Below are 230,686 nucleotides of genomic sequence, written 5' to 3'. Positions count from 1 at the left end.
CACCGCTGATGGACGAACTACCTGAAGAGGTTCAGGCAGCGCTTGGGGCATCTGTACCTTTCCCTTCACGTCTTGGTAATCCAGATGAGTTTGCAATGCTTGCACAGCAGATCATCGAAAACCAGATGTTAAACGGTGAAGTGATCCGCCTTGATGGTGCGATCCGCATGGCCGCCAAATAATCATTAAGCAGAGGTAAGTTAACGATGAGTGACTATCAAGCTCCGCTAAAAGAGATGCAGTTTTTGGTTCAGAACGCTGTTGAAAATACCGGTCTGAACGCCAATGAAGCTTTGGCTGATTTCGATGCCGATACTGTGGCAGCCATTCTAGAAGCGGCCAGTGAACTGGCTGGAAAATCGCTTTCGCCAATGAATGCTGTGGGTGACAACGAAGGTTGTCGCTTTGAAGATGGCAAAGTCTTCACACCTACCGGTTGGAAAGAGGCGTTCGATCAGTTCGCAGCAGACGGCTGGATGGGCCTAGCCCTACCTATGGATTTCGGTGGTCAGGAGCTGCCTAAATTCATCGCGCAGCCTGTTAACGAGATGTGGCATAGCGCTAACCTTTCGTTTGTCATGTTCCACGCAGTCATTCAGGGCTGTAGTGAAATCCTAATGAAGTTCGGCACGGAAGAGCAGAAAGCGCGTTACATCGAGAAGTTCATCACCGGCGAATGGACTGCTGCCATGGCTTTAACTGAGCCTAGCGCTGGTACTGACTTGGGTGAGCTCAAAACCAAAGCGATTCCTCAGGATAACGGCCAATACCTAATTAAAGGTCAAAAGATCTACATCACCTACGGTGAGCACGACATGACTGAGAACAAGGTTCACTTTGTTCTAGCTCGCACACCCGATGCTCCTGAAGGTAGCCGTGGCATCTCTCTATTTGCTGTACCCACTTACCGTATTAATGACGATGGTTCACTGGGTGAATTTAACGACGTTGTCTGTACCGGCATCGAACACAAAACCGGTCTACACGGTAGCCCGACCTGTTCAATGAGCTACGGTGACAAGGACAACTGTTTCGGCGAATTAGTCGGTCCAGAGAACAAAGGCTTGATGGCAATGTTCATTCTGATGAACGAAGCTCGCCTATCTGTCGGTGTACAGGGTGTAGCTCTTTCTCAAATCGCATATCAGCAGGCGTGTGAATATGCACTTGAACGTCCACAGGGTCGTCACTTTGCTACTGGTGAGCGTCGCGTAGCCATCGCACAGCACCCCGATGTTGCGCGTATGTTAATGACCATGAAGTCATTTGCGACTGGTCAGCGCGCGTTAGGTTACCTAATCGCGGCACTGTTCGATCAATCAGAACACGCAACGGACGAAGCTGAAAAAGCTGCAGCAGAGTCGCGTATTGCACTACTCACTCCTATCTTTAAAGCCTTCGCGACTGAACAGGCCAACCTAATGACCGGCACCGGCATTCAGGTATTTGGCGGCATGGGCTTTGTTGAAGAGACGGGCATTGCACAGTTTATGCGTGATGCTCGCATCACGACCATTTACGAAGGCACTACTGGTGTTCAAGGCAGCGACTTGCTGTTCCGTAAGATTCGTATGGATAAGGGTGTAGCACTGACTCAGTTACTTGAAGAGATCGATGCTGTCGCTAATGAGCTCACTACAAACACGGATCTTGCCAAACTGGGCCAGGACCTTACCGCAGCAACCGCAGCCGTTCGTGACACCCTCCCTGCCCTGCTGGCTGAAGAGGCTGATCTACTGCAACTGAATGCTGGCGCAGTCCCAATGCTGGATGCACTGGGCTTCTTACTGACAGCATGGCAACTTGGCGAGATTGCATTGAAAGCAACTGCTGAACAGAGCAACGATCCAGAGTTCTTTGGCAACATGATTGCGCTAGCCAAGTTCTACAATGCGCACCAGTTACCTCAGGTGTATGCAAAAGTGGCTAACTTCAATTCCGCAGCTGACGGGATTGCGGACTACAAATTTGATGCTTAACGCTTAGATGCATTAGGCATCAGGAGATAAAAATGACTGCAGAATTTCATTCAGTAAATATCAAGGACTTCGGCGTGACGATTGAGAACGCTGCCGAAGGCGTGCAATACGTCACCAGTGCAGAGCCATTGGCTGATTACCCAGTTAAGCTAACCGATAAACTGGTTCACTGGGCTAAAGAGACACCAGACACTGTACTGATCAGCCAGCGCGGTGAAAATGGTGAGTGGGAATCACTCACCTTCGCACAGACACTTGAGCGTGTACGTTCAATTGCCAGCTGGATGCTGTCGCAAAACCTGAGCAACGATCGCCCAGTGGTTATCCTGTCAGGCAACTCGACAGAACACCTATTGGTTGCTCTAGCGTCGATGTACATCGGTGTACCTTTCTCACCCATCTCGACTGCATATTCGTTAATCTCGAGCGACTACGGCAAACTGCGTCACGTCTTTGACACACTGACACCGGGTCTTATCTTTACCGATAACCTAGGTCCTTACCGTGATGCCATTGACGCGGTTAACATCGATAAAGCACCAGTACTGACCTGTTCAGCAGACCACGCAACGGATGGCTTAAGCTATGATGTGACCCACCTTGACCTGGCGCTCAATTGCGAAGCTTCAGCAGAAGCTGACGCAACACACGCCGCTCTAACTGGTGATGCGATCGCAAAGTTCTTATGGACTTCCGGTTCAACCGGCATGCCAAAAGCGGTGATCAACACTCAGCAGATGATCTGTGCAAACCAAGAGATGGTGCGTTCGGTCTACGCATTCCTGAAAGATGAGAAGCCCGTTATTCTGGATTGGCTACCATGGAACCACACCTTTGGTGGTAACCAGAACATCGGTATGGCGATCTACAACGGTGGTACTTTCTATATTGATGAAGGTAAACCGGTACCGAAGATGATTCACCACACTATGGAGAACCTCAAAGAGATTTCGCCAACCATCTACTTCAATGTGCCTAAAGGCTACGAGTTGATGGCGAAAGAGCTAAAAGCGAACCCTGAAATCGCTAAATCGCTGTTCAAAAACTTGAAGATGTTCTTCTTCGCCGGTGCTGGCCTAGCTCAGCACGTCTGGGATCAGCTTGACGAGCTTTCGGTTGAACACACTGGTAAGAAAGTACCTATGGTGACAGGTCTTGGCGCCACTGAGACGGCACCGTCTGTCTTGTTCGCATCCGTTGAAGAGTCTGCATCAGGCGTTGTTGGCAGCCCAGCACCCGGCATCACGCTTAAGCTCATCCCTAACGGTGACAAAACAGAAATCCGCGTGAAAGCGGTTACCATCACCCCTGGATACTGGCGTAACGAAGAGCAGACTAAGAAAGCGTTCGATGAAGAGGGCTTCTACTGTCTAGGCGATGCGGTTAAATGGATCGACGCGAACGAACCTAACCGCGGCCTTCTGTTTGATGGCCGTGTCTCTGAAGACTTTAAACTCGATACCGGTACTTGGGTCAGCGTAGGTACACTACGAGCTTCATTGATCCACCACTTTGCTCCTTATGTGCAAGATGCCGTAATCTGTGGCCGTGACCGTGGTTACATTGCAGCGATGATCTTCCCAGACTGGGCTCACCTTCAGGCACTGGTTCCTGGTGGTAAAGAGATGGACAACGAGACATTGGTTGCTCAACCACACGTCAAAGAGGTGATGGCAGAACGTCTTGAACAGATGGCGGGCACCAGTACCGGTAGTTCAACACGCGTTAAACGCATCACAGTACTGTCTGAACTGCCATCGATCGACGGCAACGAGATCACAGACAAGGGCTCGATCAACCAGCGCGCTGTCATGGCTCGCCGTGCTGATATAATGGAATCACTATACGTTGAGTCATCTGATGACCACGTGATCTCACTTTAAGGGGATAGAGAATGATTAATCTAGACGAAATCATCGCCATCGACTTCCACACACACGCGGAAGAGCCCTGCTCTTGTGATCGTGATGACGGCTACTTTGAGTTCCAAGAAGCGTTCGCGAAGTACTTCAAGAACCCAGCTGGCCACAACATGATGCCATCACCCGATGAGACTGCGGCTTACTTCCGTGAGCGCAAGATCGCATCGGTTATCTTCCCAGTAGACGCAGAACGCAACACCGGCTTCAAGCGTTACGAAAACGAAGAAGTAGCGCGCATCTGTGCTGAGAACGATGACATCCTTATCCCGTTCGCATCAATCGACCCTGCTAAAGGCCGCTTAGGTGCTCGCGAAGCGCGTCGTCTTGTTCGTGAGTTTGGTGTGAAAGGCTTCAAATTCCACCCAACCATGCAGGGCTTCTACCCGAACGATCGCTCGGCGTACGTTCTATACGAAGCGATCGCTGAAGAGGGTGCTATCGCCCTATTCCACACTGGTCAAACCGGTGTAGGTGCGGGTGCTCCAGGCGGCATGAACATGCGTCTTAAGTACTCTCAGCCAATCTACCTAGATGACGTCGCTGCAGACTTCCCAGACATGACCATCGTCATGGCGCACCCTGCCTTTCCATGGCAGGAAGAGCAGCTGTCAGTACTGACACACAAGCCAAACGTCTACATGGATCTATCTGGTTGGTCACCGAAGTACTTCTCGCCAATCTTGCTGCAGTACATGAACAGCATGCTTAAGAAGAAGATGCTATTCGGCTCTGATTGGCCTGTGATCACACCTGATCGCTGGATTGCAGACTTTGAAAAGCTTGATGTCAAAGAGGAAGTAAAACCTCTGATCATGAAAGAGAACGCAGCACGCATTCTAGGATTGAAGTAATCGTTCAAACTGACAAAAACGGGCCTCTAGGGCCCGTTTTTTATTGTCTGAACTCACTTACTGCACTGCTTATTTGTCATACACAATCAAGAAGGCTTGGAGTTTAGCCAGTTCGATCGGTTTAGAGATCACGATATCAGCGCCGGCCTCTAACATAAGATCGGTCTCTGCGCCGATGGTGGCTGCCGTCAGACCGACAATGGGGCCAGTATAGCCTCTCTCACGCAGCCCTTTCACTAGACCGTAGCCATCCAGTTCCGGCATAAAAATATCAGACAACACCAGATCAAAAGCACCCTCGGCATAGGCGTCTAGGGCCTGTTGGCCATCGCTGTTAACAACCACACTAGCGCCCTGCTTTTTCAACATCTTGGCGGTTAGCATCTGGATGACGTTATTATCCTCTGCCATCAAGACTCGCTTACCCTCCAGTGGATTATCGATCGGCACTGGAGTTTCACTAGTCTGTTTGGATAGATTGACCACTAACTCGATCACAAATTCAGCGCCGCCCTGTTCAGAGGTTTCATAATGAAGATCCCCGCCCATCAAAGCCACTATCTCTTTGCAGACAAACAGACCCAAGCCAGTTCCCTCTGCGTTAGTGTCACCGCGTTGATATGCCTCAAACAGAGTATCTATTTTAGAGTCAGAAATACCCTTACCGTTATCTGAGATTCGAATCGTCAACGCCTTGGTGTGATCCCCTTTTAATTCGCTACTGGCATGGAGGTGAACCTTATCCCCACCCGAGTGAATGATGGCGTTTTTAATGAGGTTCGCGGTGACCTGTCTGAGTAACGAAGACTGAATATGAACTGTGTCACTGGTTAAACTCGTTAAGTTCGCGGTAAGTTCGACACCCGATCGCTCTGCAAGACCCGACAGGTTTGCAACCTGAGCCGTGAGAATTTCATCTATCACAACATCTTTAAATGCGGCTTGCGCCATACGTTCCGGCTGAGCCACTGCACGCAAAGTATCGATTACACCCAACAGATGCTCAATATTGCTTCCGACAAGCGCATTATCCAGCGTCTCTCCCTCTTCAAGATCATCCAGCATCATCTGCAGACTGGCCGCTGGGGTGCGCAATTCATGGCCGATTACGGCGTACATCTGCTTTTGCCGCTCTTGTTCGGCAAGTAATTTTTGTGAAGCTGATACCGCTTTTTCCTTAGCCTTGTGCTCTTCGGTAACATCGATTGATGTACCAAAGGCAAATAACTTATCGTCTTTTAATAGGGTTGTTGCCGTTACTTTCACAATAATAGGATCGGAGTTTACCGGTTGATAAGTGTGAGTAAACGACGTCACCGCCCCGATACCAGCCTCGATAGCATGCTGAACATTTGCATTAAACCCTGCTCGCTCTTCTTCAGGTATTTTAGACAGAACCTGATCCATCCCAACCGTATCAGCTTCAGACAGCCCTTCGCGCGCCATTAAAACTTTGTTACCCGTCATCGTTCCAGACTCTAGATCAACCTCAAAGAAACCGAAATTCCCACTTTCAGCTATAAGTTCCAACAACTGGTTTTTCTGTTGCGCTGATTTCTGTGAATTTATTTCATCGGTTATATCCAAAGATAAGCCAAGGAATGAAACTCGACCATTGAGCTCTCGCCTGATTCGAGTCACACGGTAGTAATGCAGATCGCCATTAGCTAAGTAAAAAGGGTGCACAAAAGATTGCAGTTCACCCTTGTTAGAATGAGCCAAATCCTCTCTGGGTTTGATAAAAGCTTGTCTAATATCTTCCGTCTGATGAGCGTAAAAGAGCTCTATTGAACGCTCCTCATCTGAGTCATCAATACCCAATCGCTTAGCGACTTCAGAATTACATGTAAAGGTTAGAGTTCCAGGGAAGAACTCAATCAAACCAACTCCACCAGCATTTGAAATAAGATTGATTTGGTCGGTTAAGTCTTCGGCCTCTTTGGCGAGCTGAACCTCTTCAGTGATATCAATTGAAACACCGATAAATAGCTTTTCACCCTTACGTTCTATGGACTGACCGACCACTTTAAAATGACACAACACTCCACTTGGCTGGATACGCATATCGTGAACAAAATTCGTATGAGTGCCTACCGGACCTTTGACTAGTTTATCAACCACTTCACTAATAGCTGCCAGACTCTCCTCTGGAAAGCAGTGCGTATAGTCGCTAAACACTATCGGGGCATCAGACTTCGACAGACCGAATCGAGATGAATTGACGGCATCCCCTTTTAAAAGCCCGGTTTCCAGACCGTATTCAAAAAAACCGATGTTAGCCTCAGATGAGACCACCTTTTGTCGAGCACTTTCCTCTTCAAACCATTTATTAGAGTTCATATGTTGACTTAACAGTTGAAACAACACCTCAAGCCCAATGATCGTCAACCCGGTAAAGGTGACGAACTGAAGCAGCACTCGAACCACTGACAGATCAAAGATCAAAACGGCAACAGCGCCTACCAAAGCATTAATACAAGCCAAGAGAGCAAAGACCGCAAAACGAGGAAGCAACAGACACATCAACAGTGTGATGATCAGGCTGTAGGTATAACCGACCGTTGGGTTTGAATAACGAAGCGTTGCCACTGCACCCGCTATAAAGATAACCAGGATCGAAATCATTAGTCGGTGCTGATAACGCAGCGGAATAGAACGCAGCGACGCGATGATCAAACAGATGAACAAGACACCCTGGGCCATCACTGGCCCGAACGCACCATCAATAGCGATAGCGCCCCACAGGCTCAGCACAAGTGCTGGCAGCGATAGCAACACCATAAAAAAGGCGACTTTAATCGCTAACTTGTCATAAATCGTTTTTGAAGCACTGTTCATATATCAACCAACTTTTAACTATTTTGCGTTGCAAATTGCAAATACATAGAGAGAATTTGCAAAATAACAAGGCTCATTTAAGACAGATGGAGCTAAAATAGCTTAATAAAGCCCTAAATAGAGCTAAGCAATTTTCAGGCCAACTTATCCTCAACTAGAACGCTTTTGATTAAACAGCATCAAACCAAGCGCCAACGCAACAGTCGGGAAGATCACCAGATTAAGTACCTGCCAACTGGTCGAGTTGAGCAGCAAACCGGACATAAACGAGCCGACCGCCACAATGGAGAAGATCAAAAAGTCGTTTAAACCTTGGGCAACACTCTTATCCTCTTCCGGAACACTTTGCGCCACCAACGCCGTCGCACCAATGAAGCCAAAGTTCCAACCGATACCCAACAGAATCAGCGATCCCCAGAAGTGGGTCAGCTCCAAGCCAAACAGAGCGATCAAACCAGAGAGCGCAATGAGTAGAAGTCCTATGGCTGTGATACGCGCTTTGCCATACTTAGCCATTAATTTCCCGGTAAAGAAGCTTGGCGCGAACATCGCCAATACGTGCCACTGAATACCCAGTGCTGCTTGATGTACCTCGTGACCGTGCGAGACCATGGCGATCGGTGCAGCTGTCATGACAAAGGCCATTAAGCCATAGGAGACCACACCGGCAGCAACCGCTGTGAGATAGGCTGGGCGTTTAAGCAGAGCCAGCGCTTCTAGCTTTGAGCCACCCGACTTCGCTTTAGAGGCGGACTCCACCGGTTTAAGCTGAGTCAGTAGTACAATGGCCAACACACCCAGCACGGACATCGACAGGAAGCTACCAGCATATTGCGCCTCTAGTGCGCCTTCGGTCCAGACAACGACCTGTGGACCAATAATCGCAGCCGCTAGACCACCAATCATAACGCGTGATATCGCCTTACCTTGTTCTTCACTCGCCACCCCTTCGGTAATGGCAAACCGGTAGCTCTGAACATGCGCCGCGTAGAAACCCGCCAAGAAGGTACCGCTACAGAACCAGATAAACGACTGGTTGATGATCGACGTCCCCGCGACAATGCCCGCCAATACGCAGACCATGGCGGCAAACAGATAAGCGGCTTTTCGACCGAACTGTCGCACCATAAAGGCAGCCGGCAAAGTACTGAGTGCAACACCTAAATTGAACAGAAACACCGGCATGGTGATCAGATCTTGCGGTGCATTAAGAGAGAGACTGACCAGGCCGCCCAACGAGATGATGATCGGCGGGGTCGAAGCTCCTAGTGCTTGCGCAACGGGGTAGAGTTTTACATTGGTTGAGGCAGACGACATAAGATTTCCTTAAAAGCACTAGTGCTGTGTGCGATAACAGGCTAAGTTCTCATATAGGGATTAGTGTTACAAGAAGGATTTACAGCCCATGGCACGTATTAAAATTGATATGCCCGATAACTACCTATTTTCGACGGTGATGGATGTTCGTATCAGCGATATCAACTACGCAAACCACCTAAGTAACGACAGTGTGCTGAGTTTTGTACACGAGTCACGTACCCGTTTTTTGCGACAGTACGGATATACAGAGTTGGACGTGGAGGGGTTAGGCATCATCATGACCGACAGCGCCATTGTCTACAAAGCGGAAGGCTTCCATGGTGACCAAATCCAGATCGACATCACGGTCGGGGACTTCAACAAGTATGGCTGCGACATCTTCTACCTGATGACCAACAGAGCCACAGCCGTTGAGATAGCCCACGTAAAAACTGGCATCGTCTTCTTTGATTATGACGCACGCAAAGTGGTGGGATTACCAGAGGCGTTTCGAGCTAACTTGTTAAAAGAGGCTTAGTCATGCAGTTAATGCTCTCACATACCTCGCCCTATGCACGGGCGGTGCGCATCGCGATCATGCTTAAAGGGCTAGACTCAGAGTGCAGCATGGTTTGGGTTGATCCCGCATCAAACACTCCTGAACTGGTTCAGGCCAACCCCAGTGTCAAAGTCCCCACGCTGATTCTGGATGATGGCACTACCCTGACCGAAACCCTGCTGATCATGCAGTACTTGGAGCGCCGCGCACCCAACCCTCCGCTTTTTCCCAATGTTCAAGCCATTCAAGAGATGTCGCTGGCAGGCAGAGCCATCGGTTTACTCGATGCAACCGTCTGGATGATGCTCTTTAACAAATCACTGGCGACTGACGAGAACCGTAACAGCGTACTACCTACTCGTCGCTTACGAGCCATTGAACGCCTGTTAGATGAGCTCGCTGAACACCCGCCAAGAGTCGTTGGAGCCACGCCTGGAATGGGCCAGATACTATTACTGTGTGCGCTTGAATACTTAGAGTTTCGCTTTCCAGAAATGAACGCGACCGAAAGAGCGAAACTGGTAGAGTGGTGTAAGCCGTTAAAAGCATCTGAGCCGTTTCATCTGACCGAGTTTTATTGACGGTGTCAGCGAGCTCCCAAGGTCTTGGTGACTGGCTTCAGCCTGTCATCCGCTCACTACAAACAGTGAATCTCTGGAAAAGGCTGCAACAGCAGATGACAGGCTAAAGCCAGTCACTTTCCTGCTGTTTACTCATCCGGTGGGTATTCGTAGCTGTGCGCTAGGTTCTCGAAACGGGTGTACTTACCGATAAAGGCTAATCGAGTAGTACCGATCGGGCCGTTACGCTGCTTACCAATGATAATCTCAGCCACCCCTTTCTCAGGCGAGTCCTCGTTATAAACCTCATCACGGTAGATGAACATGATGACGTCGGCATCCTGCTCGATCGCACCTGATTCACGAAGGTCAGAGTTCACTGGGCGTTTGTTAGGGCGCTGCTCCAGAGATCGGTTAAGCTGCGACAGTGCGACCACCGGACAGTTCATCTCTTTGGCTAGCGCTTTCAACGAGCGAGAGATCTCTGAGATCTCGGCGGTACGCCCTTCGCTCTTACCGGTCTTAATCTGCATCAACTGCAGGTAGTCGACCATGATCATGCCGATCTCACCATGCTCACGCACAATTCGACGGGCACGGGTACGCATCTCGTTAGGGCTGATACCCGGCTGATCATCAATATACAAGGGTTTGTTCTTCAGCATGTTGACGGCCGCAGTCAGCTTTGGCCAATCATCATCTTCCAACTGACCGTTACGTACACGCGTCTGGTTGATACGACCAAGCGATGACAACATACGTGTCATCAACTGAGCGGCAGGCATCTCGAGGCTGAAGACTAGAACCGGTTTATCGTCCCCCATCAGGGCGTTTTCCACCAGGTTCATAGCGAAGGTGGTGTTATGGACACAAATATCTTCAGCGACAAAGTTGTGTAGTTCAGGGACGGTTAAATCATAAACCTGATCATTTCCAACATAATCGATCGAAACTATCTCATCCCAATATAGATCAGAACTAGAGAGACTCATCAGATAGCTATCATCAAAGAGCTCTGCATAAAAACGAGCTTTTTGGCGACTTAACGAACGCTTACTTACACCCTGTAAATGTGGATTAAATCCATTCGGACACTCTAACCCTTTCTGTGCAAATAGATCTGGCCAGCTCTGCTCGCCTTTCAGTTCAAGGATATAGTCGTTGACTGAATCCGGCAGTGCATCTCGGTTTGTGTGAGATCTTTTTAATGACAACTCAGCTTTGGCTTTTGCAAGACGATCCTCTTTACCAATCATTCCTATCTGAGTGATAAAGGTTTCTATGGATTCGCGCGAAATCAGCTCAACTTCGAACTGGTCACGCTTGTGGTGCGTCTTAGTTCTTAGCTTGGCAACTATTCCAAAACGCAAAAGCAAATGTTGGATATCACTCGCTAGGGATTCACTGGCACTGCTGTAACTAATCCGAATCTGCCCGGTTGAACTGAATGAGACTCCACCATCACATGCAAAAATACGATTTAGGAAGAGCTTCAAATGACTTTTTGGCAAGCTAAAAACTGCTTCTGGAATAACCTTTTCATGCGCTAAACAACCCCAAACACCCTGCTCTTTCAAGAACACTGTCACCGGGTTAATTAACGTTGAACTAGACTCATAAACCTCATGAGTCTCCTGTTGAAATTCGCTTCCAAAAAAATCACAAAGGGACTGGTAACCTAATGGATTTGGCACAGAAACGGCATTACGCCAGGCACTAATTGTCGACGGCTGGAGTGATAATCTATTGGCTAACGCCTTACCTGAGAGTCCAAACCTTTGCATCGCGTTTTCTAAATATGCTGCAAATCTAACTCTCATTAGATTGGTATTTTCAGAGCGCCCAGAAACACGGTAGCTTGGCGCACGATGATCGTAACTCGTACGAGTCACCTTAACCGAATTAAACTGTTCAACGGCCTGTTTAAAGTCAGCAACAATGGTTTTATTTACATTAGTAAAGATGGGGTTAGTTTGCGTGGTACCGCCATCGCTTAAGAAATAAGCCAGTGCTTTAACTTGATACTCTGGCAAGGGTGTCGAGCCAAAAATTGGCAGCACCCTTGGCACACCAATTTTTTCACCAGTGGAAATATCGGCTAGTTTCTTCCACCCTTTACCCGTTAAAAATGGGTGAGTTAACGTTGTTTTAATCGATCGACCGAGTGCGGTTTTGACTTCAAATACAGGTTTAACGCCATCATCCACAAACTGTGAAGCACGGGCTTCCACTAACTTAAACTGATCATTAACTGCAGTAACTGAACCATATTGTTCGGCAACCATCTCATCGATCGTTAATCGTGAACCCGTTTTAGGATCGACTAATCGTGAACCTGAAACAATGCATTTACCCATCGATGGCCTTGCGGCGACGATGATCAGATCTGACGGCTGGAGACCACCGGTGCGTTCGTTCAGGTCGTCAAAGCCAGTGGTTAGACCGGTCAGTGCATCGCCATTACTGAACAGCTCATCAATACGTTCAACGGCCGCTTTAAGCAGTGGGTTAACCGATTGAGGGCCACTCTGGTTGGGACGGTTCTCTGCAATCTGAAAGATCTTAGATTCCGCCTCATTCAACACCTCATCGGCCGAACGACCATCAGGGAAGAAGGAGGAGTCTGAGATCTCTGTTGAGACCGAAATCATCTGACGCAGCAAGGCACGATCGCGAACGATCTCTGAGTAGGCTCGAATGTTGGATGTACTTGGCGTGTTGCGCGCAAGATCAACTAGATACTCTAGCCCGCCAGCACGTTCCAGCTCGCCGGTACGGTCCAGCTCTTCAGAAAGCGTCACCACATCGATTGGACGACCTTGATCGATCAACTTCTGCATGGTGCGGAACATCATGCGATGCCCACCGGTGTAGAAGTGCTGTTCCAGACAGACTTCCGACACAACGTCCCATGCGTTGTTGTCCAACATCAAGCCACCCAGCACCGACTGTTCCGCCTCTATCGAGTGAGGGGGTACTTTGGCCTGTGTGAGATCGTCGTCTTGGAAATCGAGCATGGTCTAATTACTGCAGAAATAAAATGATTAGAGCAAGTAACTATACCTGTTTAGGCATAAAAAAACCGCGCCGAAGCGCGGTTTTTTTTTAAGAAAGCGTCTGATTACTCAGCAGCGATCTTAAGGTTCACTGTAGCAGATACTTCTGCGTGTAGTTGAACAACGATTTCGTATTCGCCAATGTTACGTAGAACACCGTTTGGAAGACGAACTTCGCTCTTCTCTACTTCAGCACCAGCCGCAGTGATCGCTTCTGCGATGTCACGTGCGCCGATAGAGCCGAACAGTTTACCTTCATCACCAGCAGTCGCTGTGATAGTTACTTCTTTGCCTTCTAGAGCTTCACCGCGTGCAGTCGCAGCAGCAAGTGCTTCAGCAGCAGCCGCTTCTAGTTCAGCACGACGCTCTTCGAAGCGTGCAACGTTGGCAGCAGTTGCAGAAACTGCTTTACCTTGTGGGATCAGGTAGTTACGACCAAAGCCAGCTTTAACGTTAACTTTATCGCCTAGTGCACCTAGTTTACCGATCTTCTCGAGGAGGATAACTTCCATCTCTCAAACCTCATTTAGGCTGCAGGTATACCTGCAGTAAAAAATTAAACAATCACCCAAAGATAGCTATAGAGCTATCAATCACTATTAACGGTCGTGACCGTCAGTGTATGGAAGAAGTGCTACGTAGCGAGCGCGCTTGATAGCAGTAGCTAGCTGACGCTGGTACTTAGCTTTAGTACCAGTGATACGGCTAGGTACGATCTTGCCAGTTTCAGTGATGTAACCTTTTAGGACGTCTAGATCTTTGTAATCGATCTCAGTAACGCCTTCTGCAGTGAAACGACAGAACTTACGACGACGGAAAAAACGTGCCATCTGAATATCTCCTACTTAAATTATTCTTCAGAAGCTGCTGCTGGAGCAGCTTCTTCAGTTTTAGCTGGCGCTGGACGCTCTTCGCGACGAGGCTTACGCTCTTCACGTGCTTCAGCAGCTTTGATTGGAGATGGCTCTGTGATCGCTTCTTTAGTGCGAATAACCATGTTACGTAGCACAGCATCGTTGTAGCGGAACAAGTTTTCTAGCTCGTCCATTACAGCTTGAGTAGCTTCGATATTCATAAGAACGTAGTGTGCTTTGTGTACATTGTTAATTGAGTAAGCCAATTGACGACGACCCCAGTCTTCTAGACGGTGGATCTTGCCGTTATCGCCTTCGATCAGAGTCGTGTAACGCTCGATCATTGCAGGCACTTGCTCGCTCTGGTTCGGGTGAACCATGAACAGTACTTCGTAGTGACGCATTGTAGCTCCTTACGGTTTATTAGCCTTTGGATCGTCAGTGACCGGCCCCTTTACAGCCGATCTTTCCAAAAGCAAGGAGGTTGATATAAAAAAGGACGCGTGATCATACTGATCTGCGCGCCCTTTTGCAAGTCCAGTGCGGGATTATACGTCGTTGATCTCCACGCTGTGAGTAATCTCGACTCCACCGCCTTCCAACATCTTAGAGACTGAACAGTACTGCTCTGCCGATAAACGAGCCGCGCGCTCAACCGCGGCCGGTTTAAGATTGTGGCCAGTGACCTTAAAGGTCAGATGGATCTTAGTGAAGACAGCAGGCACAGCGTCTGCTCGCTCAGCATCAATGGAGGCAACACAGCTCACCACATCTTGGCGCGCTTTTTTCAGAATGCTCATGACATCAACACTGGCACAGCCACCTAAGCCAACCAGGATGTATTCCATTGGACGCGGCCCAGTCTCTAAATCACGATCAATATGTGCTTCAAACTTAGAGTCGGTAATCGCTTTAAAACGCTCTTCCCCTTCCCAGCTCACTTCAACATGCATAATAAAATCCTTTTATTTAAACAGCTCAGCCAGACGTTCACCCGGCACGTCGGCACGCATAAATGCCTCACCCACCAAGAAGGAGTTAACCTGATGCTGACGCATTAGCGCCACATCGTCGGGCCCTAAAATACCACTCTCGGTGACTACAATACGATCATCAGGAATGTCCGCCAACAGCTGTATGGTGGCATCTAAGCTAACGTCAAAGGTGTGCAAGTTACGGTTATTAATACCCACTAGGGTGTTGCCCAGCGGCAGAGAACGGAGCAGCTCGTCACGATCGTGCACTTCGATTAGCACATCCATACCCAGCGATATAGCTAGGTCGTTGAGCTCTTTCATTTTGGCATCATCCAGCGCCGAGACGATCAGCAGTATACAATCCGCACCCATGGCACGCGCTTCATAGACCTGGTACTCATCGACAATAAAGTCTTTGCGAATGACCGGTAGCGAACAGGCTGCACGAGCCTGCTGTAGGTACTCAGTAGCCCCCTGAAAGAAATCAACATCGGTCAATACCGACAGACAACTTGCACCGCCGACGGCATAAGATTGCGCGATATCAGCTGGGTGGAACTGTTCACGTAGCACCCCTTTACTGGGGCTCGCTTTTTTAATCTCAGCAATGACGGCCGAGCGACCTTCTGCCAATGCATTTCGCATCGATTTCACGAAACCGCGCGGATCAGTGGCACCGCCTCGGTTCGCTTCAATTTGAGCTTTCAGATCAGTGATAGAGACCTGCTCTGAACGCTCGGCAATCTCTTCAAATTTACGATCAATAATTCGGGTTAGTACCGTTGGGATATTTGACATTAGGCTTCCTTAAACGCCTGACTGAAACGAGCCAGCTCTTCCATTTTCGCTAACGCCGCACCGGATGCGATCGTCTCGACCGCCAACTGGACACCCGCTTTAAGTGATTCAACCTTGTCTGCCGCGTAGAGTGCAGCACCCGCATTCAGCGCTACCATATCGGCTGCTTTAGGGTTGGCACCACTCATCGCTGCTCGAATCAGAGCAAGACTTTCGTTCGCATCAGCCACCTGCAAACCTTCTAAGGTTTGCGCCTCCAAACCGGCGCTTTCAGCGGTAATTTCATACTCAGTCACTTCACCGTTTTTCAGCTCTGCCACCTGCGTTGTGGTCGCAAGCGAGATCTCATCCAGACCATCATTAGAGTGAACGACCAAAGCGTGCACGGCACCCAAGCTGCGCAAAGCCTCAGCCATAGGACGACATAGAGACTCATCAAACACACCCATGAGGTAGTGCTTGGCACCCGCTGGGTTGGTCAGAGGACCCAAAACATTAAACAGCGTGCGCATCGCCAACTCACGACGAGGACCGATGGCATGCTTCATCGCACTGTGATGCTGAGGCGCAAACATAAAGCCGACTCCCACCTCATCAATACAGCGAGCCACCTGCTCTGGGTTCAGCGCCAAGTGAATCCCCGCCGCCTCAAGAAGATCTGCAGCACCTGATTTTGAAGAGACCGAACGATTACCATGCTTTGCTACAGTACCGCCCGCAGCTGCGACAACAAACGAGGTCGCAGAAGAGACATTAAACAGGTTTGAACCATCACCGCCTGTACCGACAATATCCACCGCTTGAGGGTCTGTGACGCTCACCGGCACTGCTAGAGAGCGCATAACATCGGCTGCTGCGGTAATCTCTTCTACCGTTTCGCCTTTAATGCGAAGCGCTGTTAGAAAAGCACCAATCTGTGCGTCGGTCGCCTCACCTGTCATGATCTGGCGCATAGCCGCGGTCATCTCATCACGCGATAGGTGATGCCCCGCAACAACTAAGGCTAATGCCTCTTTAATATCCATGGTATTTCCTTTCTTCGTGCTCGCAGCGCACGCGCAACTGTTATAACAATCACTGTTATCTTTTGGTGATGCTGTACGATGCCCAATCCCAATCGGGTTCGCAACCTCTTTAGAAGAAAATCCTTAGCCTTTAGGCGATCCTAGACCAATTGCATTAAATGCAGAGCGAAGTAGAGCCAAGGAACCACCAACGCCATCGAAAGCGTCGAGACAATCCAATTTGAGTTAGCCAGATCAACATCCAAATCGTAATAGGCGCTGGCCACCACTGAGTTGACCGCAGGGGGCATGGAGCTCAATATCAACACGACGCCGAGCGCCAAGCCACCGGCGTATTCGCCCAATCCAACCAACCAGGCCATAGAGAGGGTCAACAGCGGTACCAGAGTGACGCGGGTAATGGCCACTTGCAGTGAATATTTGGCGTAGCGCGCGATACTGGTCACTTTCAATCCCAAGCCGACCGACACCAGCATACTGAAGGTCCCGATCGGAATGACCCAATCATTCGCACTGTCTAGAAATAGAGGGCGGTCTATTCCGCTGAGGTTAAACAGAAACCCAAGGCTAAACGCCGTTAAAATGGCGATAAGAAATGGCTGCTTAATCACCTTAATGAGTCGCTGAAAACGAGTCAGCCCCTCACTCCCTTTACCTGAAACCCACTGCGCGACCGGATACCCCACCAGAAAATAGAAGATCTCTTCGAACAGGCGATAGAGGGTAACCAATGCAAAACCTGCTTCACCCAAAAAGAGGTAGACCACCAAGGAGCCCATGGCACCAATGTTGGTAAAGCTGGTGGTTAGACCCATCACAGCGCGACCGGGACGATCCTGTTTATTCAATAGCCCTAAGCCATACCCCAACAGACCGCCGACTATCAAAGCAAATAGGCAGATCAAAGGCAGTGCCAGCAGAGTCGTATCGGTAAACTCGAGCACCCAGATCGCTAATAGAAAGGCGATGGGTATCATCACCATGATACCTAAATCACGCGTCACACGACTGAGTGTTGTTAACGCAAAAGGGAGCCTAATAAAAGACGCTTCAACGACTCTGCGCAGCAGGTAGCCACTGCCCAGACCAGCAAAAATAATGAACAGCGAAAAGGAGAGCTTATCCATAAAGCGCTAACCATCAATCCTTGAAAGTTAATAGCCAATTAGTGGTGAAAAGAGTCCAGTGACTCGACTACTTGATCTGGGTTGCACTCTTCAATAGGGAGCCCATGATTGTATCCGTAAGGCACTGCCAGAGCGGCTACGCCGGCAGCATGAGCGGCATTAATGTCATTGGAAGAGTCACCCACCATGAGCGATTCGTCGGCATTCACACCCGCTTTAACCATGATATCCAGTAACTGATCAGGTTCGGGCTTACGTTTAGGTAGCGAGTCGCCACCGCTCACAAAATCAAACAGATGAGCAATACCCACCCCTTCAATTAATGGTGTTGTGAACTGCATAGGCTTATTAGTAACAACCGCCAGCTTAATGCCTTTTTGACTCCAACGCGCTAGCGCCTCTTTAACCCCAGGGTAGGTACAAGCCGTCACGCCATTAGACGCTTCGTAGTAGTGAAGAAACAACTGATAGGCGTGCTGATACTCCTGCGTATTTTGAAGATCAGCTGGATAGTCCATTGCATCCGACAGCGCCCTAGCGACCAGCGCATGCGCACCATTACCAACCCAGGTTCGAATTTTGGCATCACCCGCCTCGGGTTTACCAACAGCTTTCAACATCTGATCAACCGCGACGGTAAGATCTGGAACGGAATCGACTAGAGTTCCATCCAGATCTAACATGATGAGCTTGGGCGCTTGATCGGCAAAGAGTCTCATCGCGTGGTAGCTAGCTCCGCTCGCATTGTGTCGATGGTTGCTTTGTAGTCATCGGTATTGAAGATCGCAGAGCCTGCAACGAACGTATCGGCACCCGCTTTAGCGATCTCTGCAATATTACTGGTCGTTACACCACCGTCTATCTCCAGTCGGATATCCAAACCAGACTCATCAATACGACGACGTGCTTCGCGCAATTTATCCAGCGTTCCTGGAATGAACTTCTGACCACCAAAACCCGGGTTCACCGACATTAGAAGAATCATGTCGACTTTATCCATCACATGATCAAGGTAGTGCAGCGGCGTTGCTGGGTTGAACACCAGACCTGACTTACAACCCCCGTCACGCACCATCTGCAGTGAGCGATCGATATGCTCAGACGCTTCAGGGTGGAAGGTGATGTAGCTGGCGCCAGCATCAATGAAGTCACCGATAAGACGATCGACAGGTTTAACCATCAGATGCACATCAATTGGCGCTTGAATGCCATGGTTAACCAGTGCCTTACAGACCATTGGGCCAATGGTTAGGTTAGGAACGTAGTGATTATCCATCACATCGAAGTGGACAATATCGGCGCCTGCTTCCAATACGTTTTCAACCTCTTCACCTAAACGAGCAAAATCCGCTGACAATATCGAAGGGGCAATCAAAAAATCTTTCATGGGTCTAACCTAGCTGTTTAATTGGGTTCATTTTAAGTCAGTGCTAAAAGAGACAACAGAAAGAAAAACTGAAGACTCTTTTAATGGGCCGTTAACTGGCTTTGCGGACCTCTCGAATCAGGTCATAGGCCGCCTGGATCTCTTGTGCCTTCTCTTTAGCCAGCTGCATCATCTCTTCTGGCAAACCTTTTGAGACCAGCTTATCAGGGTGGTGCTGACTCATCAGCTTACGCCAAGCCCTTTTTACCTGTGCATCAGTGGCACTGGCATCGACACCGAGTACACCATAGGCCTCATCGATACGCTGCTGAGTCGGTGCACCGCCCTGCCAGTGCTGATGAAAGCTGCTTTGCGCCTGCATTCGACGAATCAGAGCATCAATGGCATCGCGTTTAAGACCCAGTCGCTGACAGATATCGACAATCACCAAACGCTCGGCATCGCTGATTTCACCATCGGCAAAAGCCGCTGCCATCTGCAATTCAAAAAAGATCATGCGCAGGTCATTACGATGTCTAAAGACTGCAGCAAGTGGGCGCAACAGTGGATCCAGATCAAAGTCTGGGGACTTACCCTCGGTAAAGTACTCTATCGCCTCTCGGCGCTTGGACTCATCGAGCTGCATTCGATCCATCACGGAGCGGGCGTATGCGATCTCATCCTCGGTCACTCGCCCATCCGCTTTTGCGATACGCCCCATGACGGCAAAGGTCGCTCGAAAGAATATTAACTGTGGTGCCATCTGCTTAGCTGAACGAATGCCACGCTCTAACTGAAAGCCTAAAAAACCACCAAAAATCAGACCCCAGATACCACCGGTAAACAGGCCTACCAGTGCACCTAAGACTACACCGGTACGGTATCGAAAAATTTGTTCGCCTATGGCTTGAGGATTCATCAACCCGCCTCTTTCAAAAAGGTTTCAACATCGGCAAGGCGATCCACCGTACCCACATCATTCCAATATCCGCCTAGCTTAGCACCGGCCACTTTAGACTGCTCTATCATTCTGCGTAAAAGCGGCGCTAATGCCGCTTTTTCGTTAAGCGCCAACTCATCAAACTGTGAAGGTCGTAACAGACTCACACCCGCAAAAGTCAGCTTTTCGTCACCATGAAGTGAGACTCGCTGATCAGACAGGGCAAAGTCGCCATCGCTGTGCCAGCTTGGATTATCAACCAACCAGAGTTTAGCCAGGTCGTCTGAATCCAGAGTTAAATCCAGTTCTGAGTACTCTTGGGAGAGGTAGACATCCCCATTGACCAGAAGAAACGGCTGATCTGAGCCCTCTGTTTTGAGCATAGGCAGTGCTTTACGAATACCACCTGCCGTCTCAAGAGGCTCCTGCTCGGCAGAATAACGCAGTGAGCAACCAAACTGCTCGCCACTGCCCAGTGTTTGCTCAATCTGCTCACCGAGCCAAGCGTGATTAATCACAATATCAGTGATGCCCGCGCGCACCAGATTTTCGATCTGATAGACAATTAAAGGCTTTCCCAAAGCCGGTATCAAAGGCTTGGGGGTTGTCAGTGTCAGCGGGCGCATTCGAGTTCCCAAGCCCGCCGCTAAAATCATAGCTTTCACAATTTCGGCCACTCAGGAGCAATATGCTGACCAAGCAGTTGGTGTTGGCGCATGGCAGGTATCAGCCCAGATAGCGCCTCTTTTAGATCGGAGAATTCCGAATGGGCCGACGCGGCTCGGTAGAGGTATTCGAAGGTCAATGGAATATCTTTAAGGTAACCCGATTTCCCATCACGCAGGTATAGTCTGGAGAAGATACCCAACACCTTGAGCTGACGCTGCATGCCCATCAGATCGAAGAGCTTTTTAAACCCTACTGAGTCTGGCAAAGAGAAACCGACATCCATCAGCATGAGGCGGTAGTTTTCTACCCATTCAGCGACCGTTGACTCTGGCCACTCGATGTAGCTATCACGTAACAGTGACACCAAGTCATAGGTGACAGGACCGATCAATGCATCCTGAAAATCGATCACACCCAGTCCGCCATCGACTAACGGCATTAGATTGCGCGAGTGATAGTCGCGATGCACACAAACTTGAGGTTGACTGAACGCCGATTCGATCAACTGCTGATAGGTCTTCTCTAGAAGGCTATCCCAGCCCTCTGTGATGCCAAGCATCTCACCTAAGAACCACTCTGGGAAAAGATTCATCTCACGTGTCAGCACGGCGGCATCATAGTTGGGCAAGCCCTCAGCCGGCAGCATCTGAATACCCAACAGCGTCTCTAATGCCTGAAGATAGGGCGCATCACCTTCGGATTTCAGGCGATCTAAGAGCTGCTGATCAGCAAAATCCTCCAGCAGCATAAAGCCTAAAGCAAGATCATCAGCCACCACTTCAGGCACATGAATGCCTTTTTCAGACCACTCTTTAGCGATACGCACAAATGGCTCTGAATTCTCTTTCTCTGGTGGGGCATCCACAGCGATTAACTCTGCTGTAGGTGTCGACGCACGGAAGTATCGACGGAAACTGGCATCACCGCTGACAGGGGTAATCTCTAGCTGGTCGCGATCGGCATAGGGCCAAACCTGTCTAGCCCAGTTTTTTAATTGCGCTTGGCGCGAACCCATTTACGTTAACCTCTGGTACTGAAGAGCGGGAATCTTTATTATAAGTGCCCAATATTACTCGACTTTTGAGGCTACTTAAACGTCGTCTCGGTAGCCAGCGGATCGCATTCAATGCCCTTCGAAAAAAACGCAATTACAAAAATCATTTTAGGCTTGGTTGTTGCAGGTGGTTCAAACGCCGCTAATGCAGCGGGCGCCTGGGACTGTCAGCAGACTGACCGAGGTTGGAGCTGCGGTGCTTCTGCCGATTACAAACCTGAGCCGGTTCCGTTAACTCGCATCTCAGCAACTGAAGATGCGATCGAAGCACAGATCACAAAAACGCTGCCTAAACCGCTGCCAGAGCCCAAAAAAGAGCAAGAGCCCAAAAATTCTCTGACCGCCGAGCCAGAGCAGAAACCAGAACAGACAATCGCCGCCAAACCTGAACCCGTTAAAACGGACGCTAAACCAGAGCCTGACACAAAAGCTGTTGCAACAACTGCAACGAGCGAAGCGACAGATGAGCCGATTGAGGCAGTCACTCTTCCAGCTCGGGCCATCATTCGTGACCCTAGTGATGACCGACGTGACATCAATTTAGACTGGGTTCGTTTAGCACCTCTGGATGCTGAAAGACTGGTCTGCAAAGGTCGCTATGATGAGCCTGACATCTGGGTTGGCGATCTGGCTCCCGGTAACGAAGAGAGCAGCACGGTCATCAACGCTGACGAATCCGATGCCGATCTCGATGGTTTATCCATTTTACGTGGCAACGTCATCATCGAAGAGTCTGGTCGCCAGATTAAGTCCAACCTCGCCGAGTTTGAAGCGCAATCGCGACAAGCCCTACTGCGTGGCGATGTGCGTTACCGTGAACCCAACCTGTTGATGATTGCAGATGCCATGTCTGCTGACCTGAACAATAAGATCGCCATCGCCAATGAAGCGCGCTTCGTCATGCATGATCAACATATGCGCGGTGATGCAGAAGCGATGACACGCTTTGGTGATCAGCGCGTTGAAGCCGAAGATACACTGATTACCTACTGTGAACCGGGTAATAACGATTGGGGCATTCGAGCAGCGCAGATGGAGCTCTATCCTCAAGAGGGGTATGGAGAGGCGTGGAATACCCGATTTGAAGTTGCTGGTGTACCGGTCTTCTACCTGCCCTACTTCTACTGGCCATTGAATGACACGCGCAGAACGGGCTTACTCTATCCATCCCTCAGCACCAGCGAGCAGGATGGTTACGATCTGGCTCTGCCCTACTACTTCAACATTGCGCCTAACATCGATGACACGCTAACGACGCGCATCATCGAACAGCGTGGCGTACTGTTTGAAAACGAGGCGCGCTACCTCAACAGCTTCAGCATGAACACGCTGAATACCAGCTGGCTTCCCGATGATGATCTTCAGGGGAGTGAACGTTGGTTGATCGACTTCAATCATACCGGCACTCCGGCACCCAACTGGTCGAGTGATGTCAGCTTCACTCGCGTCAGTGATGACAACTACTTTGACGACCTAACGCCGGTAACGCTGGCAGTACCGGCTGCTGATGTACTTTCTCAGCGTGCTCAAGTAGCCTATAGCGGTAATGGCTGGAGTGCATCGGCACTGGTTAATGATTATCAGATTCTAGATAACTCAACCAGCTACAAGCGCATGCCTCAGCTCAACTTCAGTACCAGCCAAAGTCTGAATGAGACAGTGCTGAATCTCGCCGTGCAGTACACACAGTTTGATTCAACCAATGAGAGCGCAACCGACGGCAGTCGTCTTCATGCCCGCCAGTCAATCGGTTACAGCGCGGAGACCACTTGGGGTTACCTACGACCTGAAGCGGGCGTTTGGCACTCAAGCTATGACTTCTCAGATAATAGCAGTGCGTCGCACACCAACCTGTTTGCCTCGTTGGATTCAGGCCTGATCTTTGAACGTCAGGGCGAGATTGCCACTCAGACGCTAGAGCCACGCATCAAACTGATACATGTTGATGGTGAGGATACAGACACACTTAACTTTGACTCAGGCGCCCTTGGCTTTAGCTACGGCAACCTGTTCGATAATTTAGGCTACTCCGGTAATGACCGTGTCAGCCATACCGATCAAGCAACCCTAGGTCTAGAGAGCAAAGTCTACAGTCTAACGGGGCGTGAGCTGATCTCGGCAGGCATTGCACAGGCTCACTACTTTGGTGATCACGATGCTCGCCCAGGCGATTCAACCGGTACAGCAGATCAATCGGATTACGCTGTCTACGCCAGCTGGAAGCCCTCTGAAGTGCTGACGCTGAGCCATGACTCGCGCATTGATCGTGAAACAGCTGCGTTACTGACCGAAAACTATCGTGCCTACTACCGTCCAGATGATGAGCGACTACTCTACGCAAACCTACGTAAAACGCAGAGCAGTGACGGTAACAACACCTTCAACCAGATCGATCTGGCCACGCGTTGGCCGATCACGACAGAGTGGAGCGGCGTTGCACGATACACCCAAGATATCAAAGAGTCTGAAAACCTAGAGACGCTTGCCGGTATCGAGTACGAAAACTGCTGTTGGAAGGTGCGCTTTACCGGACAGCGAAGCATTGTCGACGGCAGCAGCGATTTCGAACGTGAGAACAAGTTCTACATTCAATTCATTCTTCGCGGTCTGGGCGCCTTTGGCCAGAGCGAAGGTCGTCAGTTCCTTGAGGATTTAACGGGTTATAACGAGGATGACCGTGACAACTTTTAAACATTTGATCGCATCGGCGATTCTTGCCCTCTCAAGCAGCTCCGTGCTTGCAGAGCCCGTTGCACTGGACCGTGTTGCCGTCGTAGTTAACGAAAGCATCATCATGAGCTCCGAAGTGGATCAGCGAATTCGTGATATCCGTGCTCAATTAACGGCACGTAAAGCTCAGCTACCACCCGCTGAGGTTTTGGCTAATCAAGTCAAAGAGCAGCTGATCATTGAGAGTATTCAACTGCAACTGGCAGAGCGCCAAGGCATTCGCGTCAGTGATAGTGAGCTGAACAGTACGATGAACCGTATCGCTCAGCAGAACAACCTATCCCTGAGTGATTTCCGTAAAGCGTTGATCAATGAAGGGCGTGACTATCAGCAGGTGCGTGATCAGATTCGCCGTGAACTGATCATCAGCCGTGTTCAGCAGAGCAACGTCAACCGTCGTGTTAGCGTAACGGACCAAGAGGTTCAGAACTATCTCAATTCAGATCTTGCGAAGAACCAAGACCGCAGTGAATATCTACTGAGCAACATTCTAGTCGCTCTTCCTTCACCTGCGTCGCCAGAGCAGATTAAATCCGCTCAAGAGCGCGCCAACCAACTTAAAACAGAGCTGGATCAAGGCGCTAATTTTGCGGATCTAGCAGTACGCAGCTCCGATGCACCCAATGCGCTGAATGGCGGTGATCTGGGCTGGCGCAAAGCGCAAGAGCTACCAACCCAAATATTCTCTGCTGTGTCGGGTCTAGCAAATGGCGACGTCTCTAAAGTGGTTAGAACCCCTTCAGGCTTTAACCTGCTGCAGTTGCGCGAGCGTCGTGGCGATCAAGCCACACTGGTAACCGAAACCCGGGCACGTCACATTTTGGTAGCCCCTTCAGAGATTCGCACATCAGCACAGGCTCAAGCCTTCGCTGAGGAGATCTACTCACGATACAGAGAGGGTGAACCCTTTGAAGAGTTGGCGCGCCGCTACAGTGATGATCCGGGTAGTGGCTCATTGGGTGGTGAATTAGGCTGGATCCAACCGGATAAGATGGTTGTTGAGTTTGAACAGCAGATGGACAAATTGGCTATTAATGAGGTGAGCGAGCCTTTTGAATCTCGCTTTGGCTGGCACATTGTCCAAGTACAAGAGCGTCGCCAACAGGACTTCACCACTGAGATGCGTGAAAACCAAGCCCGCTCAGAAATCCGTAAACGTAAGTACGATGAAGCACTCTCCACTTGGTTACGTGAACTTCGCTCAGAAGCCTACGTCGACATTAAGGTGAAGTAGTGGCTCTTCGAATTGCACTGACTCCGGGTGAGCCTGCCGGCATCGGTCCAGACCTTTGTGTTCAGATTGCCCAGCAAGGCTCTGAACACCAACTGGTCATCATCTGTGACCCTGACATCATTGTCGATCGCGCAAAACTCTTAGGCTTGCCGATCAAACTGCATGAGTTTGATCCGGACCAGCCTGCCGTTGGCTGCCAGCCTGGAGAGCTCTTTTACATTGGCACCCCCTCGAATGCCGATGTTATTCCAGGCCAACTGGATCCGCTCAATAGCGTCTATGTTCTGAATACCCTTCGTTTAGCTGTAGACGGGGCTTTGGGTGGCATGTTTGATGCCATCTGCACAGCACCGGTTCATAAGGGTGTCATCAATGATGCTGGTTACCCCTTCACAGGCCATACAGAGTTTCTGCAATCGCGCTGTGACGTCGATCAGGTTGTTATGATGTTGGCGACCCAAGGGCTACGAGTTGCTCTTACAACGACACATCTGCCATTATCAGAAGTACCTCAAGCTGTGACACAACCGCTACTTCGTTCGGTCATTGATATTCTGTTGGATGATCTGAAGCACTACTTCGGTTGTGACAAACCCAGCGTTTTGGTTGCAGGCTTGAACCCCCATGCCGGCGAAGGCGGACACATGGGGCGTGAAGAGATCGACACTATCGAACCGGTACTCAATAGCTACCGTAAGCAGGGTGTTAACCTGATTGGCCCACTCCCTGCCGATACGCTCTTCACCGAACACCATCTAAAAGACGCTGATGCGGTGCTTGCGATGTACCACGACCAAGGGCTGCCAGTTCTCAAATACAAAGGGTTTGGCCAAGCAGTGAACATCACCTTGGGTCTGCCTATTGTGCGCACCTCAGTCGATCACGGCACAGCGTTGGATCTTGCCGGCACAGGCAGAGCCGATGCAGGCTCTTTGCAGACCGCCCTTAGCTATGCTGCCGAGATGGCTTCTAACCGTAAACAATCATAGGTTGATATGAGCAGTAAAAACCCTGGGCACGTGGCCCGCAAACGTTTCGGTCAGAACTTTCTGCACGACCCTACTATTATCGGTCGTATCATCTCTGCGATTAATCCAAAACCTGAAGAGCACCTCGTTGAGATTGGTCCCGGTTTAGGTGCACTTACAGAAGAGATTCTAGAGCTCGCCGGTGCGCTGGAAGCGGTAGAGTTAGACCGTGATCTCGTTCCAGTCCTGCGTACCAAGTTTTTTAGGTACGAGGAGAAGTTTAAGATTCACGAGGCGGATGCTCTCAAGTTTGACTTCTCGTCACTGCAACAAGATGAGCACCCACTGCGCGTGATCGGCAACCTGCCCTACAACATCTCAACGCCGCTGATTTTCCATCTCTTGAGTTTTTCAGGATTGATCAGCGACATGCACTTCATGCTACAGAAAGAGGTGGTGGAACGTCTAGCTGCGCAGCCGGGTGAAAATCACTACGGCCGCCTTGGCATAATGGCGCAGTACTACTGTCAGGTAGAGAAGCTCTTTATCGTGCCACCTGGCGCCTTTAATCCGGCACCGAAGGTCGATTCCGCCATTGTTAGATTGATTCCGCACAAAACCCTGCCAATACAAGCAAAAAGCGCTGAGCTGTTGGCTGACGTCGTCAGAACCGGTTTCAGTCAGCGACGTAAAACTCTGCGTAACAACATGAAGGGTTGGATTACCGGCGAGCAACTTGAAGCCTTGGGTATTGATCCTGGGTTACGCCCTGAGCGCCTCTCACTTGCTGAATTTGTCGCCATCGCTGACGCGATCTATGATTTACGAAACAGCGCTGAATAAGCACTGCACGACGAGACTCTCTATCCATGCAAGATTATGAACTGAGCCGAAACGTAGTGATCGATGTGACAACCGACTATCTGACCGACCAATCGGATCCAGATACACACCGCTACGTCTTTTCGTACCACATCACCATCACCAACCATAACCCTATGCCAATCCAGCTACTGAGCCGCCGTTGGCTGATTACCGATGGTAATGAGAAGACACAAGAGGTATTGGGGGAAGGAGTTGTCGGTGAACAGCCCACCATTGAACCGGGCAAAAGCTACAGCTACACCAGCGGCACGGTGTTAGCGACTGAGGTGGGTGCCATGCAAGGTCACTACGACATGATCACCGACGAAAATGAGACCTTTCAAGCGACCATTGCCCCCTTCACACTGGCACAAACTCACGCGTTACACTAGCAGAACGGACTCTCTAAAATAGAGAGCTCTGTTCGGATGCAAGTAGTTTTGGCACTGCACCCTGCACAGAGGGTTTTGCCTCTTTCAACTTATCGACAAAACGCGAGGCGAGTTCCGGTGCTTCAGCACAATCTGGCGTATGAAAGAAGAGATAAGGCACCCTCCCCTCATCGACCCACTGCAACACCTTAGTGACCCACTGATCTAAATAGCGATCGGACTCCTGCCACTGCATGGTCGAGATGAAACGAACCTGCGGATGCTGAGCCGTTGCAATGACATGTAAGGGTACCTTTGGCTTCTTCTGCTGTGCATCTAAGGTAGCTGAATCCATAGCGGTTACCGCAAATATGGGACGGGTGTCGAACATCACACGATTGACGCCGGTCTCCAGCAGCATCTGATTAAACGCCCTCTCCTCATCCCCTTTAGCAAAGAACTCAGGGTGACGAACTTCAACCGAGTAGTTGAAGGCCTTAGGTAGAGCCAACAGAAATCGATGGATATGCTCAATCCCTTCACTGTTAAAGCTTTTTGGTAGCTGCAAGTTGAGCAGCCCAATTTTATCCGCCAGCGGCTCCAACACTTCAAACTGCTCGGCCACTTTAGGATTAGCCACCTCTAAAGCGCTGCGATGAGAAAGATCTTGGTGGAACTTAAAACAGAATCGAAAGTCATCCGGCGTCTCATCCCGCCAACGCTTCACCGTATCCGGTTTAGGCAAACCATAAAAAGTCGTGTTTCCCTCAACCGATGAAAATTGACGAGCATAACGTTGTAGCGCAGTTCCACCCCCTGCCAAACAGCCACCCTCCCAAACAGGATGTTGCCACTGAGGTAAGCCTAAATAGTAATCGTGCAACGCCATACTCCTTAAAATAGGCTACAAAGAGTACCAAACTAAAAAAATAGTGAAAGAATCTCGTAATAATTTAGAAACAGGCTTGTAGCAACCTTAAACCTATGTATAATACGCCCCACGTTGATGCGGGGTGGAGCAGCCCGGTAGCTCGTCGGGCTCATAACCCGAAGGTCGTCAGTTCAAATCTGGCCCCCGCTACCAACGTAAAAAAAGGTATAGGCCCGCAGGGTTTATACCTTTTTTTTCGTCTGGCGGATGGGTCAGATGCAGAACTGACGACAAATAATGCAGGACAGCATTATTTGGATAGCTGAAAGCTAGTCCGCAGGATTACTTCACAGGATGTGTAATCGCAAATCTGGCCTTGAAAGGAGCACCAAAGGTGCGACGGCCCGAAGGGTGAAAACACAGGAGGTGTTTTCATAAATCTGGCCAAAAATCCACCCCAGCCCAAATACCGTAACTACATAAAAACCAACGGTATCTGAAATGAAAGTCATCACTCTCCTATCAGCCTTACTACTAAGCCAGGCTTCTCTCGCCTTCACCATCGAAAAAATAGGTTCAGACATTTCTCACCCTTGGGGTATCGCTGTCCTTAACGATGAAGAGGTCCTCGTGACAGCAAGAGCCGGTGCCCTTTTGCGCATTAACCTTACAACCGGGCAGCAAAGAGCCGTTTTACCCACCCCGTTTGTAGCAAGTTTTAGGCAAGGCGGGCTTCTCGATGTCGCCTATGATGAACAATCAAATAGGGTACATCTTTGCTACAGCAAACCGTTAAAAGGTGGCGCAGGCTTAGCGATTGCATCGGCCAAATTGGATGGGTATCAGCTTTTAACACCCAAGGATATTTTTGTCTCCAACCATCGCTCTCCCTCCGGTGCACACTTCGGCTGTCGGATAGTCATAGAGGGCAACTACCTGTTTGCCTCTTTGGGCGACCGTGGTGATCGCAGTAACGCTCAAAACCCCTCCAATCATGCTGGATCAATTATTCGACTGAACCTTGTTGAGCCGGAGCCAGCCAATACTCAGAAAGATTGGTTGCCTTAGATTTACTCGATGGGTCATCGAAACCCACAAGGTCTTGCATTACAGCCTAATACAGGACTTTTATGGTCTCATGAACATGGTCCACGCGGTGGTGATGAGATCAATCTCATTGAGCAAGATAACAACTACGGTTGGCCAACCGTCTCTTACGGTAAGGAGTACATAGGTGGGGATATAGGTCTTAACTCATCACCCGATGGATATACCGATCCTCTCTGGGTCTGGGATCCAAGCATTGCACCATCGGGAATGACCTTCTATACCGGAGAGATGTTTCCCGAATGGCAGGGCAATCTTTTGGTTGGCGCTTTGAAGTTCACAAGCATCTACCGAATCGTCATAGATCCTGATAGCAATCTGCCCGTTTCAGAGGAGAGATTATTCAATGATGAGATGGGAAGAGTTAGAGACGTTGAACAGGCCAATGATGGCTCAATTTTAGTGTTGAGTGACGCACCCAATGGTGGCCTATATAGGATAAGTCGATAAATCATTAAGGTAAAACAGATGAACAACCAACAGTTAAACGTATTAGGCACGCCACTTGAAACGTGTAGCAGTGATCCGCTAACTGGCTATTACAGAGACGGATGTTGCAACACAGATGAATATGATCGCGGAACCCACACGGTCTGCGCTGTGATGACGGAGGAGTTTCTGCTCTTCTCACTTCGCAAAGGGAATGATCTCATTACCGCCCGGCCTGAATATCAGTTCCCCGGTTTAAAGCCAGGCGACTCTTGGTGCCTATGTGCTCAACGATGGGAGGAAGCTGAGGTTTCAGGGTGCGCCCCGAGAGTTAATCTATCCGCAACTAATGCAAAAACACTTGAGATTATCAGTTTCGAGACGCTTAAACGGTACAGCATAGATCTTCATTAATTTTCACACAGAGCTCAAGAGCTACCCTCTCCACAACTCCAGTATTTTCAATTACTATCAGCGTCCATTTTATGTAGTGAATTTCTAAGCCAATGAACAGCAACGCTTTACTATCGACACTCGTTAAAATCCGCTCTAACAAACTCTTCGAGCTCACCGTAATTGCGGTGATTATTGGCTCGGCGCTCCTTATTGGTGCCAAGACCTTTGACCTTTCTGACACCGCTGAGATGATTGTTGGTTGGCTGGATATCGCTGTTACCGTCTTCTTTCTGGTCGAGATCACGGTTCGTTTCATTGCCGATGAGAACAAGCGCACCTTCTTTAAGGATCCCTGGAACCTATTCGACACCTTAGTGGTTGTGATCAGCCTGATCCCTGTCAGTCAGGCCGATACCGCTCTGGTCGCACGTCTAGTTCGCGTGTTCCGCGTCTTCCGAATGGTCAGCATCATTCCTGAACTTAGAATGCTGCTGAACTCGTTGATCAAAGCACTGCCTCAGCTAGGGTACGTCCTTCTGCTGATGTTCATCATTTTCTACGTCTATGCTGCTATTGGTGCGACGCTGTTTGCTGCGATTAACCCCGACCTTTGGGGCGATGTCGCGGTGTCGATGTTGACACTCTTTAGGGTGATGACCTTTGAGGATTGGACCGATGTCATGTACGAAACGATGACGGTCTACAGTCTAAGCTGGATCTACTATCTATCCTTTATATTCTTAACGGCCTTCGCCTTCTTGAACATGGTGATCGGTATTGTCGTCAATGTGATGAATGAGGAGCATGAGCGCATCCTTAAAGAGGAAGCGATCGAGGCCAATGAGCCAACCATCGCTGATCTTCAAAAACAGCTGGCTGAGATTAAAGAGATGTTAAATCAGAGAGCGAATTAAAACGCGAACTGATCCACCAACAGATACCCCATCGCAACGTAGTTATTGATCTGCGCGGGACCGGAAGGGGCAACGTCTACGTAGTCTGGAAAAGCCTCTGCTGTGACGTTGCTCCAACTCGCAAAGGTTTCACACACATGCAGATCCACGCCAGATTCACCTAGATCACGAACCCCTTGATGCAAAAGTGGGAACTTACTCTCATTCTCAGTGGTCAGAGCGAACTGTTCATTGCCGTGGCTAACCACCGCAATATCGAGATCTGGAAAAGCTGATCGCAAAGAGTCTATGGCACCCATCAAACGAGGTTGAATCCGTTGCCACTGTTGTGGATTAGGCGCCAAAATTTCAAACACAACTCCTGGTGGCGCTTCTTCAAGTGCAAGGATCTCTTTAACCGTTTTAGCTGAGGCCGCGCCTGAAAAGAGCAGACTGAGCGGAAGCAATACCCTGAGTAACAGGTGGCGAACTGTCTTAAAGATCAAACTGAACATAGTAGACCTCCAAATCTCTTTTGCTTCAGCTTAGCTTATAAACTGGAAAGTGACTGCCTCAATGCCTCGGTTCTTGATTCTGTTATACGATCAGCCGGGAGGCGCTGATCAAGGCCAAGGCGAATCAATCGATCTTTTTCAGCGCCCGGTGCCATAACTAGACGCACCTCTTTACCAAGATCTAAGGCTTCGAGTATGACGTTCTCAATGGAGAGCGTCATGGTGTCATCTAAATAACTGACGTCACTGAGATCAAAAATAACCGCATCGTGTTTAGCGATGTCTTTTCGCTCACGGGCTAAGGCTTTGGAGACACCAAAAATCATCGCTCCCGAAAGGTAGACCAGTAGGATACGGCCATTCGCCTCATTCAACAGGGACTGCTGTTCAGGGGTCAGAGGAATCTCATCATCGACATCGGACATAGAGCGAACCTTCTCAGCCTCAACATCGGATAACTTACGGATGATGATGACGTTCGCGACAAAGACACCGACACCCACCGCAACGATCAGATCGACAAACACCGTTAGTAGTAGAACGGCATACATGATCATCGTGCTGTATTTAGAGACTAGGTGAACCCGTTTAATGAACGACCAGTCCAGAATATCGACACCCACTTTTACCGCAATACCAGCCAGCACCGCTAAAGGGATATTTTCGATCAATGAACCTGCTCCAAACACAGCTATTGCCAGTGCTAGAACCCTTATAACACCTGAGAGTGGTGTTCGCCCTCCGGACTGAATATTGACCACGGTGCCCATAGTGGCACCGGCACCTGGTAGACCACCGAACAGACCAGACATGATATTGCCTAACCCCTGTCCAAACAGCTCTTTGTTGGAGTCATGCTCTGTTCGGGTCAGGTTGTCCGCCACGACCGAGGTAAGCATTGAATCGATACAACCAAGCATGCCCAACACCATCGCATCGACCAACATAATCTGAAGCTGATCATAGGTGAAATAGGGCAAGGTCATTGAAGGCAGTGACACATCGATCTCACCAATGCGTTGGACTCCATCACTGCTAAAGATGATCACAGAGACCAGAGTAATAAGAACCAGTGCAATCAACTGAGGCGGCACGAACTTTTTGTATTTTTCAGGCGTTTTAAACAACACACCCAGTGTCACCAAGAACAGCAACAACTCACTGAAGTGCACGTTCATGATCAACTCTGGCAGATGAGTTACGGTACCAACCACCCCGCCCGCCGGTGGAGATTGCCCTAACGCAGGGGCTATCTGCAGAATAATCAGTATGAATCCGATGCCTGACATAAAGCCAGAAACCACCGCATAGGGCATCAGGGTGATGTATTTGCCCAACCTGAGATAACCAAACACGATCTGGAATATCCCTGCCATGATCACCACGGTAAACGCCATAGACAGACCATTTTCAGGGTTCGCAGCCACTAGAGTGCTGATCACAGCGGTCATCACCACGGTCATAGGCCCAGTAGGCTCAGAGATCAGCGTAGAGGTTCCACCAAACAGCGCGGTAAAGAGACCGATTAGGATCGCACCATAGAGTCCCGCCTCTGCGCCAGCGCCAGAGGCGACACCAAATGTGAGCGCCAAAGGGAGTGAGACCACCGCAGCGGTTAAACCACCGAGCAGATCACCGCGAAGATTAGAGAGAGATAGTGCGTTCAGTTTAAGCATTGATCAACGGCTCACTATCGGTCAGAAGCGTTCGATTTAAACAGACGTTTAGCGTAACGAAGCAGTATATCGAAGGGGGTTTCGTCGCCAAAAAACTTAGGATTCTTGATCAACAGCAGAGACATCACAACAATCCACACCAGCGTATTTTTAATCACCCAACTGGCATTTTCATTAAAGGCCTCTTCGGTATTTTCGGCACCCATTAAAAACATAAATGGGGCAACAATCCCAATGAACGAGAGAAGAGAGACGGCAGCGCGAATTTTTCTGCGGTTATCCATGACAGACTCTGATTTGTGATTTTGGTTATTTTACGTGATCTGTCCGTAAAGGGGTAATCACACGGGTGAGTTTTATTCCGTTGAGTGTCAATTTTCATCTAAAAATAACCCTGACATTTCTATGGAAATATGTGACCATCATATGAGTAATTTCTAATGGATAATGATCATGAACCTACGCACCAAGTTACTGATGACTGCGACACTTTTAACAACCCTTGCCGGCTGCAGCAGTGAACTGCCTAAACCCGATCTAGTCGAAGGTGGCGAATGCGTCATCCATGGTGAACAAGCACCTATTTGGGCTTGTGGTGGCTACATGGAGGCTGATCGTTATGTCGGCGTAGGATCTGCTCCATTGAGCAAGCTAGGGTATGATTTTTCTCGTAAAGAGGCAGCCATTAATGCTCGTGCTGATATCGCACAACAGGTCGAGGCTCAGATTAAAAGCAAACTAGACTCCTATCAACGTTCAACGGGTGCCGATGAGATGACGGCTGAACGCGTCGTCACTCAAGTCGCAAGACAAACCTCCGAATTGACAATTAATAACTCACAACAAGTGAGCTACTGGCAGCACCCTGAAACAGAGGTCATCTTCATTTTGCTGGGCGTTGAAAAAGCGACGATCAATAACGCGATCGACTCTCAGATTGATCAACTAGATAAGTGAGTTGTTGATGAAACCTCTATTTACTCTACTACTGATAGCTTTATCACTTTCGGCTTGCTCCTCTAACGAGGTGATGCAAGACCCCTCTCCTCAAGCGCAACAACAGAGTGCCGAGCGTGAACTTAACAAACTGTAAATTAAAAAGCCTTGGGCTAGCGGTCACCGCTTTATTTCTTACGGCCTGCTCATCGACCGCTAAGATTACCCTGATCAATCCAGCCATCAGTGATCGGGCTGCCGCCACCAAAGTCGTTGCGGTGCTTCCGTTTGAGAATGACTATTCCGGTGTGGCAAACAGCATTGAATCTCGAGTCACCAACCATAGGGTGACAGGTGAGACCTTTTTTACCGTGGTCAACCGTAAGGATCTTGAATCAATTTTAGACGAGCAAAAACTTCAACACTCTGGGCTAGTCGATGAACAGACGTCTGTTGAGATCGGTCAGCTGATCGGTGCGAAAGGACTGATTACTGGTGAGGTGGAGATTCAGACCACCGACTACTCGCTCTACTACGTTACTCGTGTTGAGTGTGCCGATCAGAAGTGCAAAAAAACTCGTGAGCGCTACATCCCTTGTGATGAGATGCACTCCAACCTGCAAGCTACCATCCGACTCGTTGATACTGAACGCGGGGACCTGATTCTCTCTGAACGCTTCACGGCAAAAGAGAGTCACGATGCTTGTCGTGACAGCGCCTACTCTCTTCCAACACCCGAGAGTGTCCTAAGCAACCTAGCTGAAGAGATCACCGATCAGTTCATGACTCACATAGCCCCCTATGAGGCAACTGTCATAGTGCAACTGCTCGATGATCCAGAGATCGACTACAGCAGCGAGCAAGAGGACCTTTTGGAGTATGGTATCGAGTACGTTGAGGATCACCGCATCGACAAAGCTGAAGTGCTCTTCTCCGAGCTTCTAACCAGTACGGGTGACCAATGCTATGTGGCGGCTTACAATTTAGCCGTTGTTAAAGAGCAGCTCGGTAAAACTAGCCAAGCTGAGCAGCTCTACCGGTTAGCCGATCAGTTGGTAAAAGAGCCCAACAAGATCATTAACCAAGCCATTTTGCGTGTTGAACGTCAGAAGAGTGAACAGGCGCGTTTAGAGAACCAGCTATGACCCGCAGATTCATTCTCGCTTTTCTAATGTTGGCCAGTTTTGTAACGACTGGGTGTGCAAGCAGAGAACCCGTCATCCTTGTCGCAGAACCTAAGACTCCTGATTGGTTGATGAGTCCGCTAGTCAACACAGGTGATCAATTTTACGGTGTCGGTGAGGGAGGCAGCGCACAAGCCTCTGAGCAGGCTGCATTAGCTCATCTTGCCGAGAGACTGTTAGTTCAACTATCCAGCACACAAGAGCAGCGCCTTTCGTCGGTTAGAGACAGTCGTGAATATACTGAGCGAGTGGTGGAGTCGTCGATTCAAAGCAGAACCGAGCGTTTGCCTTTGGGTGGATATGAGATCCTTAAACAGGATGTGATTGCACCGCAACGAACCGCGACCCTGCTAGCGTTGAAAAAAACGGCCTTAATTAAGAACCTCAAAAACGAAATAGACCCCAGATTAACCGCCTCCTCTGCACAGCCAATCAAGACTCTCTCTGACTGGGCAAGTGCTCGACAACAGCTAACCGATCTAAAGGCTCAACAGCCATTAATATCTCTTATGAAACAGCTGGGGGAATCGGAGATTGGGGAAAAGTACAGCAACCAGGTTGCAGACACTGAATCTGCCATTAAAGATTACCAAACCAACCACCCGGTAATGCTAAAAACCGAACAAAGCTGCATGAGCTTTAAAGGCTCACTGGAGCGTCTAATCCTAGAAGCCGGTTTTGAGATCAACTCCTCATCTGGTGTTATAACCGTCGAGTGCCAGGTCATTGAAGAAATCAGTAGCGCCTATGGCATTCACATTGCCAAAGCCGATTTATCAATTCGCTTTTTGGATGGTCAATCTAAGGTGGAGCATGCCACAACTCTGTCCATTAAATCGGCTTCATCAGCCTCTGAGTCAACGGCCAAGGCGGGGCTGATTCAAGCGTTCAACAGGCGCATACAGGATGAAGAGGCTCTTAGGATCTTAGGGTTTTAAAGCTGAGCCAGACTCTGAAAGCTGCGCTACGCACTGCCAGCTCTGCTGACCACTCTCCCAATATTTCCGTTCAAATGCACTCATCGGTTGGTCAGCGCTGTATAACTGTACGCTAGTTTCATGACCCGCCAACGCCAGTGCCCTGACGAACTCCTCGATGTAGAGTCTCCAGTTGCTTCTAACGGTTAACTCCCCACCCAAGGTCAATAGATCACTGAATACAGGACTGGCATGCCAACGTCTCTGAACCTGAGCTGATTTAGGATAAGGGTTGGGGTAGAGAATAAAATGCTTGGCTAGACGCCACTCTGAAGCTGCAGCCAGGCGCCAAAAGTCGATTAAATCCGCTCGCACAAAGAGTAGGTTATCAAGCTCACCCGTGAAGCAGTTTTCGTGCTTACTAAGACGATAAGCAGAACGATCAACCGCTATGACATTGGCGTCTGGGTATCGATTGGCAAGATGGCGGGAGCTTTCACCAATACCACAGCAAGAGTCCAAGATAAGCTCTCCGGAACGACCTTTGAGCCAATCGGTCACCTGATCAAAGGCGACCTGAGTATGGTCGGCAATGGGTTTGCGAAATGGGTTATTTAAGTTACGCAATACAATCTCATCGAGACGCTCATGCAAACCGGCCTGATTGGTTGTCACGACCTTAGAGACACCCTGTTCTTGCTTACTCATCGGTTATTTATGATTCCAAACTTGTCAAAGCTTCGCGCTTTGTCTCTGCCCAAACAGCCACCAGTGTGGCGACCTGTTCAGCCGATAATTTTTTTCCATTACGAAGAAGGGCTTCAAGAAGCATTAGATTTTCGGTGAGCTGTGGCATTCCCAAAATACTGCTAGCGCCCTTCATTTTATGGATAAACTCAACATTTAGCTCATCGGACTCTTGCTGCAACGACTCAAGAGTTTGGGCGTATTTTTCAATGAATTGTGCAACATACTTTTTAGCCGTTTCATCACTGCTCCAATAATCTCTAGCCAGTGCTATATCAAAGTAGCTTTGAGGCCTATCTATATCGCATTGATTGGTGTTAGTTGAGATCGCATTTTCCTTCAGTGCTTCAGGCGCAATCAGTTCTGCAATTGCGACAACGGCTTTCTCAATATCGACCGGTTTAGTGATGTAGTTATTCATGCCGGACTCTAAAGCCTTTTCAATATCCTCAGCATAGGCGCCTGCCGACAAACCGATTATGGGTAAGTTTTCAAACCGCCGCAGGGCACGAATCCTTTGAGTCGCCTCAAGACCGTCCATGACTGGCATTTGCACATCCATCAATACCAAATCTATCGATGACTCTGCCTCTCTTAAGAGTTTGATCGCCTCACTACCATCATTGGCAAGAAGCACTGAGGCCCCTTCAGCTTCAAGAAATTCGCGAGCAGAATCACGGTTGAAAAGATTATCATCGACCACTAACAGTGTTCGGTTCAAAAGCCGCTGACTGGGAATCTGTTCTGTCTCAGGCTGGGTATCAGAATTGATGATGCGTTTTAATGTAGAACTGGTAACAGGCTCCATTAAACAGTCATAGGGGCTGTTCTCAAACTCTTCAATATGACTGACAGGACTGGTTACAGTGGCCAGTTTTCCAGACCAATCAACGCCCTTGCTCTGTAACTCACTCTGGATCTCTGCTTCTAGACGCTGCAAGTTTTTACCGGACATCTCTTCATCGACAATGACAGAGTCAAAGGAGCGATCCGCCTTTATGGCTGAAACGAGTTGATAGATCAGATAACTCTGCGTCTGTCCAACTTCATGATCTAGACCCATGGCTTTGGCAACGGCCACAAGAGAGTTACGTGTAAAGGGGTTTTTACAGGCAATCAGAACTCTAGCCTCTGTTGTAGGATCAAGTTCAATAACCTTCAAAGGGAGCGTCAATTCGAAGGAGACGGTAGTGCCTCGGAACTGCTGGGACTCAAAAATTAACTCACTTCCCATTAATGAGAGAAGTTGCTGGGTAATGCTGAGCCCTAGACCAGTCCCACCATATTTACGCGTTATCGAACCATCGCCCTGCTCAAAAGGCCTCAGAATTTTAGCTAAAACCTCATCACTCATACCGATGCCAGTATCACGAATGGCAAAGCGAAGACGGGGTACAGTGTCTGCATTGATCACATCAACCCTCAACTCGACATAGCCCCTCGAAGTGAACTTGATCGCGTTACTGATCAGATTGATCAAAATCTGCTCCAGACGTTGCTGGTCGCCTGATATTTTGAGGTTACCCTGATAGCTCGGTGTAATCGCCAGGTGAACCTTCTTACTTTTAACTGAGCTGGACATGAGTAGAGCAACGGTTTCAAGCAGTTCATCCAGATAGAATTCGGTAGTCACCAGCTTGAGCTTACCGCTCTCTATCTTAGAAAAATCCAGAATATCGTCGATCAGCTTTTGTAATGACTGCCCCGCTCTTAGGATTTTTTTCGCTTTTTCGAGTACGGGTTTATTGGCGTTTTCAGCACGCGCTAAGGTTTGAGCCAAGGTCAGCACCGCATTCATAGGTGTTCTAATCTCATGACTCATATTGGCCAAAAACTCACTTTTAACCAGTGAGAGTCTTTCAGCCTCTTCAGCTTTATCCGTTAATGCTTGACGGAGTGCCTGCTCTTCCGAAACATCGCGCATTAAACGGATGGTATGAGCCTCGACTCCATCTTTAGCCGGCTGATAGATCAAGCAGACTTCACCCACTTTGGCCTCAGTACCTGGTGCTGGGCGCAGCTGTTTTTGAACTAGGATTGCGACACCTTGACGTTTAGCATCGAGGTGAAATTGGCGAGCAAACTCTGGTGTGATATCCATCAAATCAGGTATCGTTTTACCGATAACCTCTTCAGCAGTTTGATACCCCCACCACTGCGCAGTCTTATCGTCAGCATCGATTACCTTCAGGCTCTCAACACCTATCACGGCAAACATATTACCCATCTTGGTTAAGGCACTGAGATAAGCTTTTGAAAGTTTTTCAGAGCTTTGAACTTTTGCCACCTGTTCCGCGTAAGCTTGATTCAAACGCTCTAGTTCAGAATGCTCTTGCTCTAACTGTTTGTTAATCTGCGCTATTTTTGAGCTCTGTTTCGATAGAAGTAGATAGCGGTAAAGCAGCAGAAATATGACGCCCAGTGTGGCGAAAAAGAGATAGAGCAGCTTTTGTAAGCTCTCTTTAGTGAAAGGGCTCAATTCACTGTTTGGCACCATGCCCCACAGCTCTTGTAGCGCCCTGATTTCATCAGGGCTGAAGCTATCGTAGGCTTTATCAAAAAGGGTTTTCAGCATTCTATCTTGCGGGTTAAACGCAAAATGCATATTTAACTGCAGTCCCGGTTCAGACTCTAGCAGTCTAACTTGCAGATCCTCATTAAAGATGTGGGAAACGTTGATCAGATAGTTGGCAATCGAATAGTTCTCTACGAACAGATCAATTTTGCCGTTCAACAGAGCAGCCATCATCTCATCAAATGATAAGTACTCTTTATAGCGAACCTGAGGATAATTCTTCTTAAAATAGCTCTCAAAAATAGAGTCTTTCTGAATACCAACAACCTGGCCATCCAGATCGGCAAAGCGCGTGTACCCTTTTAAACTGACTAGCCCAGTCAACAGTTCTAGTGTCTGCTTTTCACTGAAAAGATAGCGCTGTTGGCGCTCTTCAGTCAGCACCATATTACCGACAACATCTAACTGGCCATCGGCCAATTTTTCCATATGCTGCGACCACTCAAACCCATTAACAAAGCGCAGTTCTAAACCCAGCTTTTGGCTAATTTGTCGAGTTAAGTCAATTAGATAGCCTTTCGGCTGACCCGCATCAACATAGTTAAAGGGGCGCCAATTGCTATAGGTAGGCATCCTTATGGTCTGTTTATTCTCGAGATAGTCACGCTCTTGTTGACTCAGCTGAGAGAGTAATTCGGCATCAGAAGCAGCGACCCAGGGGGCTTGCAGTGTTAACGCTAACACTAGACCTATTTTCAATATAAGCTTCATACCTGGACCAAAATATAGGGTTATTAATACAAAAACTGAACACTAGTTGCTTGATAGTGCTAGTTTAAGACCATACCCCATAAACAGTGATCCCGCTAACCCTTTCGCAAGGCCTGAAAGTTTCCCCCCCTCGGCTAGAAGAGACTTGAAATAGATCGTCATAAGAATCAACACCGCAAGATAGATCTGTGAACAGAGTTGAACAACCAGACCCAAAATAGCAAAAGAGAGCCAGGGGTTGTCGTAGCTTGGATCGACAAATTGAATGAAGAACGAGACAAAAAAGAGTATTGCCTTAGGGTTAAGAAGGCTGATCGTCAGCGCTACTCTAAATGGGTGTTTAGAGTCCTTGGGCAAATCGATGTCCGAATCACTGTTTTGAGGTTTAGTGAAAAGCGACCTTAGCAGACCAAAACCGAGCCACATAAGATAGAGTCCACCGGCATATTTAAGCAGCGTAAAGAGAATGGGGGTGGTTTGAATCAGGCTCGCCACACCGGCGACTGACAGTGTCATCAACGTCAGATCCCCCACAAAAATACCCGCCGCTCCTTGAAACCCTGCGAGAGCGCCTCGGCGCCCTGCTACCGTAGCGACATACATAGAGTTGGGACCGGGCAGCAAAATAATAATGATTGTCCCAATCAGATAGGTGTAAAAATCGACTATTCCAAACATCTGTTACTCCCCGACAAACCAACTAAACGGCTGTTCTAACACGACAGCACCGGTTTTATCTAACTGCTGATCAACCACATCATACTGACCACCGGATAGTCGGAACAAGCAGCGAGATCGAGTGCCGTAGGTTTCACTGACAATCAACTGAGAAGAGAGCAGGCGCTCCCAATCGACAGGGATACCGGTATCTGGAAGTTCAGCGTCATTCGCTGGGTTAGGGTCCATTAATAGACCAGATCCATCCAGTTGAGTCTCTAGCAAAACACCCTGTTCGGAGATCTGTTGGCGTGCCAGTGTCACTTTAGGCCATGGAGTATCAAGTGCATCATTACTCAGAGCGTGTACCCCAGGCTCTATTGGCTGAAGGTCAGGACTGTTTGAGCTCATCCAAAATAACGCCCCAGGCTCACCAACAATCAGATTAAAGCCGGCATATTGATATCTATTATCTTTTAACGCTTGAGCAATCTGCTGGATAGATTCGTTTGAGTTTAAGAACAGCAGTGGAATCTCACCCCGACTGCGAGCGCCCTCTACGCCAATATAACCAGGGCGAATGTTCGTCAAAAATGCGAATCGACCAGAGCGATTGAACCCCAACCAAGTTCCTTTAGCTTTTAGATCTTGGCCGGCCAATACCTCTAAAGAGTCGCTTCGATGTACAGGCCACCAGTGCATGGGCAGAGCCGACCTGTCATGGAACTCATCTCGATTGGCCACCAAGAGTAACGGGGTAGTGTGGTTAGGACGCCAGTTGAAAGCTAACAGACACATTGCAAAAATCGGCCCACTATTGAACGAGAGCAAGGCGGCCGGCGGGCACCTTGGCATAGTGAATACGATGACCCGGCGCCAACTCGTAGAGATCGCCATTCTCACCGATCAGTTGAACCGGTACGGAGTACTTACGAGCAATCTCGGCATTCGCTTTGATGTGCTCAGGTTCACCATGCAATGGCACCGCAATAATCGGTTGTACCCAAGAGTACATATCGGCTAATTCAGCCTGACATGGGTGGCCAGATGCATGAATCGGCGTCGAGCTGGTGGCCGATTCAACCACTTTAACTTTGCGCGCTTTAAAACGATCCAACATCCGCTCCACCAACCGCTCATTTCCGGGAATAAGGAACGAACTCATCAACACCAGATCGCCCTCCTCCATTGAAAAATGAGGATAGGAGTCCAGTGCTAAGCGATTCAATGCTGCACGCTCTTCTCCCTGGCTACCGGTCGCAATCGCAAACACCTCTTCGGCTGGAAGATAACCCAAATGAGACTCATCAATGGGTTCTAACTCATCAGGCCAGTAACCGGTCATTTTGGCGATGGAGTACATGTTTTTCAGAGAACGGCCGATCAGTGCAAAGCGTCGACCTAAAGCATCTGCTACACGAGCAACTGTGACAAGGCGGGCCAAATTTGAACTAAAGCAACTGACCACAATTCGACCTTGAACCGACTCCAGCTGTTTCAAAATGCCGCGATAACAGATCGACTCTGATTTCGACATTCCCGGTTTCAGCGCATTGGTCGAATCACAAAGCAGTGCACGAATATTCAGTTTAGAGAGCCCTTTATAGAGTGACTCATCGAACGGCTCACCAATGACTGGGTCATAATCGATTTTCCAGTCGGCGGTGTGCAGTACCGTACCAACAGCCGTTTCAATAAGCAGAGACTGTGCTTCTGGAATCGAGTGCGTAATAGGTAGAAATTCAAGGGTGAAGTTACCGAGAGTAAATCGCTCCCGTTGGTTGATCACATGAATAGGTACTCGGCCATCTAAGCCATGCTGTGCCAGTTTTCTTCTTAGCACCTCTGCCGCGAAAGGCGAAGCGTATACGGGTGCTTTCAAGCGTGGCCAGAGGAACGGCAGAGCTCCCAAGTGATCCTCATGGGCATGGGTTATGACAATTCCCTTAAGGTTCTCTTTTTGACGCGAGATGAACTTGGGGTCGGCTGACACTACAGCTGCAGTGCGGTGCGATTCAGGATCAACCACCTCGTCAAAGGTGACACCACAGTCGATCATGATCCAGTCACCGGCGTGACCGAGAAGATTCATGTTCATACCGATCTCGCCTGAACCCCCTAAGGGCAAAAACCAGAGATCTTCCTGGCCGGGTGAGAGCAGAGCTGATGTTTGATCACTCATGATCAGTGTGGCACCTCAACACGTTGCACTCTGGGTTTTGAAAAGAGAATCACTAACATTAAGCCTGATAGGGTTGTAACCGCGAATCCGATCAGTAGAGGCAGAACAGTGCCATCAAACTGCATGCCGATCAGCGAGCCAACCAAGACACCCAGCAACATGGTAAAGGCCCCAATAGTGCCTGAAGCGACACCTGCGATTTTACCGAAGGGCGCCATTGCCAACGCGTTGAGGTTGCCGAACAACAAGCCAAAAAAGAAGGTCGTAACAATCATCATCAGGATAAACACCTGTAGAGGAACCGTCAGCTGACAAGCACCAATGACGATCGCCTCTAGCAATGAAATTAGACCCGATAACGCCATGACAAAGATGACCAACTTTCTGAGCTCAAAGCGGTAGACCAGCTTTGAGTTCATGAAAGAGGATACCCCAACCCCAAGCGCCATCATTGCAAAGTAGACCGGAAAGAGTGCGCCAGTATCGTAGATGCCTTGAAGTATCCCCTGTACGGAGACCAAAAAGCCAATCAATGATCCATGTACCAAGCCGCCGGCAAAGGTGTAGATAAACCCTTCGCGGGTCGTCACAACCTGACGCATCGCCTTCATCACTGGTTTAAAGGAGAGAGTCGATTGATGCTCTGGATTAAGCGTCTCCTCTTGGCGTAGAGAAAACCAGATCCAGGCCGCCGTTGTCAGCACCAACAGCATGCCAAACACTGCTCGCCAATCGGCGACAAGCAATACCAGTTGGCCCAGCATAGGGACCACAACGGGACTGAATATAAAGATGGTCATGATCAGTGACATCACACGCGCCATGTCGCGCCCAACGTATTTATCACGCACAATCGCCATGGTAACAACACGCGGACCCGCTGCACCTAACCCCTGTAACACTCGTCCCACCAACATGACCTCAAAGGTCTCTGCAAACAGAGAGATCAGGGTGCCGATCAGCATCAGTGTAAAGCCAAGATAGACCGCAGGCTTTCGACCCCAGGCATCGGCAAGGGGGCCATAGAAAAACTGCCCTACAGCCAGACCCAACATAACGCTAGTAATAACAAACTGATAACGGTTGTTGTCGAGGGCGTTAAGATCAGATCCAATTTCATGCAGGGCAGGCAACATCGCATCGACATAGAGCGCCATTAGACATTGCAAAGCGGCCATCAAGAGCAAAAACTCTGGCTTCACGGGAGATTTGGTGTTCATACCATTCCAAATGACGCGCGTGGCATCAATCGAGTTAAAGAGGTGTACCTACCTCTTCGTCTTCAATCACCTCAGTCTCTTCTGAGGCTAGTTGATACCACTCCATCAACTCTGGGGTCTGCAGCAGCCAATCTCGGTATTGTGAGGCAGGCTCTGTCAGTTCGATCTGATAGGTATGAAAACGAGAAGCAATCGGTGCAAAGAATGCATCTAGTATACCTAAGTCGACTCCCTTCTCGCGAGCATTAATGAACCAAGGATCACTCCAGATCTGATCAATACGCTCAATCTCTGATCGCACCGTCTCAGACACACTGATCGATCGCTGTGCACGGCAGTTCATCGGTAGCGCATGCCTTAGATTGGCAAAACCAGAGTGGACCTCAGAGACTATGGATCTCGTTTTAGCACGATCTTGCAGGGATTCTGGCCAACCTAATCCTGCTAGATGCGCTTCACTGAGGTATTCACAGATTGCTAGGGAATCCCAAACCTGAAGCTCAGAATCGATCAGCACCGGCACACGCCCTGCATCACTGTATTGGGAGAGTTTTTCATGGAAGTCCGACTCAAACAGGGCTAAACGTTCCAGATCAAAATAGAGGCCTGATCGCTTCATAAAAAACCAAGCACGCAGTGACCAGCTTGAGTAGTTGTGGTTACCAATAATCAACTTAAGAGCGGATTGGTTGGATGTGGCTAAATTCCACATGCAGAGGCGCCTCGTTTTTTAAGATATTGTTGATGGTACTCTTCTGCAGGCCAGAAGGTTTGAGCCGGCACAATCTCAGTCACGATAGGGTTCGCAAACACGCCACTGGTTCCAAGAACCGCTTTTGACTGCTCCGCTAAGATGCGTTGCGTATCATCTTGATAAAAGATCGCTGAACGATATTGCGTGCCAACATCAGGTCCCTGTCGATTCAGCGTGGTGGGATCATGCCATTGCCAAAAAGAGTCTAAAAGGGCTTCATACGCGATAAGGTGTTCATCAAATTCGATCTGCACCACCTCGGCATGACCCGTCTGGCCAGTACAGACATCCTGGTAGCTCGGCTGATCGAGAGCACCGCCCATGTAACCCACTTGAGTGCCGGTCACACCCGTCAAATCGGAAAATCGCAGTTCAACACCCCAAAAACAACCTGCAGCAAATGTAGCTAATGCCATACAAACACCTCCAATAATATCGAATGGATGTACGTTACTCTTTCAGAGTGTCGATCAGCACAGAGTGCCACGCAACTCTTTTTTCATCTAAGGTCATCGATGCATGCGCCGGACTGGTCGACGGCAGCTGAAAAAAGTCTATCCCCTTTGCTTTAGCAAACTGATCAAACCCAGCTCGTTTGAATAGCCTCATCGCTGCCCCGCCATTTAAAACAATGCACTTCAACTTGGGCAAGTTCTCGATGAGTTGATCAATTGGATTGTAGTGAACAGTCGATGACTTGATATCTGAATCCAGTGATCCCGGCCGTTCGGCTTCAGCAACGACGTCCCAAAACCCAATCCCACCTTCCAAGGCTGCGGCCAACTTCTGTTCGTAACTCATTGAATTTGGCATCTGCAGCCAGTCACACAGAATAGGCCAAAGCGCATTTCTAGGGTGGGCATAGTACTGCTGCTCAGCGATCGATTTTTTACCAGGCAGTGAGCCTAGGATTAGCAGTTTAGTGCTCGTATTGCAGACTGCGCTAAACGAGTGATCAATCATCCTTTTGGGTCCACTGAAGAATTCCTATATGCTATGGCCTTTCAGCCTAACTAAGCGGTTTTAACAACGCAATGTCGACCTATGCCATCGGAGATATTCAAGGGTGCTATCGAACACTGATCGCCCTACTTGATTCACTCCAATTCAGTGAAGATGACCAGCTATGGATTGCTGGCGATCTGGTTAATCGAGGTCCTGACTCCTTAGAGGTTTTGCGATTTATAAAATCACTTGGACCTCGCGCGCGCATTGTTCTTGGCAATCATGACCTGCACCTGTTAGCACTTGCCTCAGGTGTCGATCGAAAGGTAGGAAAAACATTAAAACCGATCATGCAGGCGCAAGATCGCAATGAGTTACTGAGTTGGCTTATACAACAACCACTGATTCAACGCTGCGACGCCTTAGGCTATGTGATGACCCATGCAGGCATTCCCCACATCTGGTCCTTAGAACAAGCTGAGCAACTGGCGAAAGAGGTGACTGATTGCTTAAACAGCACCCTGTCCGTCCACTATTTCGAACAGATGTATGGCAATAAACCCGCCAAATGGAAAGATGAGATCATTGGCTTCGATCGATTGCGAACGATCACTAACTACTTCACCCGCATGCGCTATATTAAACCCTCTGGTAAATTGGACTTTGACGCAAACGGTGGATTAGACGAACAGCCTGAGGGTTTCCTCCCCTGGTTTGAACTACCGACACAGGTCAGTTCTCACAAACAGATTACCGGTCACTGGGCGGCATTAGGGCTGCGAGTGGCACCCAATCATTACGCTCTCGACACCGGATGTGTTTGGGGCGGAGAGTTAACGGCTTTGAGACTAGAGGATGGATCGATCTTCTCGATCTCAAGCCAAGAGTTAAATCGTTAAGAATGACTAAGGATACTAAATGAATCAATTTAAACACGTCGTTGCAAAAGATGCCCTAGAACTCATTGAGAAAGGCGCCGTTGTAGCCGACATTCGTGATGGACAGAGCTTTGCCAACAATCACATCAAAGGCGCTGTTAATCTAACCAATGACAACCTACAAGAGTTCATCGATAGCCACGAATTCGATTCGCCCATTCTTGTCTGCTGTTACCACGGTATGAGCAGCCAATCTGCAGCCGCTTTCCTTTGTGAGCGTGGCTTTGAAGAGGTCTACAGCATTGATGGCGGTTTTGAACGCTGGGTATTGGCCTTCCCTGAGCACTGCGAAAAAGGTTAACCATGCAGATCTATCTGGTGGGTGGTGCTGTGCGTGACGAACTACTCGGTCTTGAGGTTAAAGACCGAGATTGGGTCGTCGTCGGTGCCACACCAGAAGCGATGCTTGAAGCGGGTTATAGGCCGGTTGGCAGTGACTTTCCCGTCTTCCTCCATCCTGAAACGCACGAAGAGTATGCCTTAGCCAGAACCGAACGCAAAAGTGGCCGCGGCTACAAAGGGTTCACCTTCCATACTGATCCAAGCGTCACCCTGGATGAGGATCTACTCAGGAGAGACCTGACGATTAATGCGATGGCCAAGAGTGATACTGGCGTCATTACCGACCCATTCAACGGCCAAAAAGATCTAAATGCTCGCCTACTCAGGCACGTCTCTGACGCCTTTTTAGAGGATCCCCTCCGCGTACTTCGTGTGGCCCGTTTCCATGCGCGTTTTGCCCACCTTGGTTTCAAAGTCGCACCTGAGACCCTAGCATTAATGCAGGGTATGAGCGCCTCGGGTGAGCTGGACCATCTGACCACAGAGCGGGTTTGGCAGGAGTTTGAGCGAGCGCTAAATACTAAGACACCCAGTCAGTTCTTAACTACCTTAGCAAAGAGTCATGCCAACTACCTGCTGGCACCACTGGACAGGATTGCGTTGCAGGATTTGCATAGCGTCGATAGTCCACTACTTGAAGCGGCTGAGGAGCGATTTGCTCTGTTGTGCCACCTTGCGAATCTGAGCACCGAGGAGGTTGACGCCTTAGCGCTCAAACTCAAAGTCCCCAACCGTTTCAAATCGCTAGCGATTGCCTTCTCTAGACACTCAGCGACTCTGTCGAATTTCCCAACAGCTGATGCCGAACAAAAACTTCAGTTAATCAACGATCTTAAATTGATCAAGCAACCCACCGCCGCTGAGCCTCTGATCCATATTCACGACGCACTGCAGCAGGATAACCGATTCAACTCTGCTGACTTAGCGACAGCCGTTGAGTCAGTCGCAGCTGTTCAGCCAAAACAGGTGATGGCTGATGGATTCTCGGGTGCCGAGCTAGGATCTGAGTTGCGTCGCAGACAGATTGAGAGATTGTCGACTCTCTCTGCTTAACCCTTCAAAATAACGGCTAGAAAATAACCGATCGAAAGTAACGCGCACAAAAAAGGCCGCTCAATGAGCAGCCTTTAATGATCGATTTTGCTTAAGAGATCTTACCGTGACAGGCTTTGTATTTCTTGCCTGATCCACAAGGACAAGGTTCGTTACGCCCTACTTTACGATCATCACGTTTGAAGGTTGCTGGTTGTTCTTCGCCTTCAATACCGCTATCAGTCTCTTCACCCTGCATTCCCGTCGCAGCATCGTGTTTGAAGTCCATGGCCTGTTTCTCAGCCGCTTCACGACGCTGACGCTCCATCTCTTCAACATCTTCAGGAGCACGCACTTGAACGTGGCTGATGATACGAACAACGTCGGCTTTGATGTTCTCTAGAAGCCCCTGGAACAGTTCAAACGACTCACGTTTGTACTCCTGTTTCGGGTTTTTCTGAGCATAACCACGTAAGTGAATGCCACGACGAAGTAGATCCATCGTCTGCAGGTGCTCTTTCCAAAGCTGGTCCAGCACTTGAAGCATCACTTGCTTCTCGAAATTACGGAAGGATTCGGTTCCGACCAACGCCTCTTTCTGGCGATACACTTCAACGATCTGATCAAGAATGCGTGTGCGCAGTGTCTCTTCGTAGAGGTTATCGTCCTCATCTAGCCACTGCTGAATCGGCATCTCAACGGCAAAGCGTGTTTTGATCTCCTCTTCCAGACCCGGGATATCCCACTGTTCAGAGAGTGACTCAGGTGGAATAAAGGTGCTGATGGTGTCGTTAACCACCTCTTCACGGATCGCATCGATGGTTTCAGAAATATCATCGCTCGACATCAACTCATTGCGCTGATCGTAGATGACGGTACGCTGGTCGTTAGCAACATCATCATACTCAAGAAGCTGCTTACGAATATCGAAGTTTCGGCCTTCCACTTTGCGCTGAGCTTTCTCAATGGCATTGGAGACCATCTTATGCTCAATCGCTTCACCTTTCTCCATACCTAGCGCTTTCATCATGTTACGAACACGATCGGAAGCGAAGATACGCATCAAGTCATCTTCAAGTGACAGGAAGAAACGTGACGAACCTGGGTCACCTTGGCGGCCAGCACGACCACGCAACTGATTATCGATACGACGAGACTCGTGACGCTCAGTACCGATGATGTGTAGACCACCCGCCTCAAGCACCGCTTCATGACGCTTAGACCAATCCGCTTTAGCGGCTTCGATCTGCTCTTCTGTAGCATTTTCACCTAGTGCTTCAAGTTCAACTTCAAGCTTACCGCCAAGCATGATATCGGTACCACGACCGGCCATATTGGTTGCAATGGTGACTGCACCTGGACGACCCGCTTCAGCGATGACACCCGCTTCTCGGTCGTGTTGCTTGGCGTTCAGTACGTTATGTTTGATGCCTGCTTTATCAAGCATCTGCGAAAGAAGTTCAGAAGAGCTGACTGACGCAGTACCCACTAGAATTGGGCGTTGCTGCTCTTGGCAGTGCTTAACCTCTTTAACGATCGCTTCGAACTTATCCTCGATCGACAAGTAGACCAGATCGTTGTAATCGATACGTTGAATCGGACGGTTAGTCGGAATGACCACTACGTCCAGACCATAAATTTGACGTAGCTCGAACGCTTCCGTATCCGCTGTACCGGTCATACCCGATAGCTTGTTGTAGAGACGGAAGTAGTTCTGGAAGGTGGTCGACGCTAGGGTTTGGCTCTCCATCTGGATCTCAACACCCTCTTTCGCTTCAACAGCTTGGTGAAGACCTTCTGACCAACGACGGCCCGCCATGATACGACCGGTATGCTCATCGACGATGACAACCTGACCACCCTGAACGATGTAGTCACGATCTTTAACAAACAGGTGGTGTGCGCGAAGTGCCGCTAGGACATGGTGCAGCAGGGTTAGGTTCTGCGGAGCATAGAGACTATCGCCTTCCGCAAGAAGACCCGCTTCGATCAACATGCCTTCAACTTTTTCATGACCCGCTTCGGTCAACTCAACGGTACGGTTCTTCTCATCGACGTGGAAATCTTCATTGATCACCTGCGTCTCATCTTTGACATCAATCTCACCTTCAAATTGAGTCAGATGTGGAATCAGTGTGTTGATCGCTTTGTAGGTTTCTGAACTGTCTTCAGCAGGACCTGAGATGATCAACGGGGTACGTGCTTCATCGATCAGAATCGAGTCCACCTCATCGACCACGGCAAAGTTGAAATCACGCTGAACCTTATCGGTCAGATTGAACGCCATGTTGTCGCGCAGGTAGTCAAAACCAAATTCGTTATTGGTACCGTAGGTGATATCACAGGCATAGGCAGCGCGTTTGGTCTCACCATCCTGACCTGACACAACGACACCCACTGATAGACCCAGTGCTTCGTAGAGTGGACGCATCCACTCTGCATCACGACTTGCAAGATAGTCGTTGACGGTTACGACGTGAACACCTTTGGCAGAGATTGCGTTTAGATAGACCGCAAGCGTAGCGACCAGAGTTTTACCTTCACCGGTGCGCATCTCAGCCACTTTGCCATCATGCAGTGTCATACCACCGATCAACTGAACGTCGAAGTGGCGCATACCCATCACGCGTTTTGACGCTTCTCGACAGTTGGCAAAGGCTTCAGGTAGGAGCTTATCTAGAGACTCTCCCTGTTCGAGTCGCTCTCTAAATTGAGCCGTTTTCTCTTTGATCCCCTCGTCACTGAGTGATTCAAACTCGGGTTCTAGTTCGTTAATTTGTTTAACGATGCGGCCCATACGTTTAAGTTCACGATCGTTTTTACTGCCGAAAATTTTAGAGAGGAAAGAGGTAAGCATGATTGGGTCAACTAGTGAGTCATTATTAATTAAGTTTTTTATGGGGGCACTCAGCCTAAAAACAACCTTTTACTGAGTAAACCCTTAGCTATTTTGCAAAAAAATAGGGCCGATCTAAGTCGGCCCTGTTTTATAACATGTTTTGTTCAATCAGACAGCAGCTGCTGGACGCTGATATGAAATGGGGGCTTTGTGATCGTCAGTTTCGAAGGTCACCACTTCCCATGCAGATTCATCTTCTAGAAGCGTACGAAGCAGACGGTTATTCAGGAAGTGACCTGATTTATCGCCGTAGAACTCACCGATCAAGCTCTTACCGAGTAGGTAGAGATCACCGACTGCATCAAGAATCTTGTGCTTAACGAACTCATCTTCGTAACGAAGGCCATCTTCATTGAGGATACGGTAGTCATCAACAACGATTGCGTTATCAAAGCTGCCACCCAACGCCAAGTTTTGAGAACGTAGGTATTCGATATCACGCATAAAACCAAAAGTACGCGCACGTGCCACCTCTTTAACAAAGGAGGTGCTCGAAAAATCGAGGGCAGCATGCTGAGTACGGTTTTCAAATACTGGGTGATCGAACTCAATCTGAAAGCCGACTTTAAATCCATTGAACGGAAGGAATTTAGCAATCTTACCTTCGTGTTCAACCTGAACCTCTTTAAGGATACGGATGAACTGTTTAGGCGCGTTCTGCTCTTCAATACCGGCAGACTGAACCAAGAAAACAAAAGGAGCGGCACTGCCATCCATAATAGGGACTTCTTCAGCACTCAACTCGATGTAGGCATTATCGATACCAAGTCCCGCCAGAGCAGATAGAAGGTGCTCAATCGTCGCGACACGAGCGCCGCCCATAGAGATGTTGGTAGACAGCGTGGTGTCAGAGACATTGTGCGCAACAGCAGGGATTTCAACCACGGGATCAAGATCCACACGACGGAAGATAATACCCGTATTAACAGGGGCTGGGCGCAAGGTCAGGTAGACTTTTTGACCTGAATGCAGGCCGATACCTGTCGCTTTAATGCTGTTTTTGAGTGTGCGCTGTTTAATCATCCGCGGGGGCAACCAATCCAGTTATGACGTATTAACAGCACATCATAAAGGAAAGCCACCCCGCTTCCTAGCGTTTACTCAAAAAATATTCAGGTTCCGTTCAGCGACGAAGATAGGTCGGAACATCTAAGTAATCGAGATCCGCGTAGGGATCTTCAGGCTCCGGCTTATCCAGCAGAGCTTCAAGATTAGTTCGCTTCAGAATCTCCGGAAGCTCGAACGTATTGATGTCCAATTTCGCTTTAGGCTCTCTGTTTTCAACAACCAACACAGGTTCCGGTATAACGCTCTGCTGAGTAGAACTTAACCCTGTTGCTACAACCGTAACCTTAATCTCGTCTCCCAGAGTTTCATCGACTACCGTGCCGACCACGATAGTGGCATCTTCAGCGGCGTACTCTGCAACCAGATCACCCACTTCCGAAAACTCACCCAGGCTTAGATCTTTGCCTGCCGCTACATTGACCAAGACACCCTTAGCCCCTTTAAGATCAACCCCTTCTAAAAGAGGACTTTGAACCGCCTGCTCTGTCGCAATTCGAGCACGCTCATCACCTAATGCTCGGCCAGTGCCCATCATCGACATGCCCATCTCTGTCATCACAGTACGTACATCGGCAAAGTCGACATTGATCATACCAGGACGAGTGATCAGATCAGAGATGCCCTCGACCGCCCCTTTAAGAACATTATTGGCTTCCGCAAAGGCTTTGATCAACGTCACCTTACTACCAAGCGCGCTCATCAACTTCTCGTTGGGAATTATAATCAACGAGTCAACCGCCTCTTTAAGCTCAGAGATACCCTGATCCGCAATGCGCATTCTGCTCTTGCCTTCAAACTTAAACGGCTTAGTCACGACCGCAACCGTCAGCGCACCCAATTCACGTGCAACCTCGGCAACCACTGGCGCTGCCCCGGTACCTGTACCACCGCCCATGCCGGCCGTAATGAACACCATATCGGCACCCGCCAACTGTTCAGCAATCGCAGCTCGACTCTCTTGAGCCGCGGCACGCCCAACCTCTGGATTAGCACCCGCGCCAAGACCATTGGTCGTTTCGCGACCAATGTGCAGCGCCTCACTCAAAGTAATATCACTCAACGCCTGGGCATCAGTATTCACACAGATAAACTGAACCCCATCCATGGCTTGTGTACGCATATGAGCAACCGCGTTACCGCCGCCACCCCCGATGCCGACCACTTTGATCTTTGCGCCTTCTGCAGCCTGATCAATTAACTGAAACATCTTCTCTCCCCCTTTCAACTCTATTCCCCAATAGAGATGAAGCATTTAAATACCCTCGCTCAAATTCTGCTGATTGAGTCGTGAAAACCTGTTTTAGGAACGCTTGGTTCCTGAACCCTTTTTCCATTTAACCGCCACACCATTGGTGTAACGGATATCAACCTCTTCAATTGACTCTTGCTGCTTAACCAGCTGCGTTTCATAGACCTGTATGAAGCGCCTTAGTCTGGGCATCAGGTCATCTCGACCTGCGACCACTTTGATTCCATTATTGAGATGCAGTGTCCAAGCACCTCGAGACTCCAACTCCAGTCCAGCCAAGGTAATACCCGATCGAATAAACAGTGAGTTTAGATCCCTAAACTGCTGCATAATTCGAACCGTCTCGTGGGACGGTCCTGACAACTCGGGCAGGGCTTGATAAGCATCGACCCTCTCTGGCCAGAAGATGTCACCCTGGTGATTCAATAAGCCTCGATTTCCCCAACGTGCAACAGGAACCTCTTCAATCAACTTCACTTGTAAAGCCGGTGGCCAAGCTCGGCGCACCTCAACTTCATTGATCCATGGCTCCTCAACAAGTCGCTCTTGAATGGCGCCAAGGTCGAGCTCCAAAATGCGTCCATTGATACCCGCTGCTACCTGATTCGCGATGACAGTTTTATCGATGTGACGGGTTGCTCCATCGACAACAACGGTCTCTACAGGACGATTCAACCACTGGGTATACTCGCGAACCGCTGTGAATATCAGTGACAGCAAAATCCCGCAGATGGTCAGTACCAACACCGGCTTCCAGATCCAATCCGACTCATTTGCCACCTCGGACTCAACCAAACGATCAGCTCGCTCAAAGAGGATCTCCGCCTCTTGCGCAGCTGACTGTTGAGTCTCAACGATCTCAGCCACTTGAGTGGGGATCGTTTTTTTCCAAGGTAGGCTGAAGGCCACGACTATCGAGCCTCCATCACAATTTCGACACAGAGTTCACTAAAACTAATTCCGGCCTGTTTTGCCGCCATAGGCACCAGACTGTGATCGGTCATACCCGGTGTGGTATTTACCTCTAACAACTGAAACTGACCCGCTTGATCCATCATCAAATCCACGCGCCCCCAACCACTACAACCGACTACATGGAAAGCCTGCTCAACCAGACCTTGCATCTCTTCGATCTGCTCGTTATCCAAACCGGTATCAAACAGGTATTGAGTGTCATTCGCTTGGTACTTAGCATCGAAGTCGTAAAACTCATGGGGTGTCACAAGGCGAATAATGGGCAGTGCACGGCCATTTAGAATTGCGACGGTGAACTCAGGACCATTGACCCACTGTTCGGCGATCACTCGGCTATCAAACTGAGCCGCCACAGCATAAGCATCACGTAACTCTTGAGCGCTGCTGACACGACTCATGCCAATACTCGACCCCTCATTAGCGGGTTTCACCATCAGAGGCAGTCCGAGATCCTCAACGATCTGATCAAAGTCACTGCTTGGGCAAAGCGACGCATAGGCTGGAGTGGGTAGACCGGCACCTAACCAGAGCTGCTTGGTGCGCATCTTATCCATTCCCACCGCAGAGGCTGCGACGCCGCTGCCGGTGTAAGGCTTATTAATCAGTTCAAGAGCGCCTTGTAGCTGGCCATCTTCTCCACCAGGCCCGTGGACAATCAGAAACGCGCGATCAAATTCGGTTTCCACTAATTGAGTTAATGGGTTCTGTCCATTACCTGTCAAATCCAGTGCGAACGCATCGACACCGGCACTCTGCAGCGCCGCTAATACCGCATTACCACTGTTCAGAGATACCTGACGTTCTGACGCATTGCCACCCATGATAACGGCGACACGACCTAGGCTTTGCAGCTCTTGTTTGGAGTATTTAGTAATCGATTCAGCCATCAGACTTAGACCTCACCCCAGTGTTCACGTAGCTGGTGAGCCAGCGTTGTGATGTTCCCTGCACCCTGAGTCAGAAGCAGATCACCCGGTTGCAGAACCTCTTTCAACATCTCGGCTATGTGCTCATTTGATTCAACAAAAATGGGCTCTTTGCCACGTTGACGCAGAGAACGGCAGAGGGAACGTGTGTCCGCGCCTGGAATCGCCTCCTCACCGGCTGCATAGACCTCAAGCAGCAGTAGCTGATCGGGACGTTGCAACACCTGAACAAAATCTTCATAGAGATCACGCGTACGTGTGTAGCGGTGAGGCTGATAGACCATCACTAAGCGACGACCCGGCCAGCCCTCTTCAACCGCACTGATCACCGCTTGAACCTCACGTGGGTGATGACCATAATCATCGACCAGTGTCACACTACCGCTCTCCAGTGGCAGCTCACCCAATACTTGGAACCGACGTCCGACGCCTTCGAACTTCTCCAATGCACGACAGATCGCCGCATCGTCGATCTCTTCATCCGTTGCAACGGCAATTGCAGCGAGTGCGTTCAATACGTTGTGGCGTCCTGGCATATTTAGACAGACCGAAAGATCACTTAGTCCACCTGGACGTCTCACCTTAAAACGGCTCTGCAGTCCATTCTGCTCTAGGTCATAAGCTTGGAAGTCTGCATCTTCAGAGAAGCCATAACTGAGCATGGGGCGCCCAACCTCTGGCATCAATTCGCGCACGACGGGATCATCGATACACATAACGGCCAGTCCGTAAAATGGGAGATTCTGCAGAAAACGGATAAAGGTCTGCTTCAACTTGCCGAAGTCACCGTCGTAGGTATCCATATGATCAGCATCGATGTTGGTGACAATCGCCACCATCGGCTGCAGGTGCAGGAATGAGGCATCAGACTCATCCGCTTCAGCGACTAAGTAACGACTGCGCCCAAGCTGAGCATTGGTGCCTGCACTGGTTAGACGACCGCCGATCACAAAGGTGGGTGACTGTTGCGCTTCTGCGAGAATAGAAGCAACCAAACTGGTCGTCGTTGTTTTACCGTGTGTGCCTGCCACTGCAATCCCATGGCGGTAGCGCATCAACTCGGCCAACATTTCAGCACGACGAACAACCGGTATTAACTGCTCTTTGGCGCGGGCAACTTCTGGATTGGTTTGATCGACCGCTGTTGAGGTGACTAGGACATCTATCCCCTCGACATTCTCAGCCGCATGGCCAATAAAAATGGTCGCGCCGAGTGACTGAAGTCGATTGGTCACTGCCGACTCACGGATATCAGAACCGGAGATAGCATAACCCTGGTTCAATAACACTTCGGCGATGCCACACATACCCACACCTCCGATGCCCACAAAGTGGATTCGGTTAATACGGCGCATCTCTGGCACTTCATACTCTTTACGATGTCCGGCTTTTGGGCTCATAGGGCCACCTCCAAACAGATATCAGCGACCTGACGGGTTGCGTCTGGTTTCGCCTGAGAACGCGAAGCGTTAGCCATGGCCAACAGATCGGTTCGAGATTGATGTTGTTTCAGCCATAGAGAGAGTCCCTCGGCTGTTAAATTCTTTTGTGCAATTAGGTCTGCACCCTTTGCGTCAACCAAATACTGAGCGTTTGCTGTTTGATGGTCATCAACCGCATGAGGGAAGGGAATAAACAGAGCAGGCACACCGGCTATCGCAATTTCAGAGACGGTTAATGCCCCCGCTCGGCAGATCACCAGATCAGCCCAGGCATAAGCCTCATCCATGGATTCAATGTAGGGCACGACCTCAGCTTCAACACCGGCATCTGCATAAGCCTGTTGGCAACGTTCAATGTGCGTCGGTCCAGATTGATGCCACAGATTGGGACGCTCTTCAGATGACAACCTAGCCACAGCTTGAGGTACCAAGTCGTTGATCGCTAATGCCCCAAGACTGCCCCCCACTACTAGGCAATTAATGGCCCCGCTTCGCCCTGCAAACCGTTCAGAAGGTGCTGCAACATCCAAGATAGGGCCACGAATAGGATTGCCGACCACTTCACCTTGTGCGCCCGATTTAAAGGCGTTGGGAAAGGCTTGGAGTACACGTTTAGCAAATCGACGAGACTGTGTATTGGTCAATCCAGCGACCGCATTTTGCTCATGAATCACTAGAGGCTTATTGAGTAGCCAAGCGGCCAGGGCTCCAGGCCCCGACGCAAAACCACCCATACCCAGAACGGCATCTGGCTGAACCTGTTTTACTACCTTATAGGCTTGCCATAGCGCCTTAATTAATTTGAAAGGCGCAGCAATAAGGCTCAGTTTGCCTTTCCCTCTTAGGCCTGAGACATTAATGGCATGCAACCTAATGCCCGCTTCAGGGACCACTCGATTTTCAATGCCACGAACAGAACCTAACCACTCCACCTGGTGACCCTCAGCACGCAACAGATCAGCCACGGCAAGTGCTGGGTAGACATGCCCGCCGGTACCGCCGGCCATAATGAGTAGGCGTTTAGACTGACTCATGAGAGGCCTCCTGTGTCCAGCGTGACCAGAATCGACTCCAACGGCTCTCGACGGGCTTCATCCCCAGACGCTCACGTTTCAGCTCATAATCCACGCGCTGCACGATGGCGATCATCGCCGCACAGATAATCAGCGATGAACCACCGTAACTCATCAGCGGCAACGTCAGACCTTTGGTTGGCAATGCGCCCACGTTCACACCGATATTGATCATCGCCTGACCCGCAAGAATGAACCCGAAACCGTAGGAGATGTAGCTCATAAAAAAGCGTTGCTGCTTCTCAGCCTGGCGACCGATCAAGAAGATTCGAGCGATTAAAACCACATACAAAACAACAACCGCCATGGCACCGATCAGACCGAGCTCTTCCGCGAGAACTGAGTAGACAAAGTCTGTATGGGCTTCGGGTAGGTAGAAGAGTTTTTGTACGCTGTTACCAAGACCGGTTCCAAACCACTCTCCGCGACCAAAAGCGATCTGCGCTTGAGAGAGCTGATAGCCAGCACCGTATGGATCCGCCCAAGGATCCGAGAAAGACTGCAGACGTTTCAAACGGTAAGTTTGAGTCAACGCCATCGCACCGACCAACACTCCGACAACGCCAACAACAGTAACTAACTGTAACAGTCGCATTCCACCCAGGAAGATCATGCCCATAACCGTTGCAGTTGTAACAACGATGGCACCGTAATCCGGCTCTAGGTAGAGTGCAAAAACATAGAACGCCAGCGGAATAGCAGGTTTCACAACCCCCTTCCAAGTCGATCTAACCTCGTGTAGACGGCGCACCAGATAGCCCGCAATAAACATCACCATACAGACCTTAGCGACCTCTGAGGCCTGTAGATTGAAGCTACCCAGTCCTATCCAACGCTGACTACCATTGACCTCGCGGCCGATGCCAGGCACTAAAACAATCAACAGCAACAACAGTCCCAAGAAGAGCAGCCAGACTGAGAAACGCTCCCAAACAGTAATGGGAATTCTCACCAGCAGTGCAACCACTAACAGCGCTGCCACAACAAATAGGCCGTGCCTAAAAATGAAGAAGAATGGCCCACCAAATTTAGCCGCTGCAACATCCATAGAGGCTGAAGAGATCATGACAAGGCCTGTCAGCATCAGTGCTAGCATACTCATCATCAACAGTGGATCGAAAGGTAAAGTGCCCTGAGGAACACGCAGCTCCGCAGGCAATTTAAAATTCCAAAGCTTACTAAAATGGGGAAGTGTTAATCGCATGACAACACCTCTCTCACGGCCGCCACAAACTGATGACCACGATCTTCAAACCCTGTGAACATATCGAAACTTGCACAAGCTGGGGATAACAGAACCGCATCACCCGACTCTGCTTGAGACTCAGCCAAACGCACTGCGTCCATCAATGAATCGGCAAAACAGGTTGCTTCAAAACCGATCTCATCGGCCATCTGTTGGCGATCTTCCCCGATCAGAATGAGTGATTTTAAGTAGCGTTGGCTAGGTAGTTTTAGGCCCGAAAAATCCTGACCTTTAGCTTGTCCACCCGCGATCAAGATTAATGAGTGTGTGCGTTCTTGCGTCTCTCCAAGACCCACAACGGCAGCCAGTGTAGCGCCAAGATTAGTCCCTTTAGAGTCGTTGAACCAGCTGACACCCTCTCGCTCTGCAATCCACTGACAGCGGTGTTCGAGTCCCGGGAATTGAGACAGGGTCTTTAAAAGGGACGATAGTTTCAGTCCCTGAGATTCGCACAGAGCCAGAGCCGCCAATGCGTTCAACTCATTGTGTTCGCCACGCATCTTCATATCGGCAACTGGCATAAGGGCCTCAGCACCTTTTGCTAACCAAGGCTTACCCTCAACCATCAATCGGCCGTACTGATTAAGGTCGGGCGCTCCCAAACCAAAGGAGGTCTGTTTAGTGCTGTTCGGTACTAGAGGTCTTGAAAGAGCATCTTCACGATTAAAAATCGCCTGCTGACAGTGGCGATAGATGCGGTGTTTCGCTGCATGATACCCCTGCATACCGTCATAACGATCCATATGATCTGCCGACATGTTCAATACGGTCGCTGCTGATGCTTTGAGATCATGTGTGGTTTCAAGTTGAAAACTGGAGAGCTCTAAAACATAGAGATCGGCAGCCGGCTTGGCTAATAGATCCAGAACCGGAATACCAATGTTACCGCCAATCTCTGCACGGCATCCAGCATCGACGGCCATCTGCCAAACTAGCGTCGTAACGGTACTTTTACCATTGGAACCGGTAATCGCAATGATCGGAGCCGTTACCTCGCGAGCAAACAGATCAATATCACCGATCAATTTAGCACCCGATGCTATGGCTGCCTGAATCGCAGGCTGATCTTTAGCGACACCTGGACTGATCACTAGCTCATCTGCCTGACTCAGCCATTCACCATTGAGCGGACCGGTTTGTAGCTCAACTTCAGGGTACTGATGACGGAATGCATCAATTGCAGCAGCTGTCTCACGTGTATCACAAGCGGCAAACGGCAGACCACGACTTGCAAAGAAGCGTGCGATGCTCTGGCCAGTTTGACCTAGGCCAATAATGATTCTGCGCTTATCGCTGGTAATCAGTGACACGTTATTTCCTATCGTATTTTTAATGAGGCTAAGCCGATCAACACCAGTACAAAACTGATGATCCAGAAACGGACGATGACTCGTGGCTCAGGCCAACCCTTCAACTCAAAGTGGTGATGGATTGGAGCCATTCTAAAGATGCGACGCCCCGTCAATTTGAACGACGCCACTTGCAGAATGACTGAGACCGTTTCCAGCACAAAAATTCCGCCCATAATGAGAAGTACCAGCTCTTGGCGAACAATAACCGCGACCACACCCAATACAGCGCCTAGCGCGAGTGCACCTACATCGCCCATAAAGACCATCGCTGGGTAGGTGTTAAACCAGAGGAATCCTAAACCGGCACCAATAATGGCGCCGAGCAGAATGATCAACTCACCGGCGCCAGGGATGTAAGGGATATTGAGGTACTCTGCAAACTTAACGTGACCCGTCAGGTAGGCAAAAACCGCCAGTGCACCGGCCACCATAACCGTCGGAAGAATGGCTAAGCCGTCCAAACCATCGGTTAGGTTGACTGCGTTGGAACTTCCGACAATGACAAAATAGGCGAAGGGTATAAAAAGCAGACCCAGTGACAGCGCGGTATCTTTGAAGAACGGAATCAAGAGATCGGTTTCAGCGGGTGTTTCGGCCAACCAAAAGAGCGCCACAGCGGCCGCGGCACCGCCCACAGATTGCCACAGGTATTTCCACTTTGCAGGCAGACCTCGTGAGTCTTTTTCAATGACTTTGCGCCAGTCATCCACCCAGCCAACAGCACCAAACACCACCAGTACAAACAGCGTCACCCAAACATAGGGGTTCGTTAAGTCTGACCAGAGTAAGGTACTGGTGATAATCGCTAGAATAATCAGCGCACCGCCCATAGTCGGTGTGCCAGCTTTGCTTAGGTGTGACTCTGGCCCATCGTTGCGAACAGCCTGTCCTATCTGTTTTATCTGAAGCTTTCTAATCAGGTGAGGTCCCATCCAAAGCGCCATGGCGAGGGCCGTTAACACACCCATAATGCCGCGCAGCGTAATGTACTTGAAGACATTGAAGCCGCTATAAAACTGAGAAAGGTAATCTGCTAAGTAGACCAACATACTATTTTTCCATCTCTATTAGTGCATCGACGACACGATCCATCGCTGCACTTCGTGAACCTTTAACCAGCAGAGCACCCTCTTTAGGCAGGTTATGTGTTAACTCAGTAATCAATTCATCACGCGAAGCGAAATGACTCGCCCCTTCGCCGAAAGCTGACACCGCATTGGCCATCAGAGGACCCGTTGCCATCAGACGATCAACCCCCTGCTGCTTGGCATAACGACCGATCTCTGAATGAAGCGCCTCCGCGTCAGCACCCAACTCGGCCATATCTCCGAGGACAAGCAGGTGCTCGCCATCCAGAGTCATCAGAGTATCGATGGCGGCTTTAACGGCGGAAGGGCTAGCGTTGTAGGAGTCATCAATCAATGCAAGAGAGGGCTTGAGTGAATGAACCTGCAGGCGCCCCTTGAACCCTGTGTAGTTTTGCAGCGGTTTGATTGCGCTGGCAATGGGCTGACCCGAAGCGACCCAAGCAGCAAGGGCTGCAAGCGCATTGAAGACCATGTGACGCCCCATAACAGAGAGCTGAACAGCGTATTGATTGCCTTGATATGTCAGAGTAAATCCAAAGCAACCCTGGTCATTCACTCTCAGATTCGTTGCGGATAACTCTGCCGATTCATTCAAACCAAAACCGATCCAGCGCTTATTCAAACGATCCAGCTTATCTGTCCAAACCTGGGCATGCGGATCATCTAAATTAACGATTCCGACTCCGCTCTCAACGAGGCCGTTATAGATCTCTGACTTAGCCTGCACGATATTCTCAAGGCTACCGAACCCCTCTACATGGGCTTCCATTGCATTGTTAAGAATGGCGATATTTGGCTGAGTCAGTGCAGCGGTGTAATCGATCTCACCGACTGCGCTAGCACCCAATTCAATCACTGCAAACTGATGCTCGGGTGAGAGCTCAAGCAGGGTCAGTGGTGCACCAATGTCATTATTCAAATTGCCCTGAGTAGCCAAAGTGGGCGCCAGCGAGGAGAACATCAATGCGAGCATCTCTTTAACACTGGTTTTACCGGCACTTCCTGTCACAGCAACCAACTGACCAGAAAATTGCTGACGATTCAGTGCACCCAGTTGTCCCAATGCTATTCGGGGATCGGCTACGACTAGCTGAGCAATAGGCAGCTCGAGTGGATGATCGACAACAGCGGCCGATGCACCTTGCTGACTAACCTGTTCAACGAACGCATGAGCATCAAATCGCTCTCCTTTTAGAGCGACGAAGAGATCACCCGAACAGGCTTTGCGACTGTCAGTAATCACACGTTCAATCTTTGTATCTGAACCTTTAAGTTCAGCGTTTAATACGGCCGCAAGCTCTATCAGAGAGTAATCGCGCATCATAGTGTGACACCTCCTCTCAATGCTGACAGAGCCTGTTTTTGATCTGAGAAGGGCAGGCGTTCGCCATTGATCTCTTGATAATCTTCGTGACCTTTACCGGCGATCAAAACGATGTCGTTAACCGATGCCTGAGCAATAATCTGATCAATCGCATCGGCACGACCGATCACTTCAAAGACAGGCTTAACGCCAGAAAAACCTTGCATCACTTCATCAATAATCGCTTGAGGGTTTTCGGTGCGAGGGTTGTCACTGGTCACCCAAATCCGATCCGCCAACTGCTCGGCAATGGCTGCCATCATTGGGCGTTTTCCACGATCACGGTCACCGCCGCAGCCAAACAGAGTCAGCAATTCGCCACCGGCCAAATGCTCTCGACAGGCGGTTAGCGCTTTCTCTAACGCATCCGGCGTGTGGGCATAATCAACGATGACACAAGGCTCGGTTGCGTTAGAGACTACTTCCATACGACCCGGCACCGGCTGAACTTTAGAGACAGATCGCTCTACATCACTTAGGTCATAACCCAGCATCGCCGCTGCACCGATCACCAGAGTCAGATTGGAGAGGTTAAAGCTACCCATCAGTGGTGCGTCTACCCTGATGGTTTGATCCATCATCTCTAGCGTAAATGAGAGTCCTTTGGCACTAAACTTAGGGTCGTACGAAGCGACATCCGCTGATTTCGATGTCGTAGAGAAGCTTAAGCGCCTTGCGTCGGTTGGCCTATTTAACAAAGTTACCGCGTACTCATCATCGGCATTAATCAATTGCAGCGGTGCCCCATAGGCGTCAAACAACTTCGCTTTGGCGGCGGCATAAGCTTCCATCGAACCGTGGTAGTCCAGGTGGTCACGTGACAGGTTGGTGTAGGCCACTAAATCAAAGGCTAGCTGATCGATTCGCCCCTGATCAATGGCGTGGCTCGACACCTCCATCACTACGCTGTCAGCGCCCGCTTCAAGCAACTCAGCCAGAGTTCTTTGCAAGGCAATCGGATCCAGCGTGGTATGACTAGAGACCTTAAGATCGTCTAAAAAGCCAATACCAATTGTGCCCAACATAGCGGCTCGACGGCCCAATTGTGAGAGCAGTTGAACGAGGAAGTGAGCACAGGAAGTTTTACCGTTGGTACCGGTAATACCGACCAGCGTCATCGAACGAGAGGGTGATCGGTAAAAGCGATCAGCCAACTGAGCCAAAGAGCAGATCTCAGGCTGCCAAGCGATCACCTCGACATTCAGTTTTTCAGCTAACTCAGATGCCTCAGCTGCCGTACCCTGCAATATAACCGCTTTAGCGCCCTTGTTAACGGCCTGCTCAGCGAAATCGCATGCACTGTAGTTGGCACCCGAACGCGCCACAAACAGAGAGCCGGTCTGATCTTCACGACTGTCTTGCGATAGTCGCGTAACAGAAACCTCAGAGCTCCTTAGGCCAAATGGCATTAGGAGTTCATTAAGATTCCACTGCATTGATAACTGGGTCATTTTGAGGCCACCTGCATACTTGCCTCTTCCCAGTTATCGGGTGGGATATTCATTAAGCGCAGCACACCGCCCATCACTCGTGAAAAGACGGGCGCAGCAACCGCACCGCCGTAATACTCTTGGCCTTTAGGATTATCGACCATCACCACCATGACAATTCGAGGATCACTGATCGGTGCGATGCCGGCAAATACTGAGACATAGGCATCTTCTGCGTAACCGCCAGCAACGGCTTTGTGAGCTGTACCCGTCTTACCCCCAACACGGTAGCCGGTCACTGCGGCCTGTTTAGCCGTACCAATTGGCGTAACAACCGTTTCCATCATGCCAAGCACCTGGGTAGCCACCTCGGCTGGCATCACGCGCTCACCCTTGGGCTTTTCGTCCAACTTGTAAAGTGATACAGGCAGTTTGACGCCCCGATTCGCGAAGGGAATGTACGATTGAGCTAACTGCAGCGGCGTCACCGATAGACCATATCCGTAGGACAAGGTCGCACGTTCTACCTCTTGACGTTCACTTAGGAAAGGCAGCACACCTGAGCGCTCGCCTGGAAAACCGGTATTGGTGGGCTGACCCAGTCCCATGTTAAACATCAGGTTACGAACCGCGTCACTCTCCATCGATAGCGCCAGCTTAACGACACCGACGTTACTCGATTTGGTGATGATGCCTGTCATATCCAATTCACCGTAATTACGGTGGTCACGAATGGATGAACCTCGAACTCGGATATAACCTGGGGAGGTATCGATCACATCTTCAAACTGGTAATCGCCACTCATTAAGGCGGCGGCAACTGTGATCGGCTTCATCGTTGAGCCCGGTTCAAAAATATCGGTAACTGCACGATTACGCAGCCCGTTAGGGTTTAAATTTCGGCGATCGTTCGGGTTGTAAGAGGGCTGATTAACTAGGGCCAATACCTCACCAGTACGAGCATCGAGAATAACTGCCGATGCCGAATCGGCCTTATGCGTCTGAACCGCGTCTTTGAGCTCACGGTAGGCTAAATACTGTAAACGCAGATCGATACTGAGCGCTAAATCTTCACCTGGATCTGCCTCCTGCAGAGATTTTAGGTGTTTGATGGTGCGTCCCTTGCGATCCTGAAGAACCAGCGCTCGACCAGGTTCGCCATGCAGCATCTCATCAAAGGCCAACTCAAAGCCCTCTTGCCCTTTTCCGTCCACATTTGTGAACCCAACTAAGTGAGTTGACACTTCGCCGGTCGGGTAGAAGCGACGGAAGGTTTGATCGACATGGATACCACGAATATTGAGATCATTCACATGCTCTGCCAATTCAGGCGTCACCTGTCGTTTAAGGTACATGAAGCGGCGTGATGGATTCTCTTTTAGAGAGTTGAGTAGTGATTGCGGGTTAAGACTCAACAGACGAGCCAACTGAGGCAAGTTTGAATTTTGTAGATCAGTCTCTTTAGGGTCAGCCCAAATGGTCGCCACCGGTGCACTGACCGCCAAGGGGTCACCATGGCGATCGGTAATCAAGCCGCGATGCGCAGGCGTTAAGCGAGTGCGAAGCGATCGAGCATCACCCTGCTTCTGCAGAAACGCCTGCTCCGCTGTATAGAGCGACACCATCTTAGCGACAATCACACCAGAGATTAGCACGAGCGCAATGAAGACCAACCACAGCCGCCAGCCTTTTGCCGCTTGAGTCTGTACCACCTCTTCGTTACTCATCGATCGCCAGCCTAATCTCATTAGCTTTAGGCATCTTCATGCCTAAGCGCTGCTCTGCCAACACTTCAACTCGGTTGTTTGCACCCCAAGCCGACTGCTCTAGCAACAGCTGCCCCCACTCAATGCGTAGCTCGTCACTTTGACGCACCAGGACCTGATGCTGATTGAACAGACGACGGTAGTCGTAAGCGGTGTAGATCACCGCCAAGGCTGAGATAAAGATGAAAGCAATCAATAAAAAGCCAGAGACCAGAGGTGCAAAAAGCTGACCAAGTTCTAACATGGGCAGCTCTTTAGTTTGTTGCTTTGGCTTCTGCTTTATGGCCAGCCTATCCTTGAAGGGTATAGAGAATGGGATCATTTGAGTTTCTCCGCTATTCTCATCACCGCACTTCGGGAGCGTGGGTTATCAGACACCTCATCCTTGCCCGCTTTGACCGCCTTACCAATCGCCTTCAGCCGTTGATTCAACATATCCTGCGTAACCGGTATACCTGCAGGAAGATGCTCATCCCCTTTCACATAAGTACGAATAAAGCGCTTAACAATTCGATCTTCTAACGAGTGGAAACTGATGACTGCAAGACGCCCACCAACAGCAAGCACCTCTAGGGATTGATCAAGAACCTGCTCAACATCTTCAAGCTCTTTATTGATATGAATTCGAATCCCCTGAAAGGCACGAGTCGCTGGGTTCTTGCCTTTCTCCCATTTAGGGTTAGCTTCTGCAATGATCGAGGACAAACGAGCCGTTGTGGTTATAGGCTCTATCTCTCGCTCACGAACAACCGCCGCCGCCATGCGACGACCAAACTTCTCTTCGCCATAGGTAAATAGAACATCGGCGATCTCTTTTTCAGAGGCACGATTGATCCAGTCCGCGGCACTCTCGCCAGACGTTGTATCCATCCGCATATCTAATGGACCATCATTCTGGAAGCTGAAGCCACGCTTGGGATCGTCCAGCTGCGGTGAGCTAACACCCAGATCCATCAAAACGCCAGAAATCTTGCCCGTTAAACCACGCGCTTCGATAAAGGATTGAAGTCGTGAGAAGGAGCCATGCTCAATTGAGAAACGCGGCTCATCCGCAAAACGTTGATGAGCAAAAGCGATCGCCTCAGGGTCTTTATCGATAGCAATTAAACGACCCTCTTCATTCAATCTCTCTAACACCAACGCACTGTGGCCGCCACGACCAAAGGTGCAATCGACATAAATTCCAGCTGGATCTTGCACCAGCGCGTCGACCGCTTCGTTCAGAAGGACTGTGATGTGCTTGAAAGAGTCACTCATTGAGTCACCCCCTAAAGCGAAAGCGTTTGAAGATCATCTGGCAGAGCGCTCGACTCATCGGTCTCAGCCAGGTATTGATCTCGAGCGGCTAACCACTGGTCTTCGCTCCAGATCTCAAATTTGCGGCCCTGACCAAGAAGCACCAACTTCTTGTCCATCTGCGCATATTCACGAAGGGGTTGTGGTAATAGAAAACGGCCGTTCGCATCCAGCTCAAGATCAGTAGCATGACCTATCAACAGACGCTGGATGCGGCGGGCCGCGGGGTTAAAGCTTGGTAGAGACTCAATCTTCTTCTCAATGGTTTCCCACTCCGGTAACGGATAGAGAAGTAGACAGCGAGTTTCTGTATCGATGGTAACTACTAACTGGTTCTCGCAGCAGTCTGCAATTTGGTCGCGATAGCGCGCAGGCAATGCCATGCGCCCCTTCGCATCCAAATTGATTTTGTTGACCCCACGGAACATTCGTTACCACTCCTATCTGTGAATCTCTTGAGTTGCGACTTAAATCGCCACTCACGCGAAGAGCCGGCTCCCCCACCATTTCTCCACCATTTCTCCACTATGACCCACTTTAACCCACTTTTTACCACTCCACGCCACTATAGCCCCACACAAGCTGCAATGCAACTTCAAAAAAGTGGATATAAATTCATCTATTAGGGGTGTAAAAGCGGGGCGGTAGTAGAAATATCGCGCGTAATAAGAGAGCGGGTGACAGGCTAAAGCCAGTCGCCGGTGCAAGAAAATAACTACGGAGTGACGGTGTCAGGCCTTCAGCCTGACATCCGCCATGAGAACATCTTCCAGAGAGGAGAATCAGTTCACCAAATTGCTTGGCTCACCTTTGTGAAAATTATCGATATGACCGATCAACTGATCCCATAAAGTCTGCATCGCCTCTTCACTTGCCCAGGCAACATGAGGTGTCACTATGACATTTGGCCTGGTGAGGATAGCGTGAAACGGGTGGTCGTCGTTGATTGGCTCAGAGGTTAAGCAGTCGAAGCCCGCTGCTGCAATCTGCTGACTGTTTATCGCTTCAACTAACGCCTGTTCATCCACCAAACCACCCCGACCAGCATTGATCAGAATAGGTTGTCGAGACATCTGCGCAAACTCATCTGCACCAATCAATCCGCGCGTTTCCGGGGTCAGCGGGCAGTGAAGTGAGATCACATCACTTTGAGCTAGAAATTGATCGAAGGGGGTATAACCCTCAGGCGGGTTCTGTTCACCTTTACGTCCAGAATAGAGAACCTTCATGCCAAGTGCCGAGCAGAGACGCCCCAGAGCGCTACCCAATGCACCCCGACCGACGATTCCCATGGTTGTACCAGCAAGGTCTTTGATCGGGTGGTTAAAAAAGCAGAACTGCTGAGCTCTCTGCCACTCACCATCAATAACATCTTGGCGATAACCAACAATGGAACGACGCAGTGCAAACATAAGGGCTAACACATGCTCAGGGACTGTATTAGTCGCATAGCCACGAACATTCACCACACTAACCCCATGGGCACGAGCAGCTTCCACATCAATCACGTCATAACCTGTCGCAGCAACGGCAATCAACTTTAAGTCAGGCAGTTGCTCAAAAGCCTCGGCACGAATAGGCACCTTATTAGAGATCGCAATCTGGGCGCCTCGCAGACGTTCGACCACTTCAGACTGAGCGGTGCGATCGTACTCAATCCAATCATGTTCAAAACTTGGCTTGGTTATTGAGACCGTCGGACCAAGCGTTGATCGATCAAGAAAAACGGTTTTTATCATGGGTTACCTTCAAACAAGCTGGTTCTCACAAGAGGCGTTTTGCTCCAGACAGGTTAGATTGTTCGCCGTTGTCTGAGCAATGTTAGTTAATGCCTCTTCGGTCAAAAAGGCCTGATGCCCGGTCACTATCACATTGGGAAAGGTCATCAAGCGCATCAGATCGTCATCCGCAATGACCCGATTAGACTGATCTTCAAAGAAGAGATCCGCCTCCTCTTCATAAACATCGATAGCTAGACCCGACAACCCACCCTGTTTAAGTGCATTGATAACCGCCTTGGTATCGACCAGACCTCCACGAGAGGTATTGATCAACATAGCCTTAGGTTTCATCAGTGCCAATGCACGCTCACTAATCAGATGATGCGTCTGAGCCGTGAGCGGACAGTGCAAGGATATAAAATCTGATTGTTCCAGCAAGCTATCAAGCTCTACGTACTCAACGCCCTGCTCGATTAGATCTTGAGAGGGATTAGGATCATAGGCTAACAGACGACAGTCAAAGCCCCTCATAATTTGGCAGAAGACTGAACCAATATTACCGGTGCCGACTACCCCAACCGTCTTGCGATGAATATCACGCCCCACCAAGCCATCCAGCAAAAAGTTACCCTCTCGCACTCTATTGTAGGCTTTGTGAACGTGTCGATTGAGTGTCATCAGAAGCGTTAAAGCATGCTCGGCTACCGCATATGGCGAATAGGCCGGCACTCGTACAACCGATAAACCAAGCCGTTTAGCAGCATCTAAATTGACGTTGTTATAACCCGCGCAACGAAGCGCCACTGTTTTAACGCTGAGCTCTGCCAGCCTCTCAAGACAAGACTCATCCAACTGATCATTGACGAACACGACAACAGCATCGAAACCGGCCGCCAACTCGGCAGTTTTTCGATTAAGGTGTACCTCTTCAAACATCACCTCATGACCTGAAGCCTCAAAGGCGTCGATCAGGTAACTCTTCTCATCTTTTCTAGCACTAAACACTATGGCTTTCATTGGCACCATCGCTCTACTCAACCCCTAATAGGTCAAGCTTATGCGATGTGCCAAATAACTGAAAGAATTAGGCTGGTTTATTGGTCAACCAAAGATATTGATAGGGGCGCAGTGTCACTTGTGCCAGCCGGTCATCAAACACCTCTCCACTAACGAGATCTGTCCACTCATCGGTGATCACCAGGTTCAACTGCGACAAATTAAAGGTCTGCGGCTCATTGGTGATGTTATAGACGGCAAAAATACTCTGGGAGCGATTGATACTTTGACGCCAGAATGCAAACAGCGATTCCCCTGTGTGCAAGGTGTACATGGTCGCGTTGGGGTGAAAGGCCGGCTGCTTGCGACGAACCTTCAGCATAGCCTGCATCGCTTCGAACACCTTTTTGTGATGGGTCTCTGCAGAGAGCTGTTGTTCCAATCGATCAGCATCCCACACATGACGATTGATCGACCTAAAGCTACCCGTGTGCTCGATGCGTTCGACATCATTTTCTGTCGCTAACAATGAATGAATGTAGAAAGCCGGAACACCCTCGAGCGCCATCATTACTGCTGCTGCACAGATAAAGCGTGCAAACTGAAGCCCATCAGGACCCGACTGATGCGTGCCAGCCATAGCATTCCAAAGGCTAATATTGATCTCATAAGGCTTGGAGTTTCCTTCGGCGTCCGTTCGACAACTGACTCGACCACCAAACCTCTGCATGGTGCCAATTAGGTTGTCGATCTCCCATTCGCTCAGCAGCCCTTCAGTCGGTCGCAAGCCAACACCATCATGTGACGCGATAAAGTTGAGATAGGTTGTGCCATATTGGGCAGGAGGCATAGTCATCAACCACTGCTTCAAATGAGTGCAATCACCTGTCACCAGGGTATTAATCAGTAACGGAGGGAGGGAAAAGTTATAAATCAGATGCGCTTCATTAGCGTTACCAAAGTAGGTGAGGTTTTCCGAGTTGGGAATATTGGTCTCGGTAATGATGACGGCGTCCGGTGAGTGGTGCTCTATGAGCAGTCGTAGCAGCCGTATCACCTCATGAGTCTCTGGCAAGTTGATACTGCTGGTGCCAGGCACCTTCCACAAATAAGCCACCGCATCGAGGCGGAACCAACGTATCCCCTGCTCCAGATAGAGATGTATGATCGAGAGAATCTCTAGCAGCAGATCTGGATTAGTAAAATCTAGATCGACCTGATCATGACTGAATGTGCACCAAACGTGCTTCTCGCCATTCACAGTACGTACCTCTTTAAGAAGAGGCGAAGTTCTGGGGCGAACCACCTGCGACAGATCCCATTCAGGCTCGGCTTCAAAAAAGTAACCCGCCCCTGGATCGATCCCTTTTTTGTAGTTCTCAAACCAGAGGCTGCGACTTGAGCAGTGATTGATGACCAGGTCACCCATAACCTTAAAAGATTGGGTCATGGAACGGATATCAGACCAATCTCCACAGCTGGGATTGACCGTGGTGTAGTCCATAACACTGAAGCCATCATCGGAACTGAATGGAAAGAATGGCAGCAGATGAACCACCGAGATGCTCTCTGAAAGACGACTCTTTACAAAGTCATTCAATGTCTTAAGGGGCACTTCAGCCTCTTTCCTAAGCGAGTCAGCATAAGTGATCAGCATGACATCAGACTGATCCCATATATTTCGATGTGGTTCAGGAGAGGGGGTATCCACCGAGATCTTCATAACCTTTAGACACTGCCGGGTCAGCTCATGAACATCCTTATCAGGGAAGAGTGCCGTTAGATGTGCGGCTACGCGTTGCTCAAGCGGAGTGTGGTTTAGTATCACCATGATCAACCCTCCCCAAATTCGCTCATATCCGCTTCGACCGCATCTAAAATCATCTGCTGCACATCTGGGCAGGCACTGATCACGCGGTTCCAGCTTGGTACAAAGGGGGTCTCCATTGGATGATCCAAGAAGTGAGTTCCCGCCTTCATAATGTTCTGAGCGAACAGCTCAACAGCCTGCTCCTCGTGATGAACGTCTAACTTCAAACCGTTGATCAAAGCATCGTTTCGATAGGTCTCTACAAAATCGAGAGCAATCCGGAAGTAGGTCGCTTTAATGGTTCGGAAGGTCTCTTGATTAAAGACAATGCCATTGGTCGCCAACTTTCTGAACACCGCTTTGGTAATGTCGATCGACATCTTAGAGAGTCCGGCATTCTCATTATCGAGCGAGATATCCTGATGTTTGTGATCGTAGATGTCGGCAATATCAACCTGACAGAGGCGGTTGTTGGAGTAGTTGCGAGTCATCTCACTTAATACGCCAATCTCCAGACCCCAATCGGATGGGATACGAATATCATTCATCACATCGCGTCTGAACGAAAACTCGCCCGCCAAGGGGTAGCGATAACTGTCTAGATACTCCAGATAATCGAGAGGCCCACACACTTTCTTCAGTGCTCTTAACAGCGGGGTAACCAACAATCGACTGACACGACCATTAATCTTGCCGTCAGCCACCCGCGCATAGAACCCCTTACAGAACTCGTAGTTGAAGTTGGGGTTGGCAACCGGGTAGATAAGTCGCGCCAGCAGAGAACGATCGTAGGTCAAAATATCACAGTCGTGCATTGCCACAGACTCGGCAACACCCGATGCCAATACATAACCCATGCAGAACCAAACATTCCGCCCCTTACCGGGTTGATCGGGGGATAGCTGATGACTTTGCAAAATCTCATCAACGGCACGCAGACGTGGGCCATCATTCCAGAGCACTTTGGTATTTTGTGGAAGATCGGAGAAAAATTTTAAGGCATCACGGTACTGCTGTTCATCGGCCCTATCTAGACCGATCACGATCTGTGACAGGTAGGGGACCTGCTTTAGATGCTCAAGAATATTGGGCATCGCTTCGGTCTCCAACTCCGAGTAGAGACAGGGTAGGATCAACCCCATTGGCCGCTGCTTAGAGAACTCCATCAACTCTGATTCAAGCGCTTCAACCGGTCTATCTGACAAATTATGCAGCGTTGTAATGATACCGTTTTGATAAAAATCGCCCATGAAATACTCCTAAATTAAAATGCATCGGGGAATCGATCAGTGATCAAGGCCTTAACCGCTTGATACCAACCCTCTGGCCCGCAAAGATCTGTTTGAATCACCTCACCTGAGGCATTAATAACTGGAAAGCTATGAACGGGAGATCGAACCTGTATGGCAATATCCGCCATCTCAAGCATCGCGCGATCGTTCTCACCATCACCCAGCGCAACACTCTCGACACTACTGTTCCAAAGCGTTTTATACTGATCGATCAACCACGCAAGAGAGAGCGCTTTTGATACTTCACCTTGCAGGTGGACAAAACGCCCCCCTTTAACGACTTGGATACCCACCTTCGCTAGAGATAGCGCAAAACGTTGAAGCTGCTCTTCAGAGTCTCTCCAGACCAGGGGTTCGCTGAAGTTCCTATCCAGAGCTAACTGAGCCCGTTCAAGCGAGAGCCCGGTCAAAGCAGCCATCTCATCAGCAGAGACCTCCGACAGACCATAGAAGTTGAACTGCGATCTGAAAGGCTCAACTCGTGACAAAATTTCAGAGCGTGTCAGGCCAAGATTGATGACGTTAAACCCGAGGTGCTCTTGCATCTCCCAATCAGCTGCTAACTGACTCCCCTTGGGCAGATAAATAGCTCCACCGTTCTCGACACTGAAGGGGTGTGAGTTGGCCAACTGGCTTCGCAGCGCAATCAACTCAGGTGCTGTTTTACTGGTATTGAAAATCCAAGGGATATTCAGCCGATTTAATAGCGAAAAGAGTGTGTCCGCGGGCGCGGCACTATAGGTGTAGTGATCTAGAAGGGTTCCATCCAGATCGGTAGAGAGCAGTAGTCGACTCATAACAGTTCATCTAAGTATTCGTTATGAAGCTACTGCAAACAGGGTACCAGAAATTATAAACCTTTGTTTTTATAGGATAAAATATAAACAGATTGAGAGTACGCACCAAAAATGCACAGTCAATGGGCAGAGTTATGCACCATGATGGTGCGCACCTAACGACCGCCTAGTGGCTTAGTAGCGATTAGGGTTTCAGGATCTGTGAGACCGGCACCAACTGCGCACCCTGAAGAGAGAGCAACTCGGCCGTCTGCTGCATGTGCTTGGGAGAGATCGCGCAACAACCACCGATTAACCGAGCACCCGTTTCAAACCAATCCAGCGCCAGTTCGGCATACTGATGCGGGGTAAGATCTTTACGCTCCATCAACTCGGCGACCGAGTTACCAGCAGCCAGGGGCTCAACAGATGAGAAGCCATTAGCGTAGGCACCAAAGGGTTTGTGATGGTCAGCGATCTGTTTCAATGCTGCAGGCACCTCCTCGGGTGCAGAGCAGTTGATCCAGTACCCATTGGGATCAAACTCTTTCACAGCGGTTAAGAGATCTTCTATCGACTCCCCTGATCTCAACAGACCATTGGGTTCAACACGGATACCAAGAGTAAAAGGCTTACCGGTCTCTTGTGCCGCCCGGCATGCAGCACGCGCTTCAGTGGAGTTGCTCATCGTTTCGATCATTAACAGATCAACCTCTGGCTGCAGCGCACAGATCAATCGAAACTCATCTAACAGGCTTTGGTAGCTGCGTGGCGGATTGGGTAAATAGCTCCCCTCAATCGGAGCCAACACACCTGCAATATCAAAATGAGTGTCAGAGGATTCACGAATGGATTCTAGCGTTTTGCTGGCCAAGCTGTAGATGGACTCAATAGGGTGAGTGACACCCGCTCGCTTGAGACGAGTTGGGGTCGCAGTGTAGGTATTTAGACAGAGTGTTCTCGCACCAGCATTAAGATAATCCGAGTGCACCTGACGAACAACATCAGGCTGGTTCATCATAACTTCGACAGACCAGAGAGCGTGACGTGGCTTGCCCGCACGCTGAAAGATCTCCTGACCTACACCACCATCCAAAAAACCAACGTTAACCAAAACCCTAACACCTATTGTTAAATTATCTGCCTGAACGGCTACGCATGAGGTATCGTATACGGCACAAAAGCTAAACGGGTTGCTACCCTAGCGAAATTTGTAATCTATGAATAGAGCTCAATTCAGGCAAATGACATGAACAGAAAAATATCCATCATCACGATCGGTTTACTGGCAATGATCGGTTTATCCGTTTTGGGTTACCAACACTACACCCAAGAGACCGATGGGAAGTATTTTAGAGAGTGGCATTCGCTTCGTACTGACAGCTTTAAGGAGGTACGGCGTAATTTTTCACCACTGGACGATATGGCCAAAGAGCGAATCTCTTTTCAGCCAGAGCTGATCAAGAAGTATTCGGCCAATCTAGTCAAAGCGACACAGCCCTTAGCTTCCCAGTTTGAACCTAAAGCCCCCTGGGGTGATGCTAATGCATCGATCTGGAGCGAGGGTTCTGAATTTCAATCGATGATGGCGGAGTTTGTTGCAACCACCGAGCAACTTTCAGAAGAGACTCCAAACGATCTGAAGCGTTTTCAAGACACACTGCACAGCCTTAGAAACCAGTGCATAGAGTGCCATAAAAAATATAAAGATTAGGCGGTAGTGACCAATAAAAAGGCCGCTCTATTTGAGAGCGGCCTTTTTGGTATTGGGTGAGTCTTTCGATAAGCCGGGTTCTGTCGTGGACAGTCATTCATCTAGGATTAGGATCACTCCTAACCTCCAGCGACCTACCCGGACCTAGCGTGGGCCACGCCTAACAGGTCCCTATTTGGTCTTGCTCCGAGTGGGGTTTACCATCGCCGTGGAGTGTTGCCACCCACGCGGTGCGCTCTTACCGCACCTTTTCAACCTTACCGGCGCCGAAGCGCTTAGGCGGTATACTTTCTGCTGCACTTTCCGTCGGCTCACGCCGCCCAGACGTTATCTGGCACTTTGCCCTATGGAGCCCGGACTTTCCTCCCCTCTGCAAGCAGAGCGGCGACTGTCTAAAAGACTCAGAGTAAAGCATAGCACGCTTCGAAACGGCCCCCTAGGAAATTAGCTGCTGATAGAGCTCTTTTTTTCCAACACCCGTGATCTCAGAAGTGATGGCAGCGGCCTTTTTGGGAGGCAGTTCAGCAGCCAATAAATTGAGTACGCGAAGAGTCTCTTCATTCAAAGAGCCCTCCTCTTTGACAGCCCCTTCAACCATCACAACGAACTCACCACGTTGCTGGTTAGCGTCAGCCAACATCCACTCAATCAGCTCTGCAATGGGTGCTGAGTGGATAGTCTCAAACGTCTTTGTGATCTCTCGAGCCACGCCCACCATTCGCTGATCACCAAAGACGCTCTGCATATCTTTTAGGGAGTCGACGATGCGGTGGGTCGATTCATAAAAAATCAGCGTCTCTTCACGATCAGACAACTGCTCTAACGCTTTGACTCGAGCACCCGTTTTAGCTGGTAGAAAGCCGATAAATGAGAAGCGATCAGAAGGCATGCCAGAGGCACTTAAAGCGGCAACAAAGGCACAACACCCAGGAATCGGTGAGACGGCATAACCAGCCTCCTTAACGGCCCGCACCAGAACAAAGCCGGGATCCGAAATGAGCGGAGTTCCCGCATCAGACACTAGAGCAACACTCTTTCCAGCCGCCAACTGATCAATAATCAATCCCGCGCGTTGGCGCTCATTGTGATCATGTACTGATATCAAGTTCGCTTTAATGTTAAAGTGCTGCAGAAGCTTTCCTGTATGGCGAGTATCCTCAGCCGCAACAAGGTCGACATCGGTTAACACTTGCTGCGCACGAGGCGTAAAGTCCGCAAGATTTCCAATGGGCGTTGCCACAACATACAGGGTAGGCAAAGACATATGATATCCATCCGATTTGAGTTACAGGGTGTGGACTATAACATGAGCAACGCATTGAAGTTGTTAGGAAGAAGCGCAATATTAGCTTTACTAGTGGCAGGCTGTACTCCGCAACTAGAAAAACCAACCGTCGTCGATAAAACACCGGATTCGCCAAAGCAGGCAAGCACGGCCGCAGACATTTTGCTACAAGCGATCAATGCTCGTGGTGATCAAGCAGCGGTACTTCGCCTTAAAGCCGCTAACCTGCTATTTGATCAGCAACGTTACAAAGAGGCGGCGAACAGTCTGTCAGTCATCAACCTAGCAGGCATCAACAGTAATAACGCCTTCAACGTCGTTCAATTAGAGGCAAAAGCCTACCTTAAGCTGGGTGATAGTGGGTCAGCGCTGAACCGCTTAACGGATCAAAACCTTCCTACACTTAACAGCGAACAGCGTGTTGAGATCGCACTGCTCAAAGCAGACATTTTCGAACAGCAAAACAACCCGCTCAGTGCCGTTTTATCTCTGAGTGAACTTAACGAGCTTTCGCTCGATCAACAGCAGAGTATCAACGACCAAATCTGGGCACTGATTAACCAAGTCGATAATGAAACCTTGGTTGCGGCCAACTTCTCAAACTATGGATTTGTTACCCAAGGGTGGATTGAACTCGCACTGCAGCTTGCTCCAATAAACGATTTAACAGCCCAACGTGAAGTCGCCTCACAATGGCGAACACTCTGGGACAAGCACCCAGCAAGTAATACGCCACCCGCAGCTCTCGCGTCTCTTCTCGATGGTGATGTCATCTCTGCCAAACGAATCCTCGTTGCCCTCCCCTTCAGCGGCCCCTTGGCTGAGCCGGCTCGAATCATTTCAGAGGGCGTTATTGCTGCGCTTAAATCACGTGCGCAACGTGGGTTTGAGGCGCCTGAGTTAGTGAGCCTTGATACAGAGGGTGCCAGTGCTGAGAGCATCGTCGCCTATGCAGTTGAGCAGCAAGCCGACCTAGTGATTGGGCCATTGCGCGGTAAATTGATTGATGAACTGGGAAACAACGGCAAGCTTCCAGTCCCTTTTATCACCTTTAACCGAACTGACCGTTTGACTGACAACCTATTTCAACTCGATTTAGGTTCGGACCAAGAGATCAAACAGGTTGTCACCAGAGCCACTCTAGAAGGACACAAACGCTTTGCACTGATCACCCCAGCCGCGGCATGGGGCGCTCGTTTAGCGGATGATTTCAGACAGAACCTAGAATCTAGCGGCGCAGAAGCCGTTGCCGAATTGAGTTATGAGCTGAATGGCGATCTATCCAGTCAGGTCAGCCAACTGCTCAATACGGATCAAAGTACTGAGCGATACAACGCGATTAAAAAACTATTAGGCGAGTCGCTGGAGTTTGATGAGCGTCCAAGACGCGATATTGATGCCATTCTGCTGGCCGCTCAACCACAGGATGCACGTCAACTGACTCCCATGCTCGCATTCCATTTTGCTGGTGATTACCCCATTTATGCGACTTCCCACCACTTTGAAGGCAACTTCAATGAGACAAGGGACGTCGACCTTAATCGCATCCAATTCCCAGACCAACCCTGGTTACTTCAGCCAACGACAGCTTTGAACCTCTCATTAGCACTCGAGAGACCCGACAGCGCGAGTCGACTTGGACGCCTCTACGCACTGGGTTCAGACGCGGTCAAAGTCTACCCCTTCCTAAGTCAGCTAAAGAGTTCACCAGAGCTAACGGTGCAAGGGGATACAGGCCGATTAAGCCTAGACCCATCAGGCCGATTTAATCGTCAGCTACTTTGGGCACAATTTGATCAAGGTATACCTGTTTTATTGGGCGAACCACAGATACCTGAAACCAAGCCCTTAAAGAGTGACCCTTTGGAGGAGCCTCAGCCAGAGACTATCAACATGCAGACTCAAGAGGTTCAGCTAAACTAAGTTCATAACCACTCAAGGATGAGACTATGAACCGCAAAACCATCGGCAACCAGGGCGAACAGATCGCTGAGCAGTATCTTCGTAAACAGGGTCTAAAATATCTAAACCGAAACGTGAATTACCGTTTTGGGGAGATTGATCTAGTGATGCTGGACTCCGATACCATCGTTTTTGTTGAAGTAAGAGTCCGATCCAATCCCCATTATGGGTCGGGCGCCGAGAGCGTCACGGCCAGCAAACAGCGCAAACTGATTAAAGCCGCACATCTCTGGATCGGCCAAAATAGACGTTATGCAAACCACAACTTTAGATTTGATGTCATTTCTCTCACTACAGGGGGCGAGATAAGCAACTGTCTATGGTATAAAGATGCCTTTAGACCCGATAGCTAGTAGTCATATGGAACTCGAAGAGAGAATCGTCAATCAGTTACACACCGCCTTAGGCATTAGCGCTCAAACCATTGAGCACTACTCGCCGGTGATCGCTGACGCCTCTGAACAGCTGCTAGCCTGTTTAATGTCAGAGCACAAAATCATCTGCGCCGGTAATGGCGCGAGTCAATCGATCGCTAACTACTTCACAACGACGCTTATGCAGCGATTTCGTGAAGAGCGCCCGGGCCTGCCTGCCATCGCTCTTGGGGCTGACTCCGGTGTCACTACCGGTACCGCAGAAGAGTCTGGCTATGTTCAGACCTATGCGCGCCAAATCCAGGCATTGGGTCAACCCGGAGATGTTTTAGTATTAATCTCATCTTCAGGTAATGATCGTAACCTCATTCAAGCAATTCAAGCGGCACACGACCGTGAAATGCAGGTGATCGCGATCACGGGTCGTGACGGCGGAAATATTACCGCACTAATGGAGCCAACAGAGATTGAGATCTGCGTAGCAGCAGAGGATGATCCAGCGATCCACCTGGCACAGATGCTGACCCTTCAATGCCTTCTCGATCTTATTGAATATCAACTTTTTGGAGCTTAACTTGCCATGAAAAAAGTCCTAGCCACTCTTGTGATGACAACGACTCTAGTAACGGGTTGTTCTACCATCGTAAGCTCATCACGTGAGGAGCCGATTCGCGAAGACGTTGGAAATCGCACACTGGGTAACATCATTGAAGATGAAGCCATTGAGCTAAAGGTTATGGTCAACCTAAGTAAAGGATCGGCACCACTGGCTCAATCTCACATCAATGTGAAAAGCTTTAACGGCCAAGTGCTATTAACGGGCCAGGTACCTAATGAGAATGTTCGCCAAGAGGCTGAGCAGATCGTTGGGCAGACACGTGAAGTCAAACGCATCCATAACGAACTTGAGATTGCAGGACCAAGCTCGACGATTGTACGCAGTAACGACATCTACCTAACCAGCCGCGTTAAACTGAAACTCTTAAGTGACAAGTCAATTGAGGGGCTACGCGTCAAGGTTGTCACCGAAAATGGCATTGTCTACTTGATGGGCTTGGTTAGTCAGCGCGAAGCCGATCAAGCCGTAGCGATTGTGCGTGAAGTACCCGGTGTGCAGCGCATTGTTAAAGTATTTGAGTACGTACCACTGCCATAAGCAGCTAACAGGCACAAAAAAGGGAGCTAAGTGCTCCCTTTTTATTATCTCAGCGCCTATTTAACGACACGCAAGCCGGGCCTTTTGGCAGCATCAGGTTTAGCAGCTGAGGCTTCTGGCGTCGCTGTTTCAGTGCCATTAGGCTCAGCATGCGCCTTTTCTAGCACAAGATTAAGTGCTTCGGCACCTGGTTCCATACCAAACCCCATACCGACACCGTTCTCGCGGGCAAAAATAGCGATCAGCGCCGCCATCGGTACATAGACTTGTCGAGGCGTTCCTGAGAAGCGAGCGTTGAAGCTGAGCGCCTCATTGTCCATGTAGAGATCACGCACAGCGCCGGGCGCTATATTGAGCGTGATCTGCCCATCTTTGACAAATTCTTGAGGAACATCGGTGCCTGGCACCAGAGCATCAACAGCAATGTGGGGCGTTAGATCCATATCTAAGAGCCACTCATTGAGGGCTCTTAGTAGGTAACCACGCGAGGGGGTTAGTTCAGACACGGATTACTCGCGAATCTCGCGCTCTGCTTCTGATAGTGACTCTTGGAAAGATTCACGATCAAATAGACGATCCATGTAAGCGATCAGCGGCTTACACTGAGCTTCTGGAAGCTCAATACCCATCGCAGGCAGACGCCATAGAATGGGAGCAATAACACAATCGACCAAACTAAACTCTTCACTCATGAAGTACGGCTTCTCTTGGAAGATCGGTGAGATTGCAACTAGGCTGTCACGCAGCTCTTTGCGTGCAGCATCGATCTCTTCTTCGCTACCCTTCTTGTTAAGAATGGTATCAGCGTAGCTACACCAGTCGCGTTGAATACGGTAGATGTAGAGACGGCTCTCTGCACGAGCTACAGGATATACTGGCAACAATGGAGGGTGTGGAAAACGCTCATCCAGGTACTCCATCATCACATTCGATTCAAACAGAACCAATTCGCGATCAAGCAGTGTTGGTAGGCTGTTGTATGGGTTAAGAGCAGCAACATCTTCTGGCAACTCATCATCTTGGCAGTCAACAATATCAACCGCTACACCTTTTTCCGCCAGAACAATGCGAACTCGATGGCTGTAATGATCAGCTCCATCAGAGAAAAAGGTCATTGAAGAACGTTTAGCTACCACGCCCATCTACTACTCCAAAAATTAACAGATATTAGAAACAAAAAATCTACGCACCCCGATGGAATACGTAGATTTTATAATTTAACAGAAATCGAACGTTTAGTGTATGTCTTTCCAGTACTCTTTCTTCAATGCAAACGCGATAAAGAAGAAGAAGAACAAGAAGATCAATACGTTCGTACCGATACGGTGCGAATCGGCTTTAGACGGTTCCGCCATGTAAGCCATGTAGTTAACAAGGTCGTAGATCACCTTATCGAACTCAGCAGGCTCAAGTGAACCAGTGCCATTATCGACCGTTAGACAGCCAGGCAAAGAGACCCCTGTAAGCGGGTCTATGTCAGATTTAAGCCCACGCTGAACCAACTCTTCATCTGAACAGCGATTAGTCACTGTACCCTGCAAATGCTCCAAGACATTAGGCATACCCACATCTTTAAACAACGCATTGTTCACACCCCATGGGCGCGACTCATCTTTGTAAAAGCTTTTGAGGTAGGTGTATACCCAATCTGGACCACGCAGACGTGTCTCTAGCGTTAGATCTGGTGGAGGATTACCGAAGAATGTTGCCGAATCAGAAGACTTCATAGCGATCGTCATCTGCTCACCGATCTTCTTGTCACCGAAGATGAGGTGCTCTTCAACCAGATTCGCAGGGATGTTTAGATCCGTCGCTGAACGCTCGTATCGTTGATACTGCGCTGAGTGACAACCTAAACAATTGTTAACAAACGTCGCCATACCACGCTGCAAAGAGGCTTCGTTGGTACGATCCAGTTCAATATGTTCCAGTGGCATTTTTGCACCACCAGCAGCCAAAGCTACTGATGGGATAAGGGCCACTGCTAGAGTAAGTAGAAACTTTTTCATTAGCCTGTCACCCTCTCTGGTACTGGTTTAGTGCTTTCCATGCGTGTGTACCATGGCATTAGGATAAAGAATGCAAAGTACAGAGCAGTACAGATTTGAGCAAGCAGAGTACGCTCTGGCGTTGCTGGAATCGCACCTAAAACACCCAGAATGACAAAACAGATCGCAAATACGAGCAACCAGATTTTAGACAACCAGCCTTTGTAGCGGATCGACTTAACTGGGCTGCGATCAAGCCAAGGCAGTACGAACAGGATCGCAATTGCAGCACCCATTGCAACGACACCCCAGAACTTAGCATCCAAGCCAAACAGTGGGAAAGTAATCGCACGCAGGATTGCATAGAAAGGTGTGAAGTACCAAACCGGTGCAATATGCTCAGGCGTTTTCAGCGGGTTCGCAGGCTCAAAGTTTGGCTTCTCTAGGAAGTAACCGCCCCCCTCAGGGAAGAAGAATACAACCGTACAGAAAACAAACAGGAAGACGACAACGCCGACAATGTCTTTAACTGTGTAGTAAGGGTGGAAAGGGATACCGTCTAGAGGTACACCATTCTCATCTTTCTTCTCTTTGATCTCTACACCGTCTGGGTTGTTAGAGCCCACTTCGTGTAGTGCGATGATGTGAAGTACTACAAGCGCTAGAATGACGATTGGCAGTGCAATAACGTGAAGCGCGAAGAAGCGGTTCAGAGTGATACCTGAGATCAAGAAGTCACCACGAATCCACTGCTGCAGATCAGCACCCACAACAGGGATAGCACCGAACAGCGATACAATTACCTGTGCACCCCAGTAAGACATCTGTCCCCAAGGTAGTAGGTAACCCATGAACGCTTCAGCCATAAGCGCTAGGTAGATGGTCATACCAAACAGCCACACAAGCTCACGAGGCTTACGGTAAGAGCCGTACATCATGCCACGGAACATGTGTAGATAGATAACCACAAAGAAGGCCGATGCACCGGTAGAGTGCAAATAGCGCAGTAACCAACCGTATTCAACATCACGCATGATGTATTCAACAGAAGCAAATGCACCTTCAGCGCTTGGGTTGTAGCTCATGGTTAACCAGATACCCGTTAGAATCTGGTTGACTAGGACCAATAGAGCTAGAGAGCCAAAGAAGTACCAAAAGTTAAAGTTTTTTGGTGCGTAATATTTTGCTAGGTGATCATCCCAAAGCGCTGTCGCTGGGAAACGATCGTCAATCCAGCCCATCAAGCCTGGATTACCCTTATTGCGTGAACCAGCCATTATGCAGTCTCCGTATCGACACCGATAACAAGCGTGTTGTCATCAAGGTAAGAGTGAGGAGGAATAACCAGGTTAGTCGGCGCAGGAACACCTGCGTAAACTCGACCAGACAGGTCAAAACGAGAACCGTGACATGGACAGAAGAAACCGCCCAACCACTCAGGACCCATATCATCTGGAGCCACTTCAGGGCGGTAAGTTGGTGAACAGCCCAAGTGTGTACAGATACCAACCATTACCATGATCTCTGGGCGCAAAGAGCGAGCAGAGGTTCCTGGAATGTATTCTGGCTGCTGAGGTTTCTCTGAACTTGGATCAGCCAACCGACCGTTCAGTTTTTCTAGGTTCGCCAATGCTTCTTCAGTGCGTCGTACAACCCATACAGGCTTACCACGCCACTCAACAATCATCTGCTGACCTGGCTCTAGCTTGCTGATATCCGCCTTAACAGGTGCACCAGCGGCTTTCGCCTTGGCACTAGGATTCCAGGAAGCGACGAAAGGTACGGCTACTCCAATTGCGCCCACTGCACCCGCTGCAGATGTAGCACCAATTAGAAGTCGACGCCGGCCTTTGTTTACGCCGTCATTGCTCATCAACTACTCTCCCTTAATTGGTCTAATCGAGGGATCACCTCAAATAGACGGAGCGAAACGAAAGATAAAATTCGTTTAACATGAGATCCCGAACTATCGGATTGAGACCTCTATCTGGCGCGAAATGGTAAAGAAAAGACCCTATTTTTTCAAGGTGACAGGTCAAGGAAAGGCCCGCCAATAGTCGTATTCAGGGGTGTTTAGAGAGACTAAATAATCATAAGGTTATAACGAAAAAAAACCCAAGCGATTGCTTGGGTTTTTTTGTGGCTGTAGAGCCGAAAACGAATTAACGTTTTGAGAACTGTGGTTTCTTACGTGCTTTACGTAGACCCACTTTCTTACGTTCAACTTCACGAGCGTCACGAGTAACGAAACCAGCTTGACGAAGTGTAGGACGTAGAGTCTCATCGTACTCCATAAGAGCGCGAGTGATACCGTGACGGATAGCACCAGCTTGACCGAAACCGCCACCGCCAGTAACCGTTACGTATACATCGAATTTCTCAGCAGTTTCAGTCAGTTGAAGTGGCTGCATCACGATCATACGTGCAGTTTCACGACCGAAGTACTGCTCAAGAGTACGGTTGTTGATAGAAACAGAACCAGTGCCTGGACGCAGGAAAACGCGGGCAGTGGAAGTTTTGCGACGGCCAGTGCCGTAGTACTGAGTAGTTGCCATTGTTCGTTTTCCCTTAGATGTTCAATTCTTTAGGCTGCTGAGCAGTGTGCGGATGTTCCGTACCTGCATATACTTTCAGCTTGCTGTACATCGCACGACCTAGAGGGCCTTTTGGCAGCATGCCTTTAACAGCAAGTTCAATCGTACGCTCAGGGAAAGTCTGGATCATCTTATTGAAGTTTGCTTCTTTAAGACCACCCGGGAAACCAGAGTGACGGTAGTACATTTTGTCGTTACGTTTGTTACCAGTAACGTGTACTTTTTCAGCGTTAACAACGACGATGTAATCGCCAGTATCAACGTGCGGAGTGTATTCCGCTTTATGCTTACCGCGTAGGCGGCGAGCGATTTCAGTTGCTAGACGACCAAGGGTTTTACCTTCTGCGTCAACAACGTACCAGTCGCGTTTTACTTCGGCTGGCTTAGCGCTAACAGTGTATGACATTGTATTTTCCTACTATAAGTCTCGAATCAAAATCGAGGATAGATCCCGACTTACCTTATAATTATTCGTTGTGTGGTAATCACAACCTTCCATTCCGCAATTACGCGGAGCGCGGATTATACAGGAATTTATGCTTATAAAACCAGTGTAAATTGAATTTTTTTTAGGTGGTTGGAAGCGTTGCTTTAAGCTCTGGAAAACCGCCGATAGGGTCGTGTCAGGCTGAAGCCAGACACGGACAGGTTGTAGATAGCACATTCGGTGACTGGCTTCAGCCTGTCACCCGCTTTCAACTTACGCTCTATGCTCTCTCGCCAGGTACTCATGCGACTGCATCTCAAGCAGTCGAGATTTGGTTCGTTCGATCTCAAACTCCAATCGACCCTCTGTGTAGATCTCATGAATGGGCTTTTCGGCTGAGATAATCAACTTCACACCGCTGTCATAAAACTCATCGACTAGGTTGATAAAGCGACGCGCTGCATCATCATTGGTACGCCCAAGCTGTGGAACATTACTTAGGAGTACAGCATGGTAGAGTTTCGCCAACTCAATGTAGTCGTTTTGTGAGCGCGCCCCTTCACACAGCGCACTGAAGTCAAACCAGATCACATCCTCACAAGCTTTACGAGCCGTTAACATGCGGTTGTTGATCTCAATCGACAGGTTCTCTTCTAACTCTTCAAGATCTGGTGCCAAACCATTAAAGCTCTTCTCAAGCGACTCATCAGCACCATCATCCAGTGGCCAGTGGTAGAGTTCAGCTTGCTCAAGTGTTCTTAAACGGTAATCGATGCCACTGTCGACGTTCACGACCTCGGTGTACTGATTAAGCAGCGCAATGGCTGGCATAAAGCGCGCACGTTGCAGACCATTCTCATAGAGACCATCAGGCACGATGTTGGAGGTCGCTACAAGAGAGACGCCGCGGGCAAATAGCTCTTCAAGCAAGCTACCCAGGATCATCGCGTCGGTGATATCAGAGACGAAAAACTCATCAAAACAGATAATCCGCGTCTCTCTCGAGTACTTCTCAGCGATGGTAACCAAAGGGTTTTTAGTGCCATCTAAAGCTTTCAGCTCAGCATGGACTCGCTGCATGAAACGGTGAAAGTGCGTACGCATCTTTCTCTCGAAGGGCAGCGTGTCATAGAAGGTATCCATCAAGTAGGTCTTACCACGACCCACACCACCCCAGAAATAGAGACCTTTAATCGGCTCCACCTTCTCTTTCACCACTTTTTGCTTAAGACGACCCAGAAGTCCTGGAGCCGGCGCATTCTCAGCTTCAATTAGCTGATCATGAAGTCGCTGCAAGTGTTCAACGGCCATCTCTTGAGTGGCGTCGTATGAAAAGTCGTCGCGCTGCAAATCCTTTTTGTAGCGCTCTAGTGGAGTACTCATTGGCAATAATGACCTATTAATCCTTCAATCTCGGCGCGAACTTTACTGCTGTTGCCTCTCTATTTCAAATTCAGCCGATAACAATTGGTAGTAGGAAGGCTGTTAATAGACCGGTCAATCCCATCGCCAAGCCAGCAAAAGCACCGGCTACTGCACCCACCTCCAACGCTACGGCCGTGCCAAAACCATGGGAGGTCAAACCCAATACGAAGCCTCGAACAGCCTGATCCTCAACTCGCATTCGCTTAAGAATGATCGGCACCAAAATACTACCCATCACCCCGGTCACTAACACCAAAGCAGCGGCCAAGGAGGGTAACCCTCCAATCTTCTCCGCAATACCCAAAGCGATAGGCGATGTAACTGACTTCGGTGCTACTGACATCAAGGTTTCAGCTCGAGCATCAAATAGCCAAGCCACACCAACTGCAGAGAGTGAGGCCACCAGTGCACCCACTGCACTGGAGACTAATATCGGCAACCAGAGCCTACGAATCTCATCAAAATATTGGAACATCGGTACTGCCAGCGCCACCGTCGCAGGCCCGAGTAGGAAGTGAATAAACTGAGCACCTGAGAAATAGGTCTCATAAGGTGTTCCGGTCACCAACAACATAAGAATCAGGACAACCATGCTGATCAAGACAGGATGTAAGATGGGCGAACGATCTGCACGTTGATAGAGCAAATTCGCCAAGGTAAACACAGCCAAGGTCAACACAATCCATATCAGAGGTCGGGCAGCAAAGTAGACCCAAAAGTCGGTTCCTATAATCACTTCTCACCCCCTACCCGCTTCATTAACCACTGAAACAGAGCCGCCGTCAAAATTGTCGCCAGAATGGTCGATATCAATAGAGCCAATAGAATGATCCACCACTCGCTGGCCAGTAGATCAAAGTGCAGCACCAATCCCACACCAGCAGGTATGAACAGAAGCGCTAAATTCGATAGCAATCCATCGCTGGTGATTTTAAGTGAATCTGGAATACGGCCGAGCCCTAACAGACCAAACAACAGCAGAACCAAACCGATGACAGGACCCGGTAGCGGCAACCCAAATACAACAACCAGCGACTCACCCAACAGCTGAAATGCCAGCAGTATTAAAAACCCTTGAATCATAATGCACCTCCAAATTTAAAGCGTATCACGATCGCTAATTCCGAATAACAAAATACATTTTACTTTGTAAAAAATAGAGAGTTTGAAACAAAAAAAACCCTGCAGTGCAGGGCTTTTATAAGTGAGTTCTCTTAACTTACAAAACCAAACGACGAATATCGCTTAGCAATCCGTTAAGATCTGTTAGGAATCGACCCGCATCGCCGCCGTTGATCGCACGGTGGTCATACGACAGGCAGAGTGGCAGCATCAAGCGAGGCTCAAACTCCTTACCATTCCAACGCGGCTTGATATCCGCTTTAGAGACACCCAGGATAGCCACTTCAGGCGCATTCACGATAGGGGTGAAACCTGTACCGCCGATACCACCAAGACTAGAGATTGTGAAACACGCTCCCTGCATCTCATTTGGCTTGAGCTTACGATCCTTCGCTTTACCCGCCAGCTCAATCGCTTCATTAGAGAGCTCGTAAATACTCTTCTTGTCTGCATCCTTGATAACAGGAACCATCAGACCGTTAGGGGTATCAACCGCAATACCAATGTTTACAAACTTCTTGTAGACAATGTGCTCACCATCCGCATCCAGAGAAGCGTTAAACTTCTGATGACGCGTTAGTGCAATCGCAGCCGCTTTGATCAAGAAAGGAAGTGGTGTCAGTTTCACACCCTGCTTAGCCGCTTCATCCTTCATCTCCTTACGGAAGGCTTCAAGTTCGGTAATGTCAGCATCATCAAACTGAGTCACATGAGGGATGTTCAACCAGCAGCGAGACATATTGTCACGGGTGATCTTATCGATCTTGCTTAGCTTAACTTTCTCGATCTCACCAAACTTACTGTGATCTACCGCAGGAATTGCAGGTATACCACTTCCACCAGTCACCGCGGTAGCAGGAGCTGAATCCAACTTCTGTAGCGCACCTTTAACGTAGGCTTGAACATCCTGCTTAACAATACGACCCTTGCGGCCAGAACCCGTTACTTTGGAGAGATCCACACCATACTCACGCGCAATGGCGCGAACGGCAGGACCAGCATGAACTGAGCGATTACGCTTCTCTAGATCCACTAAATCCGTTGTTGATGCAACTGGAGCTGGTTTCTCAGGTGCTGCTGACTGCGCTGGAGCAGGCGCTGAAGCCGCTGGTGCAGGTGCAGGTGCAGAAACAGGAGCTGCTGCAGGAGCAGTGCCTACCACCTCAAGCTCTAATAGAAGATCACCTTCGTTAACTTTATCGCCTTCGCTGATCTTCATCGATTTAATGACACCAGCCGCTGGTGACGGAACTTCCATTGAAGCTTTGTCGGTCTCAAGCGTAATCAGGCTATCGCCTTCAGCGACACTATCACCCTCTTTGACCAACACCTCGATCACATCGACATCCGATGCACCACTTAGATCTGGGATTAATACAGACTCAACGCCGCCTGTCGGTGCCGCTGCAACAGGCGCTGACACTTCAGCAGGTGCCGCAGCAGGTGAAGCTTCAACAGGTGCTGATACTGGCGCAGCTGCACCGGCTACTTCAAGCTCGATCAGTAGATCGCCTTCATTGACCTTGTCACCCTCGGCAATCGTTAGCGCTTTAACGACACCCGATGCTGGAGAGGGAACTTCCATAGAAGCCTTGTCTGTCTCTAGAGTGATTAGGCTATCACCTTCAGAGACCGTATCACCGACAGCGACCAACACCTCGATTACATCCACATCAGATGCACCGCTCAGGTCTGGAATTAGAACCTGTTCGATAGTCGACGCAGCCGCCACTGGAGCAGCCGACTCTACAGGCGCAGAGACAGGCTCAACCGATTCTGGCTCAGCAACGGCTGCTTCAGCCGGTGCAGACTCAGAAGAGGCAATCTCAATTTCCATTAACAGATCGCCCTCATTGACTGTGTCGCCTTCTGAAATTGCCATCGACACAATCTTACCTGCTTGCGGTGAAGGCACTTCCATAGAGGCTTTATCGGTCTCTAGTGTAATCAGGCTATCGCCCTCAGCGACCACATCCCCAGCAGCCACAAGTACTTCAATCACATCAACGTCAGTTGCGCCGCTGAGATCTGGAATGTTTACAGTAATAGTACTCACAGTTATCTCCTTACGAATTCTTCAAAGTTCTCAATCGACTTAAACCGTCCAAGGCGCTGGTTTATCCGGGTTGATGTTGAACTTCTGAATCGCGCTAGCGACAACTGAAGCTTCGATTTTGCCCTCTTCCTGAAGTGCTTTAAGCGCTGCTACAGCGACGTAGTAGCGGTTAACTTCGAAGAAGCTACGCAGTTTGCTGCGAGTATCTGAACGACCGAAACCATCAGTACCCAGTACTTTGTAGCGACGTGGAATGTACTCACGCAGCTGATCAGCATACATACGCATGTAATCTGTAGAAGCGATAACGGGACCCTCGTGACCTTTCAAAGATTGCTCTAGGAAGGACTCACGTGGCTGCTCCTCTGGGTGAAGCATGTTCCAGCGATTCACTTCCATCGCATCGCGAGTCAGTTCGTTGATCGATGTTGTGCTCCAGACATCGGCCTCAACACCAAACTCCTCACGAAGGATGGTTGCACCTTCACGCACTTCACGAAGGATTGAACCACAACCGAACAGCTGAACACGAAGGTCCGCTTTCTTACCCTCTTCAAGCAGGTAGATACCTTTAACAATCCCCTCTTCAGCTCCGACAGGCATCTCAGGATGCTGGTAGTTCTCATTAAGGGTAGTGATGTAGTAGAACTTGTTCTCTTGCTCTTGATACATACGACGCATGCCGTCTTGCACAATCACCGCAACTTCATAGCCGTAGGTTGGGTCGTAAGAGATACAGTTTGGAATCATCTGTGCCATCAGGTGTGAATGACCGTCCTGGTGTTGCAAACCTTCACCATTCAACGTCGTACGACCTGAGGTTGCACCAATCAAGAAACCGCGCGCTTGTGAGTCACCCGCCGCCCAAGTTAGGTCCATAACACGTTGGAAACCGAACATTGAGTAGAAGATGTAGAACGGAATCAATGTGCAGTTACTGTTCGAGTAAGCTGTTGCACAAGCCAGCCATGCAGAGAATGCACCCGACTCGTTGATACCCTCTTCAAGGATCTGACCTGACTTACTCTCTTTGTAGAACATGATCTGGTCATGGTCATGCGGTACGTACTTCTGACCTTCAGAGGTGTAGATGCCCAACTGACGGAACATACCTTCCATACCAAAGGTACGTGCTTCATCAGGGACGATCGGCACGACTCGCTCACCAAGATTCTTATCTTTAACGATAGAACTTAGCACACGGTTAAATGCCATCTGTGTTGATAGCGAACGTTCGCCACTCGATTTAAGCTGACCTGCGAAGGTATCCAGAGCAGGCACTTCAAGCTGTTCAAACTCTGTGCGACGAATTGGATAGAAACCACCAAGCTTCTCACGTGCACCCAACATGTACTTCATCTCAGGTGAATCTGGACTTGGACGGTAGTATGGCAGCTCTTTTAGCTGATCGTCTTCAACCGGAATATTGAAGCGATCACGGAAATCTTTAAGATCATCCAGCGCAACTTTCTTCATCGAGTGAGTATCGTTTTTCGCTTCACCTGATTTACCCGTGCCGTAGCCTTTAACAGTTTGAGCCAAGATAACCGTTGGCTGACCTTTGTGCTCAACCGCAGCCTTGTAGGCAGCGTAAACTTTGTATGGGTCATGGCCGCCACGGTTAAGGTTCATGATATCGTCATCCGACATATCCTTAACCAGCTCAAGAAGCTCAGGGTATTTACCAAAGAAGTGCTCGCGTGTGTAAGCACCGCCGTTCGCCTTCATATTCTGAAGTTCGCCGTCGACCACTTCATCCATTCGCTTTTGCAGCAGACCTGTCTTATCGCGCTCAAACAGCGGATCCCAGTGACGACCCCACAGACACTTGATAACGTTCCAACCTGCACCACGGAAGACACTTTCCAGTTCTTGAACGATCTTACCGTTACCACGAACCGGACCATCCAAACGCTGCAAGTTACAGTTAACAACAAAGATAAGGTTCTCTAGCTGCTCGCGACCAGCCAGTGAGATAGCACCCAAGGACTCTGGCTCATCACACTCACCATCACCTAAGAATGCCCAAACTTTACGATCACCACGTTTAACCAAATCACGTGCAGACATGTAACGCATCACGTGTGCCTGGTAAATGGCTTGGATTGGACCTAGACCCATAGAGACGGTTGGGAACTGCCAGAAATCAGGCATCAACCAAGGGTGTGGGTATGACGATAGACCGTTACCATCGACCTCACGACGGAAGTTGTCTAACTGCTCTTCAGTCAGACGACCTTCAAGGTAAGCACGTGCATAGATGCCTGGTGAGATGTGACCTTGGAAGAAGACCATATCAGCATCTTGCTCGCCTTCGTTACCGCGGAAGAAATGGTTAAAACCGATATCATAAAGTGTTGCTGAAGATGAAAATGAAGAGATGTGACCGCCAAGTCCCTCATCGTTGTCATTCGCTCGCATCACCATCGCCATCGCGTTCCAGCGGATGAAGGAACGGATGCGGCGCTCCATAAATATGTCACCAGGAAGAGGCGCTTCGTTCTGTGGCGCTATAGTGTTTTTATAGGGTGTGCTCAACTCTGAACAGTTTTCAACACCTAACTCAGCCGCTTTGGCACCCAATTTTCTAAGAAGGTAAGACGCTCGATCGCTGCCTTCATGTTGCGCAACTGACTCTAAAGCCTGAAGCCACTCATCCGTTTCAATTGGGTCGATATCTTCAATGATTTCGTTCACAGTACTCTCCCTTTTGCGCCATTTCCGTTGACGCTTGGACCTTGTAAAAAAGGTACCTGGTTGATCGTTTGAAGCGCAGTCAATCTGCGTCTAGCTTTGATTTATGTAAAAACACTACACAGGCACTCGACTTTAGTCCAGAGATATTTCAGATTTTAGCGACAAGTGTAGCACTATTACGACAACACCCTCTTTTTGCTACGGATAATTGAAAGTTTTTACGCATATGCGAAATAAATAACCAATTTAATTCAATAGTAACGTTTTGTTATATGAAAAATTGAGTCTATTTGGAGTATCCTTTGCCATACTTATTTTTTTGATGTCAGGACTCTCAATGACAACCAGCGCCGATCTTCTATTACTGCTTGAGCGGGTCTTCTCAACCGTATTTCCAATCATTGCCATAGTCACTGCTGGCTACCTTTACGCAAGAAAGGCAAATCCCGACTTACAAGTCGCAAACCGCATCAACATGGATATCTTTTTGCCGGCGCTTATATTCAGTGTTATGGCTGGAAAGAGTTTTGATCTGTACGCACACTTAGATCTAGCGTTAGGGTCGATCGTCATGGTGCTAGGTGCAGGAATAGTGATGAAACCGGTTGCGAAGCTTCTGGGCATCTCTTCTAAAACCTTTGTTCCGCCAATGATGTTCAACAACTGTGGCAACCTAGGTCTGCCTCTAGCACTTCTGGCTTTTGGGGATGCCGGCCTTGCCGCTTTTGTGGTGATGTTCTTAGTGAGCAACCTGTTGCACTTCAGTCTGGGCATTCATATTGTTGATGAGAACGCCAAACTCACAGGGCTTTTTAAGAATCCGATTATCTTATCAACCTTTGCTGGATTAGCTTGGGCGCTATTCAAATTGCCATTGCCTACATGGCTGGCTACACCCATCGATATGTTGGGCCAGATATCGATTCCATTGATGCTGTTTGCATTAGGGGTAAGGATGATCAGTGTCGATCTAAGCCAGTGGAAGATCGGTGTCTATGGAGCCATCTTTTCACCATTAAGCAGCCTAGTATTCGCGATACCCTTTGCTTGGATTATGGGTCTCTCTAAAGAGTTCACCGCCTACATTGTGTTATTTAGCGTACTGCCACCGGCGGTTCTGAACTATATGTTTGCTGAGCGCTACAATCAGCAACCTGAGACGGTTGCTTCTATTGTACTGATCGGAAATTTAGCCAGCCTGGCATTCATTCCTCTCACACTCTTCTTCGTACTTTAATCAGGTTTAGGAGGCCCCTCTGGAGCCTCCTAAGCACTATTCGTTATTCACTCATAGGTTTAGCCGGTTCAAGAAGAATGTATTCCACATTTTTCTCAACGGTGGCGACACCTATTCCACGAACTGCTGTGAGCGCTTCAACAGAGTTAAACGGACCATTCGCATCACGGTAAGCAACAATCGCTTCAGCTTTAGATTGGCCAATCCCATCCAAAGCATCCGCCAGCTCAACGGCATCTGCTGAATTAATGTTAACCGGATAACCTGCCATCGCAGTCGATGAAAACAGTGTAAAGAAGAGTGGTGCAAAAACTCGTGTAGAGAGAGATTTGATGTTCATAGTGAACCTCCATGTCTTATTTGAAATGAGAGCAATCCTTACTCTCACTATTCACACTAGACCATGGATCAAAAAACACCAAAAAATATTTACATTTTTTCGCAGTAAGGTGTCTGGCTTCAGCCTGACACCACTTTAACAGCGGTTATCCAGTAATGAGTGTCATTTGAAAGAGGTGTCAGGCTAAAGGCCAGACACCTCAAAGTGTTTACCTTGAACCTAAAGCCAAATCTACTTCTGACTGCACCGCAATGGCCGCGGCTTTAGGATCTTCTGAACCGGTTATTGGACGCCCAACCACCAAATAGGTGCTACCTGCAGCGATTGCTTCAGCAGGTGTCATGATGCGACGCTGATCACCGACCACGGAACCCGCTGGACGAATACCTGGGGTCACAAGCTGGAACTGATCGGAGGCTTGAGCTCTGATCGCAGCCGCCTCTTGTGCTGAACAGACCACACCGTCGAGCCCTGAACTCTCTGTCAGTGCGGCTAAGCGCTTAACCTGATCAATGGGATCGATATCCAAACCCATCTCGGCCAGATCGCTGCGTTCCATACTCGTTAGCACGGTCACCGCGATCAAGGAGGTACGTTGCGGCCCCTGGCTACGCTTCTCAACCTCTTCACGAGCCGCTTCCATCATTCGACGGCCGCCACTGGCATGGACATTAACCATCCAGACCCCCAGCTCGGCTGCAACACCACAGGCTTTTGCAACGGTATTGGGGATGTCATGAAACTTTAGATCCAAGAAGACTTCAAAACCGAGAGCATGCAGACGTTCAACCACATCGGGCCCACAACGAGTAAATAGCTCCTTACCCACTTTGACACGAGAGACCGCAGGATCTAACTGCTTAGCCATCGCAATGGCGCCATCAGCTTCTGGATAATCTAGGGCAACAATAACGCGTTTGTTATCTTCAATGGACACTCTATTCACCTTCTAAACCTTGGATTGGGCGGATACTACCCCATCGCTTACAACTTGGACACTGCCAAACCAAACTGCGTGCTGCATAACCACAATGACCACAGCGGTAGACCGGTTTTGACATCTCGAGCTGCTGCGTCAACGACCGCAAATTCAACAGACTCTCTCGTGCACTGGATGAGCCATGCTCAATATGCATATCAATGAGTCGGTTAAACCCTTTCACCGATGGGCGACTCTTCAACGCCTCAGTAATAAATAGGCCCGCTGCAAAAACCCCTTCCCTGTCTCTTTTCAACTCAGCCAAGGCAAGCATCACGCTGGTTGAGGGGTGCTGCTTCATTAAGTCATTGAGATACTGGCTCAAACCAAGCTCATCACCTAAAGCCTCAAAACATCGCCTGAGCGGATTGAGTGTTTCTGGTATAAACAGTGGGTCTTGATCGGCAATGCTTTGCAAGGCTCTTATCGCCGAACGCCATTGCGACTTCAACATGAATACTCGGGCTGAGATGAGGTTGGCTCGAACACACTTTGCATCGGTTGATAGCGCTAGCTCTAACTCTTTTAGTGCTGGATCTAATTCACCATTAGAGATGTGATTTTGGGCAAGTTCACAGTGATAGTGTGAGAGCTCATTAACCAGCTCTTTGCGGTTTTTCTTTGGCAAAATATCAGCACTTTGCAGTGCCTGATGCCACTCACCCTCTTGCTCATAGAGACGGATTAGCAGAACGATGGCGCGATATCTTAGTTCTGGATAGTCGGTCTGTTTGGCTAGCGGTGCAGCAGCGTCTTCAGCACGATCTAGCAAGCCTAGAGCAAAAAAGTCTCGTGCTAAGGCCAATTTCACACGCTGACGATCATAAACTGAGAGATCTTTACGCTTTAACATGCGCTCATGAATTTGAACGGCACGATCGATATCGCCTTTACGCCTCAGCAGCTTGGCCAACGCAATGTGTGCCGGCAAATTGTCAGAGTTAACCTCAAGGGCATGAATGAACGATTCGATCGCCTCTTCCGTTCGGTTATCAATGAGGTGATCAAGACCCGACAGATAGGCTGGTGGTAGTGCTTGATTGCGACGATCTTTTCTTTTCAGGCGTCGATTACCCAGGTACCAACCTATGGCAACGGCAATCAGTAGAAAGAGAAAAATTAGGTAGGGGGAGTTGGCACTCATTCTGCGCCTCGTTGAACCTCACGATTCAACGTCTCAATCTGTTGCTCAGCATTACGCAACTTACGAGCCGAATTGAGCAATTTAGCACGCAGTGTCAGCACTCGTGCACTGGTCAATAGAATACCGACTAACAGGCCGACAACCATTGAGATGATCAACCAGATCGATAGGCTTGCTTCGGGTAGCTTCACCCAGACCAAATCAATGACGACGGGTGTTGTATTATGAATGGTGAGAACAATGCCCGTTAAAAGAACCAACAGAGCAATCGCTGACGTGATAAGAAGTTTAATCGCTCTCAAACTTAATACTCATCTTTCAAGCTTGCATTCACTTGCTCGCGCAGCTCTTTGCCAGGCTTAAAGTGTGGTACATGCTTGGCCGGCAGAGAAACGGATTCACCCGTTTTTGGGTTGCGACCGACGCGGGGGGCACGATAGTGAAGTGAGAAGCTTCCGAATCCGCGAATCTCAATACGCTCGCCATCGGCTAAGGTATCAGCCATTTGAGTTAACATGATTTTCACTGCCAACTCGACATCTTTCACAGAGAGTTCCGGATGTTTGTCTATTAGGCGTTCGATCAGCTCAGACTTAGTCATACCCACTTCCTATCGATACTGAAAACAGGGTAATAAGCTCACCCTGTTTTCTATCACTCTTTCTTACCCATCTGCTCTTTGATGAGATCACCAATGGTCGTTGCGCCTACATCCATATCTTTTGGAGCAGACTGAACCGCTTTAAGTGCTTCTTGCTGCTCTTTGGCTTCAATCGCTTTAACTGACAAGAAGATAGAACGATTACGACGATCAACATTGATCACAATCGCTTCAACACTATCACCCACAGAGAGCTCTGCAGATAGATCTTCAGTTCGTTCACGGGCAAACTCAGCCACTTTCAAAATAGCGTTTAGACCTTCAGCCACTTCAATTTCAGCTTGACGAGCATCCACTGCTACAACCGTACCGGTAACTTTAGAGCCCTTACCGTTCGCTTCAGCAAAGCTGCTAAATGGATCAGAGGCAAGTGCTTTAATGCTCAGAGAGATACGTTCACGCTCTGCATCCACTTGCTGGATAACCGCTTCAACCGTATCGCCTTTATTGAAACGTTTAACGGCCTCTTCGCCAGACTCATCCCAAGAGATGTCAGATAAGTGAACTAGACCGTCTACACCACCATCTAAGCCGATGAAGATACCGAAGTCAGTGATTGAGCGGACAGTACCAGAAACTTTGTCACCCTTATTCGTTGACGATGCAAAGGCATTCCAAGGATTTTCGCGGCACTGTTTAATACCTAGAGAGATACGGCGGCGCTGTTGGTCGATATCGAGAATCTGAACTTCAACCTCATCGCCAACCTGAACAACTTTAGATGGGTGGATATTGCGGTTAGTCCAATCCATCTCTGAGACGTGAACTAGACCCTCCACGCCCTCACCGATCTGTGCAAAACAGCCATAGTCAGCAAGCTTAGTCACCTTAGCAGTAACGCGCTGACCCACAGTATAGTTTTCGATAGCCGTAGTCCAAGGATCTGCAGCCAACTGCTTCATACCTAGGGATACGCGCTTACGCTCTTGATCGTAGCGAAGAACCTTAACGTCGATCTCATCACCAACATTAAGCATTTCACTTGGGTGTTTGATACGTTTCCAAGAGATATCGGTAATGTGAAGAAGACCATCGATACCGCCAAGGTCAATGAACGCGCCGTAATCAGTAAGGTTCTTAACAATACCTTTAAGCGTTGCGCCCTCTTCCATCTGCTCAAGCAGCTTCTCGCGCTCTTCGCTGTTGGCCTCTTCTAGAATCGCACGGCGTGACACAACAATGTTGTTGCTCTTCTCATCGAGTTTAACAATTTTAAGCTCTAGATCTTGATCATCAAGATGGCTGGTATCGCGCAGTGGGCGAGTATCCACCAAAGAACCCGGTAGGAAGGCGTTGATGCCGTTAACCATAACCGTTAGGCCGCCACGGACACGACCACTGATGCGACCAGTAACCGTCTCGCCAGCTTCATACGCTTTTGCAAGAACAGCCCATGCTTCTGCACGCTTGGCACGTTCACGCGAAAGTTTGGTTTCACCGAAGCCATCTTCTAGGGATTCAAGCGCCACTTGCACTTCATCACCAACAGCGACTTCAAGCTCACCTGCAGCGTTTTTAAACTGATCGATGGGAATAACCCCATCTGACTTAAGACCCGCTGTTACAACAACAAAGTCATTTTCAATACCTACTACGGTTCCAGTAATGATGGAACCTGGTGTCATATTGACCTGTTCAAGACTCTCTTCAAACAGATCTGCAAAGCTTTCGCTCATGGTCTAAGCCTCAGTTTACGGAGTGCTAACGCAACCCTTTGTGGCGTGCTTGTTCTAGCACAGTTTTCATAACTTCATCGATAGACATAGATGTACTATCGAGAATCACGGCATCATCGGCTGGGCGAAGTGGCGCAACCGAACGGTTCATGTCACGATCATCTCGCGCACGAATATCTTCTAATATAGTTTCAAGGCTAGCACTCAGCCCCTTATCTATCAACTGCTTATAACGACGATCCGCGCGAACCTCTGCGGAGGCATCCAAGTAGATCTTCAACGGTGCCTGAGGAAATACAACGGTTCCCATATCACGTCCATCGGCCACCAAGCCGGGGGATTGAGCAAAATCGCGTTGACGTTTCAACAGTGCAGAGCGCACTTCAGTAATAGCGGCCACTTTAGAGGCATCGTTACCTATCTGCTCCGCACGAATAGCATGAGTGACCTCTTCACCTTCAAGTAAAATAGTCACCTCATCGCCCTGTTCAGAGGCAACAAAGCGCACATCGAGATGCTCAGCCAACACCTGCAGTGCCTCTACATCACTAAGATCAACACCATGATGGTTCGCAGCCAAAGCCGTCAGGCGATACAAAGCCCCGCTATCCAACAAGCTCCAACCAAGCTCCTGCGACAGCAATCGACAGATCGTACCTTTACCTGAACCACTTGGCCCATCAACGGTAATGATAGGGCATGAATTTTCATTATTGAGTGGATCCATCCACTACTCCTCAATCAATTTAATACCGACCCTTCGCGCCTGATCAATCAGTTCAGGAAAGGCGGTACTGATTGCTCGACATCCGTTAATTCGGATGGAACGATCAAAACGTAAACTTAACATCAGTAGAGCGAGTGCAAGTGCTGGGTGCTCTGCAGCTTCCAACTCACAGGGACGCCAATCTGAAACCGGCGAAATAGTGACATCAGTATGTGACATACTGATGTCGGCACCCGCTTTACTTAACTCATCCACTGTCGTCTTGAATAGGGCTCTCTGTCGTTCTGGAATTCGATCGATACCTAATATAGTCGAATCACTCTGAGCAGACGCCATCGCTAACAGCAGTAGAGGGAGATCATCCCCAACCGAGGCCAACTCAGATGAGAGGCACTCGATACCTGATAACAACGAGGCTTTTACCTCTAAATCAGCGACCGGCTCACCGCCCGCATGACGATTGTTATTCAGCGCAATGTGCGCACCCATGCGTTCAAGTAGACGCAAAGAGTGAAGTCGAGTGGGATTCGCACTGACATTTTCAATAACCAGACTCGACTCTTGTTGTAAAAGAGCACCCACCGCGAAGGCGAAGGCGAAACTCAGATCCGCTGGTACCTGAACCGAACAGGCTTTTAGCGAAACGCCCGACTCGATAAACAGTCGACGCCCCTCTCTCACCAATTGAACACCAAAGGCATCTAGGAGACGTTCAGTGTGATCACGCGTCGTATTCGGCTCATAAACCTCTAATTCAACACCCGCACTGATGGCCGCCAACAATAATGCACCTTTAATCTGAGCACTGGCATGACTTGGCGCATAAGTAATCGATTTAAAGCGCTGACCACCCTTAATAGTGATTGGCAGCGAGCCTGTATTACTGTCGATGGAGGCACCCATCTGTGTCAGTGGATCGATAATCTCTTGCAGCGAGATCTTGGATAACTGCTCACTGCCCGTTAACCTCACATCGAAGTCTTGAGCAGAGAGTAGACCTAACAACATTCTTAACGAGGTCATTGAGCTACCAAAATAGAGAGGCGCTGACGGCGCTTGCAGTCCATTTAGACCCACACCAAACACTCTTACTCTACCTTGGTGTGGACCTTCGATAACCACGCCCAAATCACGGAAGATCTGAATCGTTGCTAGAGTATCTTCACTCTCAATTAACCCCTCGATCTCGGAGACACCCTCGGCAATCGCTGCCAACATAATGGCGCGTTGCGAGATTGAACGATCGCCGGGCACTCGTAACTCACCGCTCAACTTAGCCGTGGGAGATGAGACCAGCGTATCAATGGCATCACCTCTGAGCTCAGCATAGCCAGCACGCTCTAATACCAAAGAGAAATGTTCACGGGAGGCTTTAGCACGGGTAAAAATGCCCAATAAGCGTAGACTGTCACCCTGATCAACAGCAGCTCTTAGATCTTGCACACCCGTCATAAAGCGATCTATCTGCTCTAGCAACTGCTCACGGTTGGCGAAACAGACGTCATGCCACATGGTCGGATCACTGGCTGCAATTCGGGTAAAGTCTCTAAAGCCACCGGCCGCATAACGAAAGATATCGGTACTCTCAGCTTCTGCTGCTAAGGTATCTGCGAGTGAAAAAGCTAAGAGATGAGGTAAATGGCTGGTCGCCGCTAAGACCTGATCATGACGCTTAGGCTCCATTTGAACCACTTCAGCACCAATTGCCTGCCAGACTCGGGCCAGAGTTAGCGTCGCTTCGCTAGAGGCTCCCTCAGGAGGCGTTAAGATCACTTTTTTATGATTGAAAAGATCCGTTTGCGATGCCGATACACCACTTTTCTCTGCGCCCGCTATCGGGTGGCCAGGTATAAATCCTGTTGGCAGACCCTCAGGCCAAATAGCTTTAGCCGCTTCAAGAATATTCAGCTTTGTACTGCCAACGTCGGTTAAGATCGCCTCAGGCTTTAGCCAAGGAGCGATCTGCAGCATCACCTTCTCTATCGCTTTGACTGGAACGGCCAATAGAATGAGATCAGACTGTTTTACCGCTGATTCAAGATCCGTTGCGATGCTATCAACCACATTGAGAGCCAACGCTAGGTCGCACTCCTCTTGATTGAGATCGAAACCGATCACATGCTGAACGCTAACCAACTCTTTTGCAGCACGCGCAAAAGAGCCGCCGATCAGACCCAGTCCAATGACTAATAGGCGCTCAGCTTTAAACGACATTAAGCAAGCGCCTCAGCTAGGGCTTTCAAGAAGCGAGCGTTTTCGTGCTCAAGACCGATACTGACCCGAAGATGATTAGGGAGTCCGTAATTGCCAACTGGGCGCGTAATGACACCCTCCAATAACATGGATTGGTAGATCGGCATGGCAGGCTGCTGCAAATCGATCAAGACAAAGTTGCCCTGACTAGGAACATAGCTGACACCCAATTCAGCGAGCCCTTCGGATATCTGTTTAAGGCCCTGCTGATTTACCTCTTGGCTTCTCTTCAGGTATTCAGAATCCGAAAGAACCGCTTGAGCTGCTGCCAATGCCGCAATACTGACATTAAATGGCTGACGAACACGGTTTAACAGATCGGTAACGGCGACTGAAGCATAAGCAAAACCACAACGAAGCCCTGCTAAGCCCCAGGCTTTGGAAAAAGTTCGAGTTACGATTAAATTATCGAACTCATCAGCTAGCAACAGTCCGTTCGGCATACGTTCGGCCGTTAAATATTCGGTGTAAGCCTCATCCAAAACCACTATAACCTGCTCAGGCACACGAGCCATGAACGCGCGAAACTGGTCTTCAGAGAAGACCGTGCCGGTTGGGTTATTGGGATTGGCTAAGAAGATAAGACGCGTCTTGTCAGTAATGGCATTAGCCATAGCGTCTAGATCGTGACCATACTCTTTGGCTGGGGTAACTACGGACACGGCACAGCAGGCCTGAGTCACCAGCGGATAGACAATGAAAGCGTATTCTGAGTAGATCACCTCATCGTCAGGACAAACAAACACCCTAGCGATCAGCTCTAGTAGATCATTGGATCCATTACCCAGGGTTAAACGATCCTCTGCTAGCCCATAATGAGCCTTCAAGGTGCGTTTTAGCTCTGTTCCCGACGCATCAGGGTAGAGCGTTGCATCTTGTAGACTATCAATAGCTGCTTTAAGTGCGATAGAGCTTGGGCCCAAAGGGTTTTCATTACTGGCCAGTTTGATCGACTCAGTAATCCCCAGCTCACGCTCAAGCTCTTCGATGGGCTTCCCTGGTTGGTAAGGTGTTAACTGTTGAACACCCGATACTGCTAAAGTTTTTTGATCTACAGACACGATTTTAGTTCCTAAAAAACCGCTTTGGGAAAAAGACCCAGGTAGTGAAAGTTAAGTTCTGGCCCCAACAAAGACTGAAGCTGTTCAATCGACCTAGCGCCATCAAGCTCCATGTAGGTTAGGGATCCATCGGTGATATTTCGCTTCGAATCAGTAACCACTGATTCGGCACTCTCAACAATCAATGCTGTTTTATCATCGCCCGATGCCGAAACCTCTTGATGCCCCACCACTAAAAACGCCTCATCACCATGAAGAGTGACTTCACCAACAACGTTTAACTGATGAGTCACCAATAACGACAAGACCTCAGGCAATCTATTTACTGAAAGAACCGCGTAGTGCAACGCTCCCTGCGCTAAGCTCAGCAAGGTTTCCGATGCACTAGCGAATGCAATAGGCTCAACCGAGTGACCAAATTGTTTCAGAGCAGCTTGCTCAGTATCTAATTCAGAGGTTGAAACAAACCCAACATTCATACGGTGCTCATGCGCCAGACAGACCGACATCACCTCCCTGAACAGACGTGCAATCTCCTGATCAGGAAGTGGTCCCTGATTGCGCTGCATCGCTTTACGAAGCACCTGCGCTTCTCGCTCAGGTCGATAAAAAACCGGCGAATTCGCACCAAAGTTATGCTTAATATCAGCCACTCTTTGGGCACACTCAGCACGCTTGTTCAACAGAGCATGAATCTCTTGATCAATCTGATCGATCTCATCACGCACCTGTGTCAGCGCCTCATCTTGAGTCAGCCCCTGGTAGAGATTCTGCTGATCCATTGTTAGCCTCGGCGCTTTTCGAAATCAGCCATAAAATCGATCAGTGCATCAACCGCTGCTTCGGGCACAGCATTGTAGATGCTTGCACGCATACCACCGACAGAACGATGCCCCTTAAGATTCAACAACCCTGCCTCTTCAGATTCGGCCAGGAAGGCTTTATCCAGAGCAGAATCCGCCAGTGTGAACGGAACGTTCATGATCGAACGGTTTCGCACAGCAACTGGGTTGGCAAAAAAGTCACTTGCATCAATCGCAGCATAGAGTTTAGACGCTTTGCGATGATTCAATTCCGCCATTGCAGACAAACCACCCTGGCGCTTAATCCACTGAAATACTAAACCTGACAGATACCAGGCCAGTGTCGGCGGCGTATTGTGCATCGACCCTTCAGCAGCGTGAACCGCATAGTCGTACATAGTCGGCGCTGTACTTAAGGGATTGCCTAATAGATCTTTACGCGCGATCACAACCGTTAAGCCGGCAGGTCCGATATTCTTCTGAGCACCCGCATAGATCAAACCAAAGCGTGAGACATCAACAGGCGCAGAGAGTATGTCCGAAGACATATCAGCCACAAGCGGCACGTCACCCGCGTCTGGAATGTAATCAAACTGAACGCCGCCAATGGTTTCATTGGTGGTGTAGTGAAGGTAGTTAGCCGTCGAATCAATAGAGAGATCAGACTGCAGCGGCGCTTCACAAAAGTTTGATGACTCAGTTGAGGCAGCGATAGAGACATCTGCAAAACGCTTTGCCTCTTTGATCGCTTTTTTCGACCAAACACCCGTGTTGATGTACGAGACCTTGCCACCTTGTGACAGATTCATCGGCACCATACCAAACTGACTGGTCGCGCCCCCTTGAAGGAACATGACAGCGTAGTCGTCACTGATGTTCATCAGATCACGCAAATCCTGTTCAGCCCCTTCAGCAACGCTAACAAACTCAGCGCTACGGTGGCTCATCTCCATAATAGAGAGGCCTTTGCCATGCCAATCCAACATTTCAGATTGGGCGATTTCTAGTACTTCCGTTGGCAGCGCTGCAGGGCCAGCGCTGAAATTAAATAGACGATTCATTTAATAGGGGTTCCGAGCCTCAATTACTCTTCTTCGCTGCCGTCGGAATCATCAGACTCCTCTTGTACAACTTGACTCTCTTCTGATGCATTAGTTTCTGTTGAGTTACCCTCTCCAGCTGCATCAGTCGCATCTTCATCCTCTTCCGGCTCTTCGATTCGAGCGATACCGATCAGAGTCTCATCATCCGCTACGCGAATGAGTCGGACACCCTGGGTATTTCGACCGAGTGAGGAGATCTCAGAAGTACGGGTACGAACCATGGTGCCAAGATCACTGATCAGCATGATGTCATCGCCATCAAATACCTGGACAGCACCGGCCAACGCACCGTTACGATCGGTGCACTGCATAGCAATGACACCCATACCGCCACGACCACGAATTGGGAACTCTGTGATCGCTGTCTTCTTACCATAGCCTTTCTCAGAAGCAGTCAGCACCTGACCACCCTCCTTAGGCACCATCAATGAGATCACTTTAGCGACATCATCCAACTTAACGCCACGCACACCGCGAGCGGTACGACCCATCTCACGAACATCTGTTTCATTGAAGCGAATCGCTTTACCCGCAGAGGTCACCAGCATCACATCGTCGCTACCGTTTGTCAGTGATGCACCGATTAGGCGGTCACCTTCAACGATATCCAATGCAATCAGACCTGTACTGCGTGGGCGAGAGAAGGCCGATAGACGGGTCTTCTTCACGGTACCATTGGCTGTCGCCATGAATACGCAACGCTCATCATCAAACTCTTTAACAGGAAGAATCGTGCTGATGCGCTCACCCTCTGCCAACGGCAGAATATTGACCATAGGTCGACCACGAGCGGTACGGCTTGCCTGAGGGATCTCAAACACGCGCAGCCAGTAGACCTTACCGAAGTTGGTGAAACACAGGATCGTATCGTGACTGTTAGTCACCAGCAGATGCTCGACAAAATCTTCATCTTTCATTGCTGTCGCAGACTTACCTTTACCGCCGCGACGTTGTGCTTGGTAGGCCTCAAGCGGCTGTGTCTTCGCATAACCACCGTGCGAGATAGTCACAACCATCTCCTCTTCGGTGATCAGATCAGCAATGGTTAGATCCTGCATAGACGCAGTGATCTCAGTGCGACGCTCATCTGCGTACTCTGCAACCAGCTCGTTCAACTCTTCAGTAATCACTTCCATCAAACGAACGTGTGAGCCAAGAATCTCTAAAAGCTCTGCAATACGCTCGATAAGATCGCGGTACTCTTCAATCAGCTTTTCGTGCTCTAGACCGGTTAGACGGTGTAGTCGCAATTCGAGAATCGCTTGCGCTTGAGCTGGCGATAGGTAGTAGCTGTTGTCACGCAGGCCGAACTGAGCTTCCAAACCTTCTGGACGACAGGCATCTTCACCTGCACGCTCTAGCATATCCAACACCTGACCAGGCGCCCAAGCGGTCGCAATCAGCGCCTCTTTTGCCTCCGCAGGGGTTGGGGATTTCTTAATCAGTTCAATGACAGGATCAATGTTTGCCAGTGCGATCGCCAAACCTTCCAAGATGTGGCCACGCTCTCGCGCTTTACGCAGTAGGTAAACCGTACGACGTGTGACAACTTCGCGACGGTGACGAACGAAACACTCAAGCGCCGTTTTCAGATCCAATAGACGCGGTTGACCATCAACCAACGCCACCATGTTAATACCAAACACGCTCTGCAGCTGTGTCTGCGCAAATAGGTTATTGATGATGACATCAGGCACTTCACCACGACGCAACTCAATAACGATACGCATACCATCTTTGTCTGACTCATCGCGAAGTTCGCTGATACCTTCGATCTTTTTCTCTTTGACCAGCTCAGCGATCTTTTCGATCAAGCGCGCTTTGTTGAGCTGGTAAGGAATCTCGGTGATAACCAGCATAGGACGACCGTTTTTCGGGTGCTCCTCAACGTGGTGTTTTGCACGAACATAGATACGGCCACGACCTGTTCGGTAGGCCTGCAAAATACCTGCACGGCCATTGATAATACCGCCCGTCGGGAAGTCTGGACCTGGGATAAACTCAAGCAGTTCATCGATAGTAATATCCGGGTTCTCGATCAGTGCCAAACAGCCTCGAACCACCTCACCTAAGTTGTGGGGCGGAATGTTCGTCGCCATACCTACCGCAATACCCGCTGAACCATTGACCAACAGGTTAGGCACACGAGTCGGAAGGACCGCTGGAATCTTTTCGGTACCGTCGTAGTTATCGACGTAATCGACCGTCTCTTTATCCAGATCCGAAAGAAGCTCGTGAGAGATCTTCTTCATTCGAATTTCGGTGTAACGCATTGCCGCAGCAGAGTCACCGTCCACCGAACCAAAGTTACCCTGACCGTCTACCAGCATGTAGCGCATAGAGAAGTCTTGCGCCATACGAACGATCGTATCGTAAACCGCACTGTCGCCGTGAGGGTGGTATTTACCGATTACATCACCAACCACACGAGCGGATTTTTTGTAGGGTTTATTCCAATCATTACCCAGCTCATTCATCGCAAACAGCACACGACGGTGAACCGGTTTTAGGCCGTCACGCGCATCAGGTAGTGCACGGCCGACGATCACGCTCATTGCGTAATCTAGGTAGGACTGCTTCAGTTCGTCTTCGATATTTACCGGAAGAACTTCTTTGGTTAGGTCACCCATTATCTGGCGTTCCTTTTAGTCTTCTGTTCGCACCGCCACCCGGTGCAAAAATAAAGTCCACATCATAACACAAACAATTGAATCAAATCAGCTTTTGGGCCTTATTCAAAGGGGTGATAAACTAGCGCCATTAACCGTTAATGAATTGCCACTTTGGTAGCCTAAATGACCGATCAAACAAACCTGAATATCGACCCACAAGAGATCTCTAAATTCGAAGAGCTTGCATCACGCTGGTGGGATAAAGAGAGTGAATTCAAACCCCTTCACGATATCAACCCACTGCGAGTTGGCTTCATTGATCGTCATGCTGATCTGGCCGGCAAAGAGGTATTAGATGTCGGCTGTGGCGGTGGCATTTTATCGGAAGCGATGGCGCACCGCGGCGCCTCAGTTAGCGGCATTGATATGGGTGAAGCGCCACTAAAAATCGCCAAACTGCACGGCCTAGAGTCTGGCGTTAAAGTCGATTACACCCGCACAACAGCGGAAGAGTTCGCTGAACAGAACCCAGAGCGCTTTGATGTCGTCACCTGCATGGAGATGCTAGAACACGTTCCAGACCCAGCTTCGGTCGTAAAAGCCTGTGCAGCCCTAACCAAACCAGGTGGACGCGTTTTTTTCTCGACTTTAAATCGCAACCCGAAAGCCTACCTGTTTGCCATTTTGGGTGCAGAGCGTCTGCTTAAACTGGTTCCCAACGGCACACACGACTTCAACAAGTTCATCCGCCCGGCTGAACTGGCCAACCACATGCGTGCTGCTGGACTGGAGGTGGATGACCTATGCGGTATGACCTACAACCCACTGACCAAAGTCTACGCACTGAATGCTAATGATGTCAGCGTGAACTATCTGGTTGCCGCGACCAAACCACTATGAGATCTGCACTCTTTGATCTAGACGGCACACTGCTGGATACAGCCCCGGACTTTTATCGCGTCATTTGTCAGCAGGCACAGAACCACGGCTTCGCGGAGCCCGATTTTCAGCTAATTAGGGACAATGCCTCGAACGGCGGAAAGCCGATGCTTAAGGCCGCTTTCCCAGAGCAGTTCATTGCCAATGAGACAGCACTTCACAATGAGTTTCTCTCTCTGTATAGAAGTAACCCCGTCGAGAGTGGCGGTCTGTTTCCCGGCTTTAACGAAGCGTTGAGCTGGCTTGAAGAGCAGCAGATTCCCTGGGGCATTGTGACGAACAAACCTAGAGATTTGACGGATATCGTGCTTGAGCAACTGCAACTCACTGATCGCTGCAGTGTCTGCATCTGCCCAGAGGACGTTAGTCAATCAAAACCCGATCCAGAAGGGATTATCAAAGCGCTTAAAACGATTGATGCAACAGCAGAGCACTCACTCTACTTTGGCGACCATATTCGCGACATTGTCGCTGGAAAAGCGGCAGGCACACCAACGGTAGCCTGCACCTTCGGTTACTTAGCGCAAGGCGAGGATTATAGGGAGTGGCAAGCAACTCATGCACTTCATCAGTCCGAGAACCTTCTCTCATTTCTTAGTGAACAATTTATTTAAAAGGTCTAAGCATGTTTACCTACGACGCTCCCGAGCAACTTCTTGAAGGACGCACTATTCTGGTCACTGGTGCCGGTGATGGAATAGGTAAAGCTTCAGCTATCGCCTACGCCAAAGCGGGCGCGACTGTCATACTAGCGGGCCGCACCGAAGAGAAGCTTGAAGCTGTCTACGATGAAATTGAAGCGCTAGGCTGCAAACAGCCTGCCATCGTGCCGATCGACTTCGACAAGGCAAGCGAACCCGACTACATTGAGCTGGCTAACTTGCTGGATGAGACCTTTGGCAAGCTAGATGGCATCCTGCACAACGCAGGCATCCTTGGTCTAAGAACTTCGATTGAGAACTACGACCCGATCATCTGGGAACAGGTAATGCGCGTGAACGTCAACGCACCGTTCATCCTGACACAGACCCTAATGCCACTGCTTAGACAATCCGAAGACGCCTCAGTCATTTTTGTCACTTCGGGGGTTGCGACCAAGGGCCGTGCCTACTGGGGTGCCTACTGCGTCTCTAAATTCGCCACACTGGGACTGATGGAGACCTTAGCTGACGAGCTAGAGAATGACCCAAGCATCCGCATCAACGCCATCAATCCAGGCGGTACCGCCACTGCAATGCGTGCCTACGCATACCCTGCAGAGGACCCAAGCACCATTGCGACACCCGATGATATTCAACCGGCGTATCTATTCCTGATGGGACCTGATAGCAAAGGAGTCAACGGACAGAATATAGATGCACAAGGTGTGATGTCTGCTGCGGATTTTAGCTAGAGAGCGAATACCCAGCCTAAAGGCTGGCCATTACCAACGTTGGAGCGGTCTTAAAAAGGCCGCGATCTTAGTAGAGATGACTGGCCTTCAGCCTGTCATCCGCAGTTAGAATTTAATGCCTATCTGGAAAACACCGATAAAGCAGATGACAGGCTGAAGGCCCGTCACTATCAGCTAGAGAGAGGGATCAGACCGAAGGACAGCCCCCTCAATTGTCACCCTCGCTTGCCCACCACACGAACCTTACGCTTGCGGCGGTCCTGTCGGGCTGAATCACGGTTGTGATCGGTGGTTTGACGTATCTTCTGGCGTTTGTATTCGCGCTCTTTACGATCAAGATCTTCGGGATTGATCGAAGGCACTTTACGACGCTCCAGCATCAGCTCATCCGTTAGAATGTCGACCTCTTTCTGACCAAGCTCACGCCAAGTGCCTACCTTAACGTCACTGGGGAGGAATACCGGCCCGAAACGGACACGCTTTAGACGGTTAACTTGCAGCTCTTGCGACTCCCAAAGACGACGAACTTCACGGTTACGCCCCTCCATGACACAACAGTGGAACCATTTGTTGGCACCTTCACCATTGAAGTAACGAACGTCGGTAAACTTAGCCATGCCATCTTCAAGAAGAACACCGTCGGTTAAACGCTTGAGTACAGCATCACTGACATCACCTAGAACTCGAACCGCGTATTCGCGGTCAATGTTGCTCGATGGGTGCATCATCTTGTTAGCAATTTCACCATCGGTAGTAAAAACCAAAAGACCCGATGTATTGATATCGAGACGACCGATCGCAACCCAACGCTCAGATTTAAGCTTCGGCAGATTATCAAAGACAGTTGGCCTGCCTTCAGGATCATGGCGAGTGCAGACTTCACCAATGGGTTTATTGTAGATAAGAACTCGAGCCGTTTGGCTACCCGCACTGTTCAGTTCAATAGATTTGCCATCGACCTTAATCTGGTCTTCAGCAGAAACACGATCACCAAGAGTCGCCAATTTGCCGTTTACTTCGACTCGACCCTCTTCGATCCAACGCTCCATCTCACGACGTGAGCCTACACCGGAGCGCGCCAACACTTTTTGCAGTTTTTCATCAGACATGCGGACGCAACCTCAAAACATAGAAACAAAAAGACCCTTCCGAGGAAGGGCCTTCACTCATAGAGCGATTATATATCAATCTATGGTTGGCAGTTGATCTTTTGTGATACCACGAGAAGCCATGTAATCTGCGAATACAGTTGGAGTGCGACCGCGACCTGTCCAGGCATGGGTTTGACCACTTGCATCGGTAATCTGGTACTTAGCTTTCACCTCTTTACGAGATTTAGGCGCCGATTCAGTGATACCAGTTAGCTCATCGAGCGCAATACCCGCTTCACGCATCTTCTGGCGAATCGCTTCAATCGCCTCCAGCTTTGCACGGTTCTGCTCTAGTAAAGCAGCTTCCTCAGCGCGACGCTCTTCAAGAATATCCGTTAGATCGGCAATCACTTTTTCGATCTCATCTGCACCAACCGATTGGCACTGTTTACGAAGAGAGTTTTTGCGCAAAAGAGTTTTAATAAAATCGCTCATCAAAAATTCCTAATACTATTAATAGTTGGCAAAGGGGATGCACAGTTTTAATTTAACGCCAACATAATATATAAAAATAAATAGTTTTCTCAATATAAAAATTTAAATAAATAAAAATATTTAAAAAACCTAAACCAAACAATTAAATTAAACCACGAATAAATCCATTTAAATAAATTTACAAAGTTCTAATTTTTAATAGCGACAGCGAATAAAAAGATGATTAGAATCACCTAGAAAATAACCATTCAAAGAAGCCATGTTTAAGTTTAGAGAATCGCCAAAACCGCTCATCTGGAGCTACACACTTATACTCGCGTTAGGCCTCGAGGCTGGGGCTTTAGTTTTTCAATACCTACTCGACTACGGTCCCTGTGCTCTCTGCGTACAGATTCGTGCCACACTCTTTGGCGCCCTTCTCTTGGCAGTATCCGGGAAGATCTTCTCAGCGCGTTCTATACAGACGCTGCTCGCCTTTTTACTTGTTCCACTGATGGCTTTTCTGCTTTACCAGAGCTACCAAGTTTTAGGGATCGAGCGCTACTGGTTTGAGAGCAGCTGCACATTGAGCGACCCTTTCCCAAACTGGTTTCCCCTTCACCTTTGGCTTCCGGCAATATTTGAACCTTGGGAGCTATGTGGCTACACGCCAGAGATCATTAAAGGGATCACTATGGCAGAGGTGCTTATTGTCACGGCAGCGGTCTCTTTAGCCTTATCAATTTGGCATTTAATCAATCAGCTAAAGAGTCAATAAGTTTGGAAGAGATTCTATTTCTTGCCGCTGCAGGTATTTTAGGTGGCATCGTAAACTCTCTTGCTGGCGGTGGAAGTTTTATCACATTCCCCGCTCTGATTGCTGTTGGGGTTCCCCCTGTCATCGCCAATGCCAGCAACACCTTTGCTGCAACAGCTGGCTATCTTTCGGGCACCTATGCGCTTCGACAAGAGATAAAAGATTCACCTAAAAAACTTCTGATCTTCTCTTTTATCTCTGCGATCGGCGGAATAATAGGTGCCTACCTGTTAACACAAACCTCTAACAGCGAATTTGAAAAAGCCGTGCCTTGGCTACTACTCTTCGCGACTCTGCTGTTTATTTTTGGCGGACAGTTTAATAAGACATTACAAAAGTGGAGCCAAAAACATCGCCATATCGATAAAGCACAAAACGGGTTATTTACCCTGCTTTTTATTGGCGTATCAATCTACGGTGGATTCTTTAATGCAGGACTGGGGATATTACTGCTGAGTTACTGCAGCTTAGCAGGCTATCGCTCTGTTAATGAGATGAATGCACTTAAACTGCTCTACTCATCGACCATTTCAGGTTGTGCCATTGTGCTGTTCTTAATCAATGATCTGATTAGCTGGAACGAAACATTGATACTGCTGGTTGGCACACTGATTGGGGGCTATGCAGCAGGCATCATCTCCAAGAGGATTCCAAACAGCTGGGTTAGACTGGCCATCATTTTTGCCAGCACAGCCATCACCCTCTGGTTCTTTACCAGCATTTACCTACTGGACTAATTGACGGGAGTAACCAGGCTTCCTGATTCGATATAGGCTTTTACATTATCGACAACCAACTGGGCCATTGCCGTTCGGGTTTCAAACGTGGCACTACCAACGTGTGGCAATAGCAACACATTAGGCAGATCCATTAGCGCCTCTGGCACCTCTGGCTCTCTCTCAAAGACATCCAACGCCGCACCACCCAACTCACCGGACAGCAGAAGATCAACCAGTGCCTTTTGATCCACCACCGCACCGCGGGCGATATTGATCAGCGAACTTTGTGGTCCCAAGGCCTGTAACACCTCTCGATCGATCATCTGATAGGTCTCTGGCGTACTTGGACAGAGCAGAAGCAAGTAGTCGGACCATTTTGCCAGCTCAACAATCGACGCTTCATAAGCGTAGTCGACATCCTCCCGTGGATGACGATTGTGATAGCGAATCTGCATTGAAAACGCCTCGGCTCTCTTAGCAGTCTCCAATCCAATGCGTCCTAATCCGACAATACCCAGGCGCTTACCGCTGACTTTTTGCCCCATCGGTGGTGTTGGGTTGCTAAGCCATTCACCGCGACGAACAAATCGTTCAGCCTCACCCATACAGCGCGCTTGTGAGATCAGCATTCCAATCGCCATATCCGCCACACACTCGTTAAGCACGTCGGGTGTGTTGGTCACTTGAACGCTTCGCGAAGTCGCAAACTCGACATCCACTTGGTCGTAGCCAACGCCCCAGTTAAAGATCACTTTAAGATTGGGCAGCTGCTCCATCAATGCGTTTGCACAGCCTTTGCCGGCACTGGTGACCACCAATTCAAAATCGGCACCCTGATCCGCTAAAAACTGATTCGCATCACCCTGCTTATTTAGCGGAACCAGTTCAACCACCTCCGCCAACATACCTTTTAGCTCAGCACTAATGCCGGCAACAAGAAGCGCCTTGGGTTTATCCATTAGATGACCTTTTGTAGTCAGACAACCAACCCAAACCCTCTAAAGTCGTTGTTTTAGGTCGATATTCGCAACCAATGAATCCTTGATACCCTTTTTGATCGAGCCAGTTAAAGAGGTAGGAGTAGTTGATTTCGCCGCTGGATGGTTCATTGCGATCGGGCACAGATGCGATCTGCATATGATCAATCAGAGGCCAGTATCGCTCTAAACGGGTAATAAGATCCCCGCACATAATCTGAGCATGGTAGAGGTCAAACTGCATTTTTAAATTTGTGCGATTGGCCAACTCAATAACCTCTGCTGCTTGCTCAGGTGTCGTTAAAAAGTAGCCTGGCATATCACGACTGTTAATCGGCTCAATTAACACATTGATACCTGATAAGTTCAGTTGATCGGCCGCCCAGGTTAAATTATTCAGATAGGTTTCAAATGCCTTTGGATCGGAAAAATCGGCTAGCCCGGACATGATGTGCAGACGTCGATTGTCCAACACCTCGGCATAAGAGGCCGCCTGTTCAATCGAGGCTTTAAACTCAGATTCGCGACCGACCAGCGCCGCTAGCCCACGTTCACCCGCACCCCAATCACCGGCAGAGGCATTGAACAGCGCTTGCTCCAAACCAGACTCATTTAAAAGGTCTTTAATCTGTTCCGCAGGATAGTCGTACGGGAAAAGATACTCGACCGAATCAAAACCGGCTTTTTTTGCCGCAACGAAACGCTCTAAAAAGGGAAGGTCTGAAAATAGAAACGATAGGTTAGCAGCAAAATTTAACATCTATACTTCACTCTTAAACAGTTGCTCGACCTTGTTAAGTACCCGACGACAGAGTTCTGTCGCATCCTGTTCACTGTTCATCTCGACATAACAGCGCAGCTCTGGAGCATTACCAGAGGGACGAAGATGGACAATCGTATCAGTATCAAAGTCGACACGATAACCATCGGTCTGATCGACTGATCGAATACCACCCAAAGACCAAGGCATTAGCGATTCAAACTGCAGCTGTCCCTCATTCAGACGCTGTAACATCGATTGGCTCCACTCGGTCGCTATCCCTGGAATGCGATCCGATGCGGTGTATCGCTCTGGCAGCTCGGCCGACAGTTGACTGGCCTTAAGCTGATTCTGTTTGGCGAGGTAGATGACCGCCAGCATTGGCAGAACAGCATCACGCGTCGCCAACGTTGAAAGCGTTGACCCATTCAGTCCAACATCGCTACCTAACAAAAATCCACCGTTCGCTTCAAAACCGGCAACAACACCCTCTGCAACCGACTCCATTCCTGCAATCACATAGGGTGAGCCTATTCGTGTACGCAGCGTTTGATCAAACCAACCGCTTAATTCCAGTGCCGTATTACTGCTGACGGGAGTCACAACCGCTTCTGCACCGACCGCCTTTGCTGTGAGGACACCCAGAATATCACCGCGGAAAAAGGTCCCTGTCTCATCGGCGATGAGAGGACGGTCCGCATCACCATCGGTAGAGACCAAAAGATCAAATCCAACCTCAGACGCCCAACGCTTAGCCTGTTCAATATCCTCTGTACGCACCGCTTCAGTATCGATAGGCACAAACTGTTCTGTCCTGCCAAGGGCAATCACCTCTGCCCCCATCGCCTCGAACAGTTCACTTAACAGATCACGAGCAACACTTGAGTGCTGATAGATAGCGACCTTCAAGCCAGAACAAAGATCTTGACCGAAACAGTCAACATAGCGTGATAGGTAAGCCGACTTAGCACCAGCATCAATCGCAGGCAGTTCTGGACACTCAATAATTTGAGGCAGCACTACCTCGGCCGATGAGATCGACTCTTCATGTGCCTTATTGATCTCACCCTCGACGCTGTAAAACTTGATTCCGTTCCGATCGAACGGGATATGGCTGCCAGTCACCACAATCGCAGGCGCATGCATCTTAGACGCGTAGTAGGCGACGGCTGGTGTTGCCAATGCACCGACATAAATCACCTCGACACCTAAGTCTCTCATGGCCGCCATGCAGGCTCGGGTAATTTGCGGGCTGGAGGGTCGTAAGTCATGACCTATAACAACACGGGTCCCTTGACCTGCCGCTTGCCAAAACGCAGCAGCAAAGGCGTACGCGACCTCATTGGTTAGCTCACTGACCAAGCCTCGAACGCCACTGGTACCAAACTTAACGCCCGCTTCAGAAATTTTCATAATCAAATAGATCCTTTACTCATGGATGATTTGAGTGAAAGAATGCACAATTCATACCAACACTGACCCATATAAATATGAGTCCGATTGTCGCACAGATAAGCTTGCATCCATAGAGAGCAAAGGGAGGCTTTTGTTGTTTAGTCAGCCACTACTCGCTGCCGAGTTTCTAGGGACGGTTGTATTTGCTATCACCGGTGCCTTAGCCGCCACCGGTAAGCGCATCGACATCTTTGGCGTAATGGTATTAGCCGTCGTCACTGCGGTAGGTGGAGGGACTATTCGTGACCTAACCATCAACAACGGCCCCATCTTTTGGCTTGAAGAGACCTGGTATATATCAACGGCACTGATTGCGGGTCTCGTGACCTTTATCTTAGCGCGTTATCTTCGCTACCCGCGCCGACTGTTGCTGATATTCGATGCCGCCGGTATCTCACTTTTTGCAATCATCGGTGCGCAAAAGGCCCAGATGGCTGATCTATCGCCCCTACTGGTCGTCATGATGGCCTGTATCACAGCCGTTGCAGGCGGCCTTATCCGTGATGTGCTAACCAATGAAGACCCGATGATTCTTGGCGGTGGCGACGGCGAACTCTATGCCACCTGCACCATACTCGGTGCGATGGTATTTGTATTAGGTGAGGGTTACATCGATCCGATACTCCTCTCCTACTTGGCAATGTTAGTCATTTTTCTAACCCGACTGGCCGCCATATTTGGCAATTTGCGTCTGCCAAAATTTATTGATGCAGGCCATAGATTAGAGAGTCATGAAGAGGCCAGAAACCCCTCTAAGGATTCAGACCAGTGAGTGACACCCGGCTATTAAAACAGGGATTATTTGTTCGGTTCCTCACCAGCCAACTCACCTCCGGCATGGCGATTCAGATGATGCTGATCGGCTTGGGCTGGCAGGTCTACCTGATGACCGAAAGCGCTATGGCGCTTGGCTGGGTTGGTCTGGCGCGTTATGTACCTCAGATTCTGTTTACGCTGCACGCAGGCGACATGGCCGATCGATACGATCGTCATAAGGTGATGATTTGGAGTCGGGTGCTGCTGTTAATCACCATTGGTGCGCTCTCCTTAACCAGTTTCACTGAGACCATTACAGAAGGGATCATCTACATAGCCTGTTTCATGCTGGGCGTCTCTAGAACCTTCAGCATGCCTGCGGGGCAAGCGATGGTGCCGAATCTGGTGCCGCGCCAGCTTCTGACCCAAGCGATGACACTGACCGCTTCAGCTCGTGAGACCATTACAATTATTGGTCCGGCTTTAGGTGGCGTCATCTATATTTTTGGAGCCGGCACACTCTATGCCACTAGCATGCTGTTCGTCTTAATATCGATTGTGACGCTGTTTGGCATGAAAGATACAGCCATCAAACGGGACCGAAGCGAGCAGCGTCGCAAAGAGTTGTTTGAGGGCTTTGTCCACGTCTGGCGCAACAAACCGGTATGGGGATCGTTAATGCTCGATACGCTGGCGGTTCTAATCGGCAGCGTTACTGCTCTTCTACCGATGATTGCGCACGATATATTACAGACCGATTCAGTCGGTTTAGGCCTGTTAAGAAGCGCACCAGCGGCGGGGGCCGTTGCGATGTCGTTCTTGCTTGCAAAATACCCGATTCAACGACACTCCGGGCGTTGGCTCTATGCGGCCGTCTGGGTCTTTGGCTTGGGCACTCTGGTCTTCGGTTTCTCTGAAGTGATGTGGGTATCGCTGACCGCTCTGTTTGTTCTTGGCGCCGCCGATATGATCAGTGTTGTGATTCGCTCAACACTGGTTCAGGTTGAAACACCCGATGAGATGCGCGGACGGGTCAGCGCGGTTAACTCACTCTTTATTGCAACCTCCAATCAACTGGGTGAATTTGAATCAGGTGCACTTGCCGCCTGGATTGGTGCGGTCCCCTCCATTCTATTTGGTGGCTTTGGCACCCTCGCCCTGGTAGCACTTTGGATTCCGCTCTACCCCACTCTTTGGAACCGAGATCATCTCGTCACACCCGAATCCGAAACTGAAAAATAGAAGCAGTGACAAATAAATAGGGGCCTAACAAGGCCCCTTTAATAGTGACTGCGATCTTATCGATCCAACAGTTCAATCCAGTGATTAACCGGTACCGGCGAAGCTGTCTCAATGTGTAACTGACACCCAATGTTCGCGGTAGCGATCTGTGTCGGTTTATCCCCTGTCAGTGCCTCAACCTTATTGGCTAGCAGCTTTTGACTGATCTTCGGCTGAAGAATCGAGTAGGTGCCCGCGGAACCACAACAGAGATGCTTATCCTTGGTCTTGGCCAGATCAAAGCCCACTTTCTCGAGTACTTTTTCTACGGAGCCGCTCTGTTTCATAGCGTGCTGCAAGGTACAAGGACAGTGGAACGCGATCTTTTCACCATCAGTATTGGGAGCAAGTGGTGACAGATCTTCAGCCAGCAGCACCTCACTGATATCTTTTGTCAGCTCACTCACACGCTTGGCCTTCTCCGCGTAGTCTGGGTCATCTCTTAATAGATGCCCGTACTCCTGAACCATGGCACCGCAACCAGACGCGGTCATCACAATGGCTTCACAACCCCCTTCAATCGCTGGCCACCAGGCGTCAATGTTCTTGCGCATCTCATTAAGACCCGCTTCGTGTGCCGACAGGTGGTAATTCACCGCTCCACAGCATCCAGCTTGTGGTGCTTCAACCAGAGTGATTCCTAGCTTATCCAGTACCCGAGCCGTTGCCGCATTGGTATTGGGTGCAGCACTGGGTTGAGCACAACCGGCAAGAGCCATCATAACTCGAGCATGACGTTTGGCTGGCCAAGGAGAGGCTTTACGTTTAGGCGGGACCTTCTTACCCAGAGCGCCAGGTAGAATCGGTTTAAACACCTGACCTACTTTTAGTAGCGGACCAAAGCGGTTAGCGTGAGGCAGAACCTGTTTCAATCCCCAGCGAACCACTTTTTCCGTAACAGGGCGATCCAATTTCTTCTCAACAATGCCACGACCTATATCAACTAGACGTCCATATTGAACGCCCGATGGACAGGTCGTCTCACATGAACGACAGGTCAGACAGCGATCTAGGTGTGTCCGAGTTTTTTCGGTCACCTCATCGGTCTCCAACAGCTGTTTGATCAGATAGATTCGACCACGCGGGCCGTCTCGTTCATCATTCAACTCTTGGTAGGTTGGGCACGTTGCTGTACAGAAACCACAGTGAACGCAGCTACGCAGAATCTCTTCCGCCTCTTGTCCTTCGGGCGTCGCTAGGAAGGTTTGAACTATATTCGTTTTCATTGCACTGACTCCTACAACCAACCAAACGCACGGCCGGGATTGAATACCCCCTGCGGATCGACAGACGCTTTAATGCGTTGTTGCAGAGCCTGAATTGATGGATTAACCGGATGAAGTACCTCGTCAGTACGATCACCTCCGCGGTAGAGTGAAACCTGTCCACCAGCACTCTCTGCTAGCTCCACCATACGATCGAAACTGTGATCACCGGCATACCAGCGCTCAGCGCCACCCCAGTTGATTAATGAATCCCCTTCGATGGGTAGGACATCCGCACTGCCCTTAACGGAGAAGCGCCAGACTTTTTCCGCATTGAATAGGGCTGGTTTCTGATCTTGCAGATCCGCCCAAAGAGCCAAGGCAACCTCTGGAGCCAGTTCATCACCACCCCAAATTTTTGCAGTCGCATCAACTGCTGAGGCTGCACCTGCCAGACGAACAAACAATTCTCCGTTGTGCCAATAAGCCGCTGTAATCGGCTTTGGCTGACCTGACATGGAGTTCATGCGCTGTATCGCTTCGGCTTGATCCATTGCGAACTTCAAAGTGCGGGTAGTCGCTGGTTTAGGCAGTACTTTTAGAGAGATCTCGGTCATTAGGCCTAATCCACCCATCGCACCCGCTTGCAGACGCGAAAGATCGTAACCGGCGACATTCTTCATCACCTGACCACCAAACCGCAGCTGTTCCGCTTCGCCATTGATCAACCTGACGCCTAATACATGATCACGAATGGATCCGTACCAAGGGCGCCCCGGACCTGAGACGTTAGCGGCCAATGTACCACCTAAGGTTGCTTTGCCACCGAAACGTGGCGGCTCACAGGCCAGCATCTGATTGTGTTCAGATAGTGCAGACTCAATCTCTGCAAGTCTGGTACCGGCACGTGCGGTCATAACGAGCTCAACCGGTTGGTAGCTAACAATGCCTGTGTGACCACTGACATCGATGGTACGATCCGTCTCGATCTGACGTCCCATAAAGGCTTTACTGCCACCCGCTGAAATAGCCAGCGTCTCTTTAGCCTCAACCGCATCACGGACTTGGCTAATCAATTCATTGGTTAAATCAGACACGGAACTCTCCTGCATCAGTATTGCTATTGGCGCTAACCTGAGCATTGGGCGTTAGATCAAGATCCAACGAACGGTACTCCTGACAACTTCTCAAGGTCGGTATACCTTTACCGGGATTAAGAAGCTCTTTGGCATCAAAGGCACGCTTCACTTTGTGGAACTGCTCGATCTCTGAATCACTGAACTGAGCCGGCATTTGACGGAGTTTTTCATAGCCTACGCCGTGCTCGCCCGTGATACAGCCGCCCACCTCAACACAGAGTTCAAGAATTTTGCCACCGAACTCTTCGGTGCGCTCCAGCTCACCCGGTACGTTCGCATCAAAGAGAATCAGTGGGTGCAAGTTGCCATCGCCGGCATGGAAAACGTTGGCCACACGCAGACCGTAGTGCTCTGACATTTTCTGCATCTCGAGCAGCACATGCGTTAGCTGACCACGCGGAATCGTCCCGTCCATGCAGTAGTAGTCTGGTGAAATACGTCCAACGGCTGGGAAGGCTGATTTACGCCCAGCCCATAGACGTGCACGCTCCTCTTCACTTTGAGATGTGCGAACCGAGGTGGCTCCCAGTTCACGAAACAGCGTTTCAACCGCTTCAATATGCTCCGCCACCTCTTCATCGGTGCCATCGACCTCACATAGCAATAGAGCCTGAGCATCGACGGGGTAGCCCGCTTTGGCAAAATCTTCAGCCGCTTTAATGGCAAAGCCATCCATCATCTCAAGACCGCCAGGAATGATACCCTTAGCAATGATCTCACCGACGGCATCACCCGCTTTGGGTACCGAGTCGAATCCTGCAACCACTACCTGAGCACGCTCAGGTTTTGGCAGCAGCTTCACTCGCACTTCGGTGACCACACCCAATAGCCCTTCGGATCCTGTGAACAGCGCCATCAGATCCATACCACAGCTATCAAGACCTTCTGAGCCGATGGTTAGCAGCTCACCTTCCATCGTCAGGAACTGAACACTTAACAGGTTATGCACGGTCAAACCGTATTTAAGGCAGTGGACACCCCCTGAGTTTTCAGCCACGTTACCGCCAATGGTGCAGGCTATTTGCGACGAAGGGTCTGGACCGTAATAGAGATTGTAATCACCTGCCGCTTCACTAATCGCTAGGTTGCGAACACCCGGTTGAACGCGAGCCGCTCTAGCGTCAGTATCGATCTCGAGGATCTTATTGAACTTCGCCATCGATAAGACCACGCCATCACCATGAGGCATAGCACCGGCACACAAACCGGTACCTGCACCACGAGCTACCACAGGGATGTTCTCTTCGTGACAAATTTTAAGAACCTTCTGTGCCTGCTCTACCGTTGATGGCAAAACAACGATCAACGCCTCTTCGCAATAGGCTGAAAGGCCGTCACACTCATAAGGCTTTAACGTTTCGCTGTCACTGATGACGTAGTGCGAATCAATGAACTCATTAAATCGCTGAGCAATGCGTTGACGCTTAGCAACACGATCCGGGCTAGCCACTGCACTCTGCATACTGATCTCCGACCCCACTCTGGGTACTTTTTATTGTTGAGTCTGCTGTTGCCAGTACTCTATACCAGCTTGAGCACACTCCATATCCTGCATTGGTGTACCAGAACTCAATCCGATGCCACCAACTACTTGTCCATTTGACTCCACGGGATAACCGCCGCCCACAACACACAGACGTCCACCCATCGAGGTGTGAATACCAAACACCAACGAGCCGGGTGTACATGCAGCGTTGTACTCGTGCGTCGCTTTGCGAGCAGCCGCTGCGGTGTAGGCTTTGTCTTGAGCGATGGTTACACTGGTGGTTTTACCGCCATCCATACGTTCAAAAGCGATCAAATTCCCTGACTCATCTGTTATCGCGATACACATAGGTACACCAATCTCATTAGCTCGGTTTCGAGCCCCTTCGATTAACAGACGAGCATCTTCAATATCTAAGCGTTTCAGTTCGAGCATAAGTTCAACCTCTTAAATTGGAGTAGTAGACAGACCAATAGAGCGATGCTGTCACAAAAACTTACGCAGCTGTCTACTGGTATGACCACTTGAAATCAAACCACTGATTTGATGGTCACTCACTCGATGAAACGTTTATGCATTCAAACCCAGATGGGGCTTGCGTTTCAATTGATGGCGTGGAAAACTGGTCTGACCAATCCATACCGAGATGCGAAATAGATGAGCCAATCTGCAAGCAGCGCTGTTAATGAAGTCACTCAATATCTGCAAAGATTGATTGCTGATGGTGAGTTAGGACCGGAGAGCAAGATCCCGTCTGAACGATCCCTCTCTGCACGTCTAGGTGTGTCGCGTACCATTGTTCGAGAGGCACTGCATATACTCTCGGGTAAAGGGATCATTGAAACGCACCACGGTAGAGGATCATTTGTCTCCTGCGCGGTCACCAGTTCAGAAAACAAGTCCGCTCTGATCAATCTGTTTGGTCAGGATCCCAAGGCTGTACTGGAAATTCTTGAGGTCCGTGAACAGCTGGAGGGGCAAGCTTGCTTTCTAGCCGCACAACGAGCGACCGCTCGCGATCAGTATCGCATTCGTGAGGCGTTCAAGAAGATGGAGTCGGTAGCCCCCGATTGGGATGCCAACTTGGACCATGAGTTTCATAGACGCGTGATCGAGGCATCCCACAACTCGGTATTGATACACACCTTGTCAAGTTTGAAGGATCTGACGCTGATTAGCATTCAAGAGGCTGTTAGAAACTTCAACCAGAAAGGGGGCTTTAAGCAGGTGGTCGATAAACACCACAGCGAAATCTACCAGGCAGTGACCACAGGACAATCGGCCTGGGCTCGATCGGCTGCGATGGACCACGTTCGACATGTGCGAGAGGCCTTAAAAGTGCTGTTTGATGTCGAAATGAAGCGGCTAAACGATTTTCAAAACTCCACCTCTGGCAAGTAACGCCCAATATGCGCCTAATATTTATCTCTCTTCTGGCTCTATTCATGAGCCTGATGCTTGTAGCGTCTGGCAATGCCTATTTGATGTCGCTGATTGGCGTTCGTTTGGGTATGGCGAATACACCGCCAACCGAGATTGGTTGGATCATGACCTTCTACTCTATCGGGTTTGTGATTGGTTCAATCTTTGCTCAACGGCTGCTGATCAGAGTGGGACACATTCGGGCATTCTCGACACTGGCCAGTCTTGCCGCGATGGCCGCTCTGCTCTACCCCTTCGCTGAGGATTTTTGGGTTTGGAGTCTACTCAGGATTATCGGCGGGTTCAGCGTTGCTGGTCTATTCATTGCGATAGAGAGTTGGTTTAGCGCCGTGGCTAGCGACAACAACCGCGCTACCCTATTCTCTCTGTACACCATTGCAGCCTATTCAGCGGCAGCATCAGGGCAGGTCATTCTTGGCCACTCCTCTGGCCTGCAAATATCCACAGCCTTTATCATTGCGGGACTTCTGCTAATCGCAGCCGTCATTCCTCTTTCTGCTTCTCGCCTCCAATCGCCGCCCTTAGAGACTGCAGAGTTCATGTCACTGCAGCGACTCTGGCGCAAATCGGCGCTGGGGCTTTTTTCAGCATTTTGTGGCGGGCTGTTGATCGGTTCGTTCTATGCACTGGTTCCGCTCTATGCCACATTGAGCGACATTGCAACGGATCAAATTGCCACCTTGATGTCGATATCCGTTATGAGCGCGATGCTGTTCGCTTGGCCCATCGGTTGGCTGTGTGACCGAATCACACGAAGCAAGGTGTTAACAGTAACCGTCCTCGTCGCCGCTCTAGCAGCCCTGGGAGCATCACTGTTTGGTTCTGATCAGTTTGTGCTGCTGATTGTTTCGACCTCACTGTTCATGGCGATGATTGCGGCGATCTACTCAATAGCGGTAGCGATTACCAACGACTTGATTCGCAGTGAGGAGCGTGTTGCCGCCTCATCGACACTGATGCTGAGCTATGGACTTGGCAGTATTGCAGGGCCACTGTTAGGCTCAATGCTACTGGGCTCTTTTGCACCCGGTTCGTTGTTCCTGGGATTTGTGGTGATTCTGCTGATTCTTGTGGTATTTACTCTATTCAGACAGGTACAAAAACCACCCGTACCGATCGAAGAGCAGGAGCAGTTTATCCCTGCGATGCCAGAAACACAGGTCATTGCAGAGTTTGACCCTCGTACCGAGGATCTACCCGATACTGCGATCGAAGAGCTGTTCCCGGAGGAAGTGGTTGAGGCGGTACTAGGGGTTAATGAAACCGATCAACCCCTTACCTCTATTGTTGAGAGTGAGTCGCTGACCGAGGAAACTCTAGAGCCTTTAAAGGGCTTGGTGGAACAAAAATCTGAGCACAGTTTCGATATCCATGAAGAGGCTATTCAAGCACAGGCAGAGGAAGCCTCTTCACAGAAACGCTAGCGTAGGTAGCTAAATCCACCTTGACGATAATAATCATGCAGATCGGTCATCGATTCAAAGGCATGATTCGCAATCGACAATTCAGATCTTGGTGGGAAACTCTCCGGCACAACAGCCACCGACATCGAAGCTGCTTTACCGGCAATCGTTCCATTGACAGAGTCTTCGATGATGAGCACTTGCCAAGGATCAGCACCGATCCGTTTCGCGGCTTGTAGGAACACCTCGGGGTGAGGTTTAGATAGTCCAATCTCTGAGCCTGAGGCATAGACAGTGATCGGTAAGTTATGAGTCTTAATCACCGCTTCAATCAATCTAATCGCCGAACTGGAGGCAATCGCCATTGGAACGGCATCGGCTTGAAGCTGGTCGATGAATGCCATTACCCCTTTCATCAACGGCAGTGTCACCAACCGTTTTTCCATCTCCGAAATGACTTGGTCAACCATCTCTTCAACCACTAGGCCTTTCTCTGGGTAGAGACGGTTCATCTTGGTCATGAAATCAAAGGTCGTTGCGCCGGCGTGTTTTTTGAGCTCTTCGATCTCCATATGGATACCAAACTTAGCCAACACCTCCTGTTCCACAAGCTTCCACTGCGGTTCGGAATCGACCAACACGCCATCCATATCGAAAAGAACAAACATAAACACCTCAAATTTTTTCTTGATTATAACTATCAATTAGTCGACTTGGTCATGTATTTGTAGCGATAACCCTATATATTGTCGGAATACCAAAATTAATTGTGCATAAGGAGATATGCAGATGACACGTGAAGTAGTTGTTCTAAGCGCAATGCGTTCACCAATCGGTGCTTTTGGTGGCAGCCTAAGTTCTATGGAGCCAGCAGAGCTAGCGGGCACTGTTATGAAAGAGGCGGTTGCACGTTCTAAAGCGGATCCCGAGAAGATCCACTACGTGACGGTTGGTAACTGTATTCCAACAGAATCACGCTACCCCTACGTTGCACGTGTTGCCTCTATCCAGGCAGGTCTACCTATGAACTCAGTTGCGATGGCTGTTAACCGCCTATGTGCTTCAGGCCTTCAAGCGGTGGTATCCAGTGCTCAACAGATCGAGCTAGGTCAATGCGACTATGCTGTTGGCGGTGGTGTCGAGGTGATGTCACGCGGTACTTACATGGCACCTGCTATGCGTACCGGTGCTCGCATGGGTGATACTGGCATGATTGACGCGATGGTGTCCGTTCTGACCGATCCATTTGGCGCTGGTCACATGGGGATCACGGCTGAAAACTTGGCGGAAAAATGGAACATCTCTCGTGAAGAGCAAGATGCGTTCGCGGCAGAGTCACAACGTCGTGCTGAAGTAGCGATTAATGAAGGTCGATTCAAAGATCAGATCGTTCCAATCACACTGAAGTCTCGCAAAGGCGAAACTGTGTTTGATACGGACGAACACCCTAAACCAGGTACGACCGCAGAAAAACTGAGCGGCATGCGTCCTGCATTTAAGAAAGACGGTACTGTTACAGCAGGTAATGCTTCAGGCATCAATGACGGTGCAGCTTTCCTTGTGCTTGCAGATGCTGAAACCGCTAAAGCAAACGGTGAGACACCTATCGCTAAGATCGTCTCTTACGCGGTTGCCGGTGTACCTAACCACATCATGGGTGAAGGCCCTATCCCATCATCAAAAGCCGCACTAGAGAGTGCCGGCCTAACCATTGATGATATGGATGTGATCGAATCTAACGAAGCCTTTGCCGCTCAAGCGATTGCAGTCTCTAAAGGTCTAGGTCTTCCTGCAGACAAAACCAATCCGAACGGTGGCGCTATTGCATTAGGCCACCCTGTTGGCTGTTCCGGTGCTTTCATCGCGACTAAGGCGATTCACGAGCTGCAACGTACTGGTGGCAAATACGCGCTAGTAACCATGTGTATCGGTGGTGGTCAGGGTATCGCTGTCATCTTCGAACGAATCTAATCGTTGGAACATTAAAAAAAACCGGCAGTAGCCGGTTTTTTTTGGGGCAATTTTTAAACTTTGTACTACTGTTAAGATATCTAAACCAAAAGGAAATCTTATGAGACTGTTACTTGCCCTGCTTCTACCTTGGCTGCAATTTTTTACCATCGGTCGCCCTATAGCGGGAATCTTCTGTTTAATACTTCAGCTTACATTGATTGGCTGGATCCCAGCTGCCATCTGGTCAGTCTACGCACTTAGCCAATATAAGACTGACAAAAAAATCAAACAGGCAATCACTGCCTCTGAGTAATTAAATCCAAGTGTCTGCCGCTAGCGTAATGAGTATACCTATAACTAAATCACTCTATATAATGAGGTAATAACATGGTTCAAATTACGCGACGCGGAGATATTTTACATACCTATGGAGATGTTCCTGCTGCTGGGAGCGACTGTCCAGACTTTACACTCACAGCTGCCGACCTGTCTGAGTTCTCTCTGTCTGACCTCGCAGGCAAAACGGTTGTTTTGAACATCTTTCCGAGTATCGATACTCCAACCTGTGCCACCTCAGTCCGCACGTTCAATGAGCAGTTGGCGAGTCATGATGGCGTTGAGGTGATTAATGTCTCAGCAGACCTACCGTTTGCACAAGCACGTTTCTGTGGTGCCGAAGGTCTAGAGAGGGTCAGTAATGCATCCACCTTCCGTAACCCAGAGTTTGGTAAAAGCTTTGGCGTCGAAATCATCGATTCAGGTATGCGTGGGCTTCTGGCTAGAGCCATTGTGGTGATTCGTGATGGCAAAGTACTGCATTCAGAACTGGTTCCAGAGATTGCGCAACAGCCTAACTACGATGCCGCTCTAAACGCTGCAACAGCCTAACCTCAATAACGGTGCCAGAGTCCATTCTGGCACCGAATCGTTTTTCTTTTTTCGAATACCTAATTCCCCTTTTCGAGTTCACTCGTCCGCACTAACTTGTTAATCTTCTGTACAAATTGACTCATTTTTAAGGATTTTTCATGAGCAAACTTGAGATGCTACGCAATAACCCAATCGGTTTGGGTTGTATGAACATGTCACACGCCTACAACACCCCGGTATCAGATGACGAGGCGATCAAAGGGTTTCGTGAAGCCTTTGAGATGGGCTACCGCCATTTTGATACGGCGACCTTATACGGTGGCGGCAAAAATGAGAAAGTTGTTGGCGAAGCGCTCAAGTCGGTCCGCGATGAGATCTTTTTGGCATCAAAATGTGTTCTCTACATCGACCCTGAAAAAGGTAAAGCACTAGACGGCCGCCCTGAAACCATCAAAGCACAGTGTGAAGCCAGCTTAAAACGCCTTCAAACAGATCAAATCGACCTCTACTACCTGCACCGTCGTGACTTTGACGTTCCAATTGAAGAGAGTGCAGGCGCCATGGCTGACCTTATCAAAGAGGGTAAAATTGCGAGCTACGGTCTTTCAGAAATGTCAGCTGACACCTTGCGAGCCGCCCATAAAGAGTGCCCCGTTGCCGCTATCCAAACTGAGTATTCACTTTGGACTCGCAACCCAGAGATCGCGGTTCTCGACGCCTGCCGTGAACTAGACGTTACCTTCGTCGCCTTCAGCCCACTGGCACGTGGCTTTTTAAGTCTCACAATCGACAACTTGGACGAACTGGCTGAAAAAGACATTCGCCGTGCCATGCCACGCTTCTACCCAGAGAACTTTGAACAGAACAGAGCGCTACTGAGTGACTATGTTGCCATTGCTGAGCGTGCTGGCTGTACCCCAGCGCAATTAGCGCTGGCCTGGATCCGTGCAAAGGATCCCTCGATTGTTTCGATTCCAGGCACTCGCTTTGTCGAGCACATGCGTGACAACCTAGGCGCAGCCGATGTCACACTGAGTAGCGACATTGTTAATGAGTTAGAACAACTCATTAACCGCGATACCGTGGCCGGTGAGCGCTATAGTGCCGGTCAACAAACTGAGATCGACACCGAAGAGTTTGCTTAATCATGCGTAGCATTACCTCGATAGAGGGGAATACACAGAAGCTGGATGGCGGTTCAATGTTTGGTAATGCGCCTCGCGCGTTATGGCAACGCTGGATAGAGCCTGATGAGCTTAACCGTATTCCCTTAGCCTGCCGCGCCATGCTGGTTCAGGAGAGCAGCCCAAAACGTAACATCTTGGTTGAGACTGGCGTTGGCGCATTCTTCAGCCCCGAGATGAAAGATCGCTATGGTATTCAAGAGCAAGAGCACTGCCTGATCAAAAATCTTCAGGCTGCAGGTGTCTCCCACGAAGAGATCGACATTGTTCTATTGACCCACCTCCATTTTGACCACGCAGGCGGGCTACTGTCTGAGTGGCAAGAGGGTGAGGATCCTTACCTGCTCTTCCCAAATGCGAAATACTTAGTCGGTGAAGTCCAATGGCAGCGCGCAAACGACCCTCATGCTCGTGATCGCGCCTCTTACATACCTATGTTGATCAAACTGCTGGAGGAGTCAGGTCGATTAGAGATCATTCCTGAGGGCCAACAGTCAGCAACACTGGGAGATGGCTGGACACTGCATGAGAGCTCAGGGCATACACCCGGCCAAATACTGCCAGAAGTCGAGATGCCAGAGGGACCGGTCGTTTACCCTGGGGATCTTATTCCCGGCAGCGCCTGGGTTCATCTCCCCATCACCATGGGCTATGACCGTTTTCCAGAGCAGTTGATTGATGAAAAACGACAACTGCTTGAAGGGCTTGAAAGTCGGGGTGGACGTTTACTCTTTGTACACGACCCGTTTGTAGCGATAGGCCGTGTGACCAAGGATGCTAAAGGCAAGTACTCGGTTGAACAGGCCAGTAAACAGGTTAGCGCTCTCAGTAACTGAGGGCCTAACTATTTAGAAGCTCGCCATTGATGCAGTTTCTGATAGCTCTGTATCAGTCGTTGATGGCGCTCTAATCCGGTCAATTCCATACCGACTGGCTCGAGACCATAGAAACGAATCGTTCCGTTCACCGAGCCAACCACAGCCTCAATCCGCTCTTTACCAAACAAGCGGGTAAAGTTGTTGAGATAGTGCTCAAGGGCCATATCTGAATCTAACTCCACCTCAATGACAGCATCCATTGCACGATAGAACAGCGCGCGATCTAGGGTGTTATCGTTGTACTGCAAGAAGGCCTCAACCAACTCTTTAGCCTGAGGTAACTGACCCAGTGCTAGGTGTATCAGCAGTTTTAGCTCAAGAATGGTGAGCTGTCCCCAGACGCTGTTCTCATCAAACTCAATGCCGATCAACGTGCGGATATCAGTGTAGTTATCCAGCTCGCTCTCTTCTAGACGAACCAGCAACTCCTCTAGGTCTTCATCACACAACTCGTGCAGACAGAGAATCGCCTCGCGAAACTCCAGTGATTTATTGGTGTTATCCCAAATCAGATCTTCAACGGGATAGACCTCAGAGTAATCTGGGACCAGAATTCGAACCGCCGGTACACCCAGGTCATCATAGTTCGCTTGATAGGACTCTTTACCCATCGACTCCAGAATACCAAACAGCCTGTCAGCCTCCTCTCTGTTGGTACCTGAGAAATCCCAATCCACAAATTCGTAATCAAAGGCGTCACTGAAGAAGCGCCAGCTCACAACACCACTGGAGTCGATGAAGTGCTCAACAAAGTTATTCGGTTCAGTCAGCTCATGTGAGTTAAAGGTCGGTGGTGGCAGGTCGTTTAACCCTTCAAAGCTGCGGCCCTGCAGCAATTCAGTCAGGCTTCTTTCAATAGCGACATGCAGACTGGGGTGGGCACCGAACGAGGCAAACACACCGCCCGTTTTAGGGTTCATTAGCGTGACACAGGCGACTGGGAACTGGCCGCCCAACGAGGCATCCTTAACCAAAACAGGAAAGCCCTGCTCTTCTAGCGCCTTGATGCCCTCCACAATACCCGGCCAGCGTTCAAGCACCTGCGAGGGCACATCGGGAAGCGCAATCTCCTGCTCAAGAATCTGACGTTTAACCGCACGTTCAAAGATCTCAGAAAGACACTGAACCTGAGCCTCTTCAAGGGTATTGCCGGCACTCATACCGTTACTCAAAAAGAGGTTTTCAATCAGGTTCGATGGGAAGTAGATCGTTTCACCATCCGATCGACGCTGGAATGGTAGAGCGCAGATCCCCCTATCCTCATTACCAGAGTTGGTATCGATTAAGTTAGAGCCACTTAAATCCTGATCAGGGTCGTAGATCTCAAGAGTGTACTCATCCAATAACCCCTCTGGGATATCATCCTCTTCTGTCAGTTCAAACCAGCATTCATCTGGGCGGTGGACAAACTCTGATTCAGCCAACTCTTGGCCAAAATACTGATCGTTGTAGAAAAAGTTACAGGAGAGACGCTCTAAAAACTCACCCAATGCAGAGGCCAGTGCTGCCTCTTTTGTGGCCCCTTTACCGTTGGTAAAACACATGGGAGAGGCCGCATCACGAATGTGCAGTGACCAGACATTGGGGACAATGTTGCGCCAGGAGGCTACCTCTATTTTCATCCCCAGATCAGCAAGAATCTGTGTCATCTTTGCGATGGTCTGTTCAAGTGGCGCGTCTTTACCTTCAATGAAGGTTTCACTGTCGGTAGCAACCGCTAGTAGAGCTTGGGCATCCTCATCAAGACTGTCGACGACCTCTATCTGAAACTCAGGACCCTCTTGCACGACTTTTTTCACGGTACAACGCTCAATGGAGCGAAGGATACCGGTGCGATCTTTATCACTGAGATCTTCTGGCAGCTCAACACTGATTTTGAAGATCTGTTTGTAGCGGTTCTCAGGATCGACAATGTTGTTCTGAGCAAGACGGATATTATCGGTAGAGATGCCTCGCGCTTCGCAGTAGACCTTTACGAAATAGGCGGCACACAGCGCTGATGAAGCCAAAAAGTAGTCAAATGGACCGGGGGCTGAGCCATCGCCTTTGTAGCGAACCGGCTGATCGGCGATCACGGTGAAGTCGTCAAACTTCGCCTCTAGGCGTAAGTTATCGAGGTAGTTAACTTTAATTTCCATGATCGACCAATCCTTGTCGTTGAGTCTGTTTTAGAGGCCTTACTTTGCCGGTATCGAATAGGTTGCTGTAACGTGCGCCACCATCGAATCTTCATCACCCGAGTAGATGTAACACTCACCAACCCCGTTTCTTCGACCGACGCGAAGCACACGTGCACGTGCCAACATATCAACAGGCTTGGGCTTACTTAAGAAGTTGATGTTTAGGTTACCGGTCACCGTCATCGGCGAGGGGCCAATCTTAGTTTGCAACGCGGACCAGATGGCCACATCCGCCATCCCCATCATGGTTGGACCCGAGACCGTACCACCTGGACGCAAATGACTGTCTTCAACCGTTAATCGCATCAAAACCCAGCCATCTCCCGCCTCTTCAACGGCACCAAAGCCTTCACCTTGCGGAAAGTGGTTTGTTAAAAAATCATTCAGCTCTTGAACCGTTTGTAACACGTCTAAACCCTCTTACACTCTGGCTTTATCGTAGTAGTTTTGCAGAATCAGATAGAGTGAGTGTGCATCCTGACTGCCGCATAACTCACGAATTGAGTGCATACCAAATTGCGGGCAGCCGATATCCACAGTACGAATACCGACTTCCGATGCGGTAATCGGACCAATCGTGCTGCCACACCCCATATCAGATCGAACCACAAAGCTCTGTACTGGCACGTTTACATCCTGCGCAATGGCGCGGAAGGTTGCACTGGTTTCACTGTTGGTGGCGTAGCGCTGATTAGAGTTAATTTTGATGACCGGTCCTGCATTAATCAGCGGACCATGATTCTCGTCATGTTTATCGGCATAGTTAGGGTGCACAGCGTGGGCATTATCGGCGGAGATCATCATGGAGTGGCTAATCACACGGTTACGCTCTTCGTTGTTCGGTAAGAGTCGCTCTAGCCACTGGGCCAACATTGGGCCTTGAGCACCGCAGGCACTCGCACTGCCTACCTCTTCGTGGTCGGTACAGACCAAAACAGCGGCCTGCTGACCATCACTGTCGAGTAGAGACTGCAAACCGATGAAACAGCTCAACAGATTATCCAAGCGAGCCGAGGCGATAAACTCTCTGTTCAATCCCACCATTGCAGGCGTTTGAACATCGTAGAAAGAGAGTTCGTAATCTAGAACCTCCTGGACCTCTGTCACCCCCTGTTCAAGCAATTTAGATTTCAACAAGGCTCTGAAATCTTGCTTCTGTTCCGCCTGACCTAGCAGCACAGGGAGGTGAAGTTGTGGGTTAACCGTTCGATCTTTATTGGCCTCACGGTCTAGGTGAATCGCAAGGCTTGGAATCGTCGCGATCGCCTCTTTGAAATCGATTAGCGAGCTGTCTAAAGAGCCATCGGTTTGGCGGTAGGTCACCCGGCCAGCTAACGACAAGTCGCGATCAAACCAGGGGTTCAACAGCGCACCACCATAGACTTCAACGCCAAGCTGCAGATAATTTTGTCGGTATAGCTCTGGCGTTGGCTTGACGCGAAGACAGGGTGAGTCGGTATGAGCGCCCACCATTCTAAAGCCTGAATCAAAGTTGCCAGTATGACGCCAAGCGATGATCGATGAACCGTTACGACGAATAAAGTAACTCTCGCCAGCGACAGGATTCCAGGCTTCGTGTTCCAACAGCTCTTTGAAGCCAGCATGACTTAAGCGATCTGCCATCTGCTGCGTGGCATGAAAAGGGGTTGGACTATCTGCTAAAAAGGTCAGTAGATCTTGGTTAAAACGCTCTTGTTCCATTACTGTTTCTCCGCACCCTTCTCGAGTACTTCTATTAACCTAACATCAAATATCAAAGCTGAATTGGGTGGAATTTCACGACTGGGACTGCGCGCGCCGTAGGCCAAGTCAGCAGGAATGTAGAGCTCATACTGAGCCCCCTCTTTCATTAACCCCAAGCCTTCTCGCCAACCTTTAATCACCTGATTGAGCGGGAATTTGATCGGCTTTCCGGCTTCGGTCTTATCGAAGACACCGCCATCGACACGGCGACCTTCATATTCAACCAGTACAACACTGTCGTACTCTGGCTGCTTGCCCTGTCCTTCGGAAATGACACGGTACTGCAGTCCCGACTTACGAACAATCACACCCGGCTTTTGACGATTTTCAGCTAGGAAAGCCTCCCCTGCTTTGCGAGTATCGTCATTCAGTGCCTTCTCTATTAGCTCTTTTCGAAACGCCTCTTTATCTTCGATCTCGTCACGGTCAGAGGCGCTATCACAACCGGCCAACATCAAAGAAAAAATCGCTAAACCCGCAATTCGCAAAACCACCGCAACCACTCCCGCGTAGTAAAAGAAAGTTATTTTACATCATGAGGAGAGCTGGCCTAAACTGCTCTCTATTAGATTTTTACTTTTATTGCGATTTTGGAGTGTTGGGATGCGAGCGTTACAGCTCTTTTTGGTTTTATCATTATCGATAGCGACAGGAGCACAGGCCTCTCTTAAGCCTGAAGCCGTCCACTCGAATGCCATTCAGTCGCTGGTCGCGGGATTGGAATCTCACCACTACCGTGAACAGGCCGTCGACGATGAACTCTCTGAGAAGCTCTTCAACAACTTCTTTGAAACTATCGACCCAACAAGAAGCTACCTACTGCAGAGCGATATCGACTCTTTAGCTCACTTCAAGCGCACTCTGGACGACGACATGCGCTCCGGCAATCTAACCTTTGCATTTGCCGCCTACGAACGCTTTTTGACCCGTTTTCAGGAGCGCACAGAGCAGATGATCGACGCTCTAAAATCGGACCAAACATTTGATTTCACTCTAGACGACAGACTTCCGATCAGTCGTGAAGAGAAACCTTGGTTTCAATCGAAAGGCGAACAGGATCAATACTGGTCACTGCGTCTTAAAAGCGCCGTGTTAAATCTAAAACTTTCTGACAAGAGTGTTTCTGAAGCTAAAGAGACACTGATCAAACGTTACGAATCGCAACTTAATCGTGCACTGCAGACCAATAGCGAAGATATTTTTCAATCATATGCTAATGCCTTGGCACGTCTTTACGACCCGCATACCGCCTATTTTTCACCCGCGACCTCAGAGAACTTTGAGATCAACATGAGTCTATCACTTGAAGGGATCGGCGCTGTCCTGCAGAGCGAAGATGAGTTCACCAAGATCGTTAGTCTTGTACCGGCGGGCCCGGCCGATAAGAGCGGCCAGCTGAAACCTGCCGACCTGATCGTGGGTGTCGGACAAGACATGGATGGTGAGATCGAAGATGTGGTGGGTATGCGCTTGGATGATGTCGTTGACAGGATCCGTGGACCTAAAGGATCCATCGTACGCTTAGAGATCATCCCATCCACTTCGGCTGACAAGAGCACACGCAAGATCGTCAAATTAGAGCGACAGCGTGTAAAGCTTGAAGAGCAAGCGGCCAAGTCTCGGATCATGGAGGTTGAGCGTGACGGCAACATCTATAAAGTTGGCATCATCGACATCCCAACCTTCTACATCGATTTTGCTGCCCTTAGAAAAGGGGACAAGGATTACCGCAGCACGACTCGTGATGTAGCGGTACTGATTGAAGACCTCAAGCAACAGGGCGTTGATGCTCTGGTTGTTGATCTACGCGAAAACGGAGGTGGCTCACTGCGAGAGGCCAATGAACTGGTGGGTCTATTTATTAGCCGTGGTCCAACCGTGCAGATTCGTGATCTTGAAGGTCGGGTCGATGTGCTGGGCGACTACAACCCAGAGACCACTTGGACTGGACCCTTGACCGTTGTGATTGATCGACTCAGTGCATCGGCTTCGGAGATCTTCGCCGGTGCCATACAAGATTACCGCCGAGGGCTGGTCGTTGGCAGTCGCACATTCGGTAAAGGGACTGTGCAGACTCTTCAACCACTGCGTCATGGGCAGCTAAAATTCACAACCGCGAAGTTCTATCGTATCTCTGGTGAGAGTACTCAGCACCAAGGGGTAGCTCCGGATATCGAGTTTCCATCGATGTTTGATCAGAGCGAAATCGGTGAAAGCGCTCTCGACTTTGCCCTACCTTGGGACAAAGTAAGGCCTGTTCGTTACGGCAGCTACTCATCACTCGATCGTTGGGTTCCTGAGCTGCAAAACCGCCATACTCAAAGAACGCAAACTGATCCTGATTTTCAGCACATGCGTGACACCATCGCCTTGATCAATGAGCAGAAATCGATGCAGTGGCTGCCGCTCAATGAAGAGCAGTTAAAAGCCCAACGCGATCAGATGGAGCAGGCTCAAATCGATCTAGAGAATCAGCGTCGCATGGCAAAGGGTGAACAACCTATTAAGACGCTTGATGAGCTACTGACAGAGACAGCACCCGGTGAAGAGATCACTGATCCCGACAGTGAAGCCGTGCTTCGCGAAGCCAGTGAGCTGAGCATCGATATGATCGAGATGTTCTTTCAAGAGGATCAGTCTCGTTTGGCGGGTTGATAGCGGAATGTGAGATACGATTCGCTAAGCGAATCTTTCGCGGCTTGTCCTTCGGGCAATTCGCTCCTACAGTAGGACTTCGGAAAAAATTATCTACGTAGCTCGACTGTAGGAGCGAATTGGAGCGCAGCGACAAACCGCGATCAAACCGCACTAGCGATTTGTAATTCTTTCCCCTTCTTCTCGAGACTATTCCCAACCGCTGTCCACTGCTCAAAAAAACACCAATTCCGCTTTGCACACCGCTAACACTCCTGTATAATTTCGCCCTCTTTATAACTCCGTCAGCTTGCATCCATCAGCTTAGCAAGTCATCGGAGATGACGATGAACCGACCCTATGAAGCTGATGTCATAGGCTAGTGTGCCATCCCCTGGCACCCAAAATAGGACACTTTCATGAGCGAAAGCTTTGCTGAACTGTTTGAAGAATCCCTCCAAGAACTTGCGATGACTCCAGGTACCCTAGTAACTGGTACTGTTGTAGATATCGATGCTGATTGGGTAACTGTTAACGCTGGTCTTAAGTCTGAAGCGGTTATTCCACGCTCTCAGTTCCTTAACGATGCGAACGAACTTGAAATCAACATTGGTGATGACGTTAAAGTTGCACTAGAAGCTGTAGAAGATGGTTTCGGTGAAACTAAACTTTCTCGCGAGAAAGCGAAACGTGCAGAAGCATGGGAAGTTCTTCAGACTAAGTTTGAAGCGGAAGAGATCGTAAAAGGTTACATCTCTGGCAAAGTTAAAGGTGGTTTCACTGTAAACGTCAACAACATCCAAGGCTTCCTACCAGGTTCATTGGTAGACGTTCGCCCAGTACGTGACGTTGATCACCTAGAAGGCAAAGAACTTGAATTCAAACTGATCAAACTTGATCAGAAGCGTAACAACGTTGTTGTTTCTCGCCGCGCAGTTCTTCAAGAAGCTAACAGCGCACAGCGTGATGAGATCCTTGCTGATCTTGAAGAAGGCCAAGCAGTTAAAGGTTACGTTAAGAACCTTACTAACTACGGTGCGTTCATCGACCTTGGCGGCGTTGACGGTCTTCTACACATCACTGACATGGCGTGGAAACGTATCTCTCACCCAAGCGAAATGCTAACTCCAGGTGATGAGATCGACGTTAAGATCATCAAATTCGACAAAGAGAGCGGTCGTATCTCTCTAGGTCTTAAGCAGCTATCTGAAGATCCATGGGAAGCGATCAAGAACCGTTACCCAGCAGGTACTCGTGTATCAGGTAAGGTTACTAACCTAACTGATTACGGCTGTTTCGCATCTCTAGAAGATGGCGTAGAAGGTCTAGTACACGTTTCTGAAATGTCTTGGACTAACAAAAACATCCACCCATCTAAAATCGTTCAGGTTGGTGATGCTGTAGAAGTTATGGTTCTAGACGTTGATGAAGAGCGTCGTCGTATCTCATTGGGTATCAAACAGTGTACAACTAACCCATGGGCTGCATTCTCTGAGCAGTACGCTGCTGGCGATAAAGTATCTGGCACAATCAAGACGATCACTGACTTCGGTATCTTCGTTGGTCTAGACAACGATCTAGACGGCCTAGTACACATGTCAGACATCACTTGGGAAGCTGATGCTGAAGCTGCACTTCGCGACTACAAGAAAGGCGACGAAGTTGAAGCAGTTATCCTGTCTATTGACGCAGAGAAAGAGCGTATCTCTCTTGGCGTTAAACAGCTAGAAAGCGATCCATTCTCTGAGTTCCTAGCGGGCCACGAGAAAGGCGCAATCGTTACTGGTACTGTTACAGCAGTTGAGCCACGTGCTGCTACTGTTGAACTTGCTGAAGGTATCGAAGCTGTTCTTAAAGCATCTGACATCGCTGCAGAGCGCATCGAAGACGCTACAACTGCTCTAAACGTTGGCGACAGCGTTGAAGGTAAGATTGTAGGTGTTGATCGTCGCAACCGCGTTATCACCTTCTCTATCCGTGCGAAAGATCAAGCTGAAGAGAAAGCTGCTCTTAAAGCCGTACAGAACGCTGAAGTTGAAACTGCTGGTCCAACGACTATCGGTGACCTTATCAAGCAGCAGATGGGTCAGTAATCCTAAGATTACCGACACACTGAGAAAGAGCGCTTCGGCGCTCTTTTTTTTGGCCCAAAATTCTGTTTTGTAAAAAACTATTACCTTAGGCTAATCAATTAAAAATTACCATGCCACAACTGTCACAGTTGTGCGCAAAAGCCAATAAAATCGACGAAATTAGATACATTTCCTACCAATCTAAATAGAAAAAACGCTCCGTAATAGCTCATGTGCGCACACACACTTGATGATTAATTTGGAGAAATACAATGAAACGTAGATTTTTTCTAGCCGCAGCTCTAGCGACAACATTCGCAACTCAAGTTCATGCTGGTGGGCACATGAAAGGCGACATCGTCGATGTCGCTGTCGAAGCAGGTTCGTTCAACACACTAGTAGCCGCTGTCAAAGCGGCAGGCTTGGTTGACGCCCTAAAAGGCGAAGGACCTTTGACTGTCTTTGCACCAACCGATGATGCTTTTGCAGCACTACCTGAGGGAACGGTGGAGACTCTTTTAAAACCTGAAAACAAGGATCAGCTGGTTAACGTTCTTACCTACCATGTCATGAGTGGCGCGGTCATGGCGGGTGATGTGAACGGCAAGAAACTGAACGTTGAAATGCTCAACGGCAGCAAAGCGATGGTTCAGGGCTGGAATGGTGTCACCATTGATGGCGCCAAAGTCGTCTCTGCTGATATTAAGGCATCAAATGGAGTGATTCACGTTATCGACAAAGTAATCCTCCCCTAAACTGATAAGCCCTGTAGTAGACACTCTACAGGGCTTATTAGCCCCTATTGATACCCTCGTACACTCTAATTAGACTGCTAAAAACTAAGAAACAGGACTCCAGAGTGAAACGAATCAAAACTCTTCATTCCGATCTAACATTTAGCGAACTGGCTTATGGTGTCTGGAGACTCGTAGAGTCCAAGCCAACCACTTCAAGTACCGAAGCCAAAATCCAAGCCTGTTTGGATCAGGGAATAACGACCTTTGACCATGCAGATATCTATGGTGACTATCAGTGTGAGCAACTCTTTGGCGACGTGCTGAAAGCCAATCCATCCCTAAGAGGCCAGATGGAGCTGATTAGCAAATGTGATATCGCTCTGATCTCTGATCACTACCCAGATCGACGAGTTAAGTATTACGACACCTCCCGTGAATATCTATTTCAGCAGGTCAAACAGAGTCTGAAAAACTTACAGACTGACTACCTAGACACCCTCTTAATTCATAGACCCGATCCTTTGATGGATGCCGAAGAGACCGGAGAGGCACTGGACGATCTCATTAAAGAAGGCTTGGTCAGAACCGTAGGGGTCTCTAACTTTTCAGTGTGGCAGTGGAAACTACTGCAGTCGAAAATGACGAATCGACTGATCACCAATCAAATTGAGATCAATCTCTTTGAACAGAGTTCACTCTGGGATGGAACGCTGGAAGCGATGCAACTCGATCAGCTACTGCCGATGGCCTGGTCACCACTGGCTGGCGGCCAACTGTTTAACCAACCACTAAATTCAGAGCTTGAGGGCTTACTAAACAGAATCGAGCAGAGCCAACAGTGCCAGCGTGAACATATCGCACTGGCCTGGTTAAGAGTGCACCCTGCCAATATTCTTCCTGTTGTTGGCACAAACAATCTAGATCGAATAAAGGCGCTGCATCAGGTCAATCATGTTGAGCTTGATCGAGAGACCTGGTTTGAGCTTCTGACCGCAGCAAAAGGATCTGAAGTGCCATAAAAAAAACCGGCGTTAGATACACCGGCAAGACTAATTGGCTAAAAAGAGCTTGTGTCTTTAAAGGAACATCAGAAGTTATCAGGTTTGATGAGAAGTCTTGCAACCGAGTCACGCCAACCAGCATAACGCTCATTGGCATCATCAACGGTCATAAGCGGCTCAAAATGGTGATTCAGTGCCCAGGTTTTTGCAAAACCCTCTTGGTCAGGATAAAAACCAACATGCATACCTGCCAGCCAAGCGGCACCTAACGCCGTTGTCTCAATAATTTCGGGTCGATCGACAGGAGCTTGCAAAATATCCGAAAGGGATTGAGCCATCCAGTCGTTAGCAACCATCCCCCCGTCGATTCGCAAAACTGACTCAACATTTGTTCCACCAGAACTTAGCCAGTCTGATCGCATAGCGTCGGATAGGTCGCGAGTTTGGTAGGCAACCGATCGAAGCGCGGCTCTAGCCAGATCAGCAAAGCCAGTATCACGAGTAAGACCAAAAATGGCGCCACGACACTCCGTATCCCAATACGGTGCTCCAAGCCCCGTAAAAGCAGGAACAAGATAGACACGATTCTCTGGCTTAGCCTCGCTTGCAAGTGCTTCAGTATCTTTAGCATCGCGAATGATCTTCAAACCATCGCGCAACCACTGGACGACTGCACCAGCAATGAATATAGAGCCCTCTAGAGCATAGGTTGGCTTTCCATCAAGCTGATAAGCAATAGTACTGAGAAGACGGTGTTCGGACTTAACACAATGCTCCCCTGTATTAAGGAGAGCAAAACATCCGGTGCCATAGGTAGATTTAAGCATACCTGGTTTAAAACACGCTTGGCCTATCGCTGCAGCTTGTTGATCACCCGCAACGCCACAAATCGGAATGGCGTTTCCACCAAACAGATCTTCGCGCGTTTTACCAAAATCATCTGCACAGTTTTTAACCTCTGGCAGCATGCATGAAGGTATATTTAGAAGAGACAATAGCTCTTCATCCCAAATGCCTTGATGGATATTGTAGATCAATGTTCTGGACGCATTAGTAGCGTCAGTGGCATGAACTACACCACCCGTTAGCCGCCAAATGAGATAACAATCCACTGTACCAAACAACAATTCACCGGATTCCGCCGAGGCGCGAGCACCCTCAACATTATCCAATATCCAAGCGAGTTTTGTGCCAGAAAAATAGGGATCAAGTAATAGCCCTGTTTTCTCTATAAAAGTCTGCTCATAGCCTTTTGACTTCAACTCGTTGCAAAAATCACCCGTTCTTCTATCTTGCCAAACAATCGCGTTATAGATTGCTTTGCCTGTCTGTTTATTCCAAACAACGACTGTTTCACGCTGATTTGTTATGCCAATCGCTCTTATACTGGAGCTATCTATACCACCCATCTCAATGGCTTGACGACACACTCCGGCAGTCGTGGACCATATCTCTTCAGGATCATGCTCTACCCACCCTGATTTAGGGAAATACTGAGTAAATTCCTGCTGACCAGTAGAAACAATTTTAAGATCTTTATTAAATAAAATTGCTCTTGAGGATGTGGTTCCTTGGTCTATTGAGAGAACGTAATTTTCCACTAGACTTTCCTAAAAACGAATACAGCCCATATTATTGATAGAGTTAAACCACCCCACAAAGGTGTACCCATCAATCCCAACCAACCAAGCATAATAAACACTGTACCCAAGATCGAGATAAACAGACGGTCACCTCGGGTGGTTGTAATGCCAAATACACCTGTGCGCTCAGCTCCCCCAGGATATTTCACTTCTAGGAATGCCAGAACACCAATGCAAGAGAAGATAAAAACAAATACCAGAGCCGTTGGTAACGTCCAAGCCATCCAACTAAACATTACACCCTCCCCATAGCGAAACCTTTCGCTATATGATTTCTAACGAAGTAGACCACAATCGCCCCTGGGATAATGGTCAAACACCCAGCTGCCGCCAACAGACCTAGCTCATATCCAGCACTCGATGCAGTTTTGGTCATTGTTGCTGCGATCGGCTTAGCATCGATAGAGGTTAACGTTTTTGCTAACAACAGTTCGACCCAAGAAAACATGAAACAGAAGAAGGCTGCTACTCCAATACCTGCTTTGATATTTGGCATGAAAATTGTCACAAAGAATCGCGGGAAAGAGTATCCATCAACATAAGCAGTTTCATCTAGCTCTTTAGGGATACTTTTCATGAAACCCTCCAAGATCCACACAGCAAGCGGGATATTGAAAAGACAGTGGGCTAAAGCCACAGCAATATGAGTATCAAATAAACCAACGGCTGAGTACAACTGAAAGAATGGCAAGGCAAATACTGCCGGCGGTGCCATTCGGTTAGTCAGCAACCAAAAGAATAGATGCTTATCACCCATAAAACGGTAGCGACTGAATGCGTATGCCGCCGGAAGGGCTACACACAAAGAGATAACCGTATTGATCAGCACGTAGGTAGTAGAGTTTATGTAACCCCAATACCATGTCGGATCATTAAAGATGACAGCGTAGTTTTCAAGCGTCCACTCTTGTGGAAAAAAAGAGAAACCACTCAAAATCTCATTAGTTGTTTTAAAACTCATTGAAAGCAACCAATAGATAGGAAGCATCAAAAAGATTATGTACAAAATCGGCGCTAAGCTTTTTAGTTTCATATCGCCCCCTTATTCCTTCACATCTTTATTCATTATTGTGTAGAACACCCAACTCACCAGTAGAGTGATCGCGAAGTATATGAGTGACATAGCCGCTGCTGGTCCTAAGTCAAACTGACCAAGCGCTACTTTAACTAGGTCGATAGACAACAGAGTTGTGGAATTACCAGGGCCTCCACCGGTCAATACAAAGGGTTCTGTATAGATCATGAAGCTATCCATAAACCGTAACAGTATCGCAATCATCAAAACCTGCTTCATCTTGGGCAATTGAATGTATCTAAACACAGACCATTTGGAGGCCCCATCAATCTCAGCTGCTTGATAGTAAGCATCAGGAATGGAGACAAGACCTGCATAAGAGAGCAGAACAACCAACGAAGTCCAATGCCAAACATCCATAACTATCAGCGTGACCCAAGCAGCCAATGGGCTCTGTGTCATGTTGTAATCAATACCAAGCCAGTTTAATCCGTAGCCCATTAGACCAATATCTGGAAGAGTAAATATGTTCCACATTGCGCCAACAACATTCCATGGAATAAGGAGTGGCAGAGACATTAAGATCAAGCAAATAGGAACCCATATTCCCTTTCTAGGCATCGCCAAGGCTATTGCAACACCGAGAGGAATTTCGACCGCGAGGATAATACCTGTGAAGAGGAACTGTCTCCCCAAGGCATCATGGAAGCGTTCTGAATGCAGAACCTGTTCAAACCAATCTACGCCCTGCCAAAAAAAGACATTATTACCAAACGTCTCTTGAACGGAGTAATTCACTACTGTCATCAGTGGTATTAGTGCGTTAAAAGCCACCAATAAAATAACAGGTAAAACGAGGAGCCAAGCTCTAGGGTTTTCGGTTTTCATTGTTATAAAACCTCGTACTCATAGGTTAGATCTACCAACCACCCATCTTTGTAAAGACGAGTTTGCGGCTTATCGAAAGTAAGGTAAGTGCTCCCTTCAGGAACAGGCTGATCCTCATTTAAAACTGCGAAGACCTTTTGTGAGCCTACTAACGTTTGTAAGACCTTATGACGCCCAACATCCATAACATTGACTACCGTTGCCGGTATGCCTTGCTCGGCGATTCGCACAAACTCGGGACGCACACCTATCTCTAAAGATTTACCTTCAGCTTCAACAATAGGACTGCTTACTTCGAGGAAGTGGCCACCAAGGGATACTTGACCGTCAACTATTTCAACAGGCAATACATTCATACCGGGTGAACCAATAAAATGACCAACAAAGGTATGTTCAGGTCTTTCAAAAAGCGCATCTGGAGTGCCAACCTGCAGTACCTGACCGAAGTTCATCACTACAACCTGATCCGCAAATGTGAGCGCCTCTGTCTGATCATGCGTCACATAGATCATTGTTGTTTTGACCTTCTGGTGCAGCTCTTTCAGCTTCGAGCGAAGCTTCCACTTCAAATGTGGATCAATGACGGTCAACGGTTCATCGAACATGATCACGTTAACATCCTCTCGCACCAGACCTCGACCTAGGGAGATTTTTTGCTTGTTATCTGGGGAAAGCCCTGCAGCTTTAGTTAGTAACAGATCATCGATCTCCAACATGGATGAGATCTCTCTGACTTTTACATCAATCCTAGCTTCATCGACCCCACGATTTCTCAATGGAAAAGCCAGGTTATCGTAAACCGTCATCGTGTCGTAGATCACGGGAAACTGAAACACTTGAGCAATATTACGCTCCGATGGAGAGAGGCTTGTAACTTCATTATCATCAAAAAGCAACTTGCCGTGGCTTGGTTCTAAAAGACCCGAAATGATATTTAGCAAGGTCGTTTTACCACAACCAGAGGGGCCCAGTAGCGCGTAGGCACCGCCATCATCCCAATCAAAGTGAACCCGTTTCAAGGCAAAATCATCATCAGACGATGGATTGGGGTAGTAGGAGTGTCTTATATTATCGAGTTTTATTTTAGCCATTGTTACTACCTAACCGCTTGTCCGTGGGAATCAAAGTAGAAGCATTTACTGCTATCAAGATAAAAATGGTGGTGCTCTCCCACCTTAAATGGGTGCAGTCCATTCGCTTGCGAGACCCAAGTGCCCCCCCCCATGGAAAAATGAGCGACGCTTTCTGAACCGGATAGCTCAGTTACCTGAATACGACCGTTTAACTCAATTGCACTATCTCCATGTCCAGTCGCTCTAACAAAATGAGGACGAACACCCAGTGTATAGTTTCCATCAGGCATATGTTGAGCGGTGCCCTCTGCCGGCCAACTCAAAGTTTCACTCAAATGAATGCAACCATCATACTTTTTAACGCTGATTGTATTTAAAGGAGGATCGGAAAATACTTCTGCAGCAGTCAGATTGACTGGCGTACGATAAACATCAGAGGTGGCACCAAACTGCGCAATATGACCTTCATTAAGAGCGGCGGTATGACCACCTAACATCAAAGCTTCAGCAGGTTCAGAAGTTGCGTAAACAACAATTGAACCACGATCAGCAAAAATACTGGGCAACTCTGCACGCAACTCTTCGCGCAACTTATAATCTAAGTTCGCAAGTGGTTCATCAAGAAATACAGCTGTAGAGTCTTTAATAAGGGCTCTAGCCAACGCACAACGTTGCTGTTGGCCACCTGAAAGCTCATGTGGCTTTCGATCTAACATAGGTCCTAAACGAAGCAGATCAACGGTAGCTTCCAGTCGTTTATTAATCTCCGCATCAGACATTTTTGATAATTTAAGTGGCGAAATAATGTTATCTCTTACACTTAAATGGGGATAATTAATGAAGAACTGATGCACAAAACTGATGCTTCTCTTCTGAGGTGGTGTTTTCGTAACATCTACACCGCCGTACAAAACCGAACCAGCTGTTGGCGAATCCAGTCCTGCCATCAGTTTCATCAGGGTTGTTTTACCGGCATTTGTCGCACCAAGTAAAACATTAAACTCACCAGGTTCAAGAACGAGATTTGTCTCGTGTATATGCATTTCGGCGCCGACGCGCTTTGCAACATCTTTTAATTCTAAATTCATGGAAATATCTCTGGGAAAGAAATCGAGAGGGCCTACGGCCCCCCCGTTTTAACCGTTAGTTAGTCCAGCTTTTCACTAGCTCATCATAATTAACGGTTTGACCCTGAGGCTTCTCATTAGCAAGTTTAGCCTTAGGCCCACCTTCACGACCCAACCAGTAAGATGGATCCTTCTCTTCGTTCAGACGAGGACCACAACCGCCGTAAACGTTTGCACCTTTGTCTGCACGCTCCATGCGAGCCATGGTGATGTCCATCTCTTGAGCTAGACGATCCATTGCTTCTTGAGGTGTGAATGCGCCTGAGTTCACGTCACCAATCTGTTGCCACCAAATTTGAGCAAGCTTAGGATAGTCAGGAACGTTGACACCGGTTGGAGACCACATATTACGATCTGGCGAACGGTAGAACTCAACTAGACCACCCAGTTTTGGAGCTCGCTCAGTGAATGATTCGTGATTAATAGAAGAGTCACGAATGAAGGTAAGACCTACGTGAGACTTTTTCACATCAACTGTTTTTGAAGTCACAAACTGAGCGTACAACCAAGCCGCTTTAGCACGATCTTCAGGTGTCGATTTTAGGATGGTCCAAGAACCAACATCTTGGTAACCGACCTTCTGACCTTCTTGCCAGTATGGGCCATGGGGGCTTGGAGCCATACGCCACAATGGTGTTCCTTCAGCATCAACCGTATTATTGCCCTCGGCTTGAGATTTAACCATGTCAGCTGTAAACGCGCTGTACCAGAAAATCTGTTGAGCAACATTACCTTGGCTCAGTGCAGGAAGTGATTGGTAGAAGTCATAAGATGCGGCACCTGGTGGAGCATATTTACGTAGCCATTCATCCCACTTACGAATAGCGTAAACTGCAGCAGGACCGTTTGCGGCACCACCACGAGAAACACTAGCACCAGCTGGATTACAACTACCCTCTTCCATACGGATACCCCATTCATCAATAGGACGCCCATTTGGTTGACCAGCAGAACCGGCACCCGCCATAGATAACCAGGCATCCGTCATACGCCAACCAAGGTCAGGGGCACGTTTACCGTAATCCATATGGCCGTAGATTGGAGTTCCATCGATCTCTTTGACGTGAACGGAGAAGAACTCCGCAATGTCCTCATAAGCGGACCAGTTAACAGGCACACCTAGATCATAGCCATAGATATCTTTGAACTGTTTTTGGAGATCTTCGCGATCAAACCAGTCTTTACGGAACCAGTAAAGGTTAACAAACTGCTGACTTGGCAGTTGGTATACTTCGCCATCAGCACCAGTCGTAAACTCAAGACCCATGAAATCGTCTAGATCAAGATTAGGGTTAGTGATGTCTTTGGCGGGACCGTTCATGAAATCAGTCAAGCTATGAGCCAACTGAAGACGAGAGTGAGTACCAATTAGATCTGAGTCGTTCACATAGGCATCGTAAAGATTCCGCTTAGTCTGCATTTGAGTCTGAACGGCCTGAACAACCTCCCCTTCACCCAGTAATTGGTGATTTACCTTAATACCCGTAATCTCTTCAAAGGCTTTTGCGAGAACCGTAGACTCGTAGGTATGTGTAGGGATAGTTTCTGAGAGCACATTGATTTCCATTCCAGCGAATGGTTTCGCAGCATTAATGAACCACTGCATCTCTTCGATTTGTTGCTCTTTAGTGAGTGCGGAGGGTTGAAACTCACTATCAACCCACTTCTTAGCAGCGTTGATGTCTGCATAAGCAGCGCTTGTGATTGTTGCCGAAGCAAACGCGACAGCCAAGGCTAGCTTTTTCTTCATGGTCTTTCTCCATCTTCATTATTTTTATCAACGAAGTGATCCAGAAATCATTCGTTAGAGTGGATACTCGCAAACGAAAGCAAACGAAGTCAAGAGAAAGTTTTTATTGACTTAAATTTTCTTTTTGTTAGCTTTCACCTAATACGAATATAAACGAATGAAGAAAAACAACACAAATGAACGAAATGCAACATAATGATGTAAAAGACCTGGTTATTATAGGTGGTGGCATAAACGGTTGTGGCATAGCACGTGATGCAGCTGGTAGAGGATTAACTGTATCTCTTTTCGAGATGGGCGATCTTGCTCAAGCAACCTCCTCAGGCTCAACTAAGTTGTTTCATGGCGGATTACGCTACCTTGAATATTATGAGTTCAGACTGGTTCGCGAGGCACTTATCGAAAGAGAGCGTTTACTAAAAGCCATGCCGCACATAAGCTGGCCACTTCGCTTCGTTTTACCGCACCACAAAGGGCTTCGTCCAAGTTGGCTATTAAGAGTAGGACTGTTTATCTATGATCATCTAGGGGGCAGAAAAATTTTACCTGCCACTAAAACTCTTAATTTTGCAGAAGACAAAACAGGTATCCCTCTTAAAAAGTCACTAAAGAAAGGGTTTGAGTATTCCGATTGCTGGGTTGATGACGCTCGTCTAGTAGTCCTAAATGCAAGAGACGCAGAAAATCGTGGCGCCAAAATTCACACTAGGACACGTGTTGAGTCCGCAGAAAGAGTGGAGGGTTTATGGCGGGTAACCGTCAGAGATTTAATCACTAATGAAGAAATGAAAGTTCAGGCGAAAACGGTTATCAACTGCGCTGGTCCTTGGGTAGCAGATGTCCTTAATAACAGTCTTCACCTGAACTCAAAGCATGGCGTCAGGCTAGTTCGAGGAAGCCATATCGTTGTAAAGAAACTTTATGATCACGATCGCGCCTATATCTTCCAACAGAGTGATAACCGGATCATTTTTGCTATCCCCTATGAAGATGACTTCACTTTAATTGGCACAACTGATGTGGATCACGAAGGTCCAGCCGAAAAAGCTTACTGTACTCCAGAAGAACAAGAATATCTTTTGAAAGCTGCCTCTGAGTACTTTGAGAAACCACTAAAAGATTCTGATGTTGTCTGGACCTACTCTGGCGTTCGTCCCCTTTACGATGACAATGCCTCCTCAGCCACTGAGGCAACTAGGGACTATGTTCTAAAGGTAGATTCTGTCAACGGACGAGCAGCAGCACTCAATGTGTTTGGTGGAAAGATTACCACTTATCGAAAACTTGCCGAGTCCGCTTTGAGAGAGATTGAAAAATTTCATCCCCAAATGGGTAGAGCATGGACAGCGGGTATCCCTCTTCCTGGTGGAGACTATGAACTAACAGATAGTGACAATCTGCTTAGTAAGATTCAGATGAAATACCCATTCCTAGACAACCGTTGGGCAAAACGAATGCTAAGAACCTATGGAACAGACACTTTCAATATACTTGGTAAGACAACAAATATTGAAGAGCTGGGGCAGCATTTTGGCTATAACCTTTATGAATTAGAGGTTAACTGGTTACAGGATAATGAATGGGCAAAAACTGTTGAAGATATCCTTTGGCGAAGAACGAAGCTTGGCTTAAGAATCGATACAGAGAACAAAGCCAAACTTAATGCTTACCTTGCAGCAGATGGAGTGTAAAAAAGCCCAATAGCTATAAGTCTGATATATGACTATGATAATAAAAAAGTTAATTACGGAATGTTAGATGCGCCAACATCGCAGGTTTGAATTCATACTCGATAAGATCGCTGAAAGTGGTTTTGTGACTATAGATGAACTCACTTCATCACTTGAAGTGACGCCCCAAACTATAAGACGTGATGTCACTCAATTGGAAACGGAGGGGCGCGTAAAACGTTATCATGGTGGTGTTGGTGCGGTTGAAAACAGCACAACAAACAGCTCTTATAAAACTCGTAAAAGTGTTAATTCGGACGCTAAACAAACTATTGCAAAACTCGTTGCTGATTATATCCCCGATGGCGCATCCCTATTTATCAATATCGGCACCACAACAGAGGCAGTCGCCGAAGCCCTGTTGAGCAAACAAAATCTGACCGTAGTGACCAACAACTTGAATGTCGCTGTTACCTTATCCTCTAAGAGTGACTTCACAGTCATTGTTGCAGGTGGCGAAGTTCGAAACAGTGATGGTGGCATTGTCGGCTCTCCAGCGACAGACCTCATAAACACCTTTCAGATGGAGTACGCAATCATAGGCATCAGCGGTATTCAACCAGATGGCACCCTGCTTGATTACGACCTCAGGGAGGTCAGAGTGTCACAAGCCATTATAGCAAATGCCTCAGAGGTACTCCTTTGTAGCGATAACTCCAAATTTGGCAGAACACCCATGGTGAAACTAGGGCACATTAAGGACATATCAAGACTGTTTACGAATGACTGCCCCGATGATCAGTTCGCCAATCTTTTAATTCAAAATGATGTAGTCATTCACTGTCCAGGAAACAATCCAGTCTCTAATCGCCAACTATCAGAGTAAAAGCCACAAAAGCCAAGCTGTAAGCCAAAACACCATACCCCACAAACAGACCGGCCGGCAGCGACCAGCTACCGCTCTCCCTGCGCAACGTTGCTAGAGTTGAGACACACTGCGCAGCAATGGCGAAGAAAACAAACAGAGCGACTCCAGAAGCCAAAGAGATGCCAGAATCCTGAATCTGTTGAGCCAAGGATGTAAACTCCTCCTCGGCACCTTCAATACCATAGAGTGTACCCAGTGTGCCGACAAAGACCTCACGCGCTAGGAACGACGCGATAATGGCAACACCGTACTTCCAATCCAGGCCGATGGGTTCAAAGATAGGCGCTATGAATTTACCAATAGCCCCCAACCAGGATTCACCCAAATTTGCCCCCTGATTAGGGAAGTAGCCTAACACCCAGACCACCACACTGACCCAGAAGATCACGGGGCCTGCACGTTTCACAAAATCACCACTGCGTGACCAGGCCAACTGGCCTAAAGTTTTTGCACCCGGTAGACGATAGGGAGGCATCTCGAGAACAAATGGGAGATCACTCCCCTTACCTGCCTTTACTCTAGAGAGTAACGACACGATCAACAAGGCCATAACGATTCCGAATAGATAGATCGCCAACATGGCCAGACCTTGCAACCCTACTGCACCACCTAGAAGTGACTCATTGGGAATAAACGCGACAATAAGAAGCCCATAGACAGGTAGTCGAGCCGAACAAGGCATAAGCGGAATGGCAAAGTAGGTTAACCAGCGACGTCTTGGTGACTCTATGGTTCGTGCTGCATAGATGCCTGGGATAGCACAGGCGACACCCGATAACATTGGGACAAAACTTTTACCAGTTAGACCAAAAGCGCGAAGCGGTCTGTGACAGATGACAGCGGCCCTAGCAAGGTACCCTGAATCTTCCATAAAACCGACGATCAACGTCAGAATAAAAATCTGAGGTACAAACACCAAAAAAGCACCCAGCCCGCCAAATAGAGCATCTTTAACAAAGTCATGCAGCATACCGCTTGGTATCAGAGGCAACACAGAGTCTGCCGTGAGTCCAATCAGTGACTCTACGCCATCCATCAAAGGAGCGGCCCAACTGAATATCGCTTGGAAGAGTAAAAACATGATCAACAGAAAACTCAGACCACCCGTCAGGGTACTGAGGAAGAATTGATCCGCTCGGTTATGAACCAGAAGCAGGTAGTCCCCTTTGGGACCAAACTCATTCGCCAACGATTCCGCTAGATTTCGGAACACAGATGCGTCAAACGCAATCAGATCCTCTTTTAGCTCGCTCTTTGGAACCTCTATCCCCTGCCCTGAGCGTGTAATGATTTGATCGACGCCTACACCGCTCTTTGCAGAGATCGGAATGACCGGCATATCCAAGCGTTGCGACAGCCCTTCAGCATCAACGCTCTGATTATGACGCTCAAGAACATCATGCATATTGGTCACAATCATCACTGGATGACCAGCACGTCGACAGGCCTCCCTAACCTGCAACGCAAATACCAGACCTTTTTCCATGCGGGTCGCATCGACAACACAGACAACGGCTTCTATGTGACCGACAGGAACGTCCAACAATTTATAGAAGGCATCTACAGCAACTTGCTCTTCGCCCGAAAGAGGGGTTAAAGAGTAAGCGCCAGGAAAATCGACTACTAATAAGTCTGATCGACCGACCGCTGGCCCTGTTGAGGTATCGACTGTAATTCCAGGAAAGTTTGCCACACGCTGATTCATACCGGTAAGACGATTGAACAGCATCGATTTTCCCGAGTTGGGGCTTCCGACCAGTAGTAGTTGTTTCATTATTCAGACGTGACCGGATGTGCAATCACACACTCTGCGATTGTCTTTTCAAGTGAGTAGACTGCGTTACCCACTTTATACAATTTAGGAGCGCCCAAACGAGGTGCTTGAGTACATAAAACGCGAGCGCCTTGATGGAACCCCAGCTCCTCCAAACGCGCTTTCACAGCAGCATCCAAAGCGGGGGTAAACCCTTCAATAACACTTTGAATACCCCGTTTCATCTGCCAGAGATTGGCACATTGAATTTGAGACACAATGAATATCCTTAAACCTATCTAACAATTCTAAATGAGAATCATAATCATTTAAACCAAAATTTAAGGATTTATTGATCATGCAAAAGAAGATTATTCAGGCTCAATCACGTAATCGATGAACTCATCTTCTGTGATTTCGTTATCTTTGACTTCGTAGTAGCTCAAGACAGAAGCGTTAGCTTCGATGACACTGCGCTGATCACCGCTGACCAACGGATGCCATTGTGGAAGCTCATGCCCCTCATAGATCAGGCGGTAGGCACAACTTTGCGGAAGCCAGTGGAACTCTTCGACATCTTTTGGATGCAATTTGACACAACTGGGCTGGCGAGTGGATCGGTTAGGATAATCCGTGCACTGGCAGTTATCGGTATTCAGAAGGTGACAGACGACGGTGGTGTAGTAGACCTCTTCTGTATCCTCATCCTCTAGTTTGTGCAGACAACAGAGGGCACAGCCGTCACAGAGAGACTCCCACTCGTCGTGGGTCATCTGTTCCAGTGATTTACTGCGCCAAAACACCTCTGACATTAGCGGACGCCTGTCTCTGGACGATCCATGTGGATATCGAGCATATAGTCCTCTTTAGGAGGCGGCATCTGCAGGTAAAAACCTTGGTCACGGATGCTTTCAAGCACTTTTGCGGTATCGGCGCGCGCCAATTTACGTTCGGCAGTTAATGGCATATCCATAGAGTGAACAGGAGTACCAAAGATCTCGATAAGGGCATCCGGAACACGCTCTAAGCCTTCACGCTTATCAACGTAGAGATACATCTCATCTTTTTTTGAGCTTTTATAAATAGAACAAATTAACATCAGTTTGACTCGTTTAATTCTGCTAGCTGATCAAGCAGAGCCTGACCAATCAAAGGTTTACGCCATCCACATAGGCTATCTGGCAATTCATAATGACCCGTCTCAACACCTGTGCGAATCAACGCTTCAATATCTCGTTTTCTCAGCATCAGCTCCGGCGCCACATTGTGTTGCTCCGCCGCTTTGGCACCAACTGCACGCAAGGCTTTAAGGTGAGCATGAAACTTGAACTTCAGCGGCTGCTCAATCGGCTCTGGCGGGTTATCTTGGGCTGACTTATCGGCATTTTTCAGGCAGCGAATAATATCGTTACCAAAATCCCAGACGTTGCCTGAACGCAACCCTTCAATTTTTCTCAAATCGTCGCGCTTATTGGGCCACTGCTGAATCACATCGATAATCTGATGGTTAGACAAGATGCGATTGCGGGCTTTATCCCTCAAACGGCTGGTGCGTTCACGCCAAATGGTCAGGTCTCGCAGAGCCGCTAACTTACGCGTCGGAATATTCCAGAGCTGTGAGAAACGTCGATAGTAGTCATCAATATTCGCTTCGTTAGCAATGACACTGGCAACTAGCTCTTCGCACTCCTCTTTGACCCACTCGGTGCGCCCCAACTTCTCAAGCTCTTTAAACTGCATCTGAACGATTTCGGCTAGGTAGCAGACATCCAGTGCCGCATAGAGTGTCTGATTATCAGTTAGCGGGCGTTGTAGCCAGTCGGACTTGGTTTCACCCTTATCCAGATCGATATCCAGCGCATGTTTAACAAGACGCTGAAGTCCCATACTGAAACCCCAACCACAAAAAGCGGCCGCGACTTGGGTATCAAACATCGGTGAGGGTGCCGCTTTATAGCGATGTTTAAACAACTCAACATCTTCTCCACAAGCGTGCAGAACCTTTAAGACCTGAGGCGCTTCTAGCAGCTCTCTGAATGGGCGCCAGCGTTTTATAGGCAGTGGATCAATCAGATAAACACTGTGCTGATCAGCGACTTGAATCAGGCCTGGCTTTGCGTAGAAGGTGGAGGTACGAATGAACTCAGTATCCAAGGTAATCAACGGCACCTCTAACCACTGCTGACAGTAGTGAGCCAACTGCTCTTCGGTATCGATCCAGATTGGGTTTTTGGCCGCTTGTCTCAGCTTGGCAAAGTCGTAACCGCTAAAATCTATCAACTTATCGCTCCATCTGGCGGCGACCGGCCAGCGCATGCGCCAGAGTACCGCCATCTACGTACTCAAGCTCGCCACCTACAGGCACCCCGTGAGCAATACGACTGATACTGACATCAACATCGCGAAGCTGTTCGGCAATGTAGTGAGCGGTCGCTTCACCCTCTACCGTTGGATTGGTGGCCAACACCAGTTCGTTAATCTCGCCCTGGTAGACTCGATCCAAAAGCTGATCGATTTTCAAATCTTCCGGCCCTACTCCATCGATCGGCGACAGGTGCCCGCCCAATACAAAATAGAGGCCTGCGTAGCCCCCCGTCTGCTCGATCGCCATCAGATCAATCGGTGATTCCAAAACACACAAGGTTTTACGATCACGCGCTGCATTACTGCAGATATCGCAGACGGCCTGCTCAGAGAGCGAGTGGCATTGTTCACACTCACCAATATTCTGAGCAGCATCAGCCAGCGCACCACTGATCTGGATGGCAGCATCGCGATCACGCTCTAACAGGTGCAACGCCATACGCTGAGCCGTCTTAGGGCCCACTCCCGGTAGGCGACGCAGTGCGCTGATTAGCGATTCTAGCTTAGGGGTTAACGACATAATTAAAACGGCATCTTAAAGCCAGGTGGCATACCCATACCTTGGGTGATTTTCGACATCTGCTCTTGGCTGGTGGTTTCAACCTTACGCACCGCATCATTAACCGCTGCAGCGATAAGATCTTCTAGAATCTCTTTATCCTCTTCCATCAAAGAGTCATCGATGCTGACACGTTTTACGTCGTGACGACCGTTCATAACGATGCTGACAAGACCTGCACCCGCTTCACCCGTCACTTCAGCGCGAGCGATCTCCTCTTGCGCTTTCTGCATGTCCTCTTGCATCTTTTGGGCCTGCTTCATTAGGTTGCCCATTCCACCTTTCATCATAACTATGACCTCACTCTATCTCTAAAGGCTCAACGGAGAGTTCATCTAACTGTCCATCGAACATCTCAATTAATCGTTCCACATTGGGATCTTGTTTCAAATGCCTTACCGCCGCTATGCGTCGCTCTTCAGCACGGCGAATACGGTAGTTCACCGGCGTTTCACGAGTCTGTTCAGCCAGCTGAAAATCAACCGACATCGGCTCTTGGAAAAAGGCGGTAATCGCATCAGCAATACGTTGTTTGTGCTGATCATTGAAGAGCGCTTCCTGCTCAGCCGTATAGTGCAACACCATACGGTTCCCCTGAAGTGTCTCAAGGGACATCGCCTTAGCCAAGCTCTCGGTCATACCGGTTAGATCCAGTTGGGCAATCAAATGCACCCAATCTTCAAGCGCAAAATTGGAGAGCGTAATTGATTTTTCTAGCGTTTTTTTAGCCTGTTCTTTCTGCTCAACCGGCTCAACTGCCTCTACTGGCTTAACCTCTTCAACTACTGGTTGCTCATCCGGCTTATCGTAAGTGGCTAGTGGCGTCTCTTCGCCAAACAGATCAATCGCACTGTCGTTAGATTCAACAGGGTCAATAGCCGGCTCATCCATGAGTTTATCCATGGGCTCAGCTGGCTTAAATGGTTCAGATGGCTCAACCCTAGCGGACTCCAACGGAGCCGATACGGCCTCCATCGAGTCCGCTTCAAACTTTTTTGCCGTTGGCTCCTGATCTGCATAGGCCTCAGCGGGAATATCCTCCCATGGCGGGGGATCATTCACTGGAGCAGACTCTGGCTGCGCTAGCGTCGCTTGAGTCTCTAGCGGCTTTTCAACAACTGGCGTTTCGATCGCTGGCTGTGGTTCCGGCTCACTGACAGCAGGCTCATTTTCAACAGGCCTAGAGATCTCAGACGGCTTAACGGGTGGCGCATCGATAGGACGCTGATCGACAGGACGGAAGGCCAACATACGTAACAAGCACATCTCTAATGCTTCACGAGGGTTCGGTGACATCGGCAGATCACGACGGCCTGTTAATGCGATTTGGTAGTAGAGCTGTATCTCTTCTGCACGCACCTTGCCAGCAAGCGCTTGAATCTGAGCCTGATCCCCTAAGCTATTATCGATCGCAGCAGGCACCACTTGAGCCAAGGCTACTCGATGCAGAATCGAGATCATCTCAGCTAATACACCAGCAAAATCGGGCGAAAACTCAGCCATGGCTGCTACTCGATCGATCGTTGCTTTACCGTCACCGGCCACAATCGCATCCAGTAGATCAAACACCAAGCGATGATCAATGGTACCCAACATAGCACGCACATCACCTTCACGCAGCGCACCAGAGCCAAACGCAATGGCCTGATCGGTCAACGACAGCGCATCACGCATAGACCCATCCGCAGAACGCGCAATCAGCCAGAGTGAAGCGTCATCAAAGGGGATGGACTCTTCGCCCAGTACAAACTGAAGGTGAGAGACGATCTTCTCTGGCGCCATGTTCTTCAGGTTGAACTGAAGACAACGACTCAAAATGGTCACTGGCAGTTTCTGTGGATCGGTTGTCGCCAGTAGGAATTTAACGTGCGGTGGTGGCTCTTCCAACGTCTTCAACAAGGCATTGAATGACGAGGTCGACAACATGTGTACCTCGTCTATTAGGTAGACTTTGTAGCGACCTTGAGTTGGTGCGTATTGCACGTTCTCTAACAGCTCACGGGTATCTTCCACTTTGGTACGTGAAGCCGCATCGACCTCGATAAGATCAACAAATCGACCTTCAGCAATTTCGATACAGGAGCTACAACGACCACATGGCTCCGAGCTGACGCCCTCTTGGCAGTTCAGCGCTTTAGCAAACAGACGTGCAATGGAGGTTTTACCCACACCTCGCGTGCCGGTAAACAGATAGGCGTGGTGCAACCGGTTCTCGTCGAGCGCATTCACAAGCGCTTTTAGAACGTGCTCCTGCCCTACCGTTTCAACGAAACGACGGGGACGCCATTTACGGGCTAAAACCTGATAACTCATCCTATCCTCAGTGGTCGGAAAATTTTAACCCGATACTAACATTTATCGTTGGTGAGGGAGAGTCAAACAGCGGGAATTTTTACCAGAAATGGAGATGGCCCCACCAGCCACATCCCGGCACATGAGTCGACCGCTGTGGCTGCTCCCTTCCGGGCCTGACCAGGTTCACGGTTTATCATTGCGGGAGGACCAATGGAGCCACCACAAAAACACCTCGAATGAGGAGCGCGAAGTATAAGCACCCCGCTAGGCTATTGCAAATGAAGTTAAAGCAGACCTGACAGCATCACACCCGCCAGAAGCGTCAATGCCACCGCCATGCCTCGATTGATTCGCTGCTCGTGCTTTTCCAGTAGCGCCAAGCTTTTGCGTGTACTTAGCAGTAGCGAAACGATGATGTACCAGAGGGTATCAGTAACCCAGGGCGTTACGACCAGCAGCGTCTGCGTTTCAAAGGTTGATTCAGAGCCGACAAAAGGGGCAAAAATCGCAATAAAAAAGAGCATCAACTTAGGATTGAAGGTCGCAATAACGGCCCCATCACGAATCGCCTGCCAATAACTGGTTCGCGCGCGCTCTTCAGGCGCAATCTTCATCGATCCACCCTGCCAAGCGCCGCGTGCCATGTTCAGTAGATAAAGGGCGGCGATGACGGTTAAACCCACCTCTATCCAAGGCAAACGAGCCAGCAGCTGACTTAACCCTACGACCGTCAATAGAGCCCAACCACCGACCATTAAACCGTGCGAGATTGCAGTTAATAGACCATGAACACGGGATCCATTTAACGCCTGGTTTACAACAACCAAAAGGCTGGGACCGGGTGAAACTGCCCCCAAAGTACAGACCGCTAATAGGGTTAACCACTCAACTAAATTCACAAATACCTCAATGAAAAAGCTATGTTAAACTCCGCGCATTCTAGAACTTATGGAAACAGGTGTCATGGCGGGATCACTTCAAGACCAATTGTTAAAAGCGGGCCTTGCTAACAAACAACAGGCAAAAAAGGCGACGATTGAGAAGCGCAAAAAGAAAAAGCAGTCTCCTGATGAGGTCGCTGCAGAAAAAGCCAAACAGCAAGCGGATATCCAAGCCAAACGCGAGCAGAAAGCGGCACAAGATCGCGCCTTGAATGAGGCACGTGATGCCGAACAGGCCGAGAGAGCGATCGATGCTCAAGTGAAGCAGCTGATTGAACATCATCAAATTACGATATCAGAGCGCGCAGAGACTCGTTACCAGTTCGCTGATGGCAAGACCATCAAGCACATCTACATCGATGAATCGATGTTTCAGCCGCTTACTCGCGCCCAGATACGGGTCGCTAAACTCGGTGAAGGTTATGCTTTAGTACCGGCCGTTGTGGCAGAACGAATAGAACAGCGTCGTCCTGAACGAATCATTCCTCTGTCTAGCGATCAACAGGTGAGTGATGAGGATGATCCTTATGCGGATTACGCGATTCCTGATGATTTGATGTGGTAGGTTGGAGCGTAAATAGAAGGCGGATGACAGGCTAAAGCCAGTCACCGGTGCACGTAACGTATTACGGAGTCATGGTGACTGGCCTTCAGCCTGTCACCCGCTCTGACAGCGTTTTCCAGAGACTCACTCAGAATACCGCCTAGGAACACGCGCTGTTAGCCCCGCAAACAGCGTGTAGTCGATGGTATCGCAGCATTTAGCGACCCTATCCGCAAGTAACTGTTCATTGAACATGATCACCTCATCACCTACCGACACTGACGGCAAATCGGTCACATCAACGGTAATCATATCCATTGAGACACGACCGACGATCGGTGCTTCAACACCATTAACCAACACAGGTGTACCTTGCTTCGCTTGGCGCGGATAGCCATCGGCATACCCAATGGCGATCGTCGCAATTTTACGAGGTGATTCCGCGGTATAGGTTGCACCGTAACCCACCGACTCACCCGGTAAAATATCGCGCAACGCAATAATGGCTGTTTTCAGCGTCATAGCAGGCTGCAAACCTTGCAAACCCAGCTCACTCGGCGTTCCACCATAAAGCCCAATGCCTAGCCTCTGCCAACTATCAGAAGGCGTTGCTTGGGTAAAAATTCCGGCAGAGTTAGCAAAACTACTGAGGTTAGTTTTGACTGGATTAAACCGCGACTGTGCAACCTCATTACGAGGATGGGCAGGCTGATCGGCGCAGGCAAAGTGACTCATCATAACCGGTATAGGCAGTCCCTCTATAGAGGAGAACTGCTCCATTACACCCGCTACGGCATCTGCATCAAAACCGAGGCGATGCATACCAGAGTCCACTTTTAACCAGATCTGTGGTCGCCAATCGGTCGTCGACAGATAGCGAATTAGCCACTCAATTTGATAGTCACTGTGACAGACCACCCAAAAGTTTTGACGCTCACAAGAGGCTAACTCCTCCTCTGAAAAGCAACCTTCAAGCAGCAGAACAGGCGCTTTAAGGCCACCCTCACGCAGCTCTAGCGCTTCCTCGATAGAGGCAACACCAAAGGCATCGGCATCAGACTCTAAGGCTAGCGCCACCTTAACAGCGCCATGACCATAAGCATTCGCTTTAACCACGGCCAGAGTTTTGGCCTGCAGATTTTGCTGCTTGGCCAGTGCCAAATTATGTTTGAGGGCAGCTAAATCGATCTCAGCAACAAGAGGACGAGGCATGATTAGTCGGCTGTCACCATGATGGCATCGATCTCGATATCGACTGACTTAGGCAACTCTTTCACAGCAAACGCAGCACGCGCTGGATAGGGCTCGTCGAAGTAACGCGCCATCACCTCATTGACCTTGGCAAAGTGCGACATATCACTCAAAAGAATAGTCAATTTCACTGCTTCGTTGAGCGAGCCACCTGCCGCTTCAGCAATCGCTTTTAAATTTTCAAACACCTGAACGGCCTGCGCTTCGAAGCTTTCAGTCACCAGCTCCATCGATTCTGGAATCAAAGGAATCTGACCTGAGATGTAGACCGTGTTACCCACTTTGACAGCTTGTGAATAGGTACCAATGGCAGCCGGTGCATTGGGTGTAGAGATGGTGCTGCGATTAGACATGAAGCGCTCCTGATCAAGAATATTAAACTCAGGCCATTATCGCAGAGATCCTGGTTCTGACAAGTAGTAGAACTTTGTTTACTATTAGCCAACTAATTTGGGAGCCAAGATGAAACGCGCTGATCAACTACTGCTGGATAAAGGTCTGTGTGATAGTCGCACGCAAGCACAACGTACCATTAAAGAGGGGCGCGTTAGCTACCTTGATAAAGCCTGGCGCATCTTAAGCAAACCCGGCATCAAGCTTCCCGAGTCGACTGAGTTTCAGGTGACTCTGTCTGAAGTCGACCAGTACGTTTCGCGTGGTGCACTGAAACTGAAAGGCGCCGTTGAGATCTGCCAAATTGATCTTAACGATGTTCATGCCATCGATGTTGGACAATCAACCGGTGGCTTTACCGATTACCTCGTTCAACAGGGTGCCGCCTCTGTACTAGGTATTGAAGTGGGACATGACCAGCTGGCACAGAAGCTGAGATCCAACCCAAAGGTGACCTGCCTTGAAGGCTATAACGCGCGTGAACTCAAGCCTGAGCTAAAAGCATACAGCCCCACTGGACAGTTTGATCTAGCCGTTATGGATGTCTCATTCATTTCGCAAACCCTTATTTTGCCGGGACTTTGCCAACTACTGGACAGAGGGAGCTACCTAGTCACACTGGTGAAACCTCAGTTTGAGTTAGGAAAGGAGCACATAGGCAAGGGGGGAATCGTCAAATCGACGGATCTCTATAAAGAGCTGGAGGAGCGTTTTAAAACGCTGATGTCCGAGTTAGAGATGAGAGTAGTGACCTACATCGACAGCCCTATTAAAGGGGGTGATGGGAATCACGAGTTTCTGCTCGTCGCAGTAAAAGACCCGCTCACCCAATAATGGGGAGCGGGAAACCTGGACGGTTTAAAACTTAATTAATCGGCCTGACGACGCAGGAAGGCTGGGATATCCAAGAACTCCATATCATCAGTACCGGTTTTCTGTTGTACTGGCTCTTCCATCTCAACCGCCTGCTCGGCTTGTTGAGCCTGACGATTACGGATTACTGTTGGCAACTCAAGCTGGCTGAAATCAGAGGCCGTAGGTGGCGCCGTTTTCACCTCTACTTGAGTTGGACCACCGGTTGTCACATCACTGTTTACAACACGGGCACCCGCCTGTTGAGCCTGAGCTAAACCAGTCGCTACTACCGTGACTTTGAGCTCTTCACTCATATCTGGATCGATAACGGTACCGACCACAATGGTCGCATTGTCTGACGCGTACTCTTCAACAATTTCACCCACTTCAGCGAACTCACCCAGGCTAAGGTCCATACCCGCTGTGATGTTCACCAAAATGCCACTTGCGCCTTTCAGATCAACATCTTCAAGCAGTGGACTCTTAATCGCCGCTTCCGTCGCTTCTGCTGCACGCTCATCACCACGTGAATGACCAGTACCCATCATGGCCATGCCCATTTCAGACATCACCGTACGAACGTCTGCAAAGTCGACGTTGATCATACCCGGACGGATAATGAGGTCAGCAATGCCTTGAACGGCGCCCTTAAGTACATCGTTGGCTTCACCAAAGGCTTTGATCAAGCTGGTGTTTTTACCTAGGACAGGAAGCAGTTTCTCGTTAGGAATAATAATCAGAGAGTCGACCTGCTCCTGCAGCTCACGAATACCCTCTTCCGCGATCTTCATGCGTTTTTTGCCTTCAAATGGGAAGGGTTTAGTGACGACCGCCACCGTAAGAATTCCCATCTCTTTAGCCACTTCGGCAACGATCGGTGCAGCACCCGTACCGGTACCACCACCCATGCCTGCAGTGATGAAGACCATGTCGGCACCACGCAAAGAGTCGGCAATCTGTTCACGGTCAGAGACTGCTGCTTGACGACCAACATCTGGGTTAGCGCCAGCACCCAAGCCTTTCGTCATATCACCACCGATATGAAGGGCTGTACTAGCGGCCATTTTTCCAAGTGCCTGAGCATCGGTATTGGCACAGATGAAATCTACACCCTCTACATCCGACGCGACCATGTGGTTGACTGCGTTACCGCCACCACCACCGACACCGACAACTTTGATTACTGCGTTCTCGTTTGTATCTTCTACTAACTCAAACATATCTTCCTCCAGGTTTTATGTAAGGCAGGCCCGATCTTTGCCGGTTACTGCCCACTAAGCTCTGATTAAAAGTTACCTTTTAACCAAGATTTTGTTTTAGAGACCCACCCTTCTGATGGCTCTTTTTTAACTCGTTTTTTCTCGGGCTGATGCTCAGCAATATCGTCCGGCATCAAACCAAAATCGGTCATTGTTTCGGCATCCACATGCTGATCAAGGTCGTTATCCGCCGAGTAGAGCAACAGACCAATCGCCGTTGCGTAGATAGGGTTACTCAACAGATCATCAACACCGCCTACACCCGTTGGCTTAGCCAAACGAACAGGCATGTGGAATATCTCTTCAGCGAGCTCAACCGCGCCTTCCATCTTCGAAGTACCGCCGGTCAGGACGATGCCGGCTGCCGCTAGATCTTCAAACCCACTGCGGCGAAGCTCTTGCTGAACTAGGGTAAACAGCTCTTCATAACGCGGCTCCACCACTTCAGCCAGAGCTTGGCGTGATAGATCTCGCGCAGGACGATCACCGACGCTTGGAACTTTGATCGTCTCATCAGCACGCGCTAACTGCGCCAATGCACAGGCGTACTTCATTTTGATCTGATCGGCATGCTGCATTGGGGTGCGCAATGCCATGGCAATATCATTGCTGACTTGATCGCCCGCAACAGGAATCACAGCTGTGTGACGAATTGAACCTTGAGTAAAGATCGCGATATCGGTGGTACCACCGCCGATATCAACCATGCAGACACCCAGATCCTTCTCATCATCAGTCAACACCGCGTAACCCGATGCCAACTGCTCAAGAACTACGGCATCGATCTCAAGACCACAGCGGCGAACACACTTCTCAATATTCTGAATGGCGTTAGTCGCACCGGTAATCAGATGAACCTTAGCTTCCAAACGCACACCGGACATGCCAAGCGGCTCTTTGATGCCCTCTTGGTTATCAATCAAATACTCTTGCGGAAGGATGTGCAGAATGCGCTGATCCGCCGGAATCGCGACCGCTTGAGCAGCCTCAATGACACGCTCTACGTCTGATTGAGTCACCTCTTTACTCTGCAGAGCAACAATACCGTGTGAGTTTTGACTCGCAATATGGCTACCAGAGACGCCCACACTGACTGAGTGAATTTTGACTCCCGCCATCAACTCAGCCGCTTCAACCGCTCGCTGGATCGACTGCACAGTAGATTCGATGTTAACGACCACACCGCGTTTTAAACCGCGTGATGGGTGAGAGCCGACGCCCACGACCTCAATATCACCGTCCGTACCGATCTCGGCCACCATACAGACGACCTTAGAGGTACCGATATCAAGAGCTACAATCATTTTTGAATCCACGATTCACACCCAATTTTCATTACGTTTAACCATTGTTATGCGCTCTCCGGCGCGTACTCCAAGTGATTGACGATTTCGCGTAAAGCAAACGACGTCTGCATACGTGAAACATGCGGTAAATCACTCAAAACCTTTCGGCGCAACCGTTCAAAGTCACGCAAATCTCTTGCTGCTACCTTTAATAGATAATCCGCATCGCCGCTCATTAGGTAACAGGATCTGACACTCGGGACCTTAGCAACCGCACGCTCAAACTCTGATTGAGCCGCATCAGACTGGCTATCGAGCGTAATTTCAACCATGACGGTGGCGGTATAACCAACCTTATCGGGATCTACGAGTGCGGTGTAACCAGAAATGATGCCGTCTTTTTCTAGACGTGCGATACGGCGAGACACGGCCGAGCCTGAGAGACGAACGCTATCCGCGATCTCATTCGTGGTGCGACGTCCATCTTGCTGGAGCGCACGAATTATCTCCCAATCTTTTGCATCCACAGATTACAAATCCTAAAGCCAGTGATGACGATTAAATCGTCCATTGCTCAAAATATACACAACCCAACCAAGCATTCCAACACTTAACGCAAAATATTTGCGTTTATCTTTAATTTAATGACAAATTTTTGCAAAAACTACCAATGCAACCCATATAAATCATATAAATAACAATATTTTATAATTTACGCACAAATTTTGCGTCATTATTGAGAAATAAACAGTAACTTAATTATATTTACAAAAAATTAACGAAACTAATGCAAATTATAGATATGAAACAACAATACTAACACACAAATAAAACGCCAATAATTTTTAATTTATGCAAAATATTTGCATTAAAATTAGATTGTAAGCACAAAATCAAAATATATTATTGATAACCGGCAAAAAACACTCTCTTAGGTTTACATTAGATTTACACATAACATCGCAACATTTTTGCGTCATAAGAACTAAAAACAAAAAACGCAGCCGAGGCTGCGTTTTTAGGTAGGACAAATTAACGATTAGGGCCAGTAGATATAGAGCACCGCAATAGAGGCCAAGGTAGCAGGAACTGTTAAGAATAGTGCCTTGGTAGCACCGATCAATTTGACCACCAATAACTGATGCACGATCGGGAAGGTGATGAACATTGAGCTCAATGGAATCGACCAGTGCAAGGTCTGAAATCCATAGGCCAGAGAACCCACCAGCGTTAGCGCAGCAAGATTACCGAGCACCACCATCATGACCATATTCTGCTTCACCGCAAACCATGCAGGACGATCAGATTCTGGCATTTTGTTGATGGCACCTACACTCAGCGCAGCCGACATTGAGAAGACGCCGGTTAACAGAAAGATGTATAGCGATTCGTTCATAGTTATAATCTCCTTTTAGCGATATTGTACGGACCTGCACAGAGATTAAAATGAAAGTTAGACAAATAATTTTAGGATCGCTCGCTGCACTTGCACTCACTCCAACCGCCAACGCTCTTAGCGATGAAGGAAAGCACTGGGTGTGCGAAACCGAGTCTCTCTATCGCTCGCTGTTGAGCGCACGTCTGTATGGAGTGGGCAAGGAGCCAGAACAGGGCTGCCAAACCCTACCTACCGGTGTCGCAATCAGCCAGCAAAGCTGCATTGAGTCTGATATTAAACTTTGCCAATACCTTTGGACCGAAGATGGAAAGAGCGTCACCATGTGGGGCAGCGCCATCATCTCCACCGTTAATCAATAACTGAGTATCCCATGCCTGACTTTCTCGTCGACGAACAGGTCGAAGACTATGCCTTTATCTCTACTTCAGCAGAGCCCGAACTCCTGCAGGAGTTGATCGACCAAACCAACCAAAATATGGGATGGCCACAAAAGCTATCTGGCCGCCTGGTCGGCCGAACACTTAAGATGCTCTCTGCGATTGCTCAGCCGAAACGCGCCCTTGAAATTGGTATGTTCACAGGCTATTCAGCGCTATCCATTGCGGAAGGCATGCCGGATAATGGCAAGCTTATCTGCTGTGAAACCAACCCACGCGCGATCGACTTCGCAAAAACCTTTTATGAGCGAAGCGAACACGGCAAAAAGATTGACGTGATCTTTGGTCCTGCCATCGACACCCTTGAAACTCTTGCAGATCAACTTGATGGCCCATTGGATTTCACCTTTATCGATGCCGACAAACGCAACTACCTAAACTACTACTTAAAGGTTAAAGAGCTGACTCGCCCAGGTGGCTTAATCGTACTTGATAACGTGCTCTGGTCTGGCAAGGTCATTCAACCAGAATCCGATATCGATGATGTGTTAGTTGAAACAAACCGACTGATTGCAGAGGACCCCGAGGTGGAAAACGTCTTTCTGACTCTGCGCGACGGTGTCAACGTCGTTCGAAAGCTCTAAATTGAACGTCATGCATATCTTAAGAAAAAAATTTCATGGGATATGCAATTTTCATGAAATCCACTCACGTTTATACTAAGCCACACTTAAAAGAAGCAATTGGAATAGAGATGAGCTGCTCACTTCAGGACAAATTAATCGGTACGGACCAAGGGGTTTATGTCATCGGTACTACCCCACCCAAAATGGGCACCGAAGATGAAGTGATGTCAGGCATTGCTGACAAGCTGCTGGAACGACTCGACCGTATCGCGTTCGATGGCATTATCGTTTATGACATTCAGGACGAGAGCACTCGCATCGACACACCTCGCCCATTCCCCTTTGCTCAAACACGTGACCCGCGCCACTACGCTAAATTGCTTCACGAAAAGAGCGGCTGCGGAACCATCACCTACAACAGTGTTGCTCAAGGTAGTCGACAAGAGTTTGAAGAGTGGGTAGAAGAGACGACTGAGACCTACCACCAGAACAATATCGTCCTGGTTGGCGCCCCCTCCTCGGAAGGTGACTACAAGTTCAGTTTGAATGATGCCTACCAATCACTGGAAGAGTCTCATAAAACAATTGCCCTTGGCGGTGTCTGTATCGCAGAGCGCCATCAGAAAAAAGGCGATGAACACGAGCGCATGGTGACCAAGCAGAAAGAGGGCTGTCACTTCTTCATCTCCAAGCGGTTTATAACGCACAAGCGACCATCGACATGCTGACCTCCTATGCTCGTCGCTGCAAACAGCTCGATATGGAGCCGGCACGAATCATTTTGACTTTCACACCTTGTGGCAGTGAGAAGACCCTTGAGTTTATGAAGTGGTTGGGTATTTCGGTACCAGAGGCGACCAGCTACCGAATTTTGGATGCCGATCAGCCACTTAAAGAGTCTATTAAGATCTGTTACACCAACTTGCAGATGATTTTGGAATCTTGCGCCGAATTGGATCTACCGCTGGGCTTAAATATCGAGAGTCTTACGAACCGCAAAGAGGAGATTGATGCGGCAATACAGCTTTACTCTTTGCTGCGCGCCCGAATGGAACTAGCACTCTCGGAGCGAGCAATCGGCCTCTAACCGCCCGCTAACTTAACGGTAAAACCCTCTTTCTCTAAGAGGGTTTTAAGTTTGTCGCGGTGATCACCTTGAATCTCAATAATTCCCTCTTTGACAGCACCGCCTGAACCACACCCCTGCTTCAACTTTTTCAGAAGCGTCTTTAATTCAGACTCAACTCTTGGCACACCGGAAATGGTAGTGACGGCTTTGCCTTTTCGCCCAGAGGTTTCACGACGAATGCGAACTACCCCATCCATTGCGGCAATGCGCGTCTGCTCTGCCTGCTCTGAACAGATACAAGCGGTTAACGCTTCGCCACAATCAGGACAGAGGTTACCTTTTTCCGTGCTGTAGACGAGTCGACTAAGCTGATCTTGAAGTGATGCCATATTAAACCTTTATTCCTCCACCGATCTGTCGAGCAAGGTAGCTTGCATAGGAGTCGGTCATACCGCTAATAAAGTCCAAGGCACGCATGTAGCCTTGATAGAGCGACTCACCCGAAGAGGGGGCATGAATCCCCATCAGACCGATAATCTTTTCACTGCGATAACAGAGATCTTCTCCCTGCTTTTGGTGCTGCTCCCAGACCGCCTCGATAAAAGCCTCAACCAACACACCTAGAATAGTATAGGCACCCACCTCTAGCTCTGCTTTTCGATTGTCTGGAAAGACCCGCTCTTGGGCGATACGTTTCGCTGCAGCCAACCCATCTCTAACCATGGGATCGCCATCACTGAGAAGCTCACCCTGATATTGACCTGACAAGATCTCTGGCAGCTGATCGGCAAACACCTGCACCGCTGAGTCGACCATGTTCTCCATCGCTCGACCACGAAGTGCCGAAATCTTACGTCGTGCAGAGGCCTGGGTCGCGAAGATCTCATCATCAAACTCCAGGTCGCCGCAGAGCGTTAACAAGATAGGTTTAACCTCATCGAAACTAAGCAGGTTCAACTCAATAGCATCTTCAAGATCCAATATGGCGTAACAGATATCATCCGCCGCCTCCATTAGGAAGTTCAGAGGGTGACGCGCCCAGCGATCCTCTTCAAGCTGAGGCAGACCAAGATCTTTGGCCAGTGATGCTACTAAAGGAAGTTCCGCTTGATAACAGCTGAACTTACCCTTCTTACCACCGTGACGAGCTGTCCAAGGGTATTTCAATAGTGTTCCTAGAGTTGGGTAGGTTAAGCGCAGACCACCATCAAAGAGATGGTTCTCGATCTTGGTGACGACCCTGAGCCCCTGCGCATTACCTTCAAAGGTTTTTAGATCTAAAAACTCGCCTTCAGAGAGCTGCGAGAAACGCTGATCCTCTTGACGCTGACGGAACCAATCACGAATGGCGTACTCGCCAGCATGACCAAAAGGGGGGTTACCAATATCGTGAGCCAGACAGGCCGACTGCACAATCATCCCCAAGTCATCAGGCGATATGCCCTTTGGCAGCTGATCAGCAATCAACTCGCCGGCACGAATGCCCAGACTACGCCCAAGACTGCCTACCTCAATGGAGTGAGTCAGACGAGTATGGATGTGATCGTTGAGGGACATAGGGTGCACTTGCGTCTTACGACCCAAGCGACGGAAAGCACTACTAAAGATGATTCGGTCATGATCTTTGTGGAAGTGGCTTCGACCCTGCTCCGCCGATTCTACTTCGTCGTGACCATAACGTTTGCGCGTTAGCAGCCTTTCCCAATCCATTTACACTCTCCCAAAAAACTTGGAAGGAAGTGTGCCAGATCCTAGCCCTCTTTATAAGCGTCCAACGCGCGTTTTCGCTCAAGAGAGTAATCAATGATCGGCGCGGGACGACCAAACGCCTGCCCTGCCCCCGGCTTATGACGCTCTTTAGGCGGTAGCGCGGCCAGCTCTGGCAACCACTTCACAAGAAATTCACCTTTGGCATCGAACTTCTCGCTTTGCGCAGTCGGGTTGAAGATTCGAAAATAGGGAGCGGCATCAGCACCCACTGAAGCAGACCACTGCCAACCACCGTTGTTGGATGGGAAATCAGCATCAATCAGATGCTCCATAAAGAACTTCTCACCGCGGCGCCAATCGATGCCAATTAATTTAGTTAAAAAGCTGGCCACGACCATACGCAGTCGATTGTGCATCCAACCTGTTGTTAACAGCTGTTTCATCGCTGCATCGACAATCGGAAACCCTGTCTCACCCTGACACCAAGCCTGCCACAGCGGCTCACGATCCAACCACTGAATCTTCTGCTCAGTTTCTGGTCTAAACGGCTCAAGTTTAGACAGCTCTGGAAACGCAACCGTCAGGTGACGATAGAACTCACGCCAGATGATCTCATTGAGCCAACTGCTCTCTAACCAGCCATCGTTCTCACGCTCCTGTCTTTGAACATGCATCAACTGTAGTGGTGACACAGCACCAATGGTCAAGTAAGGCGATAACTGGGAGGTCCCGTTGATTGCTGGAAAGTCACGATGCTCTTTGTAATCCAACTCCCGTTCACGGACAAACTCGTAGACACGTTCACGGATCGCTTCGGTCTCAACGGGCCACAACTCTTTATCATAGGACAGTGGGCGCCAGCCAAGATCATCTGGAATCTCATCCGAGGGAACAGAGGCAGCTGGAAAAGGGATGTTCATCGCTTTAATTAGGTAGTCAAATCGAGGTAACGCTGCCCGCCATGCACGCGAGAATGGGGTATAGACTTTAAAGTCTGTGCCCGTTTGAGTTTTAACCTCACCCGGTGGAATGATCACCTCACCATGAAAGCCCTGACAGCTCACATCGGGTTGAAGGGCTGCAACGACTGCATCATCGCGCAACTGCTCATTTAGTGGATACTCGTGATTGAAGAAAAAGTGAGTTGCTGACAACTCTGTTGCCAGGTTTCTAATGGCACTGGCACAGTGATCAAAGTGCCCTGCCTGAATCACTTTTAAAGGCACATTCAGAGATTCAAGCTCGCCTTTAACCTGCAGTAACCGATCTCGCCATAGCCCCATACGTTGAGGCGATTCGTTATGTTCCGACCAGCTCTCATGAGTCAGACAGACAAGGGCCACCGTGGCCAATCCATTACGTTGCGCAGCTTCCAATGCTGGGTTTGCGGCTACTCTAAGGTCATTGCGAAACCAGACGATATTCATGTTTTCCCCAAAAAAAAGACCGGCTTTAAAACCGGTCTTCTTATTTCAATAGTGATTACAGACCAATGAATGGCTGAGCCAGACGACCCATAATACCTGTAAATTTAAGTGGCGCTTCAGTTGCGATCAGACAGATGCACTCAGAACCGGTATCAACGATCGGCTGGTGTTTGATCTCTTCATCAAGATCTGCGACATCGCCCTGACAGAAACGCCCCACATCGTCACTGTACGAGCCACGAAGGATCATCGTCAGCTCATTACCCTTGTGGGTATGGTGCGGCACAGAGACGCCAGGCTGAATTCTAAGAAGACGACACGCTCCCTCTCCAGGGAAATTAAAATCGTAATGTTGCACACCCGGGCCAAGACGCTTCCACTCAATGGCATCCAGGTCAGATCCGACAATTTGCGCCAGAGGTTCTGGAACTTCTGCACTGCCTTTGACTTTGACAGCTCGTTCAGCAACCACCTCTTCGCTACCATCGAGCATACCCAAAATGGAGTCTAAAGAGCCTTCGCTCATCGCTTGCGGTTGGATGTCAGAAAGTAACTCACCGCCGATACACTCTGCTTCCCACGCTTTAGTTTGACAGGTCTTGCACCAGTGAAGATGACTATCAACCAACAGTGTCATACCATCAGACAGCGCGCCGGCGGCACGTGCCATAAGGGTAGCATCGTCAAGATGATGACTTATTTTCACTCTTCTTCTCCCCAATGAGCTTTGAGTTTGCTGAATGCCAATCTCAATCTCGATTTAACGCTGCCGAGCGGTATACCTAACTGCTCGGAAATTTCTGAATGACTCTTACCCTCATAATATGAGAGGTAGAGAACCTGTGCCTGAGCTTCAGGCAACTTGGCGATGGCTCCACTCATTCTCTCTTCAAGAACGGCATGCTCGCCGTAATGACGTTGATCGGGATCGATCTCTTCTTCAGGTAACTCGTATTCAACCGCTTTCTCTCTGCGAAGGCGATCGATGCATTGGTTTCTTGCCAATGTGAAAATCCAGGTACTGGCACTGGCTTTGCTGCGCGTGTACAGGTGCGCTTTACGCCATACGGCCAGCATCGATTCCTGTGTCAGCTCTTCGGCTGCCGCTACCGGCATTCCAAAACGGATAATGTACGCTTTCACTCTGGGTGCAAAATGTTCGTATAAGCGGCTGAAATCCACTTTACTGCGGGTTTCAGAAAGCGACGCGAGCAGGTCTGACCATGCATCCCGCTCCTTCTTCTTTTTTTGCTCCGCTATTGCCACTGCTGCAGTCACATCAGTTTCCTCGGATCTGTTATCAGTCATCGCTTTCACTACGTTAGAGGGTTTATAAATGGATCACATTTTGAACAGTAAATAGTAAAAATTGACCGTTGGCCACTTTTTTGAAAATAACCGACATCTTTTGATCTATCAAGGTAGACTGTTCGTAACGAAATTCAAGCTTGTTTTTGCATGGACTCAATAATGAATGTAAGGCCTTTAAAACCATTGAATATCGCAGTTATCGGTTCTGGTATCTCCGGATTATCCGCCGCCTGGCTTTTAAGTAAACGCCATAACGTTTCACTTTTTGAAAAAGATGATCGCCTTGGCGGCCACTCAAATACCGTTGAGATCGACACTCCCGAAGGCAACGTTCCGGTGGATACAGGGTTTATTGTATTCAACCCCGTTAACTATCCCAATCTGGTCGAGTTCTTCAAATATCTCGAAGTAGACACTACCGATACCAATATGACCTTCGGCGTCTCACTAGAGAAAGGCAAAGTGGAGTATAGTGGCTCTGGCTTGGGCGGCTTTTTTGCACAGCGCCGCAACCTCCTCTCTTTTAAACATTGGGGTCTACTTCGTGAGATCTTAGCTTTTTACAAAGATTCTGATCGACTCCATAACGACCCTAGTCTGGCCGAATTAACGCTTGGACAGCTTTTGGAGCGCGAGGGTTACAGTCAAACCTTCATTAATGAGCACCTTCTGCCCATGAGCGCTGCAATCTGGTCAACGCCCATGGATAAGATGCTGGACTACCCTGCAGAGACCTTTATGCGTTTCTGCATGAACCATGGTCTCGTTCAAGTGAAGGACCGCCCACAGTGGCGTACAGTGATAGGTGGTAGTCGCCAATACGTTAATAAAATCGCTGAGCAACTGGGTGATGGCGTCATCTTGAATGCTCGCGTACACCGTGTCGAACGCGATGCTGACGGAGTTACTCTGATCGATCACCACGGACAGAAGCGTCGCTTCGACCAGGTGGTATTTGCCTGTCATGCTGATCAGACCCTTGAGATGCTGTCTGACGCAACACCGGAAGAGCAGCGACTTCTGAGCGCCTTTCCTTACCAACGCAATCGTGCGCTGTTACACACTGACACTAACCAGATGCCAGTCCGTAAAGGTGCTTGGTCAGCTTGGAACTATCTGGCCTCAAGCGATCAAGGCGAAGGTGAGCTTGCAGTGACCTATTGGATGAACGCACTGCAGCCTCTGCAAACCAAACAAGATGTGTTTGTCACACTCAATCCTATCGAAGAACCTAAAGCCGATAAGATTCTTGGCAGTTTCCTATACGACCACCCTGCGTTTGATCAACGTTCCATTGAGGCACAGAAGGAGATTTGGGCCATTCAAGGTCAACAACGCAGTTGGTTCTGCGGTGCTTGGATGGGCTATGGTTTCCACGAAGATGGTATCCAATCAGGCCTCGCAGTTGCGGAACAGCTCGGAGGCGCTTTGCGACCTTGGACCGTCGACAACCCCAATGGACGTATTCATGTTCAAGAGCCCGTTAGAACAACACAAACATCCGAGAGCGCAGCCTAATGTTTAGCTCCGCGCTCTATGAAGGCAAGGTGATGCATCACCGCTTCAAGCCTAAGCGTCACCGTTTCATCTACTCAGTTGCCTCAATGTTGATTGACCTTGATGAGCTAGATAGCCTCGACGTTAATCTGACTCTGTTCTCAAAAGAGCGTTGGAATCTATTTAGCTTTAAAAACCGTGATCATGGCGAAGGGAGCGACCGAGACCTCGCTGAACAGGTGAGAGAGCAGCTGCTGCAATACGAGCTGTCTGAGTATGGTCACAGTATCAAATTACTCTGCTACCCCAGAATGTTTGGGTACGTCTTTAATCCACTCAGTGTCTTCTACTGTTACGACTGTGACGGCAACCTTGGTGTCATTCTTTACGAAGTAAACAACACCTTCGGTGAACGACACAGCTACCTGATCCCAACCAACAGTAAGAGTGATCAGATTCGTCAAAGCAGTGAAAAGAGCTTTTACGTCTCTCCATTTATGCCTATGAAGGCGCCCTATCAGTTTCGCATGCTGGCACCCCATCAGCGAGTCTCTGTCTGCATTCGACAGTCCGACTCAGAAGGGTCCCTTCTGCACGCCACCTTTACTGGTAAACGAACTGAGCTGACGAACAGAACACTGCTAAAAGTCCTGTTTAAATACCCTTTGATGACCTTCAAAGTGATTGCTGGCATTCATTGGGAAGCGCTCCAACTCTGGCTTAAACGCGTACCACTTCAAAAACGAGTCAAAGGTACGACTCATCAAGTGGTTTTAATCGATAATAAAACGAGGGTTTCTGATGCGTCCTTCTGAATACACTACGACCCTTTCCAACCAGCAGCTGTCGTCTCTCGGTTGGTTCAACCGTCGCGCATTGAATCTGTTGCACAAAACACTCGATGGACAGATTAAAGGGCGACTGACTCTTGAGCTACCCAACGGCATGATTCATGACTTTGGCCAGCAGACAGATAATGAACATCACGCCATCATTAAGATTAATAGCTTTAAATCCTTGCGTCGTCTTGTCCGAGGTGGATCTATCGGCTTTGCAGAGAGCTTTATGGATGGCGAGTGGCAAACACCCGATGAGGTCAGCGTTATTCGCTGGGCTCTAGCCAACGAAAACTTAGTGAATGACATCCTAAAGGGCCACCCCCTTCTGCGTTTATTCAATCGTTTAAGCCACTTAGGCCGTGCGAATACGAAAAAGGGCAGCCGCAAAAATATTGCTTACCACTACGACCTAGGCAACGACTTCTATGCTCAGTGGTTAGACCCAAGCTTCACCTACTCCTCAGCTCTGTTTGAGAGTGATGAGACACTGGAAGAGGCACAACTCAACAAGTACCGAACCATTTGCCAGATGTTAGATCTTAAGGCCGGTGAGCATGTGCTTGAGATCGGATGTGGCTGGGGTGGTTTTGCTGAGGTAGCGACCAAAGAGTTTGGCGCCAAGGTAACAGGAATCACTCTATCAAAAGAGCAGCTCGCATTTGCCAAAGATCGAATGAGTCGCTTAGGTTTAAACAATCAGGCGGACCTACAGCTTATCGATTACCGTGACATCCAAGGTGAATACGATCACATTGTCTCAATAGAGATGTTTGAAGCGGTCGGCGAAGAGCACTGGCCAACCTACTTCGAGACTCTAAAAAAACGTCTTAAGAAAGGGGGAAGCGCGGTCCTGCAAATTATTAGCATTGCCGATGATCGTTTTGAACAGTACCGCAGCTCTGCCGACTTCATTCAGCGCTACATATTCCCTGGCGGCATGCTACCAAGCCCTACCGCGCTAGAGGGAGAAATCTTGTTAGCGGATCTAAAACTCTGTGAACAGAAGTTGTTCGGTTTGGATTATGCCAAGACCCTAGAGATTTGGCGCCGAAACTTCTTAAACGCTTGGCCAAGCATCAAGGCGACCGAAGCGTTCGATGAGCGCTTTAGACGCATGTGGGTTTACTATCTAGCCTATTGTGAGGGTGGGTTTAGAGAGGGTTCGATTGATGTCGGACTCTACAAAATACAGCACTAAACTCTCGAAGAGCCAGATAGGATTTTATGCCCTTCCGGCTCTTCCGCTCTCACTTCCAACTCTAGCGCTCTATATCAACCTACCCACCTGGTACCACGAACAGTGGGGCTTATCGCTTGGTCTGATCGCGCTGATTCTTTTTTTTGCAAGAGCGTCAGATCTCGTCGTAGATCCCTTCATAGGGAAGTTAAATGACCGACTATCAGACACAACTCAAAGAGCGGTCATCATTGCAGGTGGGTTGATCTGTATCCCATCCTCACTTCTATTGATCTATCCCGCAGAATCCTTTGTTGCCATCTCTATGAGTCTAGGTTTAATAGGTCTCTTTTTTGGTTGGACGCTGATTCAAATCCCCTACCTAAGCTGGCTAGTACGTCTAAGCAGCGATGCACAAGAGCGCATAACGATCGCTTCGTTTAGGGAGTTTTTGGGGTTGATAGGCCTTCTGCTCTCCGCGCTCATACCTGCACTGATGGTCTATCTTGGTTACTCAAGCACCGAAGCACTCAGAGCCATTGTTTGGATTGCACTGCTACTGGGGTCCATCACACTGACACTATTGATGGCTAAGGTTCGTTTAAAACCTTTAAATAGAAAAGAGGACTCTCAAACAGATTCAGCCTCCACATGGCGACCGATTCAACGAAATCGCTTAGCAAAGAGACTGGCAATCTCTTGGTTTTTTAATGGTTTAGCGAATGGCGTTCCTGCGACGCTGTTTCCGCTCTACATCACAATGGTTCTTTTATTACCAGAGAGTGACCGAACACTCTACATTGCGATCTACTTTCTCTCTTGCATCCTCTCAATCCCAGTATGGATTAAGCTGACGCGAACCCTAGACCGAATCGATCTTTGGCGAACGGGTATGTTGATTAGTGCCGTCGTATTTGTACCCGCCAGTATGCTGGGTAGTGACACTGCTTGGTTATTCATTCCTATCTGTCTATTAACCGGTGCGATGTTGGGCGCTGATCTGGCGATACCCCATGCGATTCAGGCTGACGTCGCTGATTACCATCAGTGGCGATTTGGACAATCCCAAACCAATTTGCTCTTTGCACTGTGGAACATGATCACAAAACTGGCACTGGCACTCTCAGCCACCCTCGCCTTTGGTCTGCTTGAAATGGTGGGTCAAACACCCTTAGCGCTCGCATTGATCTACGCACTTATCCCCAGCGTATTTAAAGTCATAGCCGTGTTAGTGGTTCGCGATTTTAGGTTGAACGCCAACACACATAAGAGAATTAAAAAGCGTTTGGAGACCATCCGTTGAAAAAAACGATAGCAGTTTTACTGATGGTTATGTTGAGTGGGTGTTCACAGATGCAGATCGATCAAATCAGTCAATCGCAGCCAGAATTGAAGATAGAGGAGTACTTCAATGGCAAGGTCTATGCTTGGGGTATCTTCGAAGATCGTTTTGGCACCATCAGACGTCAATTTCAAGTTGAGATTGATGGAAACTGGGATGGCCAAAGGCTCACCTTAGATGAACAGTTTCTCTATGATGATGGCGAGCGCGACCAGCGCATTTGGGAGATCACATCATCCAACCCAGGTCGTTATGAAGGCCGCGCAGATGACGTTATTGGTTCAGCAACCGGAACCAGCCAGGGGAATGCATTGAACTGGCAGTATGACATCGATTTAAAAGTGGGCGATGGCAGCTGGCGTGTCACCTTCGATGATTGGATGTTGCTGCAACAAGGCGGAGTACTGATCAACAGAGCCTATGTCAAAAAGTGGGGGTTCACGATTGGTACCGTCACCCTAAGCTTTATGCGCGGTGATGCTATGAAGGAAGCGCCATTTTCGCTTTGATCGAGCGCAGAATTCGTCCTAGAAGGGGTAGTTTCATGTACAAGGGTGCACTATCCCAATAGTCTAAATGTTCAGTAATCAATCCGCTCTCATTAATAGAGAGACGACTGACCCCCTCTGTTGTAAACACCCCCAATACAGGCAACTTTGCACGGAACTCCCACCGAACATAAGCCGCCTCTGGCTGTTCACACCATTCAAAGACGGTAAATGATGGATCCTCTGAGCGTTCAAACATATCGGTCAGAATTTCACACATCTTCGAAAAGCCACGAACGTCATTAAACGGATCGGCGAATCGAACATCTGGAGTCACCAGTGATTCAAACTGAGTGACACTGTCCGGTGTTAAGTTCTCAAAAAGCTCAACGTATTGTTTTACCGATGTTTGATTCATCGTTTAGTGACTCGTTTTACCAGAGGGAAATAGAGTTTGTAGGGCAAGTGCCGCAACAAGGCAAGTGTAGCAGCAAAGAGTTTAGGAAAGCGGATCTCAAAACTACGCCCTTTCAGCCCTTTCACAATCTCCGCAGCGGCTTGCTCAGGCGATATCAACGCGGGCATTTGAAATTGATTCTTGTCTGTGAGAGGTGTCTTAACAAAGCCCGGATTGATCAACCGTATATCGACCTTTGAATCCTCTAGCTCAACTCTCAGGGACTCGCACAAATTGATCAGCGCAGCTTTAGAAGCACCGTAGGATGATGCATAAGGGAGTCCTCGGTAGCCTGCTAGAGAGGAGATGACACCAATTTGCCCACCTGATTTAAGATAGGTAGGAAGTATCGCCTCCAGCAGGTAGACCGCCCCGAAATAGTTCACCTGCATTAGCGATTCACAGTTATCTGCATTAAATTCAGTGGCTGGCATCTCTTGGTGCGTACCCGAGCTGATGATGACTTTATCGGGCATGCACTCTTGGCAAATCTCGGCCCAAGCGTTAATACAGGAATCGCGATCTGTCACATCCAGAGGCATATATTGGCAGCCGATAGACTCGGCAAAGGTTATTAAGCGCTCTTCGTTTCGAGCACTGATTAGGACTTGATAGCCCTCATCCAGGTAAGCCTTAGCGAGCGCAGCGCCAATTCCGGTACTGCCTCCAATTATCCAAATTCGACTAGCCACGCTACTCCCTATTCTGAGCCAGAGAGGTCTCTTTAATCAGCTGACCTCCGTTCCATATCACCTGAATATCAGACCCATCCTTGGCTTTAAACTCAAGTGCTCGCCATCGCCCATCGCGATCGTACCAACTGACCGTTCTATCCAGATCACCGCCAAGGCGATAGCCATCCAATTGTACGGTTTCACCTCGGGCATCTAAGAGCGCAGAGCCCACAGACTCTGGTGAAATCTCATCCATATTACCGGTGATACTATTTAATACCTGCCGCTGATCAAGAATCTGCCGATACCAGTGATGGGTCGTCATTAACTCCGCTGGGTAGGCATGCACTCGCCCTTTTTTATCCACTGTCTCTAAAACATCGGATTTTTGGACGGCCGTGACCGATGACTCTTTTTTGTTGCTAACCGTTTTCACGTTGAGCTGCATGAGTCGATCATTTTGCCAAACCTCATTAGCCTGATATCGGTACTCATAGTTGAAAAAGCCAAAGACTTTCGCCGTTAACTCCATCTCGATCTCAGCGGCGACACGATCGTGGGTGACATCACTGAAACGAAGTGTGTAATGACCGACCGGCTCACCTTTGCGATAGACATCGTAAGTGATGACTTCTGGGTAGAGCTTGGCCTGACCAACCAATTGAGAGGCATTCAGGATAGGCGCTAAAAAAAGCCCCATCACAAAAACAGACTGTCTAATTATTAACATCATAGTCTGGATTACGACACCGAGAGAAAAGTGGTTCTCAGCCGGCAAGAAATTGGGTAGTCTTAGACTAAAGAATTAGTATAAAACGACTTGGAGATAATCGATGCGTTTCAAGAACAATCTGTTCATCGCTTCACTTGTTCTAACCGCTCCGCTGGCTTTTGCTGGTCCTAAGGTAGTGATGCAGACCAGCATGGGAGAGATCAAATTTGAACTCAACGATGAGAAAGCCCCCATCTCTACCGAAAACTTTCTGAACTATGTCGACAAAGATCATTATGAGGGTTTGGTTTTTCACCGAGTCATTCCAGGCTTCATGATTCAAGGCGGTGGTATGGATGCCGAGATGCGTGAGAGAAACACGGGCAGCCCGATTAAGAATGAGTCGATGAATGGGCTGAGCAATGTTCGAGGTTCCATTGCCATGGCCCGAACCCAAGCACCTGATAGCGCCACAGCGCAGTTCTATATCAACACAGTTGATAACTTAGGTCTTGATGGACGAACCAATCGCCCTGGATATGCGGTGTTCGGCAAAGTCATAGAAGGGATGGAGGTCGTCGATAAGATTTCCGCGGTACAAACCGGCAATGTCAGTTACTACCGGAATGTACCAAGAGAGCCGATCACAATTTTGAGCCTAGAACGTATCGATTAGCGCGATAGGTTCACTTGGTTCAGCCTGCGCGCATTGGCAACGACCGTCACTGACGACAGTGCCATCGCTGCGCCGGCGATCATCGGATTGAGTAAAAGACCAAACACGGGATATAGAATACCCGCAGCAACAGGAATCGCCGCGACATTGTAGAAAAATGCGCCGAACAAATTCTGTTTGATATTGTTGACCGTTAATCGCGACAACTGAATCGCATCCGCTACCGCATGCAAAGAGTTCTGCATCAGTGCTACATCAGCAGAAGCTAACGCCACATCAGTACCACCACCCATTGCATAACCAACATCCGCTTGCGCCAGCGCTGGGGCGTCATTAATACCATCCCCAACCATAGCAACCACCTCACCCTCGGCCTGAAGTTGGGCGATTGTCTGCAGTTTTTGCTCAGGCTGAACACCGGCAATGACTTCACTAATGCCTGCTTGTTTGGCGATCGCTTCAGCCGCCACTGAGTGATCGCCCGACAGTAGTACTAATCGAAGACCCATCACTTTGAAACGCTCGACGGCAGATTGACTATCATCACGAAGGGCATCATTCAAAGCAAACAGGGCTAAGACTCGGCTGCTATTAAACAACCAGACCAATGAGGCGCCCTCTTCACTCCACGCTTCTGCATCACAGACAAAATCGGATGAATCGATATCAAAGGTTTCCATCCATTGCCCGCTACCCAAACGATAGGTTTCATCGTCAATGACCGCTTCCACACCAGAACCAGAGATCGATCTGAATTGATCAACCTCGCAAGCGCCTCCCTCGAGTGAATGACTTAAGGCTTTAGAGAGTGGATGCTCAGAGTGTGAAGCAAGCGTTTTGGCGATTGCTGCATACTCAGGTGCAGCATGCTGATGAGTCAGTGAGGGTTTGCCTTGAGTCAATGTGCCGGTCTTATCCATGACGACACAGGTCAGGTCTTGTGATCGCTGCAGGGCATCGCCCTCTCGAATAAGCACACCCATTTTAGCAGCACGACCCACACCCACCATCACTGCCATTGGGGTCGCCAGACCCAACGCACAAGGGCAGGCCACAATTAATACGGTCATGCTGGCTAGAGTGGCATAAGACCAAGTCGGTTCTGGACCAACAAACCACCAGAGTGCAAACACAAGCAGTGCAATAAGAATGACGACGGGTACAAAGATAGAGGCTATTTTATCCGCCAACTTACCCAGTGCAGGTTTGCTGTTTTGTGCCTCTCTGACAGACGATAGGATTTGAGCGAGGCGAGTCTTCTGCCCTACTTCGGTCACACGAACCAGTAAAACGCCCTCACCATTGAGCGTGCCTCCGGTCACTTGGTCATCTAACTGACGTTGAACTGGAACAGACTCACCGGTCAGCATCGATTCGTCAACATAGCTACTGCCTTCAACCACTAGGGCATCAACCGGTATCGTCTGTCCTGGTAGGACTCGGACCAGATCACCAGGCAGCAGGAGTTGAATAGAGACCTCTTTGGCTTCACCTTCAATCACTTTTAGCGCTGTTTTCGGTTGTAAATTCATTAGGTGACGCAAGGCTTCTGCGGTCTGATTTCGCCCCTTAGCCTCTAAGGCTTGACCCAGCAGGATGAAGCCAATAATCATAACTGAGGCTTCAAAGTAGAGGTGTCTGGCTTGCGTGGGGATCGACTCTGGAATCCATTGAATGAACATCAGCAGAAGTGCTGAATAGAGCCAGGCTACCCCGGTGCCCAAGGCAATCAGTGTATCCATATTAAAATCGAGACGTTTAAAACTCTGAAGCGCCCCTCGGAAAATATGGCCACCTGAGTGGAACATCACCATCGCGGAGAGTGTAGCCGTGATTAGGCCATTCACCAGACCCTCTGAACTCTCCACCGGCGGCATGAGGCCTGCCAACATCTGAACCATCAAAAATGCACCCAGGCCAATCGCAACCCAGGCATGAGTGAAGGTCTGTTTTAGCTCTTGTTGATTCTGTTGATCACGAGCCGCAAGATCCTCTTCATTCTCTATAAGAGCGGCACCGTAGCCAGCATTGATGATCAGTTGTTCAACCTCAGTGGTTGGAAGATTCGACTCAACAGTAGCTGTTCGATCGGCGAAGTTGATCGCAAAATCAGAGATATCATCAGAAGCATTCAAGGCCTTTTCGATTGATCGAACACAGCCGGCACAACTGACTTTTGACAAAGCATATTGATGGATCGTCATGACACACTCCTATCGCTGTATAGCGGCGTAATCACCCTGCAGTTCAAACACTGTCTGCTCATTACCCACGGCGACGCTGATTGGTAGCCGCGCACGCTGTTTCTCTTGAAAACGCTGCCAGAACTGCTCAACGACAGCGTCATCTGGCAGTGTCGCAACCGCTTTCAGGCGATCGGTGACAGGGGCTAAATAGCGCTGTTCGCTTTTGGCAATCATAACATCGGCATCAATGCCACGCTCTCTGAGCCATAAGGTCAGCAGACACCAACCGCTCAGTGTCGCGATGGAGGCTATGGAACCCGCAAAGCCCGTTCCCTTATCGTTCAGATTCGGTTCTAGCGGTGCACTAAGTTGAAGTTGATTGCCAGTGTAATCGATCTCATCAATCTGCATAGCAGCCGTTAATGGAATGGCCTGATGCAGCCAACTAAGAAACGCCTGATCACTCACCCGTCCACTCCGCAACATATAGGGACTGATCCATTTCTGGAGCTTGGCGATCTCGCATTGGTTGACCTAAATAGATGAAGCCGACGATCTCTTCATTGTCATTAAGACCCAATCCCTTCTGCACATTCGCATCAAACATCAGATCACCCGAACGCCACATAGCTCCGACACCTTGTGCGTAAGCTGCCTGAACCACAGCTTGCGCGGCACAGGCGGCTGTCATTACCTGCTCAATCTCAGGCACTTTAGGGTGCTGTTGTATCACCGCAATCGCGACCACGATCATCGGTGCTCGAAGAGGCATATTCAGTAGGCGATTTTGTTGCGCCTCTTCAATATCAGGATTCTTAACTAAGGATGCATTAAGGTAGAGCTGGCCTAAACGATCAAGCGCAGATCCTTGAATGGTTAGGAAGCGGTAAGGTCGAAGCAGACCGTGATCGGGCGCTCGCGATGCGGCCTGAAACATCAGCTCCAGCTGCTTTGCTGTAGGCGCAGGCGCTTCCAACATGCCACAAGAGGTACGCTGGGTTAACAGTTCAATCGCATCCATCACAGGGCTCCTTATTGTCGGCTTAATCGTGGATTTTTTGGCAAAGTATCGAGCGTACTACGGTAAGGGTTGATATCCAGACCGCCTCGGCGCACGTAACGCGCATAAACCGTCAACTCTTCGGGCTGACAACGCTCTAAAATATCCATAAAGATCGTCTCTACACACTGCTCATGGAAATCGCCGTGTTCACGGTAGGAGATCAGATAGCCTAGCAGACCCTCCTCATCTATTTTCGGTCCACTATAACTGATTTGAACGCTCGCCCAATCGGGCTGACCTGTCACTGGACAGTTGGATTTAAGCAGGTGAGAAATCAGTGTCTCGGTGACGTTTTCACCTTGACTTGATAGTAGCTCAGGAGCTGGTTCGTAGTGAGCCACCGTGATATCAAGATCATCAATGCAACGACCGTCAAAGGATTCAATCTGCACCGCATCTTGAGGAGAGGTCAACGTCACCCGAACCTGACCGCCCGCCGCGTCTGATAGATCTTTAGCCATCTGAGCAGCCACCTCATCAGCAGAGTCAAAGCGACTCAGATTGTAGGAGTTTAGGTAGAGCTTAAATGACTTAGACTCGACGATATGCGTCGACCTTGCTGGGATATGAAACTGAGCCAGTGCAACAATCGGTTTGCCCTTAGCGTTCAACCAACTGATCTCATAACTGTTCCAGATATCTTCCCCAAAAAAGGGCAAGGTGGAGCGATCAACGCCGCGCGCTTGCCAATTGATATCTCGCTCTATGGGGTAAAGCAGTGAGGGATCGTACTGATTGGCGTAGACCGTCTCTTTACCTAGGGGTGAGTGGAGGACCTTTTCTGGTTCGTTCATTAGCTTCGAATCCCCTTACCTGTGTTTAGAAGGTGCAGCGCAAAGCCACCTAACACTGCAATAAACAGAATGATCATGCCAAACGCAAAGGTGACGTCAATATCACTAACGCCCAAGATTCCATAACGGAATGTATTCACCATGTAGAGAATGGGGTTGAGCTGAGAGACCCCCTGCCAAAACTCAGGCAACAGTGAGATTGAGTAAAACACGCCACCTAAATAGGTTAGAGGCGTCAGAATAAAGGTTGGCACCACCGCAATATCATCGAACGAATTCGCGTAGATCGCATTGATGAAGCCACCCAATGAGAAGACGACAGCAGTCAAAAACAGAATGCTGAGCGTTACAAAGGGGTGCGCTAACGTCAGATCAGTGAAGAACAGCGACAATAGAGTGACGATGAATCCAACGGCTAAACCACGAGCAACACCACCGATGACGTAACCGGCCAAAATCACCCAGTTAGGCACCGGTGCGACGAGCAGCTCTTCAATGTGACGTTGAAATTTAGTACCGAAAAATGACGAGACGACGTTTCCGTAAGAGTTGGTAATCACCGACATCATAATCAGACCCGGCACGATGAACTGCATGTAGTCGAATCCATCCATCTCACCGATCCGAGAGCCAACCAGATTCCCGAAGATAATAAAGTAGAGCGTCATGGTGATCGCAGGCGGAATCAGTGTCTGAACCCAAATTCGAGTAAAGCGTCGAACCTCTTTCACTACGATTGTTGAGAAGGCAACCCAAAGAAGATTTCCGTTCATTATTTAGCCCCCTTGTGTTCAACCAGTTCGACAAACAACTCTTCAAGACGGTTGGCTTTATTACGCATACTAAGCACGGCGATGTTTTGCGCTGTTAACTGCGCGAATACGCTGTTGAGACCATGCCCCTTAGGCAGATCGACTTCCAGGGTATGCTCATCGACTAAACGCGCTTCCAAGCCATCGAGATCGGGGAGACTCTTAAGATCTCGATCAAGATCTAGAATAAAGGTCTCGTTATTCAGTTTAGCCAACAACGATTTCATTGAACTATTTTGAATAATTTCACCCTGATCGATGATCGCGATATTGCGACAGAGTGACTCAGCCTCTTCAAGGTAGTGAGTCGTCAGGATGATCGTCGTGCCCTCTTCGTTGATCTTGGTAAGAAACTCCCACATCGATCGACGTAGCTCAATATCCACGCCTGCAGTCGGCTCATCCAGAATCAGCAATTTAGGGTTATGAACCAACGCACGAGCAATCATCAGACGACGTTTCATACCACCTGAGAGTTGGCGTGCTCGATTGTCACGTTTATCCCATAAACCCAAGGCTTTTAGGTAGTGCTCTGCACGCTCTTTGGCAATAGAGGAGGGGATCCCGTAGTAACCCGCTTGAGTCACAACGATGTCTTCAACTTTCTCAAAGAAGTTGAAGTTAAACTCCTGAGGGACAATGCCCATGCAGAGCTTTGCTTGGGTCAGGTCAGAATCAATATTGTGGCCAAAGACTGACACACTACCATCCGTTTTATTGACCAAGGATGTGACGATACCCAATGTGGTCGATTTACCCGCCCCATTGGGACCTAGCAGAGCGAAAAAATCGCCCTGCTTTACATCCAGATCGATCCCTTTAAGCGCTTTAAAGCCATTCCCGTAGGTTTTTTCCAACCCACGAATTTGAAGAGCAAGTTCCATTCAGTGCTAACCTTTGAGAAAATTAACTCAGTAACGTATTCATAGTTAAACGCAAATTATACAGACAAACAGGGACTATCCGTTGACCGATTTTCATCAATTTCATCTAAATCTACTGAAGCTTGGCTATAACAACCTTATAAAGCAGCCACCTTTCAACAGTGACGAAACCTTAACAACGGAGTCCGATGAGCTGCTTGCGCTGTTTGAACAGACAATCGCTGCCTACGAAGAGCACTCAGCGGACGCGTTTGAACTGGGCCAGACCCTAATGACGCGAATCGTGGGAGCATTCCCACAACACCTACCCCTGCTATCTCGCGATTTACTCTGGCTATTTGGCGGTGATTGTATTCACTATCTGGGCGATGAGGAGATTGCACAGTACCAAGCACTCGACGAAGCACGATTCGAGCAAGAGTCACAAGATGCAACAATTGACTATCTTCAGCTACGAAATATGATGATTACGCCGTTAGACGATAAGAGACATTAAGAAGAGGAGATTGGAGCGGGAAACGAGGCTCGAACTCGCGACCTCAACCTTGGCAAGGTTGCGCTCTACCAACTGAGCTATTCCCGCAAAAATGGCGTCCCATAGGGGGTTCGAACCCCTGTTACCGCCGTGAAAGGGCGGTGTCCTAGGCCACTAGACGAATGGGACGTCGTAGACAATACATTGGAGCGGGAAACGAGGCTCGAACTCGCGACCTCAACCTTGGCAAGGTTGCGCTCTACCAACTGAGCTATTCCCGCGGATGGCGTCCCATAGGGGGTTCGAACCCCTGTTACCGCCGTGAAAGGGCGGTGTCCTAGGCCACTAGACGAATGGGACAACACTTAATGTATTGCGTTCCTCTGTGAGGAGGCGCAAATAATACGGAGCACCCTATTAGCCGTCAACCCCTCATTTCGAAAAAATTACAATTTTCCTCGAATATTTGAGTCAACTGATTAAATTCTAGGCACCCTCCCCGTTAAAACCTCTAACCTGTCAAACGGTTGGCACGATAATCGGCAATCGCCTGCTCTATCTCATCCGTTGTATTCATGACAAACGGACCATACTGAGCAATCGGCTCACCGATCGCTTCACCCGCAATCAACATCAGTCTCGCCCCCTCTGCACCCGCTGTCAGTTGAATCGCATCACCGTCGGACAACTCGGCTGCCTCATGGATCTCTAGCTTATCATCAGCAAGATAACCCGTCCCTTCGAATAGATAGACAAAACCTGACAGGTTCTCAGCGACAGGCAGTTCAAGCTCGGCATTCGGTGATAAACGAACCTCCATAAAAATGGGCTGACGACTGATCCCTGAAACTGGCCCAGTGTAGTGCTGACCATCAAACTCAAACGAACCCGCCACCAATCGAATGAAGGCATTAGGTAGTTGAATCTCGGTGATCTCCTCGGGTTCAATATTTTGATAAGCCGCCGGCTTCATCTTCTCGCTTGCAGGTAGATTGACCCATAACTGGAATCCGCGCATTAAGCCGTTCTCTTGCTGAGGCATCTCTTCATGAATCACACCGCGCCCCGCTGTCATCCACTGCACACTCCCTGGACGCAGGATCCCCTCATTACCCATATGGTCACGATGTTTCATTAAGCCATCGAGCATGTAGGTGACTGTCTCAAAACCACGGTGCGGATGGGCAGGAAAACCGGCAATGTAGTCATCAGGATCGTCTGACGAGAAGCAATCCAACATCAGAAATGGATCGATGCGTGCGAATTGGCTTTTGCCTACACTGCGACGAATCCGAACCCCAGCACCATCCATACTGTCGACGCCGGGCACTCGACGCTTAATCACTCGGTTCATAACGATTCTCCTTTTTATTGTCGTTTCAGCCGTTTACACAAACGCTGCTCGAGCCTGTTCTAGTGACTGATCTCGATGCGTATCCATCGCGAGCCCTTCAGCCAAAACAAGACGAGTATCTTTAAGCCCAATAAAGCCTAGGAACTGTTTTACAAAATCAACCTGGAAATCCTGACCCTGCTCTGCGTAAAGACCACCACGAGTTGCAACTAGGTATACGGGTTTATCTTCGATTAGACCTACTGGGCCTTGTTCTGTGTAATGGAACGTCACCCCAGCACGAGCCAGGTGATCAAACCAGGATTTAAGCTGACTTGGAATATTGAAATTGTACATTGGCAAACCGATAACAATCGTATCAGCCGATTTAACTTCAGCAAGCAGTGCGTCAGCAAACTCAACGATAGCACTCTGTTCAGCGTCACGCTCTTCAGCCGGACTATTCAATGCTGTTACTCGGTAAGCATCCAAATGAGGTACAGGATCACTAGCTAGATCACGCTCGATGACCACGCCATCACTGTTTTCATCCAGCCATTTATCAACAAAGCTTTTCGCCAGTTGCGCTGACTGACCATTGTCACCAAATAGAGAGGTTTTAATATGAAGTAGAGTCGCCATTTCAATATCCTTTTAAAAAATTATCTGTTTGATGAGGTGATAATCTCATCTATAATTTCGATGATAAATAGCAAAATTTAGATTTATATGATCGATATATTAGATGAAATGAGATGATATCTTTAGAACAGTGGCAAGCTCTGATTGCTGTAGCGGATAGCGAAACCTTTGCGAAAGCAGCCGAATCAATCAATAAAAGCCAATCAACACTAAGTTATGCCATCAAACAGATTGAGCAGAGTACCGGCGTAATACTTTTCACCACTCAAGGTCGGCGTGCGGTCTTGACCACAGAGGGTGAACAGTTAGTTGTTCATGCCCGCGAGCTGATCGCACGAGCAACCCGCATTGAGACTCTCGCCAGTCAGTTTGCATTGGGCGCAGAGGCTCGTATCAAACTTCGTATTGAGGCAATTTACCCGAACAGCATCATTCTCGAGGCGCTAGAACGTTTTTCAAAACAGCAACCGCAGACCAAGATTGACTATCAACGCTCTGTTCTTAGCGGTTCTGAGCAGGCTCTGCTAGAGCGGAATGCCGATATAGTCATCGGTGGTCGCGTGCCACCAGGGTTTGTCGGTCAGAGTTTAGGACGATTTAGATTTGTAGCGGCCGCTGCCCCCTCTCACCCACTGCATCAAATTGAGACACCCATTACCCTCGAAATGCTTCAAGAGCACCGACAACTCGTCGTGAGAGACACAGGCGTTCGTAATATTGATGCGGGGTGGCTCGGGGCCAATCAGCGTTGGACGCTTGATTCGCCCGATCTCTCTATTGAGGCTGCTATTAAGGGTATGGGGTTCGCCTGGTACGCCGAAGCGCTGATTGCAAATCACCTCGCCAGCGGAGCGTTAAAACCCCTCAATTTAGCAGAAGGCAACGAGCGCTTTGCAGAGCTTTACCTAATACTGACGCATGGAGAAACATCCACTCCAGGAGTAAAAGCGTTAGCGCACCTGATCACCGAGGTTCAATCAGAGTTTTGTTGAGGCTCAATTCTTACTGGGTCAGATGTGTCTGATGCGCCTGCTGTATAGGGAGATTCTAATTCAAGCGAGGCTTTTTCAACCAAATCAGCCGGTAGCTCTTTTTGAACAGAGACACCCAACTCTTTAAACTCAGCCGCCTGTTTGATGAGGTTCCCCTTACCTGAGTAGAGCTGACCCAAGGCTTTATCGTAACTGGTGCGCGCACTGTCGAGCTTACGTCCAACATCTTGCATACTCATAAGGAAAGAGCTGAGTTTGCTATAGACTTTTTCTGCACGGTCGGCCAGCTGAGCACTGTGTTTTGATTGATCTTCAAAGCGCCACAGCTGACGCACAATATTCAAAGCCGTTAATAGCGTCGTTGGTGTTGCCACCAGTACCTGCTTTTCAATCGCCTCTTGGAATAGCGTCTCATTGTATTTGAGCGCTTCAACATAGGCCGATTCAATCGGCACAAACATCACAACCACCTCTGGTGAGTTGAGCCCATTGAGCTTGAAATAGCTTTTGTCGGATAGCTCTTTAATGCGAGCTTGCATCGCTTCAGCATGCTCTTTGAGCGCCTGAGCCCGCTCATGGGGATCTTCCGCATTTACGTAGCGTGTGTAAGCAGATAGTGAGGTTTTGGCATCAATAATCAAATGCTTGTTCTGTGGAAGATAGACCACAACATCAGGGCGCTGTCTCCCCTCTTCAGTATTGATGCTCACTTCACGCTTGTAGTCTTTACCTCGGCGCAATCCACTGGAATCGAGGACATTTTCGAGCATCAGCTCACCCCAGTTACCCTGCATCTTCTTCTGACCCTGAAGCGCGGAACTGAGTCGCTCAGCTTCCGTAGTAATTTTCGCATTGAGATCTTTTAGCTGCTGCAGTTCCGTCGTCAGCTTGGAGCGCTGCTCGTTATCAAACTGGTGTATCTTCTCGATGCGCTCTTTGAACCCTTTCATCTCAGACGTCATCGGTTTTAACAGAGCGTCCAAACGCTGCTGGCTCTGCTCCTGAAAGCTTTTCCCTTTCGCTTCAAGAATCTCTTGCGCCAGCGCTTCGAACTCCCTTTTTAAAAGGGTACGACTCTCTTCCAGCTGTTTGATCTGCTGAGCGAAATGCACCTCTTTCTGCTCAAGTTCAGTGTCACGACGCGCTTTCTCTTCACCCAACTGCATTAGCTGGTTTCGTAACTGAGCCGACTGCTGCCTCTCAACCTCCAACTCGCCTTTTAACTCAGATAGACGGGACTCCTTTTCTGCAATCAGGGACTCTTTATAGGTCAGTTGAGACTCGACCACCGCCAACTTAGATTCAAGCTGCACTTGCTGTTGAGCCACCTCTGAAAGTCTATGGGCAAGGGATGAGCGGTGCCATAGATAACCCACAACTATGACAACAACACTGAAACCTAACGCGACTAACAACTCCAAAACCCACTCCTAAAACCGATCAAACAGCTTGTTCAAATTAAGGACACAGATTAACCTGTTTCAATAAGTGGACCCAAGCCCCGAGTTAAGAAATAGAGCATTTAATGACGATAAAAACCGCCATCATTGGCTATGGATTTGCAGCTAAAACCTTTCACGAGCCTTTTTTAAGAACACTTGATGGCTATGAACTGATTGCAGCTAGCGGATCTAATGCAACCGAGGCCAAACAGTACTGGCCTGAGATGATCGCCTATCGCCACTATCAAGAGATGCTCGAATCGAGCAGTGCGGAACTCTACATTGTCACCACTCCAAACGATTCCCATTTTGAGATCACTCAGGCTCTGCTTAAAGCCGGAAAGCGGGTTATCCTCGACAAGCCCGCCTGCACATCGAGTTCACAGTTGAACGAGTTAATTCGTTTAGAGAAGGAATCATCGGGCTCGGTCAGCATCTTTCAAAACAGACGCTGGGATGGTGACTTTCTCACCCTTAAAAAGCTACTTAGGTCAGGTCGATTGGGTGAAATCAGACGTTTTGAGTCGCACTTTGATCGTGCCAGGCCAATCCCTAAAACTCGCTGGCGCGAACTTCCCGGTGAGGGAGCGGGCATCTGGTTTGATCTTGGGCCTCACCTTGTTGACCAAGCCTTGCAACTCTTTGGTAAACCCTCAGCCGTCACCGCGGATATCAGGACGTTAAGGGAGGGAGCTTCTGTTGATGACTATTTTGATGTACTGCTTCACTACTCAAACACAGTCGTTAAACTGCACAGCTCACCCTTCTGCTTTGGCCGCCCTCTAAGATTCGATGTTCAGGGAACCCAAGGTCGATTTGTGAAATATGCACTGGATCCTCAAGAGGCGCAGCTGATTAACGGCAAAGCATTCTCTACGCCAAGTTGGACCGCAGAGGAGTTTGCTAATTTTGGCAGATTGCATAACGAACAAGGCGATGAGAGGGTCACAACAGAGCCAGGCAATTACGCCCAGTTTTTTGAGCAGGTTAAAGGCTTTATAGAGGGTGTTGCAGAGAACCCCGTCCCTTTGGAATCTGTTGTCGATCAAATCGCCATTATTGAAGCGGGATTTCTATCCTCACAGGAACAGAAGAGTATCGAGCTCATTTAGAATGTATCGGTAGGTCCTGCACCTTCACGAACAATAACGACTTCGTCATCTGTCAGGTTTAGCACTGTCGTTGGATCCATACCGCAGTATCCACCATCGATAACAAGATCAACAGCATGCTCTAGCAACTCGCGAATGTCATAAGGATCAGTAAGAGGCATCTCTTCATCAGGCATGATCAGAGTCGTACTCATGATCGGCTCGCCCAAGGTTTCTGCGATGGCCATGGCAATTTTATTATCCGGTATGCGAATCCCAATGGTACGGCGCTTAGGATGCATTAAGCGTCTAGGCACTTCCGTCGTCGCATTGAGAATGAAGGTATAAGCACCAGGAGTATGTGACTTAATAAAGCGGAACATACTGTTACCTAACTTTGCGTAGGTTCCAATCTCTGAGAGGTCACGACAGACAAGCGTGAAATTATGCTTATCATCGAGCCTGCGAATACGCTGAATACGCTCCATGGCGTTCTTATCACCAAGGTGACAGCCTAGTGCATAACCTGAATCCGTCGGGTAGATAATCACTCCGCCCTTATTCAAAATCTCAACGGCCTGCGACACCAGTCTCGCTTGCGGGTTATCGGGGTGAATCGAGAAGAACTGGCTCATAGTAACTCCGTGCCCTTAAGCACATAACTGCTCAACGATGACTCGTTGTGCATCAAAATGGGGATAACGACCTAACGCCGTCCAACGTTGATCGGGGGAGTGGAAGTCACTGCCTGCAGAGACCCAACAATTTGCTCGATCAGCCAACTTAATCAGTTCATGCTGATGACCCGGTGTCACTCCAGGATAGCTCACCTCTAACCCATCAGCCCCCGCTGAAAGCATGTCAGCCATCAGTTCACGAAGCTTAGTAAAGGTCATCTTGTACTTGGTGGGGTGAGCCAGAATCGCCACGCCACCTGCCTCTTTAATCAGTGCAATACTCTGCTCGATGGCAGGCCATTCCGCTTTAACATCGCCCGCACAACCTTGACCTAAGTATTTATCAAAGGCCTCTTGCATCGACTCGACTTTACCGAGCTCTAGTAGCGCCTGTGCAAAGTGGGGGCGACCAATTTGCCCCTCTCCTGAATACTGTTTAGCCAGATCAAACAGACCTCGAGCAACACCACGCTTCTCTAATCGCGCTGCAATCTTCTCTGCACGCTGGTACCTGAGCTGAATTAAGTGATCCATATAAGCTTCAAACTTGTCAGAACTGGGATCGAAGCCAAGTCCCACCAGATGAATAACGCGACCACGCCAGTCACAGGTCAACTCAACACCGTTTATAAACTGGATGCCGAGGCGATCTGCTTCCGCTTTCGCTTCAGCCAATCCACCTAAGGTATCGTGATCCGTCAATGCCATGACCTTCACATCGGTTTTGGAGATGCGCTGCACTAACTCCGTTGGACTTAAGGTGCCATCGGAAACATTACTGTGCATATGAAGGTCAAATTGACCGATTGCTGGAATCATCATTTTTAACTTTGCGTTTGAGCTTTTATACTGTGGCAAATTTTTCAGAGGTTCTATATGAAGATACTACTCGATTTTCTTCCAGTTATCGTCTTTTTTGCGGTCTATAAGTTCACCAATGACATTTTGTTGGCGACCGCTGTTCTAATACCGGCAACCCTTTTGCAGATGCTCTACTCTTGGAAAGTTCAAGGCAAGATCGAGAAAATGCAGCTTGTGACACTGGTCTTAGTAGTTCTACTGGGTGGTGCAACGCTCGCCTTTCAAGACAAGGCGTTCATCCAGTGGAAGCCGACCATCGTTAACTGGCTATTTGCGGTAGGCTTTATGGCCACACAGTTCATTGGCGATAAGACCGTCGTTGAGCGTCTGATGGGCTCAAGCATGGAGTTACCCAAAGCGGTATGGTCACGTTTGAATCTTGCTTGGGTCGTTTTCTTTGTTGCTGTCGGCATTGTCAATCTCTACGTTGCCTACAACTTCAGTGAAGAGATCTGGGTCGATTTCAAACTCTTCGGTATGCTCGGTTTAACCATCCTTTTCATCATTCTTCAGGGCCTCTATATTGCAAAACATGCAAAAGAGCCTGAAGCACCCACCGAAAAATAGAGGTGTTTATGTACTACGCTATTATCTCTGAAGATAAACCTAATTCACTGGATCGCCGATTGGCTGCTCGCCCTGAGCACCTTGAGAGACTGAAAGCATTAAGTGCCGAAGGCCGACTTCTGGTTGCCGGCCCTCACCCTGCGATCGATTCTGAAGATCCGGGTGAAGCAGGGTTCACAGGCAGCCTAGTGATCGCTGAATTTGCCTCTCTGGAAGAGGCAAAATCTTGGGCAGATGCGGATCCCTACGTGGCCGCTGATGTCTACACAGAGGTTAAAGTAAAGCCGTACAAAAAAGTTTTACCTTAAATCACATTTTTTCAAATCTTGGTCTACAGTTAAATTAGGGTTAAGACTCGCCCAGTTAATATAGGCATTAAGACTTAACAACAGGTCGAACAAGATAGGAATTAGATAATGAAAAAGATCGCACTCGCTACAAGTATGTTACTAGCTATTGCTAGCGGTTCAGCAATGGCCCATGGCGACTTCCCAGGCTATGTTACTCATGAAACCGAAGGTTACATTATTAAAACACCTGCTGGTGAATGTATTAAGACTCCCAACTGGACTGCTGACTTCGTGCCAGCTGAGTGTGGTGGTACAGCAGCTCCGGCTGTAGAAGAGGAGATGGCAAAACCAGCAGAACCTAAAATGGTCGAAGTCGAAGCTAAACGTAAATTTGCTGTCTACTTTGACTTCAACAGTACCAAAGTGGGCTCGCTTAGCAGCGTAATTGATTTTATTAAATCACTTTCATACGTTGAGAGCGTTAAGCTAGTAGGCTACGCAGACCGCATCGGTTCAGACGCTTACAACCAGAAGCTATCACTAGATCGTGCTACCGCTGTTGCATCAGAGCTTAAAGGCGCTGGCGTTACAGATTGGAAACTACGAGTGGATGCTAAAGGTGAAACAGCTCCGGTAGCGAACTGTACTGGCAAAGGCGCTCAACTAATCGCCTGTCTTCGTCCAGACCGCCGTGTCGACATCGAAGTAGCAGGTGAAAAAACTGAGAAGCAGATGTAATCTAAGAGTTACACACGCTTCAAGAGCCGGCGCGTAGCCGGCTTTTTTGTATTTAAGGTATCTGAAGATGTTTAAGACTTTCGCTCTGTTTGCTCTTTTATCCAGCCCCCTAGTCATGGCCAACGACTATGAGCCGCAAAAGGTGGTGTATCACATCAACTATGGGGATGAATCACGCATTGGGCACACCTTCAGCAACATCTCAAATCATATTAATGAATTGGGTGAGGATAGTGTCGAGATCAAAGCGGTTATCCATGGTGAAGCGATCGAATACTTTATGTCGGCAGTTGACGATACCGCTAAACAGGGCGCCATCGATACGCTTAAGTTTATGGGCACTGAGTTTGTCATTTGCGGAAACTCACTGACCGGATACAAGATAGGTTACGACGCACTTTACGATGTCAGTGAAGAGGACGTGGTTAAAGCCGGACTCCCAGAAATCGTCCGACTGCAGCAACAGGGTTATATCTACGTTAGACCCTAGATACCAACACAAGCTTTAGATACAAAAAAGCCGCTTCAAGTATGAGCGGCTTTCTTATGAGCAGGTGTTAACCTTCTGTCTTGGGAGGCTCTACTCCAAGACGCTGTGCTGCGATGACAGCCTGGGTCCGACTGTGGACACCCAACTTACGAAGAATCGCCGTTACGTGCGCTTTGATGGTGGCTTCAGAAACGTTTAAATCGTAAGCGATCTGTTTATTCAAAAGCCCTTCCGTCAGCATCGTCAGTACACGGAACTGTTGTGGCGTCAAAGAGGCAATCGCTTCAGCAAACTTCTGATCCTCGTCTGTAACAAGGTCATCCATCGACTCTTCTAACTCCTCTGGCAACCACTCATCACCTTGAAGAACAGCAACAATCGCTTCTGAAATAGTCTCTAGCGGAGATGACTTAGGAATAAAACCTGACGCGCCGTAATCGATAGCACGTTTCATGACATGAGTCTCTTCGCTACCTGATACAACAATCACTGGAACACCAGGGTGTTGACCACGAAGGAATACCAGACCAGAGAAACCCTGAGCACCTGGCATATGGATATCCAAAAGCACCAAGTCAGCATCACCATGCTCTTCAACGGCATTCTGAACGGACTCAAGAGTATCCGCTTCGATAATCTCCACTCCGGAAACCGCTTGGGAAACCGCTTGCTTCAGCGCTGCACGAAACAGTGGGTGATCATCCGCAATGATAATTTTTTGAGCCAGTTGCATAGTATTCTCCGACAAGCCTAGAAAGGCAGTATAGCGCTTTTTTGTAGGGTATAAGTTAATCGAATAATGGATTAGTTTCCAGTTCAAATGGAAATAAAAAAACCCACGACGAGTCGTGGGTTTTTTAATAAGAGTGTTTAGCTCTTACGGTTCATGCGGTTTTCGATCAGGTCATCCACCACACTTGGATCTGCCAAGGTAGAGGTATCACCCAATGCACCGAAATCGTCTTCCGCAATCTTGCGAAGGATACGACGCATGATCTTACCAGAACGTGTCTTAGGTAGACCGGGTGCGAACTGAATCAAATCCGGTGATGCAATTGGACCAATCTCTGTACGTACCCAGTTACGCAGTGTCACTTTAAGCTCATCGGAAGCTTCCATGCCTTCCTGCAGCGTTACGTAACAGTAGATACCCTGACCTTTAAGATCGTGTGGGTAACCTACCACCGCAGCTTCAGCAACTGCTTCGTGAGCTACCAACGCAGACTCAACCTCTGCGGTACCCATACGGTGACCAGATACGTTGATTACATCGTCTACACGACCTGTGATCCAGTAGTAGCCGTCCTCATCACGACGTGCGCCATCGCCCGTTGTGTAGTAGCCAGAGAAGCTAGAGAAGTAAGTCTGACCGAAACGTTCGTGGTCGCCCCAGATTGAGCGAGATTGACCAGGCCAAGAGTCCTTAATGACAAGGTTACCTTCACCTGCACCTTCAATCTCTTTGCCATCGTTATCCAGTAGCGCTGGCTGAACACCGAAGAATGGACGAGTTGCTGAACCCGGCTTAGTCGCTGTCGCACCAGGTAGAGGTACGATCATGATGCCACCTGTCTCAGTCTGCCACCAAGTATCAACGATTGGGCACTTACCAGCACCCATAACACGGTTGTACCACTCCCAAGCTTCAGGGTTGATTGGCTCACCAACCGAACCTAGCAGTTTAAGAGAGGATAGATCAGAGTCGCCTAGAACATCTTCACCTTTCTGCATCAAGGCACGGATGGCCGTAGGCGCGGTGTAGAACTGGTTAACTTTGTGTTTTTCGATAACGCGACCGAAACGGCTCATATCTGGGTAGCTTGGAACACCTTCAAACATCAGGGTCGTTGCACCGTTTGCTAGTGGACCATAAACAATGTAGCTGTGACCTGTTACCCAACCTACATCGGCTGTACACCAGTAGATATCACCCTCTTGGTAATCAAAGACGTACTGATGGGTCATTGACGCGTAAACTAGGTAACCACCGGTAGTGTGTTTAAGACCTTTAGGCGCACCCGTTGAACCAGATGTGTATAGGATGAATAGCGGATCCTCAGCATTCATCTCTTCAGGTGGGCAATCAGCAGAGGCTTTTGCCATCTCCTCTTCATACCAAACATCACGGCTCTCATGCCAAGCAACATCTTGATCTACGCGGTTTACAACAACCACTTTTTCACAGAACTTAGCCGCACCAGGGTGAGTCAGTGCTTCATCAACGTTCGCTTTAAGTGGAACCGCTTTACCGCCACGAAGAGAGAAGTTAGAAGTCACAACCAGTTTAGAGTTAGCGCCTTCGATACGAGCAGCAAGCGCTTCAGGAGAGAAACCACCAAATACAATCGAGTGAACGGCACCAACACGAGCACAAGCCAGCATAGCGACAGCGGCTTCAGGGATCATTGGAAGGTAAAGAGTGACTACGTCACCTTTACTAATACCCTGCGCTTTAAGCACGTTGGCAAACTTACATACACGCTCGTGAAGATCGCGGTAAGTGATCTTTTCATCTTCTTCTGGGTTATCACCTTCCCAGATAATCGCAACCTGATCGCCACGAGTCTCTAAGTGGCGATCCAAACAGTTTGCTGCAACGTTCAACGTACCATCTTCGAACCAACGGATATCAACATTATGAGTATCAAACGATGTGTGCTTAACCTTAGTGAAAGGCTTGATCCAGTCGATACGCTTAGCTTGCTCAGACCAGAACGCATCTGGGTTCTCAACTGACTGCTGGTACATCTCGTTGTATTTAGCTTCATCAGCATGGGCGTTAGCAGCAAACTCTGCAGATACTGGGTAGATCTTATCGCTCATTAGTTCTTTCCCTTAGATTGATTGGGTACGGCAATCATTGCCACACTCTATTTATTAAAGTGCAATATTTATAACCTGAGCTACCCTAAGTCAGAATTAGACATTGGTCTGTTCAAAAGGACTCTTTAGTCTAAGTAATTCAACAGAATCCTATTGCATAGTCGAAATGAGGCTTTAGAATTCACTGCCAGTGCCCCAGTAGCTCAGCTGGATAGAGCAACCCCCTCCTAAGGGGTAGGTCGGACGTTCGAATCGTCTCTGGGGTGCCAGTCTCCTATCTCTCTTTTCACAATGAAAAACAGATTATTTTTACTGATCAATTTGACAGATCCCAGACCCTAAACTATACCTTAAGTCATATGACATAAATGACCCGAAGGACAGTTGTACTGATGAGCTCTTTAGACAATAGCCGATACCTTGATCGGACCGAAGCCGCTAAGATTTTATGCGTGGATGATGAGGAGTCTGTCGTTAACTCGCTTCGCAGGGTGTTACGTTCAAGCCACTACGAAGTTATCGGTTTCACATCGGCACCGGAAGCCCTGAAGTACCTTGAATCCAATGAGGTTGATCTGATTGTTTCTGACATGCGAATGCCCGAGATGAGAGGTGATGAATTCCTGGCAAAAACCATGTCAATTACACCTAATACGGTTCGTATTCTACTGACTGGTTATTCAGATTTTGATATGACGGTGAGTGCCATTAATGAAGGTAGAATTCACCGCTACATGTCCAAGCCCTGGGACAATAGTGAACTGCTTGCGATCATTAACGAAGAGCTCGTTCAAAAACAACGTGATGATGAGAAACGTAATTACGATGAGCTAGTGAAAAGCCTAACTGCGACTGATCCACTGACCGGTCTACTCAATAGAACGGCTCTGATGGAGCAAGTAGAGGCTCAAGCGATTGTTGGCACGGCCTTGCCAGGCGTTGCACCCTCCTACCTAATTCTCTTAGATGTCGATAATTTTAGCTCTATTGTTGAGTCTGTCGGGCCTCAAACCAGTGAGGACGTTTTAAAATTGGTCGGCAGACTATTAAGCTTTAATCTTCGCTCAGGCGATATCATTGCTCGTACCGAGGACGATGAGTTTGGCATCATGTTGAATCAGTATGCTCCCGAGAACTGTATTAACGGCATTATGGAACGGGTCAGAATGAAACTGGCCTCACGTAGCTATCTAGTGCGAAACCAGAAAGTCGACATACAAATCACTCTGGCAGCCAAGGCAATCGATATCGGTGATGACCCTGAAGAGCTCTATAAAGCAGCGAAAAAAGCGCTTAAATTTGCAAAATCCGAGGGGAAGAATCGCTCAGAAATCGCTGACTAAACGGCTAATGACAAAAAAAGCCCGCTAACAAACATTAGCGGGCTTTATTGTGGTTTGCTGTCTGAATAGCTGTTAAATATCTTCAGCTTTCGCCGCTGTTCCAACCAACTTATTGATCACTTCGACCAACTCATGATTATCAAACGGCTTATTCAAAATCGCATCGGCTCCCAAATCGATCGCCTTTTGGAGGGCTTCACTGCCCAATGCCGAGATGACCAATATTTTGGTTGAAGCTATTTCTGGAGTTTCGCGAACAAAACTCAGTACATCGTAACCACTTAGGCCCGGCATACTGAGATCCAAGGTCACCAGAATTGGGCGATCTTTCATCAGCTTGGTACCCGCTTGAAAACCATCAGCGGCCACCTCTGCGACCAAACCATGCTTACGTAACACTCGTTGTAATGCACGTGCGATGGCAGGCTCATCATCTACAACAAGAACCTTTCGACTATCTTCCTGCAGTTCAGCAGGAATCGGGATCTCATGCTCAACCAGAAAGGCTAAGAAGTCCTCTACGCGAACTCTGTTATTCCCTCGACCTGGAAGTTTAAAACCCTTTAAAGCCCCTCGCTCGATCCAACGAATGACGGTTCGTAAATTAACGTCACAAAGCTTAGCGATTTCACCTGTACTGAGCGTCTTCATTCTTCAATTCCTAAAGCGCAGATACTGCCTTTATACTGCGGGTCTATTTTCTTTCTCTATACACAGCATAGACGATAAAAAATAAAACGAAGTCACTTTTGTAAAAAAAGTTAGAGAATATTCAAACTTCACAATTGTCAGGTAACAAAAAAGCGCCCGAGGGCGCTTTTTATAATGGTTAATCAAAGATTAACCAACAAACTTAATCATGACACCTGCAGCAACCGCAGAGCCAATCACACCCGCTACGTTAGGGCCCATGGCATGCATCAGCAAGAAGTTTTGAGGGTTAGCCTCTAAACCGATCTTATTGGAGACACGAGCAGCCATAGGAACAGCAGAGACTCCCGCTGAACCAATAAGTGGGTTGATTGCATTACCACCCTCAAGCTTATTCATCAGCTTAGCCATCAAGACACCTGCAGCTGTACCGATACCAAAAGCAACGATACCAAGGAGCAAAATGCCCAGTGTGTTCAAGTCCAGGAACTTATCAGCGCTCAACTTTGAGCCAACCGATAGACCTAGGAAGATCGTCACGATGTTGATTAGAGCATTCTGTGCTGTATCACTCAGACGGTCCACAACGCCACATTCACGCATCAGGTTACCGAAACAGAACATACCCAATAGTGGGGCCGCATCCGGAAGCAACAGTGCGACAAGAATCAACAGCGCTATCGGGAACATGATTTTCTCAGTCTTAGAGACATGACGAAGCTGGTGCATAGCGATCTTACGCTCTGATTCAGTCGTCAATGCTCGCATGATTGGCGGTTGAATCATTGGCACTAGTGCCATGTATGAGTAAGCCGCTACAGCGATCGCACCCAGTAATTGAGGGGCAAGCATGCTGGCAACGTAAATAGCTGTAGGACCGTCAGCACCACCGATGATGCCGATTGCAGCTGCATCTTGAACTGTGAAGTCCATGATACCCATAGCCGAAAGACCCACAGCACCCAATACCGTAGCAAAGATGCCGAACTGAGCTGCAGCACCCAAGAATAGAGTCTTAGGATTAGCCAGGAGCGGACCAAAATCAGTCATCGCACCAACGCCCATAAAGATCAGTAGCGGAGCAACACCCGAAGCAATGGCTACAGAGTAGAAGTTATAGAGCATACCATTGCTGTAACCCGCGTCAGCAGCAACCATAGTGGCTGCATGATGCGTAGACGGATTAGAGCCGTGGTAAGCATGCAGTATCTCGTGAGGATCCACACTGGTAATATTCAATGAAGCAGCCAAACCCTGAAGCACTTCAGGTTTTGCAAAGTGAACCGCATTCTCTACTGCAGAAAACGCGAGTCCAGCCTCGGGAATATTCGCCATGATGCCACCAAAACCGATTGGCACAAGCAGCAGTGGCTCAAAGTTTTTGCGGATTGCCAAAAAGAGCAACAACAAACCAACAGCGATCATAGTTACCTGACCGGCTGAGATGTTGTAGATGCCCGAGGCTTCCCACAGTTGAAGGATCTTTTCCATTAAACCGTCACCTCAAATTAGGCAAGAGTAACCAGAGAGTCGCCAACCTGAACGGCATCGCCCTCTTTAACGTCAACTGAAGTCACTGTACCAGCACGCGCTGCACGAACTTCTGTCTCCATCTTCATCGCTTCCAAGATAACAAGCACATCGCCCTCTTGAACCGCTTGACCAGCAGAGACCTGAACTTTCCAGATGTTACCGGCCAGTGGAGCTGGTACAGGCTCACCTGAACCTGCAGGCGCAGCGGCTGGAGCGGCAGGTGCTGCAGCAGCTGGAGCAACGGCTGTAATGTCACCACCTTCAGCCACTTGAACAACGTAGTTCTGGCCATTGACTGTGATTGTGTAAACTTCTGGTCCTGATTTCTTAGGTGCTGACATAGCTAGCGCATCCTCTAAAGTGGGTACTGGTTCAAACGCGTCTGGGTTACCGCGATTTTCAAGGAATTTAAGGCCGATCTGAGGGAACAGAGCGTAAGTAAGCACGTCATCAATTTCACGCTCACCCGTTTCTAGCTCAATACCCTTTTCAACTGCGATCTCTTTAAGCTCTGCAACAAGCTTATCCATCTCTGGCTCGATGAGATCAGCTGGACGGCAAGTGATAGCCTCTGCTCCATCAAGAACTTTGGCCTGAAGCTCAGCATTGTATGGCGCAGGAGCTGCACCGTACTCACCTTTAAGGATACCCTGAACTTCTTTGGAAATAGTTTTGTAACGCTCGCCAACGAGTACATTGATAACCGCTTGAGTACCAACGATCTGTGATGTTGGTGTCACCAGTGGAATGTAACCAAGATCTTCACGTACTCGTGGGATCTCAGCCAACACTTCATCAAACTTATCAGCTGCGCCCTGCTCTTTAAGTTGACTCTCCATGTTAGTCAACATACCACCAGGAACCTGAGCCACTAGAATGCGGCTGTCAGTACCACGCAGTGAGCCTTCAAATTTAGCGTACTTCTTACGAACTTCACGGAAATAGGCTGCAATCTCTTCGAGTGCTTCTAGGTTTAGTCCTGTATCACGGTCTGTACCTGCTAGAGCCGCTACTACAGACTCTGTTGCTGTATGACCGTAGGTCATCGACATTGAAGAGATCGCTGTATCAACACGATCAATGCCCGCTTCAACCGCTTTTAGGATGGTCATATCAGACAGACCTGCCGTTGCGTGAGCATGAAGCTGAACTTCAAGACCCGTCTGAGCTTTAAGACGAGATACAAGATCAAACGCACCGTAAGGGGTCAAAATGCCTGACATATCTTTGATGTTGATCGAGTCAGCACCCATGTCTTCAAGCGTTTTAGCGTAATCCACCCACATATCGATGGTGTGAACTGGGCTAGTAGTGTAAGAGATCGTTCCCTGAGCGTGTTTGCCAGTCGCTTTAACGGCCGCAATCGCTTTCTCAAGGTTACGAGGGTCATTCATCGCATCGAAGATACGGAATACGTCGATACCGCTCTCTGCTGAACGCTCAACAAAACGTTCGACCACATCATCACCGTAGTGGCGGTAACCAAGTAGGTTTTGACCACGCAGTAGCATCTGCTGGCGAGTGTTTGGCATGGCTGCTTTAAGTTGGCGAATACGATCCCATGGATCTTCACCTAGATAACGAATACATGAGTCAAAAGTGGCACCACCCCAACTCTCTAGCGACCAGTAGCCAATCTTATCTAGCTTCTCAGCAATAGGAAGCATGTCATCGAGGCGAAGACGAGTCGCAAACAATGATTGGTGCGCATCACGTAAAACTACATCCGTGATACCAAGAGGCTTATTTGCATCAGACATAAACTTAAGTTCTCTCTTGTTAAAAGGCAGTGCCTAAAATTACTTACGGTATTTATGAACCGCTGCCGTCAATACAGCCAACAACTCATCATTGTTGCCTGCAGCTTGAGGCGCAGACGCTTTGGCTTTTGGCTCTACAATCGGTTCTGGCAAAAACTTGTTTACCAGCTTAGACATCAATGTAGTGACAATGACCAGCAGCGTAAGGAATACGAAAACGAACCCCATACCATAGACCATAAGGTTGAGGCCTTCTGATATCAGACTATTCATCTACTCTACTCCAATAAAAATAATTCAAAGGGCTTGGCATAATCCTAGGATCTATGCGCAAAGTAACCCCTACCCAACAGCATAGGAAACAGTTATCCCATAGCCCCGCAGCCATATCAAGCCCACTTTGTATGTAGTGAATTTACAAAAAAGGTCGTTTTTTTAACTTACCAGTCAACTTACGAATGAAGCTGCAGTGTTTACGCACTCTGTAACGGCGTATCTGTATCAGTTTCGAAATGACTTTCATTGCGACTAAAGAATGAGAAATTTCAGTTCAAAAAAAAATGCCACCGTAAAGGTGGCATTTCTTTTGAATATGGCGCGCCTTGTAATTTGAACCGACTGGTAGCGCTGCGGCTCATAAAAGCCCAGGTACTCTAGCGATGAAGCTTTGGAGGCACGATTGGCTCGGGCTGTCCTGCCCTCGGGGTTTCACCCCAGTCTTCGCCTGCCCTAAAACGCTCCTGCGTTTTAGTCGAACGGGCACGTTGACTCGGCTGGACAAGTCCAGTTCAAAAGAAATGCCACCTTAAAGGTGGCATTTCTTTTGAATATGGCGCGCCTTGTAATTTGAACCGACTGGTAGCGCTGCGGCTCATAAAAGCCCAGGTACTCTAGCGATCTAGCTTTGGAGGCACGATTGGCTCGGGCTGTCCTGCCCTCGGGGTTTCACCCCAGGCTTCGCCTGCCCTAAAACGCTCCTGCGTTTTAGTCGAACGAGCACGTTGACTCGGCTGGACAAGTCCAGATCAAAAAAAAATGCCACCATAAAGGTGGCATTTCTTTTGAATATGGCGCGCCCGGCACGATTCGAACGTGCGACCGCCTGGTTCGTAGCCAGGTACTCTATCCAGCTGAGCTACGGGCGCTGAAGTATTGCGTGATTCTGAAATGGCGCGCCCGGCACGATTCGAACGTGCGACCGCCTGGTTCGTAGCCAGGTACTCTATCCAGCTGAGCTACGGGCGCTTATTTCAGATGTTGGTCGATGAAAACACTAAAGAAGTGAAAACTCAAGATTGGCGCGCCCGGCACGATTCGAACGTGCGACCGCCTGGTTCGTAGCCAGGTACTCTATCCAGCTGAGCTACGGGCGCTTAATCTTGATGGCGGAGCGAGAGGGATTCGAACCCTCGATACGCGTAAACGTATACACCCTTAGCAGGGGTGCGCCTTCAGCCACTCGGCCACCGCTCCTGATCAACGGCGCGTATAGTACAAGAGAGGTGACTAAAGTTAAACCCTAAAAGGGAAAAACTTACGACTTTCCGCTATTTTCCTGCTCTTTTTCATCCAAGATCCTTTGGTAGATCTCTTCACGATGAATGGAAACATCTTTTGGTGCATTCACACCGATTCGCACCTGATTACCTTTAACACCAAGAACAGTAACACTGATGTTGTCACCAATCATTAGAGTTTCACCAACTCGCCTTGTCAGTATTAGCATCAGCTTCTCCTAAATCCATTTAAGATAGGCGATCAGGTGATCGCCATGTGCGAATCCAATTATGCTAGATAGCGATTATTCAGCGACGCTGTCTGCTTGGTCGAGTTCAAACGCACTGTGCAGCGCACGAACCGCTAGCTCCATGTACTTCTCTGAAATTACTACAGAGACCTTGATCTCGGAAGTTGAGATCATCTGGATATTGATATTCTCTTTCGCCAGGGTTGTGAACATATTGCTTGCAACGCCTGCGTGAGAACGCATACCCACACCCACGATAGAGACTTTAGCAATCTTATTGTCGCCTTTCACTTCACGTGCACCCAGCTCATTAGCCGTCTCTTCAAGGATAGCCAAGGCTTTATCGTAATCATTACGGTGTACTGTGAATGTAAAGTCGGTAGTCTGATCTGCTGCTACGTTTTGAACGATCATATCTACTTCGATATTGGCAGACGAGACAGGACCTAGGATACGTGATGCAATACCTGGAAGGTCAGGCACGCCCAACACCGTCAGTTTTGCTTCGTCACGGTTAAACGCGATGCCTGAAATAATTGGATTTTCCACGCTATCAGTTTCCTCTGTAGTAATAAGTGTACCGCCACCATCTTGGAAGCTAGACAATACACGTAATGGAACATTGTATTTACCTGCAAATTCAACCGAGCGAATCTGCAAAACCTTTGAACCGAGACTGGCCATCTCTAGCATCTCTTCAAAGGTGATTTTATCGAGACGACGGGCACCTTCTACCACGCGCGGGTCTGTCGTGTAGACGCCGTCGACATCCGTGTAGATCTGACACTCATCAGCTTTTAAAGCAGCCGCCAGAGCAACACCCGTTGTATCAGAGCCACCGCGACCTAGGGTCGTGATATTGCCGTCATCATCCATGCCCTGGAAGCCAGCTACAACTATGACGTTACCTTCATCAAGATCTGAACGCATTTTGCTGGTATCGATGCTTTGGATACGCGCTTTGGTGTGTGAGCTATCAGTATGGATACGGACCTGACCGCCAGTGTAAGACTTCGCACCTAGACCACGCTTTTTCAGAGCCATAGAGAGCAGTGAAATCGTCACCTGCTCACCCGTTGATACCAAAACATCGTATTCACGTGGATCTGGATTATCAGTGATATCTTTAGCAAGACCGATAAGACGATTGGTCTCACCGCTCATAGCAGAGACAACCACGACAATGTCGTGCCCCTGATCCTTAAATCGTTTTACTTTGTCAGCGACTGCTTCAATACGCTCTACTGAACCTACTGAGGTACCGCCATACTTTTGTACAAATAAAGCCATCTATCTCTATTTCCAATTAACGCTGCACGATTAAAGTGCAGCTCTAACTAATTCGGGTACCGCAGCAATCGCCTGAGGAAGAGCCGCTATATCGGTGCCACCGCCCTGAGCCATATCAGGTCGACCACCGCCTTTACCGCCAAGTTGAGTGGCAAGCTCACGAATCAGATCACCCGCTTTTACTTGACCAGTAAGGTCTTTCGTCACACCCGCGACAAGGCTAACCTTTTCTCCATCGTGCGCTGCAAGCACAACCACACCCCTGCCCAACTTATTCTTAAGCTGATCCAGCATGTCGCGAAGCGATTTAGGGTCAACACCTTGAACTTCTGTTGCCAAAACCTTGATACCGTTGATCTCAAGCGCCGACGAGAGCAACTCACCACTCTGGGCAGCCGCCAGTTTTGCATTCAATCGTTCGATCTCTTTCTCAAGGGAACGGCTACGTTCGTTCAATGCTTGGAATTTCTCTAGCAGTGAATCTCGAGAACCTTTAACCATTGAGCCGAGTTCGCCCAGTAGTGACTCACTCTCTTCAAACCAGTTAAGGGCAGCTAGACCGGTAATCGCTTCGATGCGGCGCACGCCTGATGCAATACCTGACTCAGAGACGATCTTCATCATACCGATATCACCGGTACGGGAAGCATGGGTACCGCCACAAAGTTCTACTGAGAAATCGCCACCCATTGAGAGCACACGAACTTCGTCATCATACTTTTCACCAAATAGGGCTTGAGCTCCGCGCTCCTTCGCAGCATCAATCGCCATGACTTCAGTTTCCACTGACGTATTTGCGCGAATCTGTTCATTGACCATCTGCTCAACAGTTTTTAGCTCTTCGTCGGTAACCGCTTCAAAGTGTGAGAAGTCAAAACGGAGACGTTCATCATTACACAGTGAGCCTTTCTGCTGCACATGTTCACCCAGCACGCGACGAAGCGCTTCGTGTAAAAGGTGCGTAGCTGAGTGGTTAAGAGCCGCAGCTTGACGACGAGCTTTGTTAACCAGTGCGTTAACTTGGTCTCCGACCTTTAAAACGCCCTCAGTCACAGAGCCGTGATGAACATGGCTCTTACCCTCTTTTGTACAGTTTGCCACATCAAACGTACCGCGATCCCAAACCAGCTGACCAGTATCACCGACCTGACCACCCGATTCAGCGTAGAAAGGTGTACGAGCCATCACCACAAGACCGGACTCTCCAGCAGATAGCTCTGTGACTGATTCGCCCTCTTTGAAGATCGCTTCAATCTCAACACGATCTTCAAGAAGCTCATAACCAGAGAACTCGGTAACGCCATCGATCTCTAGCTTATCGTTGTAATCCACATTGAATGAGCCTGATGCACGAGCACGTTCACGCTGATCAGCCATTGCTGCTTCAAAGCCTTCCATGTCAATGGTCAGTTCACGCTCGCGCGCAACATCGGCGGTCAAGTCAACCGGGAAACCATAAGTGTCATAGAGTTTGAATACTGCTGAGCCAGGAACGACCGTACCCTGAAGATTTGCAATCTCCTCTTCAAGAAGTGCCAGTCCTTTGTCTAGGGTACGAGCAAACTGCTCCTCCTCTTTAAGAAGCACTCGCTCAACCTGTTCCTGCATTTTTGCAAGCTCAGGATAGGCTTCGCCCATCTCTTTAACTAGGGGCGCAACCAATTTGTAGAAGAAGGTTCCTTGAGCACCGAGTTTATTACCGTGACGAATGGCGCGGCGCATAATACGACGAAGAACATAGCCACGCCCTTCGTTTGAAGGCGTCACGCCATCAGTGATTAAGAATGAACATGAACGGATATGGTCAGCGATTACGCGAAGTGATTTGTTATCGCGATCCTTGGTACCAATTACTTCAGCTGTCGCTGCAAGTAGGTTTTGGAACAGATCAATTTCGTAGTTCGAATGAACGCCCTGCATAACGGCAGCAATACGTTCAAGACCCATACCGGTATCAATTGAAGGGCGCTCTAGCGGTGTCATTTCACCATCAGCAGAACGGTTGTACTGCATAAAGACAACGTTCCAGATCTCGATGTATCGATCCCCATCTTCCTCTGGGCTTCCTGGTGGGCCACCCCAAACATCAGGACCATGATCGAAGAAAATCTCTGTACATGGACCACAAGGACCTGTATCACCCATCGCCCAGAAGTTATCTTCATCAAGCTTAGAGAAACGCTCTGGGTCGATACCCATGGTCTCTTTCCAGATACGTTCTGCCTCATCATCACTGTGGTGAACGGTTACCCATAGACGCTCTTTTGGAAGACCCAAGGTTTCCGTTAAGAAGGTCCAAGCAAATCGAATGGCATCTTCTTTAAAGTAATCGCCAAAGCTGAAGTTACCCAACATTTCAAAGAAAGTGTGGTGACGAGCAGTGTAGCCTACGTTCTCTAGGTCATTGTGTTTACCACCGGCACGAACACAACGTTGCGAGGTTGTTGCTCGAGAGTAGTTGCGTTTATCGCTACCCAGGAATACGTCTTTAAACTGAACCATACCTGCGTTGGTGAAAAGCAGTGTGGCATCGTTGCCAGGGATCAGTGGGCTTGAAGAAACCACCTCATGTCCCTGACTAGCAAAATAGTCCAGAAATGCGTTTCGAATTTCAGCACTGGTCATCTTTTTCATAGAATCAGCCGAGTCTCTATCATCTTAAATTGACACCAAAATAGCCGTACCTAAATTCATACAGGTACAACCTTGGCAAAATAGCGGATAAGTATATACAAACTAGAGTGAAACTCGTAGGGGGTAGTGCGGGGGAATTGACCAAATTAACGGTGATTAGTCGTAATCGGGATCACTATTTTGATAACGAAATGCGTATTCGATTTCACCATAGTTGAAACCACGTCCAGCCATATGTCTAAACCATTTTGCTTTCACTTTCATATCTTCAGGAGGCTCTTCACCAAATTTGCGTTTTAGATACTCAAGCGCGACCTGCTTGGGATCGTCTTTGCGACTATCTAATAACTCTTCGATTAATTGCTTAGAAATTCCTTTACGACTCAGATCGAAAGCTATTTTCTTACCACCTTGCCCCTGATCGGATTTCACTCGAATGTAGCTCTCTGCAAAGCGGCTATCAGATTGATACCCCTCTTCAACAAGGTAAGTTAACACCCTCTCTATGAGTTCAGGTTTTTCACATCTTTTTGCAAGACGCTCACGTAATTGACTCTGCGAATACTCTTGCCTAGCCAAATAACTGAAGGCAAAGGACCTTAGCTCGGATTCTGTTTCTATAGGTCTCTTTTGTCGTTTTTGCATAGAAATAAAAAAGGGGCCGAAGCCCCTCTATTCTGTGATTAAAATTCTAACTCTGCATTAGTTTCAGAACCTTCATCACCTTTTTCAGGCTTGGCTGGTACAGATAGCAACTCTTTACGAATTTGTGACTCAATTTCGTTAGCGATCTCTGGATTTTCTTCCAGGAACTTGGCTGCATTCGCTTTACCCTGCCCGATCTTATCGCCATTGTATGCGTACCAAGCACCACTCTTATCAATCAGCTTTTGCTGCACACCTAGGTCGATTACTTCGCCCATGTGATAGATACCTTTGCCGTACATAATCTGGAATTCTGCTTGGCGGAATGGCGGAGCAACTTTGTTTTTAACAACTTTTACACGAGTCTCGTTACCGATAATCTCATCACCCTGCTTCACCGCACCAGTTCGGAGAATATCCAAACGAACTGAAGAGTAAAACTTAAGCGCATTACCACCCGTAGTCGTCTCAGGGTTACCAAACATGACACCGATTTTCATTCGAATCTGGTTGATGAAGACTAGCAAACAACCTGACTGTTTAACGGTACCCGTCAGTTTACGAAGTGCTTGAGACATCAAGCGTGCTTGCAAACCGACGTGCGAATCACCCATATCACCTTCGATTTCAGCTTTAGGCGTCAATGCAGCAACCGAATCGACAATGATCACATCAACAGCGCCCGAGCGAGTTAGCATGTCGGTAATTTCAAGTGCTTGTTCACCTGTGTCCGGCTGAGAAACAAGAAGCGAGTCGACATCAACACCAAGTTTCTCAGCATAAATCGGATCTAAAGCGTGTTCAGCATCCACGAATGCACAAGTTTTACCCTGCTTTTGAGCTTCAGCTATCACTTGCAGGGTTAGTGTTGTTTTACCAGAGGACTCTGGACCGTAGATCTCTACAACACGTCCGTAAGGAAGACCGCCTATACCTAGGGCAATATCCAATCCTAGTGAGCCAGTTGAAACTGCAGGGATAGCCTCACGAGGCTGCTCACCCATGCGCATGACTGCGCCTTTACCGAACTGTCGTTCTATTTGTGAGAGTGCTGCGTCTAATGCTTTCTTACGATTCTGATCCATGAGAAATTCCTTGAGCTGTCTACTGGCTAACTACTGTATTAATAACCAGTATTAAAGCACAGGTAAAAAATATGTCAAACAGGAATACGAAAATAATTTCACAAACGCTCTAAGAGCCCCGTAATAGCTGCATTTATGGTCGCCTGCCGAATTACGGAACGATCTCCATCGAACTTAAAACAGCGCGCTTCTGACTGTTTATTAGGTATCTTCCAGGCAATCCATACAGTACCGACAGGCTTATCTTTACTACCACCAGTGGGACCAGCTATACCAGTCACAGCGACCGCCAAATCCACGCCCTCTTGATTTGCCGCCCCTTCAGCCATCGACTTAGCAACGGGCTCACTTACTGCACCCCACTGATCAATCAATTCGTTTGGAACACCCAATAAACGCTGCTTAGCTTCATTGGAGTAGGTAACTAGACCACTATCAAACCACTGTGATGAGCCCGATATATCAGTGAGCGCCTGAGCAATACCACCGCCGGTGCAAGACTCTGCCGTCGCCATCATTAATCGTGCATCAATCAGCTTTTTAGCCAACAGATCAATTTGCTTATTCATCACTCTTCACAGTCAAAGCTTTCATTAAAATTTATTGTTCTCGTCACTCGATAATCAAACAGATTCAAGTAGAATCTGATCTTTAGCTCGCTTTAATAATTGTAAATTTTATGTCCAATAGTCCACAAGATCTTTCCCAGCACACGCCAATGATGCAACAGTATTTACGCATCAAAGCCGATCACCCACATGAATTTCTGTTCTATCGCATGGGGGATTTTTATGAGCTTTTTTACGACGATGCTAAACGAGCTGCCGAGCTGTTGGACATTTCGCTAACTGCACGTGGCAAATCGGGCGGTGAGCCCATTCCAATGGCCGGAGTCCCTTTTCATTCAGCCGAGGGCTACGTCGCCAGGCTGGTTAGACTGGGTGAGTCCGTTGTCATCTGCGAGCAAGTAGGTGATCCAGCCACCAGCAAGGGGCCGGTTGAGCGTCAAGTTGCTCGAATCATCACACCTGGCACATTGACAGACGAGGCGTTTCTAGAGGAGCGTCGTGATAATCTTTTAGCCGCCATTTATGAACATAAAAATCGATATGGCCTAGCAGTACTGGACATTAGCGCAGGTCGCTTTCATGTCTCTGAACTCGACACTTCAGCATTCGCACACTCCGAAATCGAGCGACTAAAGCCTGCAGAGCTGCTTGTCTCAGATGAGCTTGCTGAGCAAGAGTGGATCCAGTCGCTTCGTGGTCTTGGCCTGAGGCGCCAGCCACCTTGGGCGTTTGAGATTGAGACCGCACATCGAATCCTAAACGAGCAATTCAAAACTCGAGACCTAGTGGGGTTTGGCTGTGAAGGCATGTCACTTGCTGTTGCGGCGGCTGGCTGTTTAATGCAATACGCTAAAGATACTCAGCGAAGCGCTCTACCCCACATCAACAGTTTAATCGTAGATAAGGGTAACGAGGCGGTTCATATCGACGCCGCTACACGTAAAAATCTTGAGATCGATGTCAACCTCAATGGTGGTAGCGAGCAAACCCTGGTCTCTGTTTTAGATAGAACTAAGACACCTATGGCTGCCAGAATGCTGCGCCGATGGCTGCACAGACCCCTTCGTAATATCACTGCTCTACAAGAACGACAGCAAGCCATCCAATGGATGCTGGATCAGTTCCGTTTTGAAGCCTTTGACGATGTCATGCGCTCAATTGGCGATATAGAGCGAATTCTGTCACGTGTTGCTCTGCGCTCAGCTCGACCAAGGGATCTAGAGCGTCTCAAATTGGCACTGAATGCGCTACCAGACATCCAAGAATTACTGACAGATTGCGAAGGCAATCGACTCATCCACCTCAAACAGGCTGTCTCTTCCTTTCCGGATCTAGCCTCGCTTTTGAGCCGAGCTATTAAAGTGAATCCTCCCGTTGTCATTCGTGAAGGCGGTGTCATTGCCAGTGGCTACGATGCTGAGCTTGATGAGCTTCAGGGCCTGAGTGAAAACGCAGGTAGCTATCTAATTGACCTCGAGGAACGTGAACGAGTTCGCACAGGCATCGCCACACTTAAGGTTGGCTACAATCGCGTGCACGGCTACTTTATTGAGGTCGGTAAAGCCCAACAGTTTGAACCTCCAGTAGAGTATCAACGCCGTCAGACTCTTAAGAACGCAGAGCGTTTTATAACACCGGAACTTAAAGAGTTTGAGGATAAAGCACTTAGCGCGAAAAGCCGTGCATTGGCCCGCGAAAAAGCCCTCTATGATGAGCTGCTCGATCTACTTGCCGAACAGCTTACTCCTCTTCGTTCATCAGCCGAGGCACTGGCAGAGTTAGATTTGCTACGCAACCTCGCTGAACGCGCCTCTACTTTGGAATACAGCTGCCCAGCTTTGATTAATTCGGCTAGTTTAAGGATTACTGAAGGTCGCCACCCTGTTGTTGAACAGGTGTTAGACACGCCCTTTGTCGCCAACAATGCCGAACTCAATTCAGAACGACAGATGCTGATGGTGACCGGTCCAAATATGGGTGGTAAATCCACCTATATGCGACAAATAGCCATCATTACCTTAATGGCTCAGATTGGCTCCTTTGTTCCGGCCAGCAGCGCGGAAATTGGCATCGTCGATCAAATCTTCACTCGAATGGGTAGCTCCGATGACCTGGCGGGCGGACGCTCTACCTTCATGGTTGAGATGACCGAAACGGCTAACATACTGCATAACGCAACAGAGCGCTCTTTAGTTCTAATGGATGAGGTAGGAAGAGGCACAAGTACATTTGATGGCCTATCACTTGCATGGTCCGCAGCAGAGTATTTAGCTAAAGAGTGTAAGGCTCTGACGCTATTCGCAACCCACTATTTTGAACTAACACAACTATCAGAGCTTATTGACGGCGTCGTCAATGTGCACTTAACGGCTGTTGAACATAACGACCATATTGTCTTTATGCATGAGGTCCAAGAGGGGCCTGCAAGCCAGAGTTACGGTCTGCAAGTTGCTCAATTGGCAGGTGTACCTCGCTCAGTGATTCAAAGTGCCCGATCAAAACTGATTCAGCTCGAAGAGGGGAGCCAATCTCAACCTCTTACTTCAACCAGCCTCAAAACAGCTGGAGCGGCATCACCACAACAAAACGATCTCTTTATCGCTCCTATTCCATCTGAGAGCGACTTAAAGTTAAAAGCATTGGATCCTGACTCACTCACACCTAGAGAGGCATTGGACCTAATCTATGAGCTCAAACAGTTAGTTGAGAAATACTGATCCGCTTAATCTATACTCAATAGAAAGCTGATGGGAGGTAACACATGACGTTTATCGTGACCGAAAACTGTATCAAGTGTAAGTATACGGATTGTGTCGATGTGTGCCCCGTGGATTGTTTTTACGAAGGCCCCAATTTCTTAGTGATACATCCTGATGAGTGTATCGATTGCGCACTGTGCGAACCTGAATGCCCTGCTCAAGCTATTAAACATGAGGATGACCTTCTCCCACAGGAGGATATCTACTACAAACTCAATGCCGAACTGAGTGAGCAGTGGCCAAACATCCGTTACCGGAAGGCACCACTCTCTGATGCTGAAGAGTGGAATGGAAAAACCGACAAGCTAGCGTTACTAGAGCGTTAGCTACAGCCTAAACAGCGAATCGACGTTAAGACCATTCTCTAAACAGATCGCTCTAAGCTTTTTGAGTCCTTCCACCTGAATCTGTCGTACCCTTTCGCGAGTCAGGCCGATTTCATTACCCACCATTTCCAGGGTCTGAGCATCAAAACCACGCAAGCCGAAGCGTCGAGAGATAACCTCGCAATGTTTTTCTGGAAGCGTGCCTATCCAATATTCTAGATTCTTGTGAAGGTCTTCATCGGCGTTATGGTCATCGGGGGACTTAACATTTTCATCCGAAATGACTTCCGTTAGCGATCGACCATCCTCTGTTGCCACAATATCCAAAGACCCAACGCGTTGATTCAACCGCATAATCTTTTCAACATTCTCCAGAGGCTCATCTAGATGACGAGCCACATCTTCTGGGGTCGGCTCACGATCCAGTGTAAGAGAGAGCTCACGTGCAACGCGAAGATAGTTGTTCAACTCTTTAAGAATATGGATGGGTAGACGTATGGTTCGCGTCTGGTTCATGACCCCACGTTCAACCGCTTGGCGAATCCACCAAGTGGCATAGGTGGAAAAACGAAAGCCTTTTTCAGGGTCAAACTTTTCTACTGCACGAATAAGTCCAAGATTACCCTCTTCAACGAGATCCATCAGTGATAAGCCGCGATTTTGGTAACGACGCGCAATGTTAACCACCAACCTCAGATTAGCCTCGATCATTCGCGCACGGGATTTCATGCACCCCTCTTGTTGGATCGCTCTACCCAAAGATTTCTCTTCATCGGGCGTCAACAGCGAGGCAGCACCAATTTCATTGAGGTAGAGTTGGGTCGAGTCCAGCTGACCTGCTGAGATTAAATCTTCATGAGCCACACCGTCTTTACCACGACGAGAGTCGACGACTGTCTCATGCTCATTTTGATTATTATTCTGTTCGCCATCTAAAAGATCTAAATCATCTGACGACTCATCATTGAACTCAATCTTGCTGTCTGAATTCATACTGCACTCACTTCATCAAGCTATTGGGTGAGGGCTTGTTGAAACGTTCGGGCTATCGTTTGGGTAGATAGCGCAACGGATCAACCGGCTTACCGTCTTTTCGAATCTCAAAGTGAAGCATGGGAACCGTTGCTCCGCTGCTTCCAAGCTCAGCAATCACTTGCCCCGCTTTTACCTGCTGATTCTCTTTAACCAGAATTTTACTGTTGTGCGCATAGGCACTCAAAAACTCTTGGCTATGACTGATAATGACAAGATTTCCGTATCCTAGCAAACCGCTGCCGGCATATACCACCTGCCCAGGTGCTGCTGCTTTAACTGCATCACCCAGTTTGCCAGAGATATCCAAACCTTTATTGCCACCCTCTTTAGCTGAATACCTAGCAAGAATCTTGCCAGAATGTGGCCAACCCCAAGAAAAATTTGTCACGACTGGCGCAACTCTCTTTTTAGGTGATGGGGTTTTGTTGACTGATTGCTTAGCAACCGCTCTAGAGGGGGGCTTTGAAGGAGTAGCAACAGGGCTGCCTTGAGTTTTTAAAACCTGGCCGGCGTATATTAGATCTTTATCTTTAATGCCATTGATTGCTGCCAATCTTCTGTGATCGATCCCTAATTTAAAGGCGATACCAATCAAAGTATCACCCGATCGAACACGATACTCACCGGCACCGATGGTGGGTCGCTGAAGACCTAGTGACTGATCTGAAACTGGGGCATACCCTGTGCTACAAGCAGAGAGAAGTAGCGCAAATGCAAGTAAAGCAGTGAGCCGCAAACAGTTAGCCTCTCGATGGCAGTCTATCGATTAACAGAACAACCGCTAAGCCAAACAGCATCAATAGAATGGCCAACACTAGTTGAGATGGTTCACCCGTAAGATCTGTAAAGGCTGTTGGGGTAACATTCTGCTCCACGAGCGGCACCTGATGCCCTTTAGAGTTGATGGTGTAAGAGAGTGTGTACTTCCATGGCCACACCTTATTGAGTGAACCCAGCAAAAAACCTGACAACAGCGCTAAAGTCATTGAGCGATAATGATTGAAAGCCCAACTCAATACTCGAGAAAACGCCAATAAACCAGAGGCCGCACCAGCGGCAAACAGTGCGATAACAGCAAAATCAAACTCTTTAATCGCTGTCAGAATGGTCGTATACATCCCTAATAGAAGCAGAATAAAGCTACCTGAGATACCTGGAAGAATCATGGCACAGATGGCAATCATCCCTGCAAAAAAGACCATCAGCGCCGAATCAGGCACACTACTGGGCGACATGGAGGTCAACAAATAGGCCAACACCGCGCCAAGAACAAAGACGGACATCCGATTGGCGCACCAACCTGCAACATGACGAGCCACACTCCATGTTGACGCAAGAATCAAACCAAAGAAGAACGACCACAACAGAACCGGGTACTCGTCTAGGAGAAACAGAACCGTCTTCGCCAATAAGATGATACTGAGCGCGATACCGGCTACAAGGACCAACAAGAAGGTTCCGTTAACCTGTTTCCAGGCAGCCACTAAGCCTTTCTTAAAAAGAACATTCAGTGCTTTCAAATCGAAGCGACGAATCGAGTGAATGAGCTCTTCATAGATACCGGTAATGAAGGCAATAGTTCCACCTGAAACACCAGGAACAGCATCAGCCGCACCCATCAACATCCCTTTCAATAACAACTTAAAATATTGAAACGCTGTGCGCTGCTTATTTAAATGATCCATTGTCTATTAACTTACCAACCCATTGAGTAGAGGAACAAACTTAACCGGCTCTATCACTTTGGTCTCAAAATGCGAATCACTGCGTCGCAAAATGCGAACCAGTTTTTGCTCTTCATCTCCAACAGGGGCCACTAAAACGCCACCCACCTTCAATTGCTTCTTCAAAGATTCAGGAATAACTGAGGGGGCTGCCGTTACCATAATGGCATCAAACGGTGCCTCATGCTCGAGCCCCATTCCACCATCAGTGTGAAAAAGAGAGACATTACTCAATCCCAAGTAGCCCAGTACAGATGCAGCTCGCTCTTGTAACGGAAGAATTCTTTCTACACTGAAAACCTGCTGACAGAGCTGAGCAAGAACTGCTGTCTGATAGCCAGATCCCGTGCCAACTTCTAACACCTTATCTTTAGCACCAAACTCCAACAGCAACTCGCTCATTCTAGCGACAGTGTAGGGTTGAGAGATGGTTTGGTTATATCCAATTGGCAGCGCGGTGTCTTCATAGGCTTTATGCGATAGCGCTTCATCAATGAAGAGATGACGGGGCGTTTCAACGATCGTCTCTAATACCGCTTTATCGGTGATCCCTTGATCCTGCAAGCGATTGAGAAGCCTCTCTCTTGTTCGGCGTGAAGTCATTCCGATCCCTTCACGTAAAAGCTGTTGGGACACTATTACTGCTCCAACCAATCAGCCACCTGATCAAGATCAGAGTAGCGAGTCATATCCAGCTGCAGAGGGGTGACCGCAACATAGCCATTTTCAACCGCATAGAAATCGGTACCTTCAACACGATCTTTGGCTTCACCGACGGCGGCAATCCAATAGCGAGTTCGACCTCGTGGGTCTTGAGTAGGTAGTGGCGGTTCGCCAGCACTGCGGTGGCCCAAACGGGTAATTTGCACACCCTTTAATTGATCCATAGGGAGATCAGGAACATTCACATTAATGACGGTTCTCGGTGCAACCTTCAAGGATTCAATATTCGCGACCAGATCAGCCACTACCTGTGCGGCCGTTTCATAGTGTTTAGGGTGAAAATTGCAGGTCGATACTGCTATAGGTGGTAGTGTCAAATGACGACCTTCGGTTGCCGCAGCCACGGTACCTGAATAGACAATATCGTCACCCAAGTTTGCACCCGCATTGATACCGGAAACGACGATATCAGGGATATCACCATCTGAGAAAATCCCAGAAACCCCTAAATGCACACAATCGGTTGGCGTTCCATCGACTCCAAAATAACCACTACTATGCACAATTGCATCAAGAGGACGATCCAAGGTTAACGAGTTACTAGCACCGCTTCTATTACGATCAGGTGCTACAACCGTACAGCGGTGACCTGCCTCTTTTAGACGTTCAGCAAGAACCCGCAACCCCGGTGCGTAAACACCATCATCATTGGAAACCAAAATATGCATCTAGTTATCTCTTATCTATTATTGGCTCAATCCTAAGTGGAAAGGGTTACCAGACACACAGCTCACGCAAAACACTCGTGGCAAACGAGCCTGATGGAAGAGAGAAACTGAGTTTTACGACCTGTTCCTCTAGCACTTCCACATGCAAATCTCTTGGGACCAATCGCATACTGCGACGCTCTTGTCTAAGCCCAAGCGTTTCCAACCCCTCAGATATTTGAGGATACCCCGCGACGACCGACTTTTCTATCATCTGAGCCTTATCCAGGGAGTATAATTCGCCTTTACCCCACATCGGCGCAGTCAAATGCAGATCGCACTGATCGAAACGGGCTTTTTGATCAGGATCATTAGCGTCGTAACGATGAACTTTTTGCGTGAAGTCTTCGATCAAGACATCCCCATCGAGAGGGCTATCCCAGGTGCCTTGATCTATACGAGTGGAGATCACTCGATTGAATAGATAGGAACGCAGTGCCGAAATGTACATGCTGCGTTTGTTGCGCTGACGTTCAACCAACTCACCCGACAGGATAGCCAATCCTGAGTGAAGATTACCGAACGACTGACCAAATCGCTGCTCACCAAAGTAGTTAGGAACCCCTGATTCAAGAGAAGTCGCTTTATGCAGAAGTCGATTTACATCAGAGACCTCTCTGAGGGTAATCTCAAATCGGTTACCCTTAAGATGACCGAGTTTAATCTTGCGACGATGTTTACTCGACTTGAGAACATTGATCGTATCACCACCGAATAACGCCCAGTTAAGCACACGTCGAGATCCGGGCAGATGGACACTGAACCACTGCTCAGTTACGGCATGGCGATCTTTTTTACCTGCGTAGGCCACATCTCTGGGGCTGACCTGGCAGAAGTTAGCTAGCTGACGCGCCACCCAATCGGTGTTTTCACCGCGTTTCTGAATGTATAGGTAGTGATGTTCGCCTTCCCCCTCTGGTTCATACCCCAAATCTTCAACAACACGAAAATCCTCTGGTGCAGAACGAAGCTGTGCCTTCACATCGGGTTGGCCGTTCACATAGCTGAAAGGCTCTACAACAAATTCAGTCACTATCCATCTCCGATGGTGTCAAAGGCTTAACCACCTGATAAAAAGTCTCCTCTTTACCGATCATTCCCATTTCAGATCGGGCTCTCTCTTCGAGTGCTGACAAGCCGCGTTTTAGATCTTGCACTTCAGCTTCCAGCTCTGAGTTTCGCTCCAACAGCCTCTGGTTAATCTTGCGCTGCTCTTCAATATCGCTCTGTACCTGCCAAATTTGAGGCAAGCTTGGCTCTCCGAACCAGAGTCGATACTGAAGCGCCACTGCCATTAGGAGCAGAATTAACCAAAACCAACGCAAGCTGTTTTTCTCCACAAAAAAAGGGCCTAAGGCCCTTTTATATCATGTTTCTATTAACCCTGGCCTTTAATCTCAACTAGGCCTCGGTATGCTGCTGCAGCACCCAACTCCTCTTCGATACGAATGAGGCGGTTGTACTTAGCAACACGGTCCGAGCGACAAAGTGAACCGGTCTTAATTTGCCCAGCGGCTGTTCCCACTGCAAGGTCAGCAATGGTTGTATCTTCAGTTTCGCCAGAACGGTGTGAGATAACTGCAGTGAAGCCAGCATCCTGAGCCATTTTAATCGCATCCAAGGTTTCAGACAGTGAACCGATCTGGTTGAACTTAATCAAGATCGAGTTACCGATGCTCTGTTCGATACCACGAGATAGAATCTTAGTGTTGGTTACGAATAGATCGTCACCAACTAGCTGAACCTTATTGCCGATCTTGCTTGTCAGGCTCGCCCAACCATCCCAATCAGACTCATCCATGCCATCTTCAATAGAGACAATTGGGTAGTTTTCAGTCAATGCTTTAAGGTAGTCACCGAATCCTTCTGAATCAAACTTCTTACCTTCACCCGCAAGATCGTACATACCCTCTTTATAGAACTCAGACGATGCACAGTCTAGAGCCAGAGTAACATCTTTACCTAACTCGTAACCTGCGTTAGCGATCGCCTCTTTAATAACAACCAGAGCCTCTTCGTTAGACGCAAGGTTTGGCGCAAAACCACCTTCGTCACCAACCGCTGTATTAAGGCCTTTAGCTTTAAGCACCGCTTTTAACGCGTGGAAAATTTCAGCACCGCAACGAAGTGCTTCGGCAAAACTTGATACGCCAACCGGCTGCACCATGAACTCTTGGATATCAACGTTGTTATCCGCGTGCTCACCACCGTTCAAGATATTCATCATTGGCACAGGCATAGAGTAGCGACCTGGAGTACCATTGATCTCTGCGATGTGTTGGTAAAGTGGAATGTTTTTAGCTTGCGCAGCCGCTTTAGCAGCAGCAAGTGAAACAGCAAGAATGGCGTTCGCACCAAATTTGCTCTTATTCTCAGTACCGTCAAGCTCAAGCATCTTGTTATCCAGAGCGCGTTGATCAGTCACATCCATACCAACAAGGGCATCTTTGATTTCGCCGTTCACGGCAGCGACAGCTTTAAGCACGCCTTTGCCTAGGTAGCGAGATTTATCACCATCACGTAGCTCTAGTGCTTCACGTGAACCAGTTGATGCACCCGATGGCGCACAAGCAGACCCCATGATGCCGTTCTCAAGAACAACGTCCGCTTCAACCGTTGGGTTACCACGTGAATCCAATACTTCACGTGCTTTGATGTTTGCAATTGTAGTCATTTCCCTAACTCCTAATTAGCTGTTCGCTTGGTACTCAAGCGCAGCGCCAATAAATCCTTTAAATAGACCGTGTCCATCACGTGGTGTAGAGGTGAACTCTGGGTGGAATTGACAAGCCACAAACCACGGATGATCTGGTGCTTCCACAACCTCGACTAATTCACCATCCGTTGAACGACCTGAGATAACAAGTCCGGCAGCTTCTAGCTGTGCAACGTAATTATTGTTCACTTCATAACGATGGCGGTGACGTTCAACAACTTCAGTTGAACCATAGGCTTCAGCAACATGCGTGCCCGCTTTAAGATGACATAACTGAGCACCTAGGCGCATAGTGCCACCTAGATCTGAATCATCAGTACGCTGTTCAACTTCACCGGTGTGATCCGTCCACTCAGTAATCAAACCGATAACAGGGTGCTCAGCTTCTGTATTGAACTCCGACGAGGTCGCACCCGCCAAGCCAGCAACATTACGTGCGTACTCAATTACAGCAACCTGCATGCCAAGGCAGATACCAAGGTAAGGGACTTTATTTTCACGAGCGTAACGTACCGCCTCGATCTTACCCTCAACACCACGCTCACCAAATCCACCAGGTACTAGGATCGCACTGAAGTCCTTAAGGATCTCAACCCCTTCCCGCTCAACACGTTCAGAATCGATGTATTCGATTTTTACTTTCTTACGATGTGAGATGCCTGCGTGTGATATCGCCTCGATAAGAGACTTGTAGGCATCCAGAAGTTCCATGTATTTACCGACCATCGCGATGGTCACTTCACCCTCTGGATTCAAAAACGCATCAGCTACCGCATTCCACTCACCTAGATCAGCCTTAGGGCAATCCAGGTTAAATCGTTCAACAACGATCTGATCCAAACCTTGTGCTTCTAACATCGCAGGGATTTTGTAGATGGTATTTGCATCAGGCAATGAAATAACAGCGCGCTCTTCTACGTTGGTAAACATAGAGAGTTTTTTAGCTTGTGATTCAGGCAGCGCAAAATCAGAGCGGCATACCAAAATATCAGGCTGAATACCGATAGAGCGCAGCTCTTTCACAGAGTGCTGTGACGGCTTAGTTTTAATCTCACCGGCCGTAGCAATGTAAGGCACAAGTGTGAGGTGCATGAACATAGCGCGGTTTGAGCCCAGCTCCACTTTCAGCTGACGAACAGCCTCCAAGAACGGCAAGGACTCAATATCACCAACGGTACCGCCAATCTCACAGAGAGCGATATCAGCATCACCTGCACCTTCGATAACGCGGCGCTTAATCTCATCAGTGATGTGAGGAATAACCTGAACAGTTCCGCCTAGGTAATCACCACGGCGCTCTTTACGAAGAACGTGTTGATAAATACGGCCTGTCGTAAAGTTGTTTCGCTTGCCCATGGTCGTACGAATAAAACGCTCGTAGTGGCCAAGGTCCAAATCGGTTTCAGCACCATCTTCGGTGACAAATACCTCACCATGCTGAAACGGACTCATAGTACCAGGATCCACGTTAATGTATGGATCGAGCTTAAGCATGGTGACTTTAAGACCACGCGCTTCCAAAATTGCCGCGAGAGAGGCCGAAGCAATGCCTTTGCCCAATGAGGAAACAACACCACCGGTGACGAAAATATAGCGCGTCATGCAGAACCTGTCAGATAGAGTTTGTAGGGAGTTCTAGCGAACTCAAGATGGGAAATCAGTCTACCAAAAGAGCGCTTTGGTAACAAACATCAAACGACCCAATTTAGTAAAAATCCGTCTTTAACACAGACTTTTTCATCCAGCCATATTTCAGGAATCGCCACCACCTGACCCGACGAACAGACAATTGGCCAACACTCTCTTAACCAAGGTGGGATTCGATGCTCATTCATCAGCTTTTTAATACTGACATGCCCCCCGCGAGACTCAATGTAAACAGACTCACCTGGCTCTCGAGCTCGAAGAGTTAGCTTCATATCTACCGGCAGCCCAGCCTCAGATCTAATGGCGCTCAACTGACCAGGACCAAATGTCACTGTCTCATCAGACACCACCCACTCCATGGACTCACAGGGTTGACGTTCAATATCAGGTGATAAAAATAACTTCTCATCATAGGCGCGCAAAATCACTGTGGAAAATTGCCACTCACCCTTTGCTTTTACATCCAGCTTTGCAATCGATTCCAGCTGTTTCTCCGAGCCTACCCTCTGGCCAGCAGAACTTAACCAGTGATAGAGAAGATTTTTCTTACGTGCCAGCGAGAGCTGCAGCAGGAGTGCCAAGGAGAGAACCCCCTCCTCTAGCTGACAACGTTCAAGATCCATCTGCGCCAGCGCTTCATGCAATTCACTCGCTTCGCTCAAACGTGACGCTGTTTTAGCCAGCGTAGATTTCCAGTCAGGCCATTGAGCGCTCAAAACGCCCGACAAATCTCTACGAATCCAGTTTCTGGTAAAGCTTGTATCAAGATTACTGGGATCATCCACCCAAGCAATCTGCAACTCTTTGGCCGCTGACTCGATATCAGACTTTGTCGTATTCAGAAGCGGTCTGAAAAGCTCTCCTTCCCCAACCGATCTATTTGAAGCAATTCCCGAAAGCCCATTAACACCTGAGCCTCTAAAGAGGTTAAAGAGGACCGTTTCGGCTTGATCATCTTGGTGGTGGGCTAGCAGCAAAGCCTCTTTGGGCTTTAAACGCTTGTTAAATGCAGAGTAACGCGCCTGCCTTGCGCTCTCTTCAGACGAGGAGTCACAGGTCACTTTTTCTGATTCAAAAGAGACACCCCATTCGGATGCTGATTCAGCACAAAATCGCTCCCAGCTATCAGAACCGCTTTGCAGCTGATGATTAACATGCAGTGCTGACAAGCGATCAGGAGGGAGTATGTCAGAACAGAGCTTGAGAAGCAGGCTTGAGTCTAGACCGCCGCTGTAGGCAACGACCCAATGCTCAATATGGGGATGATGTAGAAAAAAAAGCCGCAGACTCTCTCGAATATCTGCGGCTGTTTTATTGCTCATTAACGACCAATTGCGCCGTAAGAGAGAATTCGCTGATAACGTTGATCCAGCAACTCTTGATCAGCTAGGCCAGTCAGTTTTTGCAGTGAGGCTTGCAACTGCTGCTTAAGACTAGCGGCCATCAACGCGGGATCACGGTGCGCACCACCCAACGGCTCAGCAACAATCTGATCAACCAGACCCAGTTCGTGGAGACGCTCAGACGTGATACCCATCGCTTTAGCTGCGTCTGAAGCACGCTCTGCGCTCTTCCATAGAATTGAAGCACAGCCCTCTGGGGAGATGACTGAGTAAGTTGAGTACTGAAGCATTAGTAGCTCATCGCAGATACCGATAGCCAATGCACCACCAGAACCCCCTTCACCAATCACCGTTGCGATAATAGGCGTCTTCAACTTAGACATTTTCGCAAGGTTGAATGCAATCGCTTCGGATTGACCACGCTCTTCAGCATCGATGCCTGGGTAGGCTCCTGGAGTATCGATAAAGGTAAGAATCGGCATGTTGAATCGCTCTGCCATCTCCATCACACGGAGTGCTTTACGGTAACCTTCTGGACGAGGCATACCAAAGTTGCGACGAACCTTCTCTTTGACTTCACGACCTTTCTGATGACCAATCACAGCAACAGGCTGACCATCCAAACGACCAATACCACACACAATCGCCTGATCATCAGCAAAATGACGATCGCCATGAATCTCTTCAAACTCATCGATGATGTATTTGATGTAGTCCAGAGTGTATGGGCGTTGCGGATGGCGAGCTAATTGAGAAACCTGCCAAGCACTCAGGTCAGAGAAGATTGAACGAGTCAGAGAGTGACTTTTTTCACGAAGGCGCGATACCTCGTCAGAGAGATTGATACTCTCATTATCTTCGCCAACGTGTTTAAGTTCATTGATCTTTGCTTCCAGATCAGCAATTGGCTGTTCAAAATCAAGGTAGTTGGGGTTCATACAATTCGCTTCTAAAAGATAAAACTGATTGTTGAATTCTACCGCGCACGCAAAAAAGTAGCCACCCTAGGTGGCTAAATACTGTCAGGAAAACTAGTAGATCAGCGAGACGCTCTGATTACCAAACTGCTCGCGAAGTGATTGCATCAAGTCGTCATCAGGAGAGACAATCCACTCTGAGCCAAGCTCAATCCGACCCTTCGCCTCAGCACAGCTATAGTCAATCACAACAGGCATACCCTGCTGATAAGCGCGTGCTTTTTTCAAAGAGTCCTGCAACATTCTCAAGCTTTGTTGAGTTAACCCCTTTGCGTCGGCCTTAATCGTTAACGACTTCGCATAACGAATACGGGCATCCGCGACACTTAATACCTGCTGCCCACGCACCTTGAGGCCACCGTTATAGTCGTCTTGAGCCACCTCTCCTTCCACCACAATCACCTGATCTTTTTGAATCAGACGACGCGCTTCATCATAGGTTTCACCAAACAGACTCACATCGATACGAGCAGATCGATCATCCAAGGTTACAAAGCAGAGATTTTCGCCTCGCTTGGTCTTTTTAACACGCAGGTCGACAACCAAGCCGGCCATTTTTTGAGCTCGCCCTCTAGCCGGTTGAAGCTCTTGTAGTTTGCGAGAAACAAAGTGTTTTAATTCAGACTCATACTCATCAATAGGGTGACCCGTCACGTAAAGACCGAGGGTATCCTTCTCGCCATTCAGACGCTCTTTGTCGCTCCACTCGCGAGCATTCATGAACTGCTCGAAAGGATCGGCATCGACAACCTCTTCAGACTCACCAAACAGGTCGAACATTCCCGCATCTTGATTGCGCGCATCTTGATCGGCCGACTGCAAAGCTGCAGGTATAGCGGCCCACAACACCGCTCGATTGGGACCTAAGGCATCAACAGCACCAGAGCGTACTAAGGATTCAAGCACTCGCTTGTTGAGTTTTTTAGACCCTACTCGTTTACAGAAATCGAACAGATCTTTAAACGCTCCCGATTTCCGAGCCTCCATGATCGCTTCAACAGGACCCTCACCTACGCCTTTAACCGCTCCAAGCCCGTAGACAACCTCCTGATTTGGACCCACCGTAAATTTGAACTCACTCAAATTAACGTCGGGAAGCAGTACTTTAAGCTTCATTTGACGACACTCTTCAATGAAGATCACCACCTTGTCGGTGTTCTGCATATCAGAGGACATAACAGCAGCCATGAATGGCGCTGGATAGTAGGTTTTTAGCCAAGCTGTTTGGTAAGAGACCAATGCATAGGCAGCCGAGTGGGATTTGTTAAATCCGTAACCCGCAAATTTTTCAACCAGGTCAAAGATATTACCGGCCAGTTTTTCATCAATGCCCTGAGCGCTTGAGCCCTCAATGAAAAGATGTCGCTGTTTCGCCATCTCTTCTGGTTTTTTCTTACCCATCGCTCGACGCAGCATATCCGCTCCGCCCAGCGTATAACCCGCCATCACCTGAGCGATCTGCATGACCTGCTCTTGGTAGAGAATGATGCCGTAGGTCGGCTCCAATACCGGCTGAAGAGAATCCAGCTGGTAATCAGGGTGAGGCCAAGCCATCTCAGCGCGGCCATGCTTACGGTTAATAAAGTCATCAACCATGCCAGATTGCAAAGGACCGGGACGAAACAAGGCCACCAGTGCGACGATATCTTCGAAACGTGACGGCAAGAGACGACGAATCAAATCTTTCATACCACTGGATTCGAGCTGGAAAACCGCCGTAGTCTCTGCACGCTTGAGTAGAGCGTAGACCTCTGGATCCTCTAAATCGATCGCTTCAATTCGCAGCGGCTCTTCGCCTTCAATCTCTTTCTGTTTATTGATGGTCTCAAGTGCCCAGTCAATGATAGTCAGGGTTCTAAGGCCCAAGAAGTCGAACTTAACGAGACCCGCTTCTTCAACATCATTCTTATCAAACTGGGTCACCAAGCCCTGACCTTCAGCATCACAGTAAGTTGCCGAGAAATCGGTCAGTTTGGTTGGAGAGATCACCACACCACCGGCGTGCTTACCTACATTTCGAGTAACCCCCTCGAGTTTGTAGGCCATCTCCATAATCTCTTGAGCCTCTTCACTGCCTTCAACGAACTCGCGAAGCGCCTCTTCCTGCTCCCAAGCTTTATTGAGTGTCATTCCCACTTCAAATGGGATCAATTTAGAGAGGCGGTCAGCAAGACCGAAGGGCTTACCTTGAACACGCGCCACATCTCGAACCACCGCTTTAGCCGCCATGGTACCGAAGGTAATGATTTGCGAAACGGCATCGCGCCCATAGGTTTGAGCGACGTAGTCAATGACTTGATCTCGATTATCCATACAGAAATCGATATCAAAGTCCGGCATCGAAACACGTTCCGGGTTAAGGAAACGTTCGAACAGAAGATCGTACTCAAGTGGGTCAAGGTCGGTAATTTTAAGGACATAGGCGACCAATGAGCCGGCACCCGAACCACGCCCTGGCCCTACAGGAATACCATTCTCTTTAGCCCATTTAATGAAGTCCATGACGATCAGGAAGTAACCTGGGAAACCCATCTGGATGATGATATCCAGCTCAAACTTCAACCGCTCATCATAAGCCTTACGAATCTCAGCAAACTCTTCGGAGTTTCGATCAAAAAGAAAATCGAGGCGCTCTTCTAAACCGACTTCAGACACTCTCCTGAAGTAGTCATCCATCAACACCCCTTCAGGTATTGGGAATCTTGGCAGGTAGTAAGTTCCAAGTTCAATCTCGATGTTGCATCGTTTGGCGATTTCAACGCTGTTTTCGATCGCTGAGGGAATATCAGAGAAGAGCTCAATCATCTCCTCAGAGGATTTGAAATATTGCTGATCAGAGTAATCTCTTGGACGCGTCGGATCATCCAAAGTGCGCCCCTGGTTAATACAGACTCGCGCTTCATGAGCATCAAAGTCATCCTCGCGGACAAACATCACTTCATTGGTTGCAACGACAGGACAACCCAGCGACTGGGCAAGCTCGATACTTTTATGGATGACCGTCTCTTCATCAGAGCGCCCTGTTCTAACCAATTCCAGATAGAAGGCATCTGGAAAAAGATCCATCCAATATTGCAGACGAGCCTCTAAATCCGCCTGACCAGATAGGATCGCCTGACCTATCTCCCCACGGCGACCGCCCGAGAGCGCGATCACACCCTCAGATTTTTCAGCAATCCAGCTTTTATAGATAAGCGCACGCTCAGGGTCGAGTGACTGACCTTCGGCATAGGCTCTAGAGACCAGTTCGGTGAGATTACGATAACCCAAGCCGTTTTTAACGAGCAGCGTCAACTGGGTCGGTGGCGACTCCGGATCGGCATCATCTACCACCCAAAAATCGACCCCGCAGATTGGTTTAATCCCCGCCGCAGTGGCCGCTTTGAAGAACTTAACCAACGCATAGAAGTTGGTCTGATCGGTTAACGCAACAGCGGGCATCTGCGCCTGTGCAGCATGCTTAACTAGCTCTTTAACACGAACCAGACCATCATAGAGTGAGAACTCAGAGTGCGCACGAAGATGGACGAACGATGCGTCAGTCATTCTACTGATTCCCCTCTATTAGGCGCCTTACTGGCGCAAATGAACGACGATATTCCGGTAATACCCCGTGCTCTTGTATCAGTTGAAGATGAGCCGGCGTCGGGTAGCCTTTATGTTTGGCAAATTGATACTGCGGAAATTGTGCGTCCAATTCTAGCATTTGATGATCACGATGTACCTTAGCAATGATAGAAGCCGCACTGATCTCTGCGACTTTTGAGTCACCTTTCACTACCGCTTCAACAGAGTAAGGAATCTCGGGGCATCGATTACCGTCCACATAGACATGATCAGGCACTTGGGATAAACCCAACACCGCTCGCTTCATCGCCAGCATTGTCGCGTGCAAAATATTCAATTCATCAATCTCTTGCGGCGTTGCAACCGCGATTGACCAGCACAACGCTCGCTCTTTAATTTCAATGGACAAAGCTTCACGACGCTTTTCAGACAGCTTTTTCGAATCCATCAACCCCTCAATAGGATTGTTAGGATCGAGAATCACTGCTGCTGCAACCACATCGCCAACAAGCGGTCCTCGCCCTACTTCGTCCACACCGGCAAAGAGAGAGTGCTCAGCAAAGTTAAATTCTTGAGGCTGCATCAGCTTCTAAACTCCAATAGTGTGGATACAGCTTCTGCCGCTTGCTCATCGGCATCTTGGCGAATTAGCCCAGACAGATCAGAAAATTCCTGCTGCAGCGATTGAATGTAATGGCTATCCGTCAGACTTTGTAAAACCAGAGGCTCTAATACCTCGACCCTCACATCAGACTGAAAAATCTCGGGAACCAATGCTCTGCCTGCCAATAGGTTAGGCAGGGATACATAGGGAGTTTTTAGCATTCGAGAAATAATCGCATAACTCAGCGGGGCCATTTTGTAGGCCACCACCATAGGCGTTGAACAGAGCATCGCTTCCAGTGTTGCCGTACCGGACGAAATCAAAACTGAGTCTGCCGCCATCAAACACTCCTGCGAGGAGCCTTGAACAAGTTTAATCTTACTCTCTGCCTGAGCCTCTCGAATTAACAGGGCTATCTGCTGATAACGGGCTTCGTTAGCGGCTGGAAGGATGACCTGAAGATTGGGAATCTTACTGCAAAGCGCGAGTGCCGTTTCAATGAACGGGGGTGCCAACTTACCCACTTCAGAACTGCGACTTCCTGGCATCAGAGCCAATACGGGACTCGCATCACTCAGACCAAGAGCCGTTTTGGCTTGGCTTTGACTAATAGAGAGTGGCAGCTGAGTGGCTAATGGATGGCCAATAAACTGAGCCTTAACCTGAGTATCTTTGTAATACTTCGCTTCAAAAGGGAGAAAGCAGAGCATCAAATCAACCGACTGTTCAATCTTTTTTAGACGTTTCTCTCGCCAGGCCCAAACCGAGGGGCTGACATAGTGAACCGTTGGGATGGCACGCTCTTTTAGGACTCTCTCAAGACCTAAATTAAAGTCGGGAGCATCAATGCCAATAAAAAGATCGGGGGGTGTTTGCAACCACTTTTCTATTAACTTCTTGCGCCGTTTTAAAAGTTCGCGAAGCCGTTTTAAGACCTCCACCAG

At 48.8% G+C, this 230,686-nt stretch carries 224 protein-coding genes, 10 tRNA genes, 2 other RNA genes and 1 pseudogene (2 of these 237 only partly in view); 71 read left to right on the top strand and 166 right to left on the bottom strand.

The features are described 5' to 3' along the window. The 4 genes in view from XMD530_RS08675 to XMD530_RS08660 are tightly spaced (at most 32 nt apart) and all read left to right on the top strand, a layout consistent with a single transcriptional unit that may run on beyond the window. A protein-coding gene (locus XMD530_RS08675; protein WP_173481222.1) for a 3-hydroxyacyl-CoA dehydrogenase crosses the window boundary here: on the top strand, nt 1–182 show its final stretch. It extends 586 nt beyond the left edge of the window; 182 of the gene's 768 nt are visible here — the last part of the coding sequence; the start codon falls outside the window, past its left edge; it ends in the stop codon at nt 180–182. Nucleotides 183–206: 24 nt separating this feature from the next. After that, entirely contained in the window at nt 207–1,979 is a 1,773-nt protein-coding gene (locus XMD530_RS08670) for an acyl-CoA dehydrogenase (RefSeq protein ID WP_173484361.1), read from the top strand. Nucleotides 1,980–2,011: 32 nt separating this feature from the next. Further along, nucleotides 2,012–3,862 (top strand): feruloyl-CoA synthase, encoded by a 1,851-nt coding sequence (locus tag XMD530_RS08665; RefSeq protein WP_173507032.1) that lies wholly within the window; start codon nt 2,012–2,014, stop codon nt 3,860–3,862. An 11-nt stretch (nt 3,863–3,873) separates the two neighbouring features. Next, nucleotides 3,874–4,752 carry an amidohydrolase family protein gene (locus XMD530_RS08660; RefSeq protein ID WP_173481225.1) on the top strand — a complete coding sequence of 293 codons (879 nt, stop codon included), beginning with the start codon at nt 3,874–3,876 and terminating at the stop codon, nt 4,750–4,752. A 69-nt stretch (nt 4,753–4,821) separates the two neighbouring features. Here XMD530_RS08660 and XMD530_RS08655 read toward each other — a convergent pair whose 3' ends face one another. After that, entirely contained in the window at nt 4,822–7,590 is a 2,769-nt protein-coding gene (locus XMD530_RS08655; RefSeq protein ID WP_173507031.1) for an ATP-binding protein, read from the bottom strand. A gap of 150 nt (nt 7,591–7,740) precedes the next feature. Next, nucleotides 7,741–8,907, bottom strand: coding sequence for an MFS transporter (locus XMD530_RS08650; RefSeq protein ID WP_173507030.1), 1,167 nt, complete (start codon nt 8,905–8,907; stop codon nt 7,741–7,743). An 88-nt stretch (nt 8,908–8,995) separates the two neighbouring features. Between XMD530_RS08650 and XMD530_RS08645 the strand changes: the two genes are divergently transcribed. Both XMD530_RS08645 and XMD530_RS08640 read left to right on the top strand, forming a co-directional pair. Then, on the top strand, nt 8,996–9,427 hold the full coding sequence (locus tag XMD530_RS08645; RefSeq protein WP_173484356.1) for a thioesterase family protein: 432 nt from the start codon (nt 8,996–8,998) through the stop codon (nt 9,425–9,427). A 2-nt stretch (nt 9,428–9,429) separates the two neighbouring features. After that, nucleotides 9,430–10,029 carry a glutathione S-transferase family protein gene (locus tag XMD530_RS08640; protein WP_173507029.1) on the top strand — a complete coding sequence of 200 codons (600 nt, stop codon included), beginning with the start codon at nt 9,430–9,432 and terminating at the stop codon, nt 10,027–10,029. 128 nt (nt 10,030–10,157) lie between these two features. Here the strand turns inward: XMD530_RS08640 and dnaB are convergent, their stop codons facing one another. From dnaB to XMD530_RS08575, 13 genes are all read right to left on the bottom strand, one after another. Then, nucleotides 10,158–13,025 carry a replicative DNA helicase gene (gene dnaB, locus XMD530_RS08635; protein ID WP_173488679.1) on the bottom strand — a complete coding sequence of 956 codons (2,868 nt, stop codon included), beginning with the start codon at nt 13,023–13,025 and terminating at the stop codon, nt 10,158–10,160. A gap of 104 nt (nt 13,026–13,129) precedes the next feature. After that, nucleotides 13,130–13,576, bottom strand: a complete 447-nt coding sequence (gene rplI / locus XMD530_RS08630; protein WP_173481231.1) for a 50S ribosomal protein L9 — start codon at nt 13,574–13,576, stop codon at nt 13,130–13,132. Nucleotides 13,577–13,663: 87 nt separating this feature from the next. After that, on the bottom strand, nt 13,664–13,894 hold the full coding sequence (gene rpsR / locus XMD530_RS08625; protein WP_173481232.1) for a 30S ribosomal protein S18: 231 nt from the start codon (nt 13,892–13,894) through the stop codon (nt 13,664–13,666). A 20-nt stretch (nt 13,895–13,914) separates the two neighbouring features. Continuing rightward, nucleotides 13,915–14,322, bottom strand: coding sequence for a 30S ribosomal protein S6 (gene rpsF, locus XMD530_RS08620; RefSeq protein ID WP_173507028.1), 408 nt, complete (start codon nt 14,320–14,322; stop codon nt 13,915–13,917). Nucleotides 14,323–14,466: 144 nt separating this feature from the next. After that, entirely contained in the window at nt 14,467–14,871 is a 405-nt protein-coding gene (locus XMD530_RS08615; RefSeq protein ID WP_173481234.1) for an OsmC family protein, read from the bottom strand. Between the two features lie 12 nt (nt 14,872–14,883). After that, nucleotides 14,884–15,693, bottom strand: a complete 810-nt coding sequence (trpC, locus tag XMD530_RS08610) for an indole-3-glycerol phosphate synthase TrpC (RefSeq protein ID WP_173488681.1) — start codon at nt 15,691–15,693, stop codon at nt 14,884–14,886. After that, on the bottom strand, nt 15,693–16,718 hold the full coding sequence (trpD, locus tag XMD530_RS08605) for an anthranilate phosphoribosyltransferase (RefSeq protein ID WP_173481236.1): 1,026 nt from the start codon (nt 16,716–16,718) through the stop codon (nt 15,693–15,695). The genes trpC and trpD overlap by 1 nt, the downstream gene beginning before the upstream one ends. A gap of 140 nt (nt 16,719–16,858) precedes the next feature. Further along, entirely contained in the window at nt 16,859–17,845 is a 987-nt protein-coding gene (locus tag XMD530_RS08600; protein WP_173494877.1) for an AEC family transporter, read from the bottom strand. Nucleotides 17,846–17,883: 38 nt separating this feature from the next. Further along, entirely contained in the window at nt 17,884–18,564 is a 681-nt protein-coding gene (locus XMD530_RS08595) for a phosphoglycolate phosphatase (protein WP_173488682.1), read from the bottom strand. Continuing rightward, on the bottom strand, nt 18,561–19,232 hold the full coding sequence (gene rpe / locus XMD530_RS08590) for a ribulose-phosphate 3-epimerase (protein WP_173481239.1): 672 nt from the start codon (nt 19,230–19,232) through the stop codon (nt 18,561–18,563). The genes XMD530_RS08595 and rpe overlap by 4 nt, the downstream gene beginning before the upstream one ends. A gap of 91 nt (nt 19,233–19,323) precedes the next feature. Then, entirely contained in the window at nt 19,324–20,130 is an 807-nt protein-coding gene (gene djlA, locus XMD530_RS08585) for a co-chaperone DjlA (protein ID WP_173488683.1), read from the bottom strand. Further along, entirely contained in the window at nt 20,130–20,807 is a 678-nt protein-coding gene (gene murU / locus XMD530_RS08580; protein WP_217364178.1) for an N-acetylmuramate alpha-1-phosphate uridylyltransferase MurU, read from the bottom strand. The genes djlA and murU overlap by 1 nt, the downstream gene beginning before the upstream one ends. Before the next feature lie 5 nt (nt 20,808–20,812). Then, nucleotides 20,813–21,835 carry an aminoglycoside phosphotransferase family protein gene (locus tag XMD530_RS08575; RefSeq protein WP_173507026.1) on the bottom strand — a complete coding sequence of 341 codons (1,023 nt, stop codon included), beginning with the start codon at nt 21,833–21,835 and terminating at the stop codon, nt 20,813–20,815. A 111-nt stretch (nt 21,836–21,946) separates the two neighbouring features. Here XMD530_RS08575 and lptD point away from each other — a divergent pair, with 111 nt between their 5' ends. Genes lptD through apaG form a run of 5 tightly spaced genes read left to right on the top strand, consistent with a single transcriptional unit; the run spans nt 21,947 to nt 28,062 of the window. Further along, nucleotides 21,947–24,565, top strand: a complete 2,619-nt coding sequence (lptD, locus tag XMD530_RS08570) for an LPS assembly protein LptD (protein WP_173506294.1) — start codon at nt 21,947–21,949, stop codon at nt 24,563–24,565. After that, on the top strand, nt 24,552–25,838 hold the full coding sequence (locus XMD530_RS08565) for a peptidylprolyl isomerase (protein WP_371731753.1): 1,287 nt from the start codon (nt 24,552–24,554) through the stop codon (nt 25,836–25,838). Before lptD ends, XMD530_RS08565 begins: the two co-directional genes overlap by 14 nt. Then, nucleotides 25,838–26,827 carry a 4-hydroxythreonine-4-phosphate dehydrogenase PdxA gene (gene pdxA, locus XMD530_RS08560; RefSeq protein WP_173507024.1) on the top strand — a complete coding sequence of 330 codons (990 nt, stop codon included), beginning with the start codon at nt 25,838–25,840 and terminating at the stop codon, nt 26,825–26,827. Before XMD530_RS08565 ends, pdxA begins: the two co-directional genes overlap by 1 nt. Nucleotides 26,828–26,833: 6 nt before the next feature. Next, nucleotides 26,834–27,649: a 16S rRNA (adenine(1518)-N(6)/adenine(1519)-N(6))-dimethyltransferase RsmA gene (gene rsmA, locus XMD530_RS08555; protein WP_173507023.1), complete on the top strand. Its 816-nt coding sequence runs from the start codon at nt 26,834–26,836 to the stop codon at nt 27,647–27,649. Between the two features lie 26 nt (nt 27,650–27,675). Next, on the top strand, nt 27,676–28,062 hold the full coding sequence (apaG, locus tag XMD530_RS08550) for a Co2+/Mg2+ efflux protein ApaG (RefSeq protein ID WP_173507022.1): 387 nt from the start codon (nt 27,676–27,678) through the stop codon (nt 28,060–28,062). A 13-nt stretch (nt 28,063–28,075) separates the two neighbouring features. Here the strand turns inward: apaG and XMD530_RS08545 are convergent, their stop codons facing one another. After that, the gene (locus tag XMD530_RS08545; RefSeq protein ID WP_173507021.1) at nt 28,076–28,930 is read right to left on the bottom strand and encodes a DUF72 domain-containing protein; all 855 of its coding nucleotides are present in this window, start codon (nt 28,928–28,930) and stop codon (nt 28,076–28,078) included. Nucleotides 28,931–29,048: 118 nt separating this feature from the next. Here XMD530_RS08545 and XMD530_RS08540 point away from each other — a divergent pair. The 4 genes and pseudogenes from XMD530_RS08540 (at nt 29,049) to XMD530_RS08520 (ending at nt 31,758) form a co-directional block, all read left to right on the top strand. Then, a tRNA-Met gene (locus tag XMD530_RS08540) sits at nt 29,049–29,125 on the top strand. Between the two features lie 288 nt (nt 29,126–29,413). Then, a pseudogene (locus tag XMD530_RS11350) lies at nt 29,414–30,469 on the top strand (PQQ-dependent sugar dehydrogenase). Nucleotides 30,470–30,487: 18 nt separating this feature from the next. After that, nucleotides 30,488–30,862, top strand: coding sequence for a DUF2237 family protein (locus tag XMD530_RS08525; protein WP_173481250.1), 375 nt, complete (start codon nt 30,488–30,490; stop codon nt 30,860–30,862). 92 nt (nt 30,863–30,954) lie between these two features. Further along, the gene (locus XMD530_RS08520) at nt 30,955–31,758 is read left to right on the top strand and encodes an ion transporter (protein ID WP_173481251.1); all 804 of its coding nucleotides are present in this window, start codon (nt 30,955–30,957) and stop codon (nt 31,756–31,758) included. On the opposite strand, the gene XMD530_RS08515 is transcribed toward XMD530_RS08520, so the two are convergent. The 3 genes from XMD530_RS08515 to XMD530_RS08505 are packed head-to-tail and all read right to left on the bottom strand — an operon-like array spanning nt 31,755 to nt 34,212. Beyond that, the gene (locus XMD530_RS08515) at nt 31,755–32,252 is read right to left on the bottom strand and encodes a DsrE family protein (RefSeq protein WP_173488691.1); all 498 of its coding nucleotides are present in this window, start codon (nt 32,250–32,252) and stop codon (nt 31,755–31,757) included. The genes XMD530_RS08520 and XMD530_RS08515 overlap by 4 nt on opposite strands. Nucleotides 32,253–32,287: 35 nt before the next feature. After that, on the bottom strand, nt 32,288–33,928 hold the full coding sequence (locus tag XMD530_RS08510) for a SulP family inorganic anion transporter (RefSeq protein WP_173494868.1): 1,641 nt from the start codon (nt 33,926–33,928) through the stop codon (nt 32,288–32,290). 14 nt (nt 33,929–33,942) lie between these two features. Continuing rightward, nucleotides 33,943–34,212 (bottom strand): hypothetical protein, encoded by a 270-nt coding sequence (locus XMD530_RS08505; protein WP_173483054.1) that lies wholly within the window; start codon nt 34,210–34,212, stop codon nt 33,943–33,945. A 169-nt stretch (nt 34,213–34,381) separates the two neighbouring features. Between XMD530_RS08505 and XMD530_RS08500 the strand changes: the two genes are divergently transcribed. The 4 genes from XMD530_RS08500 to XMD530_RS08490 are packed head-to-tail and all read left to right on the top strand — an operon-like array spanning nt 34,382 to nt 36,986. Further along, nucleotides 34,382–34,885 (top strand): LPP20 family lipoprotein, encoded by a 504-nt coding sequence (locus XMD530_RS08500; RefSeq protein WP_173483055.1) that lies wholly within the window; start codon nt 34,382–34,384, stop codon nt 34,883–34,885. 7 nt (nt 34,886–34,892) lie between these two features. Then, a complete protein-coding gene (locus XMD530_RS11430) occupies nt 34,893–35,021 on the top strand; it encodes a hypothetical protein (RefSeq protein ID WP_256368157.1) in 129 nt (42 codons plus the stop codon). Beyond that, nucleotides 35,002–36,009 carry a CsgG/HfaB family protein gene (locus tag XMD530_RS08495; protein WP_173484348.1) on the top strand — a complete coding sequence of 336 codons (1,008 nt, stop codon included), beginning with the start codon at nt 35,002–35,004 and terminating at the stop codon, nt 36,007–36,009. The genes XMD530_RS11430 and XMD530_RS08495 overlap by 20 nt, the downstream gene beginning before the upstream one ends. Further along, nucleotides 36,006–36,986: an LPP20 family lipoprotein gene (locus XMD530_RS08490; protein ID WP_173481257.1), complete on the top strand. Its 981-nt coding sequence runs from the start codon at nt 36,006–36,008 to the stop codon at nt 36,984–36,986. The genes XMD530_RS08495 and XMD530_RS08490 overlap by 4 nt, the downstream gene beginning before the upstream one ends. Here XMD530_RS08490 and XMD530_RS08485 read toward each other — a convergent pair. From XMD530_RS08485 to XMD530_RS08445, 9 genes are read right to left on the bottom strand one after another with little or no spacing between them, the layout of a single operon-like run. Further along, entirely contained in the window at nt 36,975–37,673 is a 699-nt protein-coding gene (locus tag XMD530_RS08485) for a tRNA (guanosine(46)-N(7))-methyltransferase TrmB (protein ID WP_173494865.1), read from the bottom strand. The genes XMD530_RS08490 and XMD530_RS08485 overlap by 12 nt on opposite strands. Before the next feature lie 7 nt (nt 37,674–37,680). Then, on the bottom strand, nt 37,681–40,998 hold the full coding sequence (locus tag XMD530_RS08480) for a response regulator (protein WP_173507018.1): 3,318 nt from the start codon (nt 40,996–40,998) through the stop codon (nt 37,681–37,683). A 42-nt stretch (nt 40,999–41,040) separates the two neighbouring features. Then, nucleotides 41,041–41,676 (bottom strand): leucine efflux protein LeuE, encoded by a 636-nt coding sequence (gene leuE / locus XMD530_RS08475; RefSeq protein ID WP_173494863.1) that lies wholly within the window; start codon nt 41,674–41,676, stop codon nt 41,041–41,043. Nucleotides 41,677–41,679: 3 nt separating this feature from the next. Beyond that, entirely contained in the window at nt 41,680–42,453 is a 774-nt protein-coding gene (locus XMD530_RS08470) for an NRDE family protein (RefSeq protein WP_173494862.1), read from the bottom strand. 16 nt (nt 42,454–42,469) lie between these two features. Then, nucleotides 42,470–43,837 (bottom strand): ribonuclease J, encoded by a 1,368-nt coding sequence (locus tag XMD530_RS08465; RefSeq protein ID WP_173507017.1) that lies wholly within the window; start codon nt 43,835–43,837, stop codon nt 42,470–42,472. Nucleotides 43,838–43,839: 2 nt separating this feature from the next. Further along, on the bottom strand, nt 43,840–45,057 hold the full coding sequence (locus XMD530_RS08460) for a multidrug effflux MFS transporter (RefSeq protein WP_173507016.1): 1,218 nt from the start codon (nt 45,055–45,057) through the stop codon (nt 43,840–43,842). Between the two features lie 34 nt (nt 45,058–45,091). Next, nucleotides 45,092–45,769, bottom strand: a complete 678-nt coding sequence (locus tag XMD530_RS08455; RefSeq protein ID WP_173481264.1) for a glutathione S-transferase — start codon at nt 45,767–45,769, stop codon at nt 45,092–45,094. Next, the gene (gene msrA / locus XMD530_RS08450) at nt 45,757–46,227 is read right to left on the bottom strand and encodes a peptide-methionine (S)-S-oxide reductase MsrA (protein WP_173481265.1); all 471 of its coding nucleotides are present in this window, start codon (nt 46,225–46,227) and stop codon (nt 45,757–45,759) included. The genes XMD530_RS08455 and msrA overlap by 13 nt, the downstream gene beginning before the upstream one ends. 34 nt (nt 46,228–46,261) lie before the next feature. Beyond that, entirely contained in the window at nt 46,262–46,774 is a 513-nt protein-coding gene (locus XMD530_RS08445) for a DNA-deoxyinosine glycosylase (RefSeq protein ID WP_173507015.1), read from the bottom strand. 71 nt (nt 46,775–46,845) lie between these two features. On the opposite strand from XMD530_RS08445, the gene XMD530_RS08440 reads away from it, so the two are divergent. From XMD530_RS08440 to XMD530_RS08430, 3 genes are read left to right on the top strand one after another with little or no spacing between them, the layout of a single operon-like run. Next, a complete protein-coding gene (locus tag XMD530_RS08440) occupies nt 46,846–47,655 on the top strand; it encodes a symmetrical bis(5'-nucleosyl)-tetraphosphatase (RefSeq protein WP_173481267.1) in 810 nt (269 codons plus the stop codon). A gap of 19 nt (nt 47,656–47,674) precedes the next feature. Continuing rightward, nucleotides 47,675–47,995, top strand: coding sequence for a thiosulfate sulfurtransferase GlpE (gene glpE, locus XMD530_RS08435; protein WP_173481268.1), 321 nt, complete (start codon nt 47,675–47,677; stop codon nt 47,993–47,995). A gap of 2 nt (nt 47,996–47,997) precedes the next feature. Beyond that, nucleotides 47,998–49,089: a hypothetical protein gene (locus XMD530_RS08430; RefSeq protein ID WP_173481269.1), complete on the top strand. Its 1,092-nt coding sequence runs from the start codon at nt 47,998–48,000 to the stop codon at nt 49,087–49,089. 91 nt (nt 49,090–49,180) lie between these two features. Here XMD530_RS08430 and secA read toward each other — a convergent pair whose 3' ends face one another. The 22 genes from secA to XMD530_RS08320 form a co-directional block, all read right to left on the bottom strand. Continuing rightward, complete coding sequence (gene secA, locus XMD530_RS08425) at nt 49,181–51,925, bottom strand: preprotein translocase subunit SecA (protein ID WP_173481270.1); 2,745 nt, start codon at nt 51,923–51,925, stop codon at nt 49,181–49,183. Nucleotides 51,926–52,075: 150 nt separating this feature from the next. Further along, entirely contained in the window at nt 52,076–52,990 is a 915-nt protein-coding gene (gene lpxC, locus XMD530_RS08420; protein WP_173481271.1) for a UDP-3-O-acyl-N-acetylglucosamine deacetylase, read from the bottom strand. A 100-nt stretch (nt 52,991–53,090) separates the two neighbouring features. Beyond that, nucleotides 53,091–54,242, bottom strand: coding sequence for a cell division protein FtsZ (gene ftsZ / locus XMD530_RS08415; protein ID WP_173483061.1), 1,152 nt, complete (start codon nt 54,240–54,242; stop codon nt 53,091–53,093). A gap of 93 nt (nt 54,243–54,335) precedes the next feature. Beyond that, nucleotides 54,336–55,193, bottom strand: coding sequence for a cell division protein FtsQ/DivIB (locus XMD530_RS08410; protein WP_371731526.1), 858 nt, complete (start codon nt 55,191–55,193; stop codon nt 54,336–54,338). Nucleotides 55,194–55,195: 2 nt separating this feature from the next. Further along, entirely contained in the window at nt 55,196–56,146 is a 951-nt protein-coding gene (locus XMD530_RS08405; protein WP_173484340.1) for a D-alanine--D-alanine ligase, read from the bottom strand. A 5-nt stretch (nt 56,147–56,151) separates the two neighbouring features. Then, complete coding sequence (gene murC, locus XMD530_RS08400; RefSeq protein ID WP_173484339.1) at nt 56,152–57,585, bottom strand: UDP-N-acetylmuramate--L-alanine ligase; 1,434 nt, start codon at nt 57,583–57,585, stop codon at nt 56,152–56,154. Further along, complete coding sequence (gene murG, locus XMD530_RS08395) at nt 57,582–58,661, bottom strand: undecaprenyldiphospho-muramoylpentapeptide beta-N-acetylglucosaminyltransferase (protein WP_173484338.1); 1,080 nt, start codon at nt 58,659–58,661, stop codon at nt 57,582–57,584. Before murG ends, murC begins: the two co-directional genes overlap by 4 nt. Beyond that, nucleotides 58,648–59,904: a putative lipid II flippase FtsW gene (gene ftsW / locus XMD530_RS08390; RefSeq protein ID WP_173483063.1), complete on the bottom strand. Its 1,257-nt coding sequence runs from the start codon at nt 59,902–59,904 to the stop codon at nt 58,648–58,650. The genes murG and ftsW overlap by 14 nt, the downstream gene beginning before the upstream one ends. Then, nucleotides 59,895–61,256 carry a UDP-N-acetylmuramoyl-L-alanine--D-glutamate ligase gene (gene murD / locus XMD530_RS08385; protein ID WP_173481277.1) on the bottom strand — a complete coding sequence of 454 codons (1,362 nt, stop codon included), beginning with the start codon at nt 61,254–61,256 and terminating at the stop codon, nt 59,895–59,897. Before murD ends, ftsW begins: the two co-directional genes overlap by 10 nt. A gap of 8 nt (nt 61,257–61,264) precedes the next feature. Continuing rightward, complete coding sequence (gene mraY, locus XMD530_RS08380; RefSeq protein ID WP_173481278.1) at nt 61,265–62,347, bottom strand: phospho-N-acetylmuramoyl-pentapeptide-transferase; 1,083 nt, start codon at nt 62,345–62,347, stop codon at nt 61,265–61,267. A 1-nt stretch (nt 62,348) separates the two neighbouring features. Further along, nucleotides 62,349–63,710 (bottom strand): UDP-N-acetylmuramoyl-tripeptide--D-alanyl-D-alanine ligase, encoded by a 1,362-nt coding sequence (gene murF / locus XMD530_RS08375; RefSeq protein ID WP_173481279.1) that lies wholly within the window; start codon nt 63,708–63,710, stop codon nt 62,349–62,351. Then, complete coding sequence (locus tag XMD530_RS08370; RefSeq protein WP_254446205.1) at nt 63,707–65,200, bottom strand: UDP-N-acetylmuramoyl-L-alanyl-D-glutamate--2,6-diaminopimelate ligase; 1,494 nt, start codon at nt 65,198–65,200, stop codon at nt 63,707–63,709. Before XMD530_RS08370 ends, murF begins: the two co-directional genes overlap by 4 nt. Beyond that, a complete protein-coding gene (locus XMD530_RS08365) occupies nt 65,197–66,906 on the bottom strand; it encodes a penicillin-binding protein 2 (protein ID WP_173494854.1) in 1,710 nt (569 codons plus the stop codon). Before XMD530_RS08365 ends, XMD530_RS08370 begins: the two co-directional genes overlap by 4 nt. Then, on the bottom strand, nt 66,899–67,189 hold the full coding sequence (gene ftsL, locus XMD530_RS08360) for a cell division protein FtsL (RefSeq protein WP_173481281.1): 291 nt from the start codon (nt 67,187–67,189) through the stop codon (nt 66,899–66,901). The genes XMD530_RS08365 and ftsL overlap by 8 nt, the downstream gene beginning before the upstream one ends. 74 nt (nt 67,190–67,263) lie before the next feature. After that, nucleotides 67,264–68,202: a 16S rRNA (cytosine(1402)-N(4))-methyltransferase RsmH gene (gene rsmH / locus XMD530_RS08355; RefSeq protein WP_173481282.1), complete on the bottom strand. Its 939-nt coding sequence runs from the start codon at nt 68,200–68,202 to the stop codon at nt 67,264–67,266. An 11-nt stretch (nt 68,203–68,213) separates the two neighbouring features. After that, nucleotides 68,214–68,669, bottom strand: coding sequence for a division/cell wall cluster transcriptional repressor MraZ (gene mraZ / locus XMD530_RS08350; RefSeq protein ID WP_173481283.1), 456 nt, complete (start codon nt 68,667–68,669; stop codon nt 68,214–68,216). Between the two features lie 354 nt (nt 68,670–69,023). Beyond that, on the bottom strand, nt 69,024–69,980 hold the full coding sequence (locus XMD530_RS08345) for a D-2-hydroxyacid dehydrogenase (RefSeq protein WP_173481284.1): 957 nt from the start codon (nt 69,978–69,980) through the stop codon (nt 69,024–69,026). Nucleotides 69,981–69,989: 9 nt separating this feature from the next. Next, complete coding sequence (locus XMD530_RS08340) at nt 69,990–70,967, bottom strand: 2-hydroxyacid dehydrogenase (RefSeq protein ID WP_371731752.1); 978 nt, start codon at nt 70,965–70,967, stop codon at nt 69,990–69,992. Between the two features lie 79 nt (nt 70,968–71,046). Then, a complete protein-coding gene (locus tag XMD530_RS08335; protein WP_173484334.1) occupies nt 71,047–72,789 on the bottom strand; it encodes an alpha-amylase family glycosyl hydrolase in 1,743 nt (580 codons plus the stop codon). A gap of 2 nt (nt 72,790–72,791) precedes the next feature. Beyond that, nucleotides 72,792–74,018 (bottom strand): glycosyl transferase, encoded by a 1,227-nt coding sequence (locus XMD530_RS08330; RefSeq protein ID WP_173481286.1) that lies wholly within the window; start codon nt 74,016–74,018, stop codon nt 72,792–72,794. Between the two features lie 14 nt (nt 74,019–74,032). Beyond that, nucleotides 74,033–74,857 carry a mannosyl-3-phosphoglycerate phosphatase gene (locus XMD530_RS08325; RefSeq protein ID WP_173507014.1) on the bottom strand — a complete coding sequence of 275 codons (825 nt, stop codon included), beginning with the start codon at nt 74,855–74,857 and terminating at the stop codon, nt 74,033–74,035. Between the two features lie 184 nt (nt 74,858–75,041). Further along, entirely contained in the window at nt 75,042–75,950 is a 909-nt protein-coding gene (locus tag XMD530_RS08320; protein WP_173481288.1) for a homocysteine S-methyltransferase family protein, read from the bottom strand. Between the two features lie 135 nt (nt 75,951–76,085). Here XMD530_RS08320 and XMD530_RS08315 point away from each other — a divergent pair, with 135 nt between their 5' ends. Continuing rightward, nucleotides 76,086–76,550, top strand: a complete 465-nt coding sequence (locus tag XMD530_RS08315; RefSeq protein ID WP_173481289.1) for a cytochrome c — start codon at nt 76,086–76,088, stop codon at nt 76,548–76,550. A 53-nt stretch (nt 76,551–76,603) separates the two neighbouring features. Here the strand turns inward: XMD530_RS08315 and rnpB are convergent. Next, an RNA gene (gene rnpB, locus XMD530_RS08310) (RNase P RNA component class A) lies at nt 76,604–76,954 on the bottom strand. Nucleotides 76,955–76,986: 32 nt separating this feature from the next. Beyond that, nucleotides 76,987–77,814: a 16S rRNA (cytidine(1402)-2'-O)-methyltransferase gene (gene rsmI / locus XMD530_RS08305; protein WP_173483070.1), complete on the bottom strand. Its 828-nt coding sequence runs from the start codon at nt 77,812–77,814 to the stop codon at nt 76,987–76,989. Nucleotides 77,815–77,856: 42 nt separating this feature from the next. Here rsmI and XMD530_RS08300 point away from each other — a divergent pair, with 42 nt between their 5' ends. From XMD530_RS08300 to XMD530_RS08285, 4 genes are read left to right on the top strand one after another with little or no spacing between them, the layout of a single operon-like run. After that, nucleotides 77,857–79,758 carry a penicillin-binding protein activator gene (locus tag XMD530_RS08300; protein WP_173507013.1) on the top strand — a complete coding sequence of 634 codons (1,902 nt, stop codon included), beginning with the start codon at nt 77,857–77,859 and terminating at the stop codon, nt 79,756–79,758. Nucleotides 79,759–79,784: 26 nt separating this feature from the next. Next, entirely contained in the window at nt 79,785–80,150 is a 366-nt protein-coding gene (locus XMD530_RS08295) for a YraN family protein (protein WP_173484333.1), read from the top strand. Next, nucleotides 80,128–80,745, top strand: coding sequence for an SIS domain-containing protein (locus tag XMD530_RS08290; protein ID WP_254442828.1), 618 nt, complete (start codon nt 80,128–80,130; stop codon nt 80,743–80,745). The genes XMD530_RS08295 and XMD530_RS08290 overlap by 23 nt, the downstream gene beginning before the upstream one ends. A 6-nt stretch (nt 80,746–80,751) precedes the next feature. Continuing rightward, nucleotides 80,752–81,327, top strand: a complete 576-nt coding sequence (locus XMD530_RS08285) for a BON domain-containing protein (protein WP_173481294.1) — start codon at nt 80,752–80,754, stop codon at nt 81,325–81,327. Nucleotides 81,328–81,383: 56 nt separating this feature from the next. Here XMD530_RS08285 and XMD530_RS08280 read toward each other — a convergent pair whose 3' ends face one another. The 12 genes from XMD530_RS08280 to aceE form a co-directional block, all read right to left on the bottom strand. Continuing rightward, nucleotides 81,384–81,833, bottom strand: a complete 450-nt coding sequence (locus XMD530_RS08280) for a ClpXP protease specificity-enhancing factor (RefSeq protein ID WP_173481295.1) — start codon at nt 81,831–81,833, stop codon at nt 81,384–81,386. Between the two features lie 3 nt (nt 81,834–81,836). Next, nucleotides 81,837–82,469, bottom strand: a complete 633-nt coding sequence (sspA, locus tag XMD530_RS08275; protein ID WP_173481296.1) for a stringent starvation protein SspA — start codon at nt 82,467–82,469, stop codon at nt 81,837–81,839. Nucleotides 82,470–82,562: 93 nt separating this feature from the next. Further along, on the bottom strand, nt 82,563–83,336 hold the full coding sequence (locus XMD530_RS08270) for a cytochrome c1 (protein WP_173507012.1): 774 nt from the start codon (nt 83,334–83,336) through the stop codon (nt 82,563–82,565). After that, nucleotides 83,336–84,592, bottom strand: coding sequence for a cytochrome bc complex cytochrome b subunit (locus tag XMD530_RS08265; RefSeq protein ID WP_173507011.1), 1,257 nt, complete (start codon nt 84,590–84,592; stop codon nt 83,336–83,338). The genes XMD530_RS08270 and XMD530_RS08265 overlap by 1 nt, the downstream gene beginning before the upstream one ends. Next, nucleotides 84,592–85,188, bottom strand: a complete 597-nt coding sequence (petA, locus tag XMD530_RS08260; RefSeq protein WP_173507010.1) for a ubiquinol-cytochrome c reductase iron-sulfur subunit — start codon at nt 85,186–85,188, stop codon at nt 84,592–84,594. Before petA ends, XMD530_RS08265 begins: the two co-directional genes overlap by 1 nt. Before the next feature lie 289 nt (nt 85,189–85,477). Continuing rightward, nucleotides 85,478–85,870 (bottom strand): 30S ribosomal protein S9, encoded by a 393-nt coding sequence (gene rpsI, locus XMD530_RS08255; RefSeq protein ID WP_173481300.1) that lies wholly within the window; start codon nt 85,868–85,870, stop codon nt 85,478–85,480. 13 nt (nt 85,871–85,883) lie between these two features. Then, nucleotides 85,884–86,315: a 50S ribosomal protein L13 gene (rplM, locus tag XMD530_RS08250; RefSeq protein WP_173481301.1), complete on the bottom strand. Its 432-nt coding sequence runs from the start codon at nt 86,313–86,315 to the stop codon at nt 85,884–85,886. Nucleotides 86,316–86,609: 294 nt separating this feature from the next. Then, entirely contained in the window at nt 86,610–87,719 is a 1,110-nt protein-coding gene (zapE, locus tag XMD530_RS08245) for a cell division protein ZapE (RefSeq protein WP_173481302.1), read from the bottom strand. 70 nt (nt 87,720–87,789) lie between these two features. Next, nucleotides 87,790–88,497, bottom strand: a complete 708-nt coding sequence (locus XMD530_RS08240) for an LrgB family protein (protein WP_173494847.1) — start codon at nt 88,495–88,497, stop codon at nt 87,790–87,792. Continuing rightward, on the bottom strand, nt 88,494–88,844 hold the full coding sequence (locus tag XMD530_RS08235) for a CidA/LrgA family protein (RefSeq protein WP_173507009.1): 351 nt from the start codon (nt 88,842–88,844) through the stop codon (nt 88,494–88,496). Before XMD530_RS08235 ends, XMD530_RS08240 begins: the two co-directional genes overlap by 4 nt. A 136-nt stretch (nt 88,845–88,980) precedes the next feature. Then, nucleotides 88,981–90,939: a dihydrolipoyllysine-residue acetyltransferase gene (aceF, locus tag XMD530_RS08230; RefSeq protein ID WP_173481305.1), complete on the bottom strand. Its 1,959-nt coding sequence runs from the start codon at nt 90,937–90,939 to the stop codon at nt 88,981–88,983. A gap of 39 nt (nt 90,940–90,978) precedes the next feature. Beyond that, complete coding sequence (aceE, locus tag XMD530_RS08225) at nt 90,979–93,636, bottom strand: pyruvate dehydrogenase (acetyl-transferring), homodimeric type (protein WP_371731750.1); 2,658 nt, start codon at nt 93,634–93,636, stop codon at nt 90,979–90,981. A gap of 337 nt (nt 93,637–93,973) precedes the next feature. Here aceE and XMD530_RS08220 point away from each other — a divergent pair, with 337 nt between their 5' ends. Further along, nucleotides 93,974–94,873: an AEC family transporter gene (locus XMD530_RS08220; protein ID WP_173483077.1), complete on the top strand. Its 900-nt coding sequence runs from the start codon at nt 93,974–93,976 to the stop codon at nt 94,871–94,873. A gap of 43 nt (nt 94,874–94,916) precedes the next feature. Here the strand turns inward: XMD530_RS08220 and XMD530_RS08215 are convergent, their stop codons facing one another. The 12 genes from XMD530_RS08215 to gyrA form a co-directional block, all read right to left on the bottom strand. After that, the gene (locus XMD530_RS08215) at nt 94,917–95,213 is read right to left on the bottom strand and encodes a ComEA family DNA-binding protein (protein ID WP_173507008.1); all 297 of its coding nucleotides are present in this window, start codon (nt 95,211–95,213) and stop codon (nt 94,917–94,919) included. Nucleotides 95,214–95,421: 208 nt separating this feature from the next. Further along, nucleotides 95,422–96,150, bottom strand: coding sequence for an orotidine-5'-phosphate decarboxylase (gene pyrF / locus XMD530_RS08210; RefSeq protein ID WP_173507007.1), 729 nt, complete (start codon nt 96,148–96,150; stop codon nt 95,422–95,424). Nucleotide 96,151: 1 nt separating this feature from the next. After that, nucleotides 96,152–97,336 (bottom strand): lipopolysaccharide assembly protein LapB, encoded by a 1,185-nt coding sequence (gene lapB, locus XMD530_RS08205; RefSeq protein WP_173507006.1) that lies wholly within the window; start codon nt 97,334–97,336, stop codon nt 96,152–96,154. Continuing rightward, on the bottom strand, nt 97,333–97,638 hold the full coding sequence (locus XMD530_RS08200) for a LapA family protein (protein ID WP_173483079.1): 306 nt from the start codon (nt 97,636–97,638) through the stop codon (nt 97,333–97,335). The genes lapB and XMD530_RS08200 overlap by 4 nt, the downstream gene beginning before the upstream one ends. Nucleotides 97,639–97,640: 2 nt before the next feature. Continuing rightward, complete coding sequence (locus tag XMD530_RS08195) at nt 97,641–97,937, bottom strand: integration host factor subunit beta (protein ID WP_173481311.1); 297 nt, start codon at nt 97,935–97,937, stop codon at nt 97,641–97,643. Between the two features lie 53 nt (nt 97,938–97,990). Continuing rightward, complete coding sequence (gene rpsA / locus XMD530_RS08190; protein ID WP_173483080.1) at nt 97,991–99,673, bottom strand: 30S ribosomal protein S1; 1,683 nt, start codon at nt 99,671–99,673, stop codon at nt 97,991–97,993. Between the two features lie 25 nt (nt 99,674–99,698). Continuing rightward, nucleotides 99,699–100,400, bottom strand: a complete 702-nt coding sequence (gene cmk / locus XMD530_RS08185) for a (d)CMP kinase (protein ID WP_173481313.1) — start codon at nt 100,398–100,400, stop codon at nt 99,699–99,701. A 3-nt stretch (nt 100,401–100,403) separates the two neighbouring features. Beyond that, nucleotides 100,404–102,614 (bottom strand): prephenate dehydrogenase/arogenate dehydrogenase family protein, encoded by a 2,211-nt coding sequence (locus XMD530_RS08180; RefSeq protein ID WP_173481314.1) that lies wholly within the window; start codon nt 102,612–102,614, stop codon nt 100,404–100,406. Continuing rightward, a complete protein-coding gene (gene hisC / locus XMD530_RS08175; protein WP_173507005.1) occupies nt 102,614–103,714 on the bottom strand; it encodes a histidinol-phosphate transaminase in 1,101 nt (366 codons plus the stop codon). The genes XMD530_RS08180 and hisC overlap by 1 nt, the downstream gene beginning before the upstream one ends. Nucleotides 103,715–103,725: 11 nt before the next feature. Continuing rightward, nucleotides 103,726–104,496 carry a chorismate mutase gene (gene pheA, locus XMD530_RS08170; protein ID WP_173506313.1) on the bottom strand — a complete coding sequence of 257 codons (771 nt, stop codon included), beginning with the start codon at nt 104,494–104,496 and terminating at the stop codon, nt 103,726–103,728. Nucleotides 104,497–104,498: 2 nt separating this feature from the next. Beyond that, entirely contained in the window at nt 104,499–105,578 is a 1,080-nt protein-coding gene (serC, locus tag XMD530_RS08165; RefSeq protein ID WP_173481317.1) for a 3-phosphoserine/phosphohydroxythreonine transaminase, read from the bottom strand. Between the two features lie 23 nt (nt 105,579–105,601). Then, entirely contained in the window at nt 105,602–108,250 is a 2,649-nt protein-coding gene (gene gyrA, locus XMD530_RS08160; RefSeq protein WP_173507004.1) for a DNA gyrase subunit A, read from the bottom strand. A gap of 165 nt (nt 108,251–108,415) precedes the next feature. On the opposite strand from gyrA, the gene ubiG reads away from it, so the two are divergent. From ubiG to XMD530_RS08145, 3 genes are read left to right on the top strand one after another with little or no spacing between them, the layout of a single operon-like run. Next, the gene (gene ubiG / locus XMD530_RS08155) at nt 108,416–109,132 is read left to right on the top strand and encodes a bifunctional 2-polyprenyl-6-hydroxyphenol methylase/3-demethylubiquinol 3-O-methyltransferase UbiG (RefSeq protein WP_173481319.1); all 717 of its coding nucleotides are present in this window, start codon (nt 108,416–108,418) and stop codon (nt 109,130–109,132) included. Continuing rightward, nucleotides 109,129–109,785, top strand: a complete 657-nt coding sequence (locus XMD530_RS08150; RefSeq protein WP_173483083.1) for an HAD family hydrolase — start codon at nt 109,129–109,131, stop codon at nt 109,783–109,785. The genes ubiG and XMD530_RS08150 overlap by 4 nt, the downstream gene beginning before the upstream one ends. 11 nt (nt 109,786–109,796) lie before the next feature. Beyond that, nucleotides 109,797–110,564 (top strand): YciK family oxidoreductase, encoded by a 768-nt coding sequence (locus XMD530_RS08145; protein WP_173507003.1) that lies wholly within the window; start codon nt 109,797–109,799, stop codon nt 110,562–110,564. 215 nt (nt 110,565–110,779) lie between these two features. On the opposite strand, the gene rluB is transcribed toward XMD530_RS08145, so the two are convergent. Together rluB and XMD530_RS08135 are read right to left on the bottom strand one after the other, a co-directional pair. Beyond that, a complete protein-coding gene (rluB, locus tag XMD530_RS08140) occupies nt 110,780–111,673 on the bottom strand; it encodes a 23S rRNA pseudouridine(2605) synthase RluB (protein ID WP_173488711.1) in 894 nt (297 codons plus the stop codon). Between the two features lie 75 nt (nt 111,674–111,748). Beyond that, nucleotides 111,749–112,150 (bottom strand): H-NS family nucleoid-associated regulatory protein, encoded by a 402-nt coding sequence (locus XMD530_RS08135; protein ID WP_173507002.1) that lies wholly within the window; start codon nt 112,148–112,150, stop codon nt 111,749–111,751. Nucleotides 112,151–112,409: 259 nt separating this feature from the next. Here XMD530_RS08135 and XMD530_RS08130 point away from each other — a divergent pair, with 259 nt between their 5' ends. Then, nucleotides 112,410–112,907 (top strand): disulfide bond formation protein B, encoded by a 498-nt coding sequence (locus XMD530_RS08130; RefSeq protein ID WP_173481324.1) that lies wholly within the window; start codon nt 112,410–112,412, stop codon nt 112,905–112,907. Between the two features lie 2 nt (nt 112,908–112,909). Next, a complete protein-coding gene (locus XMD530_RS08125; protein WP_217362073.1) occupies nt 112,910–113,683 on the top strand; it encodes a sulfite exporter TauE/SafE family protein in 774 nt (257 codons plus the stop codon). Here the strand turns inward: XMD530_RS08125 and XMD530_RS08120 are convergent. From XMD530_RS08120 to XMD530_RS08110, 3 genes are read right to left on the bottom strand one after another with little or no spacing between them, the layout of a single operon-like run. Next, on the bottom strand, nt 113,680–114,624 hold the full coding sequence (locus XMD530_RS08120) for a 2-hydroxyacid dehydrogenase (RefSeq protein WP_173507001.1): 945 nt from the start codon (nt 114,622–114,624) through the stop codon (nt 113,680–113,682). The two genes, XMD530_RS08125 and XMD530_RS08120, sit on opposite strands and share 4 nt — an antisense overlap. Beyond that, complete coding sequence (otnI, locus tag XMD530_RS08115; RefSeq protein ID WP_173498393.1) at nt 114,617–115,402, bottom strand: 2-oxo-tetronate isomerase; 786 nt, start codon at nt 115,400–115,402, stop codon at nt 114,617–114,619. Before otnI ends, XMD530_RS08120 begins: the two co-directional genes overlap by 8 nt. After that, the gene (locus tag XMD530_RS08110) at nt 115,403–116,815 is read right to left on the bottom strand and encodes a phosphomannomutase (protein ID WP_173481327.1); all 1,413 of its coding nucleotides are present in this window, start codon (nt 116,813–116,815) and stop codon (nt 115,403–115,405) included. Nucleotides 116,816–116,951: 136 nt separating this feature from the next. Between XMD530_RS08110 and XMD530_RS08105 the strand changes: the two genes are divergently transcribed. Both XMD530_RS08105 and XMD530_RS08100 read left to right on the top strand, forming a co-directional pair. Next, complete coding sequence (locus XMD530_RS08105; protein WP_254443791.1) at nt 116,952–117,629, top strand: trimeric intracellular cation channel family protein; 678 nt, start codon at nt 116,952–116,954, stop codon at nt 117,627–117,629. Further along, entirely contained in the window at nt 117,626–118,855 is a 1,230-nt protein-coding gene (locus XMD530_RS08100; protein WP_173483086.1) for an MFS transporter, read from the top strand. Before XMD530_RS08105 ends, XMD530_RS08100 begins: the two co-directional genes overlap by 4 nt. A 56-nt stretch (nt 118,856–118,911) precedes the next feature. On the opposite strand, the gene glcF is transcribed toward XMD530_RS08100, so the two are convergent. From glcF to XMD530_RS08080, 4 genes are read right to left on the bottom strand one after another with little or no spacing between them, the layout of a single operon-like run. Next, nucleotides 118,912–120,120, bottom strand: a complete 1,209-nt coding sequence (gene glcF, locus XMD530_RS08095; RefSeq protein ID WP_173484634.1) for a glycolate oxidase subunit GlcF — start codon at nt 120,118–120,120, stop codon at nt 118,912–118,914. Between the two features lie 11 nt (nt 120,121–120,131). Beyond that, on the bottom strand, nt 120,132–121,196 hold the full coding sequence (gene glcE, locus XMD530_RS08090) for a glycolate oxidase subunit GlcE (RefSeq protein ID WP_173481330.1): 1,065 nt from the start codon (nt 121,194–121,196) through the stop codon (nt 120,132–120,134). After that, nucleotides 121,189–122,700 carry an FAD-linked oxidase C-terminal domain-containing protein gene (locus XMD530_RS08085; RefSeq protein WP_173481331.1) on the bottom strand — a complete coding sequence of 504 codons (1,512 nt, stop codon included), beginning with the start codon at nt 122,698–122,700 and terminating at the stop codon, nt 121,189–121,191. The genes glcE and XMD530_RS08085 overlap by 8 nt, the downstream gene beginning before the upstream one ends. A gap of 30 nt (nt 122,701–122,730) precedes the next feature. After that, nucleotides 122,731–123,159, bottom strand: a complete 429-nt coding sequence (locus XMD530_RS08080) for a heme-binding protein (protein WP_173481332.1) — start codon at nt 123,157–123,159, stop codon at nt 122,731–122,733. Between the two features lie 222 nt (nt 123,160–123,381). Here XMD530_RS08080 and XMD530_RS08075 point away from each other — a divergent pair, with 222 nt between their 5' ends. Both XMD530_RS08075 and XMD530_RS08070 read left to right on the top strand, forming a co-directional pair. After that, entirely contained in the window at nt 123,382–124,125 is a 744-nt protein-coding gene (locus XMD530_RS08075; RefSeq protein WP_173507000.1) for an FCD domain-containing protein, read from the top strand. 44 nt (nt 124,126–124,169) lie between these two features. Continuing rightward, a complete protein-coding gene (locus tag XMD530_RS08070; RefSeq protein WP_173506999.1) occupies nt 124,170–125,591 on the top strand; it encodes an MFS transporter in 1,422 nt (473 codons plus the stop codon). On the opposite strand, the gene XMD530_RS08065 is transcribed toward XMD530_RS08070, so the two are convergent. Then, on the bottom strand, nt 125,588–126,238 hold the full coding sequence (locus XMD530_RS08065) for an HAD family phosphatase (RefSeq protein WP_173506998.1): 651 nt from the start codon (nt 126,236–126,238) through the stop codon (nt 125,588–125,590). The genes XMD530_RS08070 and XMD530_RS08065 overlap by 4 nt on opposite strands. 121 nt (nt 126,239–126,359) lie before the next feature. On the opposite strand from XMD530_RS08065, the gene XMD530_RS08060 reads away from it, so the two are divergent. The 5 genes from XMD530_RS08060 to XMD530_RS08040 all read left to right on the top strand — a co-directional run bounded on the left by XMD530_RS08060 (nt 126,360) and on the right by XMD530_RS08040 (nt 130,413). Next, nucleotides 126,360–127,541 (top strand): acetyl-CoA C-acyltransferase family protein, encoded by a 1,182-nt coding sequence (locus XMD530_RS08060; RefSeq protein ID WP_173481336.1) that lies wholly within the window; start codon nt 126,360–126,362, stop codon nt 127,539–127,541. Nucleotides 127,542–127,641: 100 nt separating this feature from the next. Further along, entirely contained in the window at nt 127,642–127,836 is a 195-nt protein-coding gene (locus XMD530_RS08055; RefSeq protein ID WP_173481337.1) for a YqaE/Pmp3 family membrane protein, read from the top strand. 74 nt (nt 127,837–127,910) lie between these two features. Continuing rightward, entirely contained in the window at nt 127,911–128,411 is a 501-nt protein-coding gene (gene tpx, locus XMD530_RS08050) for a thiol peroxidase (RefSeq protein WP_173481338.1), read from the top strand. A gap of 140 nt (nt 128,412–128,551) precedes the next feature. Beyond that, a complete protein-coding gene (locus XMD530_RS08045) occupies nt 128,552–129,538 on the top strand; it encodes an aldo/keto reductase (protein WP_173481339.1) in 987 nt (328 codons plus the stop codon). Between the two features lie 2 nt (nt 129,539–129,540). Beyond that, on the top strand, nt 129,541–130,413 hold the full coding sequence (locus tag XMD530_RS08040; RefSeq protein WP_173484629.1) for an MBL fold metallo-hydrolase: 873 nt from the start codon (nt 129,541–129,543) through the stop codon (nt 130,411–130,413). Nucleotides 130,414–130,421: 8 nt separating this feature from the next. On the opposite strand, the gene XMD530_RS08035 is transcribed toward XMD530_RS08040, so the two are convergent. From XMD530_RS08035 to XMD530_RS08020, 4 genes are read right to left on the bottom strand one after another with little or no spacing between them, the layout of a single operon-like run. Beyond that, nucleotides 130,422–132,593: an OsmC domain/YcaO domain-containing protein gene (locus tag XMD530_RS08035; protein WP_173484628.1), complete on the bottom strand. Its 2,172-nt coding sequence runs from the start codon at nt 132,591–132,593 to the stop codon at nt 130,422–130,424. A 39-nt stretch (nt 132,594–132,632) separates the two neighbouring features. Continuing rightward, nucleotides 132,633–133,043: a PaaI family thioesterase gene (locus XMD530_RS08030; RefSeq protein WP_173481342.1), complete on the bottom strand. Its 411-nt coding sequence runs from the start codon at nt 133,041–133,043 to the stop codon at nt 132,633–132,635. 12 nt (nt 133,044–133,055) lie between these two features. Beyond that, a complete protein-coding gene (locus tag XMD530_RS08025; RefSeq protein WP_173484627.1) occupies nt 133,056–134,336 on the bottom strand; it encodes a M18 family aminopeptidase in 1,281 nt (426 codons plus the stop codon). Continuing rightward, nucleotides 134,336–134,872, bottom strand: a complete 537-nt coding sequence (locus XMD530_RS08020) for an FKBP-type peptidyl-prolyl cis-trans isomerase (RefSeq protein ID WP_371731459.1) — start codon at nt 134,870–134,872, stop codon at nt 134,336–134,338. The genes XMD530_RS08025 and XMD530_RS08020 overlap by 1 nt, the downstream gene beginning before the upstream one ends. A gap of 109 nt (nt 134,873–134,981) precedes the next feature. Here XMD530_RS08020 and XMD530_RS08015 point away from each other — a divergent pair, with 109 nt between their 5' ends. The 4 genes from XMD530_RS08015 (at nt 134,982) to XMD530_RS08000 (ending at nt 140,840) form a co-directional block, all read left to right on the top strand. After that, on the top strand, nt 134,982–137,033 hold the full coding sequence (locus XMD530_RS08015) for a carboxy terminal-processing peptidase (RefSeq protein ID WP_173494836.1): 2,052 nt from the start codon (nt 134,982–134,984) through the stop codon (nt 137,031–137,033). 398 nt (nt 137,034–137,431) lie between these two features. Further along, nucleotides 137,432–139,105: a 30S ribosomal protein S1 gene (rpsA, locus tag XMD530_RS08010; RefSeq protein ID WP_173481345.1), complete on the top strand. Its 1,674-nt coding sequence runs from the start codon at nt 137,432–137,434 to the stop codon at nt 139,103–139,105. A 323-nt stretch (nt 139,106–139,428) separates the two neighbouring features. Continuing rightward, nucleotides 139,429–139,839 (top strand): fasciclin domain-containing protein, encoded by a 411-nt coding sequence (locus XMD530_RS08005; RefSeq protein WP_371731759.1) that lies wholly within the window; start codon nt 139,429–139,431, stop codon nt 139,837–139,839. Nucleotides 139,840–139,943: 104 nt separating this feature from the next. Further along, a complete protein-coding gene (locus XMD530_RS08000) occupies nt 139,944–140,840 on the top strand; it encodes an aldo/keto reductase family oxidoreductase (RefSeq protein WP_173498386.1) in 897 nt (298 codons plus the stop codon). 68 nt (nt 140,841–140,908) lie between these two features. Here the strand turns inward: XMD530_RS08000 and glpK are convergent, their stop codons facing one another. The 7 genes from glpK to XMD530_RS07965 are packed head-to-tail and all read right to left on the bottom strand — an operon-like array spanning nt 140,909 to nt 148,318. Beyond that, nucleotides 140,909–142,423, bottom strand: coding sequence for a glycerol kinase GlpK (gene glpK, locus XMD530_RS07995; RefSeq protein WP_173481347.1), 1,515 nt, complete (start codon nt 142,421–142,423; stop codon nt 140,909–140,911). Then, nucleotides 142,423–142,701: a DUF2160 domain-containing protein gene (locus XMD530_RS07990; RefSeq protein WP_173481348.1), complete on the bottom strand. Its 279-nt coding sequence runs from the start codon at nt 142,699–142,701 to the stop codon at nt 142,423–142,425. The genes glpK and XMD530_RS07990 overlap by 1 nt, the downstream gene beginning before the upstream one ends. Next, entirely contained in the window at nt 142,701–143,498 is a 798-nt protein-coding gene (locus XMD530_RS07985; RefSeq protein ID WP_173484624.1) for a carbohydrate ABC transporter permease, read from the bottom strand. The genes XMD530_RS07990 and XMD530_RS07985 overlap by 1 nt, the downstream gene beginning before the upstream one ends. Nucleotides 143,499–143,507: 9 nt before the next feature. Further along, entirely contained in the window at nt 143,508–144,368 is an 861-nt protein-coding gene (locus XMD530_RS07980; protein ID WP_173484623.1) for a carbohydrate ABC transporter permease, read from the bottom strand. 2 nt (nt 144,369–144,370) lie between these two features. Then, nucleotides 144,371–145,459, bottom strand: a complete 1,089-nt coding sequence (locus XMD530_RS07975; protein WP_173484622.1) for an ABC transporter ATP-binding protein — start codon at nt 145,457–145,459, stop codon at nt 144,371–144,373. A gap of 5 nt (nt 145,460–145,464) precedes the next feature. After that, entirely contained in the window at nt 145,465–146,529 is a 1,065-nt protein-coding gene (locus XMD530_RS07970; protein ID WP_173484621.1) for an ABC transporter ATP-binding protein, read from the bottom strand. Between the two features lie 55 nt (nt 146,530–146,584). After that, nucleotides 146,585–148,318 carry an ABC transporter substrate-binding protein gene (locus XMD530_RS07965; RefSeq protein ID WP_173481353.1) on the bottom strand — a complete coding sequence of 578 codons (1,734 nt, stop codon included), beginning with the start codon at nt 148,316–148,318 and terminating at the stop codon, nt 146,585–146,587. 176 nt (nt 148,319–148,494) lie between these two features. Here XMD530_RS07965 and glpD point away from each other — a divergent pair, with 176 nt between their 5' ends. Further along, complete coding sequence (glpD, locus tag XMD530_RS07960) at nt 148,495–150,009, top strand: glycerol-3-phosphate dehydrogenase (protein WP_173484620.1); 1,515 nt, start codon at nt 148,495–148,497, stop codon at nt 150,007–150,009. Nucleotides 150,010–150,076: 67 nt separating this feature from the next. Then, nucleotides 150,077–150,874 carry a DeoR/GlpR family DNA-binding transcription regulator gene (locus XMD530_RS07955; RefSeq protein ID WP_173484619.1) on the top strand — a complete coding sequence of 266 codons (798 nt, stop codon included), beginning with the start codon at nt 150,077–150,079 and terminating at the stop codon, nt 150,872–150,874. On the opposite strand, the gene XMD530_RS07950 is transcribed toward XMD530_RS07955, so the two are convergent. From XMD530_RS07950 to XMD530_RS07905, 10 genes are all read right to left on the bottom strand, one after another. Next, on the bottom strand, nt 150,852–152,690 hold the full coding sequence (locus tag XMD530_RS07950; RefSeq protein WP_173488725.1) for a ferrous iron transporter B: 1,839 nt from the start codon (nt 152,688–152,690) through the stop codon (nt 150,852–150,854). The genes XMD530_RS07955 and XMD530_RS07950 overlap by 23 nt on opposite strands. Further along, complete coding sequence (locus XMD530_RS07945) at nt 152,690–152,947, bottom strand: FeoA family protein (RefSeq protein ID WP_217362075.1); 258 nt, start codon at nt 152,945–152,947, stop codon at nt 152,690–152,692. Before XMD530_RS07945 ends, XMD530_RS07950 begins: the two co-directional genes overlap by 1 nt. A 93-nt stretch (nt 152,948–153,040) precedes the next feature. Continuing rightward, nucleotides 153,041–153,481, bottom strand: a complete 441-nt coding sequence (locus XMD530_RS07940) for a YcgN family cysteine cluster protein (protein WP_173483100.1) — start codon at nt 153,479–153,481, stop codon at nt 153,041–153,043. Next, nucleotides 153,481–153,768, bottom strand: a complete 288-nt coding sequence (locus tag XMD530_RS07935) for a YcgL domain-containing protein (protein ID WP_173484617.1) — start codon at nt 153,766–153,768, stop codon at nt 153,481–153,483. Before XMD530_RS07935 ends, XMD530_RS07940 begins: the two co-directional genes overlap by 1 nt. Next, the gene (rnd, locus tag XMD530_RS07930) at nt 153,768–155,003 is read right to left on the bottom strand and encodes a ribonuclease D (protein WP_254442830.1); all 1,236 of its coding nucleotides are present in this window, start codon (nt 155,001–155,003) and stop codon (nt 153,768–153,770) included. Before rnd ends, XMD530_RS07935 begins: the two co-directional genes overlap by 1 nt. Continuing rightward, nucleotides 154,951–155,553, bottom strand: coding sequence for a recombination mediator RecR (recR, locus tag XMD530_RS07925; RefSeq protein ID WP_173481359.1), 603 nt, complete (start codon nt 155,551–155,553; stop codon nt 154,951–154,953). The genes rnd and recR overlap by 53 nt, the downstream gene beginning before the upstream one ends. A gap of 2 nt (nt 155,554–155,555) precedes the next feature. Beyond that, nucleotides 155,556–155,882, bottom strand: a complete 327-nt coding sequence (locus XMD530_RS07920) for a YbaB/EbfC family nucleoid-associated protein (protein ID WP_173481360.1) — start codon at nt 155,880–155,882, stop codon at nt 155,556–155,558. Nucleotides 155,883–155,892: 10 nt separating this feature from the next. Beyond that, nucleotides 155,893–157,905: a DNA polymerase III subunit gamma/tau gene (dnaX, locus tag XMD530_RS07915; protein WP_173481361.1), complete on the bottom strand. Its 2,013-nt coding sequence runs from the start codon at nt 157,903–157,905 to the stop codon at nt 155,893–155,895. A gap of 98 nt (nt 157,906–158,003) precedes the next feature. Beyond that, an RNA gene (gene ffs, locus XMD530_RS07910) (signal recognition particle sRNA small type) lies at nt 158,004–158,100 on the bottom strand. Between the two features lie 71 nt (nt 158,101–158,171). Beyond that, the gene (locus XMD530_RS07905) at nt 158,172–158,786 is read right to left on the bottom strand and encodes a LysE family translocator (protein WP_173481362.1); all 615 of its coding nucleotides are present in this window, start codon (nt 158,784–158,786) and stop codon (nt 158,172–158,174) included. A 64-nt stretch (nt 158,787–158,850) separates the two neighbouring features. Here XMD530_RS07905 and XMD530_RS07900 point away from each other — a divergent pair, with 64 nt between their 5' ends. Further along, nucleotides 158,851–159,393, top strand: coding sequence for a DUF2058 domain-containing protein (locus XMD530_RS07900; protein WP_173481363.1), 543 nt, complete (start codon nt 158,851–158,853; stop codon nt 159,391–159,393). Nucleotides 159,394–159,516: 123 nt separating this feature from the next. Here the strand turns inward: XMD530_RS07900 and alr are convergent, their stop codons facing one another. Both alr and XMD530_RS07890 read right to left on the bottom strand, forming a co-directional pair. After that, nucleotides 159,517–160,584 (bottom strand): alanine racemase, encoded by a 1,068-nt coding sequence (gene alr / locus XMD530_RS07895; protein WP_173506996.1) that lies wholly within the window; start codon nt 160,582–160,584, stop codon nt 159,517–159,519. A 2-nt stretch (nt 160,585–160,586) separates the two neighbouring features. Beyond that, nucleotides 160,587–160,976 (bottom strand): RidA family protein, encoded by a 390-nt coding sequence (locus tag XMD530_RS07890; protein WP_173481365.1) that lies wholly within the window; start codon nt 160,974–160,976, stop codon nt 160,587–160,589. Between the two features lie 109 nt (nt 160,977–161,085). Between XMD530_RS07890 and XMD530_RS07885 the strand changes: the two genes are divergently transcribed. Continuing rightward, nucleotides 161,086–161,850 carry a TlyA family RNA methyltransferase gene (locus XMD530_RS07885; RefSeq protein ID WP_173506995.1) on the top strand — a complete coding sequence of 255 codons (765 nt, stop codon included), beginning with the start codon at nt 161,086–161,088 and terminating at the stop codon, nt 161,848–161,850. 35 nt (nt 161,851–161,885) lie between these two features. Here the strand turns inward: XMD530_RS07885 and ftsZ (XMD530_RS07880) are convergent, their stop codons facing one another. From ftsZ (XMD530_RS07880) to XMD530_RS07865, 4 genes are all read right to left on the bottom strand, one after another. After that, nucleotides 161,886–163,091: a cell division protein FtsZ gene (gene ftsZ / locus XMD530_RS07880; RefSeq protein WP_173481367.1), complete on the bottom strand. Its 1,206-nt coding sequence runs from the start codon at nt 163,089–163,091 to the stop codon at nt 161,886–161,888. Nucleotides 163,092–163,156: 65 nt separating this feature from the next. Further along, nucleotides 163,157–164,434 (bottom strand): cell division protein FtsA, encoded by a 1,278-nt coding sequence (ftsA, locus tag XMD530_RS07875; RefSeq protein WP_173481368.1) that lies wholly within the window; start codon nt 164,432–164,434, stop codon nt 163,157–163,159. Nucleotides 164,435–164,481: 47 nt separating this feature from the next. Beyond that, nucleotides 164,482–164,943, bottom strand: a complete 462-nt coding sequence (locus XMD530_RS11525; RefSeq protein ID WP_173481369.1) for an Lrp/AsnC family transcriptional regulator — start codon at nt 164,941–164,943, stop codon at nt 164,482–164,484. A gap of 512 nt (nt 164,944–165,455) precedes the next feature. Further along, complete coding sequence (locus tag XMD530_RS07865; RefSeq protein ID WP_173481370.1) at nt 165,456–165,812, bottom strand: hypothetical protein; 357 nt, start codon at nt 165,810–165,812, stop codon at nt 165,456–165,458. A gap of 50 nt (nt 165,813–165,862) precedes the next feature. On the opposite strand from XMD530_RS07865, the gene XMD530_RS07860 reads away from it, so the two are divergent. The 4 genes from XMD530_RS07860 (at nt 165,863) to XMD530_RS11515 (ending at nt 167,905) form a co-directional block, all read left to right on the top strand. Continuing rightward, complete coding sequence (locus XMD530_RS07860; protein ID WP_173506994.1) at nt 165,863–166,174, top strand: hypothetical protein; 312 nt, start codon at nt 165,863–165,865, stop codon at nt 166,172–166,174. Nucleotides 166,175–166,185: 11 nt separating this feature from the next. Continuing rightward, nucleotides 166,186–166,836 carry an O-methyltransferase gene (locus tag XMD530_RS07855; protein ID WP_173481372.1) on the top strand — a complete coding sequence of 217 codons (651 nt, stop codon included), beginning with the start codon at nt 166,186–166,188 and terminating at the stop codon, nt 166,834–166,836. Nucleotides 166,837–166,946: 110 nt separating this feature from the next. Then, nucleotides 166,947–167,546 carry a hypothetical protein gene (locus tag XMD530_RS11520; RefSeq protein ID WP_371731748.1) on the top strand — a complete coding sequence of 200 codons (600 nt, stop codon included), beginning with the start codon at nt 166,947–166,949 and terminating at the stop codon, nt 167,544–167,546. Continuing rightward, nucleotides 167,540–167,905, top strand: coding sequence for a hypothetical protein (locus XMD530_RS11515; protein ID WP_371731747.1), 366 nt, complete (start codon nt 167,540–167,542; stop codon nt 167,903–167,905). Before XMD530_RS11520 ends, XMD530_RS11515 begins: the two co-directional genes overlap by 7 nt. Here XMD530_RS11515 and XMD530_RS07845 read toward each other — a convergent pair. From XMD530_RS07845 to XMD530_RS07825, 5 genes are read right to left on the bottom strand one after another with little or no spacing between them, the layout of a single operon-like run. Next, entirely contained in the window at nt 167,902–168,276 is a 375-nt protein-coding gene (locus XMD530_RS07845) for a translation initiation factor Sui1 (RefSeq protein ID WP_173481374.1), read from the bottom strand. The two genes, XMD530_RS11515 and XMD530_RS07845, sit on opposite strands and share 4 nt — an antisense overlap. A 1-nt stretch (nt 168,277) precedes the next feature. Further along, nucleotides 168,278–169,597, bottom strand: a complete 1,320-nt coding sequence (locus tag XMD530_RS07840) for a deoxyguanosinetriphosphate triphosphohydrolase (protein ID WP_173506993.1) — start codon at nt 169,595–169,597, stop codon at nt 168,278–168,280. 41 nt (nt 169,598–169,638) lie between these two features. Beyond that, complete coding sequence (locus XMD530_RS07835) at nt 169,639–171,024, bottom strand: deoxyribodipyrimidine photo-lyase (RefSeq protein ID WP_173481376.1); 1,386 nt, start codon at nt 171,022–171,024, stop codon at nt 169,639–169,641. A gap of 55 nt (nt 171,025–171,079) precedes the next feature. Beyond that, entirely contained in the window at nt 171,080–171,730 is a 651-nt protein-coding gene (locus tag XMD530_RS07830) for a ChrR family anti-sigma-E factor (RefSeq protein WP_173484611.1), read from the bottom strand. After that, on the bottom strand, nt 171,727–172,332 hold the full coding sequence (locus tag XMD530_RS07825; protein WP_173481378.1) for a sigma-70 family RNA polymerase sigma factor: 606 nt from the start codon (nt 172,330–172,332) through the stop codon (nt 171,727–171,729). The genes XMD530_RS07830 and XMD530_RS07825 overlap by 4 nt, the downstream gene beginning before the upstream one ends. A 162-nt stretch (nt 172,333–172,494) precedes the next feature. Here XMD530_RS07825 and XMD530_RS07820 point away from each other — a divergent pair, with 162 nt between their 5' ends. Genes XMD530_RS07820 through XMD530_RS07800 form a run of 5 tightly spaced genes read left to right on the top strand, consistent with a single transcriptional unit; the run spans nt 172,495 to nt 177,699 of the window. Further along, entirely contained in the window at nt 172,495–173,853 is a 1,359-nt protein-coding gene (locus XMD530_RS07820; RefSeq protein ID WP_173484610.1) for an NAD(P)/FAD-dependent oxidoreductase, read from the top strand. After that, complete coding sequence (locus XMD530_RS07815) at nt 173,853–174,647, top strand: DUF1365 domain-containing protein (protein WP_173506992.1); 795 nt, start codon at nt 173,853–173,855, stop codon at nt 174,645–174,647. The genes XMD530_RS07820 and XMD530_RS07815 overlap by 1 nt, the downstream gene beginning before the upstream one ends. Next, entirely contained in the window at nt 174,634–175,869 is a 1,236-nt protein-coding gene (locus tag XMD530_RS07810; RefSeq protein WP_173506991.1) for a cyclopropane-fatty-acyl-phospholipid synthase family protein, read from the top strand. Before XMD530_RS07815 ends, XMD530_RS07810 begins: the two co-directional genes overlap by 14 nt. Next, complete coding sequence (locus XMD530_RS07805) at nt 175,841–177,151, top strand: MFS transporter (RefSeq protein ID WP_173506990.1); 1,311 nt, start codon at nt 175,841–175,843, stop codon at nt 177,149–177,151. Before XMD530_RS07810 ends, XMD530_RS07805 begins: the two co-directional genes overlap by 29 nt. 23 nt (nt 177,152–177,174) lie before the next feature. Continuing rightward, the gene (locus XMD530_RS07800) at nt 177,175–177,699 is read left to right on the top strand and encodes a DUF3833 domain-containing protein (protein WP_371731758.1); all 525 of its coding nucleotides are present in this window, start codon (nt 177,175–177,177) and stop codon (nt 177,697–177,699) included. Here the strand turns inward: XMD530_RS07800 and XMD530_RS07795 are convergent. The 3 genes from XMD530_RS07795 to XMD530_RS07785 are packed head-to-tail and all read right to left on the bottom strand — an operon-like array spanning nt 177,671 to nt 179,542. Beyond that, nucleotides 177,671–178,096 carry a nuclear transport factor 2 family protein gene (locus XMD530_RS07795; protein ID WP_173481383.1) on the bottom strand — a complete coding sequence of 142 codons (426 nt, stop codon included), beginning with the start codon at nt 178,094–178,096 and terminating at the stop codon, nt 177,671–177,673. The two genes, XMD530_RS07800 and XMD530_RS07795, sit on opposite strands and share 29 nt — an antisense overlap. After that, nucleotides 178,093–178,827, bottom strand: coding sequence for an SDR family NAD(P)-dependent oxidoreductase (locus tag XMD530_RS07790; protein ID WP_173481384.1), 735 nt, complete (start codon nt 178,825–178,827; stop codon nt 178,093–178,095). Before XMD530_RS07790 ends, XMD530_RS07795 begins: the two co-directional genes overlap by 4 nt. A gap of 1 nt (nt 178,828) precedes the next feature. Then, nucleotides 178,829–179,542: a DUF6134 family protein gene (locus XMD530_RS07785; RefSeq protein ID WP_173481385.1), complete on the bottom strand. Its 714-nt coding sequence runs from the start codon at nt 179,540–179,542 to the stop codon at nt 178,829–178,831. Between the two features lie 100 nt (nt 179,543–179,642). Between XMD530_RS07785 and XMD530_RS07780 the strand changes: the two genes are divergently transcribed. Further along, nucleotides 179,643–180,197 carry a peptidylprolyl isomerase gene (locus XMD530_RS07780; RefSeq protein ID WP_173481386.1) on the top strand — a complete coding sequence of 185 codons (555 nt, stop codon included), beginning with the start codon at nt 179,643–179,645 and terminating at the stop codon, nt 180,195–180,197. Here XMD530_RS07780 and XMD530_RS07775 read toward each other — a convergent pair. From XMD530_RS07775 to XMD530_RS07750, 6 genes are read right to left on the bottom strand one after another with little or no spacing between them, the layout of a single operon-like run. Beyond that, nucleotides 180,194–182,401: a heavy metal translocating P-type ATPase gene (locus XMD530_RS07775; protein ID WP_173481387.1), complete on the bottom strand. Its 2,208-nt coding sequence runs from the start codon at nt 182,399–182,401 to the stop codon at nt 180,194–180,196. The two genes, XMD530_RS07780 and XMD530_RS07775, sit on opposite strands and share 4 nt — an antisense overlap. 9 nt (nt 182,402–182,410) lie before the next feature. Then, nucleotides 182,411–182,851 carry a YiiD C-terminal domain-containing protein gene (locus XMD530_RS07770; protein ID WP_173481388.1) on the bottom strand — a complete coding sequence of 147 codons (441 nt, stop codon included), beginning with the start codon at nt 182,849–182,851 and terminating at the stop codon, nt 182,411–182,413. Then, nucleotides 182,844–183,404, bottom strand: a complete 561-nt coding sequence (locus tag XMD530_RS07765; protein WP_173506989.1) for a nitroreductase family protein — start codon at nt 183,402–183,404, stop codon at nt 182,844–182,846. The genes XMD530_RS07770 and XMD530_RS07765 overlap by 8 nt, the downstream gene beginning before the upstream one ends. Before the next feature lie 11 nt (nt 183,405–183,415). Further along, nucleotides 183,416–184,240: an NADPH-dependent 7-cyano-7-deazaguanine reductase QueF gene (queF, locus tag XMD530_RS07760; protein ID WP_173506988.1), complete on the bottom strand. Its 825-nt coding sequence runs from the start codon at nt 184,238–184,240 to the stop codon at nt 183,416–183,418. Then, complete coding sequence (locus tag XMD530_RS07755) at nt 184,240–185,013, bottom strand: ABC transporter permease (RefSeq protein ID WP_173483389.1); 774 nt, start codon at nt 185,011–185,013, stop codon at nt 184,240–184,242. The genes queF and XMD530_RS07755 overlap by 1 nt, the downstream gene beginning before the upstream one ends. Continuing rightward, nucleotides 185,013–185,936, bottom strand: coding sequence for an ABC transporter ATP-binding protein (locus XMD530_RS07750; protein ID WP_173481392.1), 924 nt, complete (start codon nt 185,934–185,936; stop codon nt 185,013–185,015). The genes XMD530_RS07755 and XMD530_RS07750 overlap by 1 nt, the downstream gene beginning before the upstream one ends. 82 nt (nt 185,937–186,018) lie before the next feature. On the opposite strand from XMD530_RS07750, the gene XMD530_RS07745 reads away from it, so the two are divergent. Continuing rightward, a complete protein-coding gene (locus XMD530_RS07745; protein WP_173481393.1) occupies nt 186,019–186,432 on the top strand; it encodes a PA2817 family protein in 414 nt (137 codons plus the stop codon). Between the two features lie 11 nt (nt 186,433–186,443). Here XMD530_RS07745 and XMD530_RS07740 read toward each other — a convergent pair. From XMD530_RS07740 to XMD530_RS07715, 6 genes are all read right to left on the bottom strand, one after another. Then, nucleotides 186,444–186,519: transfer RNA gene (locus XMD530_RS07740), tRNA-Gly, on the bottom strand. Between the two features lie 5 nt (nt 186,520–186,524). Further along, nucleotides 186,525–186,600: transfer RNA gene (locus tag XMD530_RS07735), tRNA-Glu, on the bottom strand. A gap of 16 nt (nt 186,601–186,616) precedes the next feature. Then, nucleotides 186,617–186,692, bottom strand: a tRNA-Gly gene (locus XMD530_RS07730). Nucleotides 186,693–186,695: 3 nt separating this feature from the next. Beyond that, nucleotides 186,696–186,771 (bottom strand) — tRNA-Glu (locus XMD530_RS07725). Between the two features lie 151 nt (nt 186,772–186,922). Then, on the bottom strand, nt 186,923–187,765 hold the full coding sequence (locus tag XMD530_RS07720) for a pirin family protein (protein WP_173481394.1): 843 nt from the start codon (nt 187,763–187,765) through the stop codon (nt 186,923–186,925). 33 nt (nt 187,766–187,798) lie between these two features. Beyond that, the gene (locus XMD530_RS07715) at nt 187,799–188,386 is read right to left on the bottom strand and encodes an FMN-dependent NADH-azoreductase (RefSeq protein WP_173481395.1); all 588 of its coding nucleotides are present in this window, start codon (nt 188,384–188,386) and stop codon (nt 187,799–187,801) included. A gap of 113 nt (nt 188,387–188,499) precedes the next feature. Between XMD530_RS07715 and XMD530_RS07710 the strand changes: the two genes are divergently transcribed. Then, entirely contained in the window at nt 188,500–189,378 is an 879-nt protein-coding gene (locus tag XMD530_RS07710; RefSeq protein ID WP_173481396.1) for a LysR family transcriptional regulator, read from the top strand. Here XMD530_RS07710 and rmuC read toward each other — a convergent pair. Next, the gene (rmuC, locus tag XMD530_RS07705) at nt 189,360–190,799 is read right to left on the bottom strand and encodes a DNA recombination protein RmuC (protein ID WP_173506987.1); all 1,440 of its coding nucleotides are present in this window, start codon (nt 190,797–190,799) and stop codon (nt 189,360–189,362) included. The genes XMD530_RS07710 and rmuC overlap by 19 nt on opposite strands. 104 nt (nt 190,800–190,903) lie before the next feature. Here rmuC and XMD530_RS07700 point away from each other — a divergent pair, with 104 nt between their 5' ends. Beyond that, the gene (locus tag XMD530_RS07700) at nt 190,904–191,932 is read left to right on the top strand and encodes a Gfo/Idh/MocA family oxidoreductase (RefSeq protein WP_173506986.1); all 1,029 of its coding nucleotides are present in this window, start codon (nt 190,904–190,906) and stop codon (nt 191,930–191,932) included. Here XMD530_RS07700 and XMD530_RS07695 read toward each other — a convergent pair. Both XMD530_RS07695 and XMD530_RS07690 read right to left on the bottom strand, forming a co-directional pair. After that, nucleotides 191,929–192,546 (bottom strand): L-threonylcarbamoyladenylate synthase, encoded by a 618-nt coding sequence (locus XMD530_RS07695; RefSeq protein ID WP_173484603.1) that lies wholly within the window; start codon nt 192,544–192,546, stop codon nt 191,929–191,931. The genes XMD530_RS07700 and XMD530_RS07695 overlap by 4 nt on opposite strands. 15 nt (nt 192,547–192,561) lie before the next feature. Further along, entirely contained in the window at nt 192,562–193,410 is an 849-nt protein-coding gene (locus XMD530_RS07690) for a PHP domain-containing protein (RefSeq protein WP_173494821.1), read from the bottom strand. 54 nt (nt 193,411–193,464) lie between these two features. On the opposite strand from XMD530_RS07690, the gene XMD530_RS07685 reads away from it, so the two are divergent. The 4 genes from XMD530_RS07685 to XMD530_RS07670 all read left to right on the top strand — a co-directional run bounded on the left by XMD530_RS07685 (nt 193,465) and on the right by XMD530_RS07670 (nt 195,534). Beyond that, a complete protein-coding gene (locus tag XMD530_RS07685) occupies nt 193,465–194,016 on the top strand; it encodes a septation protein A (RefSeq protein ID WP_173506985.1) in 552 nt (183 codons plus the stop codon). 8 nt (nt 194,017–194,024) lie between these two features. Further along, nucleotides 194,025–194,324, top strand: coding sequence for a YciI family protein (locus tag XMD530_RS07680; protein WP_173506984.1), 300 nt, complete (start codon nt 194,025–194,027; stop codon nt 194,322–194,324). Between the two features lie 108 nt (nt 194,325–194,432). Beyond that, nucleotides 194,433–195,044, top strand: coding sequence for an OmpA family protein (locus XMD530_RS07675; protein ID WP_173506983.1), 612 nt, complete (start codon nt 194,433–194,435; stop codon nt 195,042–195,044). A gap of 67 nt (nt 195,045–195,111) precedes the next feature. Further along, the gene (locus tag XMD530_RS07670) at nt 195,112–195,534 is read left to right on the top strand and encodes a DsrE family protein (protein WP_173481404.1); all 423 of its coding nucleotides are present in this window, start codon (nt 195,112–195,114) and stop codon (nt 195,532–195,534) included. A gap of 67 nt (nt 195,535–195,601) precedes the next feature. Here XMD530_RS07670 and XMD530_RS07665 read toward each other — a convergent pair whose 3' ends face one another. Both XMD530_RS07665 and acs read right to left on the bottom strand, forming a co-directional pair. Next, complete coding sequence (locus XMD530_RS07665) at nt 195,602–196,267, bottom strand: response regulator transcription factor (RefSeq protein ID WP_173481405.1); 666 nt, start codon at nt 196,265–196,267, stop codon at nt 195,602–195,604. Nucleotides 196,268–196,404: 137 nt separating this feature from the next. Next, nucleotides 196,405–198,357 (bottom strand): acetate--CoA ligase, encoded by a 1,953-nt coding sequence (acs, locus tag XMD530_RS07660; protein ID WP_173484600.1) that lies wholly within the window; start codon nt 198,355–198,357, stop codon nt 196,405–196,407. A gap of 192 nt (nt 198,358–198,549) precedes the next feature. Between acs and XMD530_RS07655 the strand changes: the two genes are divergently transcribed. Beyond that, nucleotides 198,550–198,626, top strand: a tRNA-Arg gene (locus XMD530_RS07655). A 123-nt stretch (nt 198,627–198,749) separates the two neighbouring features. Continuing rightward, nucleotides 198,750–199,700 carry a diguanylate cyclase domain-containing protein gene (locus tag XMD530_RS07650; RefSeq protein WP_173506982.1) on the top strand — a complete coding sequence of 317 codons (951 nt, stop codon included), beginning with the start codon at nt 198,750–198,752 and terminating at the stop codon, nt 199,698–199,700. A gap of 72 nt (nt 199,701–199,772) precedes the next feature. On the opposite strand, the gene XMD530_RS07645 is transcribed toward XMD530_RS07650, so the two are convergent. From XMD530_RS07645 to XMD530_RS07580, 14 genes are all read right to left on the bottom strand, one after another. Next, nucleotides 199,773–200,351 (bottom strand): response regulator, encoded by a 579-nt coding sequence (locus XMD530_RS07645; protein WP_173484598.1) that lies wholly within the window; start codon nt 200,349–200,351, stop codon nt 199,773–199,775. A gap of 189 nt (nt 200,352–200,540) precedes the next feature. Beyond that, nucleotides 200,541–201,842, bottom strand: coding sequence for a sodium ion-translocating decarboxylase subunit beta (locus tag XMD530_RS07640; RefSeq protein WP_173484597.1), 1,302 nt, complete (start codon nt 201,840–201,842; stop codon nt 200,541–200,543). A gap of 17 nt (nt 201,843–201,859) precedes the next feature. After that, nucleotides 201,860–203,644 carry a sodium-extruding oxaloacetate decarboxylase subunit alpha gene (oadA, locus tag XMD530_RS07635; RefSeq protein WP_173494818.1) on the bottom strand — a complete coding sequence of 595 codons (1,785 nt, stop codon included), beginning with the start codon at nt 203,642–203,644 and terminating at the stop codon, nt 201,860–201,862. A 39-nt stretch (nt 203,645–203,683) separates the two neighbouring features. After that, nucleotides 203,684–203,917, bottom strand: coding sequence for an OadG family protein (locus tag XMD530_RS07630; protein WP_173506981.1), 234 nt, complete (start codon nt 203,915–203,917; stop codon nt 203,684–203,686). A 795-nt stretch (nt 203,918–204,712) separates the two neighbouring features. After that, nucleotides 204,713–204,789, bottom strand: a tRNA-Arg gene (locus tag XMD530_RS07625). Between the two features lie 23 nt (nt 204,790–204,812). Further along, nucleotides 204,813–204,889: transfer RNA gene (locus XMD530_RS07620), tRNA-Arg, on the bottom strand. 51 nt (nt 204,890–204,940) lie between these two features. After that, nucleotides 204,941–205,017: transfer RNA gene (locus XMD530_RS07615), tRNA-Arg, on the bottom strand. Between the two features lie 10 nt (nt 205,018–205,027). Continuing rightward, nucleotides 205,028–205,117 (bottom strand) — tRNA-Ser (locus XMD530_RS07610). Nucleotides 205,118–205,178: 61 nt separating this feature from the next. Continuing rightward, the gene (gene csrA, locus XMD530_RS07605) at nt 205,179–205,370 is read right to left on the bottom strand and encodes a carbon storage regulator CsrA (protein ID WP_173481412.1); all 192 of its coding nucleotides are present in this window, start codon (nt 205,368–205,370) and stop codon (nt 205,179–205,181) included. A gap of 75 nt (nt 205,371–205,445) precedes the next feature. Beyond that, nucleotides 205,446–206,681 carry an aspartate kinase gene (locus tag XMD530_RS07600; RefSeq protein ID WP_173494817.1) on the bottom strand — a complete coding sequence of 412 codons (1,236 nt, stop codon included), beginning with the start codon at nt 206,679–206,681 and terminating at the stop codon, nt 205,446–205,448. Between the two features lie 30 nt (nt 206,682–206,711). Next, nucleotides 206,712–209,306, bottom strand: a complete 2,595-nt coding sequence (gene alaS, locus XMD530_RS07595) for an alanine--tRNA ligase (protein WP_173507054.1) — start codon at nt 209,304–209,306, stop codon at nt 206,712–206,714. 165 nt (nt 209,307–209,471) lie between these two features. Continuing rightward, nucleotides 209,472–209,960 carry a regulatory protein RecX gene (locus tag XMD530_RS07590; protein ID WP_173495280.1) on the bottom strand — a complete coding sequence of 163 codons (489 nt, stop codon included), beginning with the start codon at nt 209,958–209,960 and terminating at the stop codon, nt 209,472–209,474. A 38-nt stretch (nt 209,961–209,998) separates the two neighbouring features. Next, nucleotides 209,999–211,045, bottom strand: coding sequence for a recombinase RecA (gene recA, locus XMD530_RS07585; protein WP_173506980.1), 1,047 nt, complete (start codon nt 211,043–211,045; stop codon nt 209,999–210,001). 98 nt (nt 211,046–211,143) lie between these two features. Further along, nucleotides 211,144–211,614 carry a CinA family protein gene (locus tag XMD530_RS07580; protein WP_173481432.1) on the bottom strand — a complete coding sequence of 157 codons (471 nt, stop codon included), beginning with the start codon at nt 211,612–211,614 and terminating at the stop codon, nt 211,144–211,146. 110 nt (nt 211,615–211,724) lie between these two features. Here XMD530_RS07580 and mutS point away from each other — a divergent pair, with 110 nt between their 5' ends. Next, entirely contained in the window at nt 211,725–214,331 is a 2,607-nt protein-coding gene (gene mutS, locus XMD530_RS07575) for a DNA mismatch repair protein MutS (protein WP_173494815.1), read from the top strand. A 44-nt stretch (nt 214,332–214,375) separates the two neighbouring features. After that, on the top strand, nt 214,376–214,699 hold the full coding sequence (gene fdxA / locus XMD530_RS07570) for a ferredoxin FdxA (RefSeq protein ID WP_173481434.1): 324 nt from the start codon (nt 214,376–214,378) through the stop codon (nt 214,697–214,699). Here the strand turns inward: fdxA and rpoS are convergent, their stop codons facing one another. The 14 genes from rpoS to lpxB all read right to left on the bottom strand — a co-directional run. Continuing rightward, on the bottom strand, nt 214,700–215,692 hold the full coding sequence (gene rpoS, locus XMD530_RS07565) for an RNA polymerase sigma factor RpoS (protein ID WP_173494814.1): 993 nt from the start codon (nt 215,690–215,692) through the stop codon (nt 214,700–214,702). 52 nt (nt 215,693–215,744) lie between these two features. After that, complete coding sequence (locus XMD530_RS07560; protein WP_217362076.1) at nt 215,745–216,470, bottom strand: peptidoglycan DD-metalloendopeptidase family protein; 726 nt, start codon at nt 216,468–216,470, stop codon at nt 215,745–215,747. Between the two features lie 4 nt (nt 216,471–216,474). Then, nucleotides 216,475–217,419, bottom strand: coding sequence for a DUF368 domain-containing protein (locus XMD530_RS07555; RefSeq protein ID WP_217362077.1), 945 nt, complete (start codon nt 217,417–217,419; stop codon nt 216,475–216,477). A 6-nt stretch (nt 217,420–217,425) separates the two neighbouring features. Beyond that, nucleotides 217,426–218,061 (bottom strand): protein-L-isoaspartate(D-aspartate) O-methyltransferase, encoded by a 636-nt coding sequence (locus XMD530_RS07550; RefSeq protein ID WP_173481480.1) that lies wholly within the window; start codon nt 218,059–218,061, stop codon nt 217,426–217,428. A gap of 35 nt (nt 218,062–218,096) precedes the next feature. Then, on the bottom strand, nt 218,097–218,849 hold the full coding sequence (gene surE / locus XMD530_RS07545; RefSeq protein ID WP_173481436.1) for a 5'/3'-nucleotidase SurE: 753 nt from the start codon (nt 218,847–218,849) through the stop codon (nt 218,097–218,099). 46 nt (nt 218,850–218,895) lie between these two features. Further along, nucleotides 218,896–219,921, bottom strand: coding sequence for a tRNA pseudouridine(13) synthase TruD (gene truD / locus XMD530_RS11510; RefSeq protein ID WP_173483411.1), 1,026 nt, complete (start codon nt 219,919–219,921; stop codon nt 218,896–218,898). Beyond that, entirely contained in the window at nt 219,914–220,228 is a 315-nt protein-coding gene (gene ftsB / locus XMD530_RS07535; protein WP_371731460.1) for a cell division protein FtsB, read from the bottom strand. Before ftsB ends, truD begins: the two co-directional genes overlap by 8 nt. 38 nt (nt 220,229–220,266) lie before the next feature. Next, nucleotides 220,267–221,562: a phosphopyruvate hydratase gene (eno, locus tag XMD530_RS07530; protein ID WP_173506979.1), complete on the bottom strand. Its 1,296-nt coding sequence runs from the start codon at nt 221,560–221,562 to the stop codon at nt 220,267–220,269. Between the two features lie 15 nt (nt 221,563–221,577). Beyond that, complete coding sequence (locus XMD530_RS07525; RefSeq protein ID WP_173484534.1) at nt 221,578–223,206, bottom strand: CTP synthase; 1,629 nt, start codon at nt 223,204–223,206, stop codon at nt 221,578–221,580. Between the two features lie 89 nt (nt 223,207–223,295). After that, complete coding sequence (tilS, locus tag XMD530_RS07520) at nt 223,296–224,573, bottom strand: tRNA lysidine(34) synthetase TilS (protein WP_173495276.1); 1,278 nt, start codon at nt 224,571–224,573, stop codon at nt 223,296–223,298. Continuing rightward, on the bottom strand, nt 224,573–225,532 hold the full coding sequence (gene accA / locus XMD530_RS07515) for an acetyl-CoA carboxylase carboxyl transferase subunit alpha (RefSeq protein WP_173488743.1): 960 nt from the start codon (nt 225,530–225,532) through the stop codon (nt 224,573–224,575). Before accA ends, tilS begins: the two co-directional genes overlap by 1 nt. Nucleotides 225,533–225,625: 93 nt before the next feature. Then, nucleotides 225,626–229,117 (bottom strand): DNA polymerase III subunit alpha, encoded by a 3,492-nt coding sequence (dnaE, locus tag XMD530_RS07510; RefSeq protein ID WP_173481443.1) that lies wholly within the window; start codon nt 229,115–229,117, stop codon nt 225,626–225,628. A gap of 1 nt (nt 229,118) precedes the next feature. Next, entirely contained in the window at nt 229,119–229,721 is a 603-nt protein-coding gene (rnhB, locus tag XMD530_RS07505) for a ribonuclease HII (protein ID WP_173483414.1), read from the bottom strand. Further along, on the bottom strand, nt 229,721–230,686 hold the 3' portion of the coding sequence (gene lpxB / locus XMD530_RS07500) for a lipid-A-disaccharide synthase (protein WP_217364173.1). It continues 228 nt past the right edge of the window; the window shows 966 of its 1,194 coding nt (coding positions 229–1,194); the start codon falls outside the window, past its right edge; it ends in the stop codon at nt 229,721–229,723. Before lpxB ends, rnhB begins: the two co-directional genes overlap by 1 nt.

The sequence above is a fragment of the Marinobacterium sp. xm-d-530 genome (assembly GCF_013283365.1).
Taxonomy (GTDB): Bacteria; Pseudomonadota; Gammaproteobacteria; order Pseudomonadales; family Balneatricaceae; genus Marinobacterium_E.
Note: the sequence above shows the minus strand (reverse complement) of the source record. Positions and strands in the feature narration are given on the sequence as shown.

Excerpts from the sequence above, each read along its gene's own strand:
- murF (WP_173481279.1), bottom strand. The coding sequence starts at position 63,710 with ATGATGCGCGATTACTCTCTGATAGAGCTTGCGGCCGTATTAAACGCT.
- XMD530_RS08055 (WP_173481337.1), top strand. The coding sequence starts at position 127,642 with ATGAGACTGTTACTTGCCCTGCTTCTACCTTGGCTGCAATTTTTTACC.
- XMD530_RS07700 (WP_173506986.1), top strand. The coding sequence starts at position 190,904 with ATGACGATAAAAACCGCCATCATTGGCTATGGATTTGCAGCTAAAACC.
- rnhB (WP_173483414.1), bottom strand. The coding sequence starts at position 229,721 with ATGCAGCCTCAAGAATTTAACTTTGCTGAGCACTCTCTCTTTGCCGGT.
- XMD530_RS08510 (WP_173494868.1), bottom strand. The coding sequence starts at position 33,928 with ATGCTTAAACTGAACGCACTATCTCTCTCTAATCTTCGCGGTGATCTG.
- rpe (WP_173481239.1), bottom strand. The coding sequence starts at position 19,232 with ATGAAAGATTTTTTGATTGCCCCTTCGATATTGTCAGCGGATTTTGCT.
- XMD530_RS08080 (WP_173481332.1), bottom strand. The coding sequence starts at position 123,159 with ATGCTCGAACTGAAACGCTTAGATATTGAAGATGCTCGTCTGTTAATC.
- XMD530_RS08270 (WP_173507012.1), bottom strand. The coding sequence starts at position 83,336 with ATGAAAAAGTTTCTACTTACTCTAGCAGTGGCCCTTATCCCATCAGTA.
- sspA (WP_173481296.1), bottom strand. The coding sequence starts at position 82,469 with ATGGGCGTGGTAGCTAAACGTTCTTCAATGACCTTTTTCTCTGATGGA.
- XMD530_RS07590 (WP_173495280.1), bottom strand. The coding sequence starts at position 209,960 with ATGCAAAAACGACAAAAGAGACCTATAGAAACAGAATCCGAGCTAAGG.
- XMD530_RS08295 (WP_173484333.1), top strand. The coding sequence starts at position 79,785 with ATGAACCGCAAAACCATCGGCAACCAGGGCGAACAGATCGCTGAGCAG.
- XMD530_RS07670 (WP_173481404.1), top strand. The coding sequence starts at position 195,112 with ATGTTTAAGACTTTCGCTCTGTTTGCTCTTTTATCCAGCCCCCTAGTC.
- XMD530_RS08195 (WP_173481311.1), bottom strand. The coding sequence starts at position 97,937 with ATGACTAAGTCTGAGCTGATCGAACGCCTAATAGACAAACATCCGGAA.
- XMD530_RS07765 (WP_173506989.1), bottom strand. The coding sequence starts at position 183,404 with ATGGATGCGATTGAACTGTTAACCCAGCGTACCTCTTGTGGCATGTTG.
- dnaB (WP_173488679.1), bottom strand. The coding sequence starts at position 13,025 with ATGCTCGATTTCCAAGACGACGATCTCACACAGGCCAAAGTACCCCCT.
- XMD530_RS07950 (WP_173488725.1), bottom strand. The coding sequence starts at position 152,690 with ATGAAACAACTACTACTGGTCGGAAGCCCCAACTCGGGAAAATCGATG.
- XMD530_RS08130 (WP_173481324.1), top strand. The coding sequence starts at position 112,410 with ATGTTTAAGTTTAGAGAATCGCCAAAACCGCTCATCTGGAGCTACACA.
- lptD (WP_173506294.1), top strand. The coding sequence starts at position 21,947 with ATGCCCTTCGAAAAAAACGCAATTACAAAAATCATTTTAGGCTTGGTT.
- gyrA (WP_173507004.1), bottom strand. The coding sequence starts at position 108,250 with ATGGGTGACCTAACCAAAGAAGTTCTTCCGGTAAATATCGAAGACGAA.
- XMD530_RS08640 (WP_173507029.1), top strand. The coding sequence starts at position 9,430 with ATGCAGTTAATGCTCTCACATACCTCGCCCTATGCACGGGCGGTGCGC.
- XMD530_RS08335 (WP_173484334.1), bottom strand. The coding sequence starts at position 72,789 with ATGGTGATACTAAACCACACTCCGCTTGAGCAACGCGTAGCCGCACAT.
- XMD530_RS08365 (WP_173494854.1), bottom strand. The coding sequence starts at position 66,906 with ATGAGTAACGAAGAGGTGGTACAGACTCAAGCGGCAAAAGGCTGGCGG.
- leuE (WP_173494863.1), bottom strand. The coding sequence starts at position 41,676 with ATGTTTGGAATAGTCGATTTTTACACCTATCTGATTGGGACAATCATT.
- XMD530_RS07825 (WP_173481378.1), bottom strand. The coding sequence starts at position 172,332 with ATGACTGATAACAGATCCGAGGAAACTGATGTGACTGCAGCAGTGGCA.
- XMD530_RS07840 (WP_173506993.1), bottom strand. The coding sequence starts at position 169,597 with ATGGATTGGGAAAGGCTGCTAACGCGCAAACGTTATGGTCACGACGAA.
- XMD530_RS08470 (WP_173494862.1), bottom strand. The coding sequence starts at position 42,453 with ATGTGTCTGTTAGCTTTCAACTGGCGTCCTAACCACACTACCCCGTTA.
- glcF (WP_173484634.1), bottom strand. The coding sequence starts at position 120,120 with ATGAAAACGAATATAGTTCAAACCTTCCTAGCGACGCCCGAAGGACAA.
- XMD530_RS08545 (WP_173507021.1), bottom strand. The coding sequence starts at position 28,930 with ATGGCGTTGCACGATTACTATTTAGGCTTACCTCAGTGGCAACATCCT.
- XMD530_RS08300 (WP_173507013.1), top strand. The coding sequence starts at position 77,857 with ATGAGCAACGCATTGAAGTTGTTAGGAAGAAGCGCAATATTAGCTTTA.
- rpsA (WP_173481345.1), top strand. The coding sequence starts at position 137,432 with ATGAGCGAAAGCTTTGCTGAACTGTTTGAAGAATCCCTCCAAGAACTT.
- XMD530_RS07835 (WP_173481376.1), bottom strand. The coding sequence starts at position 171,024 with ATGAATATCGTCTGGTTTCGCAATGACCTTAGAGTAGCCGCAAACCCA.
- cmk (WP_173481313.1), bottom strand. The coding sequence starts at position 100,400 with ATGGATCCACTCAATAATGAAAATTCATGCCCTATCATTACCGTTGAT.
- XMD530_RS07970 (WP_173484621.1), bottom strand. The coding sequence starts at position 146,529 with ATGAATTTAGAATTAAAAGATGTTGCAAAGCGCGTCGGCGCCGAAATG.
- surE (WP_173481436.1), bottom strand. The coding sequence starts at position 218,849 with ATGCATATTTTGGTTTCCAATGATGATGGTGTTTACGCACCGGGGTTG.
- ftsZ (WP_173483061.1), bottom strand. The coding sequence starts at position 54,242 with ATGTTTCAGTTAATTGATCAGGCTGCAGAAGGCGCAAAGATCAAAGTG.
- ftsL (WP_173481281.1), bottom strand. The coding sequence starts at position 67,189 with ATGTTAGAACTTGGTCAGCTTTTTGCACCTCTGGTCTCTGGCTTTTTA.
- XMD530_RS08460 (WP_173507016.1), bottom strand. The coding sequence starts at position 45,057 with ATGAACACCAAATCTCCCGTGAAGCCAGAGTTTTTGCTCTTGATGGCC.
- alaS (WP_173507054.1), bottom strand. The coding sequence starts at position 209,306 with ATGACCAGTGCTGAAATTCGAAACGCATTTCTGGACTATTTTGCTAGT.
- XMD530_RS07640 (WP_173484597.1), bottom strand. The coding sequence starts at position 201,842 with ATGGAAAAGATCCTTCAACTGTGGGAAGCCTCGGGCATCTACAACATC.
- accA (WP_173488743.1), bottom strand. The coding sequence starts at position 225,532 with ATGAACCCCAACTACCTTGATTTTGAACAGCCAATTGCTGATCTGGAA.
- XMD530_RS08290 (WP_254442828.1), top strand. The coding sequence starts at position 80,128 with ATGCCTTTAGACCCGATAGCTAGTAGTCATATGGAACTCGAAGAGAGA.
- XMD530_RS08065 (WP_173506998.1), bottom strand. The coding sequence starts at position 126,238 with ATGTTTGTTCTTTTCGATATGGATGGCGTGTTGGTCGATTCCGAACCG.
- lapB (WP_173507006.1), bottom strand. The coding sequence starts at position 97,336 with ATGAGTGCCAACTCCCCCTACCTAATTTTTCTCTTTCTACTGATTGCC.
- rpsR (WP_173481232.1), bottom strand. The coding sequence starts at position 13,894 with ATGGCACGTTTTTTCCGTCGTCGTAAGTTCTGTCGTTTCACTGCAGAA.
- mraY (WP_173481278.1), bottom strand. The coding sequence starts at position 62,347 with ATGTTGGTCTACTTAGCAGATTACCTTTCTCAGTTTTATAGCGGCTTC.
- XMD530_RS07780 (WP_173481386.1), top strand. The coding sequence starts at position 179,643 with ATGCGTTTCAAGAACAATCTGTTCATCGCTTCACTTGTTCTAACCGCT.
- XMD530_RS08345 (WP_173481284.1), bottom strand. The coding sequence starts at position 69,980 with ATGATAAAAACCGTTTTTCTTGATCGATCAACGCTTGGTCCGACGGTC.
- XMD530_RS07775 (WP_173481387.1), bottom strand. The coding sequence starts at position 182,401 with ATGACGATCCATCAATATGCTTTGTCAAAAGTCAGTTGTGCCGGCTGT.
- pheA (WP_173506313.1), bottom strand. The coding sequence starts at position 104,496 with ATGGATCAGCAGAATCTCTACCAGGGGCTGACTCAAGATGAGGCGCTG.
- eno (WP_173506979.1), bottom strand. The coding sequence starts at position 221,562 with ATGACTACAATTGCAAACATCAAAGCACGTGAAGTATTGGATTCACGT.
- XMD530_RS07855 (WP_173481372.1), top strand. The coding sequence starts at position 166,186 with ATGCCTGACTTTCTCGTCGACGAACAGGTCGAAGACTATGCCTTTATC.
- XMD530_RS08615 (WP_173481234.1), bottom strand. The coding sequence starts at position 14,871 with ATGCATGTTGAAGTGAGCTGGGAAGGGGAAGAGCGTTTTAAAGCGATT.
- XMD530_RS08315 (WP_173481289.1), top strand. The coding sequence starts at position 76,086 with ATGAACAGAAAAATATCCATCATCACGATCGGTTTACTGGCAATGATC.
- ubiG (WP_173481319.1), top strand. The coding sequence starts at position 108,416 with ATGACCGATCAAACAAACCTGAATATCGACCCACAAGAGATCTCTAAA.
- XMD530_RS08660 (WP_173481225.1), top strand. The coding sequence starts at position 3,874 with ATGATTAATCTAGACGAAATCATCGCCATCGACTTCCACACACACGCG.
- XMD530_RS07815 (WP_173506992.1), top strand. The coding sequence starts at position 173,853 with ATGTTTAGCTCCGCGCTCTATGAAGGCAAGGTGATGCATCACCGCTTC.
- XMD530_RS08665 (WP_173507032.1), top strand. The coding sequence starts at position 2,012 with ATGACTGCAGAATTTCATTCAGTAAATATCAAGGACTTCGGCGTGACG.
- XMD530_RS08670 (WP_173484361.1), top strand. The coding sequence starts at position 207 with ATGAGTGACTATCAAGCTCCGCTAAAAGAGATGCAGTTTTTGGTTCAG.
- XMD530_RS08525 (WP_173481250.1), top strand. The coding sequence starts at position 30,488 with ATGAACAACCAACAGTTAAACGTATTAGGCACGCCACTTGAAACGTGT.
- XMD530_RS07550 (WP_173481480.1), bottom strand. The coding sequence starts at position 218,061 with ATGACTTCACGCCGAACAAGAGAGAGGCTTCTCAATCGCTTGCAGGAT.
- XMD530_RS07985 (WP_173484624.1), bottom strand. The coding sequence starts at position 143,498 with ATGAAACTAAAAAGCTTAGCGCCGATTTTGTACATAATCTTTTTGATG.
- XMD530_RS08325 (WP_173507014.1), bottom strand. The coding sequence starts at position 74,857 with ATGAGTCGACTACTGCTCTCTACCGATCTGGATGGAACCCTTCTAGAT.
- XMD530_RS08500 (WP_173483055.1), top strand. The coding sequence starts at position 34,382 with ATGAACCTACGCACCAAGTTACTGATGACTGCGACACTTTTAACAACC.
- XMD530_RS08465 (WP_173507017.1), bottom strand. The coding sequence starts at position 43,837 with ATGAGTGATCAAACATCAGCTCTGCTCTCACCCGGCCAGGAAGATCTC.
- secA (WP_173481270.1), bottom strand. The coding sequence starts at position 51,925 with ATGCTTACCTCTTTCCTCTCTAAAATTTTCGGCAGTAAAAACGATCGT.
- rplM (WP_173481301.1), bottom strand. The coding sequence starts at position 86,315 with ATGTCATACACTGTTAGCGCTAAGCCAGCCGAAGTAAAACGCGACTGG.
- ftsZ (WP_173481367.1), bottom strand. The coding sequence starts at position 163,091 with ATGTTTGAGTTAGTAGAAGATACAAACGAGAACGCAGTAATCAAAGTT.
- XMD530_RS11430 (WP_256368157.1), top strand. The coding sequence starts at position 34,893 with ATGAAACCTCTATTTACTCTACTACTGATAGCTTTATCACTTTCGGCT.
- mraZ (WP_173481283.1), bottom strand. The coding sequence starts at position 68,669 with ATGTTCCGTGGGGTCAACAAAATCAATTTGGATGCGAAGGGGCGCATG.
- XMD530_RS08215 (WP_173507008.1), bottom strand. The coding sequence starts at position 95,213 with ATGAACATCAAATCTCTCTCTACACGAGTTTTTGCACCACTCTTCTTT.
- XMD530_RS07975 (WP_173484622.1), bottom strand. The coding sequence starts at position 145,459 with ATGGCTAAAATAAAACTCGATAATATAAGACACTCCTACTACCCCAAT.
- oadA (WP_173494818.1), bottom strand. The coding sequence starts at position 203,644 with ATGTCTGATGCAAATAAGCCTCTTGGTATCACGGATGTAGTTTTACGT.
- XMD530_RS08045 (WP_173481339.1), top strand. The coding sequence starts at position 128,552 with ATGAGCAAACTTGAGATGCTACGCAATAACCCAATCGGTTTGGGTTGT.
- XMD530_RS08520 (WP_173481251.1), top strand. The coding sequence starts at position 30,955 with ATGAACAGCAACGCTTTACTATCGACACTCGTTAAAATCCGCTCTAAC.
- XMD530_RS08445 (WP_173507015.1), bottom strand. The coding sequence starts at position 46,774 with ATGATTGATCACTCGTTTAGCGCAGTCTGCAATACGAGCACTAAACTG.
- glpD (WP_173484620.1), top strand. The coding sequence starts at position 148,495 with ATGAACGAAATGCAACATAATGATGTAAAAGACCTGGTTATTATAGGT.
- rpoS (WP_173494814.1), bottom strand. The coding sequence starts at position 215,692 with ATGAATTCAGACAGCAAGATTGAGTTCAATGATGAGTCGTCAGATGAT.
- XMD530_RS07675 (WP_173506983.1), top strand. The coding sequence starts at position 194,433 with ATGAAAAAGATCGCACTCGCTACAAGTATGTTACTAGCTATTGCTAGC.
- XMD530_RS07600 (WP_173494817.1), bottom strand. The coding sequence starts at position 206,681 with ATGGCTTTATTTGTACAAAAGTATGGCGGTACCTCAGTAGGTTCAGTA.
- XMD530_RS08370 (WP_254446205.1), bottom strand. The coding sequence starts at position 65,200 with ATGACCCAGTTATCAATGCAGTGGAATCTTAATGAACTCCTAATGCCA.
- rsmI (WP_173483070.1), bottom strand. The coding sequence starts at position 77,814 with ATGTCTTTGCCTACCCTGTATGTTGTGGCAACGCCCATTGGAAATCTT.
- XMD530_RS08430 (WP_173481269.1), top strand. The coding sequence starts at position 47,998 with ATGCAGATCTATCTGGTGGGTGGTGCTGTGCGTGACGAACTACTCGGT.
- otnI (WP_173498393.1), bottom strand. The coding sequence starts at position 115,402 with ATGTTAAATTTTGCTGCTAACCTATCGTTTCTATTTTCAGACCTTCCC.
- recR (WP_173481359.1), bottom strand. The coding sequence starts at position 155,553 with ATGTCGTTAACCCCTAAGCTAGAATCGCTAATCAGCGCACTGCGTCGC.
- XMD530_RS08645 (WP_173484356.1), top strand. The coding sequence starts at position 8,996 with ATGGCACGTATTAAAATTGATATGCCCGATAACTACCTATTTTCGACG.
- alr (WP_173506996.1), bottom strand. The coding sequence starts at position 160,584 with ATGCCTCGTCCTCTTGTTGCTGAGATCGATTTAGCTGCCCTCAAACAT.
- murU (WP_217364178.1), bottom strand. The coding sequence starts at position 20,807 with ATGATTTTAGCGGCGGGCTTGGGAACTCGAATGCGCCCGCTGACACTG.
- XMD530_RS07680 (WP_173506984.1), top strand. The coding sequence starts at position 194,025 with ATGTACTACGCTATTATCTCTGAAGATAAACCTAATTCACTGGATCGC.
- XMD530_RS08655 (WP_173507031.1), bottom strand. The coding sequence starts at position 7,590 with ATGAACAGTGCTTCAAAAACGATTTATGACAAGTTAGCGATTAAAGTC.
- XMD530_RS08145 (WP_173507003.1), top strand. The coding sequence starts at position 109,797 with ATGTTTACCTACGACGCTCCCGAGCAACTTCTTGAAGGACGCACTATT.
- XMD530_RS07685 (WP_173506985.1), top strand. The coding sequence starts at position 193,465 with ATGAAGATACTACTCGATTTTCTTCCAGTTATCGTCTTTTTTGCGGTC.
- XMD530_RS07965 (WP_173481353.1), bottom strand. The coding sequence starts at position 148,318 with ATGAAGAAAAAGCTAGCCTTGGCTGTCGCGTTTGCTTCGGCAACAATC.
- XMD530_RS07865 (WP_173481370.1), bottom strand. The coding sequence starts at position 165,812 with ATGAACGAATCGCTATACATCTTTCTGTTAACCGGCGTCTTCTCAATG.
- XMD530_RS08515 (WP_173488691.1), bottom strand. The coding sequence starts at position 32,252 with ATGTTCAGTTTGATCTTTAAGACAGTTCGCCACCTGTTACTCAGGGTA.
- XMD530_RS08485 (WP_173494865.1), bottom strand. The coding sequence starts at position 37,673 with ATGAGTAAGCAAGAACAGGGTGTCTCTAAGGTCGTGACAACCAATCAG.
- ftsW (WP_173483063.1), bottom strand. The coding sequence starts at position 59,904 with ATGCGATTAACACTTCCCCATTTTAGTAAGCTTTGGAATTTTAAATTG.
- XMD530_RS08405 (WP_173484340.1), bottom strand. The coding sequence starts at position 56,146 with ATGGCTGAATCGATTACTAAATACTCCAAACAAGAGCTGCAAAGCCTA.
- XMD530_RS08575 (WP_173507026.1), bottom strand. The coding sequence starts at position 21,835 with ATGGGTTCGCGCCAAGCGCAATTAAAAAACTGGGCTAGACAGGTTTGG.
- XMD530_RS07580 (WP_173481432.1), bottom strand. The coding sequence starts at position 211,614 with ATGAATAAGCAAATTGATCTGTTGGCTAAAAAGCTGATTGATGCACGA.
- XMD530_RS07810 (WP_173506991.1), top strand. The coding sequence starts at position 174,634 with ATGCGTCCTTCTGAATACACTACGACCCTTTCCAACCAGCAGCTGTCG.
- XMD530_RS07920 (WP_173481360.1), bottom strand. The coding sequence starts at position 155,882 with ATGATGAAAGGTGGAATGGGCAACCTAATGAAGCAGGCCCAAAAGATG.
- rpsF (WP_173507028.1), bottom strand. The coding sequence starts at position 14,322 with ATGCGTCACTACGAAGTACTGTTCATGGTTCACCCGAACCAGAGCGAG.
- XMD530_RS08600 (WP_173494877.1), bottom strand. The coding sequence starts at position 17,845 with ATGGATAAGCTCTCCTTTTCGCTGTTCATTATTTTTGCTGGTCTGGGC.
- murG (WP_173484338.1), bottom strand. The coding sequence starts at position 58,661 with ATGAGTCAGTCTAAACGCCTACTCATTATGGCCGGCGGTACCGGCGGG.
- XMD530_RS07785 (WP_173481385.1), bottom strand. The coding sequence starts at position 179,542 with ATGATGTTAATAATTAGACAGTCTGTTTTTGTGATGGGGCTTTTTTTA.
- XMD530_RS08505 (WP_173483054.1), bottom strand. The coding sequence starts at position 34,212 with ATGGATAACCGCAGAAAAATTCGCGCTGCCGTCTCTCTTCTCTCGTTC.
- rplI (WP_173481231.1), bottom strand. The coding sequence starts at position 13,576 with ATGGAAGTTATCCTCCTCGAGAAGATCGGTAAACTAGGTGCACTAGGC.
- csrA (WP_173481412.1), bottom strand. The coding sequence starts at position 205,370 with ATGCTAATACTGACAAGGCGAGTTGGTGAAACTCTAATGATTGGTGAC.
- XMD530_RS08085 (WP_173481331.1), bottom strand. The coding sequence starts at position 122,700 with ATGCAGAGTGCAGTGGCTAGCCCGGATCGTGTTGCTAAGCGTCAACGC.
- XMD530_RS07890 (WP_173481365.1), bottom strand. The coding sequence starts at position 160,976 with ATGTCTAATCGCAGCACCATCTCTACACCCAATGCACCGGCTGCCATT.
- rsmH (WP_173481282.1), bottom strand. The coding sequence starts at position 68,202 with ATGAGTGACTCTTTCAAGCACATCACAGTCCTTCTGAACGAAGCGGTC.
- dnaX (WP_173481361.1), bottom strand. The coding sequence starts at position 157,905 with ATGAGTTATCAGGTTTTAGCCCGTAAATGGCGTCCCCGTCGTTTCGTT.
- XMD530_RS08440 (WP_173481267.1), top strand. The coding sequence starts at position 46,846 with ATGTCGACCTATGCCATCGGAGATATTCAAGGGTGCTATCGAACACTG.
- ftsA (WP_173481368.1), bottom strand. The coding sequence starts at position 164,434 with ATGATTGTAGCTCTTGATATCGGTACCTCTAAGGTCGTCTGTATGGTG.
- XMD530_RS08025 (WP_173484627.1), bottom strand. The coding sequence starts at position 134,336 with ATGGAACAAGAGCGTTTTAACCAAGATCTACTGACCTTTTTAGCAGAT.
- XMD530_RS07980 (WP_173484623.1), bottom strand. The coding sequence starts at position 144,368 with ATGAAAACCGAAAACCCTAGAGCTTGGCTCCTCGTTTTACCTGTTATT.
- serC (WP_173481317.1), bottom strand. The coding sequence starts at position 105,578 with ATGAATCGTCTATTTAATTTCAGCGCTGGCCCTGCAGCGCTGCCAACG.
- glpE (WP_173481268.1), top strand. The coding sequence starts at position 47,675 with ATGAATCAATTTAAACACGTCGTTGCAAAAGATGCCCTAGAACTCATT.
- XMD530_RS08220 (WP_173483077.1), top strand. The coding sequence starts at position 93,974 with ATGACAACCAGCGCCGATCTTCTATTACTGCTTGAGCGGGTCTTCTCA.
- XMD530_RS07695 (WP_173484603.1), bottom strand. The coding sequence starts at position 192,546 with ATGAGCCAGTTCTTCTCGATTCACCCCGATAACCCGCAAGCGAGACTG.
- XMD530_RS07690 (WP_173494821.1), bottom strand. The coding sequence starts at position 193,410 with ATGATGATTCCAGCAATCGGTCAATTTGACCTTCATATGCACAGTAAT.
- zapE (WP_173481302.1), bottom strand. The coding sequence starts at position 87,719 with ATGAGTACTCCACTAGAGCGCTACAAAAAGGATTTGCAGCGCGACGAC.
- XMD530_RS08060 (WP_173481336.1), top strand. The coding sequence starts at position 126,360 with ATGACACGTGAAGTAGTTGTTCTAAGCGCAATGCGTTCACCAATCGGT.
- XMD530_RS07630 (WP_173506981.1), bottom strand. The coding sequence starts at position 203,917 with ATGAATAGTCTGATATCAGAAGGCCTCAACCTTATGGTCTATGGTATG.
- rpsA (WP_173483080.1), bottom strand. The coding sequence starts at position 99,673 with ATGAGCGAAAGCTTTGCAGATCTGTTTGAAGAGAGTCTTGAACAGGTC.
- rnd (WP_254442830.1), bottom strand. The coding sequence starts at position 155,003 with ATGGCGGTACTCTGGCGCATGCGCTGGCCGGTCGCCGCCAGATGGAGC.
- XMD530_RS07650 (WP_173506982.1), top strand. The coding sequence starts at position 198,750 with ATGAGCTCTTTAGACAATAGCCGATACCTTGATCGGACCGAAGCCGCT.
- XMD530_RS07800 (WP_371731758.1), top strand. The coding sequence starts at position 177,175 with ATGGTTATGTTGAGTGGGTGTTCACAGATGCAGATCGATCAAATCAGT.
- XMD530_RS08490 (WP_173481257.1), top strand. The coding sequence starts at position 36,006 with ATGACCCGCAGATTCATTCTCGCTTTTCTAATGTTGGCCAGTTTTGTA.
- tpx (WP_173481338.1), top strand. The coding sequence starts at position 127,911 with ATGGTTCAAATTACGCGACGCGGAGATATTTTACATACCTATGGAGAT.
- XMD530_RS07715 (WP_173481395.1), bottom strand. The coding sequence starts at position 188,386 with ATGGCGACTCTACTTCATATTAAAACCTCTCTATTTGGTGACAATGGT.
- XMD530_RS08650 (WP_173507030.1), bottom strand. The coding sequence starts at position 8,907 with ATGTCGTCTGCCTCAACCAATGTAAAACTCTACCCCGTTGCGCAAGCA.
- XMD530_RS08330 (WP_173481286.1), bottom strand. The coding sequence starts at position 74,018 with ATGGGCGATTTTTATCAAAACGGTATCATTACAACGCTGCATAATTTG.
- XMD530_RS08150 (WP_173483083.1), top strand. The coding sequence starts at position 109,129 with ATGAGATCTGCACTCTTTGATCTAGACGGCACACTGCTGGATACAGCC.
- XMD530_RS07860 (WP_173506994.1), top strand. The coding sequence starts at position 165,863 with ATGAAAGTTAGACAAATAATTTTAGGATCGCTCGCTGCACTTGCACTC.
- queF (WP_173506988.1), bottom strand. The coding sequence starts at position 184,240 with ATGAACGAACCAGAAAAGGTCCTCCACTCACCCCTAGGTAAAGAGACG.
- XMD530_RS07900 (WP_173481363.1), top strand. The coding sequence starts at position 158,851 with ATGGCGGGATCACTTCAAGACCAATTGTTAAAAGCGGGCCTTGCTAAC.
- djlA (WP_173488683.1), bottom strand. The coding sequence starts at position 20,130 with ATGAATCCTCAAGCCATAGGCGAACAAATTTTTCGATACCGTACCGGT.
- XMD530_RS08135 (WP_173507002.1), bottom strand. The coding sequence starts at position 112,150 with ATGAGCGATTTTATTAAAACTCTTTTGCGCAAAAACTCTCTTCGTAAA.
- XMD530_RS07805 (WP_173506990.1), top strand. The coding sequence starts at position 175,841 with ATGTCGGACTCTACAAAATACAGCACTAAACTCTCGAAGAGCCAGATA.
- XMD530_RS08040 (WP_173484629.1), top strand. The coding sequence starts at position 129,541 with ATGCGTAGCATTACCTCGATAGAGGGGAATACACAGAAGCTGGATGGC.
- XMD530_RS07940 (WP_173483100.1), bottom strand. The coding sequence starts at position 153,481 with ATGTCAGAGGTGTTTTGGCGCAGTAAATCACTGGAACAGATGACCCAC.
- XMD530_RS08285 (WP_173481294.1), top strand. The coding sequence starts at position 80,752 with ATGAAAAAAGTCCTAGCCACTCTTGTGATGACAACGACTCTAGTAACG.
- XMD530_RS07665 (WP_173481405.1), bottom strand. The coding sequence starts at position 196,267 with ATGCAACTGGCTCAAAAAATTATCATTGCGGATGATCACCCACTGTTT.
- XMD530_RS08075 (WP_173507000.1), top strand. The coding sequence starts at position 123,382 with ATGAGCCAATCTGCAAGCAGCGCTGTTAATGAAGTCACTCAATATCTG.
- mutS (WP_173494815.1), top strand. The coding sequence starts at position 211,725 with ATGTCCAATAGTCCACAAGATCTTTCCCAGCACACGCCAATGATGCAA.
- lpxC (WP_173481271.1), bottom strand. The coding sequence starts at position 52,990 with ATGATTAAACAGCGCACACTCAAAAACAGCATTAAAGCGACAGGTATC.
- msrA (WP_173481265.1), bottom strand. The coding sequence starts at position 46,227 with ATGGCATTAGCTACATTTGCTGCAGGTTGTTTTTGGGGTGTTGAACTG.
- XMD530_RS07795 (WP_173481383.1), bottom strand. The coding sequence starts at position 178,096 with ATGAATCAAACATCGGTAAAACAATACGTTGAGCTTTTTGAGAACTTA.
- XMD530_RS07645 (WP_173484598.1), bottom strand. The coding sequence starts at position 200,351 with ATGAAGACGCTCAGTACAGGTGAAATCGCTAAGCTTTGTGACGTTAAT.
- XMD530_RS11515 (WP_371731747.1), top strand. The coding sequence starts at position 167,540 with ATGCTGACCTCCTATGCTCGTCGCTGCAAACAGCTCGATATGGAGCCG.
- XMD530_RS07555 (WP_217362077.1), bottom strand. The coding sequence starts at position 217,419 with ATGGATCATTTAAATAAGCAGCGCACAGCGTTTCAATATTTTAAGTTG.
- XMD530_RS08120 (WP_173507001.1), bottom strand. The coding sequence starts at position 114,624 with ATGGATAAACCCAAGGCGCTTCTTGTTGCCGGCATTAGTGCTGAGCTA.
- acs (WP_173484600.1), bottom strand. The coding sequence starts at position 198,357 with ATGAGCGATAAGATCTACCCAGTATCTGCAGAGTTTGCTGCTAACGCC.
- rluB (WP_173488711.1), bottom strand. The coding sequence starts at position 111,673 with ATGTCTGATGAAAAACTGCAAAAAGTGTTGGCGCGCTCCGGTGTAGGC.
- XMD530_RS08110 (WP_173481327.1), bottom strand. The coding sequence starts at position 116,815 with ATGAAAATTTCTGAAGCGGGCGTTAAGTTTGGTACCAGTGGCGTTCGA.
- XMD530_RS11520 (WP_371731748.1), top strand. The coding sequence starts at position 166,947 with ATGAGCTGCTCACTTCAGGACAAATTAATCGGTACGGACCAAGGGGTT.
- XMD530_RS08035 (WP_173484628.1), bottom strand. The coding sequence starts at position 132,593 with ATGGAAATTAAAGTTAACTACCTCGATAACTTACGCCTAGAGGCGAAG.
- dnaE (WP_173481443.1), bottom strand. The coding sequence starts at position 229,117 with ATGACTGACGCATCGTTCGTCCATCTTCGTGCGCACTCTGAGTTCTCA.
- tilS (WP_173495276.1), bottom strand. The coding sequence starts at position 224,573 with ATGAGCAATAAAACAGCCGCAGATATTCGAGAGAGTCTGCGGCTTTTT.
- XMD530_RS08005 (WP_371731759.1), top strand. The coding sequence starts at position 139,429 with ATGAAAGGCGACATCGTCGATGTCGCTGTCGAAGCAGGTTCGTTCAAC.
- XMD530_RS08480 (WP_173507018.1), bottom strand. The coding sequence starts at position 40,998 with ATGAAGCTTATATTGAAAATAGGTCTAGTGTTAGCGTTAACACTGCAA.
- recA (WP_173506980.1), bottom strand. The coding sequence starts at position 211,045 with ATGGATCAGAATCGTAAGAAAGCATTAGACGCAGCACTCTCACAAATA.
- XMD530_RS07750 (WP_173481392.1), bottom strand. The coding sequence starts at position 185,936 with ATGGAACTTGCTCTTCAAATTCGTGGGTTGGAAAAAACCTACGGGAAT.
- fdxA (WP_173481434.1), top strand. The coding sequence starts at position 214,376 with ATGACGTTTATCGTGACCGAAAACTGTATCAAGTGTAAGTATACGGAT.
- XMD530_RS07820 (WP_173484610.1), top strand. The coding sequence starts at position 172,495 with ATGAATGTAAGGCCTTTAAAACCATTGAATATCGCAGTTATCGGTTCT.
- XMD530_RS07720 (WP_173481394.1), bottom strand. The coding sequence starts at position 187,765 with ATGAACCGAGTGATTAAGCGTCGAGTGCCCGGCGTCGACAGTATGGAT.
- XMD530_RS07845 (WP_173481374.1), bottom strand. The coding sequence starts at position 168,276 with ATGGCATCACTTCAAGATCAGCTTAGTCGACTCGTCTACAGCACGGAA.
- trpD (WP_173481236.1), bottom strand. The coding sequence starts at position 16,718 with ATGGATATTAAAGAGGCATTAGCCTTAGTTGTTGCGGGGCATCACCTA.
- trpC (WP_173488681.1), bottom strand. The coding sequence starts at position 15,693 with ATGTCAAATATCCCAACGGTACTAACCCGAATTATTGATCGTAAATTT.
- XMD530_RS07710 (WP_173481396.1), top strand. The coding sequence starts at position 188,500 with ATGATATCTTTAGAACAGTGGCAAGCTCTGATTGCTGTAGCGGATAGC.
- rpsI (WP_173481300.1), bottom strand. The coding sequence starts at position 85,870 with ATGGCAACTACTCAGTACTACGGCACTGGCCGTCGCAAAACTTCCACT.
- murC (WP_173484339.1), bottom strand. The coding sequence starts at position 57,585 with ATGAGCCCAAAAGCCGGACATCGTAAAGAGTATGAAGTGCCAGAGATG.
- XMD530_RS07935 (WP_173484617.1), bottom strand. The coding sequence starts at position 153,768 with ATGTTAATTTGTTCTATTTATAAAAGCTCAAAAAAAGATGAGATGTAT.
- XMD530_RS08265 (WP_173507011.1), bottom strand. The coding sequence starts at position 84,592 with ATGGCTGGTTCACGCAATAAGGGTAATCCAGGCTTGATGGGCTGGATT.
- XMD530_RS07955 (WP_173484619.1), top strand. The coding sequence starts at position 150,077 with ATGCGCCAACATCGCAGGTTTGAATTCATACTCGATAAGATCGCTGAA.
- XMD530_RS08070 (WP_173506999.1), top strand. The coding sequence starts at position 124,170 with ATGAGCCTGATGCTTGTAGCGTCTGGCAATGCCTATTTGATGTCGCTG.
- XMD530_RS08235 (WP_173507009.1), bottom strand. The coding sequence starts at position 88,844 with ATGATTCAAGGGTTTTTAATACTGCTGGCATTTCAGCTGTTGGGTGAG.
- rsmA (WP_173507023.1), top strand. The coding sequence starts at position 26,834 with ATGAGCAGTAAAAACCCTGGGCACGTGGCCCGCAAACGTTTCGGTCAG.
- XMD530_RS07990 (WP_173481348.1), bottom strand. The coding sequence starts at position 142,701 with ATGTTTAGTTGGATGGCTTGGACGTTACCAACGGCTCTGGTATTTGTT.
- XMD530_RS07525 (WP_173484534.1), bottom strand. The coding sequence starts at position 223,206 with ATGACGCGCTATATTTTCGTCACCGGTGGTGTTGTTTCCTCATTGGGC.
- XMD530_RS07885 (WP_173506995.1), top strand. The coding sequence starts at position 161,086 with ATGAAACGCGCTGATCAACTACTGCTGGATAAAGGTCTGTGTGATAGT.
- XMD530_RS08595 (WP_173488682.1), bottom strand. The coding sequence starts at position 18,564 with ATGAGACTCTTTGCCGATCAAGCGCCCAAGCTCATCATGTTAGATCTG.
- XMD530_RS08015 (WP_173494836.1), top strand. The coding sequence starts at position 134,982 with ATGCGAGCGTTACAGCTCTTTTTGGTTTTATCATTATCGATAGCGACA.
- XMD530_RS08455 (WP_173481264.1), bottom strand. The coding sequence starts at position 45,769 with ATGTGGAATTTAGCCACATCCAACCAATCCGCTCTTAAGTTGATTATT.
- XMD530_RS08180 (WP_173481314.1), bottom strand. The coding sequence starts at position 102,614 with ATGTCGTTTAAAGCTGAGCGCCTATTAGTCATTGGACTGGGTCTGATC.
- petA (WP_173507010.1), bottom strand. The coding sequence starts at position 85,188 with ATGAGCAATGACGGCGTAAACAAAGGCCGGCGTCGACTTCTAATTGGT.
- apaG (WP_173507022.1), top strand. The coding sequence starts at position 27,676 with ATGCAAGATTATGAACTGAGCCGAAACGTAGTGATCGATGTGACAACC.
- XMD530_RS07755 (WP_173483389.1), bottom strand. The coding sequence starts at position 185,013 with ATGAACGGAAATCTTCTTTGGGTTGCCTTCTCAACAATCGTAGTGAAA.